Annotated in this window: 191 protein-coding genes, 2 tRNA genes and 1 riboswitch (1 of these 194 only partly in view); of the genes, 108 read left to right on the plus strand and 85 right to left on the minus strand. The window is 67.4% G+C overall.

The features are described 5' to 3' along the window. The 8 genes from LFT45_RS06630 to LFT45_RS06665 form a co-directional block, all read right to left on the minus strand. On the minus strand, positions 1 to 604 hold the 5' portion of the coding sequence (locus LFT45_RS06630; protein WP_236807612.1) for a hypothetical protein. The gene continues 584 nt to the left of window position 1, outside the view; 604 of the gene's 1,188 nt are visible here — the first part of the coding sequence; the start codon lies at positions 602 to 604; its stop codon lies beyond the left edge, outside the window. Between the two features lie 123 nt (positions 605 to 727). Beyond that, complete coding sequence (locus LFT45_RS06635; RefSeq protein WP_236807613.1) at positions 728 to 1,798, minus strand: Gfo/Idh/MocA family protein; 1,071 nt, start codon at positions 1,796 to 1,798, stop codon at positions 728 to 730. 193 nt (positions 1,799 to 1,991) lie between these two features. After that, positions 1,992 to 2,699, minus strand: a complete 708-nt coding sequence (locus LFT45_RS06640) for an ABC transporter ATP-binding protein (protein ID WP_236807614.1) — start codon at positions 2,697 to 2,699, stop codon at positions 1,992 to 1,994. A gap of 2 nt (positions 2,700 to 2,701) precedes the next feature. Next, positions 2,702 to 4,183 carry an ABC transporter permease gene (locus LFT45_RS06645; protein WP_236807615.1) on the minus strand — a complete coding sequence of 494 codons (1,482 nt, stop codon included), beginning with the start codon at positions 4,181 to 4,183 and terminating at the stop codon, positions 2,702 to 2,704. Between the two features lie 248 nt (positions 4,184 to 4,431). Then, on the minus strand, positions 4,432 to 5,532 hold the full coding sequence (locus LFT45_RS06650) for a substrate-binding domain-containing protein (protein ID WP_102970605.1): 1,101 nt from the start codon (positions 5,530 to 5,532) through the stop codon (positions 4,432 to 4,434). A gap of 54 nt (positions 5,533 to 5,586) precedes the next feature. Beyond that, the gene (gene mmsB, locus LFT45_RS06655) at positions 5,587 to 6,864 is read right to left on the minus strand and encodes a multiple monosaccharide ABC transporter permease (protein WP_102970606.1); all 1,278 of its coding nucleotides are present in this window, start codon (positions 6,862 to 6,864) and stop codon (positions 5,587 to 5,589) included. Between the two features lie 44 nt (positions 6,865 to 6,908). Then, on the minus strand, positions 6,909 to 8,465 hold the full coding sequence (gene mmsA / locus LFT45_RS06660) for a multiple monosaccharide ABC transporter ATP-binding protein (RefSeq protein ID WP_190606504.1): 1,557 nt from the start codon (positions 8,463 to 8,465) through the stop codon (positions 6,909 to 6,911). A gap of 129 nt (positions 8,466 to 8,594) precedes the next feature. Further along, positions 8,595 to 9,785 (minus strand): ROK family transcriptional regulator, encoded by a 1,191-nt coding sequence (locus LFT45_RS06665; protein ID WP_236807616.1) that lies wholly within the window; start codon positions 9,783 to 9,785, stop codon positions 8,595 to 8,597. A 196-nt stretch (positions 9,786 to 9,981) separates the two neighbouring features. Between LFT45_RS06665 and LFT45_RS06670 the strand changes: the two genes are divergently transcribed. Beyond that, the gene (locus LFT45_RS06670) at positions 9,982 to 10,809 is read left to right on the plus strand and encodes a nitrilase-related carbon-nitrogen hydrolase (protein WP_236807617.1); all 828 of its coding nucleotides are present in this window, start codon (positions 9,982 to 9,984) and stop codon (positions 10,807 to 10,809) included. On the opposite strand, the gene LFT45_RS06675 is transcribed toward LFT45_RS06670, so the two are convergent. Next, the gene (locus LFT45_RS06675) at positions 10,806 to 12,587 is read right to left on the minus strand and encodes a PucR family transcriptional regulator (protein WP_236807618.1); all 1,782 of its coding nucleotides are present in this window, start codon (positions 12,585 to 12,587) and stop codon (positions 10,806 to 10,808) included. The two genes, LFT45_RS06670 and LFT45_RS06675, sit on opposite strands and share 4 nt — an antisense overlap. 102 nt (positions 12,588 to 12,689) lie before the next feature. Here LFT45_RS06675 and LFT45_RS06680 point away from each other — a divergent pair, with 102 nt between their 5' ends. Next, positions 12,690 to 14,228, plus strand: coding sequence for an amino acid permease (locus LFT45_RS06680; RefSeq protein WP_236807619.1), 1,539 nt, complete (start codon positions 12,690 to 12,692; stop codon positions 14,226 to 14,228). A 33-nt stretch (positions 14,229 to 14,261) separates the two neighbouring features. Beyond that, positions 14,262 to 15,986, plus strand: coding sequence for a flavin monoamine oxidase family protein (locus LFT45_RS06685; protein ID WP_236807620.1), 1,725 nt, complete (start codon positions 14,262 to 14,264; stop codon positions 15,984 to 15,986). A 66-nt stretch (positions 15,987 to 16,052) separates the two neighbouring features. On the opposite strand, the gene LFT45_RS06690 is transcribed toward LFT45_RS06685, so the two are convergent. From LFT45_RS06690 to LFT45_RS06700, 3 genes are all read right to left on the minus strand, one after another. Then, positions 16,053 to 16,577 (minus strand): gamma carbonic anhydrase family protein, encoded by a 525-nt coding sequence (locus tag LFT45_RS06690; RefSeq protein ID WP_236807621.1) that lies wholly within the window; start codon positions 16,575 to 16,577, stop codon positions 16,053 to 16,055. Between the two features lie 78 nt (positions 16,578 to 16,655). After that, positions 16,656 to 16,976, minus strand: a complete 321-nt coding sequence (locus LFT45_RS06695) for a DMT family transporter (RefSeq protein WP_236807622.1) — start codon at positions 16,974 to 16,976, stop codon at positions 16,656 to 16,658. A 94-nt stretch (positions 16,977 to 17,070) separates the two neighbouring features. Beyond that, complete coding sequence (locus LFT45_RS06700) at positions 17,071 to 18,483, minus strand: aminotransferase-like domain-containing protein (RefSeq protein ID WP_236807623.1); 1,413 nt, start codon at positions 18,481 to 18,483, stop codon at positions 17,071 to 17,073. Positions 18,484 to 18,601: 118 nt separating this feature from the next. On the opposite strand from LFT45_RS06700, the gene LFT45_RS06705 reads away from it, so the two are divergent. Then, complete coding sequence (locus LFT45_RS06705) at positions 18,602 to 19,483, plus strand: DMT family transporter (protein WP_236807624.1); 882 nt, start codon at positions 18,602 to 18,604, stop codon at positions 19,481 to 19,483. 12 nt (positions 19,484 to 19,495) lie between these two features. On the opposite strand, the gene LFT45_RS06710 is transcribed toward LFT45_RS06705, so the two are convergent. Next, a complete protein-coding gene (locus tag LFT45_RS06710; RefSeq protein WP_236807625.1) occupies positions 19,496 to 19,855 on the minus strand; it encodes a class I SAM-dependent methyltransferase in 360 nt (119 codons plus the stop codon). Between the two features lie 69 nt (positions 19,856 to 19,924). Further along, entirely contained in the window at positions 19,925 to 20,785 is an 861-nt protein-coding gene (gene purU / locus LFT45_RS06715; RefSeq protein ID WP_236807626.1) for a formyltetrahydrofolate deformylase, read from the minus strand. Positions 20,786 to 20,827: 42 nt separating this feature from the next. Then, positions 20,828 to 20,914, plus strand: a riboswitch (ZMP/ZTP riboswitch). A gap of 174 nt (positions 20,915 to 21,088) precedes the next feature. On the opposite strand from purU, the gene glyA reads away from it, so the two are divergent. From glyA to LFT45_RS06780, 13 genes are all read left to right on the plus strand, one after another. Next, the gene (gene glyA / locus LFT45_RS06720) at positions 21,089 to 22,393 is read left to right on the plus strand and encodes a serine hydroxymethyltransferase (RefSeq protein WP_236807627.1); all 1,305 of its coding nucleotides are present in this window, start codon (positions 21,089 to 21,091) and stop codon (positions 22,391 to 22,393) included. 3 nt (positions 22,394 to 22,396) lie between these two features. Further along, on the plus strand, positions 22,397 to 23,296 hold the full coding sequence (locus LFT45_RS06725) for a bifunctional methylenetetrahydrofolate dehydrogenase/methenyltetrahydrofolate cyclohydrolase (RefSeq protein WP_236807628.1): 900 nt from the start codon (positions 22,397 to 22,399) through the stop codon (positions 23,294 to 23,296). A 160-nt stretch (positions 23,297 to 23,456) separates the two neighbouring features. Further along, positions 23,457 to 24,653, plus strand: coding sequence for a sensor histidine kinase (locus LFT45_RS06730; RefSeq protein ID WP_236807629.1), 1,197 nt, complete (start codon positions 23,457 to 23,459; stop codon positions 24,651 to 24,653). Continuing rightward, entirely contained in the window at positions 24,650 to 25,315 is a 666-nt protein-coding gene (locus tag LFT45_RS06735; RefSeq protein WP_236807630.1) for a response regulator, read from the plus strand. Before LFT45_RS06730 ends, LFT45_RS06735 begins: the two co-directional genes overlap by 4 nt. A 139-nt stretch (positions 25,316 to 25,454) precedes the next feature. After that, entirely contained in the window at positions 25,455 to 25,763 is a 309-nt protein-coding gene (locus tag LFT45_RS06740) for an SHOCT domain-containing protein (RefSeq protein ID WP_236807631.1), read from the plus strand. Between the two features lie 174 nt (positions 25,764 to 25,937). After that, a complete protein-coding gene (locus LFT45_RS06745; protein WP_236809053.1) occupies positions 25,938 to 26,909 on the plus strand; it encodes an ABC transporter ATP-binding protein in 972 nt (323 codons plus the stop codon). After that, positions 26,902 to 27,768 (plus strand): ABC transporter permease, encoded by an 867-nt coding sequence (locus LFT45_RS06750; protein ID WP_236807632.1) that lies wholly within the window; start codon positions 26,902 to 26,904, stop codon positions 27,766 to 27,768. The genes LFT45_RS06745 and LFT45_RS06750 overlap by 8 nt, the downstream gene beginning before the upstream one ends. Next, positions 27,765 to 28,598 (plus strand): ABC transporter permease, encoded by an 834-nt coding sequence (locus LFT45_RS06755; RefSeq protein WP_236807633.1) that lies wholly within the window; start codon positions 27,765 to 27,767, stop codon positions 28,596 to 28,598. Before LFT45_RS06750 ends, LFT45_RS06755 begins: the two co-directional genes overlap by 4 nt. A gap of 62 nt (positions 28,599 to 28,660) precedes the next feature. Beyond that, positions 28,661 to 29,224 carry a hypothetical protein gene (locus LFT45_RS06760; RefSeq protein WP_236807634.1) on the plus strand — a complete coding sequence of 188 codons (564 nt, stop codon included), beginning with the start codon at positions 28,661 to 28,663 and terminating at the stop codon, positions 29,222 to 29,224. 10 nt (positions 29,225 to 29,234) lie between these two features. Next, the gene (locus tag LFT45_RS06765; RefSeq protein WP_236807635.1) at positions 29,235 to 30,068 is read left to right on the plus strand and encodes an exodeoxyribonuclease III; all 834 of its coding nucleotides are present in this window, start codon (positions 29,235 to 29,237) and stop codon (positions 30,066 to 30,068) included. Between the two features lie 18 nt (positions 30,069 to 30,086). Next, complete coding sequence (gene trpS, locus LFT45_RS06770) at positions 30,087 to 31,175, plus strand: tryptophan--tRNA ligase (RefSeq protein WP_236807636.1); 1,089 nt, start codon at positions 30,087 to 30,089, stop codon at positions 31,173 to 31,175. Between the two features lie 16 nt (positions 31,176 to 31,191). Next, on the plus strand, positions 31,192 to 31,788 hold the full coding sequence (locus LFT45_RS06775) for a 2'-5' RNA ligase family protein (RefSeq protein WP_236807637.1): 597 nt from the start codon (positions 31,192 to 31,194) through the stop codon (positions 31,786 to 31,788). A 37-nt stretch (positions 31,789 to 31,825) separates the two neighbouring features. Further along, complete coding sequence (locus tag LFT45_RS06780) at positions 31,826 to 32,890, plus strand: YihY/virulence factor BrkB family protein (protein ID WP_236809055.1); 1,065 nt, start codon at positions 31,826 to 31,828, stop codon at positions 32,888 to 32,890. Here LFT45_RS06780 and LFT45_RS06785 read toward each other — a convergent pair. From LFT45_RS06785 to sdhC, 5 genes are all read right to left on the minus strand, one after another. Continuing rightward, positions 32,847 to 33,617, minus strand: coding sequence for an alpha/beta hydrolase family protein (locus LFT45_RS06785; RefSeq protein ID WP_236807638.1), 771 nt, complete (start codon positions 33,615 to 33,617; stop codon positions 32,847 to 32,849). The two genes, LFT45_RS06780 and LFT45_RS06785, sit on opposite strands and share 44 nt — an antisense overlap. Before the next feature lie 110 nt (positions 33,618 to 33,727). Then, positions 33,728 to 34,510 carry a succinate dehydrogenase iron-sulfur subunit gene (locus LFT45_RS06790; RefSeq protein WP_111904067.1) on the minus strand — a complete coding sequence of 261 codons (783 nt, stop codon included), beginning with the start codon at positions 34,508 to 34,510 and terminating at the stop codon, positions 33,728 to 33,730. Between the two features lies 1 nt (position 34,511). Beyond that, the gene (gene sdhA / locus LFT45_RS06795) at positions 34,512 to 36,314 is read right to left on the minus strand and encodes a succinate dehydrogenase flavoprotein subunit (protein ID WP_236807639.1); all 1,803 of its coding nucleotides are present in this window, start codon (positions 36,312 to 36,314) and stop codon (positions 34,512 to 34,514) included. Positions 36,315 to 36,419: 105 nt separating this feature from the next. After that, positions 36,420 to 36,911: a succinate dehydrogenase hydrophobic membrane anchor subunit gene (locus LFT45_RS06800; RefSeq protein ID WP_236807640.1), complete on the minus strand. Its 492-nt coding sequence runs from the start codon at positions 36,909 to 36,911 to the stop codon at positions 36,420 to 36,422. Between the two features lie 3 nt (positions 36,912 to 36,914). Next, positions 36,915 to 37,250: a succinate dehydrogenase, cytochrome b556 subunit gene (gene sdhC / locus LFT45_RS06805; protein ID WP_043417639.1), complete on the minus strand. Its 336-nt coding sequence runs from the start codon at positions 37,248 to 37,250 to the stop codon at positions 36,915 to 36,917. A gap of 302 nt (positions 37,251 to 37,552) precedes the next feature. Here sdhC and LFT45_RS06810 point away from each other — a divergent pair, with 302 nt between their 5' ends. The 20 genes from LFT45_RS06810 to LFT45_RS06905 all read left to right on the plus strand — a co-directional run bounded on the left by LFT45_RS06810 (position 37,553) and on the right by LFT45_RS06905 (position 57,147). Continuing rightward, on the plus strand, positions 37,553 to 38,686 hold the full coding sequence (locus LFT45_RS06810; protein ID WP_236807641.1) for a mannose-1-phosphate guanylyltransferase: 1,134 nt from the start codon (positions 37,553 to 37,555) through the stop codon (positions 38,684 to 38,686). 135 nt (positions 38,687 to 38,821) lie between these two features. Next, positions 38,822 to 40,021 (plus strand): amidohydrolase, encoded by a 1,200-nt coding sequence (locus LFT45_RS06815; RefSeq protein ID WP_236807642.1) that lies wholly within the window; start codon positions 38,822 to 38,824, stop codon positions 40,019 to 40,021. A 131-nt stretch (positions 40,022 to 40,152) separates the two neighbouring features. Beyond that, complete coding sequence (locus tag LFT45_RS06820; protein ID WP_236807643.1) at positions 40,153 to 40,587, plus strand: MarR family winged helix-turn-helix transcriptional regulator; 435 nt, start codon at positions 40,153 to 40,155, stop codon at positions 40,585 to 40,587. Between the two features lie 43 nt (positions 40,588 to 40,630). Further along, a complete protein-coding gene (locus LFT45_RS06825) occupies positions 40,631 to 41,062 on the plus strand; it encodes an organic hydroperoxide resistance protein (protein WP_236807644.1) in 432 nt (143 codons plus the stop codon). Then, a complete protein-coding gene (locus LFT45_RS06830; RefSeq protein ID WP_236807645.1) occupies positions 41,059 to 42,087 on the plus strand; it encodes an NADP-dependent oxidoreductase in 1,029 nt (342 codons plus the stop codon). The genes LFT45_RS06825 and LFT45_RS06830 overlap by 4 nt, the downstream gene beginning before the upstream one ends. Before the next feature lie 229 nt (positions 42,088 to 42,316). Then, a complete protein-coding gene (locus tag LFT45_RS06835) occupies positions 42,317 to 42,748 on the plus strand; it encodes a cytidine deaminase (RefSeq protein ID WP_236807646.1) in 432 nt (143 codons plus the stop codon). Continuing rightward, positions 42,745 to 44,058: a thymidine phosphorylase gene (locus tag LFT45_RS06840; RefSeq protein ID WP_236807647.1), complete on the plus strand. Its 1,314-nt coding sequence runs from the start codon at positions 42,745 to 42,747 to the stop codon at positions 44,056 to 44,058. Before LFT45_RS06835 ends, LFT45_RS06840 begins: the two co-directional genes overlap by 4 nt. A 2-nt stretch (positions 44,059 to 44,060) precedes the next feature. Continuing rightward, positions 44,061 to 44,678, plus strand: a complete 618-nt coding sequence (locus LFT45_RS06845) for a DedA family protein (RefSeq protein WP_111904077.1) — start codon at positions 44,061 to 44,063, stop codon at positions 44,676 to 44,678. A 102-nt stretch (positions 44,679 to 44,780) separates the two neighbouring features. Next, complete coding sequence (locus LFT45_RS06850; protein ID WP_236807648.1) at positions 44,781 to 45,467, plus strand: DedA family protein; 687 nt, start codon at positions 44,781 to 44,783, stop codon at positions 45,465 to 45,467. Positions 45,468 to 45,588: 121 nt separating this feature from the next. Then, complete coding sequence (locus LFT45_RS06855) at positions 45,589 to 46,734, plus strand: adenosine deaminase (RefSeq protein WP_236807649.1); 1,146 nt, start codon at positions 45,589 to 45,591, stop codon at positions 46,732 to 46,734. A gap of 94 nt (positions 46,735 to 46,828) precedes the next feature. Beyond that, the gene (locus LFT45_RS06860; RefSeq protein WP_236809074.1) at positions 46,829 to 47,455 is read left to right on the plus strand and encodes a MazG nucleotide pyrophosphohydrolase domain-containing protein; all 627 of its coding nucleotides are present in this window, start codon (positions 46,829 to 46,831) and stop codon (positions 47,453 to 47,455) included. Between the two features lie 119 nt (positions 47,456 to 47,574). After that, complete coding sequence (gene eno / locus LFT45_RS06865) at positions 47,575 to 48,855, plus strand: phosphopyruvate hydratase (RefSeq protein WP_236807650.1); 1,281 nt, start codon at positions 47,575 to 47,577, stop codon at positions 48,853 to 48,855. Positions 48,856 to 48,943: 88 nt separating this feature from the next. After that, positions 48,944 to 49,789: an FtsB family cell division protein gene (locus LFT45_RS06870; protein ID WP_236807651.1), complete on the plus strand. Its 846-nt coding sequence runs from the start codon at positions 48,944 to 48,946 to the stop codon at positions 49,787 to 49,789. A 75-nt stretch (positions 49,790 to 49,864) separates the two neighbouring features. After that, complete coding sequence (locus LFT45_RS06875; protein WP_236807652.1) at positions 49,865 to 50,575, plus strand: DUF501 domain-containing protein; 711 nt, start codon at positions 49,865 to 49,867, stop codon at positions 50,573 to 50,575. Next, the gene (locus LFT45_RS06880; protein ID WP_236807653.1) at positions 50,572 to 51,528 is read left to right on the plus strand and encodes a Ppx/GppA phosphatase family protein; all 957 of its coding nucleotides are present in this window, start codon (positions 50,572 to 50,574) and stop codon (positions 51,526 to 51,528) included. The genes LFT45_RS06875 and LFT45_RS06880 overlap by 4 nt, the downstream gene beginning before the upstream one ends. 18 nt (positions 51,529 to 51,546) lie before the next feature. Then, positions 51,547 to 52,944: a S8 family serine peptidase gene (locus LFT45_RS06885; RefSeq protein ID WP_236807654.1), complete on the plus strand. Its 1,398-nt coding sequence runs from the start codon at positions 51,547 to 51,549 to the stop codon at positions 52,942 to 52,944. A 34-nt stretch (positions 52,945 to 52,978) separates the two neighbouring features. Continuing rightward, complete coding sequence (locus tag LFT45_RS06890; protein WP_236807655.1) at positions 52,979 to 54,451, plus strand: NAD(P)/FAD-dependent oxidoreductase; 1,473 nt, start codon at positions 52,979 to 52,981, stop codon at positions 54,449 to 54,451. Positions 54,452 to 54,583: 132 nt separating this feature from the next. Beyond that, a complete protein-coding gene (locus LFT45_RS06895) occupies positions 54,584 to 55,534 on the plus strand; it encodes an N-acetyltransferase (RefSeq protein ID WP_236807656.1) in 951 nt (316 codons plus the stop codon). 20 nt (positions 55,535 to 55,554) lie between these two features. Further along, positions 55,555 to 55,628, plus strand: a tRNA-Leu gene (locus LFT45_RS06900). A gap of 172 nt (positions 55,629 to 55,800) precedes the next feature. After that, positions 55,801 to 57,147, plus strand: coding sequence for an ABC transporter substrate-binding protein (locus LFT45_RS06905; protein WP_236807657.1), 1,347 nt, complete (start codon positions 55,801 to 55,803; stop codon positions 57,145 to 57,147). A 69-nt stretch (positions 57,148 to 57,216) separates the two neighbouring features. On the opposite strand, the gene LFT45_RS06910 is transcribed toward LFT45_RS06905, so the two are convergent. From LFT45_RS06910 to LFT45_RS06925, 4 genes are read right to left on the minus strand one after another with little or no spacing between them, the layout of a single operon-like run. Beyond that, positions 57,217 to 57,987 carry an ABC transporter ATP-binding protein gene (locus LFT45_RS06910; protein WP_236807658.1) on the minus strand — a complete coding sequence of 257 codons (771 nt, stop codon included), beginning with the start codon at positions 57,985 to 57,987 and terminating at the stop codon, positions 57,217 to 57,219. Further along, a complete protein-coding gene (locus tag LFT45_RS06915; protein WP_236807659.1) occupies positions 57,984 to 59,060 on the minus strand; it encodes an ABC transporter ATP-binding protein in 1,077 nt (358 codons plus the stop codon). The genes LFT45_RS06910 and LFT45_RS06915 overlap by 4 nt, the downstream gene beginning before the upstream one ends. Next, positions 59,057 to 60,025 carry a branched-chain amino acid ABC transporter permease gene (locus LFT45_RS06920; protein WP_236807660.1) on the minus strand — a complete coding sequence of 323 codons (969 nt, stop codon included), beginning with the start codon at positions 60,023 to 60,025 and terminating at the stop codon, positions 59,057 to 59,059. Before LFT45_RS06920 ends, LFT45_RS06915 begins: the two co-directional genes overlap by 4 nt. Before the next feature lie 9 nt (positions 60,026 to 60,034). Beyond that, positions 60,035 to 61,375, minus strand: coding sequence for a branched-chain amino acid ABC transporter permease (locus tag LFT45_RS06925; RefSeq protein WP_236807661.1), 1,341 nt, complete (start codon positions 61,373 to 61,375; stop codon positions 60,035 to 60,037). Positions 61,376 to 61,678: 303 nt separating this feature from the next. On the opposite strand from LFT45_RS06925, the gene LFT45_RS06930 reads away from it, so the two are divergent. Further along, entirely contained in the window at positions 61,679 to 62,581 is a 903-nt protein-coding gene (locus LFT45_RS06930) for a Bax inhibitor-1/YccA family protein (protein WP_236807662.1), read from the plus strand. A gap of 132 nt (positions 62,582 to 62,713) precedes the next feature. On the opposite strand, the gene LFT45_RS06935 is transcribed toward LFT45_RS06930, so the two are convergent. The 5 genes from LFT45_RS06935 to LFT45_RS06955 form a co-directional block, all read right to left on the minus strand. Next, the gene (locus LFT45_RS06935; RefSeq protein ID WP_442863567.1) at positions 62,714 to 63,910 is read right to left on the minus strand and encodes an IS30 family transposase; all 1,197 of its coding nucleotides are present in this window, start codon (positions 63,908 to 63,910) and stop codon (positions 62,714 to 62,716) included. Positions 63,911 to 63,978: 68 nt separating this feature from the next. After that, positions 63,979 to 65,217, minus strand: a complete 1,239-nt coding sequence (locus tag LFT45_RS06940) for an acetyl-CoA C-acetyltransferase (RefSeq protein WP_236807663.1) — start codon at positions 65,215 to 65,217, stop codon at positions 63,979 to 63,981. Between the two features lie 35 nt (positions 65,218 to 65,252). Beyond that, a complete protein-coding gene (gene galK, locus LFT45_RS06945; RefSeq protein WP_236807664.1) occupies positions 65,253 to 66,413 on the minus strand; it encodes a galactokinase in 1,161 nt (386 codons plus the stop codon). Beyond that, positions 66,410 to 67,603 (minus strand): galactose-1-phosphate uridylyltransferase, encoded by a 1,194-nt coding sequence (galT, locus tag LFT45_RS06950; protein WP_236807665.1) that lies wholly within the window; start codon positions 67,601 to 67,603, stop codon positions 66,410 to 66,412. Before galT ends, galK begins: the two co-directional genes overlap by 4 nt. Beyond that, positions 67,600 to 68,562, minus strand: coding sequence for a DeoR/GlpR family DNA-binding transcription regulator (locus tag LFT45_RS06955; protein ID WP_236807666.1), 963 nt, complete (start codon positions 68,560 to 68,562; stop codon positions 67,600 to 67,602). Before LFT45_RS06955 ends, galT begins: the two co-directional genes overlap by 4 nt. A gap of 169 nt (positions 68,563 to 68,731) precedes the next feature. On the opposite strand from LFT45_RS06955, the gene LFT45_RS06960 reads away from it, so the two are divergent. The 4 genes from LFT45_RS06960 to LFT45_RS06975 all read left to right on the plus strand — a co-directional run bounded on the left by LFT45_RS06960 (position 68,732) and on the right by LFT45_RS06975 (position 73,064). Continuing rightward, positions 68,732 to 69,709: an aldose 1-epimerase family protein gene (locus tag LFT45_RS06960; protein WP_236807667.1), complete on the plus strand. Its 978-nt coding sequence runs from the start codon at positions 68,732 to 68,734 to the stop codon at positions 69,707 to 69,709. Between the two features lie 128 nt (positions 69,710 to 69,837). Continuing rightward, entirely contained in the window at positions 69,838 to 71,208 is a 1,371-nt protein-coding gene (locus LFT45_RS06965) for an AI-2E family transporter (RefSeq protein WP_236807668.1), read from the plus strand. A gap of 3 nt (positions 71,209 to 71,211) precedes the next feature. After that, complete coding sequence (ilvA, locus tag LFT45_RS06970; protein ID WP_236807669.1) at positions 71,212 to 72,450, plus strand: threonine ammonia-lyase; 1,239 nt, start codon at positions 71,212 to 71,214, stop codon at positions 72,448 to 72,450. Positions 72,451 to 72,458: 8 nt separating this feature from the next. After that, the gene (locus LFT45_RS06975; protein ID WP_236807670.1) at positions 72,459 to 73,064 is read left to right on the plus strand and encodes a rhomboid family intramembrane serine protease; all 606 of its coding nucleotides are present in this window, start codon (positions 72,459 to 72,461) and stop codon (positions 73,062 to 73,064) included. Positions 73,065 to 73,164: 100 nt separating this feature from the next. Here the strand turns inward: LFT45_RS06975 and greA are convergent, their stop codons facing one another. Then, positions 73,165 to 73,659 carry a transcription elongation factor GreA gene (gene greA / locus LFT45_RS06980; RefSeq protein ID WP_236807671.1) on the minus strand — a complete coding sequence of 165 codons (495 nt, stop codon included), beginning with the start codon at positions 73,657 to 73,659 and terminating at the stop codon, positions 73,165 to 73,167. 202 nt (positions 73,660 to 73,861) lie between these two features. Then, positions 73,862 to 74,329, minus strand: coding sequence for a DUF4307 domain-containing protein (locus tag LFT45_RS06985; protein WP_236807672.1), 468 nt, complete (start codon positions 74,327 to 74,329; stop codon positions 73,862 to 73,864). An 84-nt stretch (positions 74,330 to 74,413) separates the two neighbouring features. On the opposite strand from LFT45_RS06985, the gene mca reads away from it, so the two are divergent. The 3 genes from mca (at position 74,414) to LFT45_RS07000 (ending at position 77,972) form a co-directional block, all read left to right on the plus strand. Next, on the plus strand, positions 74,414 to 75,319 hold the full coding sequence (gene mca, locus LFT45_RS06990; RefSeq protein WP_236807673.1) for a mycothiol conjugate amidase Mca: 906 nt from the start codon (positions 74,414 to 74,416) through the stop codon (positions 75,317 to 75,319). A 183-nt stretch (positions 75,320 to 75,502) separates the two neighbouring features. After that, on the plus strand, positions 75,503 to 75,781 hold the full coding sequence (locus LFT45_RS06995; protein WP_111904104.1) for a hypothetical protein: 279 nt from the start codon (positions 75,503 to 75,505) through the stop codon (positions 75,779 to 75,781). Continuing rightward, the gene (locus LFT45_RS07000) at positions 75,759 to 77,972 is read left to right on the plus strand and encodes a thioredoxin domain-containing protein (RefSeq protein WP_236807674.1); all 2,214 of its coding nucleotides are present in this window, start codon (positions 75,759 to 75,761) and stop codon (positions 77,970 to 77,972) included. The genes LFT45_RS06995 and LFT45_RS07000 overlap by 23 nt, the downstream gene beginning before the upstream one ends. On the opposite strand, the gene trhA is transcribed toward LFT45_RS07000, so the two are convergent. Beyond that, the gene (trhA, locus tag LFT45_RS07005; RefSeq protein WP_442863618.1) at positions 77,953 to 78,594 is read right to left on the minus strand and encodes a PAQR family membrane homeostasis protein TrhA; all 642 of its coding nucleotides are present in this window, start codon (positions 78,592 to 78,594) and stop codon (positions 77,953 to 77,955) included. The two genes, LFT45_RS07000 and trhA, sit on opposite strands and share 20 nt — an antisense overlap. A gap of 252 nt (positions 78,595 to 78,846) precedes the next feature. On the opposite strand from trhA, the gene LFT45_RS07010 reads away from it, so the two are divergent. Together LFT45_RS07010 and LFT45_RS07015 are read left to right on the plus strand one after the other, a co-directional pair. Further along, entirely contained in the window at positions 78,847 to 79,608 is a 762-nt protein-coding gene (locus LFT45_RS07010) for an isoprenyl transferase (RefSeq protein WP_236809082.1), read from the plus strand. A gap of 304 nt (positions 79,609 to 79,912) precedes the next feature. Beyond that, complete coding sequence (locus LFT45_RS07015; protein ID WP_236807676.1) at positions 79,913 to 81,349, plus strand: PhoH family protein; 1,437 nt, start codon at positions 79,913 to 79,915, stop codon at positions 81,347 to 81,349. Positions 81,350 to 81,410: 61 nt separating this feature from the next. Here LFT45_RS07015 and LFT45_RS07020 read toward each other — a convergent pair whose 3' ends face one another. From LFT45_RS07020 to LFT45_RS07030, 3 genes are all read right to left on the minus strand, one after another. Beyond that, a complete protein-coding gene (locus LFT45_RS07020) occupies positions 81,411 to 82,067 on the minus strand; it encodes a GNAT family N-acetyltransferase (RefSeq protein ID WP_236807677.1) in 657 nt (218 codons plus the stop codon). A 51-nt stretch (positions 82,068 to 82,118) separates the two neighbouring features. After that, positions 82,119 to 82,673, minus strand: coding sequence for a hypothetical protein (locus LFT45_RS07025; protein ID WP_236807678.1), 555 nt, complete (start codon positions 82,671 to 82,673; stop codon positions 82,119 to 82,121). Between the two features lie 107 nt (positions 82,674 to 82,780). After that, a complete protein-coding gene (locus tag LFT45_RS07030) occupies positions 82,781 to 83,563 on the minus strand; it encodes a hypothetical protein (RefSeq protein ID WP_236807679.1) in 783 nt (260 codons plus the stop codon). A 58-nt stretch (positions 83,564 to 83,621) separates the two neighbouring features. Here LFT45_RS07030 and LFT45_RS07035 point away from each other — a divergent pair, with 58 nt between their 5' ends. Next, positions 83,622 to 84,173 (plus strand): prepilin peptidase, encoded by a 552-nt coding sequence (locus tag LFT45_RS07035; protein ID WP_236807680.1) that lies wholly within the window; start codon positions 83,622 to 83,624, stop codon positions 84,171 to 84,173. Positions 84,174 to 84,304: 131 nt separating this feature from the next. Here LFT45_RS07035 and LFT45_RS07040 read toward each other — a convergent pair whose 3' ends face one another. From LFT45_RS07040 to LFT45_RS07050, 3 genes are read right to left on the minus strand one after another with little or no spacing between them, the layout of a single operon-like run. Beyond that, complete coding sequence (locus LFT45_RS07040; RefSeq protein ID WP_236807681.1) at positions 84,305 to 85,990, minus strand: MDR family MFS transporter; 1,686 nt, start codon at positions 85,988 to 85,990, stop codon at positions 84,305 to 84,307. Beyond that, positions 85,987 to 86,670 carry a TetR/AcrR family transcriptional regulator gene (locus LFT45_RS07045; protein WP_236807682.1) on the minus strand — a complete coding sequence of 228 codons (684 nt, stop codon included), beginning with the start codon at positions 86,668 to 86,670 and terminating at the stop codon, positions 85,987 to 85,989. Before LFT45_RS07045 ends, LFT45_RS07040 begins: the two co-directional genes overlap by 4 nt. A 57-nt stretch (positions 86,671 to 86,727) precedes the next feature. Continuing rightward, positions 86,728 to 88,407, minus strand: a complete 1,680-nt coding sequence (locus tag LFT45_RS07050; RefSeq protein WP_236807683.1) for a PucR family transcriptional regulator — start codon at positions 88,405 to 88,407, stop codon at positions 86,728 to 86,730. Positions 88,408 to 88,536: 129 nt separating this feature from the next. Here LFT45_RS07050 and LFT45_RS07055 point away from each other — a divergent pair, with 129 nt between their 5' ends. The 5 genes from LFT45_RS07055 (at position 88,537) to LFT45_RS07075 (ending at position 92,951) form a co-directional block, all read left to right on the plus strand. Then, the gene (locus LFT45_RS07055; protein ID WP_236807684.1) at positions 88,537 to 89,835 is read left to right on the plus strand and encodes an alpha-hydroxy acid oxidase; all 1,299 of its coding nucleotides are present in this window, start codon (positions 88,537 to 88,539) and stop codon (positions 89,833 to 89,835) included. Next, positions 89,835 to 90,779 (plus strand): ABC transporter substrate-binding protein, encoded by a 945-nt coding sequence (locus tag LFT45_RS07060; RefSeq protein WP_236807685.1) that lies wholly within the window; start codon positions 89,835 to 89,837, stop codon positions 90,777 to 90,779. The genes LFT45_RS07055 and LFT45_RS07060 overlap by 1 nt, the downstream gene beginning before the upstream one ends. A 12-nt stretch (positions 90,780 to 90,791) precedes the next feature. Next, positions 90,792 to 91,736, plus strand: a complete 945-nt coding sequence (locus LFT45_RS07065) for an amino acid ABC transporter permease (protein WP_236807686.1) — start codon at positions 90,792 to 90,794, stop codon at positions 91,734 to 91,736. After that, a complete protein-coding gene (locus LFT45_RS07070; protein WP_272912782.1) occupies positions 91,736 to 92,500 on the plus strand; it encodes an amino acid ABC transporter ATP-binding protein in 765 nt (254 codons plus the stop codon). Before LFT45_RS07065 ends, LFT45_RS07070 begins: the two co-directional genes overlap by 1 nt. A gap of 70 nt (positions 92,501 to 92,570) precedes the next feature. Then, positions 92,571 to 92,951: a RidA family protein gene (locus LFT45_RS07075; RefSeq protein ID WP_236807687.1), complete on the plus strand. Its 381-nt coding sequence runs from the start codon at positions 92,571 to 92,573 to the stop codon at positions 92,949 to 92,951. A 138-nt stretch (positions 92,952 to 93,089) separates the two neighbouring features. Here the strand turns inward: LFT45_RS07075 and LFT45_RS07080 are convergent, their stop codons facing one another. The 3 genes from LFT45_RS07080 to LFT45_RS07090 all read right to left on the minus strand — a co-directional run bounded on the left by LFT45_RS07080 (position 93,090) and on the right by LFT45_RS07090 (position 95,897). Then, positions 93,090 to 94,517 (minus strand): class II fumarate hydratase, encoded by a 1,428-nt coding sequence (locus LFT45_RS07080; RefSeq protein WP_111904113.1) that lies wholly within the window; start codon positions 94,515 to 94,517, stop codon positions 93,090 to 93,092. 87 nt (positions 94,518 to 94,604) lie between these two features. Beyond that, a complete protein-coding gene (locus LFT45_RS07085; RefSeq protein ID WP_236807688.1) occupies positions 94,605 to 95,219 on the minus strand; it encodes a carbonic anhydrase in 615 nt (204 codons plus the stop codon). A gap of 9 nt (positions 95,220 to 95,228) precedes the next feature. Further along, positions 95,229 to 95,897, minus strand: a complete 669-nt coding sequence (locus LFT45_RS07090; RefSeq protein WP_236809088.1) for a DUF4245 domain-containing protein — start codon at positions 95,895 to 95,897, stop codon at positions 95,229 to 95,231. A gap of 205 nt (positions 95,898 to 96,102) precedes the next feature. On the opposite strand from LFT45_RS07090, the gene glpX reads away from it, so the two are divergent. After that, positions 96,103 to 97,140: a class II fructose-bisphosphatase gene (glpX, locus tag LFT45_RS07095; protein WP_236807689.1), complete on the plus strand. Its 1,038-nt coding sequence runs from the start codon at positions 96,103 to 96,105 to the stop codon at positions 97,138 to 97,140. Positions 97,141 to 97,241: 101 nt separating this feature from the next. Here glpX and LFT45_RS07100 read toward each other — a convergent pair whose 3' ends face one another. From LFT45_RS07100 to LFT45_RS07125, 6 genes are all read right to left on the minus strand, one after another. Continuing rightward, the gene (locus LFT45_RS07100; RefSeq protein ID WP_236807690.1) at positions 97,242 to 98,081 is read right to left on the minus strand and encodes an endonuclease domain-containing protein; all 840 of its coding nucleotides are present in this window, start codon (positions 98,079 to 98,081) and stop codon (positions 97,242 to 97,244) included. A gap of 250 nt (positions 98,082 to 98,331) precedes the next feature. Further along, entirely contained in the window at positions 98,332 to 99,291 is a 960-nt protein-coding gene (locus LFT45_RS07105) for a lipid II:glycine glycyltransferase FemX (protein WP_236807691.1), read from the minus strand. 5 nt (positions 99,292 to 99,296) lie between these two features. Then, positions 99,297 to 100,547 carry a mannose-6-phosphate isomerase, class I gene (gene manA / locus LFT45_RS07110; RefSeq protein WP_236807692.1) on the minus strand — a complete coding sequence of 417 codons (1,251 nt, stop codon included), beginning with the start codon at positions 100,545 to 100,547 and terminating at the stop codon, positions 99,297 to 99,299. 42 nt (positions 100,548 to 100,589) lie between these two features. Beyond that, a complete protein-coding gene (locus LFT45_RS07115; protein ID WP_236807693.1) occupies positions 100,590 to 102,224 on the minus strand; it encodes an LCP family protein in 1,635 nt (544 codons plus the stop codon). 9 nt (positions 102,225 to 102,233) lie between these two features. Continuing rightward, positions 102,234 to 102,821 carry a 5-(carboxyamino)imidazole ribonucleotide mutase gene (purE, locus tag LFT45_RS07120; protein ID WP_236807694.1) on the minus strand — a complete coding sequence of 196 codons (588 nt, stop codon included), beginning with the start codon at positions 102,819 to 102,821 and terminating at the stop codon, positions 102,234 to 102,236. Further along, a complete protein-coding gene (locus tag LFT45_RS07125) occupies positions 102,818 to 103,963 on the minus strand; it encodes a 5-(carboxyamino)imidazole ribonucleotide synthase (RefSeq protein ID WP_236809091.1) in 1,146 nt (381 codons plus the stop codon). Before LFT45_RS07125 ends, purE begins: the two co-directional genes overlap by 4 nt. A gap of 243 nt (positions 103,964 to 104,206) precedes the next feature. Between LFT45_RS07125 and LFT45_RS07130 the strand changes: the two genes are divergently transcribed. Beyond that, entirely contained in the window at positions 104,207 to 104,773 is a 567-nt protein-coding gene (locus LFT45_RS07130; RefSeq protein ID WP_236807695.1) for a GtrA family protein, read from the plus strand. Between the two features lie 24 nt (positions 104,774 to 104,797). Here the strand turns inward: LFT45_RS07130 and LFT45_RS07135 are convergent, their stop codons facing one another. Next, positions 104,798 to 105,496, minus strand: a complete 699-nt coding sequence (locus tag LFT45_RS07135; RefSeq protein WP_236807696.1) for a TIGR03089 family protein — start codon at positions 105,494 to 105,496, stop codon at positions 104,798 to 104,800. A 350-nt stretch (positions 105,497 to 105,846) separates the two neighbouring features. On the opposite strand from LFT45_RS07135, the gene LFT45_RS07140 reads away from it, so the two are divergent. The 3 genes from LFT45_RS07140 to LFT45_RS07150 are packed head-to-tail and all read left to right on the plus strand — an operon-like array spanning position 105,847 to position 111,534. Beyond that, positions 105,847 to 106,407, plus strand: coding sequence for a WhiB family transcriptional regulator (locus LFT45_RS07140; RefSeq protein ID WP_236807697.1), 561 nt, complete (start codon positions 105,847 to 105,849; stop codon positions 106,405 to 106,407). A gap of 29 nt (positions 106,408 to 106,436) precedes the next feature. Next, entirely contained in the window at positions 106,437 to 109,784 is a 3,348-nt protein-coding gene (locus LFT45_RS07145; protein ID WP_236807698.1) for a glycosyltransferase family 2 protein, read from the plus strand. Continuing rightward, positions 109,777 to 111,534 (plus strand): DUF5719 family protein, encoded by a 1,758-nt coding sequence (locus LFT45_RS07150; protein WP_236807699.1) that lies wholly within the window; start codon positions 109,777 to 109,779, stop codon positions 111,532 to 111,534. Before LFT45_RS07145 ends, LFT45_RS07150 begins: the two co-directional genes overlap by 8 nt. 52 nt (positions 111,535 to 111,586) lie before the next feature. Here LFT45_RS07150 and LFT45_RS07155 read toward each other — a convergent pair whose 3' ends face one another. Then, positions 111,587 to 112,099 carry a metallopeptidase family protein gene (locus LFT45_RS07155; RefSeq protein ID WP_236807700.1) on the minus strand — a complete coding sequence of 171 codons (513 nt, stop codon included), beginning with the start codon at positions 112,097 to 112,099 and terminating at the stop codon, positions 111,587 to 111,589. 122 nt (positions 112,100 to 112,221) lie between these two features. On the opposite strand from LFT45_RS07155, the gene LFT45_RS07160 reads away from it, so the two are divergent. The 4 genes from LFT45_RS07160 (at position 112,222) to LFT45_RS07175 (ending at position 115,890) form a co-directional block, all read left to right on the plus strand. Continuing rightward, positions 112,222 to 112,605 (plus strand): DUF3499 domain-containing protein, encoded by a 384-nt coding sequence (locus LFT45_RS07160; RefSeq protein WP_236807701.1) that lies wholly within the window; start codon positions 112,222 to 112,224, stop codon positions 112,603 to 112,605. A gap of 92 nt (positions 112,606 to 112,697) precedes the next feature. Then, entirely contained in the window at positions 112,698 to 112,937 is a 240-nt protein-coding gene (locus tag LFT45_RS07165) for a Trm112 family protein (RefSeq protein WP_236807702.1), read from the plus strand. Between the two features lie 52 nt (positions 112,938 to 112,989). Next, positions 112,990 to 114,471, plus strand: coding sequence for an adenosylhomocysteinase (ahcY, locus tag LFT45_RS07170; protein WP_236807703.1), 1,482 nt, complete (start codon positions 112,990 to 112,992; stop codon positions 114,469 to 114,471). 186 nt (positions 114,472 to 114,657) lie between these two features. After that, positions 114,658 to 115,890 carry a L,D-transpeptidase gene (locus tag LFT45_RS07175; protein WP_236807704.1) on the plus strand — a complete coding sequence of 411 codons (1,233 nt, stop codon included), beginning with the start codon at positions 114,658 to 114,660 and terminating at the stop codon, positions 115,888 to 115,890. A gap of 39 nt (positions 115,891 to 115,929) precedes the next feature. Here LFT45_RS07175 and LFT45_RS07180 read toward each other — a convergent pair whose 3' ends face one another. Continuing rightward, complete coding sequence (locus LFT45_RS07180) at positions 115,930 to 116,742, minus strand: RDD family protein (protein WP_236807705.1); 813 nt, start codon at positions 116,740 to 116,742, stop codon at positions 115,930 to 115,932. A 70-nt stretch (positions 116,743 to 116,812) separates the two neighbouring features. On the opposite strand from LFT45_RS07180, the gene LFT45_RS07185 reads away from it, so the two are divergent. After that, positions 116,813 to 117,805 (plus strand): stage II sporulation protein M, encoded by a 993-nt coding sequence (locus LFT45_RS07185; RefSeq protein ID WP_236807706.1) that lies wholly within the window; start codon positions 116,813 to 116,815, stop codon positions 117,803 to 117,805. A 155-nt stretch (positions 117,806 to 117,960) separates the two neighbouring features. Beyond that, complete coding sequence (locus LFT45_RS07190) at positions 117,961 to 119,250, plus strand: TIGR01906 family membrane protein (protein WP_236807707.1); 1,290 nt, start codon at positions 117,961 to 117,963, stop codon at positions 119,248 to 119,250. A 24-nt stretch (positions 119,251 to 119,274) separates the two neighbouring features. Here LFT45_RS07190 and LFT45_RS07195 read toward each other — a convergent pair whose 3' ends face one another. Next, a complete protein-coding gene (locus LFT45_RS07195) occupies positions 119,275 to 121,104 on the minus strand; it encodes an AMP-dependent synthetase/ligase (RefSeq protein ID WP_236807708.1) in 1,830 nt (609 codons plus the stop codon). Between the two features lie 55 nt (positions 121,105 to 121,159). Then, entirely contained in the window at positions 121,160 to 122,866 is a 1,707-nt protein-coding gene (locus tag LFT45_RS07200; RefSeq protein WP_236807709.1) for a dolichyl-phosphate-mannose--protein mannosyltransferase, read from the minus strand. Positions 122,867 to 123,080: 214 nt separating this feature from the next. Here LFT45_RS07200 and rsmI point away from each other — a divergent pair, with 214 nt between their 5' ends. Together rsmI and LFT45_RS07210 are read left to right on the plus strand one after the other, a co-directional pair. Then, positions 123,081 to 123,902, plus strand: a complete 822-nt coding sequence (rsmI, locus tag LFT45_RS07205) for a 16S rRNA (cytidine(1402)-2'-O)-methyltransferase (protein WP_236809115.1) — start codon at positions 123,081 to 123,083, stop codon at positions 123,900 to 123,902. A gap of 210 nt (positions 123,903 to 124,112) precedes the next feature. Further along, the gene (locus tag LFT45_RS07210; RefSeq protein WP_236807710.1) at positions 124,113 to 125,612 is read left to right on the plus strand and encodes an NAD-dependent succinate-semialdehyde dehydrogenase; all 1,500 of its coding nucleotides are present in this window, start codon (positions 124,113 to 124,115) and stop codon (positions 125,610 to 125,612) included. A gap of 113 nt (positions 125,613 to 125,725) precedes the next feature. On the opposite strand, the gene LFT45_RS07215 is transcribed toward LFT45_RS07210, so the two are convergent. From LFT45_RS07215 to LFT45_RS07230, 4 genes are all read right to left on the minus strand, one after another. Next, the gene (locus LFT45_RS07215; RefSeq protein WP_236807711.1) at positions 125,726 to 127,135 is read right to left on the minus strand and encodes an MFS transporter; all 1,410 of its coding nucleotides are present in this window, start codon (positions 127,133 to 127,135) and stop codon (positions 125,726 to 125,728) included. 219 nt (positions 127,136 to 127,354) lie between these two features. After that, on the minus strand, positions 127,355 to 129,931 hold the full coding sequence (locus tag LFT45_RS07220; protein ID WP_236807712.1) for a transglutaminase family protein: 2,577 nt from the start codon (positions 129,929 to 129,931) through the stop codon (positions 127,355 to 127,357). After that, entirely contained in the window at positions 129,928 to 131,367 is a 1,440-nt protein-coding gene (locus LFT45_RS07225) for a DUF58 domain-containing protein (protein WP_236807713.1), read from the minus strand. The genes LFT45_RS07220 and LFT45_RS07225 overlap by 4 nt, the downstream gene beginning before the upstream one ends. A 14-nt stretch (positions 131,368 to 131,381) precedes the next feature. After that, positions 131,382 to 132,491: an AAA family ATPase gene (locus LFT45_RS07230; RefSeq protein ID WP_236807714.1), complete on the minus strand. Its 1,110-nt coding sequence runs from the start codon at positions 132,489 to 132,491 to the stop codon at positions 131,382 to 131,384. A 210-nt stretch (positions 132,492 to 132,701) separates the two neighbouring features. Here LFT45_RS07230 and LFT45_RS07235 point away from each other — a divergent pair, with 210 nt between their 5' ends. The 5 genes from LFT45_RS07235 to LFT45_RS07255 all read left to right on the plus strand — a co-directional run bounded on the left by LFT45_RS07235 (position 132,702) and on the right by LFT45_RS07255 (position 138,958). After that, a complete protein-coding gene (locus LFT45_RS07235; protein WP_236807715.1) occupies positions 132,702 to 133,589 on the plus strand; it encodes a TatD family hydrolase in 888 nt (295 codons plus the stop codon). A 271-nt stretch (positions 133,590 to 133,860) separates the two neighbouring features. Then, positions 133,861 to 135,048, plus strand: coding sequence for a resuscitation-promoting factor (locus LFT45_RS07240; protein ID WP_236807716.1), 1,188 nt, complete (start codon positions 133,861 to 133,863; stop codon positions 135,046 to 135,048). Positions 135,049 to 135,234: 186 nt separating this feature from the next. Continuing rightward, positions 135,235 to 136,122: a 16S rRNA (adenine(1518)-N(6)/adenine(1519)-N(6))-dimethyltransferase RsmA gene (gene rsmA / locus LFT45_RS07245; RefSeq protein WP_236807717.1), complete on the plus strand. Its 888-nt coding sequence runs from the start codon at positions 135,235 to 135,237 to the stop codon at positions 136,120 to 136,122. After that, entirely contained in the window at positions 136,122 to 137,090 is a 969-nt protein-coding gene (locus tag LFT45_RS07250) for a 4-(cytidine 5'-diphospho)-2-C-methyl-D-erythritol kinase (protein ID WP_236807718.1), read from the plus strand. Before rsmA ends, LFT45_RS07250 begins: the two co-directional genes overlap by 1 nt. A 35-nt stretch (positions 137,091 to 137,125) precedes the next feature. After that, positions 137,126 to 138,958: an ABC-F family ATP-binding cassette domain-containing protein gene (locus tag LFT45_RS07255; protein ID WP_236807719.1), complete on the plus strand. Its 1,833-nt coding sequence runs from the start codon at positions 137,126 to 137,128 to the stop codon at positions 138,956 to 138,958. A gap of 161 nt (positions 138,959 to 139,119) precedes the next feature. On the opposite strand, the gene LFT45_RS07260 is transcribed toward LFT45_RS07255, so the two are convergent. Beyond that, entirely contained in the window at positions 139,120 to 139,719 is a 600-nt protein-coding gene (locus LFT45_RS07260; RefSeq protein ID WP_111904503.1) for a TetR/AcrR family transcriptional regulator, read from the minus strand. Positions 139,720 to 139,965: 246 nt separating this feature from the next. Here LFT45_RS07260 and LFT45_RS07265 point away from each other — a divergent pair. From LFT45_RS07265 to sufU, 9 genes are all read left to right on the plus strand, one after another. Continuing rightward, positions 139,966 to 140,037 (plus strand) — tRNA-Gln (locus LFT45_RS07265). Positions 140,038 to 140,221: 184 nt separating this feature from the next. Next, positions 140,222 to 141,649: a bifunctional UDP-N-acetylglucosamine diphosphorylase/glucosamine-1-phosphate N-acetyltransferase GlmU gene (gene glmU, locus LFT45_RS07270; RefSeq protein ID WP_442863619.1), complete on the plus strand. Its 1,428-nt coding sequence runs from the start codon at positions 140,222 to 140,224 to the stop codon at positions 141,647 to 141,649. 5 nt (positions 141,650 to 141,654) lie between these two features. Further along, positions 141,655 to 142,635: a ribose-phosphate diphosphokinase gene (locus LFT45_RS07275; RefSeq protein WP_236807721.1), complete on the plus strand. Its 981-nt coding sequence runs from the start codon at positions 141,655 to 141,657 to the stop codon at positions 142,633 to 142,635. A 247-nt stretch (positions 142,636 to 142,882) separates the two neighbouring features. After that, the gene (locus LFT45_RS07280) at positions 142,883 to 143,491 is read left to right on the plus strand and encodes a 50S ribosomal protein L25/general stress protein Ctc (RefSeq protein WP_236807722.1); all 609 of its coding nucleotides are present in this window, start codon (positions 142,883 to 142,885) and stop codon (positions 143,489 to 143,491) included. 125 nt (positions 143,492 to 143,616) lie between these two features. Then, complete coding sequence (gene pth, locus LFT45_RS07285; protein ID WP_236807723.1) at positions 143,617 to 144,201, plus strand: aminoacyl-tRNA hydrolase; 585 nt, start codon at positions 143,617 to 143,619, stop codon at positions 144,199 to 144,201. 174 nt (positions 144,202 to 144,375) lie between these two features. Continuing rightward, the gene (locus tag LFT45_RS07290; RefSeq protein WP_236807724.1) at positions 144,376 to 147,114 is read left to right on the plus strand and encodes a LuxR C-terminal-related transcriptional regulator; all 2,739 of its coding nucleotides are present in this window, start codon (positions 144,376 to 144,378) and stop codon (positions 147,112 to 147,114) included. Continuing rightward, positions 147,092 to 149,857, plus strand: coding sequence for a helix-turn-helix transcriptional regulator (locus LFT45_RS07295; protein ID WP_236807725.1), 2,766 nt, complete (start codon positions 147,092 to 147,094; stop codon positions 149,855 to 149,857). The genes LFT45_RS07290 and LFT45_RS07295 overlap by 23 nt, the downstream gene beginning before the upstream one ends. A 494-nt stretch (positions 149,858 to 150,351) precedes the next feature. Then, entirely contained in the window at positions 150,352 to 151,677 is a 1,326-nt protein-coding gene (locus LFT45_RS07300; protein WP_236807726.1) for a SufS family cysteine desulfurase, read from the plus strand. 45 nt (positions 151,678 to 151,722) lie between these two features. Continuing rightward, positions 151,723 to 152,172 carry a Fe-S cluster assembly sulfur transfer protein SufU gene (gene sufU, locus LFT45_RS07305; RefSeq protein ID WP_236807727.1) on the plus strand — a complete coding sequence of 150 codons (450 nt, stop codon included), beginning with the start codon at positions 151,723 to 151,725 and terminating at the stop codon, positions 152,170 to 152,172. A gap of 24 nt (positions 152,173 to 152,196) precedes the next feature. On the opposite strand, the gene nhaA is transcribed toward sufU, so the two are convergent. From nhaA to LFT45_RS07325, 4 genes are all read right to left on the minus strand, one after another. Beyond that, entirely contained in the window at positions 152,197 to 153,567 is a 1,371-nt protein-coding gene (nhaA, locus tag LFT45_RS07310) for a Na+/H+ antiporter NhaA (protein WP_236807728.1), read from the minus strand. Between the two features lie 129 nt (positions 153,568 to 153,696). Beyond that, positions 153,697 to 153,918, minus strand: a complete 222-nt coding sequence (locus tag LFT45_RS07315) for an SCO4848 family membrane protein (RefSeq protein ID WP_102970715.1) — start codon at positions 153,916 to 153,918, stop codon at positions 153,697 to 153,699. Positions 153,919 to 153,922: 4 nt separating this feature from the next. Beyond that, entirely contained in the window at positions 153,923 to 154,420 is a 498-nt protein-coding gene (locus LFT45_RS07320) for a DUF2505 domain-containing protein (protein ID WP_236807729.1), read from the minus strand. A gap of 82 nt (positions 154,421 to 154,502) precedes the next feature. Continuing rightward, positions 154,503 to 155,954 (minus strand): SDR family oxidoreductase, encoded by a 1,452-nt coding sequence (locus tag LFT45_RS07325; protein ID WP_236809122.1) that lies wholly within the window; start codon positions 155,952 to 155,954, stop codon positions 154,503 to 154,505. 367 nt (positions 155,955 to 156,321) lie between these two features. On the opposite strand from LFT45_RS07325, the gene mfd reads away from it, so the two are divergent. Further along, positions 156,322 to 160,053, plus strand: a complete 3,732-nt coding sequence (gene mfd / locus LFT45_RS07330; RefSeq protein ID WP_236807730.1) for a transcription-repair coupling factor — start codon at positions 156,322 to 156,324, stop codon at positions 160,051 to 160,053. A gap of 5 nt (positions 160,054 to 160,058) precedes the next feature. Beyond that, positions 160,059 to 160,880, plus strand: a complete 822-nt coding sequence (locus tag LFT45_RS07335; RefSeq protein WP_236807731.1) for a metal-dependent hydrolase — start codon at positions 160,059 to 160,061, stop codon at positions 160,878 to 160,880. Positions 160,881 to 160,944: 64 nt separating this feature from the next. Here LFT45_RS07335 and LFT45_RS07340 read toward each other — a convergent pair whose 3' ends face one another. The 6 genes from LFT45_RS07340 to nirB all read right to left on the minus strand — a co-directional run bounded on the left by LFT45_RS07340 (position 160,945) and on the right by nirB (position 168,150). Further along, positions 160,945 to 161,178, minus strand: a complete 234-nt coding sequence (locus LFT45_RS07340) for a DUF4407 domain-containing protein (protein ID WP_236807732.1) — start codon at positions 161,176 to 161,178, stop codon at positions 160,945 to 160,947. Between the two features lie 46 nt (positions 161,179 to 161,224). Continuing rightward, positions 161,225 to 161,968 (minus strand): deoxyribose-phosphate aldolase, encoded by a 744-nt coding sequence (gene deoC / locus LFT45_RS07345; protein WP_236807733.1) that lies wholly within the window; start codon positions 161,966 to 161,968, stop codon positions 161,225 to 161,227. 83 nt (positions 161,969 to 162,051) lie between these two features. Continuing rightward, positions 162,052 to 162,948, minus strand: a complete 897-nt coding sequence (locus tag LFT45_RS07350) for an FAD-dependent oxidoreductase (protein ID WP_236807734.1) — start codon at positions 162,946 to 162,948, stop codon at positions 162,052 to 162,054. A 308-nt stretch (positions 162,949 to 163,256) separates the two neighbouring features. Then, positions 163,257 to 164,453 (minus strand): uroporphyrinogen-III synthase, encoded by a 1,197-nt coding sequence (locus tag LFT45_RS07355; RefSeq protein WP_236807735.1) that lies wholly within the window; start codon positions 164,451 to 164,453, stop codon positions 163,257 to 163,259. Between the two features lie 14 nt (positions 164,454 to 164,467). Further along, complete coding sequence (gene cobA, locus LFT45_RS07360) at positions 164,468 to 165,502, minus strand: uroporphyrinogen-III C-methyltransferase (RefSeq protein WP_236807736.1); 1,035 nt, start codon at positions 165,500 to 165,502, stop codon at positions 164,468 to 164,470. 2 nt (positions 165,503 to 165,504) lie between these two features. Beyond that, the gene (gene nirB, locus LFT45_RS07365; protein WP_236807737.1) at positions 165,505 to 168,150 is read right to left on the minus strand and encodes a nitrite reductase large subunit NirB; all 2,646 of its coding nucleotides are present in this window, start codon (positions 168,148 to 168,150) and stop codon (positions 165,505 to 165,507) included. 294 nt (positions 168,151 to 168,444) lie between these two features. Here nirB and nirD point away from each other — a divergent pair, with 294 nt between their 5' ends. Next, on the plus strand, positions 168,445 to 168,810 hold the full coding sequence (nirD, locus tag LFT45_RS07370; protein ID WP_102970722.1) for a nitrite reductase small subunit NirD: 366 nt from the start codon (positions 168,445 to 168,447) through the stop codon (positions 168,808 to 168,810). Between the two features lie 83 nt (positions 168,811 to 168,893). On the opposite strand, the gene LFT45_RS07375 is transcribed toward nirD, so the two are convergent. After that, positions 168,894 to 170,678 carry a phospho-sugar mutase gene (locus tag LFT45_RS07375; RefSeq protein ID WP_236807738.1) on the minus strand — a complete coding sequence of 595 codons (1,785 nt, stop codon included), beginning with the start codon at positions 170,676 to 170,678 and terminating at the stop codon, positions 168,894 to 168,896. 128 nt (positions 170,679 to 170,806) lie between these two features. On the opposite strand from LFT45_RS07375, the gene LFT45_RS07380 reads away from it, so the two are divergent. After that, complete coding sequence (locus tag LFT45_RS07380) at positions 170,807 to 171,334, plus strand: RrF2 family transcriptional regulator (RefSeq protein ID WP_236807739.1); 528 nt, start codon at positions 170,807 to 170,809, stop codon at positions 171,332 to 171,334. 33 nt (positions 171,335 to 171,367) lie between these two features. On the opposite strand, the gene LFT45_RS07385 is transcribed toward LFT45_RS07380, so the two are convergent. After that, a complete protein-coding gene (locus tag LFT45_RS07385; RefSeq protein ID WP_236807740.1) occupies positions 171,368 to 172,186 on the minus strand; it encodes a purine-nucleoside phosphorylase in 819 nt (272 codons plus the stop codon). A 117-nt stretch (positions 172,187 to 172,303) separates the two neighbouring features. Between LFT45_RS07385 and LFT45_RS07390 the strand changes: the two genes are divergently transcribed. Then, positions 172,304 to 173,719 carry an NAD(P)H-quinone dehydrogenase gene (locus LFT45_RS07390; RefSeq protein ID WP_236807741.1) on the plus strand — a complete coding sequence of 472 codons (1,416 nt, stop codon included), beginning with the start codon at positions 172,304 to 172,306 and terminating at the stop codon, positions 173,717 to 173,719. A 179-nt stretch (positions 173,720 to 173,898) separates the two neighbouring features. Next, positions 173,899 to 174,270, plus strand: coding sequence for a hypothetical protein (locus LFT45_RS07395; protein ID WP_236807742.1), 372 nt, complete (start codon positions 173,899 to 173,901; stop codon positions 174,268 to 174,270). 11 nt (positions 174,271 to 174,281) lie between these two features. On the opposite strand, the gene LFT45_RS07400 is transcribed toward LFT45_RS07395, so the two are convergent. The 4 genes from LFT45_RS07400 to LFT45_RS07415 all read right to left on the minus strand — a co-directional run bounded on the left by LFT45_RS07400 (position 174,282) and on the right by LFT45_RS07415 (position 180,268). Continuing rightward, a complete protein-coding gene (locus LFT45_RS07400; RefSeq protein WP_236807743.1) occupies positions 174,282 to 174,986 on the minus strand; it encodes a hypothetical protein in 705 nt (234 codons plus the stop codon). Between the two features lie 89 nt (positions 174,987 to 175,075). Beyond that, positions 175,076 to 176,638, minus strand: a complete 1,563-nt coding sequence (locus tag LFT45_RS07405; RefSeq protein ID WP_236807744.1) for an FAD-dependent oxidoreductase — start codon at positions 176,636 to 176,638, stop codon at positions 175,076 to 175,078. Next, a complete protein-coding gene (locus LFT45_RS07410) occupies positions 176,635 to 178,836 on the minus strand; it encodes a molybdopterin oxidoreductase family protein (protein WP_236807745.1) in 2,202 nt (733 codons plus the stop codon). The genes LFT45_RS07405 and LFT45_RS07410 overlap by 4 nt, the downstream gene beginning before the upstream one ends. Before the next feature lies 1 nt (position 178,837). Further along, positions 178,838 to 180,268: an MFS transporter gene (locus tag LFT45_RS07415; RefSeq protein WP_236807746.1), complete on the minus strand. Its 1,431-nt coding sequence runs from the start codon at positions 180,266 to 180,268 to the stop codon at positions 178,838 to 178,840. Between the two features lie 280 nt (positions 180,269 to 180,548). Between LFT45_RS07415 and LFT45_RS07420 the strand changes: the two genes are divergently transcribed. After that, a complete protein-coding gene (locus LFT45_RS07420; protein WP_236807747.1) occupies positions 180,549 to 181,961 on the plus strand; it encodes an MFS transporter in 1,413 nt (470 codons plus the stop codon). A gap of 116 nt (positions 181,962 to 182,077) precedes the next feature. Here the strand turns inward: LFT45_RS07420 and LFT45_RS07425 are convergent, their stop codons facing one another. The 4 genes from LFT45_RS07425 to LFT45_RS07440 form a co-directional block, all read right to left on the minus strand. Beyond that, complete coding sequence (locus tag LFT45_RS07425) at positions 182,078 to 183,889, minus strand: acetyl/propionyl/methylcrotonyl-CoA carboxylase subunit alpha (RefSeq protein ID WP_236807748.1); 1,812 nt, start codon at positions 183,887 to 183,889, stop codon at positions 182,078 to 182,080. A 102-nt stretch (positions 183,890 to 183,991) separates the two neighbouring features. Beyond that, on the minus strand, positions 183,992 to 184,651 hold the full coding sequence (locus LFT45_RS07430) for a Maf family protein (protein ID WP_236807749.1): 660 nt from the start codon (positions 184,649 to 184,651) through the stop codon (positions 183,992 to 183,994). Between the two features lie 9 nt (positions 184,652 to 184,660). Continuing rightward, the gene (locus tag LFT45_RS07435) at positions 184,661 to 187,204 is read right to left on the minus strand and encodes an MMPL family transporter (RefSeq protein WP_236807750.1); all 2,544 of its coding nucleotides are present in this window, start codon (positions 187,202 to 187,204) and stop codon (positions 184,661 to 184,663) included. Between the two features lies 1 nt (position 187,205). Next, positions 187,206 to 187,952, minus strand: coding sequence for a TetR/AcrR family transcriptional regulator (locus LFT45_RS07440; RefSeq protein WP_236807751.1), 747 nt, complete (start codon positions 187,950 to 187,952; stop codon positions 187,206 to 187,208). Between the two features lie 185 nt (positions 187,953 to 188,137). Between LFT45_RS07440 and LFT45_RS07445 the strand changes: the two genes are divergently transcribed. After that, positions 188,138 to 188,719 carry a Clp protease N-terminal domain-containing protein gene (locus LFT45_RS07445; protein WP_236807752.1) on the plus strand — a complete coding sequence of 194 codons (582 nt, stop codon included), beginning with the start codon at positions 188,138 to 188,140 and terminating at the stop codon, positions 188,717 to 188,719. 58 nt (positions 188,720 to 188,777) lie between these two features. On the opposite strand, the gene LFT45_RS07450 is transcribed toward LFT45_RS07445, so the two are convergent. The 5 genes from LFT45_RS07450 to LFT45_RS07470 all read right to left on the minus strand — a co-directional run bounded on the left by LFT45_RS07450 (position 188,778) and on the right by LFT45_RS07470 (position 194,856). Further along, entirely contained in the window at positions 188,778 to 189,482 is a 705-nt protein-coding gene (locus tag LFT45_RS07450; RefSeq protein WP_236807753.1) for an alpha/beta fold hydrolase, read from the minus strand. 106 nt (positions 189,483 to 189,588) lie between these two features. After that, a complete protein-coding gene (locus tag LFT45_RS07455) occupies positions 189,589 to 190,989 on the minus strand; it encodes a dicarboxylate/amino acid:cation symporter (RefSeq protein WP_236807754.1) in 1,401 nt (466 codons plus the stop codon). 261 nt (positions 190,990 to 191,250) lie between these two features. Further along, on the minus strand, positions 191,251 to 192,936 hold the full coding sequence (locus tag LFT45_RS07460) for a DUF885 domain-containing protein (RefSeq protein ID WP_236807755.1): 1,686 nt from the start codon (positions 192,934 to 192,936) through the stop codon (positions 191,251 to 191,253). 94 nt (positions 192,937 to 193,030) lie between these two features. Next, positions 193,031 to 193,276 carry an acyl-CoA carboxylase subunit epsilon gene (locus LFT45_RS07465; protein WP_236807756.1) on the minus strand — a complete coding sequence of 82 codons (246 nt, stop codon included), beginning with the start codon at positions 193,274 to 193,276 and terminating at the stop codon, positions 193,031 to 193,033. Then, a complete protein-coding gene (locus LFT45_RS07470) occupies positions 193,273 to 194,856 on the minus strand; it encodes an acyl-CoA carboxylase subunit beta (RefSeq protein ID WP_236807757.1) in 1,584 nt (527 codons plus the stop codon). Before LFT45_RS07470 ends, LFT45_RS07465 begins: the two co-directional genes overlap by 4 nt. Positions 194,857 to 195,086: 230 nt before the next feature. Here LFT45_RS07470 and LFT45_RS07475 point away from each other — a divergent pair, with 230 nt between their 5' ends. After that, positions 195,087 to 195,989 (plus strand): SDR family oxidoreductase, encoded by a 903-nt coding sequence (locus tag LFT45_RS07475; RefSeq protein ID WP_236807758.1) that lies wholly within the window; start codon positions 195,087 to 195,089, stop codon positions 195,987 to 195,989. A gap of 122 nt (positions 195,990 to 196,111) precedes the next feature. Here the strand turns inward: LFT45_RS07475 and LFT45_RS07480 are convergent, their stop codons facing one another. Together LFT45_RS07480 and LFT45_RS07485 are read right to left on the minus strand one after the other, a co-directional pair. Next, positions 196,112 to 196,489 carry an ArsR/SmtB family transcription factor gene (locus LFT45_RS07480; protein ID WP_236807759.1) on the minus strand — a complete coding sequence of 126 codons (378 nt, stop codon included), beginning with the start codon at positions 196,487 to 196,489 and terminating at the stop codon, positions 196,112 to 196,114. Continuing rightward, the gene (locus LFT45_RS07485; protein WP_236807760.1) at positions 196,449 to 197,735 is read right to left on the minus strand and encodes an MFS transporter; all 1,287 of its coding nucleotides are present in this window, start codon (positions 197,733 to 197,735) and stop codon (positions 196,449 to 196,451) included. The genes LFT45_RS07480 and LFT45_RS07485 overlap by 41 nt, the downstream gene beginning before the upstream one ends. A gap of 346 nt (positions 197,736 to 198,081) precedes the next feature. Here LFT45_RS07485 and LFT45_RS07490 point away from each other — a divergent pair, with 346 nt between their 5' ends. The 13 genes from LFT45_RS07490 (at position 198,082) to LFT45_RS07550 (ending at position 223,110) form a co-directional block, all read left to right on the plus strand. Next, positions 198,082 to 199,113: a biotin--[acetyl-CoA-carboxylase] ligase gene (locus LFT45_RS07490; RefSeq protein WP_236807761.1), complete on the plus strand. Its 1,032-nt coding sequence runs from the start codon at positions 198,082 to 198,084 to the stop codon at positions 199,111 to 199,113. Then, complete coding sequence (locus LFT45_RS07495; protein WP_236807762.1) at positions 199,106 to 199,705, plus strand: PH domain-containing protein; 600 nt, start codon at positions 199,106 to 199,108, stop codon at positions 199,703 to 199,705. The genes LFT45_RS07490 and LFT45_RS07495 overlap by 8 nt, the downstream gene beginning before the upstream one ends. Further along, positions 199,695 to 200,900, plus strand: coding sequence for an adenylate/guanylate cyclase domain-containing protein (locus LFT45_RS07500; RefSeq protein ID WP_236807763.1), 1,206 nt, complete (start codon positions 199,695 to 199,697; stop codon positions 200,898 to 200,900). Before LFT45_RS07495 ends, LFT45_RS07500 begins: the two co-directional genes overlap by 11 nt. A gap of 237 nt (positions 200,901 to 201,137) precedes the next feature. Beyond that, positions 201,138 to 207,242 (plus strand): Ig-like domain-containing protein, encoded by a 6,105-nt coding sequence (locus LFT45_RS07505; protein WP_236807764.1) that lies wholly within the window; start codon positions 201,138 to 201,140, stop codon positions 207,240 to 207,242. 81 nt (positions 207,243 to 207,323) lie between these two features. Then, complete coding sequence (locus LFT45_RS07510; RefSeq protein WP_236807765.1) at positions 207,324 to 208,295, plus strand: AAA family ATPase; 972 nt, start codon at positions 207,324 to 207,326, stop codon at positions 208,293 to 208,295. Positions 208,296 to 208,317: 22 nt separating this feature from the next. Continuing rightward, a complete protein-coding gene (locus LFT45_RS07515; RefSeq protein ID WP_236807766.1) occupies positions 208,318 to 209,637 on the plus strand; it encodes a DUF58 domain-containing protein in 1,320 nt (439 codons plus the stop codon). Then, a complete protein-coding gene (locus LFT45_RS07520; protein WP_236807767.1) occupies positions 209,634 to 212,075 on the plus strand; it encodes a transglutaminase family protein in 2,442 nt (813 codons plus the stop codon). Before LFT45_RS07515 ends, LFT45_RS07520 begins: the two co-directional genes overlap by 4 nt. Positions 212,076 to 212,134: 59 nt before the next feature. Continuing rightward, a complete protein-coding gene (locus tag LFT45_RS07525) occupies positions 212,135 to 213,526 on the plus strand; it encodes an RDD family protein (protein WP_236809133.1) in 1,392 nt (463 codons plus the stop codon). Further along, positions 213,523 to 214,401, plus strand: coding sequence for a PP2C family protein-serine/threonine phosphatase (locus tag LFT45_RS07530; RefSeq protein ID WP_236807768.1), 879 nt, complete (start codon positions 213,523 to 213,525; stop codon positions 214,399 to 214,401). The genes LFT45_RS07525 and LFT45_RS07530 overlap by 4 nt, the downstream gene beginning before the upstream one ends. Continuing rightward, positions 214,388 to 216,169 (plus strand): hypothetical protein, encoded by a 1,782-nt coding sequence (locus tag LFT45_RS07535; RefSeq protein ID WP_236807769.1) that lies wholly within the window; start codon positions 214,388 to 214,390, stop codon positions 216,167 to 216,169. Before LFT45_RS07530 ends, LFT45_RS07535 begins: the two co-directional genes overlap by 14 nt. Further along, positions 216,166 to 217,830 carry a serine/threonine-protein kinase gene (locus LFT45_RS07540; protein WP_236807770.1) on the plus strand — a complete coding sequence of 555 codons (1,665 nt, stop codon included), beginning with the start codon at positions 216,166 to 216,168 and terminating at the stop codon, positions 217,828 to 217,830. Before LFT45_RS07535 ends, LFT45_RS07540 begins: the two co-directional genes overlap by 4 nt. 106 nt (positions 217,831 to 217,936) lie before the next feature. Next, positions 217,937 to 218,641: a hypothetical protein gene (locus LFT45_RS07545; RefSeq protein ID WP_236807771.1), complete on the plus strand. Its 705-nt coding sequence runs from the start codon at positions 217,937 to 217,939 to the stop codon at positions 218,639 to 218,641. Next, complete coding sequence (locus tag LFT45_RS07550) at positions 218,638 to 223,110, plus strand: FtsK/SpoIIIE domain-containing protein (protein WP_236807772.1); 4,473 nt, start codon at positions 218,638 to 218,640, stop codon at positions 223,108 to 223,110. The genes LFT45_RS07545 and LFT45_RS07550 overlap by 4 nt, the downstream gene beginning before the upstream one ends. 93 nt (positions 223,111 to 223,203) lie before the next feature. Here LFT45_RS07550 and LFT45_RS07555 read toward each other — a convergent pair whose 3' ends face one another. Further along, on the minus strand, positions 223,204 to 223,731 hold the full coding sequence (locus LFT45_RS07555) for a hypothetical protein (protein ID WP_236807773.1): 528 nt from the start codon (positions 223,729 to 223,731) through the stop codon (positions 223,204 to 223,206). On the opposite strand from LFT45_RS07555, the gene LFT45_RS07560 reads away from it, so the two are divergent. From LFT45_RS07560 to LFT45_RS07570, 3 genes are all read left to right on the plus strand, one after another. Then, positions 223,703 to 223,900, plus strand: a complete 198-nt coding sequence (locus LFT45_RS07560; RefSeq protein ID WP_236807774.1) for a hypothetical protein — start codon at positions 223,703 to 223,705, stop codon at positions 223,898 to 223,900. The genes LFT45_RS07555 and LFT45_RS07560 overlap by 29 nt on opposite strands. A gap of 158 nt (positions 223,901 to 224,058) precedes the next feature. After that, positions 224,059 to 226,386, plus strand: coding sequence for an NAD-dependent DNA ligase LigA (ligA, locus tag LFT45_RS07565; protein WP_236807775.1), 2,328 nt, complete (start codon positions 224,059 to 224,061; stop codon positions 226,384 to 226,386). Further along, complete coding sequence (locus tag LFT45_RS07570) at positions 226,383 to 227,222, plus strand: inositol monophosphatase family protein (protein WP_236807776.1); 840 nt, start codon at positions 226,383 to 226,385, stop codon at positions 227,220 to 227,222. The genes ligA and LFT45_RS07570 overlap by 4 nt, the downstream gene beginning before the upstream one ends. 41 nt (positions 227,223 to 227,263) lie before the next feature. Here LFT45_RS07570 and LFT45_RS07575 read toward each other — a convergent pair whose 3' ends face one another. Further along, positions 227,264 to 227,776, minus strand: a complete 513-nt coding sequence (locus LFT45_RS07575; RefSeq protein WP_236807777.1) for a cupin domain-containing protein — start codon at positions 227,774 to 227,776, stop codon at positions 227,264 to 227,266. Positions 227,777 to 227,964: 188 nt separating this feature from the next. Here LFT45_RS07575 and LFT45_RS07580 point away from each other — a divergent pair, with 188 nt between their 5' ends. The 3 genes from LFT45_RS07580 to LFT45_RS07590 all read left to right on the plus strand — a co-directional run bounded on the left by LFT45_RS07580 (position 227,965) and on the right by LFT45_RS07590 (position 230,664). After that, positions 227,965 to 228,477: a GNAT family N-acetyltransferase gene (locus tag LFT45_RS07580; protein ID WP_236807778.1), complete on the plus strand. Its 513-nt coding sequence runs from the start codon at positions 227,965 to 227,967 to the stop codon at positions 228,475 to 228,477. Positions 228,478 to 228,518: 41 nt separating this feature from the next. Beyond that, positions 228,519 to 228,902: a RidA family protein gene (locus tag LFT45_RS07585; RefSeq protein ID WP_236807779.1), complete on the plus strand. Its 384-nt coding sequence runs from the start codon at positions 228,519 to 228,521 to the stop codon at positions 228,900 to 228,902. A 163-nt stretch (positions 228,903 to 229,065) separates the two neighbouring features. Beyond that, positions 229,066 to 230,664, plus strand: coding sequence for an HNH endonuclease signature motif containing protein (locus tag LFT45_RS07590; protein WP_236807780.1), 1,599 nt, complete (start codon positions 229,066 to 229,068; stop codon positions 230,662 to 230,664). Positions 230,665 to 230,686 lie beyond the last annotated feature (22 nt).

The raw sequence follows: 230,686 nt of genomic DNA on the forward strand, positions 1-230,686 counted from the left end.
CTGGTTTAACTGCCTCGGCCACCGGTTTCGCGATAGTTTCGGCCGCGTCCGTGAGCGCCCCATCAGCAACGGAGGCTACGGGGCCGGTGACTCCAGCCAGGGTGTCATCAGGAAGTGTCTCGCCCAGAGGCAGTCCGCCGAGAGCGGCGTCAACGGGCTCCACAATGGATGCCACAACCGGCGCAACGACGGCGGCGGGTGGCGCTGGCGTGGAAGGAACGGGAGTCACAGGTGGAGGAGCAACCGCCGGAGGCTGTTCGGCCGGCGCCGGCGTAACCGTAGCGGGCAAGGATGCCGGGAGGGCTGCCGGGTCGGCGGCCGGAAGCGGCAGGGGAACTACGGCCGGCGCGGGCTGAGCAGCGGTGCCGGCTTCACGCGCTGTCGCGGAGACCAGCGCGCCAACGGTTCCAGCCACGCTGTCCGTACTGCCTTCGACGGACGAGACCGTCGAGGAAATGCTGCCGCCAAGCGAATCAGTGAGGTGTGAATTGTCGGCGTCGGCGGCCGGGGCGGATACCGCCAGCCAGGCCGCTGCAGCCGCGCCAGCCAAAAGCACCGGGCGCAAAGGGCGCAGCGTAGACCACGACAAAGCCGCAATGGTCATGCTTAACACCCCCAGGTCCATCGAGTGAATCGACGATCGACTACAGCCTAAGCCTGCTCCAAAGTGAGAGTCCAGACCCGGGAGAATAATTCTTTCGATTTGATGAAGGGCCGCAAGGGCTCCTCAGTGGGCATCGTTCGGATACGCGACACCTAGCTGGGCGCGCACGCCATCGAACAGCCGCATCGTATTAAGGGAGTCCTCCAGCGGCATGACCGGGCTCTCGGTGAGACCTTGCTGGACGCACCGCGTCACTTCACGAAGCTCGTACGTGTAGCCCCGGCCCATCACCTCGAAGTGTTCCGCTCGCGGCGGCTCCTGCCCGATCCCCACCACCAGTTTTTTGGGGTTATTGATGGAGCCGAGTGTCTGCAGGTACCCCAGGCTGCCTGCTACCGTTGCGGCGCGGGGGCCATGGGCCAGCAGGGACGAGGTGAGCTGTGCCTGGGCGCCGTGGTGGTAACCCAGCGTGAGCGCATTCTGGGCGTCCACGCCGTCGTCGTTCAAAGTGCCCATGGCACTGACCGTCTGCGGGAAACCCAGGGTGCCGAGGGCCCACAGCAGCGGGTAGACGGTGAGGTCCAGGAGGGCGCCGCCGCCGTCCTGGACGGCCCAGAGCCGGGCGGTGGGAGAGTAAGGCGCCGGGAAGCCGAGGTCCGCCGTGACCCACTGGACGGTTCCGAGTTCGCCGGAATGCGCGATCTCGAAGGCCCTCTGCATGCTGGGCAGGAAGCGGCTCCACACGGCCTCCATCAGGAACAGCTTCTTCTCGCGGGCCACCTCGATCAGCTCGGCCGCCTCACGGGCGTTGATGGTGAAGGCCTTTTCGCAGAGCACATGCTTGCCCGCCCGCAGCGCAGCGAGCACCACCCGGTGGTGCTGGGCGTGCGGGGTGGCCACGTACACCACATCCACAGTGTCGTCGGCGAGGAGCCGCTCGTAGCCGTGCTGTCCGCCGTCGTCCCCGTACCCCACGGCAAAACCGAATTCGGCTGCAAAAGCGTCCGCGGTGTGCTGGGTGCGGGAGCTGACGGCGTAGAGTTCCGCGTCCTCCAGCAGCGCCAGGTCCTGCGACACCAGGGAAGCGATCCGACCCGTGGCAATGACACCCCAGCGCAGCCGGCGGCCTGTGGCGGCAAGGGGATCCTGGTTGGACTGGCTGAAGAGCCACGGCTTGGCGATCGGCGAGGTCATGACGCCATCCTCTCACCCGAGTGCGGGAGCGTTGGGTCAAACCCCGCGAAAAGTGAGGAAGGATCGCGTCAAAACCTGCGAAAGGTGAGGAAGGATCGGGGGGAAACGTGCGAAAGGTGAGGGAGGGTTTTCGGCCCGCCCCCACCATTCCGTTCGTCTGCGACGCTCCAGCTACGCCGCCGCCGCTGCCTGCCTAGACTGCCGCCGGCTCAGCAGCGCGGCCGCGGACGGGCTCCTCCGTCAGCCTGCCCTGCTGCAGCCGGAACCGGCGGTCCGTCTTGTTGGCGAGCGTGCGGTCGTGCGTGACCACCAGGATGGTGGTGTTGTGGTCGCGGCTGAGGGAGCTGAGCAGTTCGATGATGTGCTCGCCGGTCTGCTCATCGAGGTTGCCCGTGGGCTCGTCGGCGAGGATCAGCTTGGGTTCGTTGGCGAGGGCCCGGGCAACCGCCACCCGCTGCTGCTCGCCGCCGGAGAGCCGGTTGATCCGCCGGCCCTGCTTGTCCGGGTCGAGCTGCACCTGCTCCAGCAGCGCCCGTGCCCGCTCTGCCCGGACGGACTTCCGCACCCCGGCGAACTCCATGGGCAGCATGACGTTGTCCAGCGCGGACAGGTTGGGGACAAGGTTGAACTGCTGGAACACGAACCCGATGTCGCGGCGCCGGTATTCAGTCAGCTTGCCGTCCGGCATGCCTGCCAGGCTCACGCCGTTGACGACGACGTCTCCGCTGGTGGGCTTGTCCAAGGCACCCAGGAGGGACAGGAGAGTGCTCTTGCCGCTGCCGCTCTTGCCCACGATGGACGCCAGCGTGCCCTGCGCCAGTTCGAAGCTGACACCGTTGACCGGTTTGATGGTGCGATCGCCGGACTTGAACGTGCGGACCAGATCCTTGACTTCAATCATGGCTATTCTCCTCGGAGGACTTCGATGGGGCGGATGCGGGCGGTGAGCAGGGCGGGAACCAGCGCGCCGATGATGGCGACGCCGAACACTGCCGCGATGCCGGCGGCAAGGATGCCGGGGGAGACGCTGGCGGTGACGGAGGTCAGCAGCTGGGAGGCGCCGCCGAACGGGCCGCCCTGGCCGCCGGGAACCCCTGCGCCGGGGAATCCGCCGGCCGCCCCGGCGAACCCGCCGCCGCGCTGGCCGGAGGGGGCCGCCGTCGCGCTGGTGCTGGAGCTGACCAGTGCGGAGGCGATGCCGCCGCTGGCGAAGGAGGCGACGACGGCGCCCACCACGCTGCCGAGGGCCACCAGAACCAGGGCCTCGAGCACGAACTGCAGGCCAACGGTGCGGTTCGGTGCGCCGATGGCCTTGAGGACACCGATTTCGCGGCGGCGCTCGCGGACCAGCATGACCATGATCAGCAGGATGATCAGCCCCGCGGTACCGAGTGCGGCGATGAACGCCACCATGGAGATGTTCTTGACGCTGTCCAGGGATGTGACGGCGGTTTCGAGGTTGCGCTGGCCCTGGGTGACGTCGGCCTTGTCGGTGCCCAGCGCGTCCTGCAGTGCGGTCTTGGCGGTGTCCACGTTCTCCATGCTGTTGACCGTGACGATCATCGTGGACAGCTCGCCGGGCAGCTCGGCCAGGGTCTGGGCTGTGGGGAGCGTGACGTAGAGGGCGTTGTTGCCGAATGTGGTGCCGGCGTCGAACAGGCCGGCGACGGTGAAGGTCTTGCTGTTGATGGTGAAGGTGGAGCCCACCTTGAGGTTGTTCTTTTCGGCAAGGGTGGCGCCGAGGAGCGCCTTGGTGGACTCGGCCGTGTAGTTGCCCAGGCCGGTGCCCGAGGTCAGTTCCAGCGCCTTGCCGGTGCTGTCCACCTCTGCGCCGGTTCCGGTCGCGGTGATGGGAAGGGACCGCGCCGGCTGGGTAGTTGCGGTGCTGCCGCCGGTCCCTGTAGTCCCGGTGGTGCCTGTGGTTCCGGTGCTGTCCTGGTTGCGCGCGCCGAGCGTTCCGGCGTCGACTGCGGCGGTGAGGCTGGTGGTCAGCGTGGTGGTGGCCTGGCCGCCGGGGCCGCCCTGCCCGCCGCCCGGACCGGCCTGGGTGCCGGCTGCCGCCTGCGCGGCGGCTTCGGTCGCGTTGCGCAGCCGCAGTGCCTTGGTTCCGACGACCGCGGTCACGTTCGGGACGTCGGCCGCGGTCGCAGCTTGCTCGGCGGTGAGCGGCTCGCCGCCGCCTTCGAAGCCCTGGCCGCCGGCCGGGTTCACCGTCAGCACGGTCCCCACCGAAGCGTTCAGCTCCTGGACTTTGGCGCCGACGGCCTGGTTGGCCACGAGCATGGCCAAAGCCAGGCCGATGGCGACCGCCAACACGGCCACAACCGCGGCCGTTCGGACCTTGTTTCTAAACGCATTGCCTACACTTCGGGCGAGGACGCTCACTGCACTCCTTGGGATCACATGCCGGGGGATTGGCCGGCTTCGGATCCCACACTGGTGCCCGCTGCTGTGCGCGAAACGGGCCGAACCTATGTTTGCGCTGTGAAGCCGGGAGCGCGAAAGTGAGGGAGCCTCGGGTCAAAGGTTGCAGGAAGTGATCGAGCTTCACGTGGCAGCGCAAGAGCCCCGGCCCTCCTTTGTGAACTGGTCACTTGCGGGGGAGCCGGGGCTCTGTGGCGTCTGTGTCGGTGTTACTTGGTGATCGGGCCGAGTACCGGATCGTCCACGTAGGCCGTCTTGACGTTTTCCTTGGTTACGATGACCGGCTCCAGCAGGTAGGCCGGAACGGTCTTGACCTTGTTGTTGTAGGACTTGTCGTCGTTGATCTCAGGCTTCTTGCCGGCCTGGATGTCCTTGACCATGACGATCGCGTGCTCAACGAGCTTGCGGGTGTCCTTGTTGATGGTGGAGTACTGCTCGCCGGCCATGATGGATTTGACCGATTCAACCTCGGAGTCCTGGCCGGTGATGACTGGCGTCGGCTTGCCGGCACCCTTGACCGCGGTCAGGACAGCACGGGCCAGGGTGTCGTTCGGGGACAGGACGCCGTCCAGCGAAGCGCTGCCGTAGCTGCCGGTCAGGAGCGTGTCTGCACGGCGCTGGGCGTTTTCTGCCTTCCAGCCCTGGGTCACAGCCTGTCCGAAGGACTTCTGTCCGGAGACCACCTTGAGCGTGCCGTCGTCGATCTTCGGCTGCAGGACGCTCATGGCGCCGTCGAAGAAGACCTTGGCGTTGGCATCGTCAGGGGAACCGGCGAAGAGCTCGATGTTGTACGGGCCCTGCGGCTTCTTGGCCTGCATGCCTTCCAGCAGTGCCTTGCCCTGCAGTTCGCCGACCTTGAAGTTGTCGTAGGCCACGTAGTAGTCCACGTTCTCGGTGTTCAGCAGCAGCCGGTCGTAGGCGATGATGGTGGCGCCGGCGTCCTTGGCCTGCTTCAGCTGGGTACCCAGCTGCGCGCCGTCGATCGCGCCGACGACGATGACCTTGGCGCCCTTGGTGATCATGGCGCTGATCTGGTTCTGCTGCTCCGAAACGCCGCCGTTGGCAAACTGGACGTCCGCTTTGAAGCCCGCCTCCTTGAGGCCGTCGTTGAACAGCTTCTCCGCCAGGACCCAGTTTTCACTGGTCTTCTGGGGAAGTGCGACGCCGATCGAGGAATCCTTGGGGAATGCCTCGCCGCCCGCAGTGCCAGCGCCCGTTGTGCCGGTGTCGGAACGGCCGCAGGCTGTCAGCGCCAGTGCCGCAATGGCAGCGACTGCTGCCGCCTTTCCTGCTTTACCAATCATTCGCATTTGTTCGGTTCACTTTCTATAGGGGTGGGAAATGCATCCGGGAAGTGGCGGTGCTCAGGCTTCCCGGGAGATAGTTTCCTTGGTGGAAGTCACTTCGTCCGGCTGGAGGGGGGTACCGCCGCTGGGGCGGTTGAAGCTCTGAGTCAGCATGCCGATGATGGACCGCTTGCCCTGGCTCTTGTTGTAGACGTCGAACGCGACGGCGATCAGCAGGACCAGACCCTTGATGATCTGGGTCAGGTCGGCGCCGACGCCGAGGAGCTGCAGGCCGTTGTTCAGCACGGCCATGACGAGGCCACCGACGATCGAGCCGATCACGGTGCCCACACCGCCGGTCACCGCTGCGCCGCCGATGAAGACTGCGGCAATGGCGTCCAGTTCCCAACCCACGCCGTCGAACGGTCCGGAGGCCGTGGAGCGGCCCACGAAGATCATGCCCGCGAGGCCGGCCAGGATGGCCATGTTCATCATGACCAGGAAGTTGACCTTCTTGGACTGGACGCCGGAGAGCTCGGCGGCGTGGCGGTTGCCGCCAACCGCGTAGATGTGGCGGCCGACGACGGTCTTGGAGGCGATGAAGCCGTAGATCAGGACCAGGACGGCCAGGATGAGGCCGGGGATGGGGAAGGACGTGCCCGGGCGGCCGGTGGCAAACAGGTAGGTGGCGTAGAGGATCGCGCCGCAGACCAGCACCAGCTTGGTGATGACCACCCAGCCTTCGGGAACCTCGGCGCCGAGGGCCTTGGCAGTGCGCCGGGAGCGGAGTTCGCTGAAGACCACGAAGGCTGCGCCCAGCAGGCCCAGAAGCAGTGTCAGGTTGTTGAAGCCGGTGTTGGGGCCTACCTCGGGCAGGTACCCGGAGCCGATGTACTGGAAGTCCGAGGGGACCGGGATGGTGTTGGACTTGCCCACGAACTGGTTGAAGCCGCGGAACAGGAGCATGCCGGCCAGCGTGACGATGAACGCGGGGATGCCCACGTAGGCCGTCCAGAACCCTTGCCAGGCTCCGATCAGGGCACCGAGGGCGAGGCCGAGCAGAATGCCCGCGTACCAGGGGATGCCCCAGTCGCGGATGGCGAGGGCCACCGTGACGCCGACGAAGGCCGCCACGGATCCGACTGACAGGTCGATGTGGCCGGCGATGATCACCAGCACCATGCCGATGGCCAGGATCAGGATGTAGGAGTTGCCGTTGAAGAGGTTGATCACGTTGCCCGGCGTCAGCGTGCGGCCCTCGGTGGCGAATTGGAAGAAGACGATCAGTGCAACCAAGGCGAAGATCATGCCGAATTGGCGGGTGTTGCCGCCAAAGAGCTTCTTGAGCGCGTTCATTGTGTCAGTCCTTGTTCTGGAAGGTTCTGGAGGATTCCAGAAGGTCAGGCGGTTTTTCGGGCGGAGGTCATGAGTTTCATCAGGCTTTCCTGGCTGGCGTCGTCTTTATCCAGGACGCCGGTGATGGACCCTTCGAAGATGGTGTAGATGCGGTCCGAGAGGCCCAGCAGTTCGGGGAGTTCGGAGGAGATGACGATGACGCCCTTGCCCTGGTTGGCCAGCTGCTGGATGATGCCGTAGATCTCGTACTTGGCCCCGACGTCGATGCCGCGGGTGGGCTCATCCAGGATCAGCAGGTCCGGGTCGGTGAACATCCACTTCGCCAGGACCACCTTCTGCTGGTTCCCGCCGGACAGTTTGGCCACGCCCTCCTCCACGGATGGCGTCTTGGTCCGCAGGGACTTGCGGTACTGCTCGGCCACCGTGAATTCCTTGTTCGCATCGACCACCAGGCCCTTGGTGATCTTCTTCAGCGCCGCCGAGACGGTGGTGGTCTTGATGTCGTCCAGCAGGTTCAGGCCCAGCGACTTCCGGTCCTCCGTGACGTAGCCCAGTCCGGCGTCGATGGCCTGCTTGACGTTCTTCAGGTGGAGTTCCTTGCCGTTCTTGTAGATCTGGCCGCTGATGAAGCGGCCGTAGGAACGGCCGAACACTGACCGTGCCAGTTCCGTGCGGCCGGCGCCCATCAGTCCGGCGAAACCGACGATCTCGCCGCGGCGGACGAAGAAGTTCGAACCCTTGCAGACCAGGCGGTCCTGCACCTGCGGGTGCCCGACCGTCCAGCCCTTGACCTCGAACAGGACCTCCCCGATCTTGGGTTCGTGGTCCGGGAACCGTGATTCCAGGGTGCGCCCCACCATGCCCTTGATGATGCGGTCCTCGTCGACGCCGTCGGCCTTCACGTTGAGGGTCTCGATGGACTTGCCGTCACGGATGATGGTGATGGAGTCGGCGATCTGTTCGATCTCGTTGAGCTTGTGGGAAATGATGATGGACGTGATGCCGCGGCCCTTCAGGCCGAGGATCAGGTCCAGCAGGTGCTGGGAGTCGGATTCGTTCAGTGCGGCCGTCGGCTCGTCCAGAATGAGGAGCTTCACGGACTTGTTCAGCGCCTTGGCGATCTCCACCAGCTGCTGCTTGCCGACGCCGATTTCCTTGATCGGGGTGTCCGGGTCCTCGCGCAGGCCCACCCGGGCGAGCAGCTCGCGGGAGCGGGTGCGGGCTTCGGCCCAGTCGATCACTCCGCGCTTGACCGGTTCGTTGCCCAGGAAGATGTTCTCCGTGATGGAGAGCTCCGGGATGAGCGCCAGTTCCTGGTGGATGATCACGATGCCGGCGTGCTCGCTGGCCCGGATGTCCTTGAACTGCTGGACCTCGTTTTGGTACACGATGTCGCCGTTGTAGCTGCCATAGGGGTAGACGCCGGAGAGGACCTTCATGAGGGTGGACTTTCCGGCGCCGTTTTCCCCGCAGATCGCGTGGATCTCCCCGGCCTTCACCACCAGATTCACATCGGACAAGGCTTTAACGCCCGGGAATTCCTTGGTGATGGACCGCATCTCTAGGAGAACCGGCTCGCTTTGCGTGTTGAGGGACGTCATTTGCCCTTACGCCTCCAATGCATTGACTTCGTTGTCTTCCCTGCAATCCGCAGGGCCGTCTGATGAAAAAAGTAGATGGAGCATGCCGTTGTCGTCAAGTATTTAACGCAACGGCGGGATAACGAAACGCTACGTGCGCCGGATTCCGGCGTGCTGGAAGACCAGGGATGCGGCGCCCAGGGCCTCCGCGCGGTCATTGAGGGATGACATGGTCAGGGTGGTGGTTTCGCCGATCACCGGGACGGCGTGCCGCACCAGACCTCGCCGGATGGGGTCCAGCAGCAGGTCGCCCAGACCCGCCAGGGGTCCGCCCACCACAATGACTTCGGGGTTGATCAGGTTGGCCACGTTCCCCAGCGCCCGGCCCACCGCAAGGCCGGCGTCGTCCACCACGCGCAGGGTGGCGGCATCCCTTGCCAGTGCCTTCCGGACGATGTCCTCGGGGGTCAGCGGACGCTCCTCGCCCCGGCTCAGCAGCTCGATCATGGTGGTGGTGGAGGCGATGGTCTCCAGGCACCCCCTGTTGCCGCAGCGGCAGATCAGGCCGTGTTCGTGGATAGTGGCGTGGCCGATTTCGCCCGTAATCCCGACGTTGCCGTAGTACGGGTTGCCGTTGAGGATCAGGCCCGCGCCGATGCCTGACCCGATCTTCATGAACAGCAGGTTGCTGATGCCGCTGTGTGGCCCCCAGGTGACCTCGGACAGTGCACCAAGATTAGAGTCATTGTCCACGAATATGGGGAACTGGAACGCCTCTTCGAGGCGTTCCAGGATGTCGATGCCCACCCATTCGGGCAGGATCGCCCCCTGCGCTACGGTGCTGGTCCGGCGGTCTATCGGGCCGGGGATTCCGACGCCGGCACCCACCACGGCGCTGCGCTCAACGCCGCTGTCCGCCAGCAGTTTTTCGAGGAGTGCGACGGCGGCCCGGATGCCCTGCTCCGCCTGGTGTCCGAGGGGCAGGAGCACCGATTCCTCGGCGATGATGTGGTAGCTGAGCGAGGCCAGAACCACCCGCAGGTGGCGCCGGCCGAAGTCGATGCCCACCGCTACGGCACCGTTGCTGTTGAGCCGGACGTTGAGTGCGCGCCGGCCGGAACTCGTGGTCGGCTCGGTGGAAGCCAGGCCGGAGTCCTGCATGATCTTGACGATGTTGGACACTGTCGCGGTGGACAGTCCCGTCTGCCGCGCCAGTTCCGCCTGGGTCGAAGGACCATTGAGCAGGCATTCGATAATGCGCTGCTGGTTCAGGTGTCTGAGGGCGGACTGCGACCCGGGGTTTTTGGTACGGCTCCTCGTTGAGCGCGCTGTTGAGGGCATGAATGAACATTGCACTATCCGCAGCCTTGTAGTCAAGAAGTTAACGCAACGGCCGGTGTCGGCAAGGCCTCGGGCGCCGGACGATCCGTCCCGCGGGCCGTCGGGGACAGTGCAAATGGACCGGATCGGCACTGCCGCACGCGGATACGCTGAAGGAAACGACGTCCGGTGCGGCCGGCGTCCACGAAGACTTGAGGTGATCACGGTGAAGCTGGCGCTGATGCAGGGGAACTCCGGTGTTTTGGACATCGCACGGAACTGCGAAGCCATCGACCGGGCGGCACGGACGGCGGCGGAAGCGGGAGCCGGCGTGCTGCTGACCCCCGAGCTTTTCCCGGTGGGCTACGCCCCGTTGCGCGTCAGGGCGGAGCTGGAGACCGACGCCCTGCCGGGCGTCCGGCGTACTCTGGCCGGCATCGCCGCCCGGTACCAAATCGCCCTGGTCTACAGCCTGCCCGCGGTCACGGCCGGCGGGCAGTGGCAGATCACCGCGACGGTCCTGGACAGCGGCGGGAACGAACTGCTCAGCTACGCCAAGGTCCACCTTTTCGGTCCGGAGGAGCGCAAGGTGTTCAGCCCCGCGGAAGCAGCCCCCGCCGTCGTCGATCTGGGTGGCATCAAAACCTCGCTGGCCATCTGCTACGACGTGGAGTTCCCCGAGACCGTGCGCGCGGCCGCCGCGGCCGGCGCCGACCTGCTCGTGGTACCCACAGCGCTGGCCCACGGCTTCGAATCGGTGCCGCAGGTACTGCTGCGGGCCCGTGCGCTGGAGAGCCAGCTGACGGTGGCGTACGCCAACCACTCCGGGGAGGAGGACGGCTGCACCTTCCTGGGAGGAAGCGTCATTGCCGGCCCGGACGGCGAACTGCTGGCCACCGCCGGCGCCGGTCCCGAGCTGCTGTTCGCGGAGGTCAGTGCCGAGGCGGCCCGCCAGGCACGGGATGCCGTGCCGTATCTGCGCGAACGGCGGCCTGACGTTTACCGCGCCTGGGACGAGGCTGCCGGCGGGCATAGTCAGGGCTAGGGGGCGGGCAGCCCGTCCACGTACTGCAGCGCAATCCAGAGTTCAGCGCGCACCTGCGCCTGGTTCAGGTCAGTGTCCAACAGCTCGGCCACCGCATTGATCTGCCGCCGGACGCTGTTCCGGTGCAGGCCCAGCGCCTTGGCGCTGGCGTCCCAGTTCCCGTTCTCGCCAAGCCACGCCCTCAGCACGGACAGGTGAGCGGTCCGGCGGTCGCTGTCCTGGCTGAGCACGGGCTCCAGCAGCCGCGCGGCCAGCATGGTTCCGGCTTCCTGCCCCAGCAGTCCGGCGACCGTCCACGTCACTTCACCCACCCTGGCGCTCTTGCCGGTGGACTGGACACGCTGCCGCAGCGCCGTCACCCGCTGGTAGGCGCTGCCCAGATCGGTGAGCTCGCTGGGGTCCCCGATGACCAGCCGCCACCCGAGCTTCTCGACTTCGGCCAGCAGCGCGTCGTCCACCCGAAGCCGGGTGATGGCGGCGAAGCCGTAGTCCGTGAGCTCCACCAGTTTGGTGTCGAACAGGCGGCGCCACTGCAGCAGCTCCCGTACCGGGCTGTCTGCGGCGCGTCCCGCAGCCTGCCCTGCGGCCTGGGCTGACCGAATGCCTTGCTCAGCGCCGCTGCCCTGCGCTGCGCTGACACCCTGCCCTGCGCTGATACCCTGCGCTGCGCTGACACCCTGCCCTGCGCTCACACCCTGCACAATGCGCAAGGGAGCTGAACGCGTGGACGAAGTGCTCTGGGCCAGCAGATCCCGGAGTCCGTTGAGCTGCCGCGCTCCGCCGGCGGACAGGCTGTCCGGGTGCAGCAGCAGCGACGTCGCCAGCTGGCTCGGCGCCAGTGAGCCACTGGTCCGTTGCCGGACCAGGAGCTCCAGGAGTCCGACGGCGGAGGAGACCACGCTGTTCTGCGCTGGGGTCAGCGGCGTGTCAGTGCCCAGCACCAGCGCCCCGAGGTTGGCGTCGCGGGTGCTGCGCAGCGGATGGCCAAACACGAGCCGGGACCCCGGGCGGTCCAGGGACTCCATCTCCACCCGGGGACCGCTTCCGCCCAGGAGCCGGCCGAGCAGCGGTTGCAGGGCCGCTGTCTCGACGCCGGAACCCGCCCGGGCGCGCACGCGCCCGTCGGCACCGATCAGTATGGCCCACACCGGAACCCGCTGGGCCAGGGCGGCGAGCAGTTCGTGTTCCGGCCGGGCGGACAGGACGGCCCGCATCAGCTGCCGGTTGGTGTCCGCGAGGTGCCTGAACAGTTTCGCGTTGTCCGATTCGAGGAGCCGGGAGAACTCGAGGCCGATGGCGGCAAACGGGACCGTGCTCGGCACCTGCACGAGCGTCAGGTTGTGCCGGACGCAAGCGGCCAGCACCGGATCCGGGACTGCACTGAAATAGGGCTCCAGGCCGAAGCCGAGTGCCACCACCCCGGCCTTGACGAGGCGCCGGACGTAGGCGTCAACCGCGGATGCTCCTCCTGCGGCGTCGCCCGCGTCGCCGGCGTCGCCCGCGCTGTCCACTGCGCCGCCCACGAAGGGCAAGCCTGCCGTCAGAAGGAATTCGCCGTCGAGCAGGTACGGCGTGGGGTCCTCCAGCTCACTCGGTTCAACCCACCGCAGCAGGCCGGAACCGCTGCCGCCGTCGTGAACCACCACCACCTCGACGGGCAGCTTCGCCAGGAGCTCATCAAGGGTGACCCCGCTCCGATGTTCTCCCGCTGAACCGGCCGCCGGAGAGGTGCCGCCGGCCGCATCGGGCGGGCCCATCTGTTGTGCATTACGTCCCATGCCAGAACACTCTAGGTCATTTTGCACAGCATTGAGAGGTGACTCACACGCCTAGGCTGGAGCGACGGAAAGCCCCCAACTACTTACGAACGGACGTCAATGATGACTGTGCCCACACAAGCAGGACAGCGGCCTCCGGTGCAGGCCGGCCGCCTGGGACTGGCAGCCCAGCTGCTCCGTCGCAAGCCGATCGGGCAGATGGTCCAGGAGGCCGAGACGGGCCATGGCGGAACCCGCCTGGTGCGCAGCTTCGGAGTCCTGCAGCTGACGATGATCAGCGTGGGAGCCACCCTCGGCACCGGCATCCTGGTGATCCTGGGCGAGTCCGTGCCGCTGGCCGGACCGGCCATCTGGATCTCCTTCGCCATCGCCGGCCTGGCCGCGCTGCTGTCCGCCGTGTCCTACGCCGAAATGGCCGGCCTGGTGCCGGCCGCGGGCTCCAGCTACTCCTACACGTACGCCACCATGGGTGAGGGTATGGCCTGGATCTGCGGCTGGTGCCTCGTGCTCGAATACGCCGTTTCCGTCGCTGCCGTGGCAGTGGGCGCCGGCCAGTACGTCAACGAGACGCTGGCAGTCTTCGGACAGGTCCTGCCCAATGCTGTCTCGCAGCCGCCGGGCGACGGCGGCCTGGTCAACATCCCGGCCATGGTGATTGTGGTGCTGGCCATGGTCCTGTTGGTGCGCGGCGCCAAGGAAAGCGCGTGGATCAACACCGCGATCGTGCTGGTCAAGGTGGGAATTCTGGCGTTCTTCTGCGCCGTGGCGTTCACCGCGTTCAACGGTGGCCACTTCGAACCGCTCCTGCCGATGGGAGCCGCCGGCGTCTCGGCCGCCGCCTCCCGGGTGTTCTTCTCCTACATCGGCTTCGATGCCGCCTCCACCGCGGGCGAGGAAGCCCGCAACCCCAAGCGCGACCTGCCCCGGGCCATCATGCTCTCCATGCTGATCGTCACCACCATCTACGTGCTGGTTGCCGTTGCCGCCATCGGCGCCCGCCCGTGGGGCTGGTTCGACGGCACTGAAGCTGCACTGGTGAAGATCCTGGAGGAAATCACCGGCCAGCCGTGGGTGGCGCTGGTGTTCGCCGTCGGAGCTGTGCTCGCCATTGCCAGCATCGTGCTGACCGTCCTCTACGGACAGACCCGCATCCTCCTTTCCATGTCCCGCGACGGACTGGTTCCCCGTGTCTTTGGGCGCGTCTCCCACCGCACCGGCACGCCCGTTGCCGGAACCCTGATCGTGGGAACCGCCGTCGCCTTCACCGCCGGGCTGGTCCCGCTCGGGGCGCTCGCGGACGCCACCAGCATCGGCACCCTGTTCGCCTTCGCCCTGGTGAACGTGGCCGTCATTTACCTTCGCCGCACCCGGCCGGAGCTCACGCGGACCTTCCGGGTTCCGCTGTTCCCGCTGACACCGATACTGGGCGCCCTGATGTGCGTCTACCTGATGGCCAACCTGGGTGCCGAAACGTGGGTGACCTTCGGGATCTGGATGCTCGTGGGGCTGGCCGCCTACTTCGGCTACGGCAGGCGGCACTCGCGGGTGGCTGCGCTGGGGCAGGAGGAATACCGTGAACTATCCGCCCGTGATTCTTCCCCGGCTCCCATACGTGCCGAACAGACAACTTCCCACCAGTAAGACAACACACGAGACCAGGGAGACAGACCTTCCATGACAACCGCTACCGAACTGCCGGCATCCGACCCGTCCAGCGCCGCCAGCGCGTCCGGCCTGCCCGGAGCACCGGGCCACGCCCCGGTGACCATGCTGAACCCGGACTTTCCGTTCAGTTACGACCATTACCTGTCCCACCCGGGCGGCCTGGGTTCGGTCCCGCCGGAACTGCACGGCACCGAAATCGCCGTGGTGGGTGCCGGGCTGTCCGGGCTGGTGACGGCGTACGAGCTGATGAAGCTGGGGCTGCGTCCGGTGCTCTACGAAGCGGACCAAATTGGCGGGCGGCTGCGCACTACCAGCTTCCCGTCGGCCCCGGATGTGGTGGCAGACCTGGGCGGCATGCGGTTCCCGGTATCCGGCAAGGCGTTCTACCACTATGTGGACCTGCTGGGACTGGAGACGCGGGACTTCCCCAACCCGCTGGCGCCGGCGACCTCCAGCACCGTGATTGAACTGGCGGGGCAGAAGCATTACGCCACCACCTCCGCGGACCTGCCGCCGTTCTTCCGCGAAGTGGCCGACGCCTGGAAGGCCGCCGTGAACGACGGCGCCCAGTTCACCCAGATGCAGGAAGCCATCCGGGCGCGGGACACCGCGAAGATCAAGGAACTGTGGAACGAGCTTCTTCCGGAGCTCGACGAGGAGACCTTTTACGGCTTCATCGCCGGCAGCCAGGCGTTCCGGAAGGCGGGCTTCGCACACCGCGAGGCGTTCGGCCAGGTCGGCTTCGGCACCGGCGGCTGGGACACCGACTTCCCCAACTCCATCCTCGAAATCCTCCGCGTCGTCTACACCGACGCCGACGACCAGCACCGCCTGATCGCCGGGGGAGCTCAAAGGCTCCCCGAGGCACTATGGCGCCACGCGCCGTCGGGCATGGTGCACTGGCCGGAGGGCACGTCCCTGGCGTCCCTGCACTCCGGTTCCCCCCGAGGAGCCGTGGAGCGGATCAGCCGCGACGCCGACGGCAACCTCCGCATCCGTGAGCGCTGGGGGAGGGAAGCCTCCTACCCGGCCGTGGTCACCACCTGCCAGTCGTGGCTGCTGTCCACCCGGATCCACACCGAGGAGGCGCTGTTCCCGGCTGAGCTGTGGACGGCGATTGAGCGCTCGCACTACATGCAGTCGTCCAAGACGTTCGTGATGGTGGACCGGCCGTTCTGGAAGGACATCGATCCGGACACCGGCAGGGAGGTGCTGTCCATGACGCTCACCGACCGGCTGAACCGGGCCACGTACCTGCTGGACAATGGCCCCGATCAGCCCGCCGTGATCCTGCTGTCCTACACGTGGAACGACGACGCACTGAAGTGGCTGGCGCTCGACGCCGACGAACGGGTGGAACTGATGCTGCACTCGCTCGAGCAGATCTACCCCGGCGTGGACATTGCCAGGCACATCGTGGGCCAGCCCATCACCGTCTCCTGGGAGGCCGACCCCAACTTCATGGGCGCGTTCAAGGCCAACCTGCCCGGCCACTACCGTTACCAGCAGCGGCTCTTCACGCACTTCAAGCAGGACCAGCTGCCGGAATCCCAGCGCGGCATCTTCCTCGCCGGCGACGACGTATCGTTCACCGCAGGCTGGGCCGAGGGCGCGGTGACCACCGGCCTGAACGCGGTGTGGGGCGTGGTGAACCACCTCGGTGGCTCATCGGCACCCCGCAACCCCGGACCCGGCGACCTGCTGGACGAGCTGGGCCCGATCAGCCTGGACTGACCCGCGGTCCCCAACTGGGTAGCACTTCAGGGCGTTCCCAGCGCTGGGAACGCCCTGTGCTGCGACCTACTTGAGTGAGTGGAGTTCGCGGTGCGCCCGGGCGAGCTCCCGGTACCGTGCCGCGTTGTTCTTCACGCCGTCGAACTCCTCATCGGTAAGTTCGCGGCGCACCTTGGCCGGGACACCGGCTACCAGCGAGCGGGGCGGGACGACAGTCCCTTCCAGCACGACGGCGCCGGCCGCCACGAGCGAGCCGGCGCCGATCACCGCGCCGTTGAGGATGGTGGCGCTCATGCCGATGAGGCAGTCGTCCTCCACCGTGCAGCCATGGACGACGGCGCTGTGCCCGACGCTGACGCGCGCCCCAACGCTGCAGGGGAAGCCGGGGTCGGCATGCAGCACCACGTTGTCCTGCAGGTTGCTGCCGGTACCCACGGTGATGGCGGCGGTGTCCGCGCGCACCGAGACGCCGTAGAACGCGCTGGCATCCTCGGCGAGAGTGGCGCGGCCTATGACCGACGCCGTCGGCGCAACGAAAACGGAGGGGTGAATGTCCGGGGTGTCACCGGCGAACGGGTAAATGGGAGCCATGCCCCAAGCCTAGGACACCGCCACCCGATGCCCCCTCCTCATCCGAGCCGGCATGTGGATCTCCTGCCGGGAAGGCCGTCAGTGGGCTCCGCCGACGTTCAGGACGACGACGCCGGCCACCACCAGTGCGATCCCGAGGATCTTCATGGCGTTCAGTTCCTCGCCAAGAAAGACGGCGCCGATGGCCACGATGGCGACTGTTCCGAGGCCTGACCACAGGGCATAGGCAACGCCGACGGGTACGCTCTTAACCACCTGGGACAGCAGCGCGAAGGCAACCCCGTAGGACGCCAGGCACCAGACACTGGGCCAGAGCCGGCTGAATCCTTCTGTGGACTTCAGCAGGCTGGTGCCCAGGACCTCGACGGCGATCGCCAGTGCCAGATAGACGTAGCCCAAGAAGTATTGTCCTCTCTCATTGCTGGGGCCTGTCCGGCGTGCTGCCGGCGTTGCGCACCCACGGTCCCATCCTAGGTGCGCGCGGATGGCGGACTTACCCAAGGGTCCCCGAGAGCGCCTGGCCGAGAATCCGCGTCCCTTCGGGGAAGGCGCCCGGGTTGGGGCCCGCGTAGTTCAGCCGGATGAAGGGCCCGGCCGGTTCTGCGGGGAACCACTCTGTCCCCGGGGCGATGATGACGCCGGCGCTTTCGCAGCTCCGCGTGAGCTGATCGACGTCGGTTCCGTCGGGAAGACGTGCCCAAAGGTTGAGTCCTCCCTTGGGAACGTGCTCGATGTGGGCCTGCGGTGTGTGCTGCATTAGGCTCGTGAGCAGCAGGTCGCGCCGGGACTGCAACTGGTGCCGGAGGCTTCGCAGGTGGGTCTGCCAGCCGGGCTGCGTGACGACGTCGAGCGCCGCGGCCTGGAGCAGGCCGCTGACGTACATCGACTCGGCTCCACGGTCGGCAAGGATGCGATCCCGCGCGGGGCCGCGGGCGATGATGGCAGCCACCCGGATGGCAGGTGACACGCTCTTGGTCAGAGAGCGTAGATACACAACGTGGCCGGAATCGTCGCGGGCGGCCAGGGGTTCGGAGGCTGTGGTGATGCCGAAGTCATGCGCCCAGTCGTCTTCGAGCAGGAACGCGCCGTTCGCGCGCACGACGTCCAGCACCTGCTCGCCCCGCCGGGCCTGCCACTGGGCCCCCGTGGGATTCGCATAGTTCGGCTGGGCGTAGAACATTCGCGCCCCGGTCTCCTCAAAGGCCCGGCTCAGTTCTTCCGGGTCCGGCCCGTCGGGCCCGCTGGGCACGGGGACGACCCGGACGCCGGCCTGTGCCGCAGCCTGGACGGCGCCCCAGTAGGTGGGGGATTCGACCAGCAGCGGCTGGCCGTAGCCGACCAGTGCCCTGAAAATCGAGCTCAGTCCGCTCTGGCTGCCGGGAAGCACGACGACGTCGCTCGGGGTTGGCGGTGTAATGCCGGCTGGGGTGGAGCTTCCGAGCTCGTGGGCGAACCAGGATTGCAGCTCGGGAAGCCCGGCCGCCGGGGGACGGGACAGCGCTGCCTCGCCGCGGGCAGCCCGGGTGAGCGCCGCACGCACCAGCCGCTCCGGCAGGAGTTCGCGGTCCGGGTAGCCGGAGTGGAACGCGATGACATCGTTGGGGGCGGTGCGCATTGCCGTGAAAGCCGGGCGAAGGGGTGCCAGCGGTGAACGCAGGGCAGCGGTCTGCCAGCCGTAATCAGCCGGCCGTGCGGTGCGGACGGCCCGCACAAAGGTCCCCACTCCCGGCCGGCTCTCAATGACGCCCTCCCGGGTGAGGACCTGGAGCGCCTTCTGGACGGTCACCGGGCTGGCCTGGTACTCGGCAACAAGCGACCTTGTCGACGGCAACCGGGCCCCGGGTGCCGCCCCCGCGATCCATGCCCGCAGACGCGCCGCGATCCGCGAACTGCTATCGTTATTCATGAGAGACAATAGTAGCGCTACTGTTCGTGTTCACCCAGTGGTATCGGGTTCCGGCGTATCGGAGCCCGGGATATCCACCCAGCCGCGCGCCGGAATCCGGTGGGGGCTCCTGGGGGTCGTGGCCTTCTCGTTCACGGTTCCCTTGACCCGCCTCGCAGTGGAGGGGCTGGCGCCGTTGTTTATAGGCTCGGGCCGGGCGGTGGTGGCGGCTGTCCTTGCTGCCGCGGCCCTTGCGCTGACGCGGCAGCGCCTGCCCCGCGGCGTGCAGTGGCTTCGCCTGGCGGTGGTCGCCGGAGGGGTCGTCGTCGGCTTCCCCATGCTCACGTCCTTCGCACTCACCGCCGCGCCCGCCAGCCACGGGGCCGTGGTGATCGCCCTGCTTCCTGCCGCGACGGCGACGACGGCGGTGCTCCGCGGCCGTGAGCGGCCTCGGACAGCTTTTTGGGTCGCGACCGGGGCGGGGGCCATGGCTGCTGTCAGCTTCGCCGTCGCACAGCCCGGTGGCTTCGGCCAGCTGCACTGGACGGACCTGTTGTTCTTCGGCGCCGTGCTGGCAGCTGCCGTGGGGTACGCCGAGGGAGGGCTGCTGGCGCGCGAGCTTGGCGCGTGGCAGACCATCTCCTGGGCTCTCGTCCTGGCCTCGCCCCTGATGGCGGGTCTTGTGGCTTTCTCCGTATCCCAGCAGTCGCCCTTGGGTACTCCGGTGCAGTGGGCCGCCTTTGCCTACCTCGGCGTCGTCAGCATGTTCCTGGGCTTCTTTGCCTGGTACCACGGCCTCGCGATCGGACCCATGGCTCAGGTGAGCCAAGTGCAGCTCATCCAGCCGGTAATGACCATCTGCTGGGCCGCGCTCCTCCTTGGCGAGCAGCTGACGTGGGCCACCACCGCCGGCGGACTTGCCGTCATAATCTGCGCCGGCGCGGCCGTCCGCGTGCGGCTCAACCGGCCGCCGGCCATGTCAGCCGGCGGGCCGGAGAGCGGGACTGGACTCAGCCGCTGACTGGCTGCGGGGTCAGGGAAGGACGACGGCGATCGGCGCACCCGGTTCTGCCACCCGCTCCAGTTCCCGCACGACGTCGTCCGCCTGATCTGCGGTTAGGCCCTCCAGGGACTGGACCGCCCAGACTGCCGGGAACGTGTTCGCGGCGAAGGGCAGTCGCGTCGGCTTCGCCACGGACACGCTCAGCCGGCGGGCCATGGCGTACCGGACGTTGCCGTCGAAGGGGTCAACGCCCGTGTAGTGAATCCCGGCCTGGACGAATCGCAGGCCGTCGTCGCCCGGCCCGCAGCACACGTCCAGCACCGCGTGCCTGCCCTGTGCCTTGAGCAGGGCAATGAAGGGTTCCAGCGAGGTTTCCGTCAGCAGGGTCATTGTGTTAACCAGTCTTGGTTAAAACCCGCCCTGTGTGAACCGCTGGCCAGCCCCGGTAAAGGCGGAGCGTCAGTTAAAGACGACCGTCCGGTTGCCGTCCAGGAGCACGCGGTGTTCGGCGTGCCATTGCACGGCCTGGGCGAGGGTGCGGCCTTCCACGTCCCGGCCCATCTGCACGAACTGCTCCGGCGTGCGCGCGTGGTCCACCCGGATGACTTCCTGCTCGATGATCGGGCCCTCGTCCAGCGCGGCGGTGACGTAGTGCGCGGTGGCGCCGATCAGCTTCACGCCGCGGGCATGGGCCTGGTGGTATGGCTTGGCGCCTTTGAAGGACGGCAGGAAGGAGTGGTGGATGTTGATGGCCTTGCCGGTCAGCTCGGTGCACAGGTCATCGGAGATGATCTGCATGTAACGGGCCAGGACGGTCAGTTCGACGCCCTCTTCGGCGATGATCTTGCGCAGCTGGTCCTCGGCCTGCTCCTTCGTGTCGGCCGTCACCGGGATGTAGTGGAACGGAATGCCGTAAAACTCGGCCAGCCCGGCCAGGTCGCGGTGGTTGGAGACGATCGCCGGAATCTCGATGGGCAGGGTGCCGGAGCGCTGCAGGAACAGGAGGTCGTTGAGGCAGTGGGCGGACTTGCTTGCCATCAGCAGGGTGCGGACCTTCCGGCCCACGGGGAACAGGCTCCACTGCATGCCGAAGGCGTCGGCCACCGGCTCCAGGGCAGCAACCACCTCGCCCTGGGAGGCGGTGGTGGTGGCTTCCACGCGCATGAAGAAGGTCCCGGTGGACTCGCTGCCGTACTGCTGGGAGTCCGTAATATTGCAGCCCGCCACGAGCAGGGCGCCGGCCACGGCGTGGACGATGCCCGGGCGGTCGGGGCAGGACAGGGTTACGACGTACGATCTGGCGAGCTGGTCTTCATTCACGAAGAACAGCCTACCCGCGCGTCGGTCCCGCTTTTGATAGTGTGGTGGCGTCGCAACTGGCGTTTGGGTGGCTAACCACCAGGGAGCGGCATTCACGAAGACCACGGATCGTACGCCTGGGCCGAGGGTCATGTTTTGCCGGTAGCGCTGCGCTTCTCGAAGAGCGGCCACCCGATTGCGCTGCGGCGCCCTGAATTGACCTGCGCCCGGAACGTTTCCGGATGGTGGTCACTGACGGGCGGAGCACCGTTCCAGCCGGTAGCCTGACCTTTAGCAGTGCCCGTCCCTAGCCAGGAGTTCTTCGTGACCACTTCACCGACTTCCGTTAGCACCTCCGCCGTCAGCAACCAGCCGCTGGCTGAGCTCGATCCCGAGATCGCCGCAGTACTGGACCAGGAACTCGGCCGCCAGCGCGGCACCCTGGAAATGATCGCCTCTGAAAACTTCGCCCCCCGCGCCGTCATGGAAGCCCAGGGCTCCGTTCTGACCAACAAGTACGCCGAGGGCTACCCGGGCCGCCGCTACTACGGTGGCTGCGAGTACGTCGACGTTGCCGAGCAGTTGGCGATTGACCGGGTCAAGGACCTGTTCGGTGCCGAATACGCCAACGTCCAGCCGCACTCCGGCGCGCAGGCCAACGCCGCTGCGCTCTCCGCCATGATCACCCCCGGTGACAAGATCCTGGGCCTGTCCCTGGCCCACGGCGGACACCTCACGCACGGCATGAAGCTGAACTTCTCCGGCAAGCTCTACAACGTGGCCGCCTACCAGGTGGAGCAGGACACCTTCCGCGTTGACATGGACAAGCTCCGCGAGCAGGCCATCGCCGAGAAGCCGCAGGTGATCATTGCCGGCTGGTCCGCCTACCCGCGCCACCTCGACTTCGCCGCGTTCCGCTCCATCGCCGATGAAGTGGGCGCCCTGCTCTGGACGGACATGGCACACTTCGCCGGCCTCGTGGCAGCAGGCCTGCACCCGAGCCCGGTGCCGCACTCCGACGTCGTCACTTCCACCGTGCACAAGACCCTCGCCGGCCCCCGCTCGGGTGTGATCCTGGCCAAGCAGGAGTGGGCCAAGAAGCTCAACTCCAACGTCTTCCCGGGCCAGCAGGGCGGACCGCTCATGCACGTCATCGCCGCCAAGGCGGTGGCCTTCAAGATCGCCGGCACCGCCGAATTCAAGGAGCGCCAGGAGCGCGTCCTGGAAGGCGCCAAGATCATCGCCGACCGCCTCAACCAGTCCGACGTTGCCGAGGCGGGCGTGTCCGTCCTCACCGGCGGCACCGACGTTCACCTGGTCCTGGTGGACCTGCGCAACTCGCAGCTGGACGGCCAGCAGGCCGAGGACCTCCTGCACTCCGTGGGCATCACCGTCAACCGCAACGCCGTGCCGTTCGACCCGCGCCCGCCGATGGTCACCTCCGGCCTGCGCATCGGCACCCCGGCCTTGGCCACCCGCGGCTTCGGCGCCACGGAATTCACCGAGGTTGCCGAGATCATCGCCACCGCCCTGAAGGCCGGCTCCGCCACGGACGTCGAGGCCCTGCAGGCCCGCGTGGACAAGCTCGCCGCCGACTTCCCGCTGTACCCGCAGCACGAGCAGTGGTGATCCGTGACTGAAACCGCAAAAACCGCGCAGATCCTTGACGGCAAGGCTACCGCCGCCGCCATCAAGGCAGAGCTGACCGAACGCGTGGCCGCACTCAAGGCCAAGGGCGTCACTCCGGGACTGGGCACCATCCTGGTGGGGTCCGACCCCGGCAGCACCTGGTACGTGGGCGGCAAGCACAAGGACTGCGCCGAGGTGGGAATCAACTCCATCCGCCGTGACCTGCCCGAGGAAACCACCCAGGACGAGCTCCTGGCCGTGGTCCGCGAGCTGAACGATAACCCGGAGTGCACGGGCTACATCGTCCAGCTGCCGCTGCCCAAGCACATCGACCAGGACGTCATCCTGGAGGCCATGGATCCGGACAAGGACGCCGACGGCCTGCACCCGATGAACCTGGGCCGGCTCGTGGCCAACATCAGCGGCCCCATGAAGTCCCCGCTGCCCTGCACCCCCAAGGGCTGCGTGGAACTGCTCACCCGGCACGGTATTGACCTGAAGGGCAAGCGGGTCCTCGTGGTGGGGCGCGGTGTGACCATCGGCCGCCCGGTGGGCCTGCTGCTGACCCGCAAGGACGTCAACGCCACTGTGGTGCTGGCACACACCGGCACCACCGACCTGGCCGCCGAACTCCGGCAGGCCGATGTCGTGATCGCCGCGGCCGGCGTGCCGCACCTGGTCAGGGCGGAGGACCTGAAGCCGGGTGCCATCGTGCTCGACGTCGGCGTGAGCCGCGTGGACGACGGCACCGGCAAGGCGGTGGTCACCGGAGACGTGCACCCCGACGCTGCCGACGTCGCCGCCTGGCTGTCCCCGAACCCGGGCGGCGTGGGTCCGATGACCCGCGCCATGCTCCTGGCAAACGTGGTGGAAACCGCGGAACGCCAGGCGGGCATCGCTTAGCCAGCAGGCGTCGGTATGACTAGCTGGGCCCACGCCCGCAGGGTTCCCTGGCCGAGCTTGCGAAGTTAGGGGGCGGGTGGGGCGTCTACTCCTTCGGGAGTAGGCGCCCTACGCCCTTAAGCCGACGACGGGCGGGGCCTTCCCGGCTAGGCTCGGACCTATGCAGCACCGTTTCCGGGGACCGCCCACAGCAGCCATCGTGGTGGCCGTGGCCGTCTTCGAGGTGGTGGGCACTGTCTTCGCCTCCGCCCGGCAACCGGACCACCGGCCGCTGGATGCCCTCGCGTTCGTCCTGCTGCTCGCGGGGCCGGCCTCACTGTCGCTCCGGCGCCGCGCTCCGTTGGTCATGCTTCCTGCCGCGGCGGCTTCCGTCGCCGCGTACCTGGCGCGCGGCTACGCGTGGGGTCCGGTGTTCCTGTCGCTGGCGCTGGCGATCGTGCTTTCCGCGGCGGCCGGGAAGCGCTGGCAGACCTGGACCGTGGCCGGGGCCTGCGCAGCGGTGCTGGTGGCCGGCGCGGCAGCCGGTGGTGACGAGTTCGGACTGGTCCGGGCCTTCGCCGCCACGTCATGGCTGGCCATTCTGGTGCTGATGGGGGAGGGCATCAGGCTCCGCACGGAACGGGTGGCGGAACGCCGCCGCCAGCGCGAGGCGCGCGAGCAGGCTGCCCGCGACGAGTACCGGCTGACGCTCGCCCGGGACATCCACGACGTCGTTGCCCATTCCCTGTCGCTGATCAACGTCCGTGCCTCGGTGGCGCTGCACCTGGGGGAGAAGGACCCCGCCCAGTTCCGCCCCGCGCTGGAAGCCATCAAAGCCGCGAGCAAGGATTCGCTCGCCGAGGTGCGCCAGCTCCTGGGCGTGCTCCGCGAGGACGCCCCGCTGAGTCCCGCGCCGCCGCCCCGGCTGGACCGACTTCCCGCGCTTGCCGAGGACGCCCGCCGTGCCGGGCTGGACGTCAGCCTGACCCAGCCGGAGGCCGCCGCTGCGCGGCAGCTCCCTGACGCGGTCCAGGAGGCCGCGTACCGGATCGTCCAGGAGGCGTTGACCAACGTGGTGCGGCATTCCGGCGCCCGGAAGGCCGCCGTCGTCCTTGCCCTGGAGGGCCCGACGTCGGCAGGTAGCCCAGGCACGCAGCTCACCGTGACCGTTGACGACGACGGCGCGGGGGCCGTCGGTGTGCCGGAAGGCAACGGGGTGACGGGGATGCGGGAGAGGGCGGCCGCAGCCGGAGGTTCGCTGCAGGTGGCGCCGCTAAACCTTGCGCCGCTGCATCCGGGCTGGCGGGTCCGCGCGGTGATCCCGGTCGCCGGGCCGCTGGCCGGCCCCTTGCGGGGACCCGGACAGGAGGCGCGGTGATCCGCATCCTGCTGGCCGATGACCAGACCCTCATCCGCGCCGGTTTCCGCGCCCTCCTGAACGCCGAACCGGACATGGAGGTGGTGGCCGAGTGCGGCACCGGCGGCGACGCAGTCCGCCTGGCCGCCCGGGAGCGCCCCGACGTGGTGCTCATGGACATCCGCATGCCCGAGATGGACGGACTGGAGGCCACCCGGAAGATCATGGCGGACCAGGGCCTCGCCGGCACGCGCATCATCATCCTCACCACCTTCGAACTGGACGAATACATTGCCGAGGCGGTGCGGGCCGGGGCGGCAGGGTTCCTGGTGAAGGACACCGAACCCGAGGAGCTGCTCCGGGCCGTCCGTGTGGTCCATGACGGAGACGCCCTGCTCTCGCCGTCGGTGACCCGGCGCATCATGGCCCAGCTGGCGCTGCAGTCCCGGGCGACGGCGGCCCCGGCTCAGCTGGCGAACATCACCGAGCGTGAGCGCGAAGTCCTGCGGCTCGTGGGCGAGGGCCTGAACAACGCCGAGATCGCGGAGCGGCTGGTGATCACGCCGCTTACGGCCAAAACGCACGTCTCACGCATCATGACCAAGCTGCTGGTCCGCGACCGGGCGCAGCTGGTGGTGCTGGCCTACGAATCGGGGCTCGTCCGGCCCGGCTGGGCCGGCTGAGGCAGCAGGCGCGTGACTCCCGGCGGAGTACGCGGGGCACCCAAGGTGACTCCCGGCGTCGGACGACCCGCCGCCGTCGGACGGCCAGACTCGAACCAGAGCCGAAAGCCGGCCCGTACCGAGATTCTGGGAGCACAACATGACTTCATCCCTAGCCACCACTATGGCGGTCCAGTCCGCGCAACTGCTGGCCGATCCCGTCGCCCACGGCCCGTGGGGCACAGGATTCTCGCCATGGTTCCTGCTGTTCCCGCTGTTCTGGATTTTGGTGATCGGCCTGTTGATCTTCTTCGCCCGGCGCACCTGGCGCAGGAACCACGAGTGGGCCACCGCCCGCGGCGGCGAAAGCGTCCTGCGTGAGCGCTACGCACGCGGCGAAATTGATGAGACCGAATACCGCCAGCGGCTGGAGGTTCTGCGGGGGGATTCACGGGGGAACCGCAGGTAGCGCCTGCCGCAACGCGGGGTCAGGTATCGCCAATAAGGGGTCCGCATTGGGCGACATCTGACCCCGCGTTGCTGTTCGGGTTTTTGAGATTTAGCTATTCCTTTGGCCCGCGCCGCGTACTAGCGTGATGGGGTGCCCGAACTCCATTCCGCCCAAGGAACGTCCAAGAAGCCTGTGCCCGCTCACGAGACACGGCCCGAGAACCACAAAGAGCCCGCCGCGCCGCAGTATGTCATTACCGCAGAGAACCTGACCAAGACCTACGGCGACGTCATCGCCGTCGACGGCATTTCCTTCAGCGTTCCCGCGGGGGAGTCCTTCGGGCTGCTCGGGCCGAACGGCGCGGGCAAGTCCACCACCATGAAAATGATCGGCGGAGTGTCCCAGCGGACGTCCGGGAACCTGACCATCATGGGGCTGGATCCCGAGCAGAACGGTCCCGAGGTGCGGGCGCACCTGGGCGTGGTACCGCAGCAGGACAACCTGGACGAGGAACTCAAAGTCAGGGACAACCTGCTCGTCTACGGCCGCTACTTCGGCCTGCCCATGAGCTACCTCAAACCCAAGGCCGACGAGCTCCTCCAGTTCGCGCAGCTGACGGACAAGGCCAAGTCCAAGGTGGACGCCCTGTCCGGCGGCATGAAACGCCGCCTCACCATCGCGCGCTCGCTCATCAACGAACCCCGCATCCTGCTGCTCGACGAGCCCACCACCGGACTGGATCCGCAGGCGCGGCACATCCTGTGGGACCGGCTGTTCCGCCTGAAGGAGCAGGGCGTCACGCTGATCCTCACCACGCACTACATGGACGAGGCGGAGCAGCTTTGCGACCGGCTGATCGTGGTGGACAAGGGACGGATCATGGCGGAGGGATCGCCGGCCGCCCTCATTCGCGACTACTCCACCCGCGAGGTCCTGGAGCTGAGGTTCGGGTCGGAACGCAACGCCAGCATCGGGGCCGAGCTCGAGGGCATCGGCGAACGCCTGGAAACGCTCCCGGACCGGGTGCTCATCTACACGCACGACGGCGAGGCCGCGCTGGAGGAAGTTTCCGGCCGCGGGCTGCGGCCGCTGACGTCGCTGGTGCGCAGGTCCTCGCTGGAGGACGTGTTCCTCCGGCTAACCGGCAGGAGCCTCGTTGACTGAGCCGCTGGCTGCTGCGGATAGCACGACGGCGGGACGCGCCCTGCGCGCGCATGCTCCCGAGGTGGCGGCCGCCAGGGCGCGGCGCTGGGGTGCCTTCTACTACGCCGAGCAGGTCCTGCGCGTCATGAAGGGGTACGGCTGGTCCATCTTCCTGTACAGCGTGGGCCAGCCCGCCGCGTACCTGTTCGCGATGGGCGTCGGCCTGGCCACGCTGGTGGACACCAACGCCGTCTCCGCGTTCGGCGGGGTCAGCTACATCGCCTTCATCGCGCCGGCACTGCTCGTCTCTGCCGCGGTCATGACCGCCGCCACCGAATTCACGTTCCCCGTGATGGACGGCTTCAAATGGCGCCGCGTCTACTATGGGCCGCACGCCTCCCCGCTGACACCGGAGCAGATCGCGGCGGGGCAGATCATCGCGGTGACCCTGCGGTTCCTGCTGCAGTCTGTCATCTACTTCGTGATCGTTGCCCTGTTTGGCGCATCACCGAGTGGCTGGGGCTGGGGCTCCGTGCTGGTGGCAACCTTGGCCGGGCTCTCGTTCGGCCTGCCGCTCATGGCGTACGCCGCATCCATCAAGGAGGACAAGGGCCAGTTCGCCATGGTGATGCGGTTCATCGTCATGCCGCTGTTCCTGTTCTCCGGCACGTTCTTCCCGCTGGACACGCTGCCCGTGCTGGTCCGCTGGATCGGCTGGATTTCGCCCATCTGGCACGGCACGGAGCTGGGCCGGGTGATGACCTTCGGCTACGAGGAATCCCCGGTGCTGACCATCATCCACGTCGTGTTCCTGCTGGCCCTGGCCTGGTTCGGCTGGGTGCTCACCAAGCGCCAGTTCGTCAGGAGGATGGGGCAGTGACAGTCCTGACCCAGGGGCACGCCGTCACAGACGAAGCCCGGAACCGGCGCTTCGGCCCGCTGTACTCGCGCAACGCCCGGGCGGTGATCGGGCGCGGGCTGATGGCCACTAAGAGCAGCAATTGGATGGTCATGCTGTCCGGGTTCTTCGAGCCGGTGCTGTTCCTGATTTCCATGGGCGTCGGGATGGGTGCCGTGGTGGGTTCCGTCTCCGGCCCGGGCGGCCAGGAGATCAGCTACGCGGCGTACATTGCCCCGGCGCTCCTTGCGGTCTCGGCCATGAACGGGGCGGTGTACGACTCCACCTGGAATGTCTTCTTCAAGATGAACTTCGCCAAGCTCTACCAGGGGATGCTGTACACCTCGCTCGGGCCCCTGGACGTGGCCATCGGCGAGATCATCCTGGCCCTGCTGCGCGGCCTGCTGTACGCCACCGGGTTCACGGCGGTCATGGGGCTGATGGGCCTGATCACCACCCCGTGGGCGCTGCTGATGATTCCGGCCTCGGTGCTGATCGCGTTCGGATTCGCCAGCTTCGGCATGGGCATCACGAGCTTCATGAAGACCTTCCAACAGATGGACTGGGTGAACTTCATCATGCTGCCGATGTTCCTGTTCAGCGCCACCTTCTATCCGCTGAGCGTCTACCCCGAATACATCCAGTGGCTGATCCAGGCCATGCCGCTGTGGCACGGCGTGGAGCTGCTGCGGCAGATCAGCGCGGCCTCCTTCACCCCGGCGACGGCCATCCACGTGGGCTACTACCTGGTGATGATCGTGCTGGGCCTGATGCTCACCACCGGCAGGCTGCGGAGCCTGTTCCTGAAGTAGGCAGGTGTTCGCCGCCGGTGGAAGCGTCCTGGGGCGGTCCGGGGATTTGAGAGAATAGCTTCATGCAATCTCTGGGCAGCTCCAAGTCTTCCTCCACCCCGGGCCGGGGCGGATTCTCCATGTTCCGCATCAGCGGTCCGGGCCTGCTGGTCCTGATCACCGCCTTCCTGGTGGCAGTGATCTTCGCCGCCAACCAGAACGACGTCGTCGGCTGGGTTGTCGCCGTCATCGCGCTGTTCTGGCTGGCGCTGGCTTCCTTCGTGGTCTTCAGCATCCAGCGGGCGGCCAAGAAGGCCGGCGCGAAGATCAACGAGGCGCACAACGCGTTCAACGCTGCCGCGGGCCGCGCGCCCTCCACCGTTTCGGCCGACCACGGCGGAACCCGCCTGGTCCGCGAACGCGGCGAGGCGGAGGAGATCCGGGACATGAAGCTGGACCACTCCTTCAAGATCGTGCAGGTGCAGGTGCGCGTGGTGGAGCAGGAACAGGCCAAGGGTGCAGCAGCGGACCAGGACACCATCCGCCGCGCCCTGGAGACCATCGAGATCACCGCCACCAACGCACGTGACATGATCAAGTCGTCCGGCGGCTCCGGCGAGCCCGTGACCGGAACCATCATCGACTAGAGTGGAACGGGTGAGCTCGGCATTGAAGAAGGACCACCTTCGCATCGCAACAGTCAACGTCAACGGACTCCGTGCTGCCTACAAAAAGGGCATGTCGGAATGGCTCGCGACCCGCGAAGTGGACATTCTGACGCTGCAGGAAGTCCGGGCCCCTGACGCCATCGTTCGCCAGCTCATCGGCGAAGGGTGGCACATCCTGCACGCCGAAGCCGAGGCCAAGGGCCGCGCCGGCGTCGCCATCGCCTCCCGCGAAGAGCCCCTCGTCACCCGCGACCACATCGGCGACGACTACTTCGCCACGGCCGGCCGCTGGGTGGAGGCGGACTTCCGCGTCCGCGACGCCGAGGGCAACGCCTCCCAGCTGACCGTTGTGAGCGCTTACGTGCACTCCGGCGAGGCCGGCACCCCCAAGCAGGAGGACAAATACCGCTTCCTGGATCTCATGAGCACGCGTCTGCCCGAGCTCACCAAGCACAGCGACCACGCTCTGGTGACCGGCGACTTGAACGTCGGCCACACTGAGCTGGACATCAAGAACTGGAAGGGCAACGTCAAGCGTGCCGGCTTCCTGCCCGAGGAGCGTGCCTACTTTGACCGCTTTTTCGGTGAGGAGATCGGCTGGAAGGATGTTCACAGGGGCCTGGCGGGTAACGTCAACGGCCCCTACACCTGGTGGTCGCAGCGCGGCCAGGCCTTCGACAACGACACCGGCTGGCGCATCGACTACCACCTGGCCACCCCCGCCCTCGCGGCCGCAGCAGTTTCGGCCACCGTGGACCGGGCACCCTCGTGGGACACCCGCTTCTCTGACCATGCCCCGCTGGTAGTGGACTACCGGCTCTAGCTCCAAAGGTTTCGACGAATGACCTCCACTTCCACCGTGACCGACGCCGCTGCTGCGCAGCCCGAAGCAGCAAACGGAACGCAGCCGGCTACCGGGATCCGGCACCGGATCCTTTCCGGCATGCAGCCCTCCGCCGATTCGCTGCACCTTGGCAACTACCTCGGCGCCCTCGTCAACTGGGTGCGCATGCAGGATGAGTATGACGCCGTCTTCTTCATTCCGGACCTGCACGCGATCACAGTTCCCCAGGATCCCGCCGAACTGGCTCGCCGGACGCGGGTCACGGCGGCGCAGTACATTGCCGGCGGCGTGGACGTGGACAAGTGCACCCTGTTCGTCCAGTCCCAGGTTCCCGAACACGCCCAGCTGGCCTGGGTCCTGAACTGCATCACCGGCTTCGGCGAGGCGTCCCGCATGACGCAGTTCAAGGACAAGGCTCACAAGCAGGGCTCGGAACACGCCAGCGTTGGCCTGTTCACCTACCCCATCCTGCAGGCCGCGGACATCCTGCTCTACCAGCCGCACGGCGTCCCCGTCGGCGAGGACCAGCGCCAGCACGTCGAGCTCAGCCGCGACCTCGCCGCACGCTTCAACACCCGTTTCGGCGAGACCTTCACCGTGCCCAAGCCCTTCATCCAGAAGGAATCGGCGAAGATCTACGACCTGCAGAACCCCACCGCCAAGATGTCCAAGTCCGCGGACTCACCCGCCGGGCTGATCAACCTGCTCGACGAGCCCAAGGTCACGGCCAAGCGGATCAAGTCTGCGGTCACGGACACGGAAACAGAGATCCGCTTCGACCGGGAAACCAAGCCCGGGGTCTCCAACCTGCTGACCATCTACTCGGCCATCACCGGAAAGTCTGTGGACGCCCTCGTCGGCGAATACCAGGGCAAGATGTACGGCCACCTCAAGGTGGACCTTGCCGAGGTGGTGACGGAGCGCCTGACGCCGATCCGCGACCGCGCGAACGAACTGCTCGCGGACCCGGCCGAGCTGGACCGCCTGCTGGCCCACGGTGCCGACAAGGCCCGCACGATCGCCTCCGCCACCCTTGCGGACGTTTATGCCAAGACCGGCTTCCTGCCATATGCCGGAGCCCGCTAGCGAGATGCCGGCCCCCATGCCCGCCAACAGCGGAGTCAGCAACGGAATGAGCCTAGGGGTCATTCTGGGCTTCCCGCCTGAAATCGCCGAGGAACTGCAGCGGTGGCGGGCGTCCTTCGGGGACCCCATGGCCACGGTCATACCGGCGCACATCACGCTGGTCACCACCACGCCCACCAATGACTGGGAAACGGCCCGTGACCATGTGCGGCAGGTGGCCCGGACGCAGGCGCCGTTCATGGTGACCATCTGCGGAACGGGGTCCTTCCGGCCCGTCTCCCCGGTGGTCTTCATCAACGTGGAGGACGGCTTCCAGGAATGCGTCGACCTGCACGAAAAGCTCCAGACCGGACCGCTCGAACGTGAGCTGCCTTTTGCCTACCATCCCCATGTGACCATTGCCCACGACGTCGCACCCGAAAGCCTCGATGAGGCCGAAACGGTGCTGAAAGACTACAGGGCCACCTTCCCGGTGGTTAGCATGGGACTTTACGAGCACGACACCAACGGTATTTGGCAGCTACGGGAAGAGCTTGACTTTGGTACCGAACCAGACGACGAACGGGACGCACTCCGGGCACCAAACGCCGACGGAGCCACCGCTCCCCACTGAGCGTGCGCAGCTGTTGCTGGAGGTCATCCGCAAGCAGGTGGAGTGGGGCAAGGCCCGCAGGTCCGGCAAGGGAACGTTTCCCCAGCTCATGGCCCTGGTCCAGTGGCTGCAGGCCCGGCTGAACGCCTTCCGCCCGATGCGGGCCTGGCAGCACTACACCCGGCAGCACGGTCCGCTGATGAGTGCGGGCATCGGCTTCAACATGTTCTTCTCCATCACCGGCCTGCTGGCCACCGGGTTCTCCATCGCCGGGCTGGCGCTGCGCGGCCAGCCGGCACTCCTGGACCGGATCACCGCCAGCGTGGCCGCAAGCGCCCCTGGGCTGCTGAAGGTCGACGGCGGGGATGGGCTTGTCGATCCGAAGGACCTCCTGAACCCCGACGGTCTCGGCTGGACGGCAGTGATCGCCGCCGTCGTTACCGTCATCACGTCCCTGGGCTGGATCGCCGGTGCCCGGGAGGGGCTCCGCGGCGTGATGATGCTGGGCCCGCTCAAGCTCAATCCGGTGGTCCTCAAACTGCACGACGCCGGCACGCTGCTGCTGCTCGGCGTCGCCCTGGTCATCAGTTCGGGTGCCTCCCTCGTGTTCGGCACCGCGGCGGGCTGGGCGATGGAGCAGCTACGCCTGGACCAGGCGGTGGCCGGCCCGATGGCGGCGCTGATCAAGATCGCCGTGCCGCTGGTCCTGAACTGGATCACGGCGCTGATCATGTTCCGCCTGGCCGGCGGCCTGAAGCTGTCCCGGCGGGCGCTGCTGGAAGGAACCATCCTCGCGGGCGTGGGTACCACTGCGCTGCAGGTCTTCAGCACCGAACTGCTGGCCGGTGCCGGACGCAACCCCATCCTGGCGCCGTTCGCGATCATCATCGGGCTGCTGATCTGGTTCAACCTGGTCAGCCAGGTCTACCTCGTGGCAGCGGCCTGGTCAGCGATCCGTGAGGAGGACCTGAAGGCCTCGCCGGCAGCGAAGACCACCGGCTGGGGGCCACGGCAGGTGCAGCCCGGAAAGACGCCGGTGGAAGGATACCACCCGGCCGGGCATCCGCGCCCCGCGGGCGTCAGTGTCCGGCGTCGAGGTACTGGTCGGCCCACGCCGCGATAATCTTCGCGGCCCGCGCCGCCTGCCCCTTGCCGGTCAGCAGATGGTCGCTGCCCTCCAGCGAGACGAAGTTCCGCGGATGGCGGGCCGTCTGGAAGATCGTGCTGGCGTTCTCGATGCCCACCGTGTTGTCCGTGGGGGAGTGCAGGACCATCAGGGGCTTGTGCAGCCGCTTGATGCAGTCGGTGAGGTCGGCGTTCTCCAGGTCCTCCACGAAGTGCCGGCGGATCTCCACGCGCTTGCCGCCCAGGTCCACCTCGGCGCTGCCTTCGCTGAGGATTTTGTCCAGCGCCGCATCGAAGACGTGGGCCACGTGCTTGGGGGAGAAGGGCGCCCCGACCGTGGCGACCGCATCGAGCTCCGGGATCTCGGACGCGGCGGCGAGGACGGCAGCGCCGCCGAAGGAATGCCCCACGAGCAGGGAGATGGCCCGGCCCTCGGCCCGCATGTACTCCGCAGCACGGACGGTGTCCGCCACCTTGTGGCTGAAGGACCCGGCGGACCACTGGCCCGCTGAGCCGCCGAGGCCCACGTTGTCGAAGCGGAGCATGCCGATCCCGTTGTCCGCCAGCGCCTTGCATATCCGGGACGCCGCGGGGCTGTCCTTGCCCAGCGTGAAGCCGTGCGAGAAGACTCCCCAGCCCTTCACCGGGCCGTCCGGCACATCGAGGATGCCGGAGAGCAGTTCGCCGGTGGTGCCTTCGAACGAGACTTTTTCGGAGCGGGACACGTTGTCTTCTTTCGTGTGGTGCGAGTGGCTCTGCCGGGAAAACGACGACGGCGCCGCTCACCGTACGTTTACCGTACGCGGTGAGCGACGCCGTCGTCCGCGTTTAATCCTTAGATCTTGCGGGCCAGGATGGCCTGCTTGACCTCTGCGATGGCCTGTGTGACCTGGATACCGCGGGGGCAAGCCTCCGAGCAGTTGAAGGTGGTGCGGCAGCGCCACACGCCTTCCTTGTCGTTGAGGATCTCCAGGCGCATGTCGCCGGCATCGTCACGGGAGTCGAAGATGAACCGGTGGGCGTTGACGATCGCTGCCGGGCCGAAGTACTGGCCGTCGGTCCAGAACACCGGGCAGGACGACGTGCACGCGGCGCACAGGATGCACTTGGTGGTGTCGTCGAAGCGCTCACGGTCTTCGGCGGACTGCAGGCGTTCCTTCGTGGGGGCGTGGCCCTTGTTGATGAGGAACGGCATGACCTCGCGGAAGGACTGGAAGAACGGCTCCATGTCCACGATCAGGTCCTTCTCCACCGGAAGGCCCTTGATGGGCTCAACCGTGATGGGCTTGGACGTGTCCAGGTCCTTCAGCAGGGTCTTGCAGGCGAGACGGTTTCGGCCATTGATGCGCATGGCATCGGAACCGCAAACGCCGTGGGCGCACGAGCGGCGGAAGGAGACGCTGCCGTCGATTTCCCACTTGATCTTGTGCAGGGCGTCCAGCACGCGGTCCGTGCCGTACATGGTCAGCTTGTAGTCGTCCCAGCGGGCTTCGGCGGAAACCTCGGGGTCGTAGCGGCGGACGCGCAGGGTGATGTCGAACGTCGGGATTTCCCCGCCGCCGCCAACACCGGCGGGAAGTTCGATCTTGGAGGCTGGCTCAGCAAGTTCAGCGGACATATTAGTACTTCCTCACCATCGGCTCGTAGCGCGTAAAGACAACCGGCTTGGTGGCAAGCCGGACACCGGCGATTGCCTCCTCCGCGGAACCGTCGGCCGGTGCGTGGTCTTCTTTGTACGCCATGGAGTGCTTCATGAATTTTTCGTCGTCGCGGTCCGGGAAGTCCTCGCGGAAGTGGCCGCCGCGGGATTCCTCACGGTGCAGGGCAGCCACCGTCATGACCCGGGCCAGTTCCAGCAGGAACCCGAGTTCAACGGCCTCCAGCAGGTCAAGGTTGAAGCGCTTGCCCTTGTCCTGGACGTTGATGCGCTGGTAGCGCTCCTCGAAGGACTCGATGTCCCTGAGGACCTGGTTGAGCGTGTCAGCCGTGCGGAACACCTGCATGTTGGCGTCCATGGTGTCCTGCAGTTCCTTACGGATTGCGGAGACCTTCTCGGTGCCATTGGCGTTGCGGGCCACGTCCAGCAGCCCGATCGTGAAGGCTTCCGGGTTCTCCGGCAGCTCCACGAAGTCGGCCGTCTTGGCGTATTCAGCGGCGGCGATGCCGGCGCGCTTGCCGAACACGTTGATGTCCAGCAGGGAGTTGGTGCCCAGACGGTTGGAGCCGTGCACGGAAACGCAGGCCACTTCGCCGGCGGCGTAGAGGCCCGGAACAACAGTGTCGTTGTCCTGCAGGACCTCGGTGGTGATGTTCGTCGGGATGCCGCCCATGGCGTAGTGGGCCGTCGGGAAGACGGGGACCGGCTCCGTGTAGGGCTCCACGCCGAGGTAGGTGCGGGCGAACTCGGTGATGTCCGGCAGCTTGGCGTCGATGTGGGCCGGCTCAAGGTGCGTCAGGTCAAGGAGCACATAGTCCTTGTTCGGACCGCAGCCGCGGCCTTCGCGGACCTCGTTGGCCATAGAGCGGGCCACGATGTCACGCGGGGCGAGGTCCTTGATGGTGGGGGCGTAGCGCTCCATGAAGCGCTCACCCTCGGAGTTGCGCAGGATGGCACCTTCACCGCGGGCGGCCTCGGACAGGAGGATGCCCAGGCCGGCGAGGCCGGTCGGGTGGAACTGGAAGAACTCCATGTCCTCCAGGGGGATGCCGCGGCGGAACGCGATGCCCATGCCGTCACCGGTCAGGGTGTGGGCATTTGAGGTGGTCTTGAAGACCTTGCCGGCGCCGCCAGAGGCGAACACCACGGATTTGGCCTGGAAGACGTGCAGCTCGCCGGAGGCGAGGTCGTAGGACACGACGCCGGCCACGCGCTTCTGCTTGAACGGCGTGCCGTCCTCACGCACGGCGTCCTCCTCGACGGTCAGGAGGTCCAGGACGTAGTACTCGTTGTAAAACTCAACGTTGTGCTTGACGCAGTTTTGGTACAGGGTCTGCAGGATCATGTGGCCCGTGCGGTCGGCGGCGTAGCACGCGCGGCGCACCGGAGCCTTGCCGTGGTCACGGGTGTGGCCGCCGAAGCGGCGCTGGTCGATGCGGCCCTCTGGCGTGCGGTTGAACGGCAGGCCCATCTTCTCGAGGTCCAGCACCGCGTCGATGGCTTCCTTGGCCATGACCTCGGCGGCGTCCTGGTCAACCAGGTAGTCGCCGCCCTTGATGGTGTCGAAGGTGTGCCATTCCCAGTTGTCTTCCTCGACATTGGCCAGGGCTGCACACATGCCGCCCTGCGCCGCACCCGTGTGGGAGCGGGTGGGGTACAGCTTGGTCAGTACTGCTGTTCGCGCACGCTGACCGGACTCGATCGCGGCGCGCATCCCGGCGCCACCGGCACCGACGATGACGACGTCGTACTTATGGACCTGCATACCAGACGCTCTTTCTCTCAAAATTCGCAATAAAACAGCGGGCGGCCTGAGCCGTCTCCGCACAAAACTGCGGCCCGCCAAGGGATGGCGGGCCGCCAGGGGATGCTACGCGGGGCAGAAGCCGCCGGGCAGCTGGACGCCGTCCACCACCGGGCACGGGTTGAAGGTGAAGATCACCAGGGTGCCGAGGATGATGATGACGGCGGAGGCTGCGTAGAGAACCATCTTGAGCCAGAAGCGGGTGGAATCCTTCTCGGCGTAGTCGTTGATGATGGTGCGCACGCCGTTGGTGCCGTGCAGCATGGCGAGCCACAGCATGGCCAGGTCCCAGAACTGCCAGAACGGATCTGCCCACTTGCCGGCAACGAAGCCGAAGTCGATGGCGTGGATGCCTTCGCCCACCAGGAGGTTCACGATGAGGTGGCCGAAGATCAGCACCACCAGGACCACGCCGGAGAGGCGCATGAACAGCCAGGCCAGCATTTCGAAGTTGCCGCGGGAGCTGCCGTTGCGGCGGTACTTCGGGGCGATCTTGCCGGACTCGGGCTTGCCGGCGATCTGTCCGCTGCGCGGGGACTGGATCTCAGTTGCGGACATGGCTTAGTGACCTCCGAGCGCGAGGGACAGGTGGCGGATGGCGAAGGCGACCATGGTGACGACCCACAGGCCCAGCACCACCCAAAGCATCTGGCGCTGGTACTTGGCGCCCTTCTTCCAGAAGTCGACGGCGATGATCCGCAGGCCGTTGAAGGCGTGGAACACGATCGCTGCGACGAGGCCCGTTTCACCCAGGGCCATCAGCGGGTTCTTGTAGGCACCGATTACCGCGGTGTAGGCCTCGGGCGACACCCTCACCAGGGAGGTGTCCAGCACATGGACCAACAAGAAGAAAAAGATCACAACACCGGTAATGCGGTGTCCAACCCAGGACCACATGCCTTCACGGCCGCGGTACAAGGTGCCAGCTGGTTTCGTCGGCACTGAATAAACCTCCCTGAACACAGCGGCGCTGGCGCGGGATCCACGCCGGGGGAAACGCCTGCTGCGAGAGCACTCGTAGCTCAGGCCTAAATCTAGGCTTCGCTTACAGCTTATTCAATTCAGGCGTTCCTTGCCCGCCACGTACTGTACGGATTTTCGGCAATTTTGAGACGAAGACCACATCTGTTGCCACTGTAGCCACATGCTGGGCGGCCGCGAAAGGCCTCGCCGGGGTGCGTCGGCTAAAGTAGGCCTTGATGAGTAACGACAAAGTGACAAGCCAGGATTCACCTCTCAGCCGTTTTATCGCTGTGATTCCTGCGGGCGGTGTGGGGACCCGCCTCTGGCCTCTGTCACGTGCAGCAGCTCCCAAATTCCTTCATGACCTCACCGGTTCCGGCAGCACGCTCCTTCGTGCCACCTACGACCGCCTTGAACCGCTGGCCGGCAACCGCGTCCTCGTGGTCACCGGCGTGGCGCACCGGAACGCCGTGTGCAGCCAGCTGCCCGAGGTCCAGGACGCCGACCTCGTGCTCGAGAGTGAGCCCAAGGACTCCGGGGCCGCAATCGGCCTGGCCGCGGCCATCCTGCACCAGCGGGATCCGGACGTCATCATGGGTTCCTTCGCGGCGGACCACGTGATCAGCCCGGACGGGCTGTTCCAGGATGCCGTCCGCGAAGCCATCCACACCGCCGCGGCCGGCAAGATCGTGACCATCGGCATCAAGCCGACGCACCCGTCTACGGGCTTCGGCTACATCCGGTCCGGGAACTCGCTGCGCATCCCCGGCGCGCCCAGCGCCCAGGCGGTAGTGGAGTTCGTGGAAAAGCCGAACGAAGACGTCGCCCAGCAGTACGTGGACAGCGGTGAGTACGTCTGGAACGCCGGCATGTTCGTGGCGCCCGTTTCCCTTATGCTCAAGCACCTGGAAGCGAACCAGCCCGAGCTGTTCACTGGCCTCCAGAAAATCGCCCAGGCCTGGGACACCCCGCAGCGGGACGAGGTCACCGCCCGGATCTGGCCCACCCTGCCCAAGATCGCCATTGACTACGCCGTGGCCGAGCCCGCAGCGGCGGCCGGGGACGTCGCCGTCGTACCCGGCTCCTTCCGCTGGGACGACGTTGGTGACTTCGCCTCCGTGGGCCGGCTGAACAGCGCCAAGGAAGTGGACGAGGTGACCGTCCTCGGCGAGGGCGCCCGCGTCTTCACCGAAAACGCCAGCGGCGTGGTGGTCTCGGACACCAAGCGCGTCATCGCACTGATCGGCATCAAGGACGTCGTCATTGTGGACACGCCGGATGCGCTGCTGGTTACCACCAAGCAGCACTCCCAGCGGGTGAAGCAGGCGGTGGACGCGCTAAAGGCCAGCGGCGACACCGACGTTCTCTAGCAAGCCGACCTCTTATTGGAGGGAACCGCCGATAATCCGGCGGTTCCCTCCAATAATGCGTTAAGCGGAGATGGCAGACACGTAACGCGGAGAAGGCGATGCCGCTAATCTTTTCGGTCTCGCTACAGTTGAGGTGTGCGCAATTACACTACCGAAGCTGAGCCCACCGCCCTCGTGGGGCCCTGGCTCGAGCCCCTGCTGCCGGAACTGATCGATTTTCGCCGTGACCTGCATGCGCACCCCGAACTGTCCTTCAGGGAATTTCGGACCACCGACAAGCTGGCGGAGCGGCTAGAGGCTGCCGGCCTCAAGCCCCGGCGGCTGGAGGGTACGGGCCTGACCGTTGACATCGGCGAGGGTCCGATTGCCACGGCGCTGCGCGGCGACATCGATGCGCTCCCGATCATCGAGGAAACGGGACTGCCCTTCGCCTCAAAGAACCATGGCGTCACCCACGCCTGTGGCCACGATGTGCACACGACCACCATGCTGGGCATCGCCCTGGTGCTGCACCGCATGCACCAGGAGTCCCCGCTGGGCGGCACGGTCCGCATCATCTTCCAGCCGGCCGAGGAAACCATGCCCGGCGGCGCGCACTCCTGCATCGAGCAGGGCGTCCTCGAAGGCGTGCCCCGTATCCTGGCACTGCACTGCGACCCGCGCATCGAAGTGGGCAAGATCGGCACCCGCATCGGTGCCATCACCTCGGCGTCGGACACCATCCGGATTGAACTGTCCGGCCGCGGCGGGCACACCTCGCGCCCGCACCTGACCGAGGATCTGGTTTTCGCGCTGGCGCAGATTGCCGTGAACGTGCCGGCCGTCCTGTCCCGCCGGGTGGATGTCCGCAGCGGCGTCTCGGTGGTGTGGGGACACATCTCCGCGGGCTCGGCGCCCAACGCCATCCCCGGCACCGGGTACATGGCAGGGACCATGCGTTGCCTGGACCGCGACGCGTGGCACAGCGCCGGCGAACTGCTGGATGAAGTGGTGCACCAGGTGGCCGCTCCCTACGGCGTCGACGTCCGGCTGGAGCATACCCGCGGCGTTCCTCCGGTGGTCAACTCCGAGCATGAGACAGCACTGATCGAGGCCGCGGCCCGCGCCGAGATCGGCGAGAGTTCGGTGGTGTTGACGCCGCAGTCCATGGGCGGGGAGGACTTCGCCTGGTTCCTCGCCGAGCTGCCGGGAGCCATGATGCGCCTCGGCACCAAGACCCCCGGCGGCGAGGAGTACGACCTGCACCGCGGCGACTACATCCTGGACGAGCGTGCCCTCGGCTTCGGCATCCAGGTCCTCACCGCCGCAGCGCTCCGCACCATCCGCGACCTCTAGGCCCCGGCTTCGAGCGCGAACTGGCAGGTAACGCCCTCAAACTCCACTTTTGAGGGCACTAGCTGCCAGTTCGCGCTCTTGTTTGCGGTGGTAAGTTGTGCACAATTGAATTGCCCGCTACCGTTGTGGGCATGCCCGATGCTCCCCGCCTTGACCGCCAGGTGTGCTTTGCCCTGTACTCCGCGTCGCGCGCTGCCACCGCCGTCTACCGCCCGCTCCTGGAGGAGCTGGGCCTGACGTACCCGCAGTATCTAGTCATGCTGGTGCTCTGGGAAAGCGAGCCGCGCGGCGTACGGGAACTGGGGGAGGAGCTTGGGCTCGACTCCGGAACCCTCTCGCCCCTCCTCAAGCGGCTCGAGGTGCTGGCCCTCGTTGAGCGGCGGCGCTCGGCCGAGGATGAACGCCGCGTCGCCGTGCATCTGACCGACGCCGGCAGGGCCCTGAGTGGCAAGGCCTCCGGAGTGCCGCAGCACCTCGCTGCCGCAGCGGACCTGAGCCCCCGCGAGCTTGACCAGCTGCGCGAAACCCTCGGCAAGCTCACAGCAGCCCTGCACGACTCCCTCTAGGCATCCCCCAAACCACCAGCCCTCCCCACCAGAAGGAAACACAGTGAAGACTCTCTACACAGCCGAGGCCCTGGCGTCCGGCGAAGGCCGCGACGGCTCCGCGCGAACCAAGGACGGCAAACTCGACGTCAACCTCGCCAGCCCGGTGGAGCTGGGCGGCAGCGGCGAGGGCACCAACCCGGAGCAGCTGTTCGCCGCCGGCTACGCGGCGTGCTTCCACTCCGCCCTCCGCGTGGTCGGCCGGCAGGCCCGGGCAGACCTCACGGACTCAGCCGTCGCCGCCAAGATCCACTTCGGCGCCCTCGAAGACCGCGACGGCTACGGCCTGGCCGCCGAGCTGGAAATCGCCCTCCCCGCCCTGGACCGCGGCACTGCCGAGAGCCTCATGGCCAAGGCGCATAGCATTTGCCCGTACTCCAACGTGACGCGCGGCAACATGGACGTCGCCCTGACGCTCGTGGAGTTCGCAGCGTGAGCGCGGGTGCAGCAACAGCGTTGCCGGCGACCACGCGCGAGATCCAGCTGGCCTCCCGTCCATCAGGACGGCCTGTCCCGGAGAACTTCAGGCTCGCCGAGACGGCAGTTCCGGCCCTCAGCGACGGCGAGATCCTGGTCCGGAACCTGTTCATCTCGGTGGACCCCTACATGCGCGGCCGCATGAACGACGCCAAATCCTATTCAGCGCCGTTTGCCCTGGACAAAGCGCTCGACGGCGGTGCGGTGGGTCAGGTGATCGCGTCCCGGTCCGATCAGCGCAAGGTGGGGGACGTCGTGGTCCATCAGCTCGGCTGGCGGGAGCATGCGGTGGTGGACGCGGAGCGGACAACTCCCGCGGACACGGACCTCGCCCCGGCATCAGCTTTCCTGGGTGCGCTGGGCATGACCGGACTCACTGCGTATGCCGGCCTGCTGAAGGTTGCGGAGTTCAAGCCCGGCGATGCCGTGTTCGTCTCGGGCGCCGCCGGTGCGGTGGGCTCGCTCGTGGGGCAGATCGCCAAGGCGATGGGGGCCTCAAAGGTGATTGGCAGCGCGGGCACGCCGGAGAAAGTTGCCCGGCTGCTGGACCTGGGCTTCGACGCTGCGTTCAACTACCGCGATGCCCCGGTCCTGGATCAGCTGAGGGCCGCCGCCGGCAGTGACGGCATCGATGTGTACTTCGACAACGTCGGGGGCGACCATCTCGAGGCCGCACTGTCGGTCCTGAACGTGGGCGGCCGCGTGGCCATGTGCGGCGCCATCTCCCAGTACAACTCGACGGAGCCGCCGGCCGCGCCGCGCAACCTCGCCACGGCGATCGGGAAGCAGCTCACGCTGCGCGGGTTCCTCGTGGGCGGCCAGCGGCAGCATGCCGCTGAGTTCGCCGGGCGGATGGCCGGCTGGCTGGCCGACGGCACGGTCCGCTACGACGAGACGGTAATTGACGGCCTGGAGAACGCGCCGCTGGCCTTCATGGACATGCTCGACGGCGGGAACACCGGAAAGATGCTCGTCCGGCTTTAGCCGGCACAGCAGTCGCCCCTAGCGCGAACTGGCAGCTGATGCCTTCAAACTCCACGTTTGAGGGCATTAGCTGCCAGTTCGCGCTGTGCTTTGGGGCCACAAGTGTACGTTCGCGCCTGGCGCGTTACCCGGGCGTGTTACCGGGACATGGAGCAGGACACTAAAGTGGGCTCATGAGTGCGCTGCCGCGCACCCGGGTGCCGGCCAGCGGCATCCCGTACGCCAAGGGGTGACGGCCGTGCAGAACGACGCCAACGACGAGGGCGCCAGTATCGACTGGACGGCCCTGGAGACCGCCGCGCTCGACGCCATGAAGAACGCCTACTCGCCCTATTCGAACTTTCCGGTGGGCGCCGCGGCCCTCACAGCAGACGGCCGGATCGTGAGCGGCTGCAACGTGGAGAATGCCAGCTACGGCCTGACGCTGTGCGCCGAGTGCGTCCTCGTGGGCAACCTGCAGATGACCGGAGGCGGCCTGCTCCGTGCCTTCTGCTGCGTGGACGGCGGCGGCAACGTCCTCATGCCCTGCGGGCGCTGCCGGCAGCTGCTGTATGAGTTCCGGGCGCCCGGCATGGAGCTCATGACGACGCTTGGGATCAGGACCATGGACCAGGTGCTGCCCGACGCCTTTGGCCCCGAACACCTGGAGGGAACCCGGTGACCCAAAAGAACGAGGCGTTCGACGCCGTCGACATCATCCGGACCAAGCGCGACAAGCGCGCACTCAGCCCTGAGCAGATCGACTGGACCATCGACGCCTATACCCGCGGCGTCATCGCGGAGGAGCAGATGGCCGCCCTGAACATGGCCATCCTGCTCAACGGCATGGACCGTGCCGAGATCTCGCAGTGGACCGCGGCGATGATCGCCTCGGGGGAGCGGATGGACTTCTCCGGCCTCCGGCGGCCCGACGGCGGCGTGAAGGTAACTACCGACAAGCACTCCACGGGCGGGGTGGGGGACAAGATCACCCTGCCGCTGGCGCCCCTCGTCGCCGTCTTCGGAGTGGCGGTGCCGCAGCTGTCCGGACGGGGGCTGGGCCACACCGGCGGCACGCTGGACAAACTGGAGTCCATTCCCGGCTGGCGCGCGGCCCTGAGCAACGCTGAAATGCTGGCCCAGCTCCAGGAGGTGGGCGCGGTGATCTGCGCCGCCGGACCGGGGCTCGCCCCTGCGGACAAGAAGCTCTACGCACTCCGCGACGTCACGGGCACTGTCGAGTCCATCCCGCTGCTTGCCTCGTCGATCATGAGCAAGAAGATCGCCGAGGGCACGGGCTCGCTGGTGCTGGACGTCAAGGTGGGCAGCGGGGCGTTCATGAAGGACGAGGCCGGCGCGCGCGAACTTGCCGAGACCATGGTGGCCCTCGGCAAGGACGCCGGGGTGGAAACCGTGGCCCTGCTGACCAACATGGGCACCCCGCTGGGGCTAACCGCGGGCAACGCCATCGAGGTGGAGGAATCGGTTGAGGTCCTCGCCGGCGGCGGCCCGGCTGACGTCGTCGAACTGACGGTGAGGCTCGCGGAGGAGATGCTGCGGTGCGCCGGTGTTTCCGACGCCGATCCGGCCGCGGCGCTCAAGGACGGCAGGGCGATGGACGTCTGGAACCGGATGATCGCGGCGCAGGGCGGCGACCCGCGGGCGAAGCTGCCGGTGGCGCGGGAATCTGAAACCATCTACGCGCCCGCCGACGGGGTCCTCGTGGAGCTCGACGCCTTCGCCGTGGGTGTTGCGGCCTGGCGGCTCGGCGCCGGGAGGGCTCGAAAGGAAGACGCGGTGCAGGCAGCTGCAGGCGTCCGCATGCACGCCAAGCCCGGTGCATCTGTGCGTGCCGGCGAACCGCTGATGACCCTGCTGACGGACACGCCGGAGAAGTTTGCCCGGGCCAAGGAGGCCCTTGACCACGCCGTCACCATCGCACCGGATGGCTCCAGGCCCGCCCAGCAGCTCATCATCGACCGCATCGCCTGACCGTGCAGGCCATCAACGACTTCATCCTGGCTGCCGCCGGGCAGCCCTGGGTGCTTTTCATAGTCCTGGCCTGCTGCGTCATCGACGGCTTCTTTCCGCCCATTCCCAGTGAATCGGTGGTGGTGGGGCTGGCGGCCGTCGCAGCGACGGCAGACGTTCCCAACCCGTGGCTGCTCGCGGCCGTGGCCGGGCTGGGCGCGTTCACTGGCGACAATGCCGCCTACCTCATCGGCCGGGGTGTGGGTACACAGCGCTGGGCCTGGATGCGCGGGCCGCGCATGCAGCGGGCCTTCCGCTGGGCCGGGCGCGAGCTGCGCAAACGGCCGGCGTCGCTGATCCTCGTGGCGAGGTTCGTCCCCATCGGCCGGGTGGCGGTCAACCTGACCGCGGGTGCCACCCACTATTCGCATCTGCGCTTCGTCGGGCTGACTGTGCTTTCCGCCACCCTTTGGGCCTCGTATTCGGTGGCCATTGGACTGTTCTTCGGCCAGTGGTTTGAGGAGAACCACCTGCTGGGGGCCGTGATCGCCATTGTTTGCGCCATCGTGCTGGGGATCCTGGTGGACCTCGTCATCAACCGGCTGCGGGGCCGCATCCAGGACCCGTTGCAGGAAAGTTGACTTTCCAATCAAGGCGTAGCGGACTATCCTCCGGCCGTGCGACACTAAAGAGCGATTTGCGTCACTTCCTGTCTTGTTATATTGCCGAGGAGCAACACCCGCGTGGAGTTTATTAATGAGGCCGTGCTCCATGCAGCGGGTCAGTGGTGGATTTATCCCGTTCTGCTCATGTTCTTCTTCGTTGACGGGTTCGCGATGGTTGTCCCCAGCGAGACGCTCATCGTGGCGCTGGCGGCCTTTTCCCGGCACAGCGGCGAGCCCAACCTGTGGATCCTGGGCCTGACTGCGCTGACCGGCGCCATGGCCGGTGACAACATGGCCTACATGCTGGGCCGGAAGATCGGACTGGAGCGCTGGAAATGGATGCGCCGGCCCAGGGTGCAGAAGGTCTTCGGCTGGGCGCGCTACGAACTGGAGAAGCGCGGCGCCGTGCTGATCTTCACGGCGCGCTACATCCCGTGGGGGCGCGTGGCGGTGAACTACGTTGCCGGAACCACCGGATACCCGCACCGCAGGTTCTTCCTGCTGGACGCGCTTGCCTGCTTCACGTGGGTCGGTTACTCGATCGGGATCGGCCTCGTCGCCAGTTCCTTCCCGTGGCTCCACAGCAACCCGCTGCTGGGCGCCGGCATCGCCGTGGTGTTCGCCATCATTCTGGGCATCATCATTGACCACGCCCTCCGCTGGTGGCACAAGCGGCTCGGCCGCAATGATGCCCACGCTGCGCCGGAAAAGAGCCCGGCACCCGAACAGGGCAGCATCCCGGAACAGACCAGCCGCGTGGCTTAGCAGCGCAGGTGGCTTAATAGGGCAGGTGGCTTAGCAGGGCGGTTCAGCGGCCTTTCAGGCCGCCCGTCGCCGTGCAGCGCCCCCGTTGGCATTGCCGCCGGTGCAACCCTAGAGTTGGTACGTGACTGAGCCAATCGTTGACGCCGCCCCTGCCCTTGACTTCGACCTGAAGAGCCTGCCCAAGGTATCCCTTCACGACCACCTGGACGGCGGCCTGCGCCCTGCCACCATTATTGAGCTGGCGGAGGCCGTGGGGCACACCCTCCCGTCGACAGACCCGACAGCCCTGGGCGAATGGTTCCGCGAATCCGCCGACTCCGGCTCGCTGGTCCGCTACCTGGAAACGTTCGACCACACGGTCGCCGTCATGCAGACCAAGGAAGGTCTGTTCCGCGTCGCCAAGGAGTTCGTGGAGGATCTGGCGGACGACGGCGTGGTGTACGGCGAAGTGCGCTGGGCACCTGAGCAGCACCTCCAGAATGGACTGACCCTGGACGAGGTTGTCGAGGCGGTCCAGGAAGGACTCGAAGCCGGCGTGGAGGCTGTGGCCGAGACCGGCCGAGAGATCCAGGTGGGCCAGCTCATCACGGCCATGCGGCACGCTGACCGCGGCCAGGAAATCGCTGAACTCGCCGTTCGGCACCGCGACAAGGGCGCCGTCGGGTTCGACATTGCCGGCGCCGAGGACGGCTTCCTGCCGTCGCGCTTCCGCGACGCCTTCACCTACCTGGCCGAAAACAACTTCCCGGCCACCGTGCACGCCGGTGAAGCCGCCGGCCTGGACAGCATCCAGTCCGCCCTCGTTGACGGCCGCGCGCTGCGCCTTGGCCACGGTGTCCGCATCGCCGAGGACATCATGGTGGAGTTCGACGAGGACGACGCCGACGACGAGGACAGCGACAACATTGGCCTGGTCACCCTCGGCAACCTGTCCAGCTGGATCCGGGACCGCGGCATCCCCCTGGAAATCTGCCCGTCCTCCAACCTGCAGACCGGTGCCATTGCCGCGTTCGGTGAGGGCATTGAAAGCCACCCGCTGGACATGCTCTACCAGCTGGGCTTCAACGTCACCATCAACACGGACAACCGGCTCATGAGCGGCGTGACGCTCACCGATGAGTTCGAGCTCCTGGTGGAGACTTTCGACTACGACCTCGATGACCTGCTGGAGCTCACGCTCAACGCCGCCGAAGCGTCCTTCCTGCCCCTTGAGGAAAAGGAAGCCCTCGTGGAGTACATCAACGACGTGTACGGCGACCTTGGCTGAAACCGTCCGGCAGCCTGAACCTACCGGCCCGGTGGAGGAGCTCGTGGGGGAACTGCTGGGGGTGATTGCGGCCCTCCGCGAGCACTGCCCCTGGATGGGCGCGCTCACCCACGAGTCGCTCGTGGAGTACCTGCTGGAGGAGGCCTATGAAGTGGCCGAGACCATCGAGACCGGCGCGGACGAGGCTGAACTGAAAGGCGAGCTGGGCGATGTGCTGCTCCAGGTGGTGCTGCACGCCCGGCTCGCCGAGGAACGGGGCGTGTTCGGCTTCATCGACGTCGCCCGCGGCCTCACCGAGAAGATGATCCGCCGCAACCCCCACGTGTTCCGTCCGGACGGATCCCTCCAGGACACCTTTCCTGCCACGGTGGAGGAGATCGTGCTCAAGTGGGATGCCGTGAAAAAGGCCGAAAGCCCGCAGCGCAGCACGCCCTTTGAGGGCATTCCGGTGGCTCTGCCTGCACTGGCCCAGGCGCAGAAAACCCTGGACCGGGGCGAGCGGGCCGGGCTGCAGGCCCCGGAGGCTGAACGAAACCCGGTGGTTGAGCTTGTCGAAACCAGGCTCGCCGAAACAATAGAAACCGAAGCCGAACTCGGCGAGCTGCTGCTCGCCGTCGTCCGTTCGGCCCGGAGCAGGGGGTTCGACGCCGAACGCGCCCTCCGCGGGGCCGTCCGGCACTACCAGAACCGTTATCCGGAAACGTCCGCGCCCGGATCATGACGTCCGGGTTCTGGATAGGTTTCCGTAACGTGCACCACTCTCGACTACGCTAGTCCTGACGAGGACGTCGAGATTTTTCCCCTAAAGTCCCCAGTAAATCGCCCACAAGGAGCACATCCATGGCGCTTATCGATGCCATCCACGCCCGCGAGATCCTCGATTCCCGTGGCAACCCCACCGTCGAAGTTGAAGTTCTCCTCTCCGACGGCCAGATCGGCCGCGCTGCCGTTCCGTCCGGTGCATCCACCGGCGAGCACGAAGCCGTTGAACTGCGCGACGGCGACAAGGGCCGCTACCTCGGCAAGGGTGTCCAGAAGGCCGTTGACGCCGTCATCGACCAGATCGCACCGGCCCTGACCGGCTTCGACGCCACCGACCAGCGCAGCATCGACCAGGCGATGATCGACCTGGACGGCACCGCCAACAAGGGCAAGCTCGGCGCCAACGCGATCCTCGGCGTCTCCCTGGCAGTTGCCAACGCCGCAGCAGCCTCCGCCGACCTGCCGCTGTACAAGTACCTGGGCGGCCCGAACGCCCACGTCCTGCCCGTTCCGCTGATGAACATCCTCAACGGCGGCTCGCACGCGGATTCCGACGTCGACATCCAGGAATTCATGATCGCCCCGATCGGCGCCGAGACCTTCTCCGAAGGTCTGCGCTGGGGCGTCGAGGTGTACCACAACCTCAAGTCCGTGCTGCAGCAGAAGGGCCTCTCCACCGGCCTTGGCGACGAGGGCGGCTTCGCCCCGAACCTGCCGTCCAACCGCGCTGCCCTGGACCTGATCCAGGAAGCCATCCAGAACGCCGGCTACACCCCGGGCACCGACATCGCCCTGGCCCTGGACGTCGCCTCCTCCGAGTTCTTCAAGGACGGTGCCTACCAGTTCGAGGGCAAGGCCCTGAGCGCCGCCGAGATGAGCGCCTACTACGCCGAGCTCGTTGCCGACTACCCGCTGGTTTCCATCGAGGACCCGCTGGACGAAAACGACTGGGAAGGCTGGAAGATCCTCACCGACACCATCGGTGACAAGGTCCAGCTGGTGGGCGACGACCTGTTCGTCACCAACCCCGAGCGCCTGCAGCAGGGCATCGACGCCGCCACGGCGAACTCCCTGCTGGTCAAGGTCAACCAGATCGGCTCCCTGACCGAAACCCTGGACGCCGTTTCCCTGGCCCAGCGCTCCGGTTACACCACCATCACCTCGCACCGCTCCGGCGAAACCGAGGACACCACGATCGCCGACATCGCCGTTGCCACCAACGCCGGGCAGATCAAGACCGGTGCCCCGGCCCGCTCCGAGCGCGTTGCCAAGTACAACCAGCTGCTGCGCATCGAAGAGGAACTCGACGACGCCGCACGCTACGCCGGACGCAGCGCGTTCCCGCGTTTCAAGGCCTAGTAGCCCAAGAAACAGCTGACCGGTGGCTATGGTGGAAAGACCATAGCCACCGGTTTTGTTTTAGGCGCCCACACGTTACAGGAGTGTCATGGCTACCCGCCGTCCCAAAGTTCCCAGGGTGACCCCACCAGCACAGCAGTCCTCCGCCGGCTCCGCCGGGGGAGACGTCATCCAGGCGGACTTCGGCGGCTCCCGTTCGGCGCACGCCACCCATGAGTCCGGAACGGGACACGAAGCCAAGGCGGCGGGCAGGGCCAACGGCTCTGGTGCCACATCCGGCGTTGGTAGCAGGACGGGCGCGGGTTCCACCGGTTCCACGGGTTCGAGTGCCACGGGCGCCGGTGCGAAAGGCCCAGGCACGAAGGGCACAGGTGCGAACGGCCCAGGTACGAAGGGCGCAGGTTCGGCAGCTGGCGCGGCCTCAAAACCTGGCGCTGCCTCAAAACCTGGCGCGGCCACCAAAGCCAGCGCCGGGAAGCCGGGCAGCAGCCGCGGGAAGTCCGGATCGTCAGCCGTCACCGCAGGGGAAGACAACCTCGACCCCGTTCCTGCCAAGGCGTTCTCCGGCCGCATGCTGGCGCTGGCCGTGGTGATGGTTGCCATCACCATCATGCTGGCCCCCACCGTGAAGATCTTCATCGACAAGCGGGCGGAAATCGCGGCCCTGGAGTCGGACATCTCGGCCAGCAAGGCGGACCAGGACAGCCTCAAACGGCAGGTCTCGCGCTGGCAGGATCCCAACTACGTCAAGCAGCAGGCACGCGACCGCATTAACATGGTTATGCCGGGTGAGACCGGCTACTGGGTTTTCGGCAGCGACCTGCCGGCCGGCGCATCAGCCAGCCAGCCCAGTGCAGCACAAACACAAGACCCCGCCGACGTGCCCTGGGTGGATTCCCTCTGGGAGTCCATCAGGCGCTCGGCGACAGACTAGGAGCGGCGCCCGCCGCGGGACTGCCTACCGGAATTTCGGTGCAGCCAGATCCGGGCAGGAAGGACGGCCACGCCAGTGGACGACAACACGGCAACCGCCCCCGGAGACTCCCGGCAACCATCGGCACAGGACCTCGATGTGCTCAGCCGCCAGCTGGGGAGGCCGGTGCGCGACGTTGTGGAAATCCCGGCGCGCTGCGTCTGCGGGAACCCGCTTGTGGCCGCAACATCCCCGCGCCTCAGCAACGGAACTCCCTTCCCCACCACTTTTTACCTGACGCACCCCGTCATCACGTCCGCGGTCTCCCGGCTTGAGGCATCCGGCCTCATGAACGACATGAACGACCGGCTTGCCGCGGACGAGCCGCTGGCTGCCTCCTACCGCGCGGCCCACGAGGCCTACCTGGCTGCCCGTGCCGAAATCGGGGCACGGTCGGGAATCGGCGACGTCCCGGAGATCGACGGCGTCTCCGCCGGCGGCATGCCCACCCGCGTCAAGTGCCTGCACGTCCTGGTGGGACACTCGCTGGCCGCCGGGCCGGGCGTGAATCCGCTGGGCGACGAAGCCATCGCGGCCATCGGTGAATGGTGGACCGCCGACCGCTGCTACTGCGAGGGTGCCTGGGACACGGCCGGCGAAGCGCCGTCCAGGGACCTCAGCCGCCACGGCCCGCAGGGGTTGCCGGACATCGTCGGCCGGCCGGCGCCCGTCCGCAGATCCAAGACTGACGAAGCGGCGGGGGCCGGATCCACGACAGACGCAACCACAACGGAGGCGGGCGCATGACCCGGGTGGCCGCCATCGACTGCGGAACCAACTCCATCCGCCTGCTCATCGCCGACATCGACCGCAGCAATGGGACCACGAAGCTCACCGACGTCGTGCGTGAAATGCGTGTGGTGCGGCTCGGCCAGGGCGTGGATGCCACCGGCGAGCTGGCGCCCGAAGCACTTGAGCGCACCTTTGCAGCGACGGCCGATTACGCCGCGCTCATCCGCGAGTACCAGGCCACGAAAGTCCGCTTCGTGGCCACCTCGGCCAGCCGGGACGCCCGGAACCGCCAGGTCTTCGTGGACGGCATCCAGAACCTCATTGGGGTGGAGCCGGAGGTGATCACCGGCCACGAGGAAGCTGCGCTTTCCTTCGCCGGCGCCAGCAGTGTGCTGCCCATCTCGGCAGAGGACAAGGTGCTGGTGGTGGACCTGGGCGGCGGTAGCACGGAGTTTGTGCTCGGCGACGCCAGCGGCGTGATCGCCGCAAGGTCCGTGGACATCGGCTGCGTCAGGCTCACCGAACGCCACCTCACATCGGACCCGCCCACCGCCGAGCAGATCGCCGCCGCGGAGGCCGACGTCGACGCCGCCATCGCCGAAGCGCGACTGGACGTTCCGCTGGAACGCAGCACCGCCGTCGTCGGGGTTGCCGGCTCCATCACCACCATCACGGCGCACGCGCTCAGGCTGCCCGAATACCTGCCGGGGGCCATCCACGGCGCAGAACTGTCCATCTCCGCCGTCCAGGCCGCGGCCACCGATCTGCTGCAGATGACGCGGGCGCAGCGGGCGGAACTGCCGTACATGCACCCCGGCCGGGTGGACGTCATCGGCGCAGGCGCGCTGGTCTGGCGGCGCATCCTCACCCGCATGGGCGAGCTCAGCGGCGGCCTCATAATTACGGCCACCGCCAGTGAGCACGATATTCTTGACGGAATTGCCCTGAGTGCCGAGGCACCGAGTTAACCGAAAATTGGATTCTGAATGACCAGAGCAAGAGCCCGGCTTCGCCGGACGGTCTCGGCCCTTCTGTCCGCGGTGCTTGCCGGCGGCATCGCCGCGTCCGCCGTCGCCACCGCACCGGCCGCGCAGGCCGATTCCTGGCGGGACAAGGAGTACTGGCTCAAGGAAGCCGGCATCACCAAGGCCTGGGAAGTGTCCAAAGGCGCCAATGTGAAGGTCGCTGTGATCGACAGCGGCGTGGACGGAAGCCATCCGGACCTCAAGGGCGTGCTGGCCGGCGGCCACGACGTCTCGGGCGCCGGCGCCCCCAACGGTGAGAAGAGCATCGGTGCCAAGCCCGAGCACGGCACCCTCGTGGCCACCATGCTTGCGGGCCGCGGACACCAGGCACCGAAGAAGGCATCGTCCAGCGCCAAGCCCTCCCCGAAGGCCACCGCAGCGGCATCCAAAGCCATGCCGGACGGCATCATGGGCGTGGCACCAGAGGCGCAGATCCTCTCCGTCTCCACCTGGCTGGGTTCGGAGAATCCCGGCGGCAAGAGCGACCAGGACCAGATCCCCGAAGCTGTGCGCTGGGCGGTGGACAACGGCGCAAAGGTCATCAACATTTCGCTGGGCAGCACGTCGCCGGAGTGGCCGCAAAGCTGGGACGCCGCCTTTCTGTACGCCGAGCAGAAGGACGTGGTCATCGTGGCCGCGGCCGGTAACCGCGTCGGCGGCAACGTTCAGGTGGGGGCTCCGGCTACCATCCCCGGCGTGCTGACAGTCGCGGGCCTGGACCGGACCGGACGGGCGAGCACCGATTCCTCCTCCCAGGGCATCAGCATCGGCGTGGCCGCGCCGGCCGAGAAGCTAGCCGGCGGACTGCCCGGCGGCAGCTACGCGGAATGGGCCGGCACGTCCGGTGCCACCCCCATCGTCTCCGGCGTTGCGGCGCTGATCCGCTCCAAGTGGCCGGAGATGAGTGCCAAGCAGGTCATCAACAGGATCGTCTCCACCGCCAAGGACTCGGGCACGCCGGGCAAGGACCCGCTGTACGGCTTCGGTGTCCTCAATGCGGAGGCAGCGCTCAAGGACGACGTGGCCGAAACAAAGGCCAACCCGCTGGGTTCCATCGCGGAGTGGATCCGCGTCCACCGGCGCGGGAACTTTGCCACGCCCGCTCCCGAGCCGACCACCGCAGTCCCCGCCCCGCAGGCCACGCTGCCCAAGGCGACGGTGCCGGTCGCCGTGCCGCCGTCACAGCTGGACAGCGCGCTGCCGGCGGCAGTGGTCATCGGCTTCGGTGCACTCTTCGTGGCCATTATTGCGGCGGGCGCGGTTCAGTTGCGGCGGGTGTACCGTGCGTCCGGCGGGGGAGCGGACGAGCCGGAAACGGGTGCGGTGACGAGCGTGGATCCGGCAGACCGGCCGAGCTAGTGAAGATTTTCACAAAGTACGGTACTCTGGAGTCATGGCAACCACCCCACAGCTCCAGGATCGTCCGCGTGTGCTCGTCGTCGGCGGCGGGTACGTCGGCCTCTACGTAGCCCTCAAACTGCAGAAGAAGATCGCGAACGCAGGCGGGATCGTCACCGTCGTCGATCCGCTGCCCTACATGACCTACCAGCCCTTCCTGCCGGAAGTTGCGGGCGGAAACATTGAGGCCCGCCACGCAGTGGTCTCCCACCGCCAGCACCTCAAGCAGAGCGAGCTCATCCAGGGCCGCGTCGTTTCCATCGACCACGCCAACCGCACGGCCGTGGTTGCCCCGGCTGACGGCGGCGACAACTTCGAGGTGCCCTACTTCGACGTCGTGCTCTCCGCCGGCGCCATTACCCGCACGTTCCCCATCAAGGGCCTGGCGGACAAGGGCATCGGCCTGAAGACCATCGAGGAAGCCGTTGCGCTGCGCAACAAGGTCCTTGACCGCATCGAGGTCGGCTCCACCATGACCGACCCCGCCGAACGCGCGCGCGCCCTCACCTTCGTAGTGGTGGGTGGCGGCTTTGCCGGCATCGAGTGCATCACGGAGATGGAAGACCTCGCCCGCGCTGCGGTCCGGAACAACCCTCGCGTCAAGCAGGAGGAAGTCCGCTTCGTCCTCGTCGAGGCCATGGGCCGCATCATGCCCGAGGTCACCGCGAAGCAGGCCGAATGGGTCGTGGAGCACCTCCGCAGCCGCGGCATCGAGGTCCTGCTGAACACGTCGCTGGACAACGCCGAGGGCGCCCTCAAGCTCATCAACCTGCCGGACAAGACGCTGGCCCAGGAATTCGAGTCCGACACCCTCGTGTGGACCGCCGGTGTCCAGGCCAACCCGATGGTCCGCTCCACCGACTTCCCGCTGGAACCCCGCGGCCGCGTCCGCGTCCTGCCGGACCTGCGCATCTCGGGTGACGAAGGCATCATCGACAACGCCTGGGCTGCCGGTGACATCGCCGCGGTTCCCGATCTGACGGGCTCTGGCCTGCCGGACGGCACGTGCGTTCCCAACGCCCAGCACGCGCTGCGCCAGGCCAAGCGCCTGGCCAAGAACCTGTGGGCTTCCCGCTGGGACAAGCCGCTCGTCGACTACAAGCACAAGAACCTCGGTGCCGTGGCCGGCTTCGGCGAGTGGAAGGGTGTTGCCAACATCAACCTGCTCGGCCGCATCGGGCTCAAGGGCCCCCTCGCCTGGCTGGCCCACCGCGGCTACCACGGCATGGCCATGCCGACCTTCGAGCGCAAGTTCCGCGTGATCCTCAACTGGATCCTGAGCTTCTTCGCGGGCCGCGACACCACGCAGCTGCTGGACCTGGACAACCCGCGCGGCGCCTTCGTGGCCGCCGCCACCCCGGCTCCGAAGCCGGCTGCTGCGGCTCCCGCCGTACCTGCGCCGGCTGAGAAGGCTGCGGCCGCTGCCCAGGGCGGCGCCAAGGATCCTGTCAAGGCTGAAGCCAAGTAACAGCTTTTAGGCAAGAATAACGACGGCGGCCGTTCCCTTCCGGGGAACGGCCGCTTTCGGGTTTCCCTGGGGAGGTTTCCCCGGTGGGGACAGCCTCGCCGGCAGGGCAGGGCGCACACATAGACTGGCTCCATGACGGGTGAAAAGAACCTCCAGACGCTCCTTGCCTCGATGCTTCCGGTAGTCCGGGAAGGGGAGTACGTCTACGCTCTTTGGCCGCACGGCAAGCCGCTGGCGGGGCACATCGAAGCCGCCGTCCGGGAAGCCGAGGGGCTCACGGTGGTCCTGCCCAGGGCCGAAGCGGATGCGCTGGGGCTGCCCTACGATTTCGTCGCGGCCTGGATCACCCTGGAGGTCCACTCGGCACTGGAAGCGGTGGGCCTGACCGCGGCGGTCAGCAGGGCGCTTACCCAGGCCCGGATCAGCTGCAACGTGCTCGCAGGGTTCCACCACGACCATTTGCTGGTGCCCGTGGGTGACTCGGCCCGGGCGCTGGAGGCCCTGTCCGAACTTTCAGCCGCCAGCGCCCCCGAGCCCGAGCCGGTGCGGGAACTGGTGCTCCGCAGCGAGCAGCCCGGGGACCGCGACGCCGTCCTTGCCCTTACCGCCGAAGCCTTTGCCGTTTCTCCGGTCACCGGACTGCCCGTGGAGGGCGAGCCTGTTGAGGTCAGGGTGCTCCGCGAACTGTTCGTCGCCGAGGAGTACCTGCCGGAGTTCAGCATCGTCGCCGAACTCGACGGCGAGATCGTCGGGCATGTGATCAGCACCCGGGCGTGGGTGGAGGACCTTGAACTGCTGGGGCTCGGGCCTATTGGCGTGACGCCCCGGCTGCAGCGCCACGGCATCGGCTCGGCGCTGATGCACGAAACCGTCGTCCGTGCCAACGCCGCGGGGGAGAAGGGCATCGCGCTGCTCGGAAGCACCGACTACTATCCCCGGTTCGGCTTCGTCCCGGCGTCGACGCTGGGAGTCGAGGCACCGGACGGGAACTGGGGCGACCTCTTCCAGTTGCTGCCCCTTGCCCTGTGGCCCGGCGGGGTCCACGGGACGTTCCGGTACGCTGGGCCCTTGGCCGCCCTCTGAGGCGATACGATTGACCGGGCGCCCCAGTAGCCCAATTGGCAGAGGCAGCGGACTTAAAATCCGCGTGTTGTGGGTTCGAGTCCCACCTGGGGTACTTCTTTCTCCTCCGTGTCGCCGGTGTTCCAATATGCAACGAGTGTTATGAGGATGTGACCTTAGTCACTTATCTTCACGCTTGATTTGGAATAGCTTGAACTTAGCTCAGGAACCCCTGACCAAAAATCGCATCAAAGGCCGTTCGCACCTTTCGATCGAGGAGACTCTAAATGATTTCACTCCCCCAGGCGGCGCCAAAGGTCGCCAAGCTCACAGCGCTTGGCATCGGCGTCGCCCTTCTGGCCACGGCTTGTGGTGGCGGGTCCACCCCTAGCGCGACCGAATCCTCCGCAGCGGCAGGCGGCATCGCATGCCCTGCCCCCAGTGCCACGGCCGGGGCGACCAGCACCTCCACAGAGACCGGCGGCGTGCCGGCGGCAACAACCACCACCCCCACACCGCTGAAGCTCGGATCGCTCCTGCCGACGACGGGGTCGCTGGCGTTCCTCGGCCCGCCCGAAATCGCCGGTGTTAACCTCGGCATCAAGGAAGTCAATGCCGCCGGCGGCGTGCTCGGCAAGCCGGTTCAGGTGGTCCACCGCGACTCCGGCGACACCAAGACCGACATCGCCACGCAGTCCACCACAGCACTCCTCGGCCAGGGTGTCAGCGCCATCATCGGCGCTGCCTCCTCCGGTGTCTCCAAGACCGTGATCAACCAGATCACCGGCGCCGGCGTCATCCAGTTCTCGCCCGCGAACACGTCCCCGGACTTCACCACCTGGGATGACAAGGGCCTGTACTGGCGCACGGCTCCGTCGGACGTCCTGCAAGGCAAGGTGCTGGGCAACTACATCGCAACCTGTGGCGCCCAGACAGTGGGCATGATCGTCCTTAACGACGCCTACGGCACGGGCTTGGCGAAGAACGTCAAGGCGGCCTTTGAGGCAGCCGGCGGACAGGTTGTGGCTGAGGAACTTTTCAACGAGGGTGACTCGCAGTTCAGCAGCCAGGTGGACAAGGTCATCGCCGCCAAGCCGGACGCAATTGCCCTGATTACCTTTGACCAGGCCAAGAGCATCGTCCCGCTGATCACGGGCAAGGGCGTCAAGCCTACGCAGCTGTTCATGGTGGATGGGAACACGTCCGACTACAGCAAGGACTTCAAGGCCGGCACGCTGAAGGGCGCACAGGGAACCATTCCCGGCACCTTCGCCAAGGAGGACTTCAAGAAGAAGCTCCTCGCCATCGACCCCGCCCTGAAGGACTACAGCTACGCCGGTGAGTCCTATGACGCCGTCAACCTGATTTCGCTGGCTTCGGAGGCCGCCAAGAGCACCAAGGGTACGGAGATCGCCAAGCAGCTCAAGGCAGTTTCCGAGGGCGGCGAGAAGTGCACGGACTTCGCGTCCTGCGTCACGCTGCTCCGCAACGGCAAGGACATCGATTACGACGGCGAGTCCGGTCCGGTGACCTTCTCCGACGCCGGTGACCCGACAGAAGCCTCCATCGGCATCTACGAGTACCAGGACGACAACAAGTACACGCCGGCCCGGGAGGAGTTCGGCAAGCTGTAAGCCACCTCCCGCCGCACAAAAGCCCCCGTCCAGCCGGACGGGGGCTTTTGTATGTCTTCGGCCGGGCTGTTAGTCCTCGTCCGCCAGAGTACCGAGGTATAGCTGGATGACCTTAGGGTCCTTCATGAGCTCACGGCCGGTGCCGGTGTACGCATCCTTGCCCTGGTCCAGGACGTAGCCGCGGTCGCAGATCTGCAGGCAGCGGCGGGCGTTCTGTTCCACCATGATGACGGACACGCCGGCACGGTTGATCTCGTGCACGCGCAGGAAGGTCTCGTCCTGTTTGACGGGGGAGAGGCCAGCCGACGGTTCGTCGAGCAGCAGCACCGCCGGCTCCATCATCAGCGCCCGCCCCATCGCCACCATCTGCCGCTCTCCGCCGGACAGGGAGCCCGCGCGCTGGGCCCTGCGTTTACCCAACTCCGGGAAGAGGCTGGTGACAAAGTCGAAGCGCTCGGCAAAGTCCTTGGGCCGCTGGAACATGCCCATCTGCATGTTTTCCTCAATGGTGAGTGAGGCGAAGACGTTGTTGGTCTGCGGCACGAAACCGACGCCCTGCGTCACCAGCTTGTTCGCCTTGAGCCCGGTGAGGTCGCGGCCCCTGACCATGACGGATCCGGAATGCACTTTCACCAGGCCGAACATGGCCTTCAGCAGGGTGGACTTGCCGGCCCCGTTCGGGCCGATGATGCCGATCAGTTCACCCTTCCGGGCCTCGATGCTGCACCCGTTGAGGATGTTGACGCCCGGGAGGTACCCGGCCACCAGGTCCGTGACTTTGACGACGGCGCCGTCCTCGCCTGCGCTGCTTGCGGCCGGGGCCGCGCTCGTGGCACTCATTCCTTGTCCTTGTCTGTCTGTCCGACGGCCGTAGATCCGGCGCCTGTGGGTCCGCCGTCTGTGCGTCCGGTGTCCGGACCGGCCTCGGCGATCGTGGGCGCCGTGGCATCCACAGCGATCATGCCCGCGTTCTCGGTGCCGACGATTGACTCGTCGTCCGCCGCCAGTTCCTGCTCCAGTTCCTTGATGCCCTCGGTGTCGCCGAGGTCCACGTCGTGGTGGGCACCCAGGTAGGCGTCGATGACGGCGGGGTCCTTCATGACCTCACCCGGGGGTCCCTCGGCCACGATCTTCCCTTCGGCCATGACCACCACCCAGTCCGCGATGTGGCGGACCATGTGCATGTCGTGTTCCACGAAGAGGACTGTCATGCCCTCGGACTTGAGGTTCTTGATGTGGTCCAGCAGTGACTGCGTCAGCGCCGGGTTCACCCCCGCCATCGGTTCATCCAGCATCACCAGCTTGGGCCGGACCATCAGGGAGCGGGCCATTTCCAGCAGCTTGCGCTGGCCGCCGGACAGTGACGCCGCGTAGTCATCCTTCTTGGTGTCGAGCTTGAATTTTTCCAGCAGGACGTTGGCGTGCTCGGTGATTTCCTTTTCCCGGCCGCCCCAGATGTTCTTGAACAACGCCTTGGACAGCCTCTCGCCCGGCTGGTTGGAGGCGCCGAGCCGCATGTTTTCCATGACGGTCAGCTTGCCCATGACCTTGGTGAGCTGGAACGTGCGCACCATGCCCATTCGGGCCACCTTGTAGGAGGACACGCCGGCGATGCTCTGGCCCTCGAACTGCCACTTGCCCGAGTTCGGCGTGTCAAAGCCGGTGAGCAGGTTGAACAGCGTGGTCTTGCCGGCCCCGTTGGGGCCGATGAGTGCGGTGATCTTGTGCCGCGGGATCTCCAGATACTCGACGTCGACGGCGTTGATGCCGCCGAAGCTGCGGGTGACGTTTTCGGCGACGACGATCGCGTCCCGCTTCTTGCAGCCGGGGGTATTGTCTCCGACGGCGATCGGCCGGGCATCCGTCATGTAGTCGATGCCCGCTTCCATTGATTCTTCGCTGTGCTTGCTCATGCGAACGCCAGCTCCTTCTTGTTGCCAAAGACACCCTGTGGCCTGAAGATCATCAGCAGCATCAGGGCAATGCCCACCAGGATGTAGCGCAGCTGGCCGGCCTGGACCGTGGTCAGCCAGGTCACCGCACCGGATTCGATCAGTCCGTAGAGGACGCCCTGCGTGAGGGACAGGACCACCCAGAAGATCATGGCGCCGATTACCGGCCCCAGTACCGTGGCCATGCCGCCGAGCAGCAGGCAGGTCCACAGGAAGAACGTCAGCTCGGTGCCGTAGTTGGCGGGCTGGACGGCGCCGCGGGGGAGCGTGAAGATCATTCCGGCCAGGGCGCCGAAGATGCCGCCGATCACCAGCGACTGCATCTTGTGGGCGTAGACGTTCTTGCCGAGCGAGCGTACCGCGTTCTCGTCCTCGCGGATGCCCTTCAGAACGCGGCCCCAGGGGCTGCGCATCAGGAGCCAGACGAGGACGCAGCCGACGGCCACGAGTCCCCAGCCCACCACCCTGATGAAGAAGTCACGGTTGTTCATACCGAAGTAGCTGCCCTCGGGGAACGGGTTCATCGAGTAAAAGCCGCCCTCGAAGGCGGCGAGCCCGTTGGCGGAGCCGGTCACGGGGGTCAGCTGGTTAGTGGTGACGACGTAGCGGACGATTTCCGCCGCCGCGATGGTGACGATGGCCAGGTAGTCCGCACGCAGGCGGAGGGTGGGAATGCCCAGCACCAGCGCAAACAGCACCGAGCAGACGACGGCGATCAGGAGACCTACGAAGAACGGCGTCCGGAAGCTGAGCGTCGAGATCGCGAAGCCGTACGCCCCCACCGCCATGAAGCCGGCCTGGCCGAAGTTCAGCAGGCCCGAGTAGCCGAAGTGCACGGCAAGGCCCAGGGCCGCGAGGGCGTAGGCCGCCGTCGTGGGGCTGAGCAGTTCACCGGCGGCACTGGAAAGGATGAATCCGAAGTCCATGGTTTTCTCCTAACCCACGCGCTCGCGGCGGCCAAGAATGCCTTGGGGCCGGAACAGGAGGACAACGATCATGATGAAGAGTGCTCCCACGTATTTGAGGTCGGCTGCGAGGCCGAACACGGTGGTCAGTTCCACGAAGATGCCAACGATGATCGATCCGACGAGGGCCCCGAAGACGGTGCCCAGGCCGCCGAGGGTCACGCCGGCGAAGATAAGCAGCAGGATCTGCGAGCCCATGTCGAAGGTGACGCCGGGGCGGTAGTAGGCCCAGAGGATGCCTCCCAGCGAGGCCAGCACTCCGCCCACGATCCAGACCAGGCGGATGACGCCGTCGACGTCGATTCCGGAGGCGGCGGCGAGGGCCGGGTTGTCGGCCACCGCTCGGGTTGCCTTACCCAGCCGCGTCTTCAGCAGCACGATGCCGATGAGCGCGATTACGACGGCGCTGATGACCAGGGACCACAGGTTGTTGGGGGAGATGGAGACCGGGCCGATCTGGATCTCAGCGCTCTGCGCGAAGGGCAACTGTTGGGTGGCGCCGCCGAAGTAGAACTGGATGATGTACCGGACGGCCAGGGCCAGGCCGATGCTGACGATCATCATGGGCACCAGTCCGGTGCCTCGGCGGCGCAGGGGCCGCCAAAGCCCGGCGTCCTGCGCGTAGCCAAACAGTCCGCCGCCGAGCAAGGCCAGGATGATGGCCAGCCAGAAGGGCAGGTTCAGGGCGCTGAACCCGAACACCAGCACGGCGCCGAGGGTCACCATCTCGCCATGGGCGAAGTTGGTGAGCCCGGTGGTGCCGAAGATCAGGGACAGGCCCACCGAGGCCAGTGCCAGCAGCAGGCCGAAGCTCAGGCCGGCCACCAGCCTGTTGAGCAGGTTCTGGCCAAAGTCCTGCTGCTGCACCACAATGCCCTTACCGAAGGCGAAGATGACTGAGAGGTTTGACGTCTGGCTGAACGTGACATTGCGGGGATTCGACTGCCCCTCGGCAAGCTTGATCCCTTCCGGGAGCGTGGATTCGTCCAGCTGGATTTCATAGGTGCCTTGGTTTGGAACGCCTATGCGCCAGGACCCGTTGGCGCCCGAGGTTGCCTCGCCGGTGAAGGCGCCACTCTTGGCGGTGATCTTGACGCCTTCGAGGGGACGCCGTGCGTCGTCGCGGAGGAAACCGCTGATGCTGTTCTGAAACTGCTGGTTCGACGGGGGTGGCGTCGGAGCTGGAGTGCCGGCCATCGCTGCCGGCGCTGCGGCCAGCAAGAGTGCCACGACGGCGGAGGCAATGGCCCCCCATACCTTCAGCAGCCCGGCCGGCCGCCGGATAGGCAGGCCTCTCGGTGTGCGTCTCAAATTGAAAACCTCCACGTGGGGGTGGTTGCGGCTGCTTCGTTGCAGCCGCTGCGAACGGAGGATGGCGGATATCGGTGCTGGTGGAGCGGGTCTTGACTAGCTGTGATATTCGTCACCCTGACCCGCTTATCGTACAGCGCAAGCAGTACAAACCGTGTGGGCGGAGCTGACCATCAGATAGCGATCCGGTAACAACTCAAAAGCCCGCTCCCCGGGCGGAACTTTCCCTGCCGCTGGCACGTAGGAATTGATAGCGTGAGCTTTAGGACCATCACTCAACCCCCTAGACGGAGGACACCCGCAATGGCACTTGGCGGAAACCCGATCTTCAACGGAAAGAATTTCCGTGGAGCCACCCAGGCACCGCCTGTCCCGCAGGCGTACGGCCACAACAACTACGGCCAGAACCAGTTCGGCCAGCAGGGCTATGCCCAGTTCGGCCAACAGGGTTATGCCCAGCCCGGCTACGGCCAGCAGAGCATGTCCGACGACCAGCTGCAGCAGATGTACAACCGGCCTGCAGCCGGCCCGGCCGAAACCGGGCGGATGACCTTCGATGACGTCATCGTTAAGACCGCCATCTGCCTCGGCGCCGTGGTCGTCGGTGCCGCGGTCACCCTGTCGGTGGCCCTGGGCCTGGCATCCATGCTCATGATCGTCGGCGCACTCGGCGGATTTGTGCTGGCCCTCGTCAACACCTTCAAGAAGCAGCCGTCGCCGGCGCTGATCCTGGCCTACGCCGCGCTCGAGGGCCTGTTCCTCGGCGGCCTGACCCGTGTTCTCGACACCATGTACCCCGGCGTCGGCCTGCAGGCCGTGGTCGGCACGCTGTCCGTGTTCGCCGTGACGCTGCTGCTGTTCAAGAGCGGCAAGGTCCGTGCCACGCCCAAGGCCATGAAGTTCTTTATGATCGCCATCGTCGGGTACGCGCTGTTCTCCGTGGTGAACATGGTCATGATGCTGACAGGGCTGACAACTGAACCGTTCGGCCTTCGCAGCGGAATCATCGGCGTCGTTATCGGCATCCTGGCCATCGGCCTGGCCGCGTTCTCCCTGGTCATGGATTTCACCAACATCGAAGAAGGTGTCCGCAACGGGGCCCCGGAGCGGTTCTCCTGGACCGCCGCCTTCGGCCTGACCGTCACGCTGGTCTGGCTGTACGTGGAAATCATCCGCCTGCTGGCCATCCTCCGCGGCGACGACTAAGAGTTCAACAGCACCAACAGAGAGTGGGCCCCGCCAACCGGCGGGGCCCACTCTCGCGTTAAGGGCGGAGTTTTTGTCCACTTATTGGGACTTCTGGGGCGGCGGATTCCAGCGGTCGTTGCAACACGCGTCCTAAGCTGCTGATTCTTCCAGAATTTGCTCGAGGGCTTGTGCGGGGGTTTTCCAGCCGAGTGTTTTGCGTAGGCGGCCGTTGAGCCCGGCGGCGGCGTAGTCGAGGTCCTCACGCGTGACGGTGGTCAGGTCCATCCCTTTGGGGAAGTACTGGCGCAAGAGCCCGTTGGTGTTCTCGTTCGTGCCGCGCTGCCAGGGCGAGTGAGGGTCGCAAAAGTACACATCCGCTCCGGTGGCGACCTTGACGCGGTCATGGATTCCGACCATCTCCGCGCCCTGGTCCCAGGTCAGGGACCGGCGCAAGTGGGCGGGCAGCATGGGCAGGGTTTCCTGGATGGCGGCCAGAACCTGCTCGCCGGTGTGGCCGTTGGGCAGGTGCAGGAGCATCACGAAGCGGCTGCTGCGTTCCACTAGCGTTCCGATCGCCCCGGTGCCGGGGGTGCCGATGACCAGGTCGCCCTCCCAGTGTCCGGGAACGGCCCGATCATCGGCCTCCGCCGGGCGCTCACTGATCAGCAGCTCCTTCGGGACCCGTGGCTTCCGCATCCCGGCCCGCCGGTTTGGTTGGCGCACCGCACGCCCGGTCCGCAGGGCCGCGGAGAGCTCGGCTCTCAGCCCTCCGCGGCCCTGGATGTAAATGCACTGATAGATCGTCTCCGGGCTGATGCGCATGCTCTCATCATCAGGGAAATCGATCCGCAGCCGGACACTGATCTGCTCCGGAGACAACCGCTCACGGGCCGTCAGCATCCCGGCAACGTAGAGCGCCAGGGCCTCGTTGGATGCCAGCTTCCGGGCCTTGGGCCGCCGTGCCAGCTTCTGGGCCCGGTTCTGGGCCGCGGACGCCAGGTAGGGGCGGTGGCCCCCGTTGCGGACGTTCCGGGCCAGCTCCCGGCTAATGGTGGACGGGCTCCGGCCCAGACGACGGCCGATCTCGCGCGCACTGCACCCTTCCGCGCGCCACACAGCGATCAACTCACGCTCATCAAAGGACAGGTACCGCCCACACGGGGGCGCAATCGAAGGATCCACCCCACCATGCTGACGGACGATCCCTCGCGCCGCCGTAGCGGAAAGCCCGGCAACCTCCGCGGCCACCTCATCGGACAACCCGGAAGACCTCGCCTCCCAGAACACCCGCACAACCTCACGCAACACCTCAGGCCGACCAAAACGTCCCACAACACCACCAATCACTCAGGTGTTGCAACGACACCTAGAACCTGCCGGCCCTAAAGTCGCGACAAATGGAGAAAACCTCCAAGCTAGGTGAGGCGCTCCAGTACCACGGCCATGCCCTGCCCGCCGCCGACGCAGAGTGTGGCGAGGCCCAGCGTCCCGTCCGTCTCGCGCAGGCCGTTGAGCAGCGTGGTGGTCATCCGGGCGCCGGTCATGCCGAACGGATGGCCCAGTGCGATGGCGCCGCCGTGCACGTTGAGTTTTGCCGGGTCGATCTTGAGTTCACGGGCGCTGGCCACCACCTGGACGGCGAAGGCCTCGTTGAGCTCCACAAGGTCGATGTCGTTCATGTCCAGGCGGGCGCGGGCGAGCGCCTGCCGGGAGGCTTCCACCGGCCCCATCCCCATCAGCTCGGGCGACAGGGCGGTGGCTCCGGTCGAGACGATCTTGGCCAGCGGCTCCAGCCCCAGGTCCCGGGCCAGGTCGTAGCTCATGACCACGAGTGCGGCGGCACCGTCGTTGAGCGGGCACGCATTGCCCGCCGTGACGGTGCCCTCCCGGCGGAAAACCGGCTGCAGGGCGCTGACGGCGTCCAGGGTCACGCCCGGCCGCGGAGAATCGTCCCGGTCCACCACCGTGCCGTCGCGGCGTTCGTACGGCGTGATTTCGCGGGCGTAGAAGCCGGAGGCGATCGCGGCCTCGGCCCGGTTCTGGCTCAGCACGGCCCACTCGTCCTGGTCCGCGCGGCTGATCCCGTAGGAGGTGGCCACGTTCTCCGCCGTCTGGCCCATGGCGATGTAGATGTCCGGCATCCGGCCGCCCAGCCGCGGATCCGTCCAGGGCGTGTTCGACTCGGCGCGTGCGGCGGTGCGCTGGCGCGCAGGCTCGAACAGCGGGTTGTGGTTCCGGGCTCCGGTTTCGCCCGCCCCGGCCCAGTCCTGGTAGCGCGACACGGCTTCGACGCCGGCAGCCACGAACGCCTGGCCCTCGCCCGCGCGGATGGCATGGAAAGCCATCCGCAGCGTCTGCAGGCTGGAAGCGCAGAACCTGTTGACGGTGGCGGCGGGCACGTTGTCCAGGCCAGCGAGGATGGTCACGACGCGGGCCATGTTGGAACCCGCCTCACCGCTCGGTTCGGCGCAGCCGAGGTACAGGTCGTCCAGGCCGGGCCCGCTGTCCCCGGTGGGGTCGAATGCCGGCAGTTTGGCCAGCGCGGCCCGGACCATGGCCGCGGCGAGATCGTCCGGCCGCTCGTCCTTCAGTGAGCCCTTGAAGGCACGGCCGATCGGGCTCCTGGCGGTTGAAACAATAACTGCTTCAGGCATGCGACCAGCCTACGCCCGTCCCTCGGCATGGACAGCTACGCGAGCCGCATTGCCCCTGCAGCCGGGGTGACCGTGAAGATGTCCGGTGCCGTGTACCCTGCCTCCGCGAAGGCCCGTACGACGGCGGCACGCACCTGCTGCTCCTCGCTCACCGGGGTCAGGGCGATGGCGGCGCCGCCAAAACCCCCGCCGGTCATCCGGGCGCCGATGGCGCCGTTTGCCCGGGAGGCCTCGACGGCGAGATCCAGTTCGGCGCAGGAGATCTCAAAGTCGTCGCGCATGGATGCATGGCTGGCGTCGAGCAGGGCACCGATTGCCGACGGGCCCTGCTGCCCCAGGAGTTCCACGGTCTGCAGCACACGGTCGTTCTCAGTGACGATGTGCCGGACGCGGCGGAACGTGACCTCGTCCAGCAGCCCGCCGGCTTCCTCCAGATCTCCCGGCGTGACATCGCGCAGAGCCTTGACGCCCAGCACCTCGGCGCCCAGTTCGCAGGACGCCCGGCGGGAGGCATAGCCGCCGTCGGCATGGGAATGGGAAACCTTGGTGTCGATGACCAGCAGGACGACCCCGGCAGCCTCGGCCTCGAAGGGGACCAGCCGGACGCTCTGGTCACGGCAGTCCAGGAACACAGCGTGGCCCTTCGAGCCCCGCAGCGAGGCGGACTGGTCCATGATGCCCGTGGGTGCACCCACGAAGTCGTTCTCGGCGCGCTGGGTGGCCAGCACCATGTCCTCCGGTCCCAGGCCAGCGCCGGTGAGGTCATTGAGTGCCGAAATCACCGCACATTCAATGGCGTGCGAGGAGGACAGCCCGGCGCCGAGGGGGACGTCGGAGTCCAGCAGCAGGTCCAGGCCAGGGACGTCGATGCCGCGCTGCTGCAGGGACCAGATGACGCCCAGCGGGTACTTGGTCCAGCCCTTGGCCGCCGCGCCTTCCAGCGAAGCCGTGTCGGCCGTCGTGATTCCCTGGTCGCCGTAGGTCGAGAGCAGGCGGAGGGTGGAGTCGGGCCGGACGCCCACGGCTACCCGGGCGGTCCGGTCGATGGCGAACGGCAGCACGAAGCCCTCGTTGTAGTCCGTGTGTTCGCCGATCAGGTTGACCCGGCCGGGGGCCTGCCACACGCCGTCGGGCTGGCGGCCGAACGCGGCGGAGAACCGGGCCTCGAGGTCGGTGGTGGTGGCGGGGGCGGTCATGCGTGGGCTCCTTCGATGAGATCTGGTTCGGTGAGGCCGGCTTCGATGAGGCCCGGTGCGGCCGGGGCGAGCGTCTCGGCCGGGGATGCCGGAACGGCCACCGAGCGCAGCCGCTCTGCCACCTCTTCGGGGGTGGTGTCGTTGATGAAGGCGCCCATGGCCGCCTCGGACCCGGCCAGGAACTTGAGCTTGTCTGCCGCGCGGCGCGGGGAGGTCAGCTGCAGGTGCAGGTAGCTGGCGGGGCGCAGCAGGTCATCCACCGGGGCCTGGTGCCAGGCCGAAATGTAGGGCGTCGGGGTGGGGTAGAGGGCGTCGAGGCGCTTGAGCAGATCCAGGTAGACGTGGGCCAGCTCGTCCTTCTCCTCCCCGGTCAGTCCGGCCAGGTCGGGGACCTGGCGGTGCGGAACGAGGTGGATCTCCAGCGGCCACCGGGCCGCGAACGGAACGTACGCGCTGAAGCTGTCGCTTTCCAGCACCATCCGGCTGCCGTCCTCGCGTTCGGCGCGCAGCAGCGAGCCGGTCAGCGTCTGCCGCCCGCCGGCGTCGTCATAAAACCTGCGCGCGGCGGCGCCCATGACGGCGGCGCGCGGCGTGACATAGGGGTAAGCGTAGATCTGGCCGTGCGGGTGGTGCAGGGTGACGCCGATGTCCGCGCCGCGGTTCTCGAACGGAAAAACCTGCTTGATGCCGGGCAGTGCGCTGAGGGCTGCCGTCCGGTGCGCCCACGCCTCCACCACGGTACGGGCACGCGTTTCGCTCAGGCCGCTGAAGGACCCGGTGTGCTCCGGGGTGAAGGTGACGACTTCGCACCGTCCGAAGGCGGGACCCGTTGTGCCCCAGCCGGGGTTGGCGGGTACGGGGCCCACGGCCGGGCCGAGGGAGGGGAAGCGGTTCTCGAACACCACGACGTCGTAGTCCGCGGCCGGGATCTCCGACGGGTTGGCGTCTGTGGTGGGGCAGATGGGGCACTGGTCCGCGGGTGGCAGGTGCGTGCGCGTCTGCCGGTGCGCGGCCACGGCCACCCATTCGCCGGTCAGTGCGTCGTACCGGACTTCGCCGGGCTCCCCGCGGGGCGGGAGGTCCCTTTGGTCGCGGCTCGCCTCGACAGAGCGCCGGCGGGTTGAGCCGGCGTCGTCGAAGTAGAGCAATTCGCGGCCGTCGGAAAGCTGGGTGCTGGTGATGTGGGTCATGCGTCGTGTCCTTTGAACGCGGTGGCCGACGGCGTCTGGCCGTCCGGGAGGCGGGTGGGGCGGGAAGTAAGTGGGTCGTTGTCCCAACTGGGTAGCAGCTCAGGGCGTTCCCAGCCTTGGGAAGGCCCTGAGCTGCTACCTAGTTGGGAAGCTGGAGGTGCCGCTGCCGGGGTAAGGGGTGCCAGCCGCAGCTCCCCGACGGCCTGCCGGAGCAGCTCTTCGGCGCCAGGGCCGGCGGAGCCCGTGCTGATCCGGCGGTCGGTGATGAGGGTGCCGACGGCTGACAGCGGGGCGATCCCGGCGAGCCCCACGCTCCCGTACTTCGTGGCGTCCGCGATCACTGCCAACGCGTCCGACGCCGCGATCATGGCGGCGTTGACCTCGGACTCCAGGAGGTTCGGTGAGGTGATGCCGGCCTTCGGGTCGAAGCCGTGCACGCCCATGAAGCAGAGGTCGGCATGCAGGCTCTCCAGGGCGTGCATCGTTACCGGGCCCACCAGGGCCTCGGACGGTGTGCGCTGGCCGCCCAGGACCACGGTGCGGATGCCGCCGTCGCCGGCCGACGCCAGGGCGCCCGCCACCATGAGGGAGTTGGTGGCTACCGTGAGCCCGAGATCCCGGGGGAGCAGCCGCGCGAGCTCATGGGTGGTGGTGCCGCCGGAAACCAGCAGGGTCATGCCCGGGCGGAGCAGCGTGAGCGCCTCCGCGGCGATGGCCCGCTTCGCGTCCGTTTCCCGGACCGACTTGGCGCCGAAGCCCGGTTCGAGCGCACTGAACGCCGCAGCGCGTGTGGCGCCGCCGTGTACCCGCAGCAACTGGCCTTCGGCGTCGAGCGCGTCGATGTCGCGCCGGACGGTCATTTCGGACACCCGGAGCAGGTCCGCCAGAGCCGCCACCCGGACAGTGCCTTCGGCGTCGAGCTCCTGGAGGATGCGGTGTTGCCGCTGCGTAGCGAGCATGTTGCTCCTCCTTCCTGGCGTTCGGGAATCTGTGCGCCCGGTCACTATTTGTGGTTGTTCCCATTGTGGCACAAAGCGATCAAAAACAAATAGTTTCTAACAAAAGATAACAGAAAGTGCTCCGTAAGGGGGCGCATGCGTTGTGGGGCGTGCGTTGTACGGTAGGTCCATGACTTCCGGTGCGACTTCCGAAACCAGCGATTTCCCCACAGCCAGCGATTCCCTCACAGCCCAGCAGCGCTACGCCACCGGCAGGCAGTACGAGCTCAGGCGCGGCGATGCGCTCGCCGTGGTCACCGAGCTGGCCGCGGGGCTGCGGTGGTACAGCCGCGGAGGCGTCCAGCTGACGGAGTCCTACGGGGACTCCGACATTCCGCCCGGCGCCACGGGCATCACCTTGGCCCCGTGGGCCAACCGGATAGAGGATGGCGTCTGGCACCTGAACGGCACGAAGCAGCAGCTGGACATCACCGAGGTTTCCAAGAACAACGCCAGCCACGGGCTCCTGCGCAACGCGTCATACTCCCTGGTTGCCGAATCCGAGTTTGCCGTGACCCTCGAGGCGACCATCTTTCCCCAGCACGGCTACCCGTTCCTGCTGCGGCACCGCGTGGAGTACTCCCTGGCCGGGGACCTGGGCCTGGAGGTGCGGCAAACGCTGGTCAACGATTCCGAGGCCGAGGCGCCGTTCGTGCTGGGCGCGCATCCGTATCTGCGGATCGGCGAGATCCCCTCCGAGGACCTCACGTTGAGAGTGGATGCCGCGACGCGGCTGGTGGCGGATGAGCGGCTCATTCCGCGCAGCTCCGAACCCGTGTCCGGGGACAGCGACCTGCGCCAGGGGAGAAGGGTGGGGGACCTGGAACTCGACGCCGCCCTGACGGATCTGGCGTTCGACGGCGGGATCGCCCACCACACGCTGACCGCACCGGACGGCCGCAGCGTCAGCCTCTGGCAGGACGAGGCCTGCGCGTTCGTCCACGTATTTGTCAGCCGTATCTACCCGGGCCGGCCCACGGCCGTGGCAGTGGAACCGATGACGGGACCGGCCAACGCCTTCAACTCCGGGGACAGCCTCCGCTGGCTTGCTCCCGGGGACTCGTTCACCATCACCTGGGGTATCCGCGCAGACCTGGAAGGTGCCTGAGTCGAGGAGCGCCCGACTGGGCAATGCCTGACTCGCTCTGTGACTGACCTGCGTCCGCCCAGCTGGGCAGTGCACAGCCGGGCCGTGGCGCGTTTCCCATAGCCGGGCGGCTAGGGAAGTATTGGGCTATGACGCCAGCAAAGGACGCCACACCAGACGACGCAGCCAACACGACAGGCGGTGCCAGCGCCACGGGCGGCACGAGCAGACCACTCGCTGCCCAGCCCTTCGGACGCCTGGAGCCGCGGCGCATCAGGACCGACCGTGACCTTGAACAGGACATTCCCTACGGCGTTCGCATTGCGGCGGCATGGGCCTGGCGGCTGGGGCTGATCCTGCTGATCACCGGTGCCCTGGTCTGGCTGCTGGCCAAGGTCAGCTTCCTCATCATTCCCGTCATGGTGGCGGCACTGCTGGCCGGCCTGCTGAGCCCCGTGGTGAAGTGGCTGCGGGAGTCACGCGTCCCCAACGGGGCGGCCGTCGCGCTCACGGTCCTGGGCTTCATAGGACTGATCGCCGGTTCCCTTGCCCTCGTGGGCCGGCAGCTGGCCCTCGGTTTCCAGGAGCTGTGGAGCGAGGCGCTGACCGGGGTCCAGCAGATTCAGGACTGGCTGTCGCAGGGGCCGCTGCACCTGAGCGCGGCGCAGATCGACCAGTACATCCAGGAGGCCACGGCCGCCCTGCAGAACAACAGCAGCAGCATCCTCAGCGGGGCGCTCTCCTTCGGCAGCACGGCCGGGCATTTTGCGGCCGGGATGGTCCTGGCCCTGTTCATCCTGATCTTCTTCCTCCTCGAAGGCGGACGCATCTGGGCGTTCCTGGTCCGGCTCCTCCCTCGGCAGGCGCGGATCCCCGCCGACGGCGCCGGGCGGCGCGGCTGGGCGTCAATGGTGAGCTATGCGCGGATCCAGATGTTCGTGGCTTTCGTGGATGCTGTGGGCATCGGCGTCGGCGCTGCGATCATCGGTGTCCCGCTGGCCCTGCCGCTGGGCGTGCTGGTTTTCATCGGCTCGTTCATCCCCGTCGTCGGTGCGCTCGTGACGGGCGCCATCGCGGTGCTGCTGGCCCTGGTAGCCACCGGCCCGGTCAACGCCCTGATCATGCTCGGCATCGTGCTGCTGGTGCAGCAGCTGGAAAGCCACATCCTGCAGCCGCTGGTCATGGGCAAGGCCGTCGCCCTGCATCCGGTGGCCGTGATCCTGTCCGTAGCCGCCGGTTCATACCTCGCCGGCATCCCGGGGGCGCTGTTCTCCGTCCCCATCCTGGCCGTAGCAAATTCGGCGATTCGGTATATTGCTGCCAGAACGTGGGAACATGAACTTGTGCCGGCTGCCGCGGGTACCGCAGGCCCGGCCCCAGCCGACGAGGACAACACCTTCAAGGATGTCCGGCTGCCGGGCTCGCATTCGGGCCACGGCAACGCTGCCGGCACTGCACACGGCACCCCGGGCGGCAAGGCCGCTCCCGGTGCCGACGTCGAATCACCCAAAGGAGAATAGTTCGTGAACACCCCCGAAAGCCTTCCCGTCACGCTGGACGATGTCCTTGAGGCGCAGAAGCTGCTGGACGGGATTATTGCGCGGACCCCGGTGGAGTCCTCCCGCGCCTTGGGCCGCCTGGTGGGCGGCGAGGTCTACTTCAAGTGTGAGAACCTGCAGCGCGCCGGCTCCTTCAAGGTGCGCGGCGCCTACGTGCGGATGGCGCGCCTCTCCGAATCGGACAAGAAGCGCGGCGTGGTGGCGGCTTCCGCCGGCAACCACGCACAGGGCGTGGCCGTCGCCGCCAAGAGCCTGGGCATCAAGGCCCGCATCTACATGCCCCTCGGCGTGGCGCTGCCCAAACTCGCCGCGACGCGCAGCCACGGCGCCGAGGTGGTCCTGCACGGACACAACGTGGACGAGGCACTGGCAGAGGCCCAGCGCTATGCCGACGATACCGGCGCAGTCTTCGTCCACCCCTTCGACAACGTGGACGTCGTTGCCGGCCAGGGCACCCTGGGGCTGGAGATCCTCGAGCAGGTGCCCAACGTCGACACCATCCTGATGGGCGTCGGCGGCGGCGGCCTGCTGGCCGGCGTCGCGGTGGCCGTCAAGGCCCGCGCCAAGGAACTCGGCCGCGACATCCGCATCATCGGCGTGCAGGCAGAAAACGCGGCCGCCTACCCGCCGTCGCTGGCAGCGGACGCCCTGGTGCCGCTGAAGAAGGTTTCCACCATGGCCGACGGCATCGCCGTGGGCCGGCCCGGGCAGCTGCCGTTCAGCATCATCCGCGAACTGGTGGACGATGTGGTCACCGTCAGCGAAGACTCCCTGGCGCGGGCCCTGATCTTCCTGCTGGAACGCGCCAAGATGGTCGTTGAGCCCGCCGGCGCGGTGGGCGTGGCGGCCCTCATGGACGGCAAGATCGAGAACCCCGGAACAACCGCCGTCGTGCTGTCCGGCGGCAACATCGACCCCATGCTGATGCTCAAGGTGATCCAGCGCGGCCTCTCCGCCGCCGGCCGGTACATGACCGTGCGGATGATGCTTGATGACCGCCCGGGCTCGCTCGCCACCATCGCCCGCATCATCGCCGAGAACGACGCCAACGTGACGGGCCTCGACCACACCCGAGTGGGCGGCTCCATCAGCATGGGCGACGTCTCCATCACCGTGAACCTCGAGACCAAGGGCCACGAGCACGGCGAACAGGTTCTCGGCGCTCTCCGCGCCGAGGGCTTCCAGCCGATCGTGGTGCACTAGGGGAAGCGATGCTGGACAGCCCGGGAGAGGCACCCGCCACCAGGGAAACGGCGGCCGCCCGTGCCAAGGGCGGGCTGCTGGTGGTGGGATCGTTCGTGGCGCTCCTGTTCGCCATCGAGCTGCTCAACACGGTGCTGCTGCACTCGCTGAACGGCGTCTTCGGCCTCAGGCCCAGAAGTGCCGACGGCGTCCTGGACGTGTTCACCTTCCCGCTGCTGCACGCCAACCTCAACCATGTGCTGTCCAATGCGCTGCCGCTGATCATCTTCGGGTTCCTGGTGTTCCTGTCCGGGCTCCGGGTCTTCGTCACGGCCGTTGCCTGCAGCTGGCTCGGCTCCGGGCTGGCCGTGTGGCTGATTGGCGCCGGCGGGGTCACCGTGGGCTCGTCCGGACTGGTCTTCGGCCTGTTCGCGTTTCTCCTGGTGCGTGGATTCTTCAACCGCAGCTGGTGGCAGATCCTTCTCTCGGTGGTGCTGTTCCTGACCTACGGCAGCATCCTTTTCGGGATCATTCCGAACATTGCTGGATACGTGTCCTGGCAGGCCCACCTGGGCGGCGCCGCAGGCGGCGTCCTGGCCGCCGTCGTGCTCCGGGCGCGGGCATCCCGGCGCTGACGTTCCCCCCCCAACGCGTCTTAAAGCACGACGCCGGCCGTCCCCGAAAGTGGGGGAGGCCGGCGTCGTGCGTTTGCTGTGACCGCGGACGGGTGCGGTGTTAGCCCGAGTAGGGCTTGGCGGAGATGATCTCCACCGAGATGTCCTTGCCGTTGGGGGCGGTGTAGCTGAGCTTGTCGCCCTCCTTGTGACCCATGATCGCGGCACCGAGCGGGGACTTGTCGCTGAAGACGTCCAGGTCCGAGTCGCCGGCGATTTCGCGGGAGCCGAGCAGGAAGGTCTCCTCGTCGCCGGCGATGCGGGCGACGACGATCATGCCCGGCTCAACAATTCCGTCGTCGGCCGGTGCCTCGCCGACGTGGGCGTCGCGGAGCAGAACGGTCAGCTGGCGGATGCGGGCCTCGATCTTGCCCTGCTCTTCCTTCGCAGCGTGGTAGCCGCCGTTCTCCTTGAGGTCACCCTCCTGACGCGCAGCGTCGATCTTCTGGACGATTTCCGCACGGCCAGGGCCGGAAAGGTGGTCCAGCTCTGCCTTCAGGCGGTCAAAAGCTTCCTGGGTAAGCCAAGCTGCAGGCGCGCTGTTAGTGGTAGACACGGACTTCTCCTCTAGTGGGTGTACAAGCGGTCATACAAACAAACACCCCGCCATGGTGGCCACCTGTGGAACTCAGTAACCATCTCAGCGGGGTAAAGGTATTGATCCATTGTAGTCAATCCCGTGGAGTAAACCCAATAACCAAGCGGTGTGGGTCACATGCCTTCTTCTGCTGCCGGTTTGCTGCGGGCCCGGCTGGTTCCTAGGCCGCGGGCTTCGGGATCCAGCAGCTGTCCACGACGCCCGAGACAGCCTGCGATTCGGTGCGCAGGACAACCCGCTGGGCGAGGGTGCGCCCGCCGTCGGCACTCTGGCCCTGCGCGTCCTGCTCCACCGGCGGAATGTCGACCACTTTCCAGCCGACCACGGCGAACTTGGAATCGAGCGCCTTGACGGCGCACTTGACCGCCGTGCCGGGTTCCCTCGTCACCTGGAAGTCCACCACGGACTGGGTGGCGTCGGTGGTCCGGTAGCCGATGTCCTTGAACGTCACCGACGCCGTGGCGTTGGACGTGGAGACCCAGGCCAGAAAGCCCATCCCGATTGCCAGGGCAACGATAACCGCCCAGCGCTTGGCCCTTCGGGACAGCCCGCGCTTTGGACGGCCATAGCGATTGGCTAGGCTAATGTCTGCAGGCTGGGAAGTGCCCGACTTGTCCTCGGTAGTCACCCTTCCAGTTTAGTGGCGATCTCCCGGGTAAATGTCCGGCGTCAGCACTGCAGTCAGTCCCAGGAGAAAGAGGAGCAGTCCCAGATGACAGCGTCCACCAGTCAGCCGCCGAAGCTTCGCCTGCTGACAGTCCACGCCCACCCGGATGACGAATCCAGCAAGGGCGCAGCCACCATGGCCATGTACGCCGCGGCCGGTGTGGACGTTATGGTCGCCACCTGCACGGACGGCTCACGCGGTGACATCCAGAACCCGGCCATGGAGGGCGCGCCCCATCCGAAGCGCGACATGGCCGGTGCCCGCCGCCTCGAAATGAACGAGGCCGCCAGGATCCTCGGCGTCCGGCAGCGCTGGCTGGGATTCGTGGACTCGGGGCTGCCCGAAGGGGATCCGCTTCCGCCCCTGCCGGCCGGTTGCTTCGCGCTGCAGCCCTTGGAACGGGCGGCGGGGCCCTTGGTCAGGCTGGTCCGGGACTTCAAGCCCCACGTCATCGTCAGCTACGACGAAAACGGCGGCTACCCGCATCCGGACCACATCATGGCGCACCGGGTTGCGGTGGAGGCCTTCGAGGCCGCAGGGGACCCGGCCAGGTATCCCGGCACCGGTGATGCGTGGGAGCCGAGCAAGCTCTACTACGACCGCGCTTTCAGCCCGGAACGCTTCCGCGCCCTGCACTTCGCGCTCGAGGAGGCCGGGCTCCAGTCGCCCTACGCCCAGCGCCTGGCCGCCTGGCTAGAGGCCGACGCAGAGGGGCACACCCCGCCGCTGCCAAAGCATGAGACCACCACCCAGGTGGACTGCGGCGACTTCTTCGAAGCCCGCGACGACGCCCTCCGCGCCCACCGGACCCAGGTGGACCCGCTGGGTTTCTTCTTTGCGGTGTCGGCGGAGATGCAGGCGCGCGTCTGGCCGTGGGAGGACTACACGCTGATCCAGTCGAAGGTGCCCCAGGAGCTGCCGGAAAGGGATCTCTTTGCGGGGCTAAGATAGAGACAAGAGACATTTTCTATCTCCCGTAGAACAACCCCGCAGAACAACCGCGTAGAAGACCGCGCAGAAGAACCGCGTAGACACCGTGCGGCGGCCAAAGCGGCCGCGGCTGCGCGGGTACCAACGGGCCAGGCGTCAGCCCACGCGGCGGACGGCGGTCCCAGCCTTGAGAAGGTTTGAATAGTGCACCATTTGCTCATCGCCCTGGCATCGTCCCCGGCACCCTCGCCGTCGCTGCGCCCCGGCCTGTCCCAGGACCAGGTCACGCCCGGCCTGCTTGGGTTCCTGCTGACCGCCTTCATTGTGGTGCTCTCCGCGCTGCTGATCGTGGACATGGTGCGCCGCATCCGCCGGGTGCGGTACCGCGCCCAGGTGGAGGAGGAACGGATGGCTGCCGCCGAGGCCGCGGACATCTCCCGCGACGATGCCGCCAACGGCAATGCAGGCCGCGCCGACACCTGATCCACGATCAGGGCAGCCCGGGTCACGGGAGCCCAAGCCGGGGGAGCGCAACGCCCTCGGCACGGAACCCTCTGCCTATCTGCGCCAGCACGCCGGCAACCCGGTGCACTGGCAGCCCTTCGGGGACGCCGCCTTTGCGGGTGCCGCGTCCCGGGACGTCCCCGTGTTTTTGTCCATCGGCTACGCCGCCTGCCACTGGTGCCACGTCATGGCCCGGGAATCGTTCGAGGACCAGGCCACCGCTGACTACCTGAACGGCCATTTCGTTGCGGTGAAGGTGGACCGTGAGGAGCGTCCGGACGTCGACGCCGTCTACATGGCCGCCACGCAGGCCATCAGCGGCGAGGGCGGCTGGCCGATGTCCGTCTTCCTGACCCCGGAGGGCCGGGCCTTCCACGCCGGCACGTACTTCCCGCCGCGGCCCATGCCCGGGCGGCCCTCCTTCCGCCAGGTCCTCGAGGCAGTGCACGAGGCGTGGACGGAGCGCCGCGACGCCGTGGAGGAGAACGCCCGCTCCCTCGCACAGAACATGGGCCAGGTGCAGCTCGCGGCGGCCGTGGACGTCTCCCGGCCGCCGGAACCGCTCGACGCCGGACTGCTGCAAGCCGCCGTGCGCTCCTTGGCCGGGTCTGAAGACCCCGACGACGGTGGGTTCGGCACCGCCCCCAAGTTCCCGCCGTCGGCCGTCCTGGAGTTCCTGGTCCGGCACGCGGCGGTGCCCTCGGACACCGCCGAAGAGGCCAGGGAGATGGCCGGGCGCACCCTCGCGGCCATGGCCCGCTCCGCGCTCTTCGACCAGCTCGACGGCGGCTTCGCGCGCTATTCGGTGACACGGGACTGGTCCGTTCCGCACTTCGAGAAGATGCTGTACGACAACGCCCAGCTGCTGCGCGTCTACGTGCACTGGATCAGGCTCGGCGGCACGGCCGGGTTCCCGGCCACCGAGGCCGCCGATGTTGCGGCGCGCACCGCCGACTGGATGCTCACGGCCCTGGGGCTGCCCGGCGGCGGACTCGCGTCCTCGCTGGATGCCGACACCGTGGTGGACGGCGAGCACCACGAAGGGGCCAGCTATCTGTGGACCCCCGCTGAGCTGGAGCGGGTGCTTGGCGCGGAGGATGCCGCTGCCGTCGCATGGATGATGAACGTCGGCGCCCGGGGCACCGTCTCGGAGCTCGGCTCGCCGCTGCACCCGGGCCGGGCGCTAAACGGTGACGAGGCGCGGCTCTGGCTGGACGTGATGCCCAGGCTCCGGGAGGCCCGCGCGCGCCGTCCGCAGCCCGCGCGGGACGAGAAGGTGGTGGCGGGCTGGAACGGACTGGCGGTGGCTGCGCTCGCGGAGGCCGGGGCAGTCCTGGACCGGCCGGACCTCGTGGCGGCAGCCGGCCGGATTGCCGGATATCTGGAACGGGTCCACTGGCGTGCGGACGCAGTGCAGTCGGCGCCGGGGGAGCAGGCAGCAGGTGTGCTGGCAGCAGGGAAGCTGGTCCGGGTTTCGCATGGCGGCGCGGCCCGGGGGATCGGCGGCCTGCTGGAGGACTATGCGTTCTGCGCGGACGGCTTCCTGGCCCTGTACTCGGCCACGGGCTCGCCGCGCTGGTACACGCTGGCCGAGGCGGTGATTCAGGCGGCGGGCACCAGGTTCGTTGACGGCGGGCGGCTCGCCGACTCGGCCGGGGAATCGGCGCAGGTGGTCAGCGCCCAGGGCGGGACGCCCGGCCTGGACTTCTTTGATGACGCCACGCCCAGCGGGGCGGCGGCCTTTGCCGGCGCCCTGCTGACCTACGCTGCCCTGTCCGGGTCCGCGGAACACCGGACCATGGCCGAAAGCATCCTCGTCCTGGTGCCCCCGCTCGCCACACGGGCACCGCGGGTGGCGGGCTGGCTGCTGGCCACAGCGCAGGCCGCGCTGGCGGGGCCGCTGGAGGCCGCCGTCGTCGGACCTGCCGGTCCCGAACGGGACGCCCTGCAGCGCGCGCTGCTGCTGTCCCCGAGTCCGGGGCTGGTGGTGGCGGTTGGGGAGGCTGAGGCGGACGACGGCGGGAAGCCGGCCGAGGTGCCGCTGCTGCGGCAGAGGCCCGCCGGGCCCGGCGGTGCGCCGCTTGTCTACGTCTGCCGCGGCATGGTCTGCGACCGGCCCGTGGCGACCCTTGAGGCGGCGTTGGAGCGGGTCAGCTCAGCACTGCGATGAGGATGGCCGCGAAGTGCGCGGCGAAGGCCAGCACCGTGAAGGCGTGGAACAGCTCGTGGAAGCCGAAGTGCCGGTAGCTGAAGTTGGGCTTTTTGAGGGCGTAGAACACTGCCCCGGCGATGTAGAAGGCCCCGCCAACGCAGATGAGCAGCGCCGCCGGGACGCTCGCCGCGAAAAAGGCAGGCAGGTAGAAGAGGGACCCGCATCCGAGGCCGATGTAGATGGGCACGTACAGCCATCGGGGTGCGTCGGTCCAGAGCAGCCGGAACAGCACGCCCAGGATTGCGGCGGACCAGATCAGCCAGAGCAGGAACTCCGCCGTCGGCCTGTCCAGGAGGCTCCACGCGAGCGGCGTGTAGCTGCCGGCGATCACCAGCATGATGTTGGTGTGGTCCAGCCGTTTGAGGACGCGTTTGACGCCGGGGGACCAGTTGCCGCGGTGATACACGGCGCTGATGCCGAACAGCAGGACACCGGTGAACGCGTAGATGGCGGACGTGATCTGGCGGTCCGCGGTTGGCGCCACCGCCACCAGGACGATCCCGGCAGCCAGGGCGAACGGGGCGGTGACCGTGTGGATCCATCCCCGCCACTTGGGCTTGATCGTCAGCAGTTCCGCGATGCGTGCTGCGGCGTCGTCCGCGGCGGTGGGTTCTGCCTTTGACGGCTCCGGTCCGCCGTCCGGGGCGTTGCTTTTCATGTCATCCAGAATAACCTACGGTTCAGTAAGTTACTCTCCGGTAACCGCTACCTGCGGGGTTCCTGCCGCCCGTCCGGTGGGCTTCGGAGGGCCGCCTGCACGCGGCCGCAGCCTCCGGGCGGTAGCCTAGGACTTGCACAAAAGTCGTACAGAGGAAGTCAGGTGAGTCTCCGGATGGAATGGCCCGGGTTCCTCTATGGCTTCTATGAGCGCAAGCTTCTCCGCTCCCTGGAGCCGGAGCGGATCCCCCGGCACATCGGCGTGATGGTGGACGGCAATCGGCGCTGGGCCCGGCAGTTCAATGCCCCCACGAGCCAGGGCCACCAGGCCGGCGCGGACAAGATCCATGAGTTCCTCGGCTGGTGCCAGGAGCTGGGCGTCAGGGTGGTCACGCTGTATATGCTCTCCACGGACAACATGAACCGTTCCGGCGAAGAGCTTGACCTGCTCATGGGCATCATCGCCAACACGCTGGACCGCCTCGACGAGGACGCCGACATTTCGGTCCACGCCATGGGTGCCCCGGAGCTGCTCCCGGACTACCTGGCGGAGCGCCTGACCACCCTCACGGCAAGGACGCCGGTGCGGGAGAAGCTGCACGTGAATGTGGCCGTCGGCTACGGCGGCCGGCGCGAGATCGTGGACGCGGTGCGCGAGCTGCTGCACGACGCCGTGGCGCACAAGGCGGACATCAGCGAGCTGGCCGACACCCTGAGCGTGGAGGACATCTCGCGTTTTCTCTATACGCGCGGCCAGCCTGATCCGGACCTGGTCATCCGGACTTCCGGCGAGCAGCGGCTCTCAGGTTTTCTGATGTGGCAGAGCGCCTACAGCGAGTTCTACTTCTGCGAGGCCCTGTGGCCGGCTTTCCGGAAGGTGGATTTCCTTCGCGCCCTGCGCGACTACGCCGGCAGGCAGCGGCGCTTCGGGTCCTGACCGTTGCCGGCGTCCGTTGGCGGCCCTAGGGGCCGCCCTTTTGCGCCGCCGTCGTGCATGTATTGGCCGCCGCCGTTCACGCCAAGTTCACACGCCGGCAACAGGAATCGCCGGAAGAAGACGTTGGAAATTAGTTCGGGGCGAATTACGTTGAATCCATCAGCAGGCAAACCGCCGGCTGATCGGGGAGGCCAGTACATGGAGCGATTCTTCGCACCGGTTGTATGGGAGGCCGGATCCGGCCTCGTGGCCGAGCCGCCTCACCAATAACAATTCCGGGCAGCGCCCCGGGGCTGGAGTCGATGTGGCTATTTCTGAACAACTGCCCGACGTCATCACGGACAAGGGTGAGAAGGCTACCTCTCGCGCCAAGCGAGCCAATTCAAAGACCGGTGCGGACACGAAAGACGCCGCAGCCGGTCTTGCTGTTTCCGGCCCACAGACTGAATCCCAGCCATCAGTCTCCACTTTCGTCATCGACACCTCCGTGCTGCTCTCCGACCCCCGCGCCCTGCTGCGTTTCGCGGAGCATGAAGTCATTGTGCCGATCGTGGTGATCACCGAACTTGAAGGGAAGCGGCATGATCCCGAACTCGGTTACTTCGCACGGAAGGCGCTCCGGCTCCTTGATGACCTTCGCATCCAGCACGGGGGGCTGAACCGGCCCATCCCGCTGGGCGACGCCGGCGGGACGCTCATGATCGAGATGAACCACATCTCGGCCGAAGTCCTGCCGGCCGGGTTCCGCGGCGGGGACAACGACAGCCGCATCCTCGCCGTCGCAAAGAACCTCTCCAACGAGGGGCGCAACGTCACCGTGGTGTCCAAGGACCTCCCCATGCGGGTCAAGGCCTCGGCCATGGGCCTGCTGGCCGACGAATACCGCAACGAGCTCGTAAAGGACTCCGGCTGGACCGGCGTCGCCGAGATCGATGCGAGCGACGAGGAGATCTCCACGCTTTACGGGCACGAACCGGTCTTCATCCCGGCGGCTGCAGAGATGCCGGTCAACACCGGCCTCGTGGTGCTCTCCAGCCGGGGATCGGCGCTCGGCCGCGTCGGTGCCGACAAGCAGGTCCGCCTGGTCAAGGGGGACCGCGACATCTTCGGCCTCCACGGCCGCTCTGCGGAGCAGCGGCTCGCCATCGACCTGCTGATGGACCCTGCGGTGGGCATCGTGTCCCTGGGTGGGCGCGCGGGCACCGGCAAGTCGGCCCTTGCCCTGTGTGCCGGCCTGGAGGCGGTGCTGGAACGCCGTGAGCACCGCAAGGTGATCGTCTTCCGCCCCCTGTTCGCCGTCGGTGGCCAGGAGCTCGGCTACCTGCCGGGCTCGGAGCAGGAGAAAATGAACCCCTGGGCGCAGGCGGTTTTCGACACCCTGGGCGCGCTCGTGAGCCAGGAGGTCGTGGAGGAGGTCATGGACCGCGGCATGCTGGAGGTCATGCCGCTGACCCATATCCGCGGACGCTCCCTGCACGACGCCTTCGTGATCGTGGACGAGGCCCAGTCGCTCGAGAAGAACGTCCTGCTGACCGTCATGAGCCGGATCGGGCAGAACTCGAAGATCGTCCTCACCCACGACGTTGCCCAGCGCGACAACCTCCGGGTCGGACGGCACGACGGCATCGCAGCCGTCGTCGAAACCCTGAAGGGCCACCCGCTCTTCGGCCACATCACCCTCACCCGGTCCGAACGCTCGCCCATCGCGGCACTCGTCACGGACCTGCTCGAAGGGGCGTAGCTATCGCTGGTTGAGCTTGCCGAAACCGAGTGCTGGTTTCGGCAGGCTCAACCACCCAGCCTCAGCCGGCAGCGACGCCCAGGAGGAACTTCGCCGTGGGTTCGTGGCCCTCTACCCTCAATTGCCAGTCTGGGCGGCGGAAGGTCGCCGGGGTGAGGCGGACCCGTTGGACTGTCTCCTGCTTGCCGCCCCACGACATGCGGGTGACGCCGTTCAGTTCGTAGCCGAGCGACCGGGAGACGCCCAGGGAGGCGGCGTTGCAGTCGGCGGCCTCGGATTCGCAGACGTCGGCGCCAAGCCAGTCAAAGGCGTAAAGCGCGACGGCGGCCCGCATCTCCTTGCCGAAGCCGCGGCCCTGCGCACTCTTCCGCAGCCACGATCCGGTGGCGGCTGTGCGGAGGACCGTGAAGTCCCTGGCCACAATGTCCTGGCAGCCGAGGAAGGTGCCCTCGTGCCAGATGCCCAGCGTCAGCGTCCAGGATTCGGGGGTGGAGGCGGCGCGGCACTGCCAGTACCAGCGGGCCATGTTGGCTCCAAGGTCACCGGCCGGGACAGCGGTCCAGGGTGTGCTGAACGGGTTGCGGCCCTCGTCGTGGATGCCACTGGCCGCCGCTTCGACCGCGGCGGGAATGTGGTCGTCGCGCAAAGGCCGCAGCGTGAGCCGGGGAGTGGCCAAGGCGAGCGCGAACGGAGGCCACATGGAGATCAGCTCGGTCATGCCGGAAGCCTAGCCGATGAGGGCCCTCCCTATGCCGCCGCGGCGCCGACGTCAGCTGGTGTGGTGCGACAGGCCGAGGGACAGCCGGGTGTTGCCGGGCCCTTCCAGCACCAGGGCGATCGCCTGGTTGGGCAGCTCAAAGACCATGGTGGCGTCCGCTGTATCTCCCTGCCCGAGCTGCGCCTTCGCCGGTGACGTCCACAACGGATGAATGCTGTTGGCGCCAAGGCCCGTCACCGAGAACTGCGACGTGTCCAGCGTGATGCCTTCACCTTCGAGAGCGGTGAACTGCACCAGAATCCTGACCCGGTGGGTCCCCGCGGACGGGCCCTCGTCCAGGACCTGGACGCGTTCAGGCGGAAGCCAGCCGTCCTTTTCAAGCGGGATGATGCCATTGACCCTCGCCGTTCCGCCGGGGATCGCAGCGCTCGCGCCCAGCGGCGTGCTGGCTTCCGGCTTGGCCGTCAGGAAGAGATATCCCAGCACGAGCCCCAGGGCGCAAAGCAGGGAGAGCGGGATCAGCAGCAGCTTCCTACGCCGCCGGGTAGCGGTCCTGCCGGTGGCGGCCGTGTCAGGTGTCGATACGTCTGGAGCCATGGTTGACATGGCACGAGTTTGCGGCCGGCAGGTTGGAAAAAGCCTGCGCGGCACCCCGCATTCCGGGTGGCCCGGGGCGGGGGTTCGTCAGGAGGGTCGCCCGGGGCGGGGGTTCGTCAGGCAGGGTTGGGACGCAGCGGCCACTGGATGTGCTCGCGCACATCAGTGAGGTTCATCGGTTCCGCCACGAAAAGATCATCCAGCATGTACTCATCAACGGCCAGGATCCGGATGCTGTGCCCGGGCAGCTGCCCCTCGCCGTCGAGCGGTTCGGCGCAGACACACACCCCCGTCCCGGCATCGATGCGGATTCTGGTCCGGCCCGGTCCGCACAAGGGTGCCGCCGGATCCAGCGGCCGGTACCCGGCATTCGGCGAGACCACGGTTTCCAGCGCCGCGCGGCCCTCGTGCGTCAGCTGTTGAACCGGCTCCAACAGTTCGACGGCGTTGGCGTTGGGGAACTCCAGCGGCACCGGGGCATTTCCGGCCAGCTCCACCGGATCCAGTGCAGCAGCGAACCGGCCGTTCCCGAACGAGGGTTCGCCGTACGCGGCCTCCGGGCGGCGCCGCACCAGCCCGCCGTCGTCGTACACCGGCGTCACCAGATGCGCGGGAAGAAGCCACGACTTCCGCGTGGCACTGATGTACAGGCCGTCACGGGAATCATTGATGCCCGTGGTGCTGCCCAGCAGCGTGCCGTCATCGGACTCCAGGCGCAGCGCGCCGGGGCGGCGCAGCCAGGCACGGACGGTGCCGGTGCCGGGAGTTTCGGCGTATTCGAAGCGCAGGGACTGCCATTTCCACGGGGACGAGCGGCAAAGGTTGCGAAAGGAAACGGCCGACGTGGGCGTGGCACCGCCGCCGTGCTCCTGCCGGTGTTTGGCGTCCCAGGTCCCCATATCCACAGTTTACGCGCGGCCCCGAGCGGCAGGCGGGCCAATCCAGTAGCATCCGAGAGTGATCCAACGACTTGGCGGACTATGGGAAGCGGCTCCACTCGCGTTCTGGCTGCTGCTGGCCGCGTGCGCCTACTTCGCCGTGATGGCCGTGCGGCTCACGGTCATCGACGTCCGGCACCACCTCCTGCCGAACAGGATTGTCTTCCCCTCCTATGGCGTTGCCGGTGTGCTGCTGCTGGGGGCGGTGCTCACCCTCGCGGCGGTGGAACCGTCCGGACTGCCCGACGGCGCGGCCCGCCTTTTCGGGGTGCCGGCGCTGAGGATTGCGGCCGGGGCAGCGGTGCTGTGGCTCTTCTACTTTGTGCTGCGCCTGGTGTATCCGCCCGGCATGGGCTTTGGGGACGTGAAACTCGCCGGCGTTCTGGGGCTGTACCTGGGCTACCTCGGCTGGCCGCATGTCTTCGCCGGGACGTTCGCCGCGTTCCTGCTCGGCGGTATTTGGAGCGTCGGCCTGCTGGCACTGCAGCGCGGGACGCTCAAATCGGCCATTCCGTTCGGGCCGTTCATGCTGGCCGGGGCCGCCGCGGCGATGGTCCTGCTGCCCGCCTGACCGCAGCCCCCGGCGCCACTAGGCCCCGGCACGAACGCAACCACCCGCCCCCGGCACGAACTGGCAGCTAATGCCTTCAAATCCCTGATTCGAGGGCATTAGCTGCCAGCTCGCGCTCGTGCAGCGGCAGGTCAGCGGCGCTGGCCGGCCAGCTCGCCGTCGTCGTCCTTTGCACCGTCAGCTTCACGCATGGCCGGTTCCCGAACTGCCGGTCGGCGCAGCGCGGCCTCGAGGAGCTCGGCCTCCTCACCGCCCACCGCCTCGCCGCGGGCCACCATGCCGGCGGTGTCCGAGAGCGGGATCTGCTTCAGCGTGATGGCCAGGAGCAGTGCAACGGCGATGAACGGGACGAGGTACCAGAACACCGGTGCCAGGGAATCGGCGTAGGCGTTGACGATCGCGTCCCGGAGTTGCTCCGGAAGCTGGCCGAGGGTCTGCGGGTCCAGCGTCTTCGTGGACTGGGAAGCCTGGCTGGCAGATGCGCCGGCGCCGGTGAAGGCGTTCGTCAGGGCCTCCGCGAGCCGGTTGGTGAAGATCGAGCCGAACACCGCCACGCCCAGGGCGGCCCCCACCTCGCGGAAGTAGTTGTTGGTGCTGGTGGCCGTGCCGATCTGGTCCGCCGGAACGGAATTCTGCACCACAAGGACGATGACCTGCATGATCAGGCCCAGGCCGGAGCCGAACAGGAACAGCTGGACGCAGATGATCCAGATGGGCGTCTCGGCAGACAGCGTGGTGAACCACAGCATGGCGGCGATGGTCAGGCTGGCGCCGAGAATCGGGAACATCTTGTACTTGCCGGTCTTGGAAATGCGGATACCGGAGTAGATGGACGTTCCCATCAGGCCGGCCATCATCGGGAGCATGAGAAGCCCCGACTCGGCGGCGGAGGTGCCCGAGGACATCTGCAGGAACGTGGGCACGAAGGCGATGGCGGCGAACATGCCCAGACCCAGGGTGAAGCCGATGGCGGTGGAGTTCACGAAGATCCGGTTCCGGAACAGGCTCAGCGGGATGATCGGATCTTCCGCGCGGCGTTCGGCCGCGACGAAGGCCGCCGCGGCGAGGACCAGGCCGGCGCCGAAAGCCCAGGTCAGGGGCGAATCCCAGCCTTCGTCCTTCTTGCCGCCAAAGTCAGTGAAGAAGATCAGGCAGGTGGTGGCAACGGACAGGAACAGGACGCCCAGGAAGTCGATCCGCTTTTCGGCTTTCTTGTTGGGAAGCGTCAGGGTGAACCAGGCGATGGTGAAGGCGGCGATGCCGATGGGGATGTTGATGTAGAAGGCCCACTCCCAGGTGAGGTGGTCAACGAAAAAGCCGCCCAGCAGCGGTCCGGCCACGGCTGACAGGCCAAAGATGGCGCCCAGCGGTCCCATGTACTTGCCGCGCTCCTTGGCGGGAACGATGTCCGCGATGATGGCCTGCGAGAGGATCATCAGGCCGCCGCCGCCCAGCCCCTGGATGGCCCGGAAGACGACAAAGCCCCAGAAATCCGTCGCGACGGCACAGCCCACGGACGCAAGCGTGAACAGCGCGATGGCGACGAGGAAGAGGTTCCTGCGGCCGAGGATATCGCCGAATTTGCCGTAGACCGGCATGACGATGGTGGTGGCCAGGAGGTACGCGGTGGTGATCCAGGCCTGGTGCTCGACGCCGCCGAGCTTGCCCACGATGGTGGGCATGGCAGTGGAGACGATGGTCTGGTCGAGGCTGGAGAGCAGCATGCCGGCGATCAGCGCGGAAAAGATGATCCAGATGCGTTTCTGGGTCAGCAGCAGCGGTCCGGCTGCGGCTTTGGAACTGACGGCGGTGCTCATGACTGTCCTTCTGCGGAGGGGGAAACGGGGTGGCCGGTCGGGCGGGAATACGGTTGGGAGAGCAGCAACCTGGCGGCCTCGAAGTTTTCGAGCAGCAGGTCACGGTACGTGCGGGTGTTGCCTTCGGAGAAGTAGGCGAGGCTGGTGTGCCGGGCGATGTTTCCCATGACCACCACCGCCATGCGCACCACGGGGTGGTCGGCCGGAACGCCTTCGCGCTCGGCGAGGAGCCGGGCAAAGTGGGCTTCCCGCTCCTCCGTGGCGCCGATGATCTTGAGCATCAGCTGCGGTTCCTTCTTGATGACGCCGATCAACTCGCGGGTCTCCTCCTCGGAGCTGCTCATCCGCTCGGACATGCTGAGCGAGAGCTGAAGGAGGTCCTGAAGCAGGTTCGCGGAGAGCTCGCCCTTCGGGGAACCCTGCCCACCGCGGAGGAATTCGTCGAAGAGGTCTTCGGGCATTTCGTCGTCCACGTGCCCCAGGATGGCGTCTTCCTTGGTGGGGAAGTAGTTGAAGAAGGTCCGCCGGGAGATGCCCGCCTGCTCGCACACGTCCTCCACGGTGTAGCCGGTGAGGCCGCGCTCGGACGTCAGGGAACGGGCGACGGCGGTAATCGCCGCGCGTGTCGCGGCCCGTTTGCGCTCGCGGAGCCCCCCGCCAATAGTTGCACTCTCATTCACAAAGTACAGTTTTGCACTATTCCCAATTGAGTGCAATTTAGATCGGGGGTTCTGCCGTTATGCCGACGGATGGGGTTTTTCCCGGGGTGCCAGGTCCATGGTGGTGAGGCGCAGCCAGAGCCAGAGCCGCTTCTGGGGGTCGTCCAGGTCGAGGTCAAAGTCCTTGGCGAGGCGTGCGACGCGGTAGCGGACGGTGTTGTTGTGGACGTGAAGGCGTTCCGCCATCGTGGAGATGCTTCCGTTCGACATCAGGTACGCCCGCAGGGTGCCCAGGTAGTCGGTTTGCTGTGCGGCATCGCGGGCCTGGATCCTGGTGATGTCGTCGACGTCGGAGAGTCCGTTTTCGGTGATGAAGGCCCCGACCCTCATGAGATTGAGGGGGACCCGGTAGTCCTCGAAAAGCCCGACGGCGGGGGATGGCCCGCCGCTGGAACCCGGCACTTCCGTCTGCTGGAGGAGTAGGTACTGCATCGTTTGCAGTGCTTCGGACCGGGCTCCCGGAAGGTCCTCCACTTTGGGGGCGATGCCGCCGACGGCGGCTACGAGCGGGTGCGGGCTGATTGTGTGGGCATAGGCACTGACCTCCTGGATCAGGCGCCGGTGCGCATCCCTCGGTGTGCTTCCCGCACACGGCAGCAGGGCGTAGACCACCGAGTCAATGAGGGCGCTGTGGCTGCTGTTGAACTGGATGTTGCAGACCGTCGTCACGAGGTGCAGCAGCCGCCGGATTTCCCGCACCGACTCAAGGCTGCCCGCGTCGGGGCGGACAATCGAAAACGCGGCAACTGCAAGCCCGTGGGCTGCATCGAGTCCCAGCTGGGCGGCGGCAAACGAAGCGTGGGCGGGGTCGTCCATGAGGGTCCGGATCAGGTCCCCGTTCCGGCGTTCACCGAAGTCTGAAGCTGAGCGGGCGTGGAGCATGTGGAGGCCGGCCAGGGGTGCCATCCGGTCGAGTGCGTTCAGTGCAGCCTCCCGCTTGTCTTCTCCCGGGTCGATGACCCAGATCGAGCCAAGCAGTTCACCACCGGCTCTTACGGCGAGCGCGAGCCTGTCCAGCTCCTCGCCGCCCGCGGGTATCAGCACCGCGCCCGCGGATGCGTAGACGATTTTGAAGTCTGCATCGAAGGCAGGCGCCGTGATCTCTTGCAGGGAAAGGGTGGTGACGCGGCGGAGCTCGTCGACCGGCTGGCCCGGCAGCGTGGAGTATCCGAGCACCCGTCCGAGTGGATCCACGATGCTGGCTGCCCCGCTGGTGATCGACGCTGCTGCGTTGGCAAAGGCGTAAAGGTCACCGAGGCGGACTCCGGAAACAGAATCTGCGGCCGCGCCCGCGACGGATGCCCTGGCCAGTGTCACCAGGCGTGTCCAGTCCACACCGTCCGGAGCGACCAGGAGGGCCAGGCTGTGCATGACTGCAGCAGAGCGAAGCCTTTCCATGGACGCGCCATGGGCTTTGACAATCACAGCGGCCGCGTTGCTGTTGGAAGCCCGGTGCAGCAGCTGGTCGAAGTCCGCCGAGCCACAGGTCAGGCCGACGGCCAGGATGATCCGGTCATCGACGCTTGTCCACTCGTCCAGCGGATCGTACATGAGGACGCCCGAGACGGGGTGGCTCAGGTTCTCCGGGGTGGGGTTGGCATGCACCAGGTCGGCCTGGATCAGCTGGATGCAATCAGCAAGCCGTATCGCTGCCCCCGGGATGCCGCTCGCCGCTGCGTCCTGTTCGTCCGTCTCCACGTTTAGAAAATATCACAGGCGCTACCCCGACTCTTTGGCGGCATTCACATATAGACGCCGTGAGATCTGGGTCACCATAGGGGAAGGAAGCGACAGGGCATTCCCGAACGAAAACCAAAAGGATGGATTATGAAGTTCAAGGACATCAAGGCCCTCGCCTCGGTGCAGGGGCCTGCCGGGTCCACGGCCGAGCGCCTGTCCCGGCGCGGCTTCAGCGTCGAGGATATGAGGAAGATGGCCGCCAAGCGACTTCCCGGAAGCATTTTTGATTACATTGAGGGCGGCAGTGAGGATGAGGCTTCCCTTCGGCGGAACCGGTCATCCTTCGACGAGTGGTCCTTCCTCCCGAAGTGGGGATCGGTGGGCAACCTCGATCTCAGCTCGACTCTGCTGGGTGGCCGGGTAGCCATGCCGCTGACCCTCGCCCCAACTGGCGGGACCAGGCTGTTCCACCCCGAAGGCGAGAGTGCAGCCGCCCGCGCAGCCTTTGAGGCCGGTGTCCCGTACGGGCTGGCGCATCTGAGCACTACGCCCATGGAACGCGTGAGTGCCGCAGCCCCCGGACTCCGCCGGTGGTTCAATATCGAACCCATGGCGGACAAGGTGGAACTTCAGGCAGTCCTGGACAGGGCAGCAAGGGCAGGCTACGAAGCCCTCCTGGTGAACGTCGACTGCCGGGCCATCGGCCACCGTGAGCGGGACTACCGGAACGGATTCACCGCACCGCCCTCCATCAAGGTCAAAACGGTTGTGGAGGGGGCGCTGCACCCCCGGTGGGCCTTCGGATTCCTGGCCCACGACGCCATTGCGTTCCCCAACCTGGACGCGGAAATCCCGGACGGTGAGCTTTCGAGCACCCCTGACATGTGGCGGACACTGCTGGCCGGTTCGTACGAACCGACCGACTGGGATGACATCCGGGATCTGCGGACCCGCTGGAACGGCCCCATCATCCTCAAGGGAGTGGTCAACCCCAACGACGCCGTCCTGGCCGCCGAGATCGGCATCGACGCCATCCAGGTCAGCAACCACGGCGGGCGCCAGCTGGATCACATGGCCTCGCCACTGGACGTGCTACCGGACATCGTCGGCAGGGTGGAGGGCCGGCTTGAGATCATTGTCGACGGCGGCATCCGCCGGGGATCCGACATTGTCAAGGCGCTCGCCCTGGGCGCGGACGCCTGTTCCATCGGCCGGCCGTATCTTTACGGCCTGGCAGCAGCCGGCCAGGCCGGAGTAGCCCATGTGCTCAGGATGCTCGCAGCCGACATGACACGCACCATGATGCTGCTGGGCGTTTCCACCATCCGGGAGCTCCGCACAGAAGGCCGTGAGCTCATCCGGCACAGCAGCGAGGCCTTCTCCCGCACATCTCCCAGTGAAAGCCCGCAGGCCCGGTTGGCCTTCGAAGAAATGAGCACCCCGTGATGAAAACTCGCACTGGCACGGCACGGGCCCGGCGCCCCCGGCCGGGCCTGCCCGCCGCCGTCGTGACTGCAGCGTTGCTGCTGGCCGCGACCGCCTGCTCGCCCTCCACAACCTCTTCCGCTTCCGCGGGCGAGGGCGCCGGGCAGGACACCGGCGTCCCGGCCCTTGCCGTCAACGAAGGTGCTGCGCGGCTGCTCCCCGAACCGGTCAAATCGACCAAGGTGCTGCGGGTGGCGATCCCCACCAACGAGCCCCCCACGCAGTTTTACCGGGAGGGCACCCAGGAAATGACGGGAACCAACCCCGACGTCGCCCGCCTCCTTGGGCAGGCCCTGGGGGTCAAAGTGGAGATCCAGGTCGCCAACTTTGACTCCATCATCCCCGGGATGGCCGCGGGCCGATACGACCTGACCGTCTCCTCGATGACTCCCACAGCCAAGCGCATGGAGGTCCTGGATTTCGTTGACTACATGCAAGCGGGCAATTCCATTGCGGTTGCCAAGGGCAACCCACAGGGAATCAGCGATCAACACGCCCTGTGCGGCCGGAAAGTCGGCCTCCTGACGGGGTCGTACCAGCTTGCCGTCAATGTCCCCGAGTACGACCAGGCCTGTACCGCGGGCGGCAAAGACACCATCCAGAGAAGCGAGTTCCAGGATACGCGGCAGGCAATCTCGGCCCTTACCAGCGGGCGGCTGGACGCCGTCCTGGCCGATTCACCCATCCTGAACTACGCGGCCACGCAGAACGCCCAAATCGAAATCGCCGCAAAATACGATTTCACACCGGTCGGGATAGGCATGCCGAAGGACTCCGGCCTGGTCAATGCCGTGTCCGCGGCGCTCACCGGGGTGATCAAGAGCGACTCCTACCGCAAGGTGCTCGGGAAGTACGGGCTTGAATCCAGCGCCATCACCGACGCCCGCGTCAATTTCGCCCAATAGAAGGTGAACATCATGCAACAACACTCTATCCAGGACACCAGGACACAGCCTTCGCCGGCGCCGGCCGATTCCATTCCGGTGGTGCCGCTCCGGCACCCGGTGCGGCTGGCCATCGCCGTCGTCCTCATCCTCGCCGCGTTCAGCGCCGCATGGGATGTGGCGGTGAACGAGCGGTATCACTGGGACGTGGTCATTTCCTACATCGTCGCCCCGCAGATCATCGCCGGTGCCGGTCTGACCATCCTCCTCACCGTCGTGTCCATGACCGCGGGCATCGCACTGGGCACCGTCCTGGCGGTCATGCGGCTCTCAGCGAACCCAATCCTGAGCACCATCAGCCGTGGCTACATCTGGTTCTTCCGCGGCACCCCACTGCTCGTGCAGTTGATCTTTTGGTACAACATTGCCGCCCTGTATCCCGTCGTTGCCTTCGGTCTTCCCTTTGGCGGTCCCGCACTGGTCCTTGGCTCGGCGAACGTCCTCATCTCCCCGCTGGCCGCCGCGCTGCTGGGACTGTCCCTGAACGAGGCCGCCTACATGGCAGAGATTATCCGGGGAGGCATCGGGTCGGTGGACAAGGGACAGTACGACGCTGCCAGGGCCCTCGGAATGGACGGCGGAAAGCTCATGCGTCGCGTCATCCTGCCCCAAGCCATGCGCGTGGTGCTGCCGCCGACCGGCAACCAGGTCATTTCCATGCTCAAAGGCACGGCCCTGGTCAGCGTCCTGGCCATCTCGGACCTGCTCTACTCGGCCCAAATCATCTACGCCAACAATTACCAGACGATCCCGCTGCTCATCGTCGCCAGCCTCTGGTACCTGCTCATGACAACCGTCCTGAGCTTCTTCCAAACAAAACTTGAACGACGCTACGGCCGCGGCTTCGACGCCGCGCCGCGCCGGCCCCGCCGTTCACAGAGGCGGTCGCAGCCCCAATCACAGACAAGGACAGCATGATGAGCACCGCAATGGTGGAAGCCCGGGGAGTCCGCAAGAGCTTCGGCTCAACGGAAATCCTCAAGGGCATCGATTTGAGGGTCGAACGTGGCTCGGTAACCTGCCTCATCGGCCCGTCCGGCTCCGGGAAGACCACTTTCCTCCGCTGCATTAACCACCTGGAAAAGGTCGACGCCGGGCGCCTGTACGTGGATGAACACCTCGTCGGCTACACGGAGCGCAACGGGCGGCTCTATGAAATGAAGGAGCGCCAGACGGCCCGGTCACGGCTCAACGCGGGAATGGTTTTCCAGCGGTTCAACCTGTTCCCGCACATGACCGTGCTTGAGAACATCGTGGAAGGCCCCGTCCACGTGCTCGGCCGCCCGCGCGCCGAGGTGGCCGCCGAGGCGCAGGTTCTGCTGGAACGCGTCGGGCTCGGGAACCGCGGACAGTCCTACCCGCAGGAACTCTCCGGCGGGCAGCAACAGCGGATCGCGATCGCGCGGGCGCTGGCTATGAAGCCCAAGCTCCTGCTCTTCGACGAGCCCACCTCCGCGCTCGACCCGGAACTCGTCGGCGAGGTTCTCGACGTCATGAAGTCCCTCGCCGAGGCCGGGATGACCATGGTGGTCGTCACCCATGAACTCGGCTTCGCCCGCCAGGTCAGCGACCAAGTGGTGTTCATGGACCAGGGAGTCGTCGTCGAAAGCGGAGCCCCGGCGCAGGTCCTTGGCGCCCCGCAGCACGAACGCACCCAGGCCTTCCTTTCCAAGGTCCTCTAAACATCAAGGTCCTCTGAACATCATCATCCAGGCCGGCCATACCACCCGGCCATCAGAAAGGAACAGACAAATGCTCCGAGAACAGGTCAGCACAGACCTCGCGCCGGCCCCCGCCGGGCCCTACTCCCAGGCCATCGTCGCCAACGGTTTCCTCTTCACCGCGGGACAGACACCCCACGACCCCGTCACCGACGAAACTGTCGGCACCACCATCGAAGAGCAGACAGTGCAGGCCATGAAAAACCTGGCCGCCGTCCTGAACGCGCACGGACTGGACTTCTCCCACGTGGTGAAGGCCACCGTCCATCTTCACCACCCGGGCCGTGACTTCCCGGGCTTCAACGCCACCTACCAGGAACTCGTCGAGGCCCCCTACCCGGCACGGACAACCGTCGGGTCGTTCCTGGGGGACTTCCTGGTCGAAATCGACGCGGTCGCAGCCATCCCCTAGGGGGCGAGTTTTTGTCCACATGTCGCGACTTCGGAGGCCTCCAAGTCGCGACATCTGGACGAAAACTCCAAAGCCAACGACGGCGGCCGCCCGCCTTCGCTGGGAAGGTGGGCGGCCGCCGTCGTACTTCTTGAGAGGTTAGGCCTTGTGGGCCGGAGCCGTCATGGTGGTGACGTCCAATGCCTTGTCCAGGTCAGCCTCGGAAACCTTGCCTTCGCCTTCACCGACGAAGCCGAGCTTCTCGGTGGCCTGCCGGACGGTCAGGCCCTCCTTGACGGCGGTCTTGGCGATCTTGGCGGCGTTTTCGTATCCGATGTACTTGTTCAGCGGGGTGACGATGGACGGCGAAGCCTCGGCGAGGAAGCGGGCGCGCTCGACGTTGGCGGTGATGCCGTCGATCATCTTGTCCGCCATGACGCGGCTGGTGTTGGCCAGCAGGCGGACGGACTCGAGCAGGTTCGCGGCCATGACCGGGATGCCGACGTTCAGTTCGAAGGCGCCGTTGGTGCCGGACCAGGCGATAGCGGTGTCGTTGCCGATGACCTGGGCGCACACCATGATGGACGCTTCGCAGATGACGGGGTTGACCTTGCCCGGCATGATGGACGAGCCCGGCTGCAGGTCCGGAATGGCGATCTCGCCGAGGCCGGTGTTGGGGCCGGAGCCCATCCAGCGCAGGTCATTGTTGATCTTCATGAAGGAGATGGCAATGTTGCGCAGCTGGCTGGAGGCTTCGATGAGGCCGTCGCGGTTGGCCTGGGCCTCGAAGTGGTCACGGGCCTCGGTCAGCGGCAGGCCGGTGTCCGTGGCGAGCAGCTCGATGACGCGCTCCGGGAAGCCTGCCGGGGTGTTGATGCCGGTGCCCACGGCGGTGCCGCCGAGGGGAACTTCGGCCACGCGGGGGAGCGCGGCGTTGATGCGCTCGATGCCGTAGCGGACCTGCGCGGCGTAGCCGCCGAACTCCTGGCCCAGGGTGACCGGGGTGGCGTCCATGAGGTGCGTGCGGCCGGACTTGACGACGTCCTTGAACTCAACGGCCTTGCGCTCCAGCGATTCGGCGAGGTAGCCGAGGGCCGGAATGAGGTCGTTGATCAGGGCCGAGGTGGCGGCAACGTGGACGGAGGTGGGGAACACGTCGTTCGAGGACTGCGAGGCGTTGACGTGGTCGTTGGGGTGGACCACCTTGTCACTGCCGGCAGCCTTCAGGGCGCGCGTAGCCAGTTCGGCGAGGACCTCGTTGGTGTTCATGTTCGAGGACGTGCCGGAGCCGGTCTGGAAAACGTCGATGGGGAAGTCGCCGTCGTACTTGCCCGTAGCCACCTCGTCGGCAGCTTCCGCGATCGCCTTGGCCAGCTCGCCGTCGAGCACACCCAGTTCAGCGTTGGCCTGGGCAGCGGCCTTCTTGACCCGGGCCAGCGCCTCAATGTGCGCACGTTCCAGGGTTTTTCCGGAGATCGGGAAGTTCTCGACTGCACGTTGCGTCTGCGCGCGGTACAGGGCGTTCACGGGGACGCGGACTTCGCCCATCGTGTCATGTTCAATGCGGAACTCTTCAGTGGAAGTCATGGGGCTAGCTTAGGACGCCCGGGCACCGCATCGAAAACCGTGAACGGCTTGCTACAGGCGGCCGGCCCGGGCGTCTTCAGGCTGCTTCTAGAGCTCGCCGATTCCGGAAACAAGCTCCGCGTGGCCGTCCGCGAGGCTGTAGGAGAGCCCGATCACGGCGGCCCGGCCCGACTCGATTGCGTCCGAAATCACACGGGAGCTGTCCACGAGGCGGTGCGAGGTCTGCTTGACGTGCTCCACCACCATGTCGTTGACCTCCGTCTGGTCGTTGCGGAGCGAGGTCAGGACCGACGGCGTGATGCGCTCGACGAGGTCGCGGATGAAGCCGGCCGGCATCTGGCCGGTTTCGACGGCGGACTTCGTGGCGGTGACCGCTCCGCAACTGTCATGGCCGAGGACCACGATCAGCGGCACGCCCAGCACGCCGATGCTGTACTCCAGCGAGCCGAGGACGGCGTCGTCAATGACTTGGCCCGCGGTCCGGACGACGAAGACGTCGCCGAGCCCGACGTCGAAAATGATCTCGGCCGCGAGCCGTGAATCGGAGCAGCCGAAGATCACCGCAAAGGGATGCTGGGTTTCCACCAGGGATGAGCGCCGGGAGGCGTCCTGGTTCGGGTGCGAGGATTCACTGTTAACGAAGCGTTCGTTGCCTTCGCGCAGACGGCGCCAGGCCAGGGCAGGAGTCAGGTAAGTGGTCACGGCCCCACCTTACGGTGCGGGGCTCGCCGAAGGGGAAACCGTGACAGCGGGGTTACTTTCCAGGGATTTGACGACGGCGGCAGCCAGGACTGCGAATTCCTCCAGTTGGGCGTCGCCGGCCAGGACCACGGTAGTTCCGCGGTAGGCGAGCACCATGCTCTTCTCGCCCTTGCCCGTGTCATGGAGTTCCCACTCCTTGCCGCCGGCGTTGCGCGTGCCGGTGACGGGGGCGTTCTTGGTCTGCTGCACGAGCCAGCTGGGGTTGGCCTTGCCGGTCTGCGTCAGACCGATGAATTTTTCCTTCGGGGTGATGTAGCCGACCTCCCAGGCCGCGACGCCGGTGCCGCTGGCCGCCGCCCAGCGGGCGTAGTTCGGGTGGAATGTGTCGCCCGCCGCGGGGGCCACCGGTGTGAATCCCGCCACACCCGCAGCGTTCGAGGCTATGGCGCTGACGTCGATGTTGGGGCGGAAGCCGTCCGACTTCGGGGACGGGTTCATCAGGACGATCGGCAGGAACGCCGCGACGCTCACCAGCAGGGCGATGATCATTCCGATCACCGAGGCGTTGGCCCGTTTCGCGGCGGCCGCGGGAATTACGGGCTTGACGGGCTGGCCGGCCGACGAAGGGGAGGGGGCGGGAGCCTGCACGCGGCTCGAGGGGGCGGACTGGTCCTGCATATCACTCACCCTTCTATAGTCGCCCATGCAGGGTCCGAACTCACATTCGATGCCGGCGGCGGTGAGGCCGGCCGTCCGTTACGAGGCGTAGTCATCCCACACCCGGGCCCCGCGGTGGCGACTATGATCAGTTACAGAGGAATCGCCGCGATGGTCGACTCAGGCCTGGCGGGTCCAAAGATCGCCACTCGAAGAAGAGGTTCACGTGTCACCAGCGTCCATTACCCAGAAGTACTCAACGCTTTCCCCGTCGCTCGCCGTCGGAACTGACGAGCCGGACCGCAACCTCGCCCTTGAACTTGTCCGCGTGACTGAAGCGGCGGCCATCGCCGGCGGCCACTGGGTTGGCTTCGGCGACAAGAACAAGGCGGACGGCGCCGCCGTCGACGCGATGCGTTCCTTCCTTCAGACCGTCCACTTCAATGGCGTAGTGGTCATCGGTGAAGGCGAAAAGGACGAAGCTCCGATGCTGTTCAACGGCGAACAGGTTGGTGACGGCACCGGTCCCGAGTGCGACGTCGCCGTCGACCCCATCGACGGAACCCGCCTGACCGCACTGGGCATCAACAACGCCCTGGCCGTCCTGGCCGTCGCCGAGCGCGGCTCCATGTTCGACCCCTCCGCCGTGTTCTACATGGAAAAGCTGGTCACCGGGCCTGAAGCCGCCGACATGGTGGACCTGCGTTTGCCCGTCAAGCAGAACCTGCACCTGATCGCCAAGGCCAAGGGCGTGAAGGTCAACCAGCTCAACGTCATGATCCTGGACCGTGACCGCCACCGCCCGCTGGTCGAGGAGATCCGCGACGCCGGTGCGCGCACCAAGTTCATCATGGACGGCGACGTTGCTGGCGCCATTGCGGCTGCCCGCTCCGGCACCGGCGTCGATGCCCTGATGGGCATCGGTGGAACCCCGGAAGGCATCGTGGCGGCCTGCGCCATAAAGTCCCTGGGCGGCGTGATCCAGGGCCGGCTGTGGCCCACGAGCGATGACGAGAAGCAGAAGGCGATCGACGCCGGCCACGACCTCGAGCGGGTCCTCTCCACCAACGATCTCGTCACCAGCGACAACTGCTACTTCGCCGCCACCGGCATCACGGACGGCGACCTCCTCAAGGGCGTGCGCTACTCCAAGGACAAGGTCCTGACGCAGTCGATCGTCATGCGCTCCAAGTCCGGCACCATCCGCTTCGTGGACGGCGAGCACCAGGCCAGCAAGTGGGAAGGCTACGCCCGCAAGAACTAGCCCCCCGGCTTCCCCAGCGCGAACGAACACTTGAGCCCCGCATCCGTCACGGATCCGGGGCTCAAGTGTGCATTCACGCTCTTTTTGCGTGCAGTCGACGTTCAGGTTCCCGACGCCCGACGACGCTGCTGACCCAGAATCGTCGCCCTGACCTTCTCGAGGACAAACGGCTTATCGCCGTCGACGTCATCTTTGAAAATTCTGAGCTCCGTCCAGCCGAGGCGCTCGGTGGTCTCCTTGCGCCTCCGGTCACGCGCGGCCTGGTCCGGATCCGAATGGTGCCCGCCGTCGTACTGCAGCGCCAGGCGGTGTAGCGGATAGGCGGCGTCCGGCCACACCGCAGGCTGGCCCCAGCTGCTGTGGATCACATGATTTAACACCGGTTCGCCGAGTTTCGTTCGAGCCAGGGCCAGCCGCATCTTTGTTTCCTGCGGAGAATCGGATCCGACGCGGATCTCGGGAAGCGCCAAGCGCGCGGTCTTCACGCCGCGCATGCCAGGATGCGAGGCGACCATTCGCCGGAGGTCATCGATGGTGGCCAACGGAGTCCTTGGCTTCGGAAATTCTGGCCCGTGGGCAACAACCACCGAGTCTCCCGCGGCGATCAGCTCATCAACACTGAGAAGACCGGCGAGATCCAGCCACGTCCTGGCTGGCGAGGTAACCCGGACGCCGTCGTGCGTCACTACCTCGCCGGGTTTGAACGTCATCCGGTGACCGACCACATTTCGCCGGCGCGGCTGACTTCCGTTTCGGTTACGCGCAACATGGATCCTCCAGTCCTCCTGCATCCAGCCGGGAAGGCCAAACTCCCAGATGCGGGCGCCGGAGTGATGGGTGAGGATCGACGAGTCATCCAGCGCAGTGTAGGCACGCAAATTCGCCGGAGTTGTCGCATTCCCCTGCAGTGAGACGCGAACCCCGCGTGAGGGAATGGCCACGTCAGGCTTCCGTTGGCGCCGCCGCGAAACCCCGGATGCAGCGGCGTGGGATGAAGTGAATGATCCTCCGAGTAAGTCAGGGGGAAGCGGCGAGAGACCCATGCTTCAGTTTGCACCCGCAGAAGGGCACGTTGGACGTTATCCACAGGTGGAGTCTCCGAGTGGAGCGCGAACGTACACTTGCGGCCCGGACATTTCCGGGCGGCGGGGCCAAGTGCTCAGCGGGTGGGACCCAAGTGTTCGTTCGCGCTCAGCGGGTGGGGCGCTTGATGAGGGCCTTGATGCCGTCGCGGAGCTTACGCGCCACCTGGTAGGCCGCGTAGCGGGGCCGGTTGACGGGCAGGTCCCAGGTTCCGGGGTAGGCGATCTCGCGCCCGCCGAACGACTTCTTGAATGCGGTGAACCCTGCCCACTTGTGGTCAGGCTCCCCGGCCGGGGCCACGCCCCACAGGTCCACGTGCTTCAGGCCCTTCTCCTGGGCATCGGCCATGAGCGTCACCAGGAGGGGGATGCCTGCGCTGAGCTTGCGGTGGGTGTCATCCATGGCCGCGTGGGCGTACGTCCGGGTGTCCGCCGAATCGTAGGCCAGCGCTGCCGCCACCGGACCGCCGTGCAGGTCGGCGATGAACAGCGTCGCGGCGCCAGCGGGCATGAGGGACTCGGCCACCTGCGTCAGGTACTCGTCGCTCTGCGGTTTGAAGCCGTTCCGCCGCGCCGTCATATGGAGGAAGTTCAGGAGCACGCGGATGTCTTCAGGGTCCTGCGTGGAGCGGAACGTCACGCCCTTCTTGTGGATGTTCCGGTACAGGTTGCGGTTGACCGGCTTCATCTCCGCCAGGACCTCCTTGAAGTCCCGGTCCAGGTCCACGATCCAGCTGAGTTCGGGCTGCTGGTTCACCGGGGCAGGCTGCAGGCCCCGGCTCCGCAGGGCATCCGGCGCACTCGAAGGGTCCAGGCCGGCAGAAACCGGCTCGATCCGGATGAAGACGGCGCCGCAGGACGCCGCCAGGCCCCGGAGCGCCGCCAGCGCGGCGTCGAACGCCTCGACCGACCCGGCCACCGGGCCGTAAGGCGCGTACAGGACCTTGCCCGCGGGGTTCTTTTCCTCGATGGCCAGGAAGCTCCAGCCGGGACCGGATTGCCGGTGCACGCGGCGTCCCAGCGACTTCTGGAAATCCTCCCAGGCCTTCGTTTGCAGGAAGTACTCCACGGCGTTCAGGCCTTCATCGAGGTGGTCACGGCGAAGGCCACGGCGTTCTCCAGGGCCCCGGACACGGGATGGACGTTGACGGGCGCGTCGGCGGCCGGCAGGAAGGCGCTCGCGCCGCGGTTCAGCTGCAGGTCGCCCTTCGGCGAGTCAAGGATCACCGTCCCGGCCACGACAATCACCACCGCGGCGCCCGACTGTGCCAGCGGAACGGGTTCGCCCTCCGGCAGCAGTTCGATCCGCTGGAGCTGGAACTCGCGGAACGGCGGGCAGTACAGTTCCTGCCCGAGCCCGGAGGTCTCCGGCCGCAGCATGGGGACGCCCACCGATTCGAAGGCGATGGTGTTCAGCAGCTCGGGAATGTCGATGAACTTGGGCGTCAGCCCGCCGCGGAGCACGTTGTCCGAGGATGCCATCACCTCGACGCCGAGGCCGTGCAGGTAGGCGTGCACGTTTCCGGCAGGCAGGTACACCGCTTCGCCCGGCTCCAGCGACAGCCGGTTCAGCAGCAGGGAGATCAGGACGCCGGGGTCGGCGGGGTACTCCCCGTGAAGGCTCAGCACCGTGGAAAGCTCCTGCTGGTAGGGCGCCATGGGCGCACCCGACGCCAGCACGTCAACCACGCGGGACGTGGCTTCCTGGACCGCCCCGCCCCCGGCGATCAGCCGTTCGAACGCGGACCTCAGCGCCGTGGCCTCGTCGGGTTGCGAGAGGTCCTCGATGACGTCCTTTAAAAGCTGCGGCACCCCGTTGCCCGGGAGCTCCAGGCATCCTGCCAGGTGGAGGAAGATGTCGCGGGACTTCTCCGGCGCACGGAAACCGCACAGCGCATCGAACGGGGTCAACGCGAAGATCATTTCCGGCTTGTGGTTGTCGTCCCGGTAATTGCGGTGCGCAGCGTCGGCCGGCACGCCGGCGGCATTCTCGCGCGCGAAACCGGCTTTCGCCTGGTCAAGGCTCGGGTGCACCTGAAGCGACAGCGGCTTGGCCGCGGCGAGGATCTTGGCCAGGAACGGCAGGCGCGGCCCGAATTCGGCCACCGACTCGGATCCCAGAAAGTGTTCCGGGTCCTCGCCGATGAGCGCGTTCAGCGGTGCCGTCGTGCCGTCCGGCCGGCTGGCCACCGACGGCGAGTCAGGGTGCGCGCCGATCCACAGCTCAGCTTCCGGTCCGCCCGACGCCGGCCGGCCGAGCAGGCCGGCGATCGCCGTCGTCGATCCCCAGGCATACGGCCGGAGGACGTTGTCGATTTCGTACAAAGCCAGGTGTCCTTCTCTCTTGCAGCAGGTGAAGCTAAAGGCTTAGAGGGCAGCGCACTGGCCGTTGGTGGCCACGAGGTCGCGGATGGCTTGCTCGTTGCCCTCGCGCTTGAACTGGTTCAGCATCTGCTCCGTGATCGGTTCCCCCTCAGGGGTGGTGGTCACCGGGGTGAAGTCCGACGACGAGGGTGACGGTGAGGGGGTGGTGGCCGGAAGGCCCGCCGCGGAGAGCCCGCTGCCCGGCACGGAACTCGGCTGCAGAACAGCGTCCTGGAGCCCGGAGTCCGCCGCTGCGGCAGGCGACGATTCGGAGCTGGCGGAAGCGAGCAGCTTCCTGACGCGGTCATGGATCTGCCCGAAGTCAGGCACCGTGGAGAAGGACGCGTCGAAGTCCGGAGGCCCGATGGTAAGCCTCTTGACGTCCGTGCCCTTGGCCTTCATGGCCAGATCCACAAAGCTGCCGAGCTGGCTGGAGGAGATGTTGGAATCAACCACCTTGGTGCCGGCGTTGGCGATGTCCTCGAACTTTGCCAGCAGGGTGGCGGGGTCCAGCTGTTTCAGCATGGCCTGCTGAACGCACTGCTGCCGCGCGATCCGGGCGTAATCGTCCACGAACTCTCGGGACCGGCCGTACCAGAGGGCGTGATATCCGTCCAGCTTCTGGTCGCCGGCCGGAATCCAGCCGTCGGGCATGCCGTGGATGCCGTTGGCCTCATCGACCATCGGCCCGCTGATGGGCACCCAGCCGCCGGCCTTGATCCTGATGCCGCCCATCGCATCGATAAGCTTCGCGAAGCCGTCCATGTCCACCAGCACATAGGCCTGCACCGTGATGCCGAGAGTGCCGGACACCGCTTCCAGCGTTGCCTGCGCTCCGGGGTCGGCAACGCCAGGGTAGAGGTCCTTGTGTTCGTTCGTGACCTCGGTGTTGATGGCGTTGATGAGGCATTCGTCGCCACAGTTGTAGCCCTCGGGATAGATCTGCCGCATGGGCGAACCCTCGCTGAACTGAGCGTTCTGCAGGTTTCGCGGCACCGAGATGATGGCGGTCTGGCCGGACTTGGCATCGACGCTGAGCACGGACAGGCTGTCCGGGCGGCGTCCGGTGCGGTCGGCACCCGCGTCGCCGCCCATCATCAGGAAGTTGTAGCGGCCGTCGACGGGGTCAATGGCCGGTCCGGCGTTGAAGATGCTGCCGATCGCATTCCGGCTGACATTGAGCAGGTAGGCGGCGTAGCCCAGCGATCCGCTGCTCACCACCATGGCCAGAACAAGCGCAATTACGACGGCGGGCCTCATCCGGGCGGGCAGCAGCACCGGCCGGATGAGCCGCAGGGTGTTCACGAACAGCACCAGCCAGCCCACCGCCAGCGCGGCAAGGACCAGGACTATGAGCAGCGAGGCCGCCGGATTGGTGATGATGTTGATCAGCAGGGTCCGGTTGGTGAACAGCAGTACCAGGGCAATGACCGCGAGCAGCCAGGCGCCCAGCGTCACGCGCAGGGCGATCCGGCCGATCTTGCGGTCCCCGGCCACGATCTGCGCGCTGCCGGGCACCAGCAGCGTGAGCAGGATCAGCAGGAACGCGCGCTTGGTCCGCACAGGTTCTGCGGCACTCGACGGGTAACGGACGGGATCCGTCAGGAGGCCCTGGGACGGCAGTTCGTTATTGGACATGGCAGATCCCTATCGGCTGCTCCGGAGAGCCACATTTGCGTCGGAGAAGACTTCGTTGACTTTCTGGCGGAGGTTGGCGCCTTTTCGGCTGGCCACGTCGTTGAGTTCCTGGGCGAAGTCCAAAAGCTCCGTGCGGAGGCGGGCGGAGAGGTCGTCGGTGCCGGAAGCCAGCATGCGGACCGCGAGCAGGCCCGCGTTCCGGGCCCCGGCGATGGAGACCGTGGCCACCGGAACCCCGGCGGGCATTTGCACGATCGAGAGCAGGGAATCCATGCCGTCCAGTGTCTTCAGCGGGACCGGAACGCCGATCACGGGCAGGGGAGTGACGGAAGCGAGCATGCCGGGAAGGTGCGCGGCACCGCCGGCGCCGGCAATGATCACACGGAGGCCGCGCTCATGGGCCGTCTGCCCGTAGCGGATCATCTCCGTGGGCATGCGGTGGGCGGAGACAACATCCGCCTCGAACGGAATGCCGAACTCGGCCAGGGCGTCAGCCGCCGCCTCCATGACGGGCCAGTCTGAATCCGAGCCCATGACGAGGCCTACGAGGGGAGAGGGGGCGCCGGTTTCCGGTGCTGCATCGGATACGGGGCTCATGGGGTCTCCTCGGTGGTGCCTGTTGCCGCGGCCGGCAGTCTGCCGTCACGGATGATGTTTGCCACGGTGGTGGCGCGCTGCCGGAGGGAGTCGACGTCCGCGGCGGACGCGCCCACCAGGTTCACGTGGCCGATCTTCCGGCCCGGCCGCACGGACTTGCCGTAGCAGTGGACCTTGGCGGCCGGTTCCGCCGCCAGTGCGGTGGGGAACGCGGAGAAGAGGTCCTGGTTGTCGCCGCCCAGGAAGTTCTTCATCACGGCAACCTGACCCAGGACGTCGGTCGCACCGAGCGGCAGGTTCAGGACAGCCCGCAGGTGCTGTTCGAACTGGCTGGTGACGGAGCCGTCCTGTGTCCAGTGTCCGGTGTTGTGGGGGCGCATCGCCAATTCGTTGATCAGGAATCCGGCGCCGGTGCCCGGCGTCTCGAACATCTCTACGGCCATGACGCCAGTGACGCCGAGTTCATTGGCGATCCGGAGGGCAGCCTCTTCGGCGGCGGCAGCCACCTCAACGGAAATGTTCTGTGCCGGTGCGATTACTTCGTCGCAGACGCCGTCCACCTGGATGGTGTGGACCACGGGCCAGGCACGGGACGCCCCGTCGGGGGTGCGGGCCACGAGCGCAGAGAGCTCGCGGCTGAACTCCACCTTGGCCTCGGCGAGGAGCGGGCTCATGGCCTCGAACCAGTCGGCGGTTTCCGCGGCTTCCTCCGGGGAGCCGACGATGCGCACGCCCTTTCCGTCGTAGCCGCCGCGCGGGGTCTTGAGCACCACGGGCCAGCCGATCCGGTCCCCGAAGCTGACCAGGCCGGCGACGTCGTCCACTGCGGCCCACTCGGGGTTGGGCAGTTCGAGGCGGTCGATGGCCGCGCGCATGACCAGCTTGTCCTGGGCGTTGACCAGCGCGTCCGGGCCGGGCTGGACGTTCACTCCGGCTTCGATCAGGGCATAGAGGTGATCGCCCGGAACGTGTTCGTGGTCAAAGGTCATCACGTCCAGGCCCTTGGAGAACTCCATCAGGGCCGCGAGGTCCTTGTAGTCGCCCACGGGGGCATTGGGGACAGCGGAGACCGCGGATACGTCTTCGCCCTCAGCCAAAACACGGAGTTCAAAGCCCAGGGCAGTGGCGGCAGGGGCCATCATGCGCGCAAGCTGGCCGCCGCCAACCACGCCGATTACTGGAAAAGTCACATCTTCCAGCCTACAGAAAAGGAGCGCGGTTGCCGTCTTTCATGGCTGTGAAGGTCCCGGAGTCGCCCGATTTTGGTGGCGCAGCTGCTGATAGGACCGTCCAGCGCGGGGCGCTTTGAGGTTACTCCCGGCAAACGGCGCTAAAATGGGAGCTTGGCCCATCGGCCCCCACTATTCAGACGGCCACGGAGGGTCATGATTAACACACTTGCAGAGCGCATCCGGGGACTCGCCTCGCTTTTCTGGCGCGAGGTGGCGAAGTTCGGTGCCGTGGGCGGTGTGGCGTTTGTCATTGACAACGGCCTGACTTACTACCTGATGCACGGGCCCATGACGGACAGCGAGGCCAAGGCCCGTTTTGTGGGTGCCACCGTCGCCACCGTGTTTTCCTGGATCGCCAACCGTCTCTGGACGTTCCGGCACCGCCGCCAGGCCAACGTCCTGCGTGAATTCCTGATGTTCATCCTCATCAATGGCATCGGCATCGGCATCTCCACCGGGTTCACGGCCCTGGCGAAGTACTCGCTGGGCGTCACGGACAAGAACATGCTCTTCGCCGCGGGCGTGGTGGGCATTCTGGTCGCCACGGTGGTCCGCTTCTTTGCCTACCGGTTCCTCGTGTTCAACCAGGAACTGGACCAGGAGCCGGAGTTCTCGCACGACCACGAGATCATCGAGGTCCACCACCACTCCGCCCAGCCGGCGGAGCGCGTCATGGAACCGGGCGTGGACGAACCCGAGCGGCCCGTCCGGCCAAGCTAGTTCCAGCAGCCAGATCCAGCCAGCTCAGTCGCCGTGGATCCGCTCGGCAGCCAGAAGCTTGTCCGTCAGCTCCACGTCGCCGTGGACCAGGACCACCGAGCCGTCGTTCTTCCACGCGCCCAGCGCGTTGGCCAGGGCAGCCTCGAGTCCGTCGGCGGCGCGCACCAGTAGCCGCGCGCTCGGCTCGTGTCCCGCAGCAAACTCCGCCAGGAGGGCTTCATGCCGGACGGCTGCACCTTCCGAGTTCCGGACCGCGGGAGATACGGGGTCGGGGTCGTTGTGGGCCATGAACACGTCACCGTGGGACCGGACCTCAGCGGCATAGTCGAGCACTCCGGCAGGCAAGTCGCCGGGCCACCGCATCGCCAGGGCCGGCAGCGGAACGGCGATGACGGCGTCGAACCCATCCCCGGTGGCGTCCGGTTCGGACGTGGCGAGCAGATCCGCATCACCGGATCCGAGCACCACCTCCATGCCCAGCTGCCAGGCGGCGAGGGCCCAGATCATGGATTTCCAGTGCGCGGGAAGGTCCAGCCGCAGCCGCATTCCGGGCTCGGCGTCGAGTTCGTCCTGAAGCAGGTTGCTGGTCTTTGCGACCCAGTTGTCCAGCACGCGCCCGGAGAGTTCCACGCGCTCCGCGTCGGGCCCGTACCAGGTCAAGCGCGGGGAAGTGGAGTGGCCCGAGCGCAGGGCCGTCATCAGATCAGTGGCCGGGATGTTCATGGCTTCATCTTGCCACGGCTTCGTACGTGATCTCCGGCACAACAGTTTGTAACGTCGTTTGCCTTAAGGCTCCGGCTCACGGCACAATTGCCGGAATCGTGCGCGCGCCCAGCGGGATAGTAAGGTTACTGTCAAATTCCGCACGGGCGCCGGGTGGCATGGGCAAAAAATTCCCGGGCGTGGCGCGCCTGCCGATTGGCCCGGACATTGATTATTATTCCGTCGCGGCTTGACTCGCCCTACTTACACGCGTGTAATTAGATATCGAAAAGCCGCGGCGAACTCTAAGGGACACCACGTTGTGTCCCTGAACGTCGGGCCGGGGGCCGCACTACTCAGGAGGGGACGCCATGGGGCAAGCGGAGCGTATGCATGATGATGCTCTTGTGGCCGGCCAGGCCACAGCAAAGTACAGGTCTCGGGGGGTACCCAGTGACTGGTATGTAGATCCAGCTGATCCGGACGCCGCAGAGCGGTACAACCTGGACACGTCTGCCTCTTTGCAGGACCAGGCCACAGCTTTCCTGGCCCAGCACGACGCCCTCCAGAACCAGTCGCTGCTGGCCGGACAGCCGGAGCAGGACGACGACGAACTCGATCCGCCCATGGAGATCCGCAACCCGGCATCCTCCACGCTGGCGCAGCCGGTGTGGATCGGCTTGCCGCTGGGCCAGGACTTCGACGACGAAGGCGAGCTCGGGTGGCAGACTGATGCTCTGTGCGCCCAGACCGATCCGGAGGCTTTCTTCCCGGAAAAAGGCGGTTCCACACGGGACGCCAAGAAAGTCTGCGGAGCGTGCAGCGTGCGGTCACAGTGCCTCGAGTATGCCCTGGCCAATGATGAACGATTCGGGATTTGGGGTGGCCTCTCCGAGCGTGAGCGCCGACGGCTGAGGAAGCGAGCAGTCTAATTCTTCAGGAAGTACACGTCACTGCCGTTGTGGTCGCCCACAACGGCAGTGATTATCTGCCCAGGACACTATCAGCGCTGGCCGCACAGACCCGGCCCGCGGACACCGTGATCGGGGTGGACACCGGCTCACAGGACAATTCGGCTGCCCACCTGCAGCGCGCCATCGGCGATGCCAATGTCATCACCGTCAATGGCGGCAAGGCAGGGATGGGTGCAGCAGTGCGGGCCGGCCTCGCCGCCCTGGCTCCATGGAGCCTGAAGGGCACGCGGGACCGGTCCGAGTGGATCTGGCTGCTGCACGACGACGCTGCACCTGCCCCCGAAGCGCTGGCCGAACTGCTGCATGCAGTGGAGCGCGCCCCGTCCGTTACAGTCGCGGGCTGCAAGCAGTTGGACTGGAACGCCAGGCGGCGCCTGATCGACGTCGGGCTTTCCACCAGCCGCTGGGCCGAGCGGCTCACGCTCATCGAGGCGGACGAACTGGACCAGGGCCAATACGACGGCCGTTCCGACACCTTCGCGGTCAACTCGGCCGGCATGCTGGTCCGGCGCGACATCTGGGAGCACCTCAAAGGGTTTGACCCTGCTCTCCCCGGCACGGGCGACGACGTCGACTTCTGCTGGCGGAACCGGCTGGCCGGCCACCGGGTGGTGGTGGTTCCCAGCGCGAGGATGTTCCATGTGTCCCAGCGGCCGCATGCCCTTGGTACGGCATCGGCGGCGCGACGGGCGCAGGTGCACCTGCGGCTCAAGCACGCCCCGCTGTGGGCGCTGCCGCTGCACGCCGTCGGCGCCCTGTTCGGGAGCCTGCTTCGGCTGATCTTCAGCATCGCGGTGAAGGATCCCGGATACGGTTTCTCGCAGCTCCTGGCAACAGCCGCAGCCCTGGCCCGGCCTGCCGCCCTCGCCCGGGGGCGGCGCAACGCTGCCCGCACCCGCCGTGTCCGCCGCTCCGTGGTCAAAGCGCTGCAGACCGAAAGGCGCGAAGTGTGGGGCCACCGGCGCTCCCTGATGGAGGCACTGGGCGCAGACGACGCCCGTGCCTCCGAGGACAGCAATGATCCGCTGGAGGAACAGCCCAGCGGCGACTCGACGGACGACTTCGCAGCCCTGTCGACGAACGAGCGGGGCTGGGTGGGCAACGGTGCCGTCGCGGCGGTGATCCTCGCCACCGTGGCGTCCTTCGCCGGCCTTGCCGCGCTTTTCCAGGCCGATGCTGCCGCCGGAGGCGCGCTCCTGCCCGTCTCTGCCCGGCTGGAGGACATCTGGCACCACGCCTCCACCTGGTGGATCGGACTGGGCGCCGGACTTCCGGGGCACGGCGACCCCTTCGGCTATGTCCTCTGGATCCTCGGCCTGCTGGGCGGAGGCAACGCGAACGGCGCCGTTATCTGGCTGCTGCTGCTGGCCATGCCGCTCTCCGGCCTGGCTGCCTGGTTCGCCTCCGGCGCCCTGACCTCCTACCGCCGGTTCCGGCTGGCGGCTGCGCTGGTCTGGGCAGCGGCGCCCGCCCTGCAGGTCGCTGTCAACCAGGGGCGCGTCGGTGCTCTGCTGGTGCACGTCATGATGCCGCTGCTGGTTCTGGCGCTGCTGCGGGCCACCGGTTCCGCCCTCGGACGCGGCCGGTTCGCCCCCGTTCCGGCCGGCAGCCTGGCGGACCAGCCGCCGGCCAAGCCCGGAGTCAACGGCACGCCGTCGTGGACGGCAGCCGCAGCCGCCGGGCTGGCACTGGCGGTCATCACCGCCGCTGCGCCGTCGCTCCTGCTGCCGGCCGCCGTCGTGATCATTGCCCTTAGCCTGCTGCTGGGCAAGCGCGGCCGCACGCTCTGGTGGGCTCTGCTGCCGAGCGCAGCGCTGTTTGTTCCGTTTGCGCTGTCCACCCTTGACCGGCCCCGTGCCCTGCTGGCCGACCCCGGACTGCCGCTGCCCTTTGAGGCCGCTGCGGTATGGCAGCAGATCCTGGGCCAGCCGCTCGGCTTCGACCCGGCCGGCGGTCTTTCCGGGCTGGCGCTCTTTTCCGGCGGCTCCGTCCCCTGGGCTCTGCTGCTGGCCCTCCTGATCGGAGCCCCGCTCCTGGCGCTGGCCGTTGCCGCGCTCTTTGTTCCGCTCCGGATCCACCCGGACCGCCGCGGCCGTGTGGCCAGGGCCCTCTGGGTCGCGGCGCTGGTGGTGCTGGCCGGCGGATGGCTGGCAGGCCATGTCGCCACCGCCGCGGGCCCACAGGCCCTCGTGGTGCCGTTCACCGGTCCGGCAGTCTCCGCGGCCGTGTTCGGGCTGCTTGGAGCGGCCATCATCGGCGGCGACGGCCTCCTGGCCCTTGCCGGTTCCCGATCAGACAACCTGTCCCGGAGCGGGGGAGCGCGGTCCGCCGCCGTGGCCCGCGGTGCCGCGGCGCTGGCGCTGGTGCTCCTGCTCGCCGGACCGCTGGCCGGGCTGGCGGCCTGGGCGGTGCAGAATGTTGTGCAGCCGGCCGACGCAGCGATGCACGCTGACACCGCAGACCTCGGGGTGCCCAGGCTCGTGGGTCCCACAGACCCGCGGATGCTGCCCGCCACCGCTGTGGACCGCGGCGAGGGACCGGAGCAGACCCGGACGCTGCTGATCAGCACCGGCGAGGACGGAACATACAGCGCCTCCCTTATGCACGGAGGCGGCACCACGCTGGACAGCCTCTCAACCATCGCGGCCGCCCGGGACATCCTGGGCAACCCCGGACACGAGTCGGTCCGCGATGACGACGAGGTCACCGCGGCGCTGCGCACCAGCGTGGCCACCCTGGTGGCTGCCCGCGGTGTCGACCCCCGGCCCGAACTGGAGCGTCTCGGCGTCGGATTCGTCGTCCTGGGCGCCGCTGACACTGCGGCGCAGCTGACCGCCAGCCGAATGGACGCGGTCCCCGGGCTGACAGCCGTGGGTCCCACGGACTCGGGCTGGCTCTGGCGCGTGACACCGCTGAATGACGCCGTCCTGCAGCCCGCCGATGTCGCCCACCGTGTACGCATTGTGGACGGCAAGGGAGCCACGATCGGGCTGGTCCGCTCGGACCTGACCGGAGCCCAGGCCTCGGTGCCCAAGGGCCCTGAAGGCCGGCTGCTGGTGCTCGCCGAGCGGGCAGATCCCGGCTGGACCGCCTGGCTTGACGGCCGGAAACTGACCTCCACCACCTCCGGCTGGTCGCAGGCCTTCACGCTTCCTCCGCAGGCCGGCCAGGTGACAGTCCGCTATGAAAGCCCCTGGGCGCTTTGGTCCGGCATCCTCCAGGCCGCCGTCATCGGCCTGACGGTCCTGCTGGCGCTCCCGATGCCGGCGCGGCGCCCCAACACGGGCCTGTCCAGGGACGAAGGCTCCCTGCGTAAGGAATACCAGAATGCATGAGGAAGAGAACGACGGCGGGACGCCGGCGAAGCGGGGCAGCGGACCGGTAGCCGGGGCTACTGGGGGCACCGTTCCGCGGACCCGCGCTCCGCGAAGCACCGCTCGGGGAAGTAAAGCTTCCGGAGCCAGCGCTTCAGGAACCCGCGCTTCAGAAACCAGGTCCAGCGGTGCCAGCCGCATCGCCGGCCGCCGCGGCATCGTGGCCGGAGTGCTCTCCGGTGTGGCCATCCTCGCCGCCGGCGGAGGCCTTGTTGCGGCAACCGCCCTGGCGCCGCAGCCGTCGGCAGCCAGGCCGCTGGAGGCTCCGGAAGCGGCTGTGCCGGCGGGAAGCGTCCAGGACGTCTGCCCGGCTCCGGCGCGGCTCCTCGAAGGAACGCCGGTCGGGACCGACCCCCAGTTCAGCCCCGAATCCGCCACGGCCAGGAGCGCCGTTTCCGCAGCGGTGGTCAGTTCGGCGGGCGGCAGCCTTCCCGGCAGCGCGCTGTCCGCCCTGAAGGGGTCCGAGCTGAGGCGGATCGCCAAGGCGCCCGGCTCGGCGACGGCACCAGCGGGCTCGTCCGGAGTCCTCGCCGGGGTTGTGGAAGGGGAAGCCGTGGACGACGTCAGCGTGCTGTCCGCGGATGCGCTGGCCAACCGGCAGCCGGCGGCGGGAGCCCTCATGGCCTACACGGCAACCGACGGGGACCTGCAGGGGTCGGCGGCAGCCGCCTGCCAGACGCCCTCGAACGACCTCTGGCTCGGCGGCGCCAACACCGCGGTGGGCCGCAGCAGCGTCCTCAACCTCACCAATGCCTCCACCAACCCTGCAACGGTGAACCTCGAGCTTTACGGGAAGACCGGCCAGATCAAGGCCTCCGGCAGCCGCGGCCTGCTGGTGGGGCCGAAGTCGACGCGCTCCATCATCCTGGCTGGCCTAGCTCCCGGGGAGGAACGGCTGAGTGTTCACGTCCGGAGCACGGGTGGGCCCGTCAGCGCCTTCATCCAGCAGAGCGTGCTGCGCGGGCTGACCTCCGGCGGCGTGGATTTCATTGCGCCGGGGACTTCCGCGGGTCCGTCCCAGGTGATGACAGGGATTGACATCCAGGACGCCGGGGACGTGAAGTCACTGACCGGCGGATCCGGATTTGAGGACGCCGGACCGTCGCTGCAGATCACTGTTCCCGGCCCGTCGGACGCCGTGGTGGAGGTGAAGCTTTTTGGCCGCGCGGGCCAGCAGGCCCTCCCGGGAGGAGGCGTTGTCACGGCCAAGGCAGGCACCGTTACCGAGGTCCCCCTCTCCGGCGTTCCGGCCGGCCATTACACCGTTTCGGCAACATCGGACGTCAGCATCGTGGCGGCCGCGCGGGTGAGCCGGGGGCTCAAGGCCAGCCAGAGCCTGGACTTCGCGTGGTCCCCCGCCACGGCCCAGCTGGGCAGCCAGCACGTGGTCCCTCTTCCCCAGGGCGGGGAGCGGCTGCTGGTCTTCGGAGCCCTGGATGGCAGGGCCACCATTTCCTATACCCCCATTACAGCGGACGGGAAACTCCGCACGGCAGCTACCGCGGACATCGCCGCCGGGACCACCACCACCCTTAAGGCAGCCGGGCGGATCGGGGACTCCGCCGTCGTCGGCTATCTGGTGTCCGCCTCTGGCGGAGCCGCGTACGGCACGGTGCTGCTGGAACGGGAAGGCCGGAACGATGTCTCCACCGTGGCCATCGCCCCCGGCGCAGAAGGACAGGAAAAAGTGCCGGTGACGCTGGGCTACTAGCGCGGTCTCGCCGCCGGGGGCCGGAGCCGGCCGCAGGTGGGTGGTGCCAGGCCTAGTAGCGGCGGCGGTAGACCGGATCCAGTGTCTCCGGGGCGACGCCCAGCATTTCGGCGGTGTGCTCCACCACCACATCATGTACCAGATCCTGGAGTTCCTCCTTGACGGGGCAGGCCTGCTCAACCACGCGGCGGTACAGCGTGATGGTCGGGCCCTCGTCGTCGGTGGCGGGGGTGTAGCAGCCCAAGGGAGCGGGCAGGCCGTCTGCCAGCAGCTGTTCCAGGTTAGGCGGGATCTCGTCGACGGCGAACCGGACGCCGTCGAGCGGCTTGCCCCAGATGTCATGAAGCCGCTGGGCGGAGTCCATGACGAGTTCGTCAAACCGGTCCGAGCGGCTCCGGTAGCCAGGGAGTGTGGGCAGCAACAGTTCGCCCCGGAGGCCGCGGCCGTGCCGGTTGCGCCGGCGTTGGGTAAAGCTCCGGCCAGCGGGAGCACCGTCGGCGTCCCGGGGCGCTTCCGGGTCAGCCAACCGGACCGTGAAACCCGAAGAATGGTGCGATGACTGCATATACAGACTTTAGACCCGCCGAATGATTTGTGCGACATAACCGGACCGGAGCGGCGCTGCCGTGGCGCGGGCCGTTCGTCAATGTCGGGAAATCTGCCTGAGGCGGAGTATTCTGTGTTTTCGTGGGTGCAATACGTCAGTGTTCCAGGTCAGCCTGCCGCCAGTCTGCGGTGGCAACTTTGACGTACGTCTATGCGGACTCCACCGCCGTCCTCGGCCCGCTGGCAACCTATGCCGAGCCGCACTGCTACGACCTTTGCGAGCAGCACGCCAATTCGCTCACCGTCCCGCGCGGCTGGGAAGTGCTCCGCCTCGCCATGCCCTCGCAGCCGCCCCAGCCCGGTCCGGACGACCTCCTCGCCCTGGCAGACGCCGTCCGTGAGGCTGCGTCCCGCCCTGCGTCCCCGGCCCCGGGGCAGCGCGCCGTCCACTCGGCGCTCGAAGCGCCCGCCGCAACCGAAGGCACCCGCCGCGGCCACCTGCGCGTCCTGCGCGAACCGTCCTAGGCTGCACCGACCGTCCTCATACCGAACTGGCGGTAGGCTGGAAGCTGAAATCCGTCAGCCACAGCGCTTGTGCCCAGCAGGGAGCATCCACCATGCCAAAGATCAGTCCTGAACTGTTGTCCGTTCTGCGTTGCCCGGTCACCGGATCGGCTCTGACCCAGGAGGGCGAGGAACTCGTCTCAACGGCGGCGGCGGAGAGCGGCGAACGGCTTCGGTACGCCATCGAAGACGGCATCCCGCTGCTGCTTCCCCCGGAGCTCCGCGCCGCATCCACGGCCGCCCGGTCAGACCAGCACGACGCCGGCCCGGCAGCGGCCGCCCCCACCGCCTAACACCCAGCCAGCACAGCAGAAGGCTAGACGCCGGATACAGCAAAGGATTCCCATGACGTTCGATTACAAGGTTGCCGACATTTCCCTGGCCGAGGCCGGGCGCCACCAGATCCGCCTCGCCGAGCACGAGATGCCGGGGCTCATGTCGCTGCGCCGGGAATTCGGACCCACCCAGCCCCTCAAGGGTGCCAGGATCGCAGGGTCGCTGCACATGACCGTGCAGACCGCAGTGCTCATCGAGACCCTCACGGCACTCGGCGCCGAGGTCCGCTGGGCCTCCTGCAACATCTTCTCCACCCAAGATGAGGCCGCGGCCGCCGTCGTCGTGGGTACCGGCACAGTGGAGGACCCGCGGGGCGTTCCCGTGTTTGCCTGGAAGGGCGAAACGCTGGAGGAATACTGGTGGACCGCCGAGCAGATCCTCACCTGGCCCGGTGCTGACACGAACCCTGAGCTGGGCCCGAACATGATTCTCGACGACGGCGGCGATGCCACGCTGCTGCTGCACCGCGGCGTGGAGTTTGAGGCGGCCGGCGCCGTTCCGGCCGCCGCCGCCAACGACCCCGAAGAATATGGGATCGTCCTTGACGTCCTGCGCCGGACGCTGGCCGAGGACCCGAAGAAGTGGACCCGGCTCGCCGCCGGCATCCACGGCGTCAGCGAGGAAACCACCACGGGCGTGCACCGCCTCTACCAGCTGGCCGAACAGGGCAAGCTGCTCTTCCCGGCCATCAACGTCAACGACTCCGTGACGAAGAGCAAGTTCGACAACAAGTACGGCATCCGCCATTCCCTGCCGGACGGCCTCAACCGGGCCACCGATGTCCTCATGGGCGGTAAGGTCGCCGTCGTCTGTGGTTACGGCGACGTCGGCAAGGGTGCCGCCGAGGCGCTCCGTGGCCAGGGCGCGCGCGTGATCGTCACCGAAATCGATCCCATCTGCGCGCTGCAGGCAGCCATGGACGGGTACCAGGTGGCCAGGCTGGAAAGCGTGCTGGACCAGGGCGACATCTTCATCACCACCACGGGCAACAAGGACGTCATTATGGCCGAGCACATGGCCGGCATGAAGAACAAGGCCATCGTGGGCAACATCGGGCACTTCGACAACGAAATCGACATGGCAGGCCTCGCGCGGATCCCCGGCATCCGGAAAATCGAGATCAAGCCCCAGGTCCACGAATGGGTCTTCGGCGGCGACGCGGCGGACGCCACCCGGTCCATCATCGTCCTGTCCGAAGGGCGCCTGCTGAACCTGGGGAACGCCACCGGCCACCCGTCGTTCGTCATGAGCAACTCCTTCGCCAACCAGACCATCGCCCAGATCGAACTGTTCACCAAGAAGGACCAGCCCGAAGGCGAGCGGGAATACGAAAACCAGGTCTACGTGCTGCCCAAGATCCTGGACGAGAAGGTGGCGCGGCTGCACCTCGGTGCCCTGGGTGTTGAGCTCACCGAGCTGTCCAAGGACCAGGCCGAGTACCTGGACGTGGACGTGGCCGGCCCGTTCAAGCCGGAGCACTACCGCTACTAAAAGTGGCCCGCCACGGCGCACCGCAGTGCGCCGTGGCGGCGGCTGCATGTCATGGCTACCCGGCGCGCCGTCGGTCTCCGCGCCAGGGGCAGCGCCGCCGTGCGATAAAATCGACTGGTCAGCGTTGCCGCTGGGCACACGGACGGATGCCGATCGGCAGCCCGGTGGGACACGGAGAAACCAGTCATGACGGAAAAGAACAACCGCAAAACCGGCAAGATCATCGCCATTGCCGCCATTTGCGCTGCGGTTGCTGCCGGCGGAATCGGTGTCGCCACCGCTCCTGGCTGGGCCAAGCCTGCGCCCCAATCCGAGGCCTCCAGCCCCGTCCGTAACGAGCCGGGCCTGGCTACCCCCGTGGTCAAGGCGGTGGAGCTGGGTGTGACACCGCTCGATGGCGCCAAGGGCGTAAATCCGGCGGTGGCGCCCTCCGTCAAGGCGGTCAACGGCCGCGTCCAGGACGTTGTGCTGGTGCCGGCAGCCGGGGGAGAGGCCGTCAAGGGCACTGTCAGCGCCGACGGCAGCACATGGACAGCGGTGGACCCGCTGCTCTTCAACACGCCCTACAACTACAGCTACACCATCGTGGATGAGGCGGGCCGGGAAACCAAGAAGGCCCAGACGTTCACCACCGTGGAGCCCGCCAATGAGGCGGACGCCGCCGTGTATCCGGAGAACGGCTCCACGGTCGGCGCAGGGCAGCCTATCGACATCGTGTTCAGCGAACCTGTCACCAACAAGGCGGCGGTTGAAAAGGCTGTCAAGATCACCGTCTCCTCCAAGCAGCCCGTCGCCTGGCACTGGTACTCGGACCAGAAGGTGCGCATCCGCCCGGAGAAGTTCTGGGCATCCAACAGCCAGGTCACCGTGGACATGAAGCTGTTCGGTGTGGAGTTCGGCAACGGCATGATCGGCAACTTCGACGCCAAGGTGCAGTTCAAGGTGGGGCAGCAGCGCCTGGCAGTGGTGGACGACAACACCAAAACCATGAAGGTCTACTTCGACGGCAAGCTGGTCAGGACCGCACCCGTCACCCTGGGCGGCTCCGACTGGCTTTCCCCGTCCGGCTACGCCGTGATCATGGAGCAGGAACGGAATTCCAAGTTCAACGCAGGCAGCATCGGCCTGAAGCCCGGCGACAAGGGGTATTACCCGCCGCTGACCGTGGAGTACGCCAACAGGCTCACGTCCTCCGGCGTCTACGTCCATCAGGCGCTCGAATCGGCATGGGGCTACGTGGGCGTATCCAACGTCTCCCACGGCTGTGTCGGGCTGCTGCCCGTGGACGCAGCCTGGTTCTTCAACAACATGAAGTCCGGCGACGTCGTCCAGGTCCTGAACACGGGCGCCGCGCCGGTGGAGCCGCTCGAGGGCTACGGCGACTGGAACATTCCCTGGGCCCAATACGCCAAACGGTAGGGCCCAGTACGCCAGGCGCCCAGGCCAGTAGGCCCAACGCTAGCTGTCCCTGGACACCGTGAACGGCAGCCGGTGCAGCCGTTCGCCGATCCTGTTGCTTTCCGTGCGTGCCGCGCCCAACCGGCGGAGTTCGCGGATGCGGCGTTCGGCCAGGACCGCCGCAAGGTAGTCGTCGGGAGTGGTCCCCGGCGGCGGTGACGGTGCCACGAAGCCGGACATTTCGGTGGCGAGGGCTGCGGCCATGCCGCTGCGCGACAGCGGCGACATCCGCGGTGCCTGGCGCATGAATTGCGCGGCACGCCGTCCCAGGGCGTCCGGAATCCGGCCGATGTCCGCGGCTTCAGCCCAGGCGGCCAGGTGCCGCGGAGTGACGGGGATGATTGAGGGTTCCACCGGTACCCGGCGCCGCAGCGAGTAGGTGCCCGCCACAATGTCGCCCAGCCGGCGGGACCTGCCGTCGAAGAGGGCGACGGCGATGGCAACACCGCCGAAGGTCAGGTAGATCTCCAGGAACCCAATCAGCGCCCTGATGACCGCGTGGCGGAAACGGATGGCCCCGCCGTCGTCACGCACTATCCTCAGCCCGGCCGCCAGTTTCCCGAGCGACAGGCCCCGGGTCAGGGTCTCCACCGTTGCCGGGAGGATGACGAAGCACAGCACCACGCTGACCAGAGTGAGTGCCCCGGCTGCCGCCTCGTCGAGTTCATCCAGGGCGGCGCCCATGGCCATGAGTATTGCTGTCAGCAGCGCGGAATTCACCACGACGTCGAGCAACAGGCCGAGGGCGCGGGCAGCGAAGGACGCCGGACGGAGTTCAAGGACGACTGCCTCGCCTGTGATGAGTGGACTCAATTCCTGCCCCGTATGTCGTTCCGGCCACCGGTCGCCTAAAGTCTAGTTCGCCGCAGGCTAGGGTAGGAGCGTGGACATGGACGCCTTCTCCGCCGTCAACTCTGACACGTGGTCGCGGCTGCATCACCTTGCGCACCAGCGGCGTCTGAGCGGTGCCGACGCCGACGAGCTGCTGCGCCTGTACCAGGTGACCTCCGCCCATCTCTCCCTGCTGCGTTCCACCGGGCCGGAAAGCGGCCTGTCCGCATCCCTCTCTGCCACTTTGGCGCAGGCGCGTACCCGTTTCACCGGGGCACGGTCCAACTTCATGGAGGACCTGGCCCAGTTCTTCGTGCTGGCGCTCCCGGCCGCGTTGTACCGGATCCGCTGGCTGACCCTGGCCTGTGGCGCCGCGTTCTGCCTCGTAGGCTTCGCCTTCGCCCTGTGGATTGGGACTTCCCCCGAAGCCCTGCGTGCCGTTGCCACGGAAAGGGAAGTCCAGCGGTACGTGGAGCAGGACTTTATTGACTACTACTCGGAGAACCCGGCGGCGTCCTTTGCCGGGGCCGTCTGGACCAACAACGCCTGGATCAGTGCCCAGGCGGTGGCCCTGGGCATCACCGGTTTCTGGGTGCCCATGATCCTGTTCGCCAACGCCCAAGGGGTGGGGGTGGCCGCCGGGATGTTCGCCGCGGTGGGAAAAACGGACGTGTTCTTCAGTTACATCCTGCCGCACGGGCTGATGGAGCTGACAGCAGTTTTCGTGGCCTGCGCGGCCGGGCTGAGAATCTTTTGGGCCATGGTGTCACCGGGCACCCGGACCAGGTCTCGCGCCGTCGCAGCAGAGGGCAGGTCCATGATCACGGTGGCGCTTGGCCTGGTTTTGGTGCTGTTTGTTTCAGGCCTCGTGGAGGGTTTCGTTACGCCCAGCACTTTGCCCGTGTGGGCGAAAATCAGTATCGGCGCGGGGGTACTGGCGGCATACTGGTGGTATGTGCTGGTCTGCGGAGGACGGGCTTACCGCGCCGGCGCGCGCGGCGACCTGGGCAGCCAGGACGCCGGCTATACAGAACTTGCAGCCTGATTATTACCGCCGGCTGATTATTCCTGCCGTGGCGGGGTGGCACATCGCGGTGCCGGAGCGGCTGACGGTAGGCTCTTGGGGAGATACAAAGCGCTGCCCGGCCCCGGTATTCCCGGTGGCCTCGGAGCGTGGACGCCTACGGAAGTGAAGCTGCAGTGAAAGACAATACTCCGACCCCGTCCGGACGACTTGATCCGCGGCTGGATCCGGCGGCAAACCCTGCGCTGGATCCCGCGGAGGACACCGACGAGCCGGCGTTTGACTGGATGAAGCCCGCGCCTGCAGCCCGCGCCGCCGAGGAGGAGGGCGCGGCCGGTCCTGCCGCGTCCCAGCCGGAAAGCCGTGCCGACCGCAAGGCGGCGGAGGCGGCCGCCGCCGAGGGGGCCGGGTCAGACCCCGCGCCGGCAGGCCGGGACGCTGCGGCGGGCCGGGACGCTGCGACAGACCGGGACGCTGCGACAGACCGGACCACGAAGTTCCGCCAGCCGTCTCCGGCCGGTTCCTCCGCCATGGGCACCCGCTTCAGTGAACCAAAGCCCTTCAGTGAACCACGGCCTTTTAGTGAACCATTGCCCACCTCCGCCCTGCAGGTACGCCCTCCGCAGGAGGAAGTGGAGCGCCGCAACGCCGAGCGCGAGCAGGCAGCCAGGGCCAAACCCGTGCTGCCCCGGTTCCTCCAGGTCTTGCTGGCCATCTTCTATCCCGTCATCCTCCTGGTCCTGGCCGTGCGCGCCGTGACCAGCCCGCTTTTCCTCTGGGTGGAGTACCACCGGCCCGGTTTCCCCGGGGACGGCTACGGCTTCAATGCGGACGACCGCATGACGTACGGTTCCTACGCCGTGGACTACCTGAGCAACTGGTCCGGTCCGCGCTACCTTGGCGAACTGGTCAACCGCAGCGGCGAAAAGCTGTTCAAGGACGGCGAGGTCAGCCACATGGCCGACGTGAAGCTCGTCTTCCTGTCCGCGTTCGGAGGCGGGGCTCTGCTGATCCTGATCAGCATCATCGCCATCATCCACCTGCGGCGGCGCACGCCCGGCGGAGTGCGCCGGGGGCTGTTCGCCGGCTCCATTGTGACGCTGGTGCTCATCATCGGACTGGGCACCCTTGCCGCCCTGGGGTGGCAGCAGTTCTTCACCGAGTTCCACCGCATCTTCTTCGCCGCCGGCTCCTGGACGTTCGCGCTGGAGGACACGCTCATCCGGCTCTTCCCCGGGCAGTTCTGGATCGACGCGGGCCTGGTCATTGCTGCGCTCGTCCTGATCACAGCGGTGGTGACGCTGATCCTGACCTGGCCCACCCGCAGGCGCCGTGGACTGGCCCCGGCCAGGAAGGGCCGCAAGGGCGCCGATGGTGAGGGCGACGCAGAGGGCAGCGACGTGAAGGACGACTCCGGGACCGATGAGGCCCCGCGGACAGGCAGCGTCCGTCCCGTGAACCTGTAGCGGCGTTTCGGCGGGGACGGCTGTTCAGCCGTACAGCTCCTCGATTTCCGTTTCATAGTCCCTGACGACGGCGGCCCTCTTTAGTTTGAGGGACGGTGTCAGGTGCCCGGACTCCACCGTGAAGGCTGCATCCAGGACACGGAACTTGCGGATGGCTTCGGCCTGGGACACGAGGCTGTTGGCCTGGTCCACCGCTTCCTGGATAGCACTGCGCACAGCGTCGTCCGTGCACGCTTCCGCGGGGCTGAGCAGCGGGACGCTGCGCGCCGAGCACCAGTGCTCGAGTCCCTCGGGGTCGAGGTTGACCAGGGCAGAAATGAACGGCTTCCCGTCACCCACCACCACGGCGTGGCCCACGAGCTGGTGTTCGCGGATCTTCTCCTCGAGCGGCCCCGGCGCCACGTTCTTGCCGGCGGCCGTGACCAGCAGGTCCTTTTTGCGGCCCGTAATGGTGAGGAACCCCTCGGCGTCCAGCGAGCCCAGGTCCCCGGTGCGGAAGAAACCGTCCGCGAAGGCCTCGGCGTTGGCCGCCTCGTTGGCGTGGTAGCCCTTGAACACCCCGATGCCCCTCACCAGGATCTCGCCGTCCTCCGCGATCCGGATGGTGGTGCCCGGGATCGGGATCCCTACCGAGCCCACACGGGTCAGGCCCGGCGTGTTCACCGTGCACGGTGCGGTGGTCTCCGTCAGGCCGTAGCCTTCGAGCACGGCTATCCCCGCGCCCCTGAAGAAGTGCGTATCGCGGGCGTTAAGCGGGCCTGCACCGGAAACGGCGTACTCCATGTTGCCGCCGAACACCTGGCGCAGCCGGGGATACACGAGGCGGTCGAACAGTGCGTGCTGCGCCCGCAGCAGTGCACCCGGCCCGCTGCCCTTTCCGCGCCGGGCGGCATCCAGGGCCTCCGAGTGGCGGACCGCCACCCCGGCGGCGAGGCTGAAAAGCCGCAACTTCCCGGCATCCTTTGCCTTTTGCTCGGCTCCGGCGTGGACCTTCTCGAAGATGCGGGGGACAGCCAGCAGGAAGGTCGGCTTGAAGGTTCCCAGGTCATCGAGCAGCTGGGCAGCTCCGGAGGCGTGGCCGAGAGTCACTCCGGCAGTGAGGCACACCACCTGGACGGCCCGGGCCAGCACGTGGGCCAGCGGCAGGAACATCAGGGTCCTGGCGTCCTCCCGCTGCAGCAGTTCGGGGAGGACGGCCACGATGTTCCGTGCAACGAGGGCGAAGTTTCCATGCGTGATCTCGCACCCCTTGGGCCTGCCGGTGGTGCCGGAGGTATAGACGAGGGACGCCACATCCTGCAGTGCGGCTGCCGAGCGGTGCCGCTCCAGTTCGGCGTCCGTCACCCCGGCCCCTGCGGCGGCGAGGCTGGCAAGGTTGGGGGCTTCGCCGTCGTAATCCATCCGCACCACCGGCACCAGCCGGCCGGCGAGGACGCTGGAGGCGGACAGGACCTGGTCCAGCAGCGCCGCCTTCTGGCGGTCTTCGACGAAGACCCGCCCGGCGCCGGAGTCGGACAGGATCCACTCCACCTGGCTCGCCGAGGAGGTCTCGTAGATGGGCACGGTCACACCGCCGGCAAACCAGATGGCGAAATCCACGAGCGTCCACTCGTAGCGGGTGGCGGAGAGGACGGCGACGGTGTCCCCGGGCGCCAGGCCGCCGGCAATGAGGCCTTTGGCCAGGGCCGTGACCTGGTCAAGGAAGTGCCCGGCGGTGATGTTCTGCCAGCCGCTGGCGTCACGGCGGGCGTAGACGGCATGCGAAGGGTTGTGCCGGTAACAGTCCAGGAGCAGGTCGGTGACGTTGCTGCCGGCCTCCAGTGCAACCATCAGCTCCGTGCTTGCTTCCCTCACAGGCGGGTCTCCATTCCGTTGATGATCACGTCCGGGCTCCACCTGCAATCGTGCCTCAGATCCAGGAAGGCATCCACATTCTGAGCCGCCAGTCCTGGTACGTAATCATTTCGGCGGTCCACACCGGGTAGAAGAAGGAGGAGATCAGGACCGCGGCCACGAGGAACAGGGCGACGCCGTACAGCCCCGAGCGCCGGCGCCACGGCGGGTCGCTGGTTTTCCCCAGTACCAGGCCCAGGCAGTACACGAGCGCCAGGACCAGGAAGGGTTCGAAGGACACCACGTAGAAGAAGAACATGGTGCGTTCCGGGTACATGAACCAGGGCAGGTAGCCGGAGCCGACGGCGGCCAGCACGGCACCGGCCCGCCAGTCGCGCCTGCCCGCCCACCAGAACAGCAGGATGACGAGTGCGACGGCGGCGCTCCACCAGATCAGCGGGTTGCCGACGGACAGGATGGCCGAGGTGCAGTTGGCGAAATCACAGCCGGGGGTGCCCTGCTTGGGGGACTCGTAGAAGAACGAGGTGGGCCTGCCCATCACCAGCCAGCTCCAGGCGCTCGCCTCGTAAGGGTGCTCCGAGCTGAGCCCCTGATGGAACTTGTAGGCCTCAAAGTGGTAGTGCGCCAGTGACCGCACGGAGTCCGGCAGCCAGCCCCATTCCGCGCTGGGGTTCGTCTCCGCCCACCGCCGGTAGTAGGCATCCGTGGACCGGAACCATCCCGTCCAGCTGGCGGCGTACGTCAAGGCGGCCACGGGCACGATGCTGACGAAGGCCAGGAGCCCGTCCTTGGTGATTCCGGCACTGATCCAGCCGCGGACGCCGGCGGTCCGCCGGGCGCTCAGGTCCCAGAACACCGTCAGGAGCCCGAAACCGGCCACGAAAAACAGCGCCGACCACTTGGTGCCGGCTGCCAGGCCCAGGCAGATGCCTGCCGCAATCCGCCACCAGCGGACACCCAGCCACGGGCCGGACAGCAGCTGGAGCGTGGATGGCCTGCCGGTGGGGGAAGTGGCCGCCTGCCTGCCGAGCCGGGCCGCCAGCCGCCGCCGGCCGTCGTCGCGGTCCAGCAACAGGGCGCCGAACGCCGCCAGGACCCAGAACATCAGGAAGATGTCCAGCAGCGACGTGCGTGACATGACCAGGTGGTGCCCGTCGACGGCGAGCAGCAGCCCGGCCGCGCCGCCAAGGACCAGGGAGCCGAAAAGCTTCTGGGCTATCAGCGCGAGGAGGGCCACGGACAGGGTGCCGGTCAGCGCCGCGGCGAACCGCCAGCCGAAGGGGTTGTCGGCCCCGAAGAGCCACATGCCTGCGGCGATCATCCACTTGCCCACGGGCGGGTGCACCACGTATTCGGGCGTGTTCAGCAGCACGTTGGGGTTGCCGGCCACGAACGCGTCGTTGGCCTTGTCCGGCCAGCTCCGCTCGTAGCCGCTCACCAGCAGCGAATAGCCGTCCTTGACGTAATACGTCTCGTCAAACACGAGGCTGCGGGGGTTATCCAGCCGGACGAACCTCAGGACGCCGCCCACGGCGGCCGCCAGGGCGGGAACCAGCCAGAACCAGAGCCGCAGCGACGGCGGGTAGTCCCGCCACGTACGGATGCCGCCGATCAGGCGCCGGGTGAGGGCGTCAGCCGTGAATGCCTCCGAGGGGCGGCTGATCCAGCGCTTCCCGAGCGGGCCACGGCCTTCCGCGGCGGGTGCGGAAGCCGGGGTAATCGGTGGTTCGGCCCCGTCAGGCCGCACGGAGGTCTGCGTCACGAGCCCATGCTACCGTTTTGCGGCTGGTTCGAACCCGAAGAAAGGCGAGAGCGCCGGACGGCAGTAGGCTGGATCCGTGGACCATGAAGCGAACACCGCCCCTGACAGCAGTTCCGACGCCGCCAGCAATTCAGGGGCGGCCGGCAGTTCAGAACCGGATGCCGGGACCGCCGGCAGAAGGGAACAGGACCTCCGCAGCGGCGGTCCTGGACGGATCGTCCTGGCCGCAACACCCATCGGCAACGTGGGCGACGCTTCCTCCCGGCTCGTGGAACTGCTGGCGACGGCGGACATCGTGGCTGCCGAGGACACCCGGCGGCTGCACCGCCTGGTGCAGAGCCTGGAGGTCGCCGTGAGCGGGCGGATCATCAGCTACCACGAGCACAACGAGGCCACCAAGACCGCGGAACTCCTGGAGCAGGTCCGCTCCGGAAAGACCCTCGTCATGGTCACCGACGCGGGCATGCCCGCAGTCTCCGACCCCGGCTTCCGGCTGGTCGAAGGCGCGGTGGCTGCGGGACTCACCGTCACGGCCGTCCCCGGACCGTCGGCCGTCCTCACCGCACTGGCCCTGTCAGGCCTGCCCACCGACAGGTTCTGTTTCGAAGGGTTCCTGCCCCGGAAGGCCGGCGAACGCGCCGCCCGCCTGGCGGATCTCGACGCCGAACGCCGCACCATGGTCTTCTTCGAGGCGCCGCACCGGCTTGAAGCCATGCTGCGGGCGCTGCACGAGCGCTTCGGCCCGGACCGGCGCGCGGCGGTGTGCCGCGAACTCACCAAGACCTACGAGGAGGTCCTCCGCGGCTCGCTCCGGGAAATGCTGCAGTGGGCGGAGGCCAACGAGGTGCGCGGCGAGATCGCCGTGGTGGTGGCGGGTGCGCCGGAGCGTGCGCCCGGCTCCCCGGAGGACGGCGTCGCCGCCGTCAATGAACTCGTGGCCAAGGGTGTCCGGCTCAAGGACGCCGTCGCTGCCGTCGCCGAAGAAACCCGCGTGAGCAAGCGGGAACTGTACTCAGCCGTCCTCGCGGCGCGGTGACATCCCCGCTCCGGTAAGCCCGCCGGAACTGCTGTGCAGCTGCACAACGAATGGCGGGACGGGCAGTGCGCCGATGCGTAGACACTGCCGAGACGCGGGCAGTACCGTGGCTGTTAATCCAGCCAAGCGAGCAGCGGGCGGCAGGCGGCGGCACGCCGTGTGCAGGAGCTGCGCATAACCGGCAATCCGATTGCTGACGAGGGAGTCACCGTGTCTGTTACTACACAGTCCACTGCTACCGCAGAACGCGAGAGCGAATTGCTCGCGTCTGTTCCCACCGGCCTGCTCATCAACGGCGAGTGGCGTCCCGCGGCGTCGGGCAAGACGTTCGACGTCGAGGATCCCGCCACCGGGAAGACGCTGCTGAGCATCGCCGACGCCTCCGCCGAGGACGGCGCCGCTGCCCTGGATGCGGCCGCCGCCGCGCAGGAGTCCTGGGCCAAGGTGCCGCCGCGGGAGCGCGGCGAGATCCTGCGCCGCGCCTTTGAACTGGTCACCGAGCGGACCGAGGACTTCGCACTGCTGATGACCCTGGAGATGGGCAAGCCGCTGGCCGAGGCCCGCGGCGAGGTCACCTACGGCGCCGAGTTCCTGCGCTGGTTCTCCGAGGAAGCCGTCCGCGCCTTCGGCCGCTACTCTGTCTCGCCGGACGGCAAGTCCCGCCTGCTGGTGACCAAGAAGCCGGTGGGCCCGTGCCTGCTGATCACGCCGTGGAACTTCCCGCTGGCCATGGCCACCCGCAAGATCGCCCCCGCCGTCGCCGCCGGCTGCACGATGGTGCTGAAGTCCGCGAACCTCACTCCGCTGACCTCACAGCTGTTCGCCGCCGTCATGCAGGAGGCCGGCCTGCCCGCAGGCGTCCTGAACGTCATCCCCACTTCCACGGCCGGAGCCACCACCGGCCCGCTGATCAAGGACTCCCGGCTCCGGAAGCTCTCCTTCACCGGTTCCACCGAGGTTGGCCGGCGGCTGCTGTCCGACGCCTCCGAGACGGTCCTGCGGACCTCGATGGAACTCGGCGGCAACGCCCCATTCGTGGTGTTCGAAGACGCCGACGTCGATGCCGCCGTCGCCGGCGCCATGCTGGCCAAGCTGCGGAACATGGGCGAGGCCTGCACCGCCGCGAACCGCTTCATCGTGCACGAATCCGTCGCCGACGAGTTCGCGGAGAAGTTCGCCGCGAAGATGAAGGACATGACCACCGCCCGCGGCACCGAGCCCGAGTCCAAGGTGGGCCCGCTGATCGACGCCAAGAGCCGGGACAAGGTCCACGAACTGGTCACCGACGCCGTCTCCGCGGGTGCCACCACCGTGGTGGGCGGCGCCCCCGTGGACGGGCCGGGCTACTTCTACCAGCCCACCATCCTCAAGGGCGTCACCGAGGGAACCCGGATCCTGTCCGAGGAGATCTTCGGCCCCGTCGCCCCGATCATCACGTTCTCCGCCGAGGACGAGGCCGTGCGCCTGGCCAACAACACCGAATACGGGCTGGTGGCCTATGTCTTCACAAAGGACCTCAACCGCGGCATCCGCATGGGCGAGCGGCTCGAGACCGGCATGCTGGGCCTGAACGCCGGCGTCGTCTCCAACGCCGCGGCACCCTTCGGCGGCGTGAAGCAGTCCGGCCTGGGCCGTGAGGGCGGCCTCGAAGGCATCGAGGAATACCTCTACACCCAGTACATCGGCATCGCCGACCCCTACGCCGGTTAACAAGCCGGGCACCGGATACAACCAACTACACCCGGCGCAACGACACAAACGCACTGGCCCGCAGGAATCCTGCGGGCCAGTGCGTTTTTTGCGACGGGCAGTTGCCGCGGGGCTTAGCGGGCTGCGGCCCGGACGCTTGCGTACTCCTCACGGGAGACCGGGGTGGCCTCCGGTGATCCCAGCTCGCTGAGGGGAATCCGGTGTGTCTCCCTGGCGGACCAGGCTGCAATCGCCCCGATGACCGTGATGCCGAAGCAGATGGACCCCACAGTAAGGGGAACGTTTGCCGAACCCGGGGGAGCGACCACCGCGAAGAGGCTCGGCAGGAAGGACGTGGTGAGGAGCCCAATGTTCTGCGAGATGGCGAACCCGGTAACCCGCGTCCGGGAGGGGAAGAGCTCCTGGAAGAAGCTGGCGAAGGTGGCGTTCCAGACCTGGTAGAGCGTGCCCCACATCAGGATCGCCAGGACAATGGTCAGCGGCACGTTGTTCTGGCTGACCGCGTACAGGTACCCGTAGGCCAGCGCGCCGGAGCCCAACGAGCCGACGATCATCAGCGGCCGCCTTCCGAAGCGGTCCGAGAGGTCCCCGAACCAGGGGATAAGGGCCAGCGCGACGACGTTGGCCAGTACCGGGATCCAGAGGTAGACCGTGGTGCTCATGCCGATGCCGTACCCCGGCTGCGTGGCGTAGGCCGCACCGAAGACCGCCACGGTGACGCCCACAACGTTGACCAGCGTCATGCAGACTGCCCGCACAACGTTCAGCCCGCTTTCCCGCAGCACCTGGACCACCGGCATCCTGGGGACGTCGCGGTGTGCCTTCTCCTCCACAAACACGGGTGTCTCCTCAACCCGGCGGCGGATGATGTAGCCGGCAAACACCACCAGGGCGCTGAGGAGGAACGGGATGCGCCAGCCCCAGGCGTGGAAGTCTTCAGCGGTGAGCACGGCCGAGAGCGGAAGGAAGACGGCGGCGGCGATGATCTGTCCGGCCTGGGTGCCCTGGAGGGCGAAGCTTGCATAGAAGCCGCGGCGGCCGAACGGTGCGTGTTCCACAATCATGGCGCTGGCCCCGCTCAGCTCGCCGGCCACGGCGAATCCCTGGATCAGGCGGAGGACCAGCAGTAGCGCCGGGGCCAGGATGCCGACCTGGTCGTAGGTGGGCAGCAGGGCGACCGCAAAGGTAGAGGCGCCCATCAGCAGCATGGCCAGGACCAGGACGTTCTTGCGGCCGTGCCTGTCGCCCCACTGGCCGAGGACGAAGGCTCCGATCGGGCGGGCGACGTATCCCACGGCGTACGTGCCGAGCGAGGCGATCAGCGCTACAGTCGGGTTTCCGGCGGGGAAGAAGACGGTAGGGAAGACCAGGGCTGCGGCCTGGGCATAGATGAACCAGTCGTAGTACTCGAGGGCGCTGCCCACCCAGCCGCTGGCGGCAGCCTTTCTGGTGCTGTTCGATCGGCGCGAGCCTTTCTGAATCGATTCAGTCGAAGTCCGCAGCTTGTGTGTGTCGCTCTTCATGTCGTCCTCCTTTGGACAATTCGTCTGCCCCGCTGGACAGGCCCCGTCGCTGGGTCCCGGATCAGGCGGAAAGATTGCGCTCGCGTCGCCAAGGCCGCTACGGTCCGCAGGCATCTTGGAATGGATGCCACTCCTGGGAACGGATTGGAATGCGCTTTCCCGTTTCTCAAAGATAGGGTGGTGCCGGTCACATGTCAACCGTGGGGGTTGCTAACGCGGCTAGCCGGCGCGCAGGCGGCGAAGGCCGCTGCGGGTCCTGCGCCACAGCGCCGAGGCTGCGTGCCCCACCCGGGACGCCGCCCGGCCCATGACACCGAAAGGCCATCGGGCCACGGATCCCCAGCGGGAGAGCACCGACGGCGGCAGCCAGTCGGCGCGGAGCCGGCCTACTACGCCGGCATTGCGGCGCAGCGCCTGCCGCACTTGGCCGACGTGTCCGACGGCGGCTTCCTCCGGGAGGCCGTGGCGCTCAGCGTCCTGGCCTGCGGGCCGGCCGTACTGATGCCGTTCGTAGGCATCCGTCAGGACCGACACGGCATGGACCGTCTGCGCAGGGAAAGTCCGGGCGTTGTGCGCGGATCCGCTGCCCGTGTTTGGTGCGCCGCCGGTGTCTGGTCCGCTGCCGGGATCTGTTTCGGCCCGCAGCCGCATGGCCGGGGAGCCGCACAGCCGGGCCGAGAATGTCCGCGGAGTCTCGCTGGGCTCAGGACGCACGCCGTAGTCAGTGGCCAGGTCCTGGAGTTCCGACCAGACGAGCGGCGGCTCGGCCAGCCGGTTCCTGCCGGTGCCCGTTCCCCTCAGGCGCCGTGTCCGGACGCCTCCGCGCACCAGGCGGGGTGAGGCGGCCAGGAGGACCAGCAGAAGAACCCCGGCGGCGGTGTAAAGAGCGGGCGCCAGCTGGCTCCGGGCGTCGGCGGTTCCGCTCCCCGGAAGGGGGAGGGGGGCAGGTGCCGGCGCCGACGACGGCGCTGTGGCGCCGTTGCTCGGCACCAGGCCGTCGTTGTTTTGTTCGTTGGTGCTGGTTCCGCCGGACGCTGAGGAGTCCTGCGCGTAGGCGGGCACCACGCCCCGTGAGGGAGTGGGCTCAAACGGGACCCAGCCAAGGCCCTGAAAGTACAGCTCGGGCCAGGCATGGGCGTCGCGGGCGTCGACTTCGTATTCGGGGAGTGCTCCCTGGCCGGCGACGGACACCGTGGCGCCGGTCTGCCTGCCCGGCGCGTAGCCGACGGCGATCCTGCTCGGGATGCCTTCAAGCCGGGCCATTACCGCCATGGCGGAGGCGAAGTGGATGCAGTAGCCGCTCTTCTGGTTCAGGAAGTCCGCCAGGACCGACAACCCGTTTCCGTCGTACCCGTTCTGGACAGGCGACTCCAGGGAGTAGGTGAAGCCCGGGCCGCGCAGGAACCTCTGGATCGCCATCGCCTTGGCATAGGCCGTTCTGCTGTCCGCGGTAACGGACTCGGCGGTGGTCCGGACGATGTCCGGAACATTCGACGGCGGCCGGATGAACTCCTCCGGCACGCCCTGGACCGGAGCGGAGGACGCATCCAGCAGCTCCGTAGTCAGCTTCGGCACCGAGGACTGCACCAGATACTGCTGGTCGCGGGAGTTGGTGTCGGTGCCTTTGATGCTCAGGGTCGCAGGATCCCAGCTCCACCGCCCGGTCAGCCCGTTCACGGATTCGGGGGCGTACGGAACGGGAAGGTAGGGGCTGGTGAAATCGCCGGTGTTAACCACCGTCACCTGCCGGGTCTGTTCGGGTGCCAGGATCTCGTGTCCCGCGTCCATCCGTCCGGTGCCTGCCCGGCGGCTCGCATTGCGGTCGTCCGGGGACCAGGACTCGCCGTCGAAACGGTCCACAGTGACGGAGCGCAGGTAAAGCGGAGTGGTGGCGTTGGTGGCGTAGGTGATCCTCCCCTCGCCGGTCGGGGTGCGCAGGCTGTTGCCGAGGCTGATCATGGGGTTCAGTCCTGTGGCTGTACTCCAGGGGTTCAGCCGCGAGCCTTGGGGGAACGTGCCCTGGTCGAAGCCCGGAACCACGAGCTGCAGCAGCAGCGTGACCACCAGCGCCACGCCTCCGGTCAGCGCGGCGCGCCTGACCTGGCCCGGGTTGCGGGCGGTGTCCGCCTGTGTCCGGGCATCGGGGGCAAACCACTGGCTGCAGGCGAGGATCACCAGGTAGCCGGCCGCCGTCGTCACGAATCCCAGCCATCCGACGCTCTGCGGTTTGATCATGGCCGGAACAACCAGCACCGCCAGCAGGCCAAGTCCGCTCGTGGCCGGCATGCCCAAAGGGAGGGCCAGCGCATCCACGAGGATGACGACGAGTCCGAGCGCGGCGCATGCCACGAGGACGATGCCGGCATTGGGTGCTACCGGCGAGCTCTCGGCCAGCACCGTTTCGCTCGCCCGGCGAAGGTGCCTGCCCAGCGCGTCGAAGGTTGCCTGGGAAGGAAGGAAACCCGCAATGCTGTCACGCCGGAAGAAGGTGAACGTCAGGATGAGGGCCAGGGATGCAAGGCCTCCCGCGGCCACCAGCAAGGGCTGGGCCCGGAACGTGCGCAGCAGTGCCATGGTCAGCGAGACCACCACCACCGTGGTCAGGACAGGCAGGAACCACGCCCAACCCCTCAGGACCCCGTTGAGGGACAATGACGCGCCGCATACGGACACCGCCACCGCGCCGGCCATAACCCAAGGAAAAGCACCGGCCCCGAACCTTCCGCTGCCGGGGGAGCCCGGGACGGGCTGCGGCTGTAGTCCGGTCCCGGCCTGCGGTTGTGACGTCAGTGTCATCGCCCCACCTCCGCCCCGCGGCGGACGTCCGCCGCAGCCGTCCACAGGGCGGCGTCGCCCTCGTCGAAATAGGTCCAGGCGGCCGGCAGCGACGTGGACGCCTCGACGGCAACAGCGCGCCAGCCACCGAAACGCAGTGCCTCGAGCAGATCGTGGCACTCCGCGGGTTTGTCTGTGATCAGCACGGCAAACGCGTTGGCGGCATAGCCGGCCGCGGGGGCGAGGGCCCGCGCCTCCGCGAGCGAGATCTTCCCGAGGAGCGCCAGGACCGGGCCGCGCATCCGGTGGGCCGCGAGCTTGTCCATAAGCCGGTCATCAAAGACGGACTGGGCAGCATCGGCACTGCCCGCATGCTCGCGGCGCCCTGTGTCGTGTTCCCTGCGGGCGTGGTGCGGGCCGGTCAGTTGGATCGCGGCGAGGCTTTCGGCGATGGACTGGATGCCGGCCGCGCCGCTGTACAGGTCGTTGTCAGGCTCCGGGGCCGAGGATGAACGCTGGAAGGCTGGTTCACCGGCCGCGTCCAGGAACCGCAGGGAGTAATTGAGTTCCGCGAGGTGGGCGCCCACGGACATGGCCGCGGTAACGGCCCACTCAAAGGTGTCGCTCGTGACGAGGTCGCTTCCGTCGTCGGCCGGGCTGCCGAACCCAGGGCCGCCGAACACCGAGCCGTAGCCCGAGGAATGGGCCACGAACCTGTGGTCCAGGATCACCGTGGCCTCGGGCGTGGTGACCGATTCCTCCTGCCGGACCATCAGGGCGCCGTGCCGGGCGGTGGCCGGCCAGTGCACCCGGCGCATCGGATCGCCATGCCGGTACTCGCGTGTCATGACGTCGTCGTCGCTGGGATTGGCTCTCGTCCGGGTGGCGGTGATGCCGTCGTTGCCGCGCGCGCCGGCAAGGCCGGTGGAAGGGAGTTCGATGGCCGCCGGCGTTACTGTAAGGGTGTCGCCGTCGTCGATCGAATGCCTGTGCAGTGACAGCCCGAACGGATCCGTAAACTCGGCGGTGACGGGGCCGATGGTGAACTGTCCCCGCTTTCCGGACCTCAGGTGGTACTCATAGCGGCTGGTGCCGCCCGAGGCGGACCTGGCGGGGAAGCGGAAGGCCGGGGATTCACCGAACCGTGGCGGCAGCCGCTCCTCCATGATGACCCGGCCTGTGCCCAGCCCGGTCCGGGCGACGGCCAGCCGGACTGTGGTGACGGAGTCTGTCTCCACCGTGGAAGGGCTGAATTCCCGATACACCCGGAACCGCGGTTTGACCACCCTGATGCCAGCCAGCGAAACGAGCGGCAGGACAAGCAGCAGGACGCCGAGGGCCAGAAGGTCGCGGCGGCCCATGACCTGGGCACAGAGCAGCGAGACGGCGCCGGCCGCCAGGAGTCCCCAGCCCCGGGAGCTGAAGAGATGTCGCGGGAGGCTGTCCAGCAGTGCCACGGTGATGGTCCTGACTAGCGGCTAGGGCGGAGTTCGGGTGCGGTCCGCCCGGAGTTTGCCTTTTCCGTCATCTCCCGGCTCACCGGGATCCTGGCAAGGATGCCGCGGATGACGCCCTGCGGGGTCTCGCCCGAGCTCGCGGCTTTGCGGTCCAGGATGATCCGGTGGGCCAGCACCGCCTCGGCAACGGCGACGACGTCATCCGGCAGGACGAAATCCCGGCCGTCCAGCGCCGCGGTCGCCTTCGCGGCCCGGAGCAGCTGCAGCAGGGAGCGCGGGCTCGCGCCCAGGCGCAGCATGGCGCTGTCCCTCGTGGCCCGGCCGACGGCCACGGTGTACTCCTTGACGGCTTCGGAGACGTACACCTGTTGGACGGTGGCGATCATGGCAGCCACATCCGCTGCCGTGACGACCGCCTTGACCCGGGCAAGCGGCGACGTGGCCTGGTGGGTCTCGAGCATTTCAATCTCAGAGTCCTTGTCCGGGTATCCCATGGAGATCCGGGCCATGAAGCGGTCCCGCTGGGCTTCGGGGAGCGGATAGGTCCCTTCCATCTCAATGGGGTTCTGGGTGGCCACCACCATGAACGGCTCGCCGAGCTTGTAGGAGTGCCCGTCGACCGTGACCTGGTGCTCCTCCATGCATTCGAGCAGGGCAGACTGCGTCTTGGCGGAGGCCCGGTTGATCTCGTCGCCAATGACGATGTTCGCGAACACGGCGCCCGGGCGGAACTCGAACTGGCGCGAGGACTGGTTGTAAATGGAGACGCCGGTGACATCCGAGGGAAGGAGGTCGGGTGTGAACTGGATCCGGCTGACGGAACAGTCGATGGTGCGGGCCAGGGTCTTGGCCAGCAGCGTCTTGCCCACCCCGGGGACATCCTCCAGGAGCAGGTGGCCTTGGGCGAGCAGGACCGTCAGCGCCAGCTTTGCGGCCTCGGCCTTTCCGTCGATGACCGTGTTGATGGCCGAGAGGATGCGTTCGCTCGCGGCGCGGAAAGCCGGAGCTTCCAGAGGAACAGACTTGTGGCCGTTGAAGGAATTGACGCCGCGCGCAGTACTTCCCGTGAAGCCCTGTCCGCCCGGAAGTGCTTCGTCGATTGTGATGCGTCGGTGGGGTTCCATCGGCAACCTTTCAGCCCAGAGTGAAGCGGAACGAAGCGGCGGAGGCCTGCCCTTGCCCGCGTGGGCGCTCACATCCGTCCGTACCAGCGTACTAACACAACTGCCGTGGCTAACAGAGAGTTCCCCGTAAATCTCCCGGTAATGCCAAGGGGGTCTCCGGGTGGTGCCACGCGGGAAGAGGCGCAACCGAGTGGCGGATAGGCTGGAGGAATGCGGCATTCCCTGACTCCCCGGCCCTACCGGGCGCCCGGCAGCGACGGTTCCGGCAAGCGCGGGTTCCCGCCGGCGCCCGAACCGTTGCCCGTTCCCGTGATGGACAACCACACGCACCTGGACTTCCCGACAGATGATGTCCGGGTGGACATCGCGGCTGCCCTCGATGCAGCCGAAGCGGTGGGTGTCTGTGGCGCCGTGCAGGTTGGCTGCGACCTCGAATCCTCGAGGTTCACCGTGCGGGCCGTTGACCTGGACCCGCGCCTTTTGGGAGCCGTCGCCCTCCACCCGAATGACGCACCGGGCTATGCCGTCCGCGGTGAGCTTGAGGACGCCCTGGCGGAGATCGAGGAGCTGGCGGGCCACCCGCGGGTACGCGCCATCGGCGAAACCGGCCTGGATTTCTTCCGCACGGAAGGGGAGGGGCTGGCGCATCAGCGTTACTCCTTCCGCCGGCACATCGACATCGCGAAGCGGCTGGACCGGACGCTGCAGATCCATGACCGCGACGCGCACCAGGACGTGGTCCAGGTCCTGCGTGAGGAGGGCACCCCGGAGCGGGTGGTTTTCCACTGCTTTTCCGGGGACGGGGAGCTCGCCCGGATCTGCAACGACGAAGGGTGGTTCATGTCCTTCGCAGGGACACTGACCTTCAAGAACGCCACCAACCTCCGGGAGGCGCTCGCGGTGGCGGACCCTGAGCTGGTCCTGGTTGAAACCGACTCGCCGTTCCTTACACCCCACCCGCACCGCGGCCGCCCCAACGCGAGTTACATGGTGCCGTACACCGTACGGGCGATGGCGGAATTGACAGGAAAGGACCTGGCCGAGCTGTGCGGCCAAGTGAGCGAAAACACTGTGCGGGCGTACGGATCCTGGGACTGAGCCGCGACGGGCACCGCTCGGTAAAATACATACCTGGTAGGCATGTATTTTGGAGGGTTTATAACGCTTCGGTTACAGTGAAAAACTATTAGCCGGGGTCGGGGAAGGCCTCCGGATGATTTAACTCACTTTCGTGACAGGCAGGGCGCCTCCGGATGCCCTGCCATGTGAGTGTGGCGACGCACATGCCTGCGGCGTGCTCCGGCCTGTCCGGAGTCCACCATCCCGGTGACCGCTGCGGGTCCCCCTGTGCGTTTTTCCCCGTGCCCGGATGGCTCAAAAGTTACGGGCAATCGTGGTCAACTTCTTCACGTCAGACGGCAAGTTCAGTTTCATCAAGGTCGGCACGCAACTGGTGGTGCTCTCGGCCCTCGTGCTCGGGCTCGTTGCCTTTGTGGGCAGCAACAAGACAGTCACCCTGAACGTCGACGGGAAAGTAAGTTCCGTCCAGACCTTCGGCGGCACCGTCGAACAGGTGGTGAAGAGCGCGAACGTGGAGCTGCACCCGGCCGACCGCGTGTCTCCCGCGCTGGACTCCAGTGTTGCGAACGGCTCCGTCATCAACGTGAACATGGCGAAAGCCGTGAAGGTCAGCCTGGACGGTGCGGAGAAGACCGTGAGTACCACGGCCCAGGACGTGGCGGGGCTTGTGACCCAGCTCGGCGTTGCCAGCGCCTCGGAGCTCTCCGTGCCGAAGGACGCGCAGTTGGCCGTGGACGGTTCGTTCGTGGCCATCTCGACGCCGAAGACCGTCAGCATCATCGCCGACGGCAAGGCCAAGAAAACCACCACCACAGCCGCCAGCGTCGGTGAGGTCCTCAAGGATGCCGGCATCCGGCTCGCCGCCGCGGACCGGACGTCGCAGCCGGCGCACGCCCCGGTGGTCAACAACATGGTGATCAAGGTGTCCCGCGTTGCCGGCAAGACCACCACCGTCACCGAAAAGGTCGCGTTCCAGACGCTCACCGCGGACAGCGACACCCTTCCCAAGGGTGAGGAGAAAGTCACCCAGGCCGGCGTGCCCGGTGAGACCACCCTCACCTATAAGCTCGTCCTGGTCGACGGCCGTGAGGCCTCCCGGACGCTCGTTTCCAAGACCACCACCCGGGAGCCGGTAACCGAGAAGATCACGGTGGGCACCAAGGAAGAGCCCAAGCCCGCAGCTGCCCCCGAGGCCGAAAGCGGAAACACGGGAGCAGCAGCCCCGGCCATGATGAACGTGGCCATGTGGGACAAGATCGCGCAGTGTGAATCGGGCGGCAACTGGTCCATCAACAGCGGCAACGGCTACTACGGCGGCCTGCAGTTCGACGTCCAGACCTGGATCGGATCCGGCGGCGGCGCCTACGCCCCGAACGCCAGCCAGGCTACCAAGGCACAGCAGATTGACATCGCCAACCGTGTCTACGCCGACCGCGGCCTCCAGCCGTGGGGCTGCGGCTGGGCAGCCAGCAGCTAGCCACCGGCGCCTACAACCGCTGGCGCGATAATCCTGCGCCGCTGCGGCAGCTGACCACGGCCGCGGCGGCCACCAAGGCCGGGTCCGGAACCTCCGGGCCCGGCCTTCGCCGTCTCCTCATAACAATGACGTGCCCGCCCGGCAGCGAGCCCCGCCCATTACTGAACTGCGGGATAGGATACCTAGGTGACTGACCCGACCCCCTCCGCCTCCGGCACTGCGCCCGCTCCTCTGTTCGGTGCCTCCGATATCCGCAGGCTGGCCGGGGAGATCGGCGTCCGCCCCACCAAAACACTTGGGCAGAACTTCGTCATCGACGGCAACACCATCCGCAGGATCGTGGCCGCCGCCGGCATCGGACCCGACGAGACGGTCCTCGAAATCGGACCCGGGCTGGGGTCGCTGACGCTGGGGCTCCTCGACGCCGCCAAGGCAGTGGTCGCCGTCGAAATCGACCCCGTCCTGGCTGCGAAGCTGCCGGAGACCATCCGGCAATGGCGGCCCGACGCAAGCGGTGACTTCCACCTGGTTCTCGCCGACGCCATGAAGGTGACCGAACTGCCGGCCGAGCCCGCAGCGCTCGTCGCCAACCTGCCGTACAACGTCGCGGTGCCGGTGGTGCTGCACCTGCTGCAGCACTTTCCGTCGATCCGGCACGGACTCGTCATGGTCCAGGACGAGGTCGCCGACCGGCTGGCCGCCGAACCCGGATCCAAGATCTATGGTGTGCCCTCGGTTAAGGCGGCCTGGTACAGCAGCATGCGCAAGGCCGGCATCATCGGCATGAACGTGTTCTGGCCCGCCCCCAAGATCCAGTCCGGGCTCGTGGCCTTCACCCGGCGCGAGCCCCCGGCCACCACCGCCAGCCGCCAGCAGGTGTTCGCCGTCATTGATGCTGCCTTCGCACAGCGCCGCAAAACACTCCGTGCAGCCCTGGCCGGCTGGGCCGGCAGTGCCGCCGAAGCGGAACGCTGCCTGGTTGCGGCCGGGGTCGACCCCACCGCGCGGGGCGAAGTGATCGACATCGCCGCGTTTGCGAGGATCGCCGAAGCCCGCGCGGCTGCGGACGCCTGATGGCGGTCCAAGGCGTGCGGGGGCGCTTTGCGGCAAGGACCGTCCGGGTCAAGGCTCCGGGCAAAGTAAACGTCTCGCTGGATGTCGGGCCGCTGCGGCCGGATGGCTACCACTCCGTGGCCAGCGTCTACCTTGCTGTGTCGCTGTACGAGGAAGTCGCGGCCACCAGCACAACATCCGACGGCATCACTGTCAGCATCAGCCCGGACAGCACGCTGGACCTCGACGGGGTGGACATCCCGCTCGACGAGCGGAACCTCGCCTACAAGGCAGCCGCCATCATGGCCGATGTGTCGGAACACTCCACCGGCGTGCATCTTGAAATCACCAAGCGGGTTCCCGTGGCAGGCGGCATGGGCGGCGGTTCCGCGGATGCTGCCGCCACGCTCCTGGCCTGTGACGCGCTGTGGAACAGCGGCCTGTCCCGGGACGAACTCGCCCACCTCGCTGCCGAGCTCGGGGCGGATGTTCCCTTCGCCCTGCTGGGCGGCACGGCCGTGGGGCTGGGCGTGGGCGATGATCTGTCTCCCGCGCTGGCCAAGGCCCAGACGGACTGGGTCCTTGTCACCGCAGAGTTCGGGCTGTCCACTCCGGAAGTATTCCGGACGCTGGACAGGCTCCGCGATGCCGAGGGCGTGGACGGCGACGAGCCCACTGCCGTGGACCCCAAGATCCTGCAGGCCCTGCGCAGCGGCGACGCCGATGCCCTGAGCCGGGTGCTGGTCAACGACCTCCAGCGCGCGTCCATCGAGCTCGCTCCCGGACTCCGGGACACCCTGGGACTGGGCGAGTCCTGCGGAGCCATTGCCGGGATCGTTTCCGGCTCCGGGCCCACCGTGGCCCTGCTGGCGCACAATCCCGAAGCGGCGGAGAACCTCGCGGGGGAGCTGCAGCACAAGGGGCTCAACGCACTGGCCGTCCACGGCCCCGTGCCCGGCGCGCGCATCATCTCCGATACGCTCCTTTAATACCTTCCAACCAACACATCAGAAAGCAGTTCCCCGTGGCACACCTGCTCGGCGGCGAGAACCTCACAGTCTCGTACGCAACCCGCACCGTTCTTGACGGCATCACCCTCGGACTCGAAGAGGGTGACCGGATCGGGATGGTCGGCAGGAACGGCGACGGCAAGTCAACGCTGATGCGGCTGCTGGCGCTGCGGTCCACCCCCGATTCCGGCCGGGTCACCAAGCGCGGAGACGTCAACATCGGCTACCTGGACCAAAGCGACGTCCTCGACGCCGACCTCACGGTGGGCGCCGCGATCGTCGGCGACCAGGCGGACTACGAATGGGCCCGCAATCCGCAGATCCGCGAGATCATGGGCGGACTGGTGTCCGACGTTGACTGGCACGCCAACGTGCACGCACTCTCCGGCGGCCAGAAACGGCGCGTGGCCCTGGCGAAGCTGCTGATCGAAGACCACGACGTGATCATGCTCGACGAGCCCACGAACCACCTCGACGTCGAAGGGGTCGCCTGGCTGTCCCGCCACCTGAAGACACGCTGGCGGGCCAACCAGGGCGCGTTCCTGGTGGTTACCCACGACCGCTGGTTCCTCGACGAAGTCTGCAACAAGACCTGGGAAATCCACGACGGCATCATGGATCCCTTCGAAGGCGGCTACGCAGCGTATGTCCTGGCCCGTGCCGAACGTGACCGCGCCGCGTCGGTGATGGAAGGCAAACGGCAGCAGCTCGTCAAGAAGGAACTGGCCTGGCTGCGCCGCGGCGCCCCCGCCCGCACTGCAAAGCCCAAGTTCCGCATCGAGGCAGCCAACGCCCTGATCGCCGACGTTCCGGCGCCGCGCGACTCGATGGCGCTGAGCAAGATGGCCACGGCGCGCCAGGGCAAGGATGTGCTCGACCTCGAGCACGTCTCCCTGGACTTCTTGGGTAGTGCCGATCAGAAGCTTTTCGACAACATCACCCTTCGCCTCGCACCGGGGGAGCGGCTAGGGCTGGTCGGCGTCAACGGCGCCGGCAAGACCACGCTCCTGAAACTCCTCAACGGCGAAATCCAGCCCACCTCCGGCAAGGTCAAGCGCGGCAAGACGGTTGTCACCGCCGTACTGACCCAGGAGGTCAAGGAGCTCGACGACGTCAAGGACCTGCGGGTCATCGAAGTGATCGAGCGCGAAAAGCGGTCCTTCAACGTTGGCGGCAAGGAATTCAGCGCCGGTCAGCTCGTGGAACAGCTCGGCTTCACCAACGAGAAGCAGTGGACCCCGGTCAGGGACCTTTCCGGTGGCGAACGCCGCCGGCTCCAGCTGCTGCGCCTCCTCGTGGGCGAGCCCAACGTGCTCATGCTTGACGAACCCACCAACGACCTCGACACGGACACCCTGGCCGCCGTCGAGGACGTCCTGGACGGCTGGCCGGGGACTCTCGTTGTGGTCAGCCACGACCGCTACCTGCTGGAGCGTGTCACGGACCACCAGATGGCATTGCTGGGTGACGGCAAGATCCGTGCCCTGCCCCGCGGCGTGGACCAGTACCTCGAACTGCGCGAAGGTGCCCTGGCCGGCTCCACCATCACCGGCGGCGGCAACCCCGTCACCGGTCCCAGCGGCAGTTCGGCGCCGGCTGTCGCAGGCCCGGCCGGCCCTTCGGAAGCCGAGAAGCGCGACGCCCGCAAGGCCAAAAACCGGATCGACCGCCAGCTGGGCAAGCTGACGCAGCAGGAAGAGAAAATCCACGCCCAGATGGTCAAGAGCACGGCCGACAACGACTTCGAGGCCATGGCCGAGCAGAACAAGAAGCTCAAGACCCTGGCCGAAGAACGCGAAGCCCTGGAACTCGAGTGGCTCGAGGCCCTGGAAGTCCTCGGCGAGTAACCGGTTCCGGAGGTGCGTAACGCACGAGTGGTGCCGGGGTCCTTCGCGTAGGAGCGCATCGCGAGCCATCGGGCCCTCAAGGTCGCTCAGCGACCGTTGGGCCCCTATGGCTCGTGTCTAAGCGACGGCGAAGGGCCACTGCACCGCGGAGGTGGGCAGTACTAAGCCTCGCTGCGGAGTTCCGGGTCCTTTTTGAGTCCGGTCAGGCCGTTCCACGCGAGGTTGACGAGGTGGGCGGCGACGTCCCGTTTGTCGGGCTGGCGGGCGTCCTGCCACCACTGGCCCGTCATCGCCACCATGCCCACGAGCATCTGCGCGTACATGGCGCCGTCGGCTGCGCTGAACCCGCGGCGGGCGAATTCGTCGGACAGGATGTGTTCAACGCGCGCGGTCACGTGGGAGAGCAGTGTGGAGAAGGCGCCTTCGGGCTGGGACGGCGGAGCGTCCCGCATGAGGATGCGGAAGCCGTCGGTGCGTTCCTCGATGTAGGTGAGCAGGGCCAGGGCGGCGCGCTCCACGAGGACCCTCGGCTTGGCTTCCTGGGTGAGTGCGTCGTTGATGGCCGCGAGCAGGATCCGGAACTCGTACTCGACGACCTGCGTGTACAGGCCTTCCTTCGAGCCGAAGTGCTCGTAGATCACGGGCTTGGAAACGCCGGCGGCGGCCGCAATCTCTTCGATGGTGGTGCCGTCCAGCCCCCGCACCGCGAAAAGGGCCCGCCCTACTTCGATGAGCTGGGACCGCCGCTGCGGTCCTGTCATCCGCGACCGGGGGATGCGCCCCGCCGCGGCGTCGGGCCTTGCTGGCAGGTTCCCCGGACCGTCAGTTGTCCCTGTGCTGTTGCTCACCGTCCAATCATGCCTTACGCCAGGTGGCGGGAGGGGTGGCGGCAAGTCCCGGCGCGCTGCCCCGGCCCGGCACCGGCGCACCCGAAGCGCCGAGGTCGCACGAGCGTCAACGTTCGTGGCAGAATTGGTTCTCGTGCCCGGGCTTAGCGCCGGGCACGGTCCGCTCTGGTGTAATGGCAGCACCCCGGCCTTTGGAGCCGTGGAGTATAGGTTCGAATCCTATGGGCGGAACAGCTGCATCAGAGGTGTCCAGTAGGATGAACCCTGTTGCCGGTTCCGGGCACAGGCCCGGACACCGCCGCGCAGGCAGCCGCGGATGCAGTAAGCGCAACCGAGCAAGGAGAGCCCGTACGTGAGCCCCGACAAGTCCGGCCCAGCCGCCGTTATCGTCCTAGCTGCAGGCGCCGGTACCCGGATGAAATCCCGTACCCCCAAGATCCTTCACGAAATCGGCGGCCGCTCCATGGTGGGCCACGCCCTGCTCGCCGCCCGCAGCATCAGCCCCGAACGCCTGGCGCTGGTGGTCCGGCACGAGCGCGACCGCGTCGCAGCCCACCTCACCGAACTCGATCCCGACGCCGTGATCGTGGACCAGGACGAGGTCCCCGGCACCGGGCGCGCCGTCGAAGTTGCCCTGAAAGCCCTGGACGCCAAGGAGCCTGTGGCCGGAACCGTCGTCGTCACCTACGGCGACGTCCCGCTGCTCACCGGTGAAATGCTCGCCGAACTCGTGTCCACCCACCAGCGCGACGGCAACGCGGTCACCGTGCTCACCGCCGTCCTGGGCGACGCCACCGGCTACGGCCGCATTCTCCGCGGGGAAGACGGCACCGTAACCGGCATCCGCGAGCACAAGGACGCCACCGACGCCGAGCGTGCGATCCGCGAGATCAACTCCGGCATTTACGCGTTTGACGCTGCTGTCCTCAGGGACGCCCTCGGCCACGTCACCACCGACAACTCACAGGGCGAAAAGTACCTGACCGATGTCCTCGGGCTGGCCCGCGAGGCAGGCGGCCGGGTGGCCGCCGTCGTCACCGCCGACCGCTGGCAGGTGGAAGGCGCCAACGACCGCGTCCAGCTGGCCGCCCTCGGCGCCGAGCACAACCGCCGGATCGTGGAAGCCTGGATGCGCGCCGGTGTTACCGTCGTCGACCCCGCCACCACGTGGATCGACTCCACGGTGACACTGGCGGAGGACGTCCGGATCCTGCCCAACACCCAGCTGCACGGCGCCACCACGGTGGCGCGGGACGCCGTCGTCGGCCCCGACTCCACGCTGACGGATGTCAGCATCGGCGAGGGCGCCAAGGTGACCCGGACCCACGGATCCGGCGCAGAGATCGGTGCGGGGGCCAGCGTGGGCCCCTTCACCTACCTGCGCCCCGGAACGGTCCTGGGCGAGACAGGCAAGATCGGTGCCTTCTACGAAACCAAGAACGTCAGGATCGGCCGCGGCTCCAAATTGTCCCACCTGGGCTACGCCGGGGACGCCGAGATCGGCGAGGACACCAACATCGGCTGCGGCAACATCACCGCGAACTACGACGGCGAGAAGAAGCACCGCACGGTGATCGGCTCGGGTGTGCGCACCGGCTCCAACACAGTATTCGTCGCTCCGGTCACGGTGGGGGACGGTGCCTACAGCGGCGCCGGAGCCGTGATCCGCAAGGACGTACCCGCCGGTGCCCTGGTGCTCTCCATGGCAGCACAGCGCAACGCCGAGGGCTGGGTCGCGGCCAACCGCCCCGGCTCGCTCTCCGCGGAGCTGGCAGAAGCAGCCGCGGCCCGCGAAGGCCGCAATGAGACCTCAAATTCCCCCGTATCTACAGAAGAGGGCTAGCAACCATGACCGAAATTACGGCTCACGGCGAGAAGAAACTGGTGCTCGCCGCAGGGCGTGCGCACCCGGAGCTTGCCCGGGAGATCGCCAAGGAGCTGGGCACGGAACTGCTGCCTGTGGACGCCTACGACTTCGCCAACGGCGAGATCTACGTCCGCGCCGGGGAAAGCGTCCGTGGAACCGATGCCTTCGTCATCCAGGCGCATCCCGCGCCGCTGAACAACTGGCTCATGGAACAGCTGATCATGATTGATTCGCTGAAGCGTGCCTCCGCCAAGCGGATCACCGTTGTTTCGCCGTTCTACCCGTACTCGCGCCAGGACAAGAAGGGCCGCGGCCGCGAGCCGATCTCCGCCCGCCTCGTGGCCGACATGTACAAGACGGCCGGCGCCGACCGGATCATGAGCGTGGACCTGCACACCTCGCAGATCCAGGGCTTCTTCGACGGCCCGGTGGACCACCTCATGGCCATCCCGCTGCTGGCGGACTACATCCGCACCCGCGTCAGCGCCGATAACATCACCGTGGTCTCACCGGACACCGGCCGCGTGCGCGTGGCCGAGCAGTGGGCCGAGCGCCTCGGCGGCGCTCCGCTGGCGTTCGTCCACAAGAGCCGCGACCTGACCGTGCCCAACCAGGCCGTGTCCAAGACCGTGGTGGGCCAGATTGAGGGCCGCACCTGCGTGCTGATCGACGACATGATCGATACCGGCGGAACCATCTCCGGTGCCGTGCAGGTGCTGAAGAACGCCGGCGCCAAGGACGTCATCATCGCTGCCACGCACGCGGTGTTCTCCGACCCCGCCGCCCGGCGCCTCTCTGAGTCGGGTGCCCGGGAAGTGGTGGTCACCAACACGCTGCCCATCCCCGCCGACAAGCGCTTCCCCGAGCTCACTGTCCTGTCCATCGCACCGCTCATCGCCCGGGCCATCCGGGAAGTGTTCGACGACGGTTCGGTCACCAGCCTGTTCGACGGCAACGCCTAACGGCCTTGTCTGCGCCGGTGCCCGGCCCGTTTTCAGTATTCGGGCCGGGCACTGGTAAGCTTTTTCCCGATACCTTGGCGAGGGAGAGCACCGGAAATCCGCAGGCGCGGAGCACCGGACTGCTGGTCTCCGTTATCGACTGGGTCTGAATCACCCTTCTGGTGGGGCCGCCTTCGGGCCGCCCGGCGTTGAAGGTCACTCCAGACCTCCGCCCTTGCTGAACCAATACATCCACCAGGAGATTCACATGTCTGAGCAGAAGCTCGCAGCAGAAGCACGCACCGAATTCGGCAAGGGCTTCGCCCGCCGCGCCCGCGCAGCCGGCCAGATCCCCGCAGTGATCTACGGCCACGGCGCAGAGCCCATCCACATCACCCTGCCGGCCAAGGCCACCACCCTGGCCGTGCGTACCGCCAACGCCCTGCTGTCCCTGGACCTCAACGGCGAAGGCCACCTGGCCCTCGTCAAGGACGTCCAGCGCGACCCGATCAAGCAGATCATCGAGCACATCGACCTCCTGACCGTCCGCCAGGGCGAGAAGGTCACCGTGGACGTAGCCGTGCACGTTGTTGGCGAAACCGCTCCGGGTACCGCTCACAACCTGGAACTCACCGTCGTTTCCCTCGAGGCAGAAGCAACGCACCTGCCCGAGTCCGTCGAGGTGAACATCGAGGGCCGCGCCGCCGGCGAGCACATCCACGCTTCCGACCTCGTGCTGCCCACGGGCTCCGTCCTGCTGACCGACGCTGAGGCGCTGGTTGTCAACATCTCCGAGGCCGCTGCGACGGCTGAAGAGGGCGAAGCTGAGGAAGCCGCCGCAGAAGCGGCTCCGGCCGAAGCGGCTGCTGCCGAGTAATTCGGGTACAACCCTTCCCGCGCTAACTGAAGCGCGGACCGGTGGCCGGGTCCTTTCGGGCCCGGCCACTGCCGTCCCTGCCCGCCCCGCACGCAGGCGCAAAACCCCCGCCTTAGGATTGATTCATGACTGACACCTGGCTGATCGTAGGCCTCGGCAACCCCGGACCCGAATACAGCGGCAACCGGCACAACGTCGGCCAGATGGTGCTGGACGGGCTGGCCGGGCGCATCGGCGGAAAGTTCAAGGCGCACAAGGCCAGGGCCCTCGTCCTGGAAGGACGGCTGGGAATCGGCGGTCCCCGGGTGGTGCTGGCGAAGCCTGGCACGTACATGAACGTTTCCGGCGGCCCGGTGTCCGCGCTTGCCAGGTTTTACGACGTCGAGCCGTCCCGGGTGGTGGCCGTCCATGACGAGATCGACATCCCCTTTAATACCGTAAAGCTGAAGATCGGCGGCGGCGAGGGAGGGCACAACGGTCTCCGCGACATCTCCAAGGCCCTTGCCACCAAGGACTACCTCCGCGTCCGGGTGGGAGTCGGCCGGCCGCCGGGCCGGATGGACACTGCCGACTACGTGCTCCGGGATTTCGGCACTACGGAGAAGAAGGAACTGCCCTTCCTGCTCGATGACGCCGCCGACGCCGTCGAGCTCCTGGTCAGGGAGGGGCTGACGGCCGCGCAGCAGCAGTTCCACTCCGCCAAGGTCTAGCGACCTCTCCCTCCGTTTTTCCTCCGCACCGCACGAACCCTCAAGGTCACCTCAAGGTCTGCGAAATGTGAACGCAGTGCCCTGTATCCCCGCAAAGTAACGGGGTAGTCTACTTTCTAAGCGGGGGAGGCGATGGAGCCTTTATCCTGCCGGGCGGGATGTAAGGAAAAGTTCATGTCAATTGAGCCACTGAGCTGGGGACGTGGGTCTACGGCGGGCGTGCTTGCGGGGCCGGCTGGCGTCGCGGGCGGAACGGACCTCCAAAGATGGTCGGTTCCCGCGCGCAGCGCAGACCTTGAAGCCATCCGCAGTGCCCTGACGGATCCCGAGTCCCTGGGCGTTGTGATCACCGGTGCCCGCGGTGTGGGGAAGTCCTCGCTCGCGCGCACCGCCGTGGCCGAGCTGGGTCCCGACGTCTGGGCGCTTCAGCTTCGCAGCCCCCTGGCCGGCTCACAAACCTCGTACGGCTGCCTCGCCTTCCTTCTGGCCAGGCTTCCGCAATCGGCGCTGGCTTCCCCGACCGCCATCCTCCAGGGCATCACCTCCCTGATCCGGTCCGACGCCGCCGGCCGGGATTGCGTCATCACCCTGGACACAACGGGCCAAATCGATGACATGAGTGCCGGCGTCATCCTGAACATCATGCTGACGCACACCGCCCGCGTCATTGCCATCGCCCCCAGCACCAGTGACCTTCCGGCGGACTTCCACTGGCTGCTCACCGACCGGCGGCTGACCGAAGTCCGGCTTGAGAACCTCAACGAACTGCAGACCCGGCAGGTACTGCTGACGCTGCTGGGCCACCGGGTCTCGGCCTCGCTCGTGAGCACCTACCATGCCATCGTGGGCGGCAATCCGCTCCTGCTCAAGGCGCTCGTCACCGAGCAGCGGCAGTCGGGAAACCTCGTCCTGTCGGATTCCGTCTGGACCCTGCGGGACAGGGTGGTGCTCGACGGCGCCACCGGGCTGGATGACATCGTCCGGTCCCGCTGGTCCCGGGAAGAACCGGAAACCCGCGAGGTCATCGAGATGCTTGCCTGTGCGCGGCGTGTCCCTCTGGCAAGGCTGACCGAAGTTTACGGCACCGCCACCGTGGCCGACATGGAGGACGCCGGGCTGCTCACGGTCGGCGTCACGGGGGACCGCTGGGTCTCCCTGCGGGAGCAGTACCTTGGGGACGTGGTGCGCTCCTGGCTGAGCATCTCCCGCCGTCGTGAACTCCGGACCCTGCTGCTCGGCAGCCACGAGCCCGAGTTGTCCGCTCTGAGCATGGAAGAGCGGATCGAGTTCGCAGCCTGGACCCGGGAATGCCAGGCCGAACTCAGCCCTGCCATGGCGGTGGCGGCGGCGGAGGCGGCGGTGCAGTTCTTTGACCCGCGGTTCGCGATCTCCTGCGTTGAAGGCATCAAAAAGACCGACTCCGTCTGGGTGGAAGCACAGCTGTACAAGGCAACCGCCTACCTGCTGCTTGACCTGCCGCTGCAGGCCATGGCCGCGTTGGAGGACATTTCCCGGGTACAGCTGGACGCGCTCGACGAGCAGGCCTTTGCCCGCGTAGTGGCAGCCAAGATCCGGGTCATGGTCTGGCTGCCGGAGCTGTGCGACAAGGTGCCGGCCGAGCTGGCAGCTGCCCGCAAGCGGCTGAACGTTCCCACTGGTGTGGCGTCGAGCTGGCCCGATCCGCTTGGTACCGCCGCCAACGTCATCACCCTCGCCGAATTCGAATACAAATCGTTCATCGGCGACTACGCCTCCATGATTGGGGAGCTGGAGGAGGCTACGGACTCCGCGGTCAACAAGGACCCGGGACTGAGGATCCAAGCGGCGCTGATCCTGATGCCGGCCTTGTCGGCGGTCGGACGGGAAATGGACGCCCTGCAACTGATGCGGCGCGTGGGAGGACAGCTCTCTGACGCCGAGCCGCTGACCGGGCTGCGCGAGCGGTTCGCGATGACGGCGTTCAACGTGCTCCTGCAGGCCGGTCAGTGGAAGCGGTGCCTGGAACTCGTTGGCCCGCCCAAGGGGCAGGAGGAGCGCCGGCTGGCCTATCGGACGTCTGCCACGGAACTGGCCGCCGGAATCGCCTACGTTTTCTCCGGCCGTGGCGCCGTGGCCCTGGACTCGCTGCTGTCCGCCGTCGCCCAGCTTGAGCTCCGCCCCGTGTTGAACATGCTGCAGGCCGCCTACGCCGCCACGGCCTTCGCCTACGCGCAGATCGGCAACGCCGGGCAGGCGCACAAGTATCTGGACAAGCTCCGCGGCGTGCGCGGGCACTGCAACTTCGGCACCGTGTTCGTCACCGAGTTTTGCGCGGACATGGCCGGGCGTTGGCTGGGGGACACCGAAGCCGTGAAGCGCCTGCTCCAGGCGGCACACCGCGACATCGATGCTGGCCGGTACACGCTGGCAGGCATCAGCCTGCTGGGAGCGACCGTGAACGGGACCGACGAGGACTTCCGCCTGATGGAGGAGGTGGCGGGCCACCGCCAGGGGACCCTCGCCGAGATCTCACGCCTCATCGCCGTGGGCACCCGCACCAAGGACGCCAAGGTTCTTCTGGAAGGCGCCCACCTCTGCGCGGAACTGGAACTCGACGCCGTCGAGGCCCGGTGCGTTGCGCTGGCCGTCGACTTTGCCCGCCACTCCGGCGATTCCGCCTCCGCGCGCGTTGCCCAGGCCCGTCTGGACACCCTCACCGCCACGGTGCCCAGCCTCCCGATCGTTCCCAGCAGCGGAAGCCCGCTCCTTACCGCGCGCGAACGCCAGATCTCCCGGCTGGCCGGAAGGGGCGTCTCCAACCGGGACATCGCTCTGGAGATGGGCGTATCAGTCCGAACGGTGGAGGGACACCTCTATCAGGTCTTCACCAAGCTCGGCGTGACATCCAGGGGTGATCTGCCTGGCCTCGTTTAACAGCTCCTCAGCACACAGCGCTTCGTCCAGCGCTTCGCCCCACAGCGTCGCGTCCAATGGCCGCGGCCCCAAACCGGAATCCGAGCTCCGGCAGCTCACTGGCCGCCGAGAGGCGATAGAGCATATCTGCACCGTCATCCGTAGCCGGGCCAGCCAGGCGGTCTACCTGATGGCAGGCCCCGGCGTCGGAAAGACATCCGTGACTGACGCCGTGCGGGAGAAATTGACGGCAGAGATGACCGTGCTCCGCATCCACGGCAGCTCCTCGCTGGCCAAGGTTCCCTACGGTGTGTTGGCGCCCTACACGTCCGGGCTCGCCCCCGAGGAAGCCGACTCCCCGGTGGCGGTGCTGCGGGCCGTCTGGGCCCACTTCCAGGAGCTGAAGGGAATCAGCGACCTCAACCGCGGCACCGACGCCCCCGTACTCCTGGTGGTGGATGACGCCCACCACCTCGATGACGCCACGGCCAGCATGGTGGTGGACATGACCTCCGCCGGTTGGGCGACAGTGCTGGCAGCGGGGCGGCCGCGGCCGGGGCTGCCACAGGCCCTGAACCAGCTCTGGTATGACGGCCTCGCCGAACGCATCGATCTCCGGCCGCTCAGCGGCGAGCAGGTCAGGGAGGTAGTGGAACACACACTCCAAGGCACGGTTCCCGTCAGCACCGTCCAGTCGCTGTGGTCTGCTTCGGGCGGCAACCCGCTGCTCCTCGACTGCCTGCTGGGTGATGCAACAGCCGCCGGAACCCTGGTCCAGCGGAACGGAATCTGGGTGCTGCTCGGACCGTTGCCGGCAGACGGACCCAGGCTTTCGGATCTCGTGGTGAAGGATCTCCTCCGGAGAACGCCGGAGGAACAGGATGCGCTCAAGCTGATCGCCTTGGCCGAGCCGGTGCCCAGGGGCCTGATCGAGGACGTCTGCGGCGTCGGCGTCGTGCGTTCCCTGCTGGACAACCAGGTGGTGAGCGAATCCGCCGCGATGCCTACCGAGCTGCGGCTCACCCATGCCATCCTGGGCGAATCAACGCGCCGCCAGGTGTCAGTCTCGCGTAGCCTGCAGTTGAGGCAGAAGCTTGATGCCTATCTGGATCCTGCCGCCGCAAGTGCCGAAGGCAAGCTGCGCTTGGTCGAATGGTCGCTGGAGTGCGGCCTGGAGGTGCCCGACCGGGACCTGCTGGACGCGGGGCTGCTGGCCGCGACGACGTTCAACAACGCCGGCGCCCGGCTCATGGCCGGTCACGTGCGGGCACCGGAGCTGCAGGCCCATGCGCTCGCAATTACCGCGCGGGCCCACTTCAATGAAGGCAAGTACCGCGAGGCTGCCGAACTCCTTGACGGCTGCTGGCTCGATCTGGCAAAGGATCCGGAAGCTCCGCAGGTCCTCATGCTCAGGGCGTCATCCCACATGGCGCTCGGCAAGTCCGTGCCGTCGCTCAGGGCTGAATCACGCAACCAGCTGGAGGCGGCCAGGATGGCCCCGGACGATGCCTGGCAGGACAGGATCCACGCGCTGCTGGAGATGGCGGCCGCCGGGGATCACGAAGGTATTGACGCTGTCATCACCGCTCTGGGGACCACGGATCCGGACACGGCGTCGGGCGTCGAGGCGACACAGCACGCTGTGGCGCAGGCCCTTCTTGCCCAGGCGCTGGTCGCCGCCGGCAGGTCGCACCAGGCCCACGCCGCCGCCGTGGCCGCGGGCCCTTTCCTTCCCGCGCTCAGCGGCGGCCTGTATTTCTTCAACGAGTTTGTCCTGACCCGGCTGGCGCTCAGCACCCTCGCTGCCGGCAACTGGGAGTCGGCCGAACATGAGCTGTCCGGTTATCCGACGGAGCGGACGGAGGGTGCTTCCACCTTCGGCGGCGGGATCCAGGCACTGCGCGGCCTGGGACTGCTGCGGCAGGGGCAGCTGGAGCGCGCCTACCAGGTCCTCCTTCCTGCCGTTGAGGCGCTTCGGGTCAACGACCCGCTGCAGGAGTTCAGGTTCGGCTCGTCGCTTGCCTTCTACGCCGCAGCACGCCTGGGTGATGCCGCCCAGGCGAAGCGGCTCGAACAGGACTTCATCTCGGCCAGGCACGCCAGCGGACCCGGCTGCGACGCCGTCGCGGAGGCCTACGCGGCCGCCGCGGCTGAACACCTCGACCGGAAGGGCAGCGGCCTGGACCGGCTCCGTGAGCTCGCGGCGTCCGAGTCCGTTACGGACCATCCCGGAACCAGGATGGAGTGCCTCATCCTTTGCTCGGATCTTGGCGAGCGGTCACTGGCGGAGGAGCTCGCCGCGCTCGCCGCCACCGTCGAGGGCCGGTGGGCAGCCGGCTGGCAGCAGCTGGCCCAGGCCTGGGCCTCGGAGGACGCTGACGTCCTCACGGACACAGCAGCCGCACTGGAGGAAGCGGGCCTGCTGAACCTTGCGCGCGAGGCCTACGCCCGGGCCGGAGCACTGCTTGAAGCCGCGGGGGAGCGGCGCCGCGCCCGCCAGGCAATCGCGCACCGGGAGAAATGCGACCAGGAGCTCGGCGAGCGGTTCCGGGAAAGCCCGTTTGTTGCCTCCGTCCCCAGCGTCCACCTGACCCGGCGCGAGCGGGACATCGTGGAACTGGCGGTGCAGGGCCTCTCAGACCGCGAGATCGCCCAGCACCTGATGGTGTCCGTGCGCACCGTCGAGGGGCATCTGTACCGGAGCTACGTCAAGCTCGGCGTCCGCCGGCGCGACGAGCTCGCGCTCGCCCTTCCGAAGAAGTAGCGCTTCCCCAAGCTGATTTTTTTCTGGCCCGCTCAGGGCAAATTCCGCGCGGTTGCGCGCCGGACATCACTACCTGCGGGAACCAGTAGTTGAGTACTCAGAAAAACGAGTACCTAATACTGGTGCCGCGGGCGCCAGTACGCGATTAACTAATAGTGGCAGCGGAAGCCGGGCTGATCTCCCCTCCGAAGCTGCCACCAGATTTTTCAGGTCTCGCACCAGGTTTCCGGCCCCAGGGCCGGGTGAGGCGGGGCCGGCGACGTCAGAGCCTTCTGAGACCGAGGCTCTCCCCCCAGCCGTCGCCGGCCCTTTCAAGTAGTAAGTCCAGAAGAAACAAATATCCGACGGCATGAAAAGGGCGGCCCGCAGCGACGGGGGCCGCCCTTGGCCTGTACCCCGGTCAGGCAGGCTCGGCTCCTGCCACGCTGCGCATGCTGCGGCCAAACGTGCTGTGGGACAATTGAGAGGTACCTCAAGGCACCCAAGGAGTTCCATTGGCCGTAGTATCAACGCCAACCACGCTGACGCGTGCCCTTTCTGCGATGGACAATACCGAGGTCCTGCGGATCCGCAACGACTTTCCCGTGCTGAACCAGACGGTCAACGGCCGCCCTCTCATCTATCTGGATTCCGGCGCCACGTCGCAGAATCCGCTGAGCGTGATCGAGGCTGAGCAGGAATTCTACGAGCAGCGGAACGCTGCCGTGCACCGCGGTGCCCACCACCTTGCCGTGGAGGCCACCGAAGTGTTCGAGGACGCCCGGCAGACCGTCGCCGACTTTGTCGGTGCGGCCTATGAGGAGATCGTCTGGACCTCCAACGCCACCGAGGGCCTGAACGTCATCAGCTATGCGCTGTCGAACGCCTCGCTGTGGGTAGCCCAGGGTCGCGGCGACTCCCGGCTGCGGGACTTGGCCCTGGGGCCGGGCGATGAGATCGTGGTCACCGAAATGGAGCACCACGCCAACCTGATTCCCTGGCAGGAACTGGCTTACCGGACAGGTGCCACGCTGCGTCACATCCCGCTGGACGACGCCGGGATGCTGCGGATGGATGAGGCAGCCGAAATCGTGGGCGAGCGGACCAGGCTGCTGGCGTTCACCCACGCCTCGAACGTGCTGGGCACCATCAACCCGGTCAGCGACCTCGTGGCCCTCGCCCGGCGGGCAGGCGCCCTGGTGGTGCTGGACGCGTGCCAGTCGGCACCGCACCTTGCCCTGGACGTCAAGCGGCTGGACGTCGATTTCGCCGTGTTTTCCGGCCACAAGATGCTGGGTCCCACCGGCGTAGGTGTGCTTTACGGCAAGCAGGAACTCCTGGACGTGCTGCCTCCGGTCCTGACCGGAGGTTCCATGATCACCACCGTGACCATGGAACGTGCGGAGTACCTCCCCGCGCCGCAGCGGTTCGAAGCCGGCACCCAGAAAATTTCGCAGGCGGTGGCCCTTGCCGCCGCGGTCAACTATCTGACCGAAACCGGCATCGACCGGGTGCACCGCTGGGAGTCCGAGCTCGGCCAGCGGATGGTGGCGGGCCTGGAGGCCATCGACGGGGTCCGCGTGCTGGGTCCGGCCGCCGGCCAGGACCGCATCGGCCTGGCGGCCTTTGACGTTGCCGGTGTCCACGCGCACGACGTCGGCCAGTTCCTTGACTCGCGGGGCATCGCGGTCCGCGTGGGCCACCATTGCGCACAGCCGCTGCACCGGCGCCTTGGCCTGACGGCCACCACCCGCGCCAGCGCCTACTTGTACAACACCACCGACGACGTGGACGAGTTCCTGGACGCAGTGTCCGGAGTCCGCGCTTACTTCCGGGCCTAGCCCCCCAAAAGACTAGCCCCGATCCCCAACGACAGGTGCCTGAGCATGAGCCTCGACCAGCTTTACCAGCAGATTATCCTGGACCACTCCAAGGCCCGGCACGGCAGCGGATTGGCCGCCACGGCTGCCCCGGACGGCGCGTCCACGGGCCAGTCACACCAGTTCAATCCCGTGTGCGGCGACGAGGTCACCCTGCGCGTGGCCGTGGACCACGGCACAGTCACCCAGCTGGCGTGGGACGGGGCCGGCTGCTCGATCTCCATGGCCTCCGCCTCCGTGCTGAGCGAGCTGGCCGAGGGCATGACCGTAGACGAACTCCGCTCGGTGATCGGGAACTTCCGCGACGTCCTGCGGTCCCGGGGAAAGATCCCGGCCGACCCGGAAATCCTGGGCGACGCAGCAGCCTTTGAAGGCGTGGCGCGCTACGCCGCAAGGGTGAAATGCGCCATGATCTCCTGGGTTGCGGCCGAGGACGCCCTGAATCAGGCAGCCTGACCGCGCCTCTCTAACAGTCCTGACTTAGCCGTCCCGTTCGGACCGTTCGAAGACATCCGGCACGCCGTCGCCGTCGTCGTCCCTTGTCTCCTCCGCTTCAAGCCGGCGGTAGTGCCTGTTGCGGGCCTTAAGCACGACGGCGGCCAACGCCGCAGCGGTCAGCGAACCGGCGAGGATGGCCACCTTGGCGTGGTCGTCCTGGGCCGACCCCGAGCCGAAACTCAGTTCGGCGATCAGCAGCGAGACCGTGAAGCCCACGCCTGCCAGAAGGGACAGCCCGGCGACGTCGACCCACTTCAGCCCGTCATCGAGTTGCGCGCGGGTGGTTTTCGTGACCAGGAATGTTGCCCCAAAGACGCCCAGGGCCTTGCCCGCGATCAGTGCTGTCACGATGCCCACGGCCACCGGGTCGGACAGGGCGGACGTCAGTCCCGTGGTGCCGCCGAGCGCAACTCCGGCCGAGAAGAACGCGAAGACGGGGACCGCGAAGCCCGCAGACAGTGGACGGAGCAGGTGTTCCAGGCGCGCAGCCATGCCGGTGCCGCCAGCGTCGGTGGTGCTGCCCGCAGTCGTGCTGTCTTGTTGGGTTTCCCGCCGCGAGGCGGCGACCGGGACGGTGAAGCCGAGCAGGACGCCGGCCACTGTGGCGTGGATGCCGGACGCGTGCACCAGGCCCCAGGTAGCAGCGGCCAGCGGCACCAGCAGGTACCAGCGGCTGACCCGTTTCTGCACCAGCCAGGCGAAGAGAGCCAGCGGGACAAGCGCGGCGAGCAGCAGGGCCGGCTGGAGCCCGGAGGAATAGAAGAACGCGATGATGCCGATGGCGATCAGGTCGTCCACCACGGCGAGGGTGAGCAGGAACGTCCTCAGCGCCGACGGCAGATGGGTGTTGATGACAGCCAGCACCGCCAGCGCAAAAGCAATGTCGGTAGCGGTGGGGATGGCCCACCCCCTCAGCGCCCCGGCACCCGCGTTCCAGACAATGGCCGAGTAGATGATGGCGGGGATGGCGACGCCGCCCGCTGCTGCAGTTACGGGGACGACGGCCCGGGACGGTCTGCGCAGGTCGCCGGAAACAAACTCTCGCTTGAGTTCCAGGCCGGCTATGAAGAAGAACAGTGCCAGCAGTCCGTCGGATGCCCAGTGCCCGAGGCTCAGCTGCAGGTGCCAGGGCTCGTAGCCCAGCTTGAAGTCACGCAATCCATAGTAGGCGTCCGCGGCGGGGGAGTTGGCCCAGATCAGCGCTGCGGCTGTCGCGGCGAGGAGGAGGGCGCCGCCCACTGTCTCCGTCCGGAGGATGGCGGCAATGCGGAGATACTCCGGATACGTGGAGCGGCTGAATACCGGGAATTTCCGGGAGGGGAATCTGCGGGACTGGAAGGACGGCTTGGGCATTGAAGCTCCTCGCGGGCTCGGCTAAATACTTGCCGACCAGACTTCCCGGCGCACCATGTGTACCCAGCTTAGCTGACCGCTGGTTGAGCTTGCCGAAACCAGGTTACGGCAAGCTCAACCAGCGCGCCGTCAGCTGACGAGCGCCGCGATTCCGATGGCGGCCGTCGCGGCACCCAGCACCATGGACACCGTCACCAGGACCACATGGACCGTGAGGAACTTCGTGGCCTTGCCGGCGGCGTCCCGCGCCCGCGGGTCCTTCATGACGCGGCGCAGGAACTGCGGCCACACCACCAGGGACCATACGCCCGAAACGATCAGGACCAGGGCCAGGAAGGCGGGGACGTCCACGGGACTAGTGGCTTTCGAGCCAGGCCTGGGCCTGCTGCGACTGGATGTTCAGTGCCTTGCCCACCATGGGCTCGGCGGCGTCGGCAATCTTGCCGCCCAGGAACGGCACGGAGGACGTGACGTTGCCTTCAAGTTCAACGCGCGTGCTGCCGCCGTCCGCCACGAGACGCTGCACCGCGGCCACGTCGATCGGCGCGCCGGCGATCTTCAGGGAGATGGTGCTCTGGCGCGAACCGTCGGCTGCCGGGGCATCCCAGTTTTCCACCTGGGTCACCTTCAGGCTTTCGCCGACGAACTTGCGGGCGATTTCCGGCAGGCGCGTCGTGGGGAGGGTGCGCACCGACGTGGTGCTGAATTCCCCGGCGATGTCGCCCGCCACGGTGAAGGACTCGAGGGTGCCGCCGACGTATTCGCTGGTGTGGCGCTGGAAGTCCTCGTTCGCGAAGACTGCGGTGACGCTGTCGACGCCGTGGGGAAGGGTGGTGGATGCACTCAGTGCCATTGATCCTCCGTCGTTGTGGGGCAGAACGCTTTTTGCTCACCACATCCTACGGGGTTGGCCGCGATTCCCCGGCACCGGTGCGTCAGGCAGCGGGCCCTGCGACGCCGGTTTTCTCCTCAGCGGACAGCCTCCGGGCTGCCGCGGTAATGTTGCGGGACATGGCCGGGAAGATGATGCTGTGGAACGGAAGAACGGCCAGCCAGTAGAGCCGCCCGCTGAGTCCTCTGGGGAAGAAAATCGCCCGCTGGCGGTAAAGGCTTCCCGTGCCGTCGGGCTCCACGCAGAGCTCCAGCCAGGCGCGTCCCGGTGCACGCATTTCTGCCCGGAGGCGGAGCAGCTGGCCGCGCTCGATCCGTTCCACGCGCCACCAGTCCACCACCTCACCTGCTACCAAATGGTGCGGATGCCGCCGGCCGCGGAGCAGGCCCGCTCCGCCCGAGAGCTTGTCCAGCCAGCCGCGGACGCTCCACGCCAGTGGGAGCGAGTACCAGCCGTTGCGGCCGCCGATCCCCTCGATGATCGTCCACACGTGTGACGGGTCCACGTCGCTGGCAAAGGTCCGCTCGTCGACGTACACCCTGTGCCCGGCCCAGCCCGGATCGCTCGGCAGCGGGTCGGCATCCGCTCCGGCGTTGGCCCAGGTGGTTTCCACCTGGCCGTCGCGTTCCTTGCCGAGTGCCAGGGCCACGGCCCTGCGGTAGCCGGTGAGACCGCCGTCGGGCTGCCTGATGTAGCTGTCGATGTCATGTTCGGCCGAGACGGCATCGTGCTGGAGCGACTGGACCAGCGGCACGGACATGGACAGCGGAATCGGAGTCACCAGGGCAACCCACAGTCCGGCAAGCTTGGGTGCCGGCACTGGAAGCGCCAGGACCGGCCGCGCCGGCAGGCCTGCCTCGGCCGCATACTCCTTCATCATGCCGGCGTACGTCAGGACATCCCGGCAGCCGATGTCGAAAGTGCGGTTGAGGGGTTCCGTCAGTGCGGCGGCTCCGACGAGGTAGTAGAGCACGTCCCGGACGGCGATGGCTTCGATCCGGTTGCGGACCCAGCTGGGCGCCGGCATGAGGGGCAGGGTTTCGGCGAGGTGGCGGATCATTTCGAACGACGCCGAGCCGGAGCCGATGACAACCCCGGCCTGGAACACGATGGCGTCCACTGGGCCGGAGAGAAATACCTCTCCCACCGCCTCGCGGGAGCGCATATGCGTTGACAGTGCCGTGTTGCGCGGGTGCAGGCCACCCAGATAAACGATCCGCCGGACGGAGGCTGCCGCGGCAGCACCGGCCACGAGCTCGGCCATGGCCTTTTCCTTGGCTTCGAAACCGGAGCCCGCCGCCATGGAATGGACCAGGTAATACAGCACGTCTACGCCCTGCAGGGCTTCCTTCAGCGCCGCGGAGTCGTCGAGGCTGCTGCGGACCACCTCGACGTCGTCGAACCACGGCACGCCGGCGATTTTCTCCGGGGACCGGACCAGCACCTTGACTCGGTGGCCGGCGTCCAGCAGGCGCGGGACCAGCCGCCCGCCGATGTACCCGGTGGCGCCGGTGACAAGTACTGTCCGGGCCTCGAGGCTACGGGCCTCGTCCGGCCGGGCCGCGTCTGTCCCAGCATCCTGGCCGGCGCTGGCCCCAGCCGTGCCGCCGGGGCTGCTGACAATTCCGCTGCTGTCATTTCCGTTTTGGTCGCTCACGGGAGTCTCCTTGGGGCGGCGGCATGGCCGTGCTGGACGTCAGGATGTGCTGAACTTCGCCTGCTCAGCAAGCTTAGCAATGCGGCACCCAGGGCCCGGATGCCGCCTATGTGCCCGCAGGGGTAGGCTGGGAGCCCCGGCATTCGCAAGAATCTCGGCTTTTCGTGTTGCCTGCGTTCGAATGAGATTCCAGGAGATCCTGCCCATGAGCTCCAAAGGCCAGAGCCCCAAAGGCCAGCCCTCCAACAGCCTGCCCCTCGACGGCCTGCGCCGCGCCCTTCAGGCGGACAGGACGTTCGCCCGGGTGCAGGCCGAGGCGGCGCGGAGCTTCAGCGTCCGCAGCGAGGACTACCAGATCAGCGCCCCGGCAGGTTTGCGGCCCGTGCTCCTGGCGGAGATGGCGGACGGCCTGGTGAAGACCGCAGAAAACGACGGCGCCGCCGCGGAACACACCGCGCAGGGTGTCGTCCTCGCCGTCACCGCCACGGGACGCGAGGCCGAGGATCTTGCCGCCGCGCTCCGCGCCTACCTGCCGGCCAACGCCGTGGCCGAGTTCCCCAGCTGGGAAACCCTCCCACACGAGCGGCTCTCGCCGCGTTCGGATACTGTGGGCCGCCGTCTGTCCGTCCTGCGGCGCCTGGCGCATCCTGAAGAGGCAGCCCACGCGGCAGGCGCAGCCCGCCCGGAAAACGCAGGGGGACCCCTCCGCGTCGTCGTGGCTCCCGTCCGCGCCGTGCTCCAGCCGATCGTGGCCGGCCTGGGCGACCTCGTTCCGGTGACGCTGAAGGTCGGCCAGGAGGTGCCGTTCACTGACGTGATCAAGAACCTGGCGGCTGCCGCCTACGCCCGCGTGGACATGGTCACCCGCCGCGGTGAGTTCGCCGTCCGCGGTGGCATGCTCGACGTCTTCCCGCCCACCGAGGACCACCCCATCCGGGTGGAGTTCTTCGGGGACGAGGTGGACCAGATGCGCTGGTTCGCCGTCGCCGACCAGCGCTCGCTGTCCGCTCCCGGCGTGCATCACCCCACCGAACTCCATGCCCCGCCCTGCCGGGAAATCCTGATCACGCCATCGGTCATGTCCCGCGCTGCCACGCTGAAGTCCCAGCTGCCCGCTGCTGCCGACATGCTGGAGAAGATCGCCGGCGGCATCGCCGTGGAGGGCATGGAATCCCTGGCGCCGGTCCTCGTGGACGCCATGGTCCCGTTCATGGAACAGCTACCCGCGGGGTCCATCTCCGTGGTCATCGAACCGGAGAAGGTCCGCACCCGTGCGCACGACCTCGCGGCCACCAACGAGGAGTTCCTGGAGGCCGCCTGGTCCACGGCCTCGGACGGCGGAACCGCGCCGCTCGACCTCAGCTCCCAGGCGTCGGCGGCCCTGCACTCCGCCAGCTTCCGTTCGCTGGCCGAGACCCGGTCGGCGGCCCTCGGTCACGAGGTGTCCTGGTGGTCCATCACCTCGCTGGCGACGGACGAGGAACTGACGCCGGACATCGACGTGCTCAACCTCCACGCCCGCGAACCCCGCGGCTACCAGGGCGACGTGGCGGAAATGATGGACTTCATCGGCTCGCATGTGCGGGACCAGTGGCGGATCGTGGTGGCCACCGAAGGCCCGGGTCCGGCGCAGCGCCTGGCCGAGCTGTTCCACGACGCGGACATCCCCTGCGCCCGGGTGGACACACTGGACCACGAACCCCAGGCGGGGATCATCGAGGTGACCACCGCCGCCGTCGGACGCGGTTTTGTCCTCGACGGACTGAAACTCGGTCTCCTGACCGAGGCCGACCTCCTGGGCCGCACGTCCGCGGGCTCCACGAAGGACATGCGCCGCATGCCGTCCAAGCGGCGGAACGCCGTCGATCCGCTGCAGCTGGTGGCCGGCGACCATGTGGTGCACGAACAGCACGGCATCGGCCGGTTCGTGGAGCTTTTGCAGCGCAAGGTGGCGGGGGGCAGCGACGGTGTGCGCGAGTACCTCGTCCTGGAGTACGCGGCGTCGAAGCGCGGGGCGCCGGGGGACAGGCTGTTCGTCCCCACCGACCAGCTGGACCAGGTGACGCGCTACGTCGGCGGCGACACTCCCGTACTCAGCAAGATGGGCGGCGCGGACTGGGCCAGCACCAAATCCAAGGCGCGCCGGGCCGTCAAGGAAATCGCCGGCGAGCTCATCCGGCTCTACTCGGCCCGGATGGCGTCGCGCGGCCATGCCTTCGCGCCGGACACGCCGTGGCAGCGCGAGCTGGAGGAGGCCTTCCCGTACGTGGAGACCCCGGACCAGCTCACCACCATCAACGAGGTCAAGGCCGACATGGAGCGGGAGATCCCCATGGACCGGCTGGTCTCGGGCGACGTCGGCTACGGCAAGACCGAGATCGCCGTCCGCGCCGCCTTCAAGGCGGTGCAGGACGGCAAGCAGGTGGCGGTGCTGGTGCCCACCACCCTGCTGGCCCAGCAGCACTATGAGACGTTCACCGAGCGGTTCTCCGGCTTCCCGCTGCGCGTGAAGCCGCTGTCCCGGTTCCAGGCGTCGAAGGAAGCCAAGGAAACGGCCGAGGGCGTGAAGAACGGCTCCGTGGACGTGGTGATCGGCACGCACCGGCTGCTGTCCAAGGACTTCGAGTTCAAGGATCTCGGCCTGGTCATCGTGGACGAGGAGCAGCGTTTCGGCGTCGAGCACAAGGAAGCGCTGAAGAAGATGCGCACCAACGTAGACGTCCTTGCCATGAGTGCCACCCCGATTCCGCGCACCCTGGAGATGTCCCTGACCGGCATCCGCGAAACTTCCACGCTGGCCACCCCGCCGGAGGAGCGCCACCCCGTGCTCACCTATGTGGGCCCGTACACGGACAAGCAGACCTCCGCGGCCATCCGCCGCGAACTGATGCGCGAAGGCCAGGTGTTCCTGGTGCACAACCGCGTGTCCACGATTGAAAAGACCGCGGCCAAAATCCGCGAACTTGTCCCCGAAGCCAGGGTGGAGGTGGCACATGGCAAGATGTCCGAGAGCCGCCTGGAGCAGATGATCGTGGACTTCTGGGAGAAGCGCTTCGACGTCCTCGTGTGCACCACCATCATCGAAACCGGCCTGGACATCTCCAACGCCAACACCCTGATTGTGGACGGCGCGGACAAGTACGGACTGTCGCAGCTCCACCAGCTGCGCGGACGCGTCGGCCGCGGCCGCGAACGCGCCTATGCCTACTTCCTCTACCCCTCTGAGAAGCCCCTCGGCGAGGTGGCCCTGGAGCGGCTGAAGGCCGTGGCCACCCACAACGAACTCGGCGCGGGCATGCAGCTGGCCATGAAGGACCTGGAAATCCGCGGCGCCGGCAACCTGCTGGGCGGTGAACAGTCCGGCCACATCCAGGGCGTCGGCTTCGACCTCTACATCCGGCTGGTGGGCGAGGCCGTGGCCGAGTACCGCGGCGAAGCCGAGGAGAAGGCCGCCGACATGAAGATCGAGCTGCCCGTCAACGCGCACCTGCCGCACGACTACGTGCCGGGGGAGCGGCTGCGGCTGGAGGCCTACCGGAAGCTGGCATCGGCACTCACCAACGAGGCCATCGACGAAGTCCTCGCCGAGCTCGTGGACCGCTACGGTGAGCCGCCACTGCCCGCCCAGAACCTCGTCGCCGTGGCACGCTTCAGGGTGGGAGCCCGCGAAGCCGGGCTCTCCGACGTCGCCCTGCAGGGGAACTTCATCAAGTTCTCGCCGGCGCAGCTGCCCGAATCGAAGACCATGCGGCTCAACCGGATGTACCCCGGCGCGCAGGTCAAGCCCGCCCTCGACGCCGTCCTCATCCCCAAGCCGAAGACGGCAAGGATCGGCGGCCGCGACCTGCAGGACGCCGAAATCCTGGCCTGGGCCGACGGCGTCATCCGCAACATCTTTTCGGACGCTCCGGTCCCGCTCGAAGCCACGAAGGGCTAGCCGTGATGGGAGGACACCACGCCGCGTCAGGGGCCGCGGCGTGGGTGGCTATTGCCTCGACGGGGCCGTACACCCTGGGCTGGTATCCGCTGGACGCCACCGGAGTGCTGATCGGCGGCATGGCGACGGCGGGCACCGCACTCGTGTGCGACTGGGACCACCGCTCCAGCACCGTGGCGCACTCGCTGCCGCCGCTGTCCAACATGATCGCGGTAGGCATCGAGAATGCCAGCGGCGGCCACCGGCAGGGCACGCATTCGGTGCTGGGGGCGGCCATGTTCGTGCTGCTCGCCGCGGTGGCGGCGCAGATCCAGGTGGATACGCCGTGGGGCGTGCTGTCCGTCGGCGCCGGGCTGCTGTGCATGTTCATGATCAACATCGCGGCCAAGGCGTTGAAGCTGTTTCCGAAGTCCGGGTGGATCAGCAACTGGATCTTCGCCCTGGTCATGGCCGGCCTGGTGACCTGGTTTGCACCGCACCAGTGGACGTGGCTGCCCATGTCCATGCTGATCGGCGTCGTGGTCCACATTGTGGGGGACATGGTGACCACCGGGGGAGTTCCCCTGCTCTGGCCGCTGGTGATCAAGCCGCCACGGTTCCTGCGCCGGTTGTGGGTATTGCGGAACTTCTGGCGGCCCAACGGCGCCTTCTCCATCCCGTTGCTGGGCAGGGCCGGATCGCGGCGGGAGTGGCTGGTGCTGATCCCGGTGAGCGGCTACGCCATGGTGGGAATGTGCCTGGCTGCTTGGTCACTGGCCGGCGCGCACTTCCCTGCGGCGCTGGCCCTGGCCGGCCGGCTGGCGAGCAGCCTGCTCGGGTTAACCTGATCCAGCGTTAAAAGCCGAAGCCCCGGAACATTCCGGGGCTTCGGCTTCAAAGTCTGCGGGGCGTTTAGTACTCGCCGGCGCTGTCCGAGCGGCCGGTGATGGTCTGCGGGATCCAGAAGGCGAGGGCGAACAGGCCAAGGCACACGGCCATCGGCCACGGGTTCTCCAGGGACAGGAAGGACAGCGAGTAGATGGCGCCCAGGAAGAGGGCCATGATGACCACAAAGAGAACGATACTGCCCATCAGGGTGTTCTCGTTCTGGGGCGTCTTTACCTGCTGGTCAATCTTGCTGGACATTCATTCCTCCTCGGCCCCGCGGGGCTCAGACTGTGGCTGCCGCCGGTCAGTACGCAGACGAACCCTGTTCGCCTTTGACGATTGCAATACCGGAGCTGGCGCCAATACGTGTTGCACCTGCAGCAATCATAGCCTGTGCGTCCTCGAGGGAACGCACGCCGCCGGAGGCCTTGACGCCCACGTCCGGGCCCACGGTGCGCCGCATGAGGGCCACATCTTCGACCGTGGCGCCGCCGCCGTTGAAGCCCGTTGAGGTCTTAACGAAGTCGGCGCCGGCCTCAACGGCCGCCTCGCAGGCCAGGACTTTCTGGTCATCGCTGAGCAGGGCCGTCTCGATGATGACCTTGAGGATCGCCTCGCCCTGGTGGACGGCCTCGGCGACGGCCTTGATGTCGTCCACCAAGGCGCCCTTGTCCGAGGCCCTGGCCGCAGCGATGTTGATGACCATGTCCACTTCATCGGCACCGTCCAGCACAGCCCCGCGGGCCTCGAAAGCCTTGACATCGGCGGGCGCGGCGCCCAGCGGGAATCCCACCACGGAACACGTGAGCACACCGGGGCCCTTGAGCGCCGTCTTCACCGTCTTGACCCACACCGGGTTAACACACACCGACTTGAACCTGTACTCGGCGGCCTCGGCACACACCTTGAGGATGTCCGCCTCGCTGGCCTCCGGCTTCAGCAGCGTGTGGTCGATGAAGGAAGCGATGCCCTGCGCCACGCTGCCCTCCGCGGGAGATCCTGCGGGGCTGGTCGCGGTGCCCGTGCCGGGGCTGGCTTCGTTGCTCATGCTGGTCCTTTCCATGGGCCTTTGGCCGAAGGCGCCCCGGGTGTCGCGGCGCCCTTGCGAACCATCCTGCCACAGCAGGAAAGCTAGGCAGCGGTGGCCAGTTGCCCCACGGAAAGTGCCGCCATCAGCTCCGCCGCGCAGACGCCGGCAGCGGACCCGGACGCCACCAGCAGACCCAGCCGCACGCCGTCGAACGCTGCCGCATCCCCGACGGCCCAAATGCCCGGCATGGAGGAGCGGAAGTCGCGCCCGACGACGATCCCGCCGGCCGCTGCCGTCATCACGCCGGCGGCGGCGGCCAGGCCGTCCCGGGGCGTGCGGTCCTCGGCGAGGACCACCAGGTCGCCGCTCATGCGGCTGCCGTCCTCGAACACGACGCCGGCAGCCGGCAGTACCGAGCCGGCAAGCGTTGGCACGACGGCGGCGGGCCGGGCAGTGGTGCGGACCGGCCGGACGCCGCGGGCGCGGAGCACCGCTTCGGCCTGCCCGGCGGCGGGACCCGTGCCCACCAGAATGCCAAGCGGCCTGCGGCCGAGGACCCGGGTGACTTCCTTGACGGCGTGGCCGATCTTCGCGGCGTCATCGATGGTGGAGTAGCTGAGGCAGCGGCCGGAGCCTTCGACAGGGGCGTCCACCGGGGCCGAGCCGGTGGCGATGACCAGCTGGTCGTAGCCGAATTCCATGCCGTCGGCGGTGGTGACCACCTTGCCGGCGGCGTCGATGTGGCTGGCGGGCTGGCCGAAGCGCACGGAGACGAACGGCAGGGCGGCCAGTTCCATCAGATCGCCGGGGGCGTCGTCGCGGCTGCTCAGCACCGTGACGGTTCCGGGGAACTGTACGGCGGCCAGCTGGGCCACGAGGGCCTGGGCGGCCGGGCCTGCCCCGGCGATGAGGATCTTCGATGCGGAGATTGCGGTAGCGGACGCGGCTGCCGTCGAGAGGGAGGTGCCGGAGGTGGGGGACAATGCCGGAGCGGACATGTGCAGGCCCTTTCGCTGGTGGCCATCGTGCGGCCGGTGTGCTTGATGAACCCCAGCGTAGGCGTCCGATTTTTCCGGGGTGTTTCCCGGGTGTTGCCTATTTTTCCCTGCCCGTTCGCCACTATTTACTGACCGGTAATGAGGTGGGTCACACCGTGGCGCCTGCAAGGCAACAAGGCAACGCGGTGTCACTTAGCGCCCAATTTCCGGAGTGGATTGGGCGTTAAGTGACCCTCCCCGCCCGCACCCTAGCCTCGCAAGCTCGGCCAGGGAACCCTGCGGGCGTGGGCCCCCGTTGCGGTAAAGGGCTAGACGCGGATGCGGTAGCCGCGCTTCACCACCGTTTCCACGAGCTTGCCGTCGGGCAGGGAAGAGCGGAGCCGGCTGACCGTCATGTCCAGCGCGTGCACCGAGCCACGCAGTTCCAGCAGCTCGGAGAGGGACTCCCGCGACAGGACCGCGCCGCCGGCGCCCAGGAGCGCGCGGAGCAGCAGCAGCGGCGCCGGGGCGATCTCCACCGCCTCGCCGTCAATGCGCAGCGACCGGCCACGCAGTTCCACGTTCCCGGACCGCGTGTCGAGGCGCCGCACATGGTTCAGCGCTAGGTGCTCGCACACCAGCCTGATCAGCGCGCCCATCCGGAACCTTTCCGGCACCAGGGGAGTGATGCCCGCGTCCAGCAGCGGCTGCGCGGTCACGGGGCCAACGACGGCGGTTGTCACCGAGGTCTTGAGGCTCTCCACGAGCTGCTTGTACAGCCCCATCTCGTGGGCCGTGCTCCACATGGCGTCCACGGCCGGGGCACTGGTGAACGTCAGGACGTCCAGGTTGCCGCTGCACGCGGCCTCGATCAGGCGGGGGAGCCGGTCGGCGCCGTCGGGCTTCACCCAGCGGTACGGGGTCACGGTCAGGACCGTGGCACCGGACATCCGCAGCCGTTCCAGCTGGCGGACATCCGTGTAGCCGTGCAGCTGCACCGCCACGGTCTTGCCGCGCACGCCCTCGGCCAGCAGCATGTCCACCAGCGTTGCGGTGGTTTCGTCGCTGCTGATTCCGACGTCGGCCAGGCCAGCCGCGCGCACAGCGCCGCGGGCCTTGGGCCCGCGGACGAACATCCGGCAGGCGCCCAGGGTTTCCAGCAGTTCCTCACCGATCCCCGAAGCGTCCGCCGCCTCGCACCAGCGGCGCATGCCGTAGGCGGTGGTAGCGATGCAGAAGTCGGGCTTGGCCGCGATGATCGCCTTGGTGTCCTCGATAAGGCTGACGTCCTCGTTCACGGGGGCGATCTTCAGTGCCGGGGCGTGCAGGACCTCGGCGCCGCGGCGTTCCAGGGCCTCGATGAGGTCCCGCGAACGGCGGTGGGACGTCACGCCGATCCGGAAACCCTCCAGCGGGGCCTCGGCTGCCGCCTCCGGAGCGGTTTCGGTGGGCGCGGTTCCGGTGAGTGCAGCGCCGGTGACTGCTGTCTCGGCGGGTGATGTTTCGGTGGGGGCTAGTGCATTCATTGCGTTCATGCCTATCACGAACCCAGCAGCGAGGCCGCCAGACGGTCGAGTTCCGCCTCGGCCTCGGCATGCCCGCGGTTGGCCTCAGCCACCCGCACCACCTCGCCGATCACCAGGACGGCGGGATTGCTGCAGCCGGCGGCGGCAGTGGTGATGTTTCCCAGTTCCGCGATGGTGGTCTTCTGGCCCGGCCGGTAGCCGCGTTCCACCACGGCCATGGGCATGTCGGCCCGCATTCCGGCGCGGCGGAGGCCCGCGGCGAGGTGGTGCAGCGTGCCGATGCCCATCAGCACCACAATGGTCCCGCCCAGGCCAGCCAGGTGCGTCAGTTCCTTCTCCGTGAGCGGCGCGTGGCCGGACACGACGGTGAACATGTGGCTGACTTCACGGTGCGTCACGGGAATGCCGGCGGCAGCCGGCACGGAGATGGCGCTGGTGACGCCGGAAATCACCCGGACGGGGACGCCGGCGGCGACGCAGGAGGCAACTTCCTCGCCGCCGCGGCCGAAGACGTACGGGTCACCGCCCTTGAGGCGCACCACGTTGTTGCCTTCCAAGGCGGAAGCGACCATGAGCTTCTCGATGTCGCCCTGGCTCACCTTGTGGTGTCCCGGGCGCTTTCCGACGTCGACGAGCTCGGCGGAGGTGAGGGACGCCAGCTCCTGGTACGGGGCCAGCCGGTCGTAGAACACGACGTCGGCATCGCGCAGCGCCTTGACGGCGGCCACGGTCAGCAGCTCGCCGGTGCCCGGGCCGCCGCCAACCAGCGTGACGTGGCCGGCCCGGCCGGCGGCAGGCTCGGCCGCCACCGGGATGCCGGCGGCGCGGCAGCGGTCCAGCAGCGGCTCCCAGCCGGTCTGGCCGTCGTCGACGGCCGCGACGAGGAACGGGCGCTCGGGGAGGGGACCATCGTGCCCGGCACCCTGCGGGGTGCTGAGGCGGGAGACGACGGCGCCGGCTGCCTCGTAGCGTCGGACGGCCTGGCGGGCAGCGAAGTCCGAGCCGGTGACCAGGACGTCGCGGCCGGTGAGATCAATGCGGAGCTGCATGCCTATACCTCGTTCTTGTCGAGCAGATCCGGCGTGGAGGGCCGCACGGGGATGGAGGCCCCGATCAGCACCTTTCCTTTTTCCTCGGGCGTTGCCGGGCGCATCTGGCCCCGCTCGTCCGGGACGAAGGTGATGGAATCGTCCTTCTGGTCGGGGGCGTTGACGAAGGAGCGGAACCGGCGGAGGCGCTCGGGGTCCTTCAGAGTGTCGGCCCACTCGTCGATGTAGGTGTCGACGTGCTTGGCCATGGCTGCCTCGAGGTCCTCGGCGATGCCCAGGGTGTCCTTGACCACCACGTCCTCGACGTGCTTGATGCCGCCGTCGAGCTCTTCCTGCCAGCGTGCGGTGCGCTGCAGGCGGTCGGCGGTGCGGATGTAGTACATGAAGTAGCGGTCGATGTACTTGATCAGGGTTTCGTCATCGAGGTCCTTGGCCAGGAGCTGGGCGTGGGCCGGGGTGGCACCGCCGTTGCCGCCGACGTACAGGTTCCAGCCGTCCGCGGTGGCGATCACGCCGACGTCCTTGCCGCGGGCTTCGGCGCATTCGCGGGCGCAGCCGGAGACGCCCATCTTCAGCTTGTGCGGGCTGCGGAGGCCACGGTAGCGGAGCTCGAGCTGGATGGCCATGGCCACCGAGTCCTGGACGCCGAAGCGGCACCAGGTGGAACCGACGCATGACTTCACCGTGCGCAGGCTCTTGCCGTACGCCTGTCCGGACTCGAAGCCGGCGTCCACCAGTTCCTTCCAGATTTCCGGCAGCTCCTCGAGCCGGGCGCCGAACATGTCGATGCGCTGGCCGCCGGTGATCTTGGTGTACAGGTTGTACTTTTCGGCGACGGCGGCAATGACGCCGAGCTTCTTCGGGGTGATCTCGCCGCCGGCGATGCGGGGGACCACCGAGTAGGTGCCGTCCTTCTGCATGTTGGCCAGGGCGCGGTCGTTGGTGTCCTGCAGGGTGCCGCGGCCGGCGTCCAGCACGTAGGCGCTGTTTTGGCTGGCGAGGATGTTGCCGATGGTCGGCTTGCAGATGTCGCAGCCGGCGCCGGTGCCGTACTTGGCCATGATCTCCTCGAAGGAGGTCAGTTCCAGGACGCGGATGGCGTCGAACAGTTCCTGGCGGGACAGTTCGATGTGCTCGCAGAGGGCCTTGGAGACCTCGACGCCGGACTTGGTCAGCTCGGTTTCCAGCAGCTTCTTCAGCATGGGCACGCAGGAACCGCACTGGGTGCCGGCGCGGGTGCAGCCCTTGAGTTCGCCGAGTTCCTGGACGGGGGCGTTGCCGTCACAGGCGCCGCAGCCGTTGATGGCGTCGCGGATAGTTCCGGCGGTCACGTTGTTGCAGGAGCACAGGGTGGCGTCGTCCGGCAGTTCGGTTTCGGGGGCGTCGCCGCCGCCGGCCGCGCTGAGGAACGCTCCGGGTTCGGCGGGAAGTTCGCGGCCCAGGAGCGGACGCAGGCTCATGTACGGTGACGCGTCGCCCACGAAGATGCCGCCCAGGAGGGTCTTGGCGTCGTCAGTGGTGACAATCTTCTGGTAGACGCCGCGGGCCGGGTCGGCATAGACGATCTCGAGGGCGTGCTCGGTCTTGGCGAAGGCGTCGCCGAAGCTGGCCACATCCACGCCGGACAGCTTCAGCTTGGTGGCGGTGTCGAAGCCGGGGAAGGTTGCATCCCCGCCGTGCAGGCGGTCCGCCACGATCTCGGCCATGGTGTTGGCCGGGGCGACGAGACCCAGGCACATGCCGCCGAAGTTGGCGACCTCACCGATGGCCCAGATGCCCGGTACCTCAGTGGCGCAGTAGTCGTTGATGACCACACCGCCGCGCTGGCCCAGGCTGAAGAGCTGTTCCTCGCCCTCGGCCGCACGGAAGAGTTCGTCGCGGGGCCGGACGCCGATGGCGACGATCACCATGTCGGCATCGATGGTGCGGCCGTCGGCCATGAGGACACCCGTGACCTGGCCTTCGCCGTCGGAAAGCACTTCCGACGGGAACACGCCGCCGTGGACTTCGAAGCCCTTGGCCTTGATGAGGCGGCCCATTGCCTGGCCAGCTCCTTCATCGAGCTGCGTGGCCATCAGCCACTGCGAACCGTCGATGACGATCGGCGTGGCGCCCAGCTGTTCCGTGCCGGCAGCCGACTCGAGGCCGAGGAGGCCGCCACCGATGGTGACGGCGTTGACCTTGCGGCCAAGTTTTTCCGTCAGTTCGGCGATGGCCTTGTTAATGGCCCAGACGTCTTCAAGCGTGCGGTACACGTGGGTGAGCTCGGCGCCCGGGATCGGCAGGCGGGCGGCATTCGACCCAGTGGCGACCACCAGTTCGTCGTATTCGTACGTGTTGCCGGCTGCGGTATCCACCGTCTTGGCCTCGGCGTTGATCTTGACCACGCGCTCGCCGGTCTTCAGGTCCACCGAAGCGTGGTCCCACATGGCGGCCTCACCCAGGGTGAGGTCGTAGTCCATATCGGTGAGGGCCTTGGAGAGCGCCACCCGGTCATAGGGGAGGTGGGCTTCCTCAGTGAGGACAGTGACATGCCAGCCTTCGAGGCCACGGGCATGCATGGCATCGGCAAAACGGTGGGCTGCAGGGCCGCCGCCGGCGACCACAATGCGGCGCGGAGTCGATGAGGTTGAAGTCTGTTCGGTCACTGTGGGCCTTTCGCTGGGCCGCAGACGGTGCTCTGCAGCTTGTGCGTCCAGCCTAGGGAGGCGCAGTTTCGCTTCAGTTTCCCAATTGTTTCGTGAACTTAACTTCTGCATCACGGGATTGTTTCGGGCCCTGTGAGGTGTCTTTTACGTTCTTGACACATTGACTGCACCCCGTCGAAACACCGTCACCCTAGCTTTGGACTACGGCCGCAGCGGCGGCAGAAGCAGGCGCAAACACACGCCTCGCAGGACCGGGCCGCCGCCGGAAAGCACGCAAAGGGAGAGGAGCCGGACATGACGGCAACACTGGAACTTGAGGATCTCGCCACCGGATATGCGGCAGGCTGGCACCGCGTCTGCGCGGTGGAGGACCTGGAACTGGCCTGGGGCGAAGCGGCACTCGTGGCCGGCCGGCAGGTGGCCCTGTTCCGCACGGGCCCCGGTGAGGTCTTCGCCGTCGCGCAGGAGGACCCGGCCACCGGCGCCTTCGTGATGGCGCGCGGCATCCTCGGATCACGGGGCACGCGCCCCACCATCGCCTCGCCGCTGCACAAGGAGGTTTACGACCTCGAGACGGGTGAATGCTTCGGCAACGCGGACCTGCGCCTGGCCGCGTTCAGCACGCGCATCGTGGACGGCTTCATCGAGGTTGAGCTCTAAGGCTGAAGCTCCCAGCGGCCCGCCCTTAATGGGCCGGCCAGCCCCTAATCGCCCGGGCCCGCCCTTAGTTGGCCGGGCCTGCCCTACAGGCCCAGGGCCTCGCGCACGTCAGTGAGCACCTGGTCCAGCGCGGCCCTCGCCGCCAGCCGGGCTTCGGGCAGTTCAGCGGCGGAGCCGACGCTCTGGACAACCTCCAGGTAGCACTTGAGTTTCGGCTCCGTGCCGCTCGGCCGGATGATCACGCGGCTGAGGTCGCGGGTCACATAGAGCAGCCCGTCGGTCGGAGGCAGCTGTTCGCTGCCTTCGGCCAGATCCACGAATGACTCCACGGCCGACCCGCCGAACGATTCGGGCGGGTTCACGCGCAACCGGTTCATCATGGCGTCCAGCAGGCCGAGGTCACCCACGCGGATGCTCAGCTGGTCGCTGGCGTGGAGCCCGTGCACCAGGTACAGCTCGTCCAGGGTGTCGAAGATCGTCTTGCCCTCGGCCTTGGCTGCGGCGGCCAATTCCGCAATCAGCACCGCGGCGGACAGCCCGTCCTTGTCCCGGACCAGGTCCGGAGCAACGCAGTAACCCAGCGCCTCCTCATAGCCGTAGACGAGGCCCGGCACCCGCGAAATCCACTTGAACCCGGTCAGCGTTTCCTCATGGGCGTACCCGGCTGCGGCGGCGATGTGTGAAAGCAGCCGCGACGAAACAATCGAATTGGCGAACACGCCGCCGGCAGCATCCGCTCCAGCAGCATCCGCTCCAGTGGGGTCCGCTCTGATTGCGTCGGTTTTGGAGGCGGCCAGGCGCGCCACGACGTGTGCTCCCAGAAGGGCGCCCACCTCGTCGCCCCGCAGCATCCGCCACGCGCCCGTGTCCGGGTCCTTCGCGGCCACCGCGGCACGGTCCGCGTCCGGGTCGTTGGCCAGAACGATGTCTGCGTCCGCCTGCATCGCCTCACCCAGGGCCAGATCCAGGGCGCCGGCTTCCTCAGGGTTGGGAAAACTGACGGTGGGGAAGTCCGGGTCCGGCTCCGCCTGTTCGCTGACGAGCGTCACGTCGGTGAATCCGGCTGCCTCCAGAACGGAGACTGCTGTCGCTCCGCCGACGCCGTGCAACGGTGTCAGGACGATCTTCAGGTCCCGGGCCGGGAAGAGCCCGCGGTCGGCAAGCCCTGCCGTGGCGGCCTCGTAGTCCTGGACGATCCGGTCGTCCAGGACCGTCCAGCCGTCCTGGGCCAGGGGGATCGCGGCAAGGTCGCCCGCCTTGCTGATGTCGGTGGCGATCAGGGCGTCGTACGGCGCTACTATCTGTGCGCCCCGGCCGCTTTCCTCCACCGCATGCCGGCCGAGGTACACCTTGTAGCCGTTATCCTGCGGGGGGTTGTGGCTGGCTGTGACCATCACGCCCCCGTCGCACTCCAGAGCCCGGACCGCATACGCCAGCAGCGGCGTCGGCAGGGGAGCCGGCATCAGGAACGTCTCGATGCCCGCCGCAGTGAACACCGCCGCCGTCTCCTTCGCGAAAATGTCGGAGTTGTAGCGGGCGTCATAGCCGACGACGGCGCGTGGCCGTGTTCCGGGGGCGGCCTCCGCCACCGTCCGGACCAGGAAATTGGCGAAGCCCGCCGCCGCACGGCGGACCACGACGCGGTTCATCCGGTTGGGCCCCGGACCCAGGGCGGCACGCAGGCCGGCCGTTCCGAACTGCAACGTGCCCCGGAAGCTGTCCTCAAGGTCCTGCCGGGCGGCGGGCGTGCCGGCCTCGGTGAGCTTCACGAGTTCGGTCAGCGTTGCCGCGGTCCGGGGATCCGGATCCTGGGCGGCCCAGGCGCGGGCGTCGTTGAGCAGCTGCAGGTCGGCTTCGGAAGACGTCATGGCATCCAAACTATCGTCAAAGTTCGGCGGAGCGGCGCCGGACGGGGCTGCTGACCGGTTACAACTCGCCGGTCCGTGGCGGCCGAGCCCTGCTTGACAAGAGATTCTGGACACGTACTGTCTTGGTTGTGAAGTTGAACCAGGGGGTGGAGTGGGCCCTCCACTGCTGCGTCAACATGGCATGGGCGCCCGCCGGCGAACCAATCAGCAGCGGCCGGATGGCCGAGCTGTATAAGCTGCCGCCGGCGTACCTGAACAAGCAGCTTCAGTGCCTGGTGCGGGCAGGCGTCCTGCAGTCCGTGTCCGGCCCGAGGGGAGGGTTCCAGTTGGCCCGGCGGCCTGACCGGATCTCGGTGCTGGACGTGGTGCTGGCCATCGAAGGCCGGGACCTGGCCTTCCGCTGCGACGGCATCCTGGAGAACTGCCCCGGCGGTGATGCGGGGGAGGACTACTTCCGCAGCTGCATCATTTCGCAGTCAATGCGCCAGGCGGAGCTGGCCTGGCGGACCGAACTCGCACGGCAGTCCGTGGCGGGCATAGCGGAGTCCCTCGAACGGCGGTTCCCCGAGGCTCGGGCCAGCTCGCTCGCCCAACTCCTCGGCAACAACAACGCGGGGTCACTTAGCGCCCCTTCCGAAGCCCGCAACGGGCGCTAAGTGACCCCGCCCGGCTCTTCCCCCGCGTTGCGGTCAGAGCCGGCCGATAATCTCCGCGAGGAGCTTGGAGATGCGAGGCCCCGCAGCGTGTCCGGCTTCGAGCACCTCCTCATGGCTCAGCGGCGTCGGGCTGATGCCGGCCGCGAGATTGGTGACCAGCGAGATGCCGAAGACCTCCATGCCGGCGTGCCGCGCAGCGATGGCCTCCAGCGCCGTCGACATGCCCACCAGGTCGGCACCGATCCGCTTGGCGTACTGCACCTCGGCCGGCGTCTCGTAGTGCGGGCCGGTGAACTGGGCGTAGACACCTTCGGCCAGCGACGGGTCCACCTCGCGGGCCAAATCCCGGATCCGCGAGGAGTACAGATCGGTCAGGTCCACGAAGGTGGCGCCCTCGAGCGGTGACGCCGCGGTGAGGTTGATGTGATCTTTGATGAGCACAGGGGTGCCGGGCGCCCAGTCTTCGTTCAGCCCGCCGCAGCCGTTGGTGATTACCAGGATCCGGCAGCCTGCGGCGGCAGCGGTGCGCACGCCGTGGGCAACGGCACGGACGCCTTTGCCCTCGTAGTAGTGTGTGCGGGCGCCGAGGACCAGTGCCCGCTTGCCTCCACGCGTCAGCACCGACCGGATGGTGCCCACGTGTCCCTCCACCGCGGGAGCCGAAAATCCGGGGACCTCCGACGCCGCCAGCGTGGCAGTGGTCTCGCCGATGAGGTCGGCAGCCTCGGCCCAGCCTGAACCCAGGACCAGGGCGACGTCGTGCTTTGCGACGCCGGTCTCCGCCGCGATGTAGTCCGCGGCCGTCCGCGCCGCCTCGAAGGGATCCGTGTCCGGGAATTCTGTTGTGCTCACCCGGTCCAAGCTACCGTGCCGGAGCTGGTGCGGGCAGCAGAAACGCGCCCTAGCGGGCTGCCCGGCCGGCCCCGGAAGATTGGTGGTCCGGCGCCGGATGCAGGAGAATGACTTCTTGTGACTATGCATCCTGATTTCAGCGCCCCCCGAATTGCAATTCTCGGCGGAGGTCCGGGCGGCTACGAAGCCGCCATGGTGGCCGCCTCGCTGGGAGCCCAAGTCACCATCATCGAGCGGGCCGGCCTCGGCGGTTCCGCGGTGCTGACCGACGTCGTGCCGTCCAAGACGCTGATCGCGACGGCGGACCTGATGACCCGCGTCGGCGGTGCCGGCGAGCTGGGGGTCAAGTTCGACGTCGACGGCGGGGACTTCGTTCCGGTCATGCGCGCCGATCTCAAGCACATCAACGACCGCCTGCTCGGCCTAGCGCGCCAGCAGTCCCAGGACATCCAGACCGGCCTGGAGCACCAGAACGTCCGGATTCTGAACGGCTCCGGCAAACTGGTGGACAACCACACCATCGAGGTCCTGACGGTCGACGGAACCGAAACCGTCGAGGCGGACGCCATCCTGCTGACCGTCGGGGCCCACCCCCGGGAACTGCCCACGGCGCGGCCGGACGGCGAACGGATCCTGAACTGGGCCCAGATCTACAACCTGGACGAACTGCCGGAGGAACTGATCGTCGTGGGTTCCGGCGTGACCGGCGCCGAATTCGCCTCCGCCTACAACGGCCTGGGCTCGAAGGTCACCCTGATCTCCAGCCGCGACCGCGTGCTTCCGGGTTCCGACACGGACGCTGCCGAGGTGCTGGAGGAGGTTTTCGAACGCCGCGGCGTGAAGGTGCTGTCCCGTTCGCGGGCCGAGACGGTGGAACGGACCGACGACGGCGTGGTGGTCACCCTCGGTGACGGCTCCAAGGTCACGGGCAGCCACTGCCTGGTCTGCGTGGGTTCCATTCCCAACACGGCCGGCATCGGCCTGGAGGAAGCCGGCGTCGCACTGACCGAAAGCGGCCACATCAAGGTCGACGGCGTCTCCCGCACCACTGCCCCGAACATCTACGCCGCCGGCGACTGCACCGGTGTCCTGGCCCTCGCCTCCGTCGCGGCCATGCAGGGCCGGATCGCGATTGCGCACTTCCTGGGCGACCAGGTGACCCCTATCAAGCTGCACCAGGTGGCGTCCAACATCTTCACCTCTCCCGAGATCGCGTCTGTGGGCGTGTCCGAGGCAGAGATCGAGTCCGGCAAGTACCAGGGCGACATCATCAAGCTGTCCCTGAAGAGCAACGCCCGCGCCAAGATGCGCAACGTCAAGGACGGCTTCGTCAAGATCTTCGCCCGCAAGGGATCCGGGACAGTCATCGGCGGCGTGGTGGTTGGCGCTAACGCGTCCGAACTGATCTTCGCCATCTCCATCGCGGTGAAGCAGAAACTGCACGTCGACGACGTGGCCAGCACGTTCACCGTGTACCCGTCGCTGAGCGGCTCTATCTCGGAGGCCGCACGCCGGCTGCACGTGCACATCTAGGCGGCGCCGCACAACCTGTGAATGGCGGCTTGCTCCTAGTCGCCACCGGCAGAGCTGAGTAAGATTCAGACTGTCGATCCCCGGGGTTGGCGGCACCGGGCTGCGACAGACCGATCACGAGCGGTCAGCCATGCGGAGGTACTTCCGGACGGTCGGACCGCGGAAGCCAGGAGCATGCCATGATCACTGTTCAAAAAGCCGCAATCAACACCGCCCTCGTCGCGGCCCTCGTCGGAGGCGGTGCCTACCTCGCCATGGGCTATCCTCTCATTGCCTCGTCGACCGGAAGCCAGTCCAGCACGGACTCCGCCAAAGGTGGCCACCAGGCCAACGGGATCACCGAGCAGCTGCTGACGGGGACCACGGCGACCCGGGTGAAGAATGCGGTGCTGGCGGCCAACCCCGGCGCGACGGTCCACCGGGTTGAGACGGACGCGGAGGGCGCGGTCTACGAAGCGCACATCACGAAGGCTGACGGCTCGCGGGCCACAGTGAAGCTGGACGGTTCCTTCAACATCACCGCTACGGAAGCGGGGCACGGACGCAGGTAGTTGGCTGCGGCTCAGGAACAGGCGTACGGAGGAACGGCGTCGCCGGGTGCGAAGGGCTCGAACCAGTGGCGGATATCCAGCTTGCCGGTACCCTGTTCGCCGGCGTCGTCCGCGTGGAGTGCGTCGTCCGCGTACAGGGTTCGTGAGTCGGCGTCCTCCAGCAGGACCTCCTCAACGATGGCCCGCCACTCCTCGGGGAGGTCCAGTTCGTAAATGTCCTCGGTAATCCTTGCCTGGTCGAGCAGGCAATGGATGGCGAGTTCGCCTGCGAGGCAGCCGGGGGCGGCCCATCCGCGGGCAAAGGACGCGGTAACGTCAGCTGCCACCACAATGAACCGCTGCGTGAACTTCGCGTCATAGTTGGAAGCGAACTGCGGGGGCAGCGAGGACAGCACGGACGTTCCGGCGATGGCGTCGGGCGTGACGGTGTCCAGCTCGTGCAGCGTGCCGAGGTCGCGGAACAGCTGGTCGATGAGGATGCTGGACGAATTCCACAGCAGGCCCGCCAGCAGGCGCGTCTGGCGTGCGGACTGTTCCCGGTCCTCGGAGCCGGCGGCCATCTCCGCCAGGTCCTCGGGATCGAACTGGAGCCGCTGCTCGGGGGTCATGTCGTCGGGATGCGGGTCCAGCCCCAGGAGCTCAAGGCTCAACCCGGTGAGCTTCTCCGAGTCGGCCAGCAGTTCTTCGGTGATGTCGTCGTCTTCGTCGGCATTCATGCTCCCGATGCTACCGGCCACCCGCGGCCAGTCCGATTTGTGTGACGCGGCACCTCAAAGAGCTTGCCAGGTCCGGTCACGCAGCGGCTCTAGGCGGCGGCCCGCTGAAAGTGCTTCTCGATCAGCCCTTTGATGTCCTCGTGGCAGCCGCCGCAGCCGGTGCCCGCACGGGTTGAAGCGGAGACCTCGGCCACGGTGGAGCAGCCGCCGGTCACGGCTTCGGCGATTTTGCCGCCGCTCACGCCGGCGCAGCGGCACACCGTGCTCTCGGGGTCATTTGAGGCACCGGCCGTGGCCAGCTGGTCGGGCCCGTCCAGGCGCAGGAGCAGGGACCTGTCCGCGGGCAGTTCGGCGCCTCGTTCGAAGAGCTGCACCAGCTCTCCCGCGGTGCGCGGCATGCCCACGCTGACCAGGCCCTCCAGCACACCGCCCCGGGTGGTCATCTTGACGTAGCGTCCGTGCTCGGGGTCGGCCCACTGGGCGATCTGCAGCCGCGGCCTGCCGGTGACGGCGCCGGCTGTCAGGACTTCCTCATCCCAGGGATCGGCCGAGTTGTCCCCGGCGACAGCCATGTTCATGCCGCGGGCCTTCAGCACAATCACACCGGGCTTTTCCTGGGGGAGCGGGGGCAGGGAGTCGGCGTCCTCCGCGGCACCCTCGGACAGGAGCAGGAGGTATTCGGCGAGCCATTCGGCCTGCCGCCAGCCGGGACCTACCAGGCCAGACGGTCCGCGCGCGGTGCGGCACTCGACGCAGGCAGGATCCGGGCAGCGGACCTCGGCGCAGTCGCCGATGGCGAAGATGTGCGGCTCGTGGTGCGCGCGCAGCCGGTGGTCCACCAGGATGCCGGTCCCGGTGGAAAGCCCGCAGCCCTCGGCGAGCTCAATGCGCGGGCGGACGCCGCAGGACAGGACCAGCAGGTCGCCGTCGATCGCCGAGCCGTCGTCGAGCAGCAGAGCGGAGAACCCGCCGTCGGGCGCGTTGTGCTCAATGCCCGTGGAGCGGGCGTTGCCGGCCATCCGGACGCCGCAGTTGCGCAGGCTCGCGGCCAGCACCGCGCCGCCGCCGCGATCGATGTTTCGGCCCAGCGGGTGGGGCCCGTTGTGCACCACCGTGACCGTGGCGCCTTCCTCTGCTGCAGCGAGGGCAGTCTCAAGCCCCAGCACGCCGCCGCCCAGCACCACCACCCGCTTGCGGCCGGCCACCGCCTGGCGCAGCACCTCGGCGTCGCGGAGGTCGCGGAGCGCGGTGACGCCCGGCGGAAGCACGGGAGCGGCTGGGTCCGGGTTCAGCCCCGTGAGATTCGGGATCACGGGACGGGAACCGGTGGCGAAGACCAGCCGGTCGTAGTGGGCCGACGTGCCGTCGGAGAGGATGACTGACTGCCGCGCGCGGTCCACGCGCCGAACCGTCACGCCCAGCCGGACGTCCACGCCGTCGGCCACGAGGGCCGCGGCGTCGGCGAGGGCCAGCGCCTCGGGGGTGGTGCGGCCGACCCCGAGATCGGCCACCAGCACGCGGTTGTACGCGGCCTCGGCTTCCTGGCCGATGACCGTCAGCCCCACCTGCCCCGCACGCAGTGCCGGCAGCAGTTCGTCGACCAGCCGTGCGGCCACCGGACCGAATCCGACAATTACAATCTGCTCGCTCATGAGGCCTCCGCTGTCTGAAGAAGACTGGTGACCGGGGTGGCGACTGCCAGCCGGACCCACACTTTGTTGAACTTGAATTCGGGCATCCCCGAGATGGGATCCGTGGCCGCTTCCGTCAGCCGGTTCGCGCTCTCCAGTTCCGGAAAGTGGAACGGCAGGAACACGGTTTCGGGGCGGATGGCGGTGCTGAGCTCGGCCCGGCAGACCACCTCGCCGCGCTCGTTAGCCACCGAGACCTCTGCGCCGTCGGTGATGCCCATGGCCGCCGCGGCGGCCGGATGGATCTGCATCCTGGCTTCGGGCTGGGCGGCCAGGAGCTCCGCCACCCGCCGTGTCTGGGCGCCGGACTGGTAGTGCTCCAGCAGCCGGCCGGTGATAAGGGTCATGGGCTTGGCGGCGGGGTCGGGATTCGCAGTTGGAGTACGACGGCGGCGGGGCACCACCGGGGTCATGACTGCCTTGCCGTCCGGGTGGGCAAAGCTGTCCAGGAACAGGCGCGGAGTTCCGGTGCTGCCGGCAGGGTAGGGCCAGTACGCGGCTGCGCCGCTGTCCAGCATGGCGTAGTCGATGCCGGAGTAGTCGGCCGCGCCGCCGGCGGAGGCCAGGCGCAGCTCCTCGAAGACGGTCTCCGGATGATCGCTGTACGTGGACGGTGCCTCGAGTGCCTCGGCCAGCCGGGCCATGATCCACAGCTCGCTGCGGGCGCCGGCAGGCGGCTGGATCGCCTGGCGGCGGCGGAGGACGCGGCCTTCGAGGTTGGTCAGGGTGCCTTCCTCCTCGGCCCACTGCAGCACCGGCAGGACGAGGTCGGCCTCGGCAGCGGTCTCGGACATGAAGAAGTCGCAGACCACCAGGAAATCCAGGCTGCGGAGCCCGCGGATGACGGCATTGGCGTCGGGCGAGGCGACGGCGATGTTGGAGGCGTGCACAAAAAGGCAGCGGACGCCGTCGGGCTGTCCCAGTGACTTGAGCAACTGCACGGCCGGCAGGCCGGGACCGGGGATGAGGGACTCATCCACGCCCCAGACCGAGGCCATGTGTGCCCGGGCGGCAGGGTCGGTGATCTTGCGGTAGCCGGGCAGCTGGTCGGCCTTCTGGCCGTGTTCGCGGCCGCCCTGGCCGTTGCCCTGGCCGGTGAGGGTGCCGTAGCCGCTGCGGGCGCTGCCGGGCAGGCCCAGCAGGAGGCTGAGGTTGATGGCCGCCGTGGCGGTGTCGGTGCCGTCCACGTGCTGCTCCACGCCGCGTCCGGTCAGGATGTAGCTGCCGCCCCCGCGGGCGCCGGCGGCAAGCCGCCGGGCCGTCTCGCGGATGAGGTCCGCGGGAACGCCGGTGATGGACTGGACCCGCTCCGGCCAGTAGGCGTTGACGGATCGGACCACGGCGTCGAAGCCGGTGGTGCGTGCCTGGACGTAGTCCGCGTCGAGGAGGCCTTCGTGGATCACCACGTGGGAGATGCCCAGCAGGAGGGTGAGGTCGGTGCCCGGCAGGGGCTGCAGGTGGATGCCGCCGCCGTCGGAAGTGAACTTGGCCGTGGCGGAACGCCGCGGGTCCACCACAATGAAACCGCCGGCGTCGCGGACGCCCTGCAGGTGCTGGACGAACGGAGGCATGGTCTCGGCGACGTTGGAGCCGAGCATCAGAATGGTGCTGGCGGTGTCCAGGGCCTCAAGCGGGAAGGGCAGCCCGCGGTCCAGCCCGAAGGCCCGCATGCCCGCGGCAGCCGCCGACGACATGCAGAACCGGCCGTTGTAGTCGATCCGCGAAGTGCCCAGCGCGAGGCGGGCGAACTTGCCCAGCTGGTATGCCTTTTCGTTGGTGAGGCCGCCGCCGCCGAACACACCGACGGAGTCCGCGCCGTACCTGGCACGGGCGTCCTTGACGGCGGCGGTGACCCGGCGCAGGGCCTCGTCCCAGGAGATGGGGCGGAAGACGCCGTCGGGCCCCTTGAACATGGGCTCGGTGACGCGTCCGGGGTGCTGCAGGAGCGACGCGGACGTCCACCCCTTGCGGCAGAGGCCGCCGCGGTTGGTGGGGAAGTCGCGGCCGCTCACTTCAAGGGCCGGCGCAGCCGGCACGGGGCCTGGCCCCGGCTGCACAGCCGGGGTCAGGCCCGGAGCGGCCGGAGCCGCCGGGGACTTGAGCGTCATGGCGCACTGCAAGGCGCAGTAAGGGCAGTGCGTGTCGGCGCTTTTGGTCATGTTAGACGTGTCCCATCGCGTTTCGGTTGGCGTTGCGGATGTAGCAGAACCAGCAGACGGCGAGCATCAGGACGTACGCTCCGACGAAGCCGTAGAAGGCCGGGGTGTAGGAGCCGCTGGCCGTGTTGGAGGCGTTCAGCACCTGCGGGATGACGAATCCGCCGTAGGCGCCGATGGCGGAGATCAGGCCGAGCGCCGAGGAGGCCAGGCGCTGGGTCTGCACCGAGCTGGCTCCGGAGCGGGCCGCGCGGCTGGAGGTCGCAAAGATCACCGGGATCATGCGGTAGGTTGCGCCGTTTCCGAAGCCACTGGCAGTGAACAGCATCAGGAACAGGACCAGGAAGAGCCAGAAGTTCTTCAGCGGCAGCGTCCAGATCATCGTCAGCGTGATGACGGCCATGGCCGCGAACGCTGACACTGTCATCCGGGCCCCGCCCATGCGGTCAGCCATGCGGCCGCCATAGGGGCGGGCCAGCGAGCCGACCAGCGGGCCGAGGAAGGCCAGGGAAAGGGCCACGGCCCCGACCGAGATGGAGGAGAAGGCCGGGAAGTAGTCCTTGATGAGCTTGGGGAAGACGCCGGCGAAGCCGATGAAGGAGCCGAACGTTCCGATGTAGAGCAGCGCCATGACCCACAGGTGGGGTTCCTTGATCGCTGCGAGGGATCCGGCCACGTCGCCCTTGGCGCTCGTGAGGTTGTTCATGTACTTGTAAGCGCCGAAGGCCGCCAGGAGGATCAGCGGCACCCACATGAGGCCCGCGACGGGGAGGTTGACAGTGCCGCCGGCCAGCAGCGTGATGGCGACCGGGACAGCTAGCTGTGCCACAGCTGCGCCGAGGTTGCCGCCGGCGGCGTTCAGGCCCAGGGCCCAGCCCTTTTCACGGGCGGGGTAGAAGAAGGTGATGTTGGCCATCGAGCTGGCGAAGTTGCCGCCGCCGAAGCCTGCAAGGGCCGCCACGAACAGCATGACGCCGAACGGCGTTTCCGGATTGGAGACGCACAGTGCGAGCCCGGTGGAGGGGATCAGCAGCAGCAGGGCGGAGACGATGGTCCAGTTCCGGCCGCCGAAGCGCGGAACCATGAACGTGTAGGGGATCCGGAGCGTGGCGCCGACGAGGCTCGGCATGGAGATCAGCCAGAAGATTTCGGACGTGCTGAACGTGAATCCTGCAGCAGGGAGCTGGACCACCACGATGGACCACAGCTGCCAGACGACGAAGCCAAGGAACTCGGCGAAGATGGACCAGTTGAGGTTGCGGCGCGCGATGAAGCGGCCTTGGGATTCCCACTGCTGCCTGTTCTCGGCGTCCCAGTTGGCGATCCAGCGTCCGGGACGCACTTCGAGAGCAAGAGTATCGGGTGCCTCGGTGGTGGTGGCAGCAAGACCGAGGGAATTGTGGGTTCCGGCGTCTGCGGTGCGGTCAGCAGTCACGGTTTACCTCCTTGGGGAATGGTGTCCTTCCAAGGTAGGGATGGCGCGTTTCGCAGACGGTCGCCGTTTGTTAACGTGCTGTGACATTTGCCTATCAGCCCGCTTCGGGCGGAGTTAGGCTTGCAGGACGACCTCATGCTGAGACAACTCTCAAAGTCCGTATACTGGACCGCTTGTCCGTTGCGTGGACGGCGGGAACTAAGATTGAACTCTGTTTTATCCCCATGTTTGGAGGGGCTTCCGAGCGAGGTCCATCCAGCTCTCATGAAAGCGTCCCCACATGTCATCGCCTGCAACGTCAACGGAACATGGCACCGCCAAACCGGTGAACTCCAAGGGCAAAGTGATCTTTGCCAGCCTCATCGGAACGACGATCGAGTTCTATGACTTCTACATCTACGCAACCGCGTCGGTGCTGGTCTTCCCCAAGCTGTTCTTCCCCCAGGCCACGGAGATCAACGCCCTCCTGAGCTCTTTCGCAATTTTCGGCGTCGCGTTCGTCGCCCGGCCCATCGGCTCGGTCCTGTTCGGACACTTTGGCGACAAGTTCGGCCGCAAGGGCACCCTGGTGGCCTCCCTCCTCACCATGGGGCTGGCCACGTTCTTCATCGGGCTGCTGCCGACCGCCTCCGTGGCTGGCTGGACGGTCCTCGCGCCGCTGATGCTGGTCCTGCTGCGCTTTGCCCAGGGGCTCGCGCTCGGCGGTGAGTGGTCCGGCGCGGCGCTGCTGGCCACGGAGAACGCCCCCGAAGGCAAGCGCGCCATCTACGGCACATTTCCGCAGCTCGGTGCCCCCATTGGCTTCATCCTGGCCAACCTGCTCTTCATCTGGTTCAACGCCGCCCTCAGCCCGGAGGAATTTACGGCCTGGGGCTGGCGGGTCCCGTTCCTGCTCAGCGCCGTCCTGGTGATTGTGGGCCTGTATGTGCGCCTCAAGCTCGTGGAAAGTGTCTCGTTCCAGAAGGTCCTGAAAGAAGACAAGGTGGCCAAGGTTCCGTTCGCGGCGACCTTCAAGAACCACTGGCGCCCGGTGCTGGCCGGAACCTTCATCATGCTGGCCACGTACGTGCTGTTCTACATCATGACCTCCTTCACCCTCACGTACGGCACCAAGCCCGCGTCCCTTGAAGCCGCCCAGGCCGCCGCGGAGAAGGCCGGCAAGCCGATGTCCGCTGCCGAAATTGCCAGCTTCGTTCCCGGCCTGGGTGTTCCCCGCGGTGACTTCCTCTGGATGCTGATCCTCGGTGTCGTCTTCTTCGGTATCTTCACCCTCGTGTCCGGCCCGCTGGCCGAGAAGTGGGGCCGCCGCAAGTTCCTCATGGGGGTCACCGTGGGCATCTTTGTGTTCGGCGCGCTCTGGTTCACCATGTTCGGACCCGGCCCGGGAGCGGCAATCGTCGGCCTCATCGTCGGCTTCACGCTGATGGGCCTGACCTTCGGCCCGATGGCCGCGATCCTGCCGGAGCTGTTCCCGTCCAATGTGCGCTACACCGGCTCGGCCGTGGCGTACAACCTGTCCAGCGTCATCGGCGCCGCCCCGGCGTCGTTCATTGCCATAGCCCTGTGGCAGGCGACTGGCGGCAGCACCTGGCTCGTCGGCGTCTACATGGCGGCCGCTGCCGTGCTGACGTTCATCGCGCTGTGGATCACCCGCGAAACCAAGAACACGGACTACGAGAACAACGTGGCCTGATTCCCAGGTTTGGATGCATCAACGAAAATGCCCGGTGTGGATCACACCGGGCATTTTCATGTGCTGTTTCAGTTTCGATCGGCTGAGTTTCCGATCGGCTGAGTCGTCGGTCCGCCTTAGTCTTCGATCGTCGCGATCACGGCGCCTGCTGCCACCGTCTGGCCGGCCGCGGCGGACAGGCCGGTAATGGTGCCCGCGCGGTGTGCGGTGAGCGGCTGCTCCATCTTCATCGCCTCAAGCACGACGACGAGATCACCTTCGGCGACGACGTCGCCGTCGGCCACGGCCACCTTGACGATCGTTCCCTGCATGGGGGACGTCAGGGCGTTGCCGCCCGCGGCTGCGGTGGCGCCGCCGGTGCGGCTCCGCTTCTTTGACTTGGCCGGCTTGGCGCCGGCGGCTGTTGCCCCGCTGAAGCCGAGGCTGGCGGGCAGTGCCACCTCGAGGCGCTTGCCGCCCACTTCCACCACCACAGTGCGGCGCTCAGCGGCGTCGTCACCCTCTGGTGCGGCGCCGTTGGGCGTCCAGGCGGGAAGGTCATTGACAAATTCCGTTTCGATCCAGCGGGTGTGGACGCTGAACGGGCCCTCGGCCGGCGCGAACGCCGGGTTGCTGACCACGGCCAGGTCGAAGGGGATGACGGTGGGGATGCCTTCCACCACCATCTCCTCGAGGGCGCGGCGGGCGCGCTGCAGGGCCTGGGGGCGGTTCGCTCCGGTGACGATCAGCTTGGACAGCATGGAGTCGAAGTTGCCGCTGATGACATCGCCCTCTTCGATGCCGGAGTCAATGCGGATGCCGGGGCCGGTGGGGTTCTTCAGGGTGCTCACGGTGCCCGGTGCGGGCATGAAGTTGCGGCCGGGATCCTCGCCGGTGATGCGGAACTCGAAGGAGTGGCCGCGTACCTCAGGGTCACCGTAGCCCAGCTCCTCGCCGCAGGCCAGGCGGAACTGCTCGCGGACCAGGTCGATGCCGGTCACTTCCTCCGAGACACAGTGCTCCACCTGCAAGCGGGTGTTGACCTCGAGGAAGGAAATGGTGCCGTCCTGGCCGACGAGGAACTCGCAGGTTCCGGCGCCGAGGTAGCCGGCTTCCTTCAGGATGGCCTTGGACGATTCGTAGAGGCGCTGGTTCTGCTCCGCCGTCAGGAACGGTGCCGGGGCTTCCTCCACGAGCTTCTGGTTGCGGCGCTGGAGTGAGCAGTCGCGGGTGGAGACCACCACCACGTTGCCGTGGGCGTCGGCGAGGCACTGGGTTTCAACGTGGCGCGGCGCGTCGAGGAACCGCTCGATGAAGCACTCACCGCGGCCGAACGCAGCGGTCGCCTCGCGGACGGCGGAATCGAAGAGCTCGGGGATTTCCTCGCGGGTGCGGGCCACCTTGATGCCGCGGCCGCCGCCGCCGAAGGCAGCCTTGATGGCCACGGGCAGGCCGAACTTGTCCGCGAATTCCAGGATTTCCTCGGCGGACTCAACGGGGTCGGCGGTGCCGGGCACCTGCGGGGCGCCCACCTTCTCGGCGATGTGCCGGGCCTGGACCTTGTCGCCCAGGGCGGAGATGGATTCCGGCGAGGGGCCGATCCAGGTGATGCCGGCGTCGATGACCTTGGCCGCGAACTGCGCGTTCTCGGACAGGAAGCCGTAGCCGGGGTGGATGGCGTCGGCGCCGGACTGGCGGGCCACCTCGATCAGCTTGTCCATCACGAGGTAGGACTCGGCCGCAGTGTTCCCGCCCAGGGCGTACGCTTCGTCGGCGAGCCGGACGTGGAGGGCGTTCCGGTCAGGATCGGCGTAGACAGCGACGGAGGCGATGCCCTCGTCCCGGGCTGCGCGGATGACGCGGACGGCGATTTCACCGCGGTTCGCGATCAAAACCTTGGTGATTTTTGAATGCACTGGACCTGCGGACTGCTCCGGCTTTACTGACAAGGCGTCTCCTTCTTTCCTTCAGGGAGCCTAGCCTGATTTTGAGGATTCCGCCGATATTACTGGCGGAATCCCCGGGTAAGAGGCCCGGCCTTTGTAGGGAAGCTACAACTCCCCGGGAATTGCCGACTCCGGCAGGTCCTGCCAGAACTCCGTGATGCTCACGTTCGCCTGGGCCAGCAGGGAGCGCAGGGTGGATACCGACAATCCGACGACGGCGTGCGGGTCGCCGTCGACTTTCCGGATGAAGGCGCCCCCCAGGCCGTCGATCGTGAAGGAGCCCGCGCAGTTCAGTGGCTCGCCGGTGGCGATGTAGGCGTCGATCTCCGCGAGCTCCATCTCCATGAAGTGCACTTCGGCGGAGGCGACGCTGCCCAGTGTGGCGCCGGAGCCGCCGTCGTCGTCCGTATCGCGGCAGTCCACCAGCCAGTGGCCGGTGTGCAGGACCCCGCTGCTGCCGCTCATCCGCAGCATCCGCTGCCGGGCGACGTCCACGGTGTAGGGCTTGCCGTGCGACTCGCCGTCGAACTCGAAGACGGAATCGCAGCCGAGCACCAATGCCCCCTCGGCTTCCGGGAGCGAGGCGACGGCCTCAGCCTTGGCGCGGGCGAGGAGCAGGGCGGTGTCGTGCGGATCGGTCACGCCGTAGCGTTCCTGCACGGCGTCCTCGTCGACGTCGGACACGAGGACCTCGTGTTCGATGCCGGCCTCAGCCAGGAGTTTGGTGCGGGCGGGGGACTGGGAGGCAAGGATGAGGCGGGTCACCGCTCAAGCCTAGCGCGCGCCGACCTCCGCGGGCTCGGCATCCGGCTCATCGCTGGCGGCGGGTGCGGGCCTGCCGAGTTTCGCCCCTTCCACGTCCACGTCCGGCAGGATGCGGTCCAGCCAGCGCGGCAGCCACCACGCCTTCTCGCCGAGGAGGTACATGACTGCCGGAACGATCGTCATCCGTACCACGAAGGCGTCAACCAGCACGCCGAATGCCATCGCGAAGCCGAGCGGGCGGACCATGTTCAGATGCGAGAAGATGAAGCCCGCGAAGACGCTGACCATGATGATGGCGGCTGCGGTAACCACCGCGGAAGCGTGGCTGAAGCCGGTGCGGACGGCGTGCTTCGCGGACTCGCCGTGCATGAAGGACTCACGCATGCCCGAGGCGATGAACACCTGGTAGTCCATGGCCAGCCCGAACAGGACGCCGATCAGGATGATCGGCAGGAAGCTCAGCACGGCGCCGGGGTTGTCGACGCCGAACACCGCACCCAGCCAGCCCCACTGGTACACGGCCACCACGGCGCCGAAGGCGGCCGCAAGGGACAGCAGGAAGCCGCCGGTTGCCAGCAGCGGCACCACGATCGAGCGGAACACCAGCAGCAGCAGGATCAGTGAGAGCCCCACGACGATGGCCAGATACGACGGCAGGGCGTCGCCCAGCTTCGTGGAAACGTCGATGTTGCCTGCCGTCTGGCCCGTGAGTCCGATGCTGGCTCCGGTGGAGTCCTCGATCACGGCCTTCTCGGCGCGGATGTCGGACACCACCTTCACGGTGCTGGCGCTCGCCGGCCCTTCCTTCGGGATGACCTGGAACACCGCCGTCCCGCGGTCCTCACTCAGTGCCACCGGGATGACTGCAGTCACGTTCTCCGTTTTGCGCAGGATGTCCGCAACGTCCAGCTGCTTGGCCGTTGCTTCGGTTTCACTCAGGCCCTCAGGGAAGTCGCCCACCACGATGATCGGTCCCGTCATGCCTTCGCCGAAGCTGCGCTTGGTGGCATCGTAGGCCTTGAACGCCTGGGAATCGGCAGGTTCCGAGCCGCCGTCGGGCAGCGCGAGCCGCAGCTGGGCAGCGGGCAGCGCCACAATGCCCAGCGCCAGGACCCCGGCCAGCAGGGCCAGTACCGGGTGCCTGGTGACGAGTCCGCCCCAGCCGTGGCTGCTGCGGTGTTCGTCCTTGGCGCGGTCCTCCGCCTCCCTGTTGGGGTCGGCGTTGTGCCTCGCGGCCTTGGCCCAGGCGCGCTTGGAGATCAGCTTGCTGCCCATGAACGAGAGGATTGCCGGCGTCAGCGTCAGGGCGACGAGGACGGCGACCGCGACGGTGCCGGCCGCGGACACGCCCATGACCCCCAGGAACGGAAGCCCCGGGACCACCAGTGCCGCGAGGGCGATGATGACCGTCAGTCCGGCAAAGAGCACGGCATTGCCGGAGGTTCCGGTGGCACGGGCCACCGACTCCTCCGCGTCCATGCCTGCCAGCAGCTGGCCTCGGTGGCGGTTGACGATGAACAGCGAGTAGTCGATGCCGACGGCGAGGCCCAGCATGAGCGCGAGCATCGGGGAAATGGAACTCATGTCAATGAGGCCGCTCAGTGCCATGGTGGCGCCCACGCCCACCGCCACGCCGATCACGGCCATCAGCAGCGGCAGCCCGGCGGCCACCAGTGTCCCGAGCATGATGATCAGGACCAGCGCCGCCACGCCGATGCCGATGATCTCAGCCACGCCGAAGATCTCGGAGACGTCCTCGCTGATTTCCTTGCTGGGCAGCGCGGTAACTCCGGCCGAGGAAACCTCCTGCACGATGTCCTGGACTTCCTGGCGCACTTTGGGGTCCAGTCCGTTGATGGAGGTCTTGAACTGGACCTGCGCAATGGCCGCCTTGCCGTCCTCCGAAACGAAACGCAACCCCTGCGAAGCCTCGACCTGGCGCTTGGCCAGCTCCAGCCTGGCCGCACCGGCCTGCAGTTCCCTGGTGCCGGCGTCGAGCTTTTCCTGGCCTGCGGCCAGGGCGGCCTTCTGCTGGCCCAGCTGGGCCTCGATGGCCGACGCCGGGAGCCCGGCAGCGGTCATCTGCGCCTCGGCCGCGGCCAGCTGTTCCTTACCGGCGGCCAATTCGGCCGCGGCCTTGTCCAGTGCGGCCTTGCCCGCGGTTGCCTTGGCCTCGCCGGCGGCGAGATCTGCGCCAGCCTTGTCCAGTTGGGCCTGCGTGGCGAACGGGTCGACGGTTCCCCGGACATCCGGGAGGGCCTCAAGCTTGGTGAGGGCAGCGGACACCGCGTCCTTGCCCGCCTGGCGGAACTGGGCGTCCTTGGCCTGGAAGACTACCCCGGCCGAGCCGCCGGATGACGCCGGCAGCTCCTTTTGGAGCTTGTCGGCCATCTGCTGGGTTTCCGTGCCGGGAATCTGGAAGTTATTGGACAGCGCGCCGGAAAAGGCTGCCGCTGCGCCGCCGACTGCCAGCAGGACCGCCAGCCAGAGCGAGACGACGAGCCACCGGTGACGGTAGGAAAACTTGCCGAGGCGGTACAGGAGAAGTGCCATGTCAGGACCGTTCTGCGTTGCGGGTGGAAGGTTTGGCGGGGGATTGCTTCGACGGCGGGTCCGACGGAGGGCCGGCGAAACCGGATCCGAGGAGCCCCATCGAATCGATGAGCAGTTGGCGGAGGATCGCCAGTGACTCGGGGGAGAGATCGGGGCCGCAGCGCCGGAACCACACGTCCATGGCAGCTTTGCCGCAGGAGACCACCGAACCTGCGAGGGCCCGGACGTAGAGCTCGTCCTGGTCGGTGACCTGTTCGGTCCGGGTGACCTGTTCGGTCCCGGTGCCCTGTTCAGTCCTGGGGTTCTGTGGGGAACGCTCGCGGGCCGCAGCAACTATCTGCTCGGTGCAGTGGTCCCAGGCCTCCAGCTCAGAGCGCGCCATGAGCGGATTGCCCTGGGTCAGGCCGAACAGCTCGGCGAGCGGCGCCACCGTCATGGGATCCGCCAGTGCCACCAGAGCGGCGCGGGCGGATTCGAGGATGGGTTCGTCAGCGGGCCGCCGGCGGAACTGTTCGAGGGCGCTGTCCAGGAAACCGTTGGTCACCGAGGCGATGGCGGCTTCGGTGCTGGTGAAGTAGTTGAAGAAGGTCCGGCGTGAGATGCCCGCCGCTTCCGCAATGTCCTCGATCGTGAACTTGCCGGGACCGTGGCGCCGTAGAAGGGCTAGCGTGGCGTCGGTTATTGCCTGCCTCGTGACAGCCTTGTTCAGCTCGCGGCGCGAGGAAGGCAAAGAAGTGGAAGCGGACACCCAATTACACTACGTGCATCTTTGCACTCTGCGCAACAACCGCAGCCTTTCAAAGCTTGCGGGGCGAAATTCACAGCATCCTCACAGTCGATCAAAAGGCGTTCTTGAGGGGCAGGGTGCATCCTGTTGTCGTGGCCGGCACGGCGGCAATGATGCCTCAAGGCCGGCGGAGCGAGGAGCGGACCATGGAGCGTTCAAAGAAAGTGGCTCTCGGCCTGGGCGCGACTGCCTTGGCACTCGGCACCGGATGCGGTGTCACCGGCATGGCGGCCGCAACCACAGCGACGCCCACGCCCACAGTAACGTCAAGCAGCCCATCGAGCGGACCCGCGGACGGGTTCCGTTTCGACGGCGGCCGGCACGGACACGGACACGGGCACGGGCACGGATGTGGGCGCGGTCACGGCGTCCTCAAAGGGGACGCCGCGGCGCTCGCGGCCAAGCTGGGCGTGGACCAGGCCAAGCTGCAGGACGCCCTGCGGGCGTTCCGCCAGGCCAACCACCCGAACGGCCGGCGCGCCGACGGCACCAAGCCGGACCGGGCGGCCAGGGAGGCGGCTCTGGCAGCCTCGCTGGCCAAGTCCCTGGGAATCGATGAAGCGAAGGTCAAGGCCGCGCTCGAGGAACTCCGCACCCAGGCGCAGACGGACCGGGCTGCTGCCCTGAAAGGCCGGCTCGACCAGGCGGTGAAGGACGGGACACTTACGCAAGCCGAAGCCGACGCGGTCACAAAGGCCGTGCAAAAGGGTGTGATCGGCGGCCGCTAGGCCTGATCGGCAGGCCCGGGGGCCGCTGTGGCCCGGTCGCGCCGGTTGGGCTGGTCTGTCAGTTTGTCCGGTCGACGGCGGCGAGGATCGCTGCTCCGAGCTCCGCCGGCTTGGTGAACTGCGGCCAGTGCCCCGTGGGAAGGTCCACGAGTTCCACATCGCGGATGCGGGCCAGCTCTTCAACGTGGGGGTGCCCGGCGTCCATCCACTCCGTCAGCAACGAGGACGGGAACTCGCAGGCGATCACCGTGGCGGGGACGTCGTAGCGGCGCACATCGCGAAGGTGCTGCTTGTCGCATGCCACCGCCTTTGGCTGCGGGATGGACCGTGCACGGAATGCCTCGCGGAGCCCGTCGTCGAGATCGGTGAGGTCGGCGTCGTCGAACACGTCCCAGGAAGGCAACGGGATCTCATCACCTTCGGCAGGCAGCTCATCATTGATGACGCCGCCTTCGCCGAGCGGTCCGCTGTCCACGTAGACCGCGCGGACCACGCGGTCCGGGCGTTCGTCCACCGCGCCGTGGATGATGGCGCCCCCGCCGGAGTGGCCGACGAGGACCAGCGGACCCTCAATGCCGTCAATGGCTTCCACCACGGCGTTGATGTGGTCGCGGAGCCCGATGCCGGTCCGCTTGGCGTCCTTCGCCTCCAGCCCCGGGAGGGTCAGCGCGTGGATTTGGTGGCCCGCCTCCGCCAGCGGGGGAGTGACCCCGGACCAGGATGAACCATCGAGCCAGAAACCGGGAACCAGAATGATGTCCATGCCGGTACCCTACCCTCGCTGCCTGCCGCCCGGGACCCATTTGGCGGCCGGTCTTAAATGGGTGTGCCCCCGGGATGAACCCCGGGGCACACCCAGTCTGCCAAGGTCAGGCCTTGGACTCGGCCAGCTCACGCTCGACGGCGGGCGCCTCTTCCTCGCGGAAGGCCTCCCCGGCGCGCGGTGCGTTGTAGAGGGTTTCATCGAGGATCCCCTGGCGCTTGGCCACGATGGTGGGCACGAGTGCCTGGCCGGCCACGTTGACCGCCGTGCGTCCCATGTCCAGGATGGGGTCGATGGCCAGCAGGAGTCCGACGCCGGCCAGCGGCAGTCCCAGCGTGGAGAGGGTCAGCGTCAGCATGACCACGGCGCCGGTGGTTCCCGCCGTCGCAGCAGAACCGAGGACGGAGACCAGGGCGATCAGCAGATACTGGCTGAAGTCGAGCTGGATTCCGAAGAACTGGGCCACGAAGATCGCGGCGACGGCCGGGTAGATTGCCGCGCAGCCGTCCATCTTGGTGGTGGCGCCCAGCGGAACGGCGAAGGAGGCGTAGCCCCGGGGAACACCGAGGTTGCGCTCGGTGACGCGCTGGGTCAGCGGCAGCGTACCGATGGAGGAACGGGAAACGAAGGCCAGCTGGATGGCCGGCCACGCGCCGGAGAAGTACTGCTTGACCGACAGTCCATGTGCGCGGACCAGGGCCGGGTAGACGCCGAAGAGCACCAGCGCGAGGCCGATGTAGATGGCAACGGTGAACTTGCCCAGCGAGCCGATGGTGTCCCAGCCATAGACGGCCACCGCGTTGCCGATCAGGCCCACGGTGCCCAGCGGTGCGATGCGGATGATCCACCACAGCACCTTCTGGATGACGGCCAGCGCGGAGGCGTTGAGGGCCAGGAAAGGCTCGGCCTGCTTGCCCACCTTCAGGGCGGCAACGCCGACGGCGATGGCGATCACCAGGATCTGCAGGACGTTGAAGCTGACGGACGTGGTCACAGCGCCGGAGTCGGTGACAGTGGAGCTCGCGCCAAGGCCCAGGAAGTTTTTGGGGAACAGGCCGATGAGGAATGCCCACCAGTCGCCGACCTTGGACGGTGCTTCACCCTGGCCGGAGATGCCCGTGTTTGCGCCCGGCTGCAGGAGCACGCCCAGGCCGATGCCGATCAGCACGGAGACCAGCGACGTGATGGCGAACCACAGCAGAGTGTTCCAGGCGAGCCGCGCCGCATTGGAAACCTCACGCAGGTTGGAGATGGAGCTGACCACGGCGGTGAAGATCAGGGGCACGACTGCCGTCTGCAGCAACGAGACGTAGCTGGAGCCAATGGTCTGCAGCGTGGCGCCCAGGCCGTTGGGGTTGGTCTTGGTGCTGCCCGTGTACTTGGCCAGCAGACCCAGCCCGAGGCCGACGATCAGGGCGGCGATGATCTGGAAGCCAAAGGAGCCTGCCCACCGGGGCAGCTGGAAGCCGGGGCGCCCGGCCGTGGATGAAGTGGTTTGATTGCTCACCCGAACAAGTTAGGGCGTAGAAAATACAGCTTCCACTCGATATTGAGAAATGTTACGCGTGCGGTTTCGGGGGTGCTGGCCATAAGTGCGAAAAATCGGCACGAGACCGACCTTTTGCGAAGTTATTCCCTGCGGGCGTGTGGCAAACATCTCGCTGCGACCCGCCGGCGGCGTGGTGGCTTCCGGAAGCGTGCGTCAAAGCGACGAAGGAGCAGCACGCGGAGGAAGGCGGCCATGCCGCCGCTATGGCGGGCGGAACCCTTAGCCGAGCATGGCGCGCTTGAGGGTGTCGAGGCCTACGGACCCGATGTTGAGGGCCTTCGTGTGGAAGGCCTTGAGGTCGAAATCCGGCCGGGCTTCGAGCTCCGCGCGAATCTGCTCCCAGAGGCGCTGGCCCACCTTGTAGGACGGTGCCTGGCCCGGCCAGCCGAGGTAGCGCGCGAACTCGAACTGCAGGTTGCCCTCGCTGATGTCCAGGTTGGCCTTGAGGAAATCGAAGCCCTTCTCAGGCGTCCAGGTGCCAGTTCCCCAGCGTGCGGGAACATCGAGTTCCAGGTGGACGCCGATGTCGAACACCACCCGGGCGGCGCGCATGCGCTGCATGTCCAGCATGCCCATGTGGTCGCCCGGATCCTTGAGGTAGCCAAGTTCCTCCATCAGCTTCTCGGCGTAGAGTGCCCAGCCCTCGCCGTGTCCCGAGGTCCAGCAGACGTTGCGCCGCCAGCTGTTGAGCAGCTCGCGCCGGTGAACGGCGGTGGCGATCTGCAGGTGGTGTCCGGGCACACCTTCGTGGAACACGGTGGTGGTCTCGGCCCAGGTGGTGAAAGTGTCCTCGCCCGCGGGCACGGACCACCACATGCGCCCGGGCCGGCTGAAGTCGTCCGACGGCCCTGTGTAGTAGATGCCGCCCTCGTCGGTGGGGGCGATCCGGCATTCAAGGGTCTTCATGACGTCGGGAATCTCAAAGTGGATGCCTGCAAGATCGGAGACGGCACGGTCGGACAGCTCCTGCATCCACGCCGTCAGGGCTTCCGTTCCCACAAGCCGGCGGGCTGGGTCGCTGTTGAGGATCTCCTTGGCCTCCGCGATGGAGGCACCCGGCTTGATTTGCCCGGCCACCTGTTCCTGGGCGGCAATGATCCGTTCGAGCTCCTCAACGCCCCACGCGTAGGTTTCTTCGAGGTCGACGGCGGCGCCAAGGAACACCCGCGAGGCGAGGGCGTAGCGCTCCCGGCCCACGGCGTCCTTCTCCGGCGCGACGGGCAGCAGCTCCTCCTTGAGGAATCCGGCCAGTCCGGCGTACGCCGCCCGGGCGGCGGCAGCACCGGCGTCGAGCTTCTCCTGCAGTTCCGCCGGCAGCGGGCCGTCTGCTGTTTTGGCGTCAGCGGCGAGCTTCGCGAAGAAGCCGTCCGCCGCGGCGTATTTGGTGGTCTGTTCAATCACGATCGATACCTGGCGCCGGGCCGAGACCTGGCCGCGGTCCCTGGCCGTCCGCAGCGACTCGATGTAGTCGCTGATGGCCGCCGGCACGCTGTGCGTGCGGCCGGCGATGTTCGCCCAGTGCTCCTCGGTGTCTGTGGGCATGAGGTCGAAGATCGACCGGATGTTCTGCGCCGCGGAGTCGATGTTGTTCAGTTCGGCGAGGTCCCAGCCCGAGTCGTGGATCTCAAGCTGGAGTCCGAGGCGTTCGCGCAGGGCATCGAGGGTGACGGCGTCGACGTCGTCCACGGGTTCCAGCCCCTCGAGGGCCGCCAGGGTCTTTCGCTCCGCCGCGGCGAACCTGCTGAGTCCGGTAGGGGAAAAGTCCTGGAACTCAGTGTCGTGTCCCGGGATGCCGAGCGTGGTGGCCAGGCTCGGATCCAGGGCAATGAGCGTGTCGGTGTAAGCGTCGGCGACGGCGTCGATGGCGGTCCGGGGGCGCGCTAGGGCGGCAGATTCAGTAGTCACCCCACGAGACTAACCGCGGGGTTCCGGTTATGAAAGACTTACTGAATTTTTCCCAGGGCTCTGAGTAGCGAGGTTAGGGAGGCGGCGGGGACCGTTAGCCCCGGCTCCGCTTCCAGGCGCCCGGACCCGGCGTGGGCTCCAGCCGCAGCTGCTGCCGCCGCACCCAGTGGCGCGTCGTGGGCTTCGCCGGGTCGGCTGCTGCGCCCGGCTCCAGGGAAAGTACGACGGCGGTAAGCGCCGCCAGCTCTTCGGCTGTCGGTTCGCCCTTGGTGACGGAGAACAGGGCCGCGGCCGGCCCAACCGTTTCGGCCGGGTCGACCGCCGGATTCTGGACGCTCACAGCGGGATGTTTCCGTGCTTCTTCGTGGGCAGGCTCGCACGCTTGTCGCGCAGCGCCCGCAGCCCCTTGATGATCTGCAGCCGCGTGTCCGAGGGCGCGATGACGGCGTCAACGTAGCCCAGCTCTGCGGCCTGGTACGGGTTGAGCAGCTCTTCCTCGTACTGCCGGATCACGTCAGCGCGCTTGGCCTCGACGTCGCCCCCGGCCTCGGCAACGGCGGCGAGATCGCGCCGGTAGAGGATATTGACGGCGCCCTGCGCGCCCATCACGCCGATCTGGGCCGTTGGCCACGCAAGGTTCAGGTCGGCCCCGAGCTTCTTGGATCCCATCACGATGTACGCGCCGCCGTAGGCCTTCCGGGTGATCACGGTCAGCTTGGGCACGGTGGCTTCGGCGTAGGCGTAGAGAAGCTTGGCGCCGCGGCGGATGATGCCCTGGAACTCCTGGTCCTTGCCGGGCAGGAATCCGGGGACATCGACGAGGGTGATGATCGGAATGTTGAAGGCGTCGCAGTGGCGGACGAAGCGGGCCGCCTTTTCGGAGGCCGAGATGTCCAGGGTGCCGGCGAACTGCAGCGGCTGGTTGGCCACGATCCCCACCGTGTGGCCCTCGACGCGGCCATAGCCGATGATCACGTTCGGAGCGTACAGCGACTGCATCTCCAGGAAGTGGGCGTCATCGACGATTTGTTCGATGAGCTTGCGGATGTCATAGGGCTGGTTCGCGGAGTCCGGTATCAGCGTGTCCAGGGTGAGGTCGTCGTCGTCGAGCTCCAGCTCCTGCTGGTGCTCCTGCACCGGTGCCTCGGAAAGGTTGTTGGAGGGCAGGAAGTCCAGCAGTTCCCGGACGAACTCAATGGCGTCGGCCTCGTCGGCGGCCAGGTACGTGGAGGTGCCGGTGGTGGCGTTGTGCTGCCGGGCGCCGCCGAGGGTCTCCATGTCCACGTCCTCGCCGGTGACGGTCTTGATGACGTCAGGGCCAGTGATGAACATGTGCGAGGTCTTGTCCACCATGACCACGTAGTCGGTCAGGGCGGGGGAGTAGGCGGCGCCGCCGGCGCACGGGCCCATGATGAGGGAGATCTGGGGCACCACGCCGGAAGCGTGCACGTTGTTGCGGAAGATGTCCGCGAACATGGCCAGCGAGGCGACACCCTCCTGGATCCGGGCTCCGCCGCCGTCGTTGATGCCCACCACCGGGCAGCCGTTGCGCAGCGCGAACTCCTGGACCTTCACGATCTTTTCGCCGTTGACCTGGCTCAGGGAGCCGCCGTAGACGCTGAAGTCCTGGCTGTAGAGGGCCACGAGCCGGCCGTCAACGGTTCCGTAACCGGACACGACGCCGTCACCGAGCGGCTTCTTCTTCTCCATGCCGAAGGCGGTGGAGCGGTGGACCGCCAGGGCGTCGAACTCCACGAAGGAGCCTTCGTCCACGAGCAGGTCGATGCGCTCGCGGGCGGTGTTCTTGCCGCGCGCATGCTGCTTCTCGATGGCTTCAGGGCCGGACGGCTGCTCAGCACGGGCCTGGCGGTCGCGGAAATCGGCAATCTTTCCCGCCGTCGTGGTCAGATCGTGGCTCATGAAGTGTCTCCGGCTCTGTAGCTGTTGTGCTGTGGCTGTTCTGCTGCGGCAGCGTGACGCGGGCCCTGGTCGCCGGTTTAAGTAGCATCCGTACAACTCCAAAGCCCTGGTGGCTAGTCTAGTGACGCAAATTCCACGGACCGCTGTAGGGTTCCTACAATTTTCGTCCGTGGCGCCGACGGAAGCGCCGATGTTACTCGCGGGTAACAAAGTGCGGCTAGAGTGTCCCTATGACTTCGAGCAGCGACGCTTACCCCGTTCCGGCCACGCCTTACCAGGCCGCCGGCAGCCTGCAGGGCCGGACCATCCTGATGTCCGGAGGAAGCCGCGGCATCGGCCTTGCCATCGCCCGGCGGGCGGCGCGCGACGGTGCCAACGTCGTGCTGCTCGCGAAGACCGGAGAGCCGCATCCGAAGCTCGAGGGCACTGTCTACAGCGCCGCCGAAGAACTGGAGGCCGCCGGCGGCAGTGCCCTGCCGCTGGTGGGGGACGTCCGGAGCGACGACGACGTCGCGCGCGCCGTGGACGCCGCCGTCGGCCGCTTCGGGGGAATCGACATCGTCATCAATAACGCCTCCGCGATCGACCTTTCGCCGACGGACACGGTGGACATGAAGCGCTATGACCTCATGCAGGACATCAACGTCCGCGGCACCTTCCTGCTCTCCAAGCTGGCGCTCCCCGCGCTGCGCAAATCCTCCGGCGGCCACATCCTCACGCTCTCGCCGCCCCTGAACCTCGACCCGAAGTGGGCGGGCCGGCACCTGGCATACACCATTGCCAAGTACGGCATGAGCCTGACCACCCTGGGCCTGGCGGAGGAGCTCAGGAATGATGGCATCTGCGTCAACTCGCTGTGGCCGCGGACCCTGATCGATACAGCCGCCATCCGGAACATGGCCGGCGGTGAGTCAATGGTCCGTGCTGCCCGCAGCCCTGAAATCATGGCCGATGCGGCCCATGCCGTGCTGACGGGTGCTGTGAACCGGGCGGGCAATGTCACTGCCGGCACCGTCAACACGGGCAACTTCTATACGGACGAGCAGGTCCTGGCCGCCGCCGGCGTCACAAATTTCAGCCCCTACAGCCTGGGGGCCAGCGAGGCGGACCTGGTCCCTGACATCTTCCTGTGAGCTGGCATCTTCCAGGGCGAACGGACACTGTGGCCCCTTTTTCACTTGGGCGGTTTCTAACCAACGTCGCAAGATCGCCTGAAAGTCGCGCCGGAATAGCGGTGGTGGCCGTCACGGGACGGTCAGTCGTGCGCCGGTTCGCCCGTGATCCGATGGTCGGCGTGGTTCATGGTTTCCCGGATGAGGCGGACCAGATGCCCATCGTGGAGGGAGTAGATCACGTGGCGGCCGTCTTTGCGGGTATCGACGAGGCCACTGAGGCGGAGTTTGGCCAGGTGCTGACTGACCACCGTCCGGGGAACTCCGCCGGCGGCGGTGAGTTCGGTGACGGTTTTCGGGCCGTTGGACAGCTGCCAGAGCAGGTGCAGTCGGGTGGGTTCGGCGAGCATCCGCAGCGTGGTCGCGGCGGTCTCCAGGAGTTCGGGGCCCGGGGTGACCGGGTGGACCAGGGATGGCTTCTCAGGTACGGCTTTGGGCGCGCGCTCGGGCTGGCTGCTCATCGCTGCGCTCCTCACTCTCGGACTCCGGGGCCACCGCGCCGGTGTGCCGGGGCCAGGACAGGAATGCACCTGCAGCACCTATCATCCCAATAAACGTCAATGCAGCGGCAGCCCAGCCCAATCCGGCGGCCGCGCCGACCCAGCCGGCCAGCGGATAGGTCAGGATGTAGCAGGCGTGCGAGAGCGAAAACTGCGCCGTGAACACGTACGGCCGGGTTTCCTCGGTGGAGGCGTCCCGCAGCAGCCGGGACGAGGGCGTGAGGATCGTGGAGTTCCCCGCACCGAGCAGGAACCACAGGCCCAGCAGCCACACCCATCCGGCACCGCTGACGCCGAGCGCGGTAACGGCGGTGGCGCCTACCAGGCCGACGGGTATCAGGGCGGCGCCGGTGAGCATCACGGCCCGGTCCCCGAACCGGTCCAGCACCCGGGGCGCCGTCAAGGCGACGATCATGGAACCGAAGCCGAAACAGGCCAGCGCCAGGGCCAGATCGGTGTCCGTGCGGTAGAGGACGTCGCGGACGTAGACCACGGTGTTGACCAGCACCAGGGCAGTCGGGGCTGCGGTGACCAGGTTCAGCGCCAGCAGGGACCGCAACCGCCGGTTCCGCCAGAAAATTCTGGCCCCCAATGTGGTCCGATGCCATAGCGACGTCACCGGCGCCCCGGTGGTGCTGACTTTGGGCAGGGCGGTGATGGCCACCATGAAGGCCGAGAACAGGAAACCGGCGACGGTGCCAATGAACAGGTTGTTGTAGCTGACCACAGTCAGCAGCAGCGCCGCGATGGCCGGGCTGACCAGGGCCTCCATGTCATAGGCGAGCCGTGACAGGGATAGGGCACGGGTGTAGTCCCGTTCCTCCTTTAGGACGGTCGGGATCAGCGACTGGAAGGCCGGGGTGAACGTCGCGGACGCTGACTGCAGCAGGAAGATCACCACATAGATCTGCCAGACGTCGGAAATGAAGGGCAGGCAGAGAGCCATGGCGGCGCGGATCAGGTCCGCCCCGATCAGCACCCGCTTCTTCGGCCAGTGCGCCACCAATGCATTGATCACCTGGGCCAGCCCGACGTAGGCGAGCATCTTGATCATCAAAGCGGTGCCCAACACGGCGCCGGCATTGTTCCCGGCCAAATCGTACGCCAGCAGCCCCAGCGCGACCGTGAGCAGCCCCGTGCCGGTCAGGGCCACGATCTGCGCGGCGAACAGCCGCCGGTACGTCACATTGCCCAGAACTGCCAGCATTAACCTAAACCCCTCAAGTGCATATGTGCATGTCTATGCACTCAAGAGTACCCGTGACCAGCGCAAGGAAACGCCCTATGGGACGCTCGTATAAGTATGCGAAGCCGTCTTAAGGCAGCAGCGCGAGGGGAGAACCAGGCCGCGTCCAGACCCGAGAAGCGGTCGCACTGCTAACGTCAAAAGGCACCTGTTGCGACGTTGGTTAGAAACCGCCCTTGGGGCTTGGGCCACAAAGGGTCCGTTCGCGCTGTGCGCCGGCTTCTGCGAGCTGGCATCTTCCTGTGAGCCTGCCCCTGACCACGGGCCTTCCCGGCCGTGCGGCCCGGCGAGTCGCTAGGATTCAACTATGGATGCCGCACGCCCCGACGATAGCCGTGGACCTCAGGAAAACCTGACCGGAGCGAAGGGCCTGCCCGAGCGGCCGGCCCTGGACCGGGAAGCCCTGTCCGACGCCAACTTCCTCGCCGCCACCGGCATCGCACAGCTGACGGTTGTGGAGACAACCGGGTCCACCAACGCCGACCTTTTGCGGGCCGTGACCGCGGATCCCCAGGCCTGCCCCGATCTGGCAGTCCTGACGGCGGAGCATCAAACTGCGGCCCGTGGCCGGCTGGACCGGGCCTGGGAAGCGCCCGCCCGCAGCTCCGTCCTGGTCTCGCTGGTGCTGCGGCCCGTCAATGCTGACGGCCGCCCCCTGCCCACCCAGACCTACTCATGGCTGTCCCTCCTGGCCGCCGTCGCGCTGCGCGACGCGCTGGATGAGACGGCGGGAATCCCTGCTGAGCTGAAATGGCCGAATGATGTCCTGGTGCGCGGCGGAAAAATTGCCGGGATCCTCGCCCAGCTCGGCCCCCTGGGCGACGGATCCGTGCCGCCCGTCATTCTGGGCACCGGGCTGAACGTCACACTCACCGAGGACGAGCTGCCGGTGCCCACTGCCACGTCCGTCCAGCTGCAGGGTGCCGGAACAGTGGACCGCACGGCGCTCCTGAAGAGCTATCTCTCCCGTTTTTGCACGCTCTACCGCAGCTTCTGCAATGCCGACGGCGATGCCACCGCCGGCCTGGCCGGCGGACCGTCGCTTCACAAGCGCGTCGAGACGGCGATGGTCACCCTCGGCCAGCAGGTCCGCGCCCAGCTTCCCGGCGACCACGAAATCATCGGCCACGCTTCCCGGCTTGATGACTCAGGCTCCCTGCTGGTGGTGGATGCCTCTTCCCACGAGCACGTGGTGACTGCCGGGGATGTGGTCCACCTGCGGCCGTGGTCCCCGCAGGGCTCGGAGAAGCATGGGGCTGCCAAGCACAGCTCTGAGAAGCAAAGCTCTGCTAAGAACAGCCCTGACCAGCAGGGGTCCGGCGAAAGCGGTTATGCGTAAGGAACTCCTCCCGGGCGAGCAGGTCATCGTGGTGACCCGCCCGCAGCCCAGGGTGCTGTTCGTCCCGGCGGCGGTTTTCATTGTGGTGCCCGCCCTTGCCGCATTTGCAAGCGCGTGGATCATCCGCGGCGGCCTGTCCGCGCTTGCCCCGGCCATCACCGGGGAAGGGACGTTCTGGGCGGTGGCCGGCTGTGTGCTGGCCGGCCTGTGGATCCTTCTGGGGTATTGCCTGCCCAGGGTGCTGCGGTGGCAGACGACCAGGTATGTCCTGACCAGCCAGCGGGTCCTGGCGCGTTACGGCATGCTCCGGCGCCGGGACCGGCAGGTCTTCCTGGCCTCGGTGCGTAATGTCACAATCAGCCAGTCGATGCTCCAGCGGATGTTGCGTTCGGGGAATATATCCTTGGATGCCGGGCACCATTTCGGCAACGTGCTGAAGGATGTGCCGGAAGTTGCCACCTTCCACAGGTTCTTGCTGGACGCCCTTGATGAGCTTCCGGACGACGAACCATTTGGATTTGGTCAGGCGCCGGACGAGCCCGGCGCCCGGTTTCCGCGGGATGTGAGAGAAGGTGGAAGAGATGAACGATGAGGATCAGCGGGGCGCCCAGCAGACAGGCACCCACGAGGCCGGCACAGACGGGTTTAGCGCAGACGGGTCTGATACAGACGGGTCCGGCGCGCAGGACACCGGTCACCGGGAGGTGACGGACGCCGTCGTCGAAAATCCGGCCACCGGTACCCTGTCCGCGGAGCGCATTGCGGCAAAGAGCCTCGAATCAAGGCTTCTGGGCGGGGAACGCAAGCTGCGCCGCCGCGAGGTGGCGGGCGGTGTGGGCCTGTCGCTGCTCTCGGCGCGCAAGCTGTGGCGAGCACTCGGCTTCCCTAACTTCGGTGACGACGACGTCGCCTTCACGGAGCGCGACCAGGAGGCCCTGTCCACGGCTGTGGGCATGGTCCGGAACGGAAAGCTCACCGAGGAGGCCGCCATCTCGGTCACCCGTGCCATCGGGCAGATGACGGACCGCATGGTGGTGTGGCAGATCGAGGCCCTGGTTGAGGACATGGTCCACGAACAGGGGCTCACCGACGCCCAGGCCCGCAAGCGGCTGGTCCACGAACTGCCTGCCTTGGTGGATCCGCTCGAGGAGATGCTTGTCTACTCCTGGCGGCGTCAGCTCAACGCCGGCGTGCAGCGGCTGGCTGTCCGGGCCGAAGCCGGCCTGCAGGCCAGCGAGGAGGGCCGCGAAGGCGACGAGGACGATGCGCCGCTTCCGCTGGCGCGTGCTGTTGGCTTCGCCGACCTGGTGTCCTACACGAGCCTGTCAAGGCGGATGAACGAGAAGACGCTCGCCAAGCTGGTGCAGCGATTCGAGAACAAGTGCGCGGAGATCATCTCCGTGGGCGGTGGCCGCCTGGTAAAGACCGTGGGCGACGAAGTCCTCTACATTGCCGAAACGCCGGCTGCGGGCGCCGAAATATCGCTTGCCCTGGCCGAAGCCTTCACCCGGGATGAGATCCTGCCCGAGGCACGGGTTGCCATGGTCTGGGGGCGGATCCTTTCCCGCCTGGGTGACATTTACGGGCCCACCGTGAACCTCGCCGCCCGCCTCACCACGCTGGCCGATCCGGGGACCGTGCTGGTTGACTCAATGACCGCGGCGGCGCTGGACCAGGACGAGCGGTTCGTGCTCATTCCCCAAAACGTGGAGAACGTCCGGGGGTTCGGGGAGATCCAGCCGGTCACCCTGGCACGGGGACGGGGCAGGGGCCTGGTCCTGGACTGAGGCAGCGTGGGCAGTCCTCCCCATCGCGGGGACAGGACTGCGCGGGTAGGGTGGCAGCGTAACGGACGGCCCCGGCGGCTGTTCTTGGACAAGCCGCCAGCGCCATGTAATAGTCGAGGCTCAGAATTGTTCCGGCGTCTCTACGGGGGAGTGGCGGAATGTCACCGGCCCCTGATGAACATCAGGGGCTAGCAAGTCGCGCTCAGGCGGCTGTGATTTCGGGGGAATAAAAACGCTGTGTCAACTTTGTTCGGCAAGCTGGGGCTGAGGAACCGCCGCAACAAGATCGTCACCGGAACCGTCTTTTCCGCTGCTGCTGCAGCGCTGGTGGCCGGTGCCGTGATCTACCCGGGGTTCAAGACAACCGAGGTTGACCTTAACGACGGCGGCGTCTGGGTGGTCAGCAAGGCACGGAACGCCGTTGGCCGCCTCAACTACCCCTCCCGGGTCCTCGACGGTGCGGTGACCCCGGCCAGCACCACGTTCGATGTCCTGCAGAACGCCGGGAAGGTATTCGTCGACGACGAATCCGGCTCCACCCTGAACCAGGTGTCCGCCGCCAACATGAGGCTCGGCGGCGACAAGCAGCTACCCGGCTCGGCGCAGGTGAGCTTCGGCGCCGACACCATCTCGGTCACCGACCCTGCCGCCGGGAAGATGTGGGCGATGTCCCCGTCGACGGTCAACGCCTTTGATGAGGAGTCCAGCGAGCCTGCCGTGGCGGGCTCCGAAGGGCTGGTGTCCGCCGTCGGCTCCGATGACCGGATCTATTCGGCGGATCCGAAGACGGGGCAGGTGACAGTGACCACGGTGGACGCCGCGGGGGCAGCCACCGGCACCGCGTCCAGCACGTGGGACGGGCTGAAGGGCGCCGGGGACCTCCAGATCTCGGTCGTGGGGGACCAGGCCGTGGTCCTGGATGCAGCCGCCGGAAAACTGTTCCTGCCCGGCGGACGCGAGGTGCCGCTGGCTGACGCGCGGGAGGCGAAGCTCCAGCAGCCGGGCCCGGCGTCCGACTCCGTGGCCGTGGCCACCGGCAAGGCACTCCTAAAGCAGCCGCTGAACGGTGCCGCCGCGAGGGCCGTGACGTTCGGCGGCCAGGGGGTGCCGGCGGCGCCGGTGCAGCTGGGCGGCTGCGTCCACGCCGCATGGTCCGGAGCCAACAAGTATGTCCGGGACTGCGCGAATGCCGCGGACAACAAGAACGTGCCCGTGCCCAAAGCCAGCGCCTCGCCCAGCTACGTTTTCCGGGTCAACCGGGACCTCGTGGTCCTCAACGACGTGAACTCGGGAAACGTGTGGCTGGTCAACCAGAACATGCAGCTGGTCAACAACTGGGACGACGTTGTCCCCCCTAAGAACCAGGCTGACGACCCCGAGGAGGAGTCGGCGGACGACAACACCATCAACGTCCTGCCCGACCGCACCAAGCCGAACCGTCCCCCCGAAACGAAACCCGACGCCGTCGGCGTCCGGCCCGGCCGCACCACTGTCCTCAGCGTCCTCGACAACGACTCCGACCCCGACGGCGACGTCCTGACCGCCTCTCTCGGCGCAGAAGGGCCGCGGGCCGGCAGCATCGAAAGCATCTACGGCGGGTCCGCCTTCCAGATCACGGTGCCGGCCGATGCCGCGCCCGGAACCGAGACCTTCGACTACGCCGCGGCGGACGGCCGCGGGCTCTCGGCTGGCGGCAAGGTCAGCCTGAACGTCGTGGGCCCGGACGAGAACAGGCCCCCGGCCTTCAAACGCGGAGACCCCACCACACTCCTCGTGGAGCAGGGCAAAACCGTCAGCCAGAACATCCTCACCGACTGGGCCGATCCCGACGGCGACGACCTCGTCCTGATGTCAGCCACCGCCGACAACGAGCAGGACCAGGTCAAGGTCCGCCGCGACGGCCTGCTCACCTTCCAGGACTCCGGCGCCTCAGCCGGCAAAAAAAGCGTCACCGTGTCCGTCTGGGACGGCCGAGCCACCACCACCGGCAAGGTGGTGGTCAACGTCCAGCCGCCGGGCGCACTCGCTCCCGTGGTCAACGCCGACCACGTCACCGCGGTGGTGGGCCAGGACCTGGTCATCGCGCCGCTAAAGAACGACGTCGACCCAAACGGCGGCGCGCTGCGCCTCGCCCAGGTGGAGGCCGCCGGAGCCGCAGAGCTGGGGCCGGTCACCGACGGCGGCACCTTCACCTTCCGCAGCCGCACGCCGGGGCCGGTGTACCTGACATACCTGGCCAGCAACGGACCGCAAAGCAGCCAGGGCCTCATCCGGGTGGATGTGGAATCCGGCAAGGACTCAGGAAATCCCGTCGCCGTCCACGACGTAGCGCTCCTGCCGGTGGGCGGCAGCGTCCTGCTGGACCCGCTGGCCAACGACTCGGACCCGTCCGGGGGCGTCCTGGTGCTGCAGTCCGTTGCGGTGCCGGAAAACGCCACGGCGTCGGTCAGCGTGATCGACCACAGCGTCCTGCGGATCACCGACATCGCCGGCACCAAGGACGCCTTCCTGTTCCGCTACACGATGTCCAACGGCAAGGCTTCCGCCACGGGAAGCGTCTCGGTGGTGCCTGTTCCCGCCCCCGCGGTGGTTGAAGCGCCGCAGCCCAAGCCCGACGAGGTCAACGTCCGCGTCAACGACGTCGTGACCATCCCCGTCCTGGACAACGACACGCACCCGCAGGGCGAAAAGCTGACGGTTGACCCGGTCCTGCCGCAGGCCGTCCCGGTAGAAGACGGCAAGAGTTTCGTCTCTGAGAACACCCTCCGGTTTATCGCCGGCAGCCAGCCCAAGACTGTGCGCGCCATCTACAACGCGGTGGACCCGCAAGGCCAGAAGAGCGCCGCTGCCGTCACCATCCACATCCTGCCGCTGGAGGGTGCCGAAAACTCCCGGCCGCAGCCCAAGAACCTGACCGCCCGGGTGGTGGCTGGCGGCACGGTGCGCATCCCGGTGCCGCTGGACGGCATTGATCCCGACGGCGACTCGGTCCAGCTGACGGGCATCGACAGCACGCCGGGCATGGGCACCGCGACGGCGGGCAGCAGCTTCATCGACTTCGTCGCGGCCGGCAACGGTGCCGGAACCGACACGTTCCGCTACAAGGTAGTCGACCGGCAGGGCGCCGTGAACACCGGCACTGTCACCGTCGGCATCGCACCCCGCGGGGACACCAACCAGAAGCCCACGCCGGTCGACGACCAGGCCAGGGTCCGGCCCGGGCGGCAGATCGCCGTCGACGCGGCCGGCAACGACACCGATCCGGACGGGGACCTGATCAGGATAACCAGCGACGGCATCGAGGCCGATGCCGCGCTGAAGGCCACTGTCAGCAAGCAGAGCGGCCGCATCCTCCTGCAGGCGCCCGCCACCGAAGGCACGGTCAACGTCCGTTACACCGTGGCCGACGAACGCGGGGCCTCTGCACAGGCAGCCATCCGGATGGTGGTGGACAGCAACGTCCCGCTCCGGGCGCCGATCGCCCGGGACGACCGCGTGACGTCCGCGCAGACGCTTGGCAAGACCGCCGTGGACGTCCCCGTCCTCAAGAATGACGAAGACCCTGACGGCGTGGGCGAGAACCTCAAGGTCAGCAGTGCCGCCGAAACTGCGCGGCCGGGCACGGACGGCAACGTGATCGTGGAGCTGACCGGCGAGCCGCAGCTGGTGCCCTACACCGTGGAGGACGTCGACGGCCAGAAGTCGACGGCGATCATCTGGGTGCCGGGCCTCGGCCAGCAGGTTCCCACCCTTGCCAAGGACGAGGTCCTCGAAGTGGTCGCGGGCCAGTCCGTGACCGCGAACCTCGCCGAATGGGTCAAGGTCCGGGGCGGACGTTCGCCCCGGCTGACCCAGACCGACCGGATCAAGCTCATCGGCGCGGACGGCAGCAACCCGGTGGCCGGCAACGGCACAGCCGTCAGGTACACCGCGGACAAAGACTACGTGGGCCCGGGGTCCATCACCTTCGAGGTGACGGACGGTGCCGGCCCGGACGACCCCGCCGGACTCAAAGCCACGCTGAGTATCCGCACCAAGGTGCTGCCCGACCCGAACCGCAACAACCCGCCGGTCCTTCTCGGCGGCTCGGTTGATGTTCCGCTGGGTGACTCCGCCGCCGCGGACCTGGCCAAGCTGACTACCGACCCCGACGCGGACGACGCCGACAACATGAAGTACGAGGTCGCCGGCGCGGTTCCCCAGGGCTTCAACGTGTCCCTCGACGGCGCCTCGCTGAAGGTCTCGGCCAAGGACGGGCTGCGGCCCGGCGACGGGGGAGCGGTACAGGTGAAGGCCAAGGACCCCCGCGGCCTCGACTCCACCGCCACGTTCCGGCTCGCCGTTACGGCGACCAACCGGGCCAAGCCAGTGGCCAATGACGACGTGGAGGCAAACGCCGCGGCTGGCAAGCCGGTGACCGTCAAGGTGCTGGCGAACGATGCCAACCCGTTCCCGGAGACCCCGCTGAAGGTCATTGGCGTCGCCACGGAAACCGGCCAGGGCACTGCCGCCATCAGCGGCGATTCGGTGACGGTCACGCCGTCGGCCGGGTTCTCCGGCACCCTGATCGTGTCGTACACCGTCGGGGACAAGACCGAGGACTCATCCCGGTACGCCACCGCCCGGATCCGGCTCACGGTCAAGGACAAGCCGCTCGCACCCACCACGCCCCAGGCACAGAGTGTGGGTGACCGGACCGCGCTGCTGAACTGGACTGCCCCCGCGGACCGGGGCTCGCCCATCACCAAGTACTCCGTGTACGGCGAAGGCGGATACAAGCAGGACTGCCCGGCCAACTCGTGCACCCTGAACAACCTGGTGAACAACACGAAGTACCACTTCCAGGTGACGGCGACGAACGAGTTTGGCGAGTCCGGACGCTCACCGGCGTCGGCTGAGCTCCGGCCCGACGTCAAGCCCGAGATGCCGCTGGCGCCGGGTCTGAAATTCGGCGACAAGCAACTCTCCATCGCCTGGAAGGCGCCGGCCAGCAAGGGCTCACCGATCAAGTCCTACGATCTCGAAATATCTCCGGCGCCCGCCGGCCAGAACCCGCAGATCCAAAACCTGACGTCCACCAGCTACGTCTGGAAGGGCCTCACCAACGGCGTGGCCTACAAGGTACGCGTCCTCGCCCGGAACGATGCGAAGGACCCCTCGGAGTGGAGCACCTACTCCGCTGCCGAGGTGCCGGCCGGCGTGCCGGTGACGCCGGCAGCCCCGAGCGTCTCCGACGTCGCGCCGGTAGGGGATCAGAGCCAGCTCCAGGTGAACTGGACTGCTCCGAACAACAACGGGGATGCCGTTTCCTCCTACACACTCACCACGCTGCACAGCGGGGCAGTGGTCAAGAGCCAGCAGGTGGCCTCCGGCACGTCCCTGAACGTCACCGTGGCCAACTCCGAGGCGGACTATGCGTTCACCGTCTCAGCCACGAACAAGGCAGGAACGTCCGGAACCAGTGCGCAGTCCGCTCCCATCCGGGCTGCGGGAAAACCCGGTTCGGTTAGCAGCGGCACTGTTCACGCCCCTGGAAACACCGGCCAGCTGAAGGTCACCTTCACCCCGCTGAACCAGGCCCAGCGAAACGGGTCCCAGGCATCGGAGATTGGCTACCGCTGGACCACTGCCTACGGCTCCGGCCCCATCAGTGCACCCGGCGGCACCATCTACGGGCAGCCGAACGGTAAAAACATCACGGTGAACATCATTGCCTTCTCCACCAAGAACAACATCTCAGGGGATGCCAAGGCCATCGGCTCGGCTGTTCCCTATGGTGCGCCGGCCACGCCAGTGGTCACCGGCGAGACGTCAGCCAAGGGGGACCCGCAGGTTCACTGGACCTGGAACGCGCCCTACGACAACGGCCGGGTCATTAACCGCTACGAAGTCAGCTTCGATGGCGGCGGGTTTACGTCCGTGGGGCTGAAACGCCAGTACAACCGTGACGGCGGAGGCTGGAACCAACAGCACAGACTTCAGGTCCGTGCATGTAATGGCACCGACGGCGACAAGGACTGCGGGCAGCCGGGCTCTGCCGTTGCCACGTCAGGTGCCGATCCCACGCCTCCCCTGACTGAGGTCCGGGTGAAGCAGTCTGACAACAACAGCTGCCCCGGCAAGCCCAACGTCCCCGACCGGTACAACGCCGCGACGAGGAGCTGCGGCGGCAGCGACGCCAACTGGGTGTCCTACTCCGACGGCTGGATCCCCACCACCTGCTGGTCCGAAATCTACAACAACGGAACCCGCTGGTATCTGATGGACGGCGGGCCGCACAAGGGTTGGTACGTCAAGGGCACCACGGTGGACATTAGGGGTCCGGGCGTGGGGCAGTGCTGACCATTCCGCCCCACCGCCTTTTTGAACGCCACCGCCTGCTGAGAACGAACAAGCCTGCAATTACACAGAAGAGGAACAACCATGACAATGACTAGCGAGCAGGCCGACTGGTTTGCAGGGACGTTTGAGAAGCTCGTCGCCAATGTGGGCCAGGCCGTCCTGGGCAAGGCGCACGTCATCCGCCTGACCTTCACCGCGATGCTCGCCGAGGGCCACGTCCTCTTTGAAGATGCACCCGGCACCGGCAAGACGTCGCTCGCCCGGGCCCTCGCCGCCACCGTCCAGGGGTCCAACAGCCGCATCCAGTTCACACCGGACCTGCTGCCCTCCGATGTCACCGGCGTGACCATTTACGACCAGAAGACCCAGAAGTTCGAATTCCACAAGGGACCGATCTTCAGCAACATCGTGCTCGCCGACGAGATCAACCGCGCCTCGCCCAAGACGCAGTCGGCCCTGCTGGAAGTCATGGAGGAGTCCCGCGTCACTGTGGACGGCACCACCTACGAAGCCGGGCGGCCGTTCATGGTGCTGGCCACGCAGAACCCGATCGAGCAGGCGGGCACGTACCGGCTGCCCGAGGCCCAGCTGGACCGCTTCCTGCTGAAGACCTCCATCGGCTATCCGGATCACGCCTCCACCGTCCAGCTCCTGGGCGGGTCCAACCTCAAGGACCGGTCCCGGGACCTGCAGCCCGTCATCACCACGCAGGCCGTGGCTGACATGGCGGATCTTGCCGCCACCACACACGTCGATACGGCCGTGCTGGAGTACATCTCCCGGCTCTGCGAGGAAACCCGCAACGCTCCGGAGACCCGTCTGGGTGTGTCGGTCCGCGGCGCCCTGGCGATGGTCCGGGCGGCCAAGGTCTGGGCCGCGAGCCAGGGGCGCAACTTTGTCCTGCCGGATGACATCAAGGACCTCGCCGGCGTCGTCTGGACCCACCGTTTCGTGATGGACCCCGAGGCAGAGTTCTCCGGGGCGACGGCGGAAGCCGTTCTGGGACGTGTCCTGGCTGATGTCGCAGCGCCGCAGCAGCGCGCCGCCGTCTAGCGTGCAGCGGTTTAAGGTGCGGATGCCCCAGGTGCGGCGCTCTGGCGTGCGGCGGCCCGGGCTGCCGCTGCCCAAGGTCCAGCGCCAAGTTCGCCCGTCCAGGGTGTGGTCCGAGGCCAGCGGTCTGGCGCGGCTCGCGCTGGGCCCGGCTTGGCGGATGGCCGACGGCGTGTGGGGCCGCCGCGTCCGGCCTGTCCTGTCCGTGGTCAGTGTCCTGGGCTGGTCCGTGCTCGCCGCTGCAGTTCTCCTGTGGGCGGCCGGAAACGCCTACGGCTGGCAGGAGGCCAAGGCTGCCGCCATTGCGGCGGTGGTCCTCTTCGTCATCGCCGGCGGCTTCATCCTGGGCAGGTCCTCCTATGGGGTCCTGCTTGACCTGGCGCGGACCCGGGTGGCGGTGGGGGACAGCGCGGTGGGAAGCATTGCGGTGTCCAACACGTCTGCCCGGCCGCTCCTGCCGGCTGACCTCGAACTGCCCGTCGGGGCAGCCACCGCCGTCTTCCACCTCCCGCGGATGAAGCCGCAGCAGGTGCACGAGGATCTGTTCACCATCCCGACGGCGCGCAGGGCCGTCATCGTGGTGGGTCCGGTGCGCTCCGTCCGTGCCGATCCGCTGCACCTGCTCCGCCGGCAGGTGCTCTGGACGGAGCCGCAGGACCTGTACGTGCATCCCCGGACCGTGGCACTCGCCGGCTCCGCCGCGGGGTTCATCCGCGACCTGGAAGGCATGCCCACCACGGAACTGTCCAGCGCGGATGTTTCCTTCCACGCGCTGCGCGACTACGTCCCGGGGGACGACCGGCGGCACATCCACTGGAAAACCACGGCCCGGACCAACAAGCTCATGGTCCGCCAGTTCGAGGAAACCCGCCGTGCCCACCTGGCCATTTCGCTGTCCATCAACGCCGACGAATACGCCTCGGAAGAGGAGTTCGAGCTGGCCATCTCGGCAGCCGCGTCGATCGGACGCCAGGCCATCCGCGAGCAGCGCGAACTGGATGTCCTGACCCAGGCGGGTCCGCTGCGCTGCGAGACCGGCCGCAACATGCTGGACGACATGACCAGGGTGGTCGGCACCCCGCTGCGGAAGACCGCCGTCGACCTCGCCCGCACGCTTGCCGACACCGTGCCCAACGCCTCCGTGGTCTTCTTCGTGGTGGGCAGCCAGGTGACGCCCGCCCAGCTGCGCTCGGCCGCCGCCTCGGTGCCGCCCGGCGTCCGAAGCCTCGCCGTGCTGGTGGATCTGGGCGCCGCCCCGGCCCGCGCCAACATCGGCGACCTCACGGTCCTCACCGTGGGTGACCTCGCCGACCTTCCCTCCGTCCTGCGAAAGGCTGCAGCATGAGTGAGGCCACAGGTCTCCGCCCCCGCCGTTCAACCCGGACAGGCCGCCCGGAAAGCCCCCGCCGCCCGGTCACGCCGGCCGCCCAGTCCGCCTTCGCCGACGGCCGGCCGCTGTGGCATTTTGTGCTCGACGGCGGTGCCCTCACCGTTCTGCTCGGGCTGGGTGTCCTCGGGTTCAGCCTCAGCTTCGGCGGAGACCCGTATTACCTGATTGCCGGTTTCGGCGGGATCATCCTGGGCCTGGCCATCGCTGCCTGCAACGCCCATTTCCGGCTGGGGCTGGTGATCACCACGGCCGCAGCCTTCGGCGCCTACTTGGTGCTGGGGACAGTCCTCGCCGTTCCCGATGCCGCGGTGGCCGGATTCCTCCCCAGCCTCGAATCCCTGCGGACGCTGTTGCTCGGAGTCGTCTTCTCGTGGAAGGACATGCTGACCGTCGGAGTGCCCGTGGGCACCGCGGGCGGGGTGCTGATCGTTCCGTTCCTGAGCTCGCTCATCACGGCCGTGGCCGCCGGTGTCCTGACCTGGCGGATCCGGAGCCCCTACTGGCCGCTCCTGCCGGTCCTGGTCCTGTTTGTCACCGGCATCGCCTTCAGCACCAATGCCGGGTTCCTGACCGTGGAAAGGGGCATCGCGCTAACGGTGGTGGGCATCGCCTGGGCCACCTTCCGGCGGGACGCCCTGCGCCGGCGCGACACCCGCAAGGTCTCGGTGAACCGTCCCCAGTATGACGCCGGCACCGCCGGGAAGGCACGCATGCGCCGCCTCGCCGCTGGAGCCGCGGTGCTGGCGGCAACGGTGGGAATAACCGCGGCCGTGTCGCCGCTCATCGCCGCCGGTGACGAGCGGCGCGTCCTCCGCAACGTCGTCGTTCCGCCCTTTGATCCCAAGGACTACGTCACGCCGCTGGCGAGCTTCCGGAACTTCGTCAAGGACAAGAAGGACGACGCCCTGTTCACGGTCAAGGGTCTGCCCAAGGACGCCCGGGTCCGGCTCGGGGCACTGGATTCCTTCAACGGCACCAACTACGCGATGGATCCTAACGGTTCCGGCAGCTTCAGCAAGGTCGGTGACGCGAAGTCAATCAACACACTCGCCGACGCCACGGACACGGTCCCGACGAATGACTACAGCCTGGACATCACCATTGATGACTACCAGGGGTACTTCGTTCCTGGCGGCCGGAAGACCACCGGACTCAGCTTCGGCCAGGGCTCGTCCGGCGCTGCTTCAGGGCTTTACTTCAACTCCGGAACCGACACCGCGGTGACCACGCAGGGCCTGTCCCGGGGTGACTCCTACACTGTCCAGGTCTCGGACCCGGTGAAGCTTGAGCACGGGCAGCTGACGCAATACGATTTCGCCAGGATCAGCCTTCCGGACACCAGCGACGTGCCGCCGGTGGTGGGCGCCCAGGCCAACGACCTGGCCGCGGACGCCCCAACCGCTGTGGACCAGGTCCGGCAGATCGAGGCCCATTTCCAGAAGAAGGGGGCCTTCAGCAACGGGCTCATTGCCGACGGGCAGCTTCCCAGCGTCTCCGGGCACGGAGCGGGGCGTATCCGCGACCTGCTGACCGCAAAGCAGATGCTGGGCGACGATGAGCAGTATGCCGTGGCGATGTCCCTGATGCTGCGGCACCTGGGCATCCCCTCGCGCGTGGTCATGGGGTTCTACCCCGATCCGAAGAGCCCGGAAAACGGAGCCGGCGAAGTCAAGATCACGGGCAAGGACGTCCACGCCTGGGTGGAGGTGGCGTTCGACCGGGTGGGCTGGGTGGCCTTCGACCCCACACCGCCCAAGGACAACGTTCCCATCCCGCCCGACCCGGAAAGCAAGTCCAAGCCGAAGCCGCAGGTCCTGCAGCCGCCGCCCCCGCCGCAGGAACCCGCCGACCTGCCGCCGGACTCCTCTCCCGACGCGCTCGACGCCGACGAGAAGAAGAACAATCCCTGGCTGCTGTGGGGTCCCATCCTCACGGCCATCGGCATCGCCATGATTCCCGTAGGCATCCTCGCGCTGCCGCTGCTGCTCATCGCCCTGCTGAAGTCCCGGCGCCGGAAGGCCCGCTTTACGGGCGGCGATCCTGCCCAGCGGGTCGGCGGCGGCTGGAACGAGGTCCTCAGCCTGGCAACGGACATGGGCGCCGCCGTGGACAGCCGCGCAACCAGGCGGGAAACCGCGGCGGTTGTTGCCGAGGCGTTTCCCGCCACCGGCGCCACCACCACCGTGCTGGCGCACCGGGCTGACGCCTCCATCTTCGGGGCCGGGCAGCCGAGCGAGGATGAGGTCCGTCAGTACTGGGACGTGGTGGATGGCTCACTCAAGGAGATGACCGGGACGGTCGGCTTCTGGCGGCGGCAGCGGGCGCGGTTCTCGCCCCGGTCGCTGCTGGCCGAGGCCCGGACCGCACTCGCCGCACGGGGGTTCCGCCGGTGAACCCTTCACCTGTAACCGGCGGGGGACCCGCAGGTGCCGGAGGATCTGGGGCTGCCGGGATCTCCGGGCAGTGCCCGCGCTGCGGGCAGCCTGTCCGCGCCGGAGCAAGCTTTTGCGGCGCGTGCGGGACGCCACTGCCTAACCGGGGAGCCCTGCTCGACCGGGGAGCCCTGCTTGACCGGGGAGCCACGCGCAATCCGGGAGTACCGCCCGGCCTGGGCGGGAGGCAAGCGGGTCCGATTCCCGGTACCATCCCGGTAGGGCAGGGGGAAGGAACGGACATGTCAGGCACGCTCACGCTGGTTCCAGCGGCGCCGGGCAAGCGTCTCGGCGCTGCCGTCCTCGATTGGCTGGCCCCGGTGGCCATCCTGACCGTTCTGCTGTCCTTCGGGTTCGCGGGCATCACCAGCACGCGCAGCGCCGGACTCATCATTTACGACACAAGCCTGCTTGCCATCCTGTCGGGTATCGGCGCCGGACTGGTGCTGGCCTACGCTTTTATCGTCGCAAGTGTCGAGGGCCGCTCCGGCAACACCATCGGCAACCAGCTCATGGGCATCCGCAGTGCTGACAAGGACGGGTATGCGCCTGGCCTCGGTGCTGTGTTCCTTCGGGGCATCGTGACCGGGGCAGGCATCCTGCTGGCCGTCCTTGCCGCAGTGTTGCTGGTTGTTTTCAGGTTGCTCGGCGCCGCCCTGCTCATCGTGGGGCCGTTGCTGCTCCTTGGGACTGCCTGGGCTGTGGTGGTGGTGCTCTCCAACACGTGGGACCGGAACGGCAAGCTCCGCGGATGGCATGACCGCGCCGCCAAAACCCTCGCGTTCGACGTCGTTCGTGGCCGCAACCCCGTGGCCACTGGCGGCATCGAAGGCCCGTACAGTTTCGCGCCGCTGGACTTGCCCCCGGTGCAGCAGGTGGCCTCCCCGGTTGCCTCCCGCACGCCGGTTTCTTCCAACACCCCGGTTGCTTCCAACAGCCCGGTTGCTTCCAGAACCACCGCCGAGCCGGTACCGCCTGCAGCCCCGGACGCCACCGACCATCCGGTGGTCAGCGCTGTCCATCCGGATGACGCCATGGACCGCACCCAGGTGCGTGGCGGGGCGCGCCAGGCGGCCCCCGAGGCGGTGCTGAGGATCAGGCTCGACGACGGCCGCGACTTCCGCCTGGAGCGGAGCGTCCTGATCGGCCGGAACCCTGCCCCGGCTGCCGGAGAATCGCAGGCCCAGCTCCTGCCGGTTCCGGACCCCGGCAGGACCATTTCCAAGACCCACCTCCACCTGCTCACGGACGGCACCGGCGTCTGGATAACCGACCGCCACTCGACCAACGGCAGCGCCATCACCACACCCGACGGCATGCGCACCGCGCTGCAGCCGGGCGTGCCAGCATTTGTCAGCCCCGGAACCACAGTTCATTTCGGGGACCGCACCTTCAACGTAGGACAGGCATGAATTCACAGCAGGCGGCCGGAACCCCAGGGACCGGCAGCGAGCCCGGCCTCAAGCTGAGCTATGGCTATGGCACGGACCGTGGCCTTCGCCGCGAGCTCAATGAGGACTCCTACATCGCCTCGGATCCTGTGTTCGCCGTCGCGGACGGCATGGGCGGCCATGAAGCCGGCGAGGTGGCCAGCGGCATGTGCGTGCGGGCGCTGGCACAGCTGCCGCAGCTGGCCACGGGGGAGCGGACGGCCACCGCGGGGGTTGTGCAGCAGTACCTCGCCAGCGCCGACGAATCGATCCGTTCCGCCACCGGCTCGCGCGCAGGGACCACGCTCAGCGGCGTGGTGGTGGTGGAACAGATGGGTGTTCCCTACTGGCTGGTCATGAACATCGGGGATTCCCGGACGTACCGGCTGAGCCAGGGCCGGCTCAGCCAGGTCAGCGTGGACCACTCCGAGGTCCAGGAGCTCGTCGAGAGCGGCGAGATCACGGCCGAGGAGGCCGCGGTGCATCCCCGCCGGCATGTCGTGACACGCGCGCTGGGCGCGGGCGACGAGACCGAGGCCGACTACTGGCTCCTGCCCATAGAGGAAGGCGACCGGGTGATGGTGTGCTCGGACGGGCTCAACGGGGAACTGACGGACGGACAGATCCTGGACGTCCTCAGCACTGTCGAGGACCCGCAGGAGGCGGTGGACGCCCTGATCCAGGCCGCATTGCGGCGCGGAGGCCGGGACAACATCACGGTGATCGTGGTCGATGCCAGGAACGTGCTCAATGATGCCGGTGTGGCCACGACCGCACCGCGGACGGCCGCCGACGCGGAACAGGAGGACACGCTGCCGCGTGCCGGAAGCGAGGATGCTGTCAATGGCCGCAGCTAGCTATGTCCCCGGCGGATGGCTAGGCCTCATCCGCTCGGGAACTGCGGTGATCCTCGACCCCGCCACCCCGGCGCCGCTGGTCAGCACAGTGTGGGAATTGCTGGAGAAAAGCCCCGACGCTGCCGAGGTCTTGCACGCCGTGACGGGAGGATTCGGTGCACCGCTGTCCGCCAGCCCGTGGTTCGGGATCATCGCGTTCAGCGACTCACTGCGGGTATTCCTGCGCGGCGACATCGACCTGACGGTCGAGCTTCCGTCGGGTCCCGTTAACCTCGACGGCAGGAACGTCACCACCTGGACCGAGCGGTGGCTGGACGCCCCCGAGTGGTTCAGCGTTTCGGCGCCGGCCGGGTCGGCTTCTCTACTGTCAGAGCTGCCCGTGGTGGAAGGGGCCGTCCTCTTGCAGTCACTGCGGGTCAGTGTTGCCGGATCATTCGGTGCTCTGCCGGCCGTTGCCGAGCCGGCTGGCGCCCTGCCGGCCGTTGCCGAGCCGGCTGGCGCCCTGCCGGCCGGCACCCATACTGCCGCCGAGCTTCCCGCCGTTCCGGAGGCTGAGGCTGCCCACTCGGAAGTGTCGGCTGAGACCATGGTGGGACTCACCGAGGACGCTTCCGTCGAGGCAGAGGAACCGGAGGAACCGGAGGCTGCCGTGCCTGCGATCGAGGCACCGGCGGCCCAGGCGGATGAGCACGAGCCCGCCGCCGAACTCACCAGCTCGTACGACCATCTTTGGGACAAGACCGTGGTGCGCAGCATCGAGGACGCCGCCGTGCGGACCGGCGAGGACGACGACGGCGGCACTCCGGCCGCTGGGGAGACCGCGGTTCCGGAGATCGCAGTTCCGGAGATGGCAGTTCCGGGGACCGCGGGCCAGGAACCAGCAGACGAGGAAACAGGGACTCAGGAGGTGCCAGCCCCGGTGCCCCCGTCGGCCCCTTCGCAGGCAGGACTGATCGACTCGGTGCCGTGGGCAACCGGAGGCGACCGTGCCCCGGGACCGGAGGTCCCGACGCAGTTCCAAGCTCCGGAGGTCCCAACGCCGTTCCCGGCTCCGGAGGTCCCGCCGTCGTTCGCCGGGCCCCCGGTGCCGCCCTCATTCTCAGCGCCTGACGCCCCGGCGTCGTTCGCAGGGCCCCAGGTCCCGCCGTGGTTCACCTCCATGCCCGCATCCGAGCCGCACGGGGTGGCGGAGGGGGACCACGACGGTCAGACCATCCTCAAGAGCGAGCTCCCCGCCTCCGGAGCGCAGCAGGCGGGACAGGAAGGCGGCCGGCGCGCAGAACCCGGACAGAGCGGAGGGGCAGGCAACGGGCCGCTCGTGCTGGCCCGGGTGTGCCCCGCCGGCCATGCCAACCCTCCCACCAGCAGCCAATGCTTCACCTGCGGGATGCAGCTACCGGACGTGGCCGTCCAGGTGCCGCGCCCCAGGCTCGGCCGGCTGCGGCTGTCCACGGGAGAACTGATCGACCTGGACGAGTCGATTGTGATCGGGCGGCAGCCGTCCGTGTCGCGGGTCCAGGGCGGCACCATGCCCCGGCTGGTCCAGGTGGCCAGCCCCGGCGGCGACATTTCGAGGTCGCACGTGGAGGTCCGGCTGGAGGGCTGGCACGTGATGCTGTGCGACCTGAAGGCTACCAACGGCACCGTGCTGGTCCGCGAAGGCCAGCCGCCGCGGCGCCTTGCCCAGAATGAAATGGCCATTGTCCTGGACGGCGACATCGCAGAGCTCGGCGATGACGTTTCCTTGCGCTTTGAGGAGATCCTGTGAGTTCCAAGCGGCCGGCGGCCCCACCGCCCCGCATCCCCGGTTTCAGCTATGTAAGCCTGCTCGGCTCGGGCGGCTTCTCTGACGTCTACCTCTACGAGCAGGACCGGCCACGCCGCAAGGTGGCGGTTAAAGTGCTGCTGTCCGGCCTCAAGACGGAGGGCGCCCGGCGCCGGTTCGAGTCCGAGGCCAACCTGATGGCCCAGCTGTCCTCGCACCCCTTCATCGTCACCATTTTCGAGGCCGAGGTGACCGAGGACGGGCATTCGTACCTGGCCATGGAGTACTGCTCACGGCCCAGCCTGGACGTCCGGTACCGCCGGCAGCGGTTCAGCGTCGATGAGGTCCTGGCCGTCGGCATCCAGGTGGCGTCCGCCGTCGAGACGGCGCACCGGGCCGGCATTGCCCACCGGGACATCAAACCCGCCAACATCCTGGTCACGGACTACAACCGCCCGGCACTCACCGACTTCGGCATCTCCGGCACGCTGGCCGGCGATGTTGATGAGGACGCGGGGATGTCCATCCCGTGGTCCCCGCCCGAACAGTTCCGCGACGGCAACGTCGACGGCGTGATGGTGGACGTGTGGGCCCTCGGCGCCACGCTGTACACACTGCTCGCCGGACGGTCACCCTTCGTGCTGCCAGGGGCCGACAACTCCCAGCGCGAGCTCATTTCGCGCATCACCAGCATGCCCGTCCCGCGCCTGGGCCGCGCCGACGTGCCGGAATCCCTTGAACTGGCCCTGGCCACGGCAATGGCCAAGTCGCCCTCCTCACGCTATTCGTCGGCCCACGCTTTCGCCCTTGCGTTGCAGCGGATCCAGGCCGAGCTCAACCTGTCCGTGACGCCATTCGAGGTGCTCGAGGAACGCCAGGAGGACGTGGACCTGGACGACGGCGTCGAGGAAACGCGCGTCCGCAACGTCGCCTCCATCGACCCGGACCGGACCGGAAGCGCCCCGACGTTCCCGGCCCGCACCAAGCCGCTGGACGGCGGAGGAGCTGCCGCGGGCACCCTCCCGGGGCGGGCCCCGGGGACCGCTGCACCGACGCCGGGGCCGGGCCGCCTGGCGCCCCAGGCCACCTTTTCGGCGGCGGGTACCGCGCCGGCCAGGGAGCCTGCGCCGTTTACTTCACCTGCCGCGGACGATTGGGCAGGCGCCACGGTCCTGCGCAGCAACCGGCCCAAGGCCGCGGAGGACGATGTACAGGGTCAGGCGGCGGACCAGCCGGCCGATCACGGGAAACGCAACCTGTGGCTCGCCATCTCCGGCGGAACGCTCCTGGTGCTGGCCGTCATCGTGGGCATCGTGGTGGCATCAGCTGCGCCGCAGCCGCAGGCCCGGCCCACCGAGACGGTCAGCAAGCCGCCCGCCGACGCCGTCGACGACGGGTCCGTGCCCGACGTCGCCAAACTGGCCGGCAGCGCAGGCGCCCAGGGGAAGGTCCGCTTCACCTGGACCAACCCGCAGCCGAAGCCGGGGGACATGTACAAATGGCGGATCAAAACGGTCAAAGGCGGCGGAAGCTATCTGTCGACGTCGGCAACCCGGGTGGACGTCACCGCGAATCCGGCGGAACCCACCTGCGTCCAGGTCATCCTGGTCCGCAGCGACGGAACCGCATCACCGGCGGGCGAGGATTCCATCGCCTGCCTGTAGCCCGCCAGCCTTAACACCCCGGCAGCTTTAATACCGGCGCGGCAAGTCGCGGAAGGCGTCAACAGCTGCCCGCCATCAAACAGCATCAACGACAAGACAGGGAAACATGGGAGACCTGGCCATAGACTTCTGCGGCGAGTGGTACGAGCCCACCGACGAGGACATCTTCAACATCGGCCGCGAGGGCGACCTGGAAGTCGACGACAACCCTTACCTGCACCGACGCTTCCTACAGATCGCCAGGTATGACGGCATCTGGTGGCTCAGCAACGTGGGCAGCCGCCTCTCCGCCACGGTGGCCGACGGATCCGGCGGCATGCAGGCCTGGCTCTCGCCCGGAGCCCGGCTGCCGCTCGTCTTCAGCCACACCAACATCATCTTCACGGCCGGACCCACCACCTATGAATTCGCCGTCCACCTCAAAACGCCGTCTTTCCGGCAGGAGGTGAGCAGCGAAACCAGCGGCGGTGACACCACCATCGGCCCGGTGGTCTTCACGGACTCGCAGAAAGCCCTCATCGTGTCGCTTGCTGAACCCATGCTCCGGCGCGAAGGCACCGGATTCACCGCGATTCCCTCCTCCGCAGAGGCGGCCCGGACCCTGGGCTGGGCCCTCACCCGGTTCAACCGGAAGCTCGACAACGTGTGCGACAAACTGGACCGTGCCGGAGTGGCAGGCCTCCGGGGAGGCGGCGGCAAGCTGGCCACCAACCGCCGGGCACGGCTCGTCGAGCACGCTGTCACCTCACACCTGGTCACAGCCAGCGACCTGCACCTCCTGGAAAAGATGCGCGGAGACAGCGAAGCATGAGAATCCGACTTACCCTGCGCCGGGATCCCGCCGAGGCTAAGGACCTGGCAGTCACCGTGGACGGCCGCGCTACCGTCGCGGACATCGCCACCGAGCTGTGGACGGCGGACCCCGCGCGGCGGCAGCAGCCTGCTCCGCCGAACCTCTCGCTCCGGATCGACGAGGCATTCGTTGCCGGCGGCATGCGCGGCATCGTCCTGGACCGGACGGACAACCTCCTCGAGTCGGGACTGCGGCCCGGGTCGGTCGTTTCGCTCACCCAGGTCAGCGACCAGTTCGGGAACCCCAACGACGCCGGCCCGGCCGCAGACCGCGGCCCCGCCGCGGCGACGCTGCGCATAGTCTCGGGGCCCGACGTCGGACGGGAATTTTCCCTGCCCTCCGGCACCAGCTACATCGGACGGGACCGGGACGTGGACGTCCGGCTTTCAGACCCCCTGACGTCGAAGCGGCACGCCCGCATCACCGTGGGGGAGAGCATCGAAATCGTCGACACGAACTCCGCCAACGGCCTCCAGATGGACGGCCTGCCGGTCACCCGTGCCACGCTGAACTCCTCGGACACCGTCACGCTGGGAGACACCGAGCTCACCGTGGTGCCGCTGGCGCGCAGCGGCGCGGCAGCTCCGACGTCGCCCCTGGTGGACTTCAACCGCTCCCCGCGCGTGATCCCCCGGTTCGCCCCGGCCAAGCGCGTGCCCCCGGCCGGACCCAAGCGGCAGGAGCACCACCCCTTCCCATACATCATGCTGATCGCCCCGCTGATGATGGGCGCGGTGCTGTTCACGGTGACCCAGAGCATGACGTCAGTACTGTTCATGCTGATGATGCCGCTCTTCCTTGTGGGCCACTACGTGGACCAGAGGCTGCGAAGCCAGCGCGAGCGCAAGGAACAGCTGAAGCAGTTCCGGGCGGCCATGGCAGCCTTCCGGCAGGACACCACCGAGCTGCAGCGCGTTGAGCGGGCGGTTCGGCTCCAGGAAGCGCCGTCCGTCAGTGACACTGTCGACTCCATCTACAAACTGGGTCCGCTGCTCTGGACCCACAGACCGGAGCACTCCGGGTTCCTGGCGCTCCGGTTCGGGCTCGGCACAGTGCCGTCCCGGATTCCGTTCGAGGAGCCGAATACCTCGGAAACCGAGACAGAGTACCGGCGCGAGATCGAGGGCTGCCTGGACCAGTTCCGGCAGATCGAGGGCGTGCCGGTGGTTTCACAGCTGCGATCCGCCGGCTCGTTCGGCCTCGCCGGGCCGCGCGGACTCGTCGATGACGTGGCGAGGGGAGTGGTGCTCCAGCTCGTGGGCCTGCATTCACCGGCGGAAGTAGCTGTTGCCGCCATCACCTCGGCCCGGTCCCGGGAACGCTGGAACTGGCTGCAGTGGCTGCCGCACGTCGGCTCGAGCCACAGCCCGGTCAGCGGCGACCACCTGGCTGCCGGCTCGGCAGGCGGCACCAGCCTGCTGTCCCGGCTCGAGGACCTCGTGGAACTCCGGGAAACTGCTATGCGTTCGCACGGCCCAGCGCAGGGTCCCGCGCACCGCCCGGGCATCCCCGACGAAACCGCGGATGTTCCGGCGCCGGTGCTGCCGTCGGTCCTAGTCATCGTCGAGGACGACGCGCCGGTGGACCGCGGCCGGCTGACCCGGCTCGTGGAGCGCGGACCCGATACCGGGGTCCACGTCCTCTGGGTGGCCGCCGGCGTCGAATCCCTTCCGGCCGCCTGCCGTGACTTTCTTGCGGTGGACGGCGAGCACGGGAACACCACCGGCCAGGTCCGGCTGGGACGCCACACCTACCCCGTGAGCTGTGAAAGCCTCGACGCCGAACTGGCAGGCCAGCTGGCCCGCATGCTCTCGCCCGTGGTCGACGCCGGTAAACCGTTGGAGGACGACTCGAACCTGCCCCGCGCCGTCTCTTACGCGACTCTCATCGGCAAGGACTTCCTGGAAAATCCGCAGGCCGTGGCGGAACGCTGGCAGGAGAACAACTCCGTCCGCTCCACCGCCGTCGCCAACCGCAAGGACAACGGCTCGCTGCGTGCCCTGGTGGGTTCCAAGGGTGTGGAACCTCTCCACCTGGACCTCAAGAACGAGGGGCCGCACGCGCTGGTGGGCGGCACCACCGGCGCCGGCAAGTCCGAGTTCCTGCAGTCGTGGGTGATGGGCATGGCTACCGCGTACAGCCCGGACCGCGTCAGCTTCCTGTTTGTGGACTACAAGGGCGGCGCCGCTTTTGCCGACTGCGTCCACCTGCCGCACACCGTGGGCCTGGTCACCGACCTCTCGCCGCACCTGGTGCGCCGCGCACTGACGTCCCTGCGGGCTGAGCTCCACTACCGGGAACACCTGCTCAACAGGAAAAAAGCCAAGGACCTGCTCTCGCTCCAGCGCGAGGCGGATCCCGAGGCCCCGCCCTACCTGGTGATCGTGGTGGACGAATTCGCTGCTCTGGCCACCGAGGTGCCCGAGTTCGTGGACGGAGTCGTCGACATCGCCGCCCGCGGCCGGTCCCTCGGGCTGCACCTGATCCTCGCCACCCAGCGCCCCGCCGGCGTCATCAAGGAAAGCCTGCGCGCCAACACGAACCTTCGGGTGGCGCTGCGAATGGCCGACGAGGACGACGCGACGGACATCTTGGGCGTGCCGGACGCCGCCTACTTCGACCCCTCCATCCCGGGCCGCGGCGCGGCGAAGACCGGTCCGGGCCGCATCCAGGGTTTTCAGACCGGCTACGCCGGCGGCTGGACCACCGAACGCCCGCAGCGTCCGCAGATCGACATCGTGGAAATGGCCTTCGGGTCCGGTCCTGCCTGGGAAACACCGGCCGCCGACACTGCAGTGCAGGACGAACCGGCCGGGCCCAACGACATCGCCAGGATGACCGCCAACGTCATCGCCGCGGCGGACCTGCTGGCCATCGAACCGCCGCGGAAGCCGTGGCTGAACGAACTGGCCACCACCTACGACTTCTCGCTGCTGCCGAACCCGCGCACCGACGAACGGCTCCTGCTGGGCGTGGCGGACGACCCCGCCCGCCAGGACCAGCCCACCGTCTTCTACGAACCGGACAAAGACGGCAACATGGCCATCTACGGCACGGGCGGTTCAGGCAAGTCCGCGGCCCTGCGGGGCATCGCCATCGCCGCTGCCGTCACGCCCCGCGGCGGCCCCGTCCACGTTTACGGAATTGACTGCGGCTCCGCCGGGCTCAAAATGCTCGAAGAACTCCCGCACGTGGGCGGGATCATTGACGGCGACGACGTCGAACGCGTGGGCAGGCTGCTGCGCTGGCTCAGCGACCTCGCCGAGGACCGGGCGAACCGTTTCGCTGAGGTCCGGGCCTCCACCATCGGGGAGTACCGCACGCTTGCCGGCCTGCCGGACGAAAAGCGCATCTTCGTGCTGGTCGACGGCATGTCGGCCTTCCGCGAGGCCTATGAGTACAGCAAGCTCTCCGGTCTCTGGGACCTCTTCCTGCAGTTGGCCACCGACGGCCGTCCCCTGGGCATCCACCTCGTTGTTACCGGTGACCGCCCCAACTCCGTCCCGGCGTCGTTGCTTGCCTCCATCCAGCGGAGGCTGGTACTCCGGCTGTCCGCCGAGGACGACTACCTCACCATGGACGTGCCTAAGGACGTCCTGGGCAAGGCTTCGCCTCCCGGGCGCGGGCTGCTGGGCGGTCACGAGGTGCAGCTCGCCGTCCTGGGCGGCAACTCCAACCTGGCCCTGCAGGCGCGCGAAGTCCACAAACTAAGCGAGGCCATGCTCCGCCAGGGCGTGGAGAGGGCCCCGCGGATTGAACGGCTGCCCGAGCAGATCGACCTGGACATCCTGCCTGCCGGCCTGCCGGACCTTCCGGTGGTCGGCGTGGACGACGAAACGCTGCAGCCCGCCACACTCATGGCCAAGGGCCCGTTGCTGCTGTCCGGCCCGCCCGGCGCCGGCCGGACCGTTGCCCTGGTGACCCTGGCCTACGCGCTGCGCCGGTCCAACCCCGGCACCGAACTGGTGTACCTTGCCGCCAGGAAGTCCGCCGTGGCGTCCCTGCCCGTGTGGGACCGCTCGCTGGTGGGGGCCGACGACGTCGAGGAGGCGGTGGCAGCGCTCACGGACCACGCATCGGCCAACCCGGGCAAGGTTGCCATCTTCATCGAGGGTCTCACGGAGTTCACGGGAACCCTGGCCGAGTCAGGCATCGAAAGGCTCGTCGCGGCGTCCATCAAAGCCGACCAGTGGGTCGTGGGGGAATCCGAAACATCCACCTGGTCCTCAGCTTGGTCGCTGGCGCAGCCGTTCAAGTCGGGCAGGAGGGGACTGCTGATTAACCCCGGCGACATCGACGGCGACAGCCTCCTCAACACGTCACTCGGACGCGTCGGCGGCGGCTTCATTCCGGGCCGCGGCTACATCATCGGCAGGGGCAAGGTGCGCAAGCTCCAGATCGCGCTGCCGCCGGAAAACCGGCAGTAGTTGAGTATTGGTTAATTTGGTGCGCCGCGGGGGACTGTAGGAAGATACCCGGGACAAAACTCGGCGGGGGAGGGTCCCGCGCGGCTGCAAAGGTTACCCCATGATCCGTCTTCCTCTTCTGCGCGGCGCGCTAGTGCCCGGAACTGCCGCTGCCATGCTGGCTTTCACGGTGATGACCGGGGCCGCCGGAGCTGCCCAGGCAGCCTGTTTGCCGGAGGGACCGTGCCAGGAGTCGCCCGCGCCTGTGACTCCGCCGTCGTCCGGTTCCCCGGCGCCGACGACGGCGGCGCCCGTTCCGACGAATGCCCCTGCGCCGCCGCCGGCCCAGAAGGCGCCGGTCGCACCGGCTCCGGCGCCCGCGCAGCCGGTGCGACCGGCTGCGCCTGCGGCGCCGGTGCAGCCCGTGGCACCCGCGATGCGCATGGCTCCTGGACCCGTCACACCCGTGCCTGCTCCCGCCGCCGTCCCGGCAGCGAATGCCGGGGTTGTGGCCGCGGTGCCCGCTGCAACACGGCCCGTGACCACCCCCTCTGCCAGCCCGGGCCCGTCGTCGTCCGAGTCTTCTGCGTCGTCCGTGTCTTCTGCGCCGTCTGTGTCTTCTGCAGAGTCCAGCTGGACCAAACCGATCGCCACCCCCGCCGCCAGCCAGGCCGCCGCCGTCGTAGTCGCGGACAAGGGGTCCGGCCTCGGCATCTTCGGCCTGTTCGCCGTCATGGGCGGCGTGCTACTGGTGGGCCTGGGCGGACTGGCCTTCGCCCTGTGGAGCCGGAACCGCCCCGGTCACTGGTAAAGGCTTTCGCCGGCGCCGGTTTAGATTGGCACCCGGCATACCCGGCATACCCGTCATACCCGGCATCCCCGTCACGGGAGGCCCGGCACGTCCGGCATCCCGTCACGGGAGGCCCGCGGCCTCGGCAAAATGTCGGGGCTGTAAGGCAAGATAGGTCTGTGAGCACACCATCAGGCCCCACAGAGCAGATATCCAGCACAGAGCAGACCTCCAGCACAGACAGCGCAGCCACCGCAACTGACCAGCTTGAGCCGGGAGCCACTCCCTCTGAGTCGGTACGGGATGAGTACCAGAACCTGGCGGACCTCGTCCGGAAGTACCGGTTCGCGTACTACCAGGAGGACGAGCCGCTCGTTTCGGATGCCGAGTTCGATGCTCTCTTTCGCCGGCTGGAGGAACTCGAGGCGCTGCATCCGGAGCTCGTTTCCAATGATTCGCCCACCCAGGAGGTTGGCGGGGAAGTGTCCGCGGCGTTTGCCGCCGTCGAACACCTCCAGCGCATGTACAGCCTCGAGGACGTGTTCTCCCTTGAGGAACTCCAGGCCTGGATCGCCAAGGCGGAGGCCGGGGTGGCCAAGTCCGGGAATCCGGAGGCTGCCTGGCTGACCGAGCTGAAAATAGACGGCCTCGCCGTGAACCTGCTCTACCGGGACGGCAAGCTGGTCCGCGCGGCCACCCGCGGCGACGGCACCACCGGCGAGGACATCACGCACAACGTGCTCACCATCAAGGAGATCCCGCAGCAGCTCAGCGGCAGCGGTTTTCCCGCCGAAATGGAAATCCGCGGCGAGGTGTTCATCCCGTCCAAGGCGTTCGCCGAATTTAATGAGGCACTGATTGAAGCGGGCAAGGCGCCGCTGGCCAACCCGCGGAATGCCGCGGCCGGTTCGCTCCGCCAGAAAGACCCGGCAGAAACCGCCAAGCGCCCGCTCCAGATGTTCGTCCACGGCATCGGCGCGCGCGAGGGCCTCCAGGCCGCCAGCCAGTCTGAGACCTACCGGCTACTGGCGGACTGGGGGCTGCCGGTCAGTCCGTACTTCGAGGTTCTCGGGAGCCCGGCAGAGGTGCTGAAGTTCATCGAGAACTATGGGGACAAACGGCACAGCCTGCTCCACGAGATCGATGGCATCGTGGTAAAGATCGACGACTTCGCCACCCAGCGCGCCCTGGGCTACACCACGCGGGTTCCGCGCTGGGCCGTCGCCTACAAGTACCCGCCCGAGGAAGTGCACACCAAGCTGCTGGACATTGCCGTGAACGTCGGGCGCACCGGCCGGGTTACGCCGTTCGGAATCATGGAACCGGTCAAGGTGGCGGGCTCCACCGTGGGAATGGCGACCCTGCATAACCAGGACGTGGTCAAGGCCAAGGGCGTCAAGATCGGCGACATTGTGGTGCTCCGCAAAGCCGGCGACGTCATTCCGGAGATCGTCGGCCCGGTGCTGGCGCTGCGGGACCAGCAGGACCCGCCGGTGCGTGACTTCGTCATGCCCACGGAATGCCCGTCCTGCGGCACGCCGCTGGCGCCCGGGAAGGAAGGCGACGTGGACATCCGCTGCCCCAACGCCAAGTCCTGCCCGTCGCAGCTGCGTGAGCGCGTGTTCCACGTTGCCAGCCGGGGAGCATTCGACATCGAAGCGCTCGGCTGGGAGGCGGCGATCGCGCTGACCCAGCCGACGGAGCCTGAGGTCCCGCCGCTGGTCAGCGAGGCGGCCCTTTTTGACCTGACGCCGGAGGACCTTGAACCGGTGAAGATCCGGCGCGAGAAGCGGTCCAAGGGCGTTCCCACCGGAGAGTTCGAGCTGGTGCCGTACTTCTACAGCAAGGGCACGGCCAAGACGCCGTCCAAGCCCACGGCCACCACCGGGAAGCTCTTCACTGAACTCGAAAAGGCCAAGACCCAGCCTTTGTGGCGCGTTCTGGTGGCGCTGTCCATCCGGCACGTCGGCCCCCGCGCATCGCGCGCGCTGGCCAACCATTTCGGCACCATGGACGCCATCCGGCAGGCCTCCGAGGAAGAGCTCGCGGGTGTGGATGGGGTCGGCCCCACCATCGCCGCGGCCCTCAAGGAATGGTTCGCCGAGGACTGGCACATTGAAATCATCGACCGCTGGGCGGCAGCCGGGGTCCGGATGAAGGACGAACGTGACGAGTCCACGCCGCGCACCCTCGAGGGGCTGACCGTGGTGGTCACCGGGACCCTGGAAGGCTTCAGTCGCGACGAGGCCAAGGAGGCCATCCTGGTCCGCGGCGGCAAGGCAGCAGGGTCGGTGTCGAAGAAGACCAGCTATCTGGTGGCCGGCGACAACGCCGGCACCAAGCGGGACAAGGCCGAGCAGTTGGGTGTGCCCGTCCTGGACGAGGACGGTTTCCGGGAACTGCTGGCCAACGGGCCCGCCATGACTGACGGGGATGGCGCTGCTGCTGAAGCCGAAGCCGAAGATCCTGAGGCAACCCCTGCCCCGAGCGAAGAGGATTCCGAATGACGCTCGATACCGCAAGCCCGTTGGACGTACCCGGGCTCCTCGCCGTGGCCAAGGCCGCCGCGGCTGCCGGTGCCATGGTGCTTGGCGAACGAAGCAACGGCGCCCTGGACTCGGGGACGGTGGCCAACAAGGGCGAGGCCGGCGACTGGGTCACCGCCTTCGATGTTGCTGCCGAGGAAGCGGTGCGCACGGCAATCCGCAGCGCGCGCCCGGGCGACGCGATCACCGGCGAGGAGCACGGGACAACACGCCCCGAGCAGCCGACCGGGCTGCGGTGGTCCATCGATCCGCTCGACGGCACCACCAACTTCATCCGCAACATCGTCTACTACGCCACCTCAGTGGCGGTTGCCGATTCCGACGGCGTGTGGCTCGCCGGCGTCGTGCATGCCCCCGCGCTGGGCCGCGTGTACTACGCATCCAGGGGCCAGGGCGCCTGGCTGGAGCAGGACGGGAAGCGGGTCCAGCTCACTGGCCCGGTTCCCGGCCGCACCGGCCAGATCCTGTCCACAGGCTTCAGCTATGACCCAGAGGTGCGCGCGGAGCAGTTCGCGGCGCTCGGCAGCGTCGTGGACGGCTTCGCCGATGTCCGGCGGCTCGGCTCCGCCGCGTTGGATCTCTGCATGGTCGCGGACGGAACGGTCGATGCCTTCGGCGAGCGGGGCCTGAACGAGCACGACTTTGCCGCAGGCGCGCTGGTGGCCGAGGAAGCCGGCTGCTGGGTGCGGCGCCCCCGGCTCACCAGCCCGCTTGAAGGCGGGCCCTCCGCCGAGGAACGGCTGTCCGCCTGGACGTGCGCGGGGACCCTCGAGATGTCCGGCAGGTTCCCGCTGTAGGTCGCATCCGCCGCTGCCCGGGCCGAATGCAGCCCGGGGGTTCACATCCGCGGCGGGGTCAGGTTGTAGCGCGCAATGATGTCCGGCAGCCAGGGCGCTTCGGCGAAGCGGAGGCCGAAGTGGGCCGCGAGTTTCTCGACCGTCTCGGGGTCCGGCAGTCCGGCCTCGATGTGGTTGGCAACGCCCCAGAAGAAGTGCTCAAATCCTGCCGGGCTGATCACCTCAATCATGCGGGCGGGCACCTTTCCGGCGTTCCACATGGTGTGAAGTTCATTCCGTGGCTTCGTGATGTACCCGCCCGCGCCCAGGACTGCCTCGCGGTCTCCGGACCGGAACCCTATCTCGCCCTCGATGACGATCGAGTATTCGTCTTCGCGGGTGTGGATGTGCGGGGGCACCAGGGCGCCGACTGGGAACGGGTGCTCCACAATGGACAGTTGCTGGTTGGTGTCCTCGCCAAAGAGCTTGAACACTATGCCGATGCCGCCGAGCGTTGCTTCCCTGCCTTGTCCGGGCTGCACGACGGTAAGTCGCGGAGCCGCGTCTTCGTTCATGGGCTCATCCCTTCTTTCCGACAATGGTGTTGAATATCTGGTGCAGGAAGTATGGTCCCGCCGGCACTGCGGGTCTACACCCAAAACAAAGCAGTGGATCCTGCGTGCGTCAACGCGGACCTGATAGATCAGTCACGGAAACAGCTGTTTCGCAGGGCGCATCGGCTGGACGGCACTACCATTGACGGGTGCAGCCGCAGATCACCGTCCGTCCCGCCGTCCCCGCCGACTTTGCGGCCATCGCCCGCATCACCAGGGACGCTTACCTGGCGGCCGGCTACTTCGACGACGCGGATCACCCGTACATGAAGCAGATCCAGGACGTGGCCGCCCGAGCGGAGAAAGCCACCATCTGGGTGGCGGAGCGCGCCGGCACGATCGTTGGTTCGGTAACGCTGGCGCTGGCCGGTGAGAAGTATGCCGATATCGCGCTGGACGACGAGCTTGAGTTTCGCATGCTGGTGGTGGATCCGGCCGTGCAGCGCAGCGGCGCCGGCTTAGCTATGGTCGAAGCGATTATTGCGCACGCCAGATCGCTGGACGGGATCCGTGCCGTGGCACTGACCACCGGCGGGGACTGGGAAAGCGCCCACGGGCTGTACCGGAAGACAGGCTTCCGCCGGGTGTCCGAGCGCGACTGGTATGTGCCCGGCACCGACATAAAGCTGCTGGTTTTCAGGCTGGACGTCCAGCCCGCCTAGAGTGGAGCCGACTTAAAACCCCTAGTGAAAGGCGCAGCAGCATGCGCAAGACGTTCGGCACCGGCTCGGTCTGGGAACAGAAGCTCGGCTACTCCCGCGCGGTCCAGGTGGACAACACGCTCTACATCTCTGCCACCTCTGCCAGCGGCGAGAACGGCATCGTCGGCAGCGACTTCTACGAGCAGACCCGGTTCATCCTGCAGAAGCTGGAAACCGTTCTGGCCGACGCCGGATTCGCGCTCGCCGACGTGGTGCAGTCCAAGCTGTACCTGACGGATATCAGCAAGTGGGAGGATGCCGGCCGTGCGCACGGCGAGGTCTTCGGCGAGATCCGTCCCACGCTGTCTTTGGTCCACGTGCTGCCGTTCCTGGACTCGGAAATGCTCGTGGAGATCGAGCTCGTCGCGCAGAAGAGCGCCAGCTAGAACTTCCCCGCCTGCAGCGCGAACTGGCAGCAGACGCCCTCAAATCCCGGTTTTGAGGGCGTTACCTGCCAGTTCGCGCTTTTGTTTTCCCGACGCCGGTCCTAGGCCATATGCCTGTCTCGCCCGCCGCCAAATTGTCAGTGGGGCGTGAAAGGCTTCGGGTATGGAAAGCGGTGCAGCTGTGGAGACGGTGGAGGCCATCGACGCCTCGGTCTCTGCGCTGGCTGCCTTTGTTCGCCGCGCGACGGGAAACGCGGTCCCCGGGACAGACGGTGTGGCTCTCACGGGTGATCCGGACAGCGCAGGTGTTGATCCGTTGCGGGACCAGGCTGACGCCCACCTGGACGGCCTGGCTGAGCTGGCCAAAGTCGAGGCTCAGCTCGCGGCGTTGAAGGTGCAACTCGTCGCCGGGTACGCCAAGGTCGAGAAGGCCTTGGCGTCGCCGGCCGAGTCCCCGCAGGACCGCACCGTCAGGGAGATGGCTGTGACCTCGGAGATCGCGTGTGTCCTGACCATCAGCGAACGCGCCGCCAGTGCACTGCTGTGCGACGCGCTTGAACTGACCACCGTCCGGCCGCTGACGCTGTCCGCGCTGCAGGCAGGGGCCCTGTCGTGGCAGCACGCCCGGATCATGGTCGACGAGACCGCGAATCTCGATCCTGCCGGGGCTGCGGCGCTGGAGGCACACTTCCTGGACCCGGACGCGCCGGAGGGGGCCCGCGGCATCCCGGCAGGGGAGCTTGTCCCGTGCCGGTTCCGGACGAAGGTGCGTACCTGGCGGGAGCGGCACCACCCGGTCAGCATCGAAAAACGCCATGCCCGCAGTACGGCGGACCGGCGGGTGGAGTACGCCCCGGACCGTGACGGGATGGCCTGGTTCTCGGCCTATCTGCCCGCGGACCAGGCGGCTGGCATCTGGGACCGCACCACCGGCGCGGCGCGGGCCATGCAGGGACCGGACGAGGCTAGGACCCTCACCCAGCTCCGCGCCGACGTCACCTCAGCCTGGCTCCTCACCGCAGGCCTCGAACAGCTACCATCCGCCATCCCGGACGCAGCCGGTGAAGGCGCTGCGGACGGCAGGTTCCCCGGCAGGGATTCGGCCGGTTTGCTTCCTGCCGGTGGTGTGCCCTCGCCCTTGGCCCAGGTTCTGGTCACCGTTCCGGTGCTTTCCCTGCTCGGCGTGACCGAGGAACCTGCCATGCTCGACGGGTATGGGCCGATCCCGCCGTCAATGGCCCGTGCACTAGTCGCCGATGGGGCGACTTCGTTCCGAAGGGTGCTGATAGACCCCCGCGACGGCGCACCGTTGGAGATCGGACGGACCAGCTACCGCATCCCCAAACCACTGCGGCAGTGGCTCCGGCTTCGGGATGCCAAATGCACGTTCCCCAGCTGCAACAACCATTCCCTGGACAACGAGGCCGACCATCTCCTTGCCTGGGCCCGCGGCGGACCCACCGGGATCAGCAACCTGGCCCAACCATGCCCCAAACACCACAGGCTCAAACACAACTCTGCCTGGACACCCACTGCCGCCAGCGCCAAGGATCCACCGGGATGGACCTCACCCACGGGCCGGTACTATCCCAGCGAGCAACCCGACTGGGAACCACCACATTTGCCACCACAAATCCAATCTATGCTCAAGGCGCTTGACCCCGGCGTGCCCGAACACCCCCGTGTGCCCGGAACCACCGACTTGGCCGAAAGCTCCGCTCCTCCCGAGACTGCGCCGGGGACAGCAAGGGAAGCAGCCTAAAAGGCGAGCTGGTACTACGCGA

The organism is Arthrobacter sp. FW305-BF8 (genome assembly GCF_021789315.1).
Classification (GTDB): domain Bacteria; phylum Actinomycetota; class Actinomycetes; order Actinomycetales; family Micrococcaceae; genus Arthrobacter.

Coding starts and splice junctions, on each gene's coding strand:
- LFT45_RS07395 (WP_236807742.1), top strand. CDS start 173,899: ATGATCACTGTTCAAAAAGCCGCAATCAACACCGCCCTCGTCGCGGCC.
- LFT45_RS06710 (WP_236807625.1), bottom strand. CDS start 19,855: ATGACCCTGCTGACGGAAACCTCGCTGGAACCCTTCATTGCCCTGCTC.
- sdhC (WP_043417639.1), bottom strand. CDS start 37,250: ATGTGGTCCTGGGTTGGACACCGCATTACCGGTGTTGTGATCTTTTTC.
- LFT45_RS07275 (WP_236807721.1), top strand. CDS start 141,655: ATGACCGAAATTACGGCTCACGGCGAGAAGAAACTGGTGCTCGCCGCA.
- LFT45_RS06730 (WP_236807629.1), top strand. CDS start 23,457: ATGCAGCACCGTTTCCGGGGACCGCCCACAGCAGCCATCGTGGTGGCC.
- LFT45_RS06890 (WP_236807655.1), top strand. CDS start 52,979: ATGGCAACCACCCCACAGCTCCAGGATCGTCCGCGTGTGCTCGTCGTC.
- deoC (WP_236807733.1), bottom strand. CDS start 161,968: ATGAGCAACGAAGCCAGCCCCGGCACGGGCACCGCGACCAGCCCCGCA.
- LFT45_RS07000 (WP_236807674.1), top strand. CDS start 75,759: ATGCAGGCCGCGCCGACACCTGATCCACGATCAGGGCAGCCCGGGTCA.
- LFT45_RS07020 (WP_236807677.1), bottom strand. CDS start 82,067: ATGACCGAGCTGATCTCCATGTGGCCTCCGTTCGCGCTCGCCTTGGCC.
- LFT45_RS07355 (WP_236807735.1), bottom strand. CDS start 164,453: ATGAATGCACTAGCCCCCACCGAAACATCACCCGCCGAGACAGCAGTC.
- LFT45_RS06880 (WP_236807653.1), top strand. CDS start 50,572: ATGACCCGGGTGGCCGCCATCGACTGCGGAACCAACTCCATCCGCCTG.
- LFT45_RS07405 (WP_236807744.1), bottom strand. CDS start 176,638: ATGAGCGAGCAGATTGTAATTGTCGGATTCGGTCCGGTGGCCGCACGG.
- LFT45_RS06940 (WP_236807663.1), bottom strand. CDS start 65,217: ATGCCTGAAGCAGTTATTGTTTCAACCGCCAGGAGCCCGATCGGCCGT.
- LFT45_RS07475 (WP_236807758.1), top strand. CDS start 195,087: ATGACTTCGAGCAGCGACGCTTACCCCGTTCCGGCCACGCCTTACCAG.
- eno (WP_236807650.1), top strand. CDS start 47,575: ATGGCGCTTATCGATGCCATCCACGCCCGCGAGATCCTCGATTCCCGT.
- LFT45_RS06955 (WP_236807666.1), bottom strand. CDS start 68,562: ATGCTCGCTACGCAGCGGCAACACCGCATCCTCCAGGAGCTCGACGCC.
- LFT45_RS07125 (WP_236809091.1), bottom strand. CDS start 103,963: ATGATGGCCCCTGCCGCCACTGCCCTGGGCTTTGAACTCCGTGTTTTG.
- LFT45_RS07320 (WP_236807729.1), bottom strand. CDS start 154,420: ATGGCACTGAGTGCATCCACCACCCTTCCCCACGGCGTCGACAGCGTC.
- LFT45_RS07280 (WP_236807722.1), top strand. CDS start 142,883: ATGTCTGAGCAGAAGCTCGCAGCAGAAGCACGCACCGAATTCGGCAAG.
- LFT45_RS06675 (WP_236807618.1), bottom strand. CDS start 12,587: ATGGGACGTAATGCACAACAGATGGGCCCGCCCGATGCGGCCGGCGGC.
- sdhA (WP_236807639.1), bottom strand. CDS start 36,314: ATGCAGGTCCATAAGTACGACGTCGTCATCGTCGGTGCCGGTGGCGCC.
- LFT45_RS07130 (WP_236807695.1), top strand. CDS start 104,207: ATGATTAACACACTTGCAGAGCGCATCCGGGGACTCGCCTCGCTTTTC.
- LFT45_RS06960 (WP_236807667.1), top strand. CDS start 68,732: ATGACTTCCGGTGCGACTTCCGAAACCAGCGATTTCCCCACAGCCAGC.
- LFT45_RS06820 (WP_236807643.1), top strand. CDS start 40,153: ATGCCCGATGCTCCCCGCCTTGACCGCCAGGTGTGCTTTGCCCTGTAC.
- LFT45_RS07055 (WP_236807684.1), top strand. CDS start 88,537: ATGAAGTTCAAGGACATCAAGGCCCTCGCCTCGGTGCAGGGGCCTGCC.
- LFT45_RS06895 (WP_236807656.1), top strand. CDS start 54,584: ATGACGGGTGAAAAGAACCTCCAGACGCTCCTTGCCTCGATGCTTCCG.
- LFT45_RS07520 (WP_236807767.1), top strand. CDS start 209,634: ATGAGTGAGGCCACAGGTCTCCGCCCCCGCCGTTCAACCCGGACAGGC.
- nhaA (WP_236807728.1), bottom strand. CDS start 153,567: ATGCCCAAGCCGTCCTTCCAGTCCCGCAGATTCCCCTCCCGGAAATTC.
- LFT45_RS07485 (WP_236807760.1), bottom strand. CDS start 197,735: ATGCTGGCAGTTCTGGGCAATGTGACGTACCGGCGGCTGTTCGCCGCG.
- LFT45_RS07510 (WP_236807765.1), top strand. CDS start 207,324: ATGACAATGACTAGCGAGCAGGCCGACTGGTTTGCAGGGACGTTTGAG.
- LFT45_RS06740 (WP_236807631.1), top strand. CDS start 25,455: ATGACTTCATCCCTAGCCACCACTATGGCGGTCCAGTCCGCGCAACTG.
- LFT45_RS07070 (WP_272912782.1), top strand. CDS start 91,736: ATGAGCACCGCAATGGTGGAAGCCCGGGGAGTCCGCAAGAGCTTCGGC.
- LFT45_RS06775 (WP_236807637.1), top strand. CDS start 31,192: ATGCCCGCCAACAGCGGAGTCAGCAACGGAATGAGCCTAGGGGTCATT.
- galK (WP_236807664.1), bottom strand. CDS start 66,413: ATGACCGCCCCCGCCACCACCACCGACCTCGAGGCCCGGTTCTCCGCC.
- LFT45_RS07550 (WP_236807772.1), top strand. CDS start 218,638: ATGAGAATCCGACTTACCCTGCGCCGGGATCCCGCCGAGGCTAAGGAC.
- LFT45_RS07155 (WP_236807700.1), bottom strand. CDS start 112,099: ATGCAGTCATCGCACCATTCTTCGGGTTTCACGGTCCGGTTGGCTGAC.
- LFT45_RS07450 (WP_236807753.1), bottom strand. CDS start 189,482: ATGGACATCATTCTGGTTCCCGGTTTCTGGCTCGATGGTTCATCCTGG.
- ahcY (WP_236807703.1), top strand. CDS start 112,990: ATGACGTTCGATTACAAGGTTGCCGACATTTCCCTGGCCGAGGCCGGG.
- LFT45_RS07545 (WP_236807771.1), top strand. CDS start 217,937: ATGGGAGACCTGGCCATAGACTTCTGCGGCGAGTGGTACGAGCCCACC.
- LFT45_RS07420 (WP_236807747.1), top strand. CDS start 180,549: ATGTCATCGCCTGCAACGTCAACGGAACATGGCACCGCCAAACCGGTG.
- LFT45_RS06685 (WP_236807620.1), top strand. CDS start 14,262: ATGACAACCGCTACCGAACTGCCGGCATCCGACCCGTCCAGCGCCGCC.
- mmsA (WP_190606504.1), bottom strand. CDS start 8,465: ATGACGTCCCTCAACACGCAAAGCGAGCCGGTTCTCCTAGAGATGCGG.
- LFT45_RS07340 (WP_236807732.1), bottom strand. CDS start 161,178: ATGTCCAGCAAGATTGACCAGCAGGTAAAGACGCCCCAGAACGAGAAC.
- LFT45_RS06920 (WP_236807660.1), bottom strand. CDS start 60,025: ATGGACTTCGGATTCATCCTTTCCAGTGCCGCCGGTGAACTGCTCAGC.
- LFT45_RS07530 (WP_236807768.1), top strand. CDS start 213,523: ATGAATTCACAGCAGGCGGCCGGAACCCCAGGGACCGGCAGCGAGCCC.
- mmsB (WP_102970606.1), bottom strand. CDS start 6,864: ATGAACGCGCTCAAGAAGCTCTTTGGCGGCAACACCCGCCAATTCGGC.
- LFT45_RS07060 (WP_236807685.1), top strand. CDS start 89,835: ATGAAAACTCGCACTGGCACGGCACGGGCCCGGCGCCCCCGGCCGGGC.
- LFT45_RS06905 (WP_236807657.1), top strand. CDS start 55,801: ATGATTTCACTCCCCCAGGCGGCGCCAAAGGTCGCCAAGCTCACAGCG.
- LFT45_RS07335 (WP_236807731.1), top strand. CDS start 160,059: ATGGGAGGACACCACGCCGCGTCAGGGGCCGCGGCGTGGGTGGCTATT.
- LFT45_RS06760 (WP_236807634.1), top strand. CDS start 28,661: ATGCAATCTCTGGGCAGCTCCAAGTCTTCCTCCACCCCGGGCCGGGGC.
- LFT45_RS07135 (WP_236807696.1), bottom strand. CDS start 105,496: ATGAACATCCCGGCCACTGATCTGATGACGGCCCTGCGCTCGGGCCAC.
- LFT45_RS07400 (WP_236807743.1), bottom strand. CDS start 174,986: ATGAATGCCGACGAAGACGACGACATCACCGAAGAACTGCTGGCCGAC.
- LFT45_RS07175 (WP_236807704.1), top strand. CDS start 114,658: ATGACGGAAAAGAACAACCGCAAAACCGGCAAGATCATCGCCATTGCC.
- sufU (WP_236807727.1), top strand. CDS start 151,723: ATGAGCCTCGACCAGCTTTACCAGCAGATTATCCTGGACCACTCCAAG.
- LFT45_RS07090 (WP_236809088.1), bottom strand. CDS start 95,897: ATGCAGGACCAGTCCGCCCCCTCGAGCCGCGTGCAGGCTCCCGCCCCC.
- LFT45_RS06965 (WP_236807668.1), top strand. CDS start 69,838: ATGACGCCAGCAAAGGACGCCACACCAGACGACGCAGCCAACACGACA.
- LFT45_RS07230 (WP_236807714.1), bottom strand. CDS start 132,491: ATGGAACCCCACCGACGCATCACAATCGACGAAGCACTTCCGGGCGGA.
- LFT45_RS07480 (WP_236807759.1), bottom strand. CDS start 196,489: ATGAGCAGCCAGCCCGAGCGCGCGCCCAAAGCCGTACCTGAGAAGCCA.
- trpS (WP_236807636.1), top strand. CDS start 30,087: ATGACCTCCACTTCCACCGTGACCGACGCCGCTGCTGCGCAGCCCGAA.
- LFT45_RS07150 (WP_236807699.1), top strand. CDS start 109,777: ATGCATGAGGAAGAGAACGACGGCGGGACGCCGGCGAAGCGGGGCAGC.
- LFT45_RS07140 (WP_236807697.1), top strand. CDS start 105,847: ATGGGGCAAGCGGAGCGTATGCATGATGATGCTCTTGTGGCCGGCCAG.
- LFT45_RS07570 (WP_236807776.1), top strand. CDS start 226,383: ATGACGCTCGATACCGCAAGCCCGTTGGACGTACCCGGGCTCCTCGCC.
- LFT45_RS06930 (WP_236807662.1), top strand. CDS start 61,679: ATGGCACTTGGCGGAAACCCGATCTTCAACGGAAAGAATTTCCGTGGA.
- LFT45_RS07495 (WP_236807762.1), top strand. CDS start 199,106: ATGCGTAAGGAACTCCTCCCGGGCGAGCAGGTCATCGTGGTGACCCGC.
- galT (WP_236807665.1), bottom strand. CDS start 67,603: ATGACCCACATCACCAGCACCCAGCTTTCCGACGGCCGCGAATTGCTC.
- LFT45_RS07010 (WP_236809082.1), top strand. CDS start 78,847: ATGGAATGGCCCGGGTTCCTCTATGGCTTCTATGAGCGCAAGCTTCTC.
- LFT45_RS06640 (WP_236807614.1), bottom strand. CDS start 2,699: ATGATTGAAGTCAAGGATCTGGTCCGCACGTTCAAGTCCGGCGATCGC.
- LFT45_RS07080 (WP_111904113.1), bottom strand. CDS start 94,517: ATGACTTCCACTGAAGAGTTCCGCATTGAACATGACACGATGGGCGAA.
- LFT45_RS07240 (WP_236807716.1), top strand. CDS start 133,861: ATGGCTCAAAAGTTACGGGCAATCGTGGTCAACTTCTTCACGTCAGAC.
- LFT45_RS07350 (WP_236807734.1), bottom strand. CDS start 162,948: ATGTCCGCTCCGGCATTGTCCCCCACCTCCGGCACCTCCCTCTCGACG.
- LFT45_RS07435 (WP_236807750.1), bottom strand. CDS start 187,204: ATGGCACTTCTCCTGTACCGCCTCGGCAAGTTTTCCTACCGTCACCGG.
- LFT45_RS07065 (WP_236807686.1), top strand. CDS start 90,792: ATGCAACAACACTCTATCCAGGACACCAGGACACAGCCTTCGCCGGCG.
- LFT45_RS07115 (WP_236807693.1), bottom strand. CDS start 102,224: ATGTCCAATAACGAACTGCCGTCCCAGGGCCTCCTGACGGATCCCGTC.
- LFT45_RS07470 (WP_236807757.1), bottom strand. CDS start 194,856: ATGAGCCACGATCTGACCACGACGGCGGGAAAGATTGCCGATTTCCGC.
- LFT45_RS07025 (WP_236807678.1), bottom strand. CDS start 82,673: ATGTCAACCATGGCTCCAGACGTATCGACACCTGACACGGCCGCCACC.
- LFT45_RS07445 (WP_236807752.1), top strand. CDS start 188,138: ATGGAGCGTTCAAAGAAAGTGGCTCTCGGCCTGGGCGCGACTGCCTTG.
- LFT45_RS06690 (WP_236807621.1), bottom strand. CDS start 16,577: ATGGCTCCCATTTACCCGTTCGCCGGTGACACCCCGGACATTCACCCC.
- LFT45_RS07030 (WP_236807679.1), bottom strand. CDS start 83,563: ATGGGGACCTGGGACGCCAAACACCGGCAGGAGCACGGCGGCGGTGCC.
- LFT45_RS07260 (WP_111904503.1), bottom strand. CDS start 139,719: ATGACAGGACCGCAGCGGCGGTCCCAGCTCATCGAAGTAGGGCGGGCC.
- LFT45_RS06650 (WP_102970605.1), bottom strand. CDS start 5,532: ATGCGAATGATTGGTAAAGCAGGAAAGGCGGCAGCAGTCGCTGCCATT.
- LFT45_RS07075 (WP_236807687.1), top strand. CDS start 92,571: ATGCTCCGAGAACAGGTCAGCACAGACCTCGCGCCGGCCCCCGCCGGG.
- LFT45_RS07040 (WP_236807681.1), bottom strand. CDS start 85,990: ATGAGCACCGCCGTCAGTTCCAAAGCCGCAGCCGGACCGCTGCTGCTG.
- LFT45_RS06910 (WP_236807658.1), bottom strand. CDS start 57,987: ATGAGTGCCACGAGCGCGGCCCCGGCCGCAAGCAGCGCAGGCGAGGAC.
- glmU (WP_442863619.1), top strand. CDS start 140,222: ATGAAATCCCGTACCCCCAAGATCCTTCACGAAATCGGCGGCCGCTCC.
- LFT45_RS06860 (WP_236809074.1), top strand. CDS start 46,829: ATGGGCGCGCTCACCCACGAGTCGCTCGTGGAGTACCTGCTGGAGGAG.
- LFT45_RS07235 (WP_236807715.1), top strand. CDS start 132,702: ATGCGGCATTCCCTGACTCCCCGGCCCTACCGGGCGCCCGGCAGCGAC.
- LFT45_RS06885 (WP_236807654.1), top strand. CDS start 51,547: ATGACCAGAGCAAGAGCCCGGCTTCGCCGGACGGTCTCGGCCCTTCTG.
- mfd (WP_236807730.1), top strand. CDS start 156,322: ATGAGCTCCAAAGGCCAGAGCCCCAAAGGCCAGCCCTCCAACAGCCTG.
- LFT45_RS06800 (WP_236807640.1), bottom strand. CDS start 36,911: ATGTCCGCAACTGAGATCCAGTCCCCGCGCAGCGGACAGATCGCCGGC.
- LFT45_RS07585 (WP_236807779.1), top strand. CDS start 228,519: ATGCGCAAGACGTTCGGCACCGGCTCGGTCTGGGAACAGAAGCTCGGC.
- LFT45_RS07535 (WP_236807769.1), top strand. CDS start 214,388: ATGGCCGCAGCTAGCTATGTCCCCGGCGGATGGCTAGGCCTCATCCGC.
- LFT45_RS07375 (WP_236807738.1), bottom strand. CDS start 170,678: ATGACGTCTTCCGAAGCCGACCTGCAGCTGCTCAACGACGCCCGCGCC.
- purE (WP_236807694.1), bottom strand. CDS start 102,821: ATGAGCCCCGTATCCGATGCAGCACCGGAAACCGGCGCCCCCTCTCCC.
- LFT45_RS07250 (WP_236807718.1), top strand. CDS start 136,122: ATGGCGGTCCAAGGCGTGCGGGGGCGCTTTGCGGCAAGGACCGTCCGG.
- LFT45_RS06635 (WP_236807613.1), bottom strand. CDS start 1,798: ATGACCTCGCCGATCGCCAAGCCGTGGCTCTTCAGCCAGTCCAACCAG.
- LFT45_RS07575 (WP_236807777.1), bottom strand. CDS start 227,776: ATGAACGAAGACGCGGCTCCGCGACTTACCGTCGTGCAGCCCGGACAA.
- LFT45_RS07220 (WP_236807712.1), bottom strand. CDS start 129,931: ATGACACTGACGTCACAACCGCAGGCCGGGACCGGACTACAGCCGCAG.
- LFT45_RS07490 (WP_236807761.1), top strand. CDS start 198,082: ATGGATGCCGCACGCCCCGACGATAGCCGTGGACCTCAGGAAAACCTG.
- LFT45_RS06790 (WP_111904067.1), bottom strand. CDS start 34,510: ATGTCCGCTGAACTTGCTGAGCCAGCCTCCAAGATCGAACTTCCCGCC.
- LFT45_RS06665 (WP_236807616.1), bottom strand. CDS start 9,785: ATGCCCTCAACAGCGCGCTCAACGAGGAGCCGTACCAAAAACCCCGGG.
- LFT45_RS06680 (WP_236807619.1), top strand. CDS start 12,690: ATGACTGTGCCCACACAAGCAGGACAGCGGCCTCCGGTGCAGGCCGGC.
- LFT45_RS06870 (WP_236807651.1), top strand. CDS start 48,944: ATGGCTACCCGCCGTCCCAAAGTTCCCAGGGTGACCCCACCAGCACAG.
- LFT45_RS07215 (WP_236807711.1), bottom strand. CDS start 127,135: ATGAAGAGCGACACACACAAGCTGCGGACTTCGACTGAATCGATTCAG.
- LFT45_RS06915 (WP_236807659.1), bottom strand. CDS start 59,060: ATGAGCAAGCACAGCGAAGAATCAATGGAAGCGGGCATCGACTACATG.
- LFT45_RS07590 (WP_236807780.1), top strand. CDS start 229,066: ATGGAAAGCGGTGCAGCTGTGGAGACGGTGGAGGCCATCGACGCCTCG.
- LFT45_RS06700 (WP_236807623.1), bottom strand. CDS start 18,483: ATGAATAACGATAGCAGTTCGCGGATCGCGGCGCGTCTGCGGGCATGG.
- LFT45_RS06810 (WP_236807641.1), top strand. CDS start 37,553: ATGAGTAACGACAAAGTGACAAGCCAGGATTCACCTCTCAGCCGTTTT.
- pth (WP_236807723.1), top strand. CDS start 143,617: ATGACTGACACCTGGCTGATCGTAGGCCTCGGCAACCCCGGACCCGAA.
- LFT45_RS07515 (WP_236807766.1), top strand. CDS start 208,318: ATGCCCCAGGTGCGGCGCTCTGGCGTGCGGCGGCCCGGGCTGCCGCTG.
- LFT45_RS06975 (WP_236807670.1), top strand. CDS start 72,459: ATGCTGGACAGCCCGGGAGAGGCACCCGCCACCAGGGAAACGGCGGCC.
- nirD (WP_102970722.1), top strand. CDS start 168,445: ATGACGGCAACACTGGAACTTGAGGATCTCGCCACCGGATATGCGGCA.
- LFT45_RS07165 (WP_236807702.1), top strand. CDS start 112,698: ATGCCAAAGATCAGTCCTGAACTGTTGTCCGTTCTGCGTTGCCCGGTC.
- LFT45_RS07290 (WP_236807724.1), top strand. CDS start 144,376: ATGTCAATTGAGCCACTGAGCTGGGGACGTGGGTCTACGGCGGGCGTG.
- LFT45_RS07500 (WP_236807763.1), top strand. CDS start 199,695: ATGAACGATGAGGATCAGCGGGGCGCCCAGCAGACAGGCACCCACGAG.
- LFT45_RS07410 (WP_236807745.1), bottom strand. CDS start 178,836: ATGACCAAAAGCGCCGACACGCACTGCCCTTACTGCGCCTTGCAGTGC.
- cobA (WP_236807736.1), bottom strand. CDS start 165,502: ATGCAGCTCCGCATTGATCTCACCGGCCGCGACGTCCTGGTCACCGGC.
- mca (WP_236807673.1), top strand. CDS start 74,414: ATGACAGCGTCCACCAGTCAGCCGCCGAAGCTTCGCCTGCTGACAGTC.